The organism is Bradyrhizobium sp. JR3.5, from assembly GCF_054057015.1.
Genome location: NZ_JBSRYV010000001.1, coordinates 2,046,467 through 2,272,690, shown reverse-complemented (window position 1 = coordinate 2,272,690; position 226,224 = coordinate 2,046,467). Strand labels below are relative to the sequence as shown.

Here is a 226,224-nt window from a genome sequence, read left to right as displayed (position 1 = left end):
GGGAGACTCGCACGATCGCGGAGGGTATTAGCGCCTCGTCGGCAAATAAAAACATCAGCCACATCGGAGGGATGATCCGCGCCGTCGACAAGCGCCTGAAGCTTGGGCTCGACCATGTGTTTAGTGGAACAAGGCTCGATGGCGGCAGGGACGGCCAACGGTCGCCATTCCCGGTCGATCATATCCGCGATGTAATCTTGGCACCGGGCGCGCTCGATGAACTCAACGATGAGGCGAGGGACGTAGTTTATATCGTGATGGAAACGGGCTGCCGTCCTTCGGAGATCGTGAACCTCAGCAAGAGCCGGATCAAACTGGACGGTGACGTGCCCTATATCCGCATTGAGGCGGAGGGCAGGCTTTTGAAGACCGAGCACAGCGAGCGCGATATCCCGCTCGTAGGCCTTGCCCTGGAGGCAATGAAGCGCCACCGCAGCGGCTTCCCTCGCTATCACGACAAAGGCTCGACCCTATCCGCGACCCTCATGAAGCATTTCAAGAAGGCAAAGTTGCTGCCGAAGGTGAGCGAGGATACGCCGCTGAAGAAGAGACCGAAGTACGGAATCTATTCGTTCCGGCATAGCCTCAAGGACCGACTCAAGGCCGCGCAGTGCCCTGAAGAGATGACCGACGAACTAATGGGCCACGCCACCGGCAAGCCGAAGTACGGCGACGGCTACGGACTTCAGCTCAAGGCGAAATACCTCAAGGCGATCGCCATCACGCCATCAGTAGCCGAATCACCGGGTAGTTGAGCGCGGCGGCAACGGAAAACCCGGCAAAAAGAAAAAAATACGATGCGGGTGTTTGCCTTGAGATCTGGGGCTGCCCGTATATTATTTCCACACCTAGGCCACGCGCACTTGCGCCTTGTAGTGGCAGCTTCGACTGGCCTTAGCCGGGAAGCATCGGTTGATTGGCTGACAACAGCCTCAGACCACCCACATTCACAATGAATGATACAAGTGCGTCTGCCGTAACCGCAGAGCGCCTCAATGCCGCACTCGACCTGATTTCCGAGGTCATGGTGATACACGGCCGCCCGCAGTTCGCGCCCTACGTCGAAAGGCTAGAGCGAGAGCTGGCCCTCCTTCAGGCTAGTGATGACGTCATGGCGCGCGCGCGGCGACGACTGGAGCAGCGCTGCGCCAACGACAACAAGGCCAGCACCAAGGCCGCCTAAAGCACGACTGGCCCTTTAGCCAGGTGCACCGCTCCACCCCGACCATTATTTTCCGGCCGCCCTTTACCGCCGCCTCGCAACCTCCCTATCTTTAGTGATTTTTGTTTGCGCCTAGCCTTTAGCGTCCGCCAGCAAAAATCGCACTACTATTCAAGCGGGGGTGATGATGACGCTGCAGATGAAGAGGCAATTATGACGCTTGAGCAGTTCAGAGATTCACATTGCGAAACTGAACGCCAGGCTGCGCTCGCCAATGCGTTTGACGGCGCTGTGCTTCATTCCGTGAAGATGGGCACTTCTATTCGGCTCGCCTCAAAATTGGCAAACGCGACGCTACAATTTGGCGGATCCAGAGTCGGTCATAACAATCTCGCCAAGGCAATCGGTTGCAGCCCGCGCACGGTTGCAAAAGCAATTCGCGAATTGCTTGAAAACGATTTTATCTTTTGCGCAGGGTATACCGTAGACGGCGCGCCGATCTACATCGCAAAAATACAGGAACACGCTGAGGCGTATCGCACGTGGCACAAGGCCCGGTGCGAGGCGCAAGCCAAGGCGTTGCGGGCGAATACTGAGTTCGTTCCTCCCGCGTATCGGAAGCGGGAGCGGAAGCTTGAAAACAAGGCGGCGTAAACCCGCAGAACTAGCGCTGCGGCGCCTCGGTGACGACGCGGACGAGGACGGCCGTCTCACTGATGCCGCGCGCAAGCTCTACCGGAAAATCATTGCGAGCTATAATTGGGAGAACGGCTACGCCGAGTGCTCGGATAACTTCGTTACTGACAAGATGGACACTTCGCTCCGTTCAGTGAAGCGCGGGCGCAAGCTATTGTTGGAAACCGAGCGCGTCTCGATTATCCGCAAAGGTGGCAGGCGAGGCACTGAGACGTGGTCTACCCGCTATGACCTGCCTTTCGGCTATCGCGGCTCTGATGAATTTCGCTCGCTCAACGGCGGCGGGCATACCTTGAATTGGCTCGCAACGCCGGTGACATTACCATTTGATAGGCCGCTCCTGCGCAAGTCCCAAAGTGCCAAAACTGCACTTCCCAAAGTGCCAAATTTTCCAATTTCCCAAAGTGCCACGGTGGCACCCAAACCTATTTCTAAAGAAATAGATATCCCGCCCCCTACGGGGAGCGCGGGGCCTGAGGGCCCGCGCGTGGGCGGGAGGAGAGTTACTACAACTACAAGCGCCTCCGCAGGCCCGCCTCCAGGGTACGCGGTCTGGCGTATTGTGCATGCTGAGTACGTCGGCGCGAAGGGGCAATCCGAAGATGAATATGACACGTTGTTGGCACACCTGCGTAGTCAGCGCGGCGGAAAGTTCACGCTTCGTTGCCACGTCGATAGCGATGACTATGCCAGCCTCGAAGCCGCAATGGGTATCGACGGTGAACCGGAGCGACTAGTCGGTAGGGAAGTGGCCATGAGCACCAACCGCGAAGGGCCGAAAACGTTCTGTCGGCCTTACCCGGGGCCGTGGAGGGACCTTACGGTTGTATCCGGTGAATCGCTGGATGACGGTGGCGCAGCGCTGCAAGCCCTGTTCCACGATGAATGCCCAGAGCCGCAGCGCTGGTTACTGGGAGCTGGAGATGCAGCAGCGCTTGCCGAGGCATGCGGCGGGGAGGATGGCGCTGTCGGGGCCCGCTTGAGGTTTCGGTTGATGCCAGACGACTCGCTGGAGTTCAGGTTGCTGGTCGCCAAGCAGGCGGAGGCGGCGTAGCAGGGGGCCGACTCAAACTCTAGCAACCCGCCCGTCGCCCACCGGTTGGGCATTCGCACGCGTTATCCCGCAGATTTTCAGATTATTTTTAGGGCCGCGCAGACGGCCGACATCACGTCGGAGACACCATGCACCACGCCAACGACAACGAGCCACGCACGCCAGCGCAACATAGGGCGGCTGTAGCCCAACAGACCACCACCGGAGAACGCGCCTATCAGGGCGGCTCGTGGCCGCAGGGCAAGCGCCTGCATAAGGCCGGCAACGTCCGCTTACTAACCGGATTGGCGGCCTGGCAGCAATTTAATGCCATGCCGCGCCTGTCCGCCGCGAACGACAATGAAGCAGTCAGCTTTGAGAACGCCGAAACCAGCGTACGCGATGCGGTGAGCGCTGATGAGATCGTGGCGGCGGTCGAGAAGGAAAAGGAGGAACCAGGCAAACACTACCGCGAAGACAGCCAAGAAGTGTTTGTGCGGGGTGAGTGGCGGACTATTGCGAGTACGACTGGCTCAGATCGGCGACATTCGGCAGCGGCGCCCGCCTGGATGGTTGATGATACGAGCGAGGAGGACAAAGCCGCTGGGCTTATTGATCTCCAGCGCGTGCGCCAAAAGCTCGGGAGCGCCGTTTGTATCCTGCTGGACATGGCTGCAGGCGACTCAACGACTGGCGAGATAGCGGACGCAATCGGTGTGAGCCGTGCGAAGGCCGAAAAATATGTTGACGCGGTAATTGAAAAATATTTGCAGGTTGCGGGCTGAGAACCGAAAAAATCCTGCCCCTCGCCACAAGAGGGCAAGGGTAACAACAATAGCTTAGCGCTGGATTCGCTGGCGCACCACCTTTGGCTTCAAGACTTAACGGCTCGGATGTACAGCCGTCTGTCTTTTGTCCAACACACAATCATTTCCAAAAACATAGGTGAGATTATGATTCGCAGCGAAGCGGTCGAAATTCTTGCGCGCCGACTGAACATCAATGCTGGACGCGCCGCCGCTCTCGCACAGCGCGCAGCCGAGTCCGGTTTCTTGCCGCGCGCACGAGGCCGTTATGTCCCTAGGCTCGATGGTCGTGATCTCGCGCGGCTGTTCTTGGCTGTAGTTGCTGATCGGGGGTTGGGGAACGCGGCTGATTCTGTCGTGAAATTCGAGAATCTGGAGAATGAGCACGGCTTGATGCTGGGCGACGTGCTGCGGAATATCCTTGGTTTCAGGACGTTGCCCATTGCCTACGCTAGCGGAGGCTTGATTGTTCGGCTTGATCCTGCTGGCGCGACGCTCGTCGCGGCAGACACCAAGATGCACTTCGGTAGTGGAGTGCCAGAGGAAGCCTCGTCGAAGTCGATAAGCATTCCCGGCGCGACACTTGCAGCAATCGCTTACGAATTCAGCGGTGGATACACCGCAACTGAAGCGGACCACTATGTGGACCACATTGTGGCCCGCCTTATTGGCGTTCGTCACGCGGCATAGCCGGAAGTAAGCGCGCTGCGCTCGATCATACTGGAGATACACACTTGGATAATATCGAAACCATCCGCTCGGTCAGCCCGCGCTATGCCGATCTATTGGAAAAAAACCGCGAGCTTGCGGCGCAACTGGACGAGCTTCTACGACGCGGCCAGGAGTTGACGCAGGCCCGGCACAAACAAGGCGTCGCAACCTGGATAGGTGAGGCGCCGCGCCCCAAACCGCAGCCGGTGAAGCGGCATGAAGGCGCGGAAGCACTGCTTGGTGATCTGCTGCCGCCTCAGCCAGAGCATGAGATTAACCCTCCGCCGTTGCCCGAGGCCTGGGCCGGTGCCGCCGATTGGCGCGCGCTCGACGCGCAGATTGAGGCCATTGCCGAAGCGAAAAAGTTGTTACTACCCGAAATCGAAAGCGCCCGTCGCGAATATTCGCGGATGGCCGCTGAGCGGTATGCGAAGGACTACGCCAAGGTCGTCGCTGCTGTGGTGAAGAGCGCCAAGGCGCTAGGTGATGCTCTGTTAGAGCATCATCAATTCATTGACCAGTTGCGTCTGGCAGGAGTTGAGCGCCGATCTTTGAAGCCGATCAACTTGCAGGCATTTGGCGACTTGGAGGGCGGAACACCACTGTACGAAATTATTCAGCACGCAATTGAGCTTGGTCACGCCGACGAGAAACAGCGTCCGAATTGGAAATTGCCGGCGCCGCTGCCGGTGCTGAGCATTCTTTAAAGGATTTTGAAAATGACGAAGATGACCGACGCCGAGATGCGGAAAATCACCAAGCTCGTAGTTGCCGATTTAGAGCGACGCGTGAAAGACGACGCCGCCAGGCATAAAGCCCGTCCCGAAAACCGGAGTGCCCGCCTGCGGGAGGCAGAAGCGGAAGTGAGGGCGACCGAGCCACGTGACTCGCGCGCCGTCTATCTTGAGATGAGTGTCGACAAGAGGCCAGCAAAGCGCAAGCCCGTGGCGAAGAAGCAGCGTACGCCGAATCCGACCATGAATAGGGCTGCGCTGCTAGCCAAGTAATCAGTTGGAGTCGCAAGCGATGACGACAATGCAGGACGAGTTTGCGGCACAGCTTGCCGAGCTTCAACGCGCGGCGCCCGCCGCGTCAAAGCAATCCCGCGCTGCACGACTAGCAGCGGCGGAGCGTGATTTAGCACCGCGCGAACCAGCGCCACGCCTGACTCCGGACAAGCCAAAAGCCAGGCGAGACCAGCGCTTGGTATGGGCCGAAATGTCCGTACCCAATTAGGTTCACGCCGCGCCGCTCCCGCGCTTGTGAACCGGCGTGCACGATTGGGAACGTCGTGCACGCCAACCAACATTTAAACCAAAGATAGGATCATTTTTCATGCGAGATATTAGCCAGAATCTGGGCTTTGCCCAAACGATCACGCCGGCAGTACAGACGGCTAGTGCCAATGGTTCGAGCGTCGATACGCTGAACTTTGAATCAGCAGCACTTGTGGTTAGCGTCGGCGCCGTTACCGGTGCGTTTTCCGTAAAGCTTCAGGACTCGCCAGACGGCACCACTTTCTCTGACATCGCGCCCGGGCTTCTGGTTGGTGCGCTGCCAGGCACGCTCGTCGCCAACACCGTCATTAAACAGGGCTACTTAGGCAGCCAGAAGTATCTCCGCGCGGTGCTGACATCTGCCGGTGGTACGTCGATCGCCGTCGCAGCCACCATTGTGTTGGGCTCGCCGAAGGTCGCTCCCGTCGCTTAGCGACGATGATGGGCGCGCGCGAACGGGAACAACAGCGCGCGCCCATCAGCTAATGGCCGGGGTAGGGGTAAAAACCCTACAGCCTTCAGCCTTAAAGACCGCTGCCATCCCTCAACGCGCATATCCACAATTCAGACCCCCAGGGTGAAAATTGCCTAGACCACGGGCACCGCTTGCCAAAGCGAAACTTGAAGGCCGAGACGCGAAGAATCCCCAACGTTACCGGAGGCGCAACGATCCAACCGGCGATGCCATTGGCGCCCCACCGTCCTGGCTAACAGAGCCGCAAGCCGTGGCCTGGCGTGAATTCGCTGCGGAACTGCCTTAGGCTCAACGCCTCGCACCGCTGCATCGTGGGAATCGCGTCGGTGTTGCGATCCCGCCTGCAATCAGGCGAGGAGGTTGGCACCAAGGCGTTGAGCTTGTTGCGCCTGTGTTTGGCCTCAATGGGTGCGTCGCCGGAGATGCAAGCAAGGTTAGCTGGGCGCCGGTAGAGGATCCGGACGATTTACTCGATTAACCTCGGGTATCCAGCGAAACGCTCAGCAACGACGCTTTCACCATTGTAGCGGCTCGCGTCCGCTTCAGCGTCTTTGCGATTTTTGTGACGCCGGCTTTCTGCTTCGCGAGTGACTTCAGCGTCTTCACATCGTCCTTCGTCCAGCGACGGACAGTTTTCTTTTTCTTGGCCAACTCGGGCTCCTTCAACTGTTATGAGCCCTTTAGCAACATGCAGCGACGTGCGCAACCCGGGCGTCACGTAACTCTGATCCACGCGCGACCTCGGATGTACAGGCGCGCGGCATTCACGCGCATCGAAGCGCGAAGCGCGAGAGCGGACGGCTCGCGCTAGGAAGCCCGCATGGGCTCTACGTCCGGATCATGAAAATATACAGGTTAGCTTTTAATGCCGACTCCCGATCAAATTGCATCACCATTCCGCGCCGCTGGTTCTCTTGCGCTAGACCGGCGCTATGGTGGCAAGATCTCATCGTATGACTGCTTACCGATTCACGCGCTTGGCGACAATTACACGCTTGAGGGCAACGGAATCGTTACTTCATTGCCTGCGCTTCCTGTTGGTGAAACCGTCACACTGCGAATTATGGGTACGCCAACATTCGTCAATTCCGCGCAACTGATTTGCCCCGGCAATCTGAACTATACGGCGTCTTCTGGAGATGTGGTCATTGCTCGGTCGGAGGGTGACGGAGCCTGGAAAATAATCAAGCTGGGCGGCGATTTGCTGTCTAAGAATAATCTTTCTGATGTTGCGAATAAGGCAACCGCGCGGATTAATCTTGGCGTCAGAGGGGTGTTAACGCCGGAACAGTTCGGCGCTGTCGGCGATGGCGTGACGGATGACACGGCGGCATTTACTGCGCTTGCCGCTGCGATAAATGCCGCACCGTACGGTGTTGTGGTCGAGTTCGGTTTCGGAAAGAATTACCGAGTCTGGACAACCACACCAGCAACGCAAAGCGTTCTGATGTCGCTTTCCGGCGTGAACGGCCTCAAGATCAACTTCAACGGAAGTCAGATCACCAACCCGATCAATTTCGGGACCAGCAACATTATCCTGTACTGGTTCCTGCTATTGAATTGCCAGAACGTGGAGATCAACGGGCCATCCTTTGATCAGGTGAATTACCACACGCTGGATTCAAACTACGGGTGCCATGGGATTTATCTTCAGGATTACTGCCGGGGCATTCGCATTAATAATTTAGTTCAGAATGGCGGTATCACCGGAGTTGCCGTGACACGGTCTGCCTCGTTCAATCGGGGCCTCCGCGCGCGAGACATCTTCATGTCGGGCGACTTCACGAACGTCTATTACCCGGCAAACTTCCAGAAGAACGGTGACGAGGCTGAACTGCGTTATCGCAGCCGCAACGCCGGCCGGTCGTATTTCGCCTACAACGTCCGGCAGCATGAAGTTGTTCTAGATAGCCAGAGCGCTGGTGCGTTCGATGACTGCCTCCTAAAGGTCTATGCCGATCCTGCCGAAAGCAACGGCGAGAATACGCTGTCCGAGATCGACCTGCATTACACCAACTTGGGTAGGCAGGTTTCGAATCCGAACACCGGCAGCCTGGTCCGGCTCGGAATCGATCAGGCAACCACGACTACGGCCGCTGGGTTCCTGCGAAACATCAAACTAACGTTTGATGTCGACACGGGCTCTTTCAGCAACCCGCCTCTGGTGGCGACCACCAAAGCAACGTCAACTGGCGCTTCTGACACGACCGCTCGGGGCCACATCATCTCAAACATCGAATTGTCCGGTTACATTAATTGGGGATCGACCACCACTGCATCGTTGGAGCTGTTTACCAACAGCGGCACCGAAAGCCTGGGCGACTTCTCAGGCGATACGGTCGAGATGATCACGTTCCGGAATTTCAGCCTTTACGGCGCGTCTGCCCCATTCAACATTAACGCAGCTTGCATCGACCGTGGCTTGAGGTTCGAAAATTGCTTCATCACGGGAACGATGAGCTTTGGAACACTTCCGCAAAAGCTGCTCGATGCGTCCGCTAACGTTTCCGGGACAGTCAAGTCGTTCTCTGAATCCGGCACGCCGGGAAGCGCTGGTTATCAAGCATACCGTCGCCTCCCGGATGGTGGTGTGGAGGCTTGGGGCCTGACTTCGGCCACCTCTGGCGCCAATACGGCAGTTTCCTTCCTGCTCGTGTTTGCTGCTGTGCCGACCGTAACTTGTTGCAGCACTGCCGCTGGAACGGCTTCGCCTGTTAACGCCACTTCTGCGACAACCTCAGGGTTCTCTATCAACAACCCCGGCGCCTCAACAGTTGTCGTTGCGTGGCACGCGAAGGGGTACGTCTAAATATGTCAAATGACCTTGTGGTCCAGCTCGGCGCCAAGCTGGACCAATTCCAGAGCATTCGCGCGATCAAACCTCACCTGCAAGATAAGGCACACGGCTAATGAGTAGAAATCCCAGCGTCGATAGATTCAGAAACGATATGCATGACCTGGCCGTGCAGATGGCAAAGGACGTGCATGCGACGCTGTCGCTCCAGGCAGACGAGCTGATTGAGAATATGGGTGACGCTATTGAACACAGCGTTACCGGAAACCTCAAGAAGTCGCTGCGCAAAAAGGACGTTACGCAGAAGTTCGGCGATATCGAGCGGCCAACGATTCTTGTGATGGCGGGCGGTCCTCTTACGACGAAGTACGAAAAGTCAGGACCACACGACTACGCGATTGACGAGGAGTACGGGACTCGCAAGGAGGCCCCCCGTCCATTTTTTTGGAGCACGGCAAGGCGCTACAAGGCGGGCAAATTCATGAAAGATCTGTTTGAATCGGTTGAGGAAACGATAGAGCGTAACAATCATATGCGACAAGCACGCGCAGATAGCAATTACACGTCCGGAAATCTAACCGTAAGATACCGGTATATGTAATGGGTGGCGCAGACAGATCGATTGAGTGGACGTTAGCTGCGTACTCCATCCCAGGGCTACAATAAAGCCCAACGGTGGTGAGGAAACTGTGCCGCCACCGAGCACAAAGCGGCGATGGCTCAGCACAATGCCGAGTTGCCCATGCGCGTTGTTGCGGCTGTCAATGATGCGAAGTCGAGGAGGGTGCTGGCGTGAGGGGGCGTACAACTCGATGGCTCGCGAAGGGTGGGAAAGCCGTTGATGGCTTCTAAAATCTGCCAGAGCCTTAGTCTCTGGTCACTCCTATTACGACCCCGTTCCCGTCAAACGCGAACGTTCTACCGTATGCGGCCAGCGTGCGTGCCTTGCGCCACTCTTTCTTGAGCTTGTTGAATCCAAGCACAGCCGCAACGCCGGCGGCCGCGACCCACCCAAAGGGAGTGAGCAGTACTACGGCCGCACCGAACCCCACCAAGCCCGTCACTATTGGGAGAAGCTCGTTTTTGCTGCTCTCTCTGGAAGCTATCCATTTCCTTCGGTCTACATCGCTAGTAGTCCAGCCGCCCGAGGCACTATATCCATAGTACAGATCAATCGCCTTGCGATCGTCATCCGAAATAGACTCCCTTTCGACTTTGACAAATCGGACGGTGTGTTCTGTTGGCCCAGCTTCAAACAGGCACTCTAGGCTTGCCGCGATGCCGTTCAGGGTTGTGCGGGCGAAAGCATCAGAACGATCCGGGAAAATATCCGCAAAGACACGATCACTGAGATCAAATGTCTCATTTGGGGCGAGCGATTTTAGCTTGGCTTTCACGTCGCCTTCGGTCATGGCCGCCAACGCTTGCGCATATTGGGTAAAAGACGTCAGCCTACGATATCTGCATTAATGCATTAATTGTGCGTTAAGATCGGATGAGATGGGTCTCGACTCAGGAGCACTGCACAACCTTCGCGCGCCAGACGTTGGGCTGCGTAGCGCTGCTCGATCAATTCTCGCGCGGTAATTCCGCGATTGCCTTGCGGAGCATGATCTCGACGCAACGAGCGCAGATCAGTTCGCCGTCTCCAGCGGGTGGAGAACGGCGAGTTCTTGGCGCGAATTCTTCTTCACAGTGATCGCAGCGGACGGACATGTGTTTCGTCTATTCTTCCCCTCTGGCTTTTTTGGCTGCCTGTCTAGCCTTTTGGGCGTCAATGAGTGGGCCTGGATCTTGGTTCATTGGATTTATGACGCTAGAGAGGCGCTTTGACACGTGGAATAAATCGTCGCGCCAGTCCTCAAGTGTTTCGGCAAAGCCGCGGTGCAAGGTCTCTGCTAGGTCGTGCGATATCGCTTTGTCCATCTCCATGTTGCGGTTCTCGCCACCCCTGGCTCTGGTCATCACCAAGACGACATCTGCTGCGATATCCGGTGGCAGAAGGCCTAGGTTGTCGATGTTCGCTTTGTAGACAGGGGCGTCGAATGTTGCGAATGACATCGACTTTGCGATGGGAGGAATGCCTCTCTTACCCATCTCTTTTGCAATAACTGCAAACATCTTATTTGAACGCGACATCTCTTGTATTTGATAGTGGAGCGCATACACCTCAGCCCACAAGGCATTTGCAAGAGAGTTTAGCCGTTTTTCTGCTTCTTCTAGTTGCCTGATGCGGTCAAGTTCGACCTGGTGGAGACGAGCTTCACGGTCAAGCTCAGATTGATTGCGCTGAGATCGAATTAGATTAGTGAATCCCCGACGTGCTTGTTGTCCAATGATCGCAAGACCAATAATTGCGCCGCACAGTGTCGCTGTGCCGGGATCAATCTTCCAACTCGACTGCGTATAGGCCCAGACAATGTTGAGAGCGAAGATTCCAAGCGTCGCAGCTAGGGCGACCCGGAGCTCAATGGGCAGGCGTAGCAATCGGCGTGCTGACCACACGGAAGTTGTCCTCACCCGAGTTGGCTAAAGCCCGCGACGCCCGATCCATTCCTCGTATGGTTGATTTTCGAATCTCGTGACCACGCGCTTGAAAAGATCATCTGCAGCTTCCTCGTTGCCATCGAGAATGGTGATAAGCGCGAAGTGATCGGTGAACCTTTCTCCACCTTTAGCGATTGCGTGAGCCATGACCTCGATCTTTGCGTACCCATCTTCAAATATTCTCTTCATGTTGCGTTTTTCTTTGCTGGGCTATTTCGTCACCCGCACGTCGCCGTAATCCGCGTCCATCGGCCGCTCACCGTCAAAATCCGTGTGAGCGAGCAGGGCGCCGATGCCAAACAATACCATGCCCCCAATCCACACCAGGCAGGTTGCCGTCAAATAGGCGGACGTTCCAACGCCAATGTTGCCGGTGAGACCAAACAGCGTGCCGGCGTTGAACAACAGTCCGACGGCTCCCCACAGCCAGAACAGGACGGCCAGAAATCCCTTTGAAGCGCCGTGGTTGCTTCTCAGTCGAAATGTGCGCTCCCAATCTTCCTTGCGTTTAAATAGGCTCATCAAATCCCCCTAGACCCGTCGCAACTGTAGATCGATGCAAGCAAAGCGAGCAACTAGCCTTTGGAGTGGCGGACCAGCTGGCAGTTAAGTTGGAGCACTTTATCCGCAACTATTTGACATCTTTGGACATCCAATACTTGAAAGCGCAAGCGTGAACCCCCTATGGTTGATTGAGGATATTATTCAAGGGGGAAAGACAATGGCTGCGGCAGGTCACGGTCTTCTGATCAAGTACGGACTCGCAAGCGAGCCAGGTGAGGCGCAGACGCGTCGTTGGGCTGGACGCGTTCGAGAGCTGGTTGGTAAGGGCCTCTCACGCGACGCTGCGGGCGAAGCCGCAGCTAAGGAGATCTTCACCGATTACCGGACTCGGGTGTACGCCTCGGAAGGTGATACGATAGAGACACTGCTGCGTCTTGCTGAGCAAAAGTAGGCGTCGTTGGAGAAACTAATTGCATTTGTGACGGCAAACTTTGCGCCGCTGCAGCTGGCTGCTGGCGCTGTGCTCGGATTCCTTGCCACACGATTCACAATGACGAAGAAGGAAAGGCTAGATTTCAGGCGCCAGCTTTCCGAAAATGGCAAAAGCCTGATGCTTGCACAGCAGGAAAGGTATCGAGATTTCATGGATACCTTCGAAAAGTACTTAAATAAAAAAGGCGATCCAACGCTTGATGATTTTTTGGCGATCTCGAGAGTGGGCGATAATTATTTCCAGCAGCAGAAGATCATAAGCAACGCAATTTTGGCTGACCAGGTTGATAGACAATCTAGAGATTTGACGCTGGTCCCTCGCATTGTTGAGGCGGTTAATGCGAACCTTCCTAGCTTCTATCGCGTGCTGCAGAATATCGCGGCAAGAAACGGCTTCGCGTATTCCGGGGAATTACGACGCGAGAACTACGAAGCAATGTACGCAGTGGCAGAAAAATACGGCAAACTGAATTATCGCGATGCAACAGTGGATCAGCGAGACACTACTTTTTAATCGAATGCTCCTGCATGTAGCGCGCAGCACGAACACGCGCCCGCTCCAGCCTTGCCTCGCGATCCTTGGCTGCAGCTAATTCAGACTCTAGCCGCTCGTAGATAGGCAGGTATGCGTCACCATCCTTGCCAGCCTTGTGCATAGCCAGCGCAACGCGGTCCAGGCACCATTCCCAGTCTGCGGCGGTGGGCGGAGTGCTGTAGTCCACAGATCGTTTGGCCATTGTGATCCGCCTCCCGCGCTCATTGTGCGGAGCGGGGGGGGGCGTCAACGCTTCGCCAACCTCACGCCCGGTCCGCCGTCAATAGATTGGCCGTCATCGAGGAAGATCACGCCGGCAGATTCGAGGGCGGCGCGGATGGCGGCTATCGAGTGGCCGGGCGCCGTCGCATCAGTCTCGACTCTGGTCACGGTGTTTCGGTGCACACCCGATTTCTCAGCGAGGTCGCGGACGGTCCAGTTCAATAAACCGCGTGCAGCCCTAATTTGTGCGCTTGTCACCATGGTTAATTCCTGTATAGTGCATTTGTCACCATGAAGGTGACGAGTGCACACTATAGGAACCCGCCTAATGCTGCAAGCTGCCTCGCTTCCTTCCCAGGAACCCACCACGACTAGCCTTTCCCAGTTTCTCTACACCCACGAAAAACTCCGTAACCTAGCTCGAGGCCCGCTGCCCCGGCAGATCGTTGATGAGATGACCGACACAGCGTGCGGAATTGCCGAAAAGATGCTCGAAGCGCCGGCCGCAGACTGGCATCAACTTGTCAGGAAAGTCCAAGTGCTGCTTGAGGAACTGTCCGACGAGGCGCAATGGATCGAGAAGATCAAAGATACCCTCCGCGAAGATGAGGCGCGCCTTTCGCTGGCCGAGGCGGCAGAGCAGCAGCCCTTCTTTGGGGCGCGATGCTCGTCCTATCCGGCCTGCAGCGGAGGCTGCGGCCTCGGATGCAGTCACGAGATGGCCGAGGCGGCAGAATAAAACACTATCGGCGGCCAAGCATGGCCCTTGACCCCGATCAACCCCCTGTCGCCGTAGCGGCCTCACCCGCAGGCGATCAGGAAAAGCGGGCCTGTACATACATCGTACAGGCCCGCTGTCGACTCTAGGCGCGGCATCGCCGGCCAGTATCAAGGCTGGTTTCTAAGCTTCTGGTTCTACACCCATAATTATGGCGCTTCTAGCATCGCCTTAGCCCGCGCTATTTTGCTGATCTTTGTACAAGGTTCTAAACCCGTCCATGTCGAGACGCCCGTGCTCGGGCGTCTGCACGTACTCGATACGGACGTCGCTGCGTATAAGGTTTTCAGCCTCAGCAAGGGCCTCTTTGGCCGTCGCTTTCTCAACGGTGAACTGCTTCTTATCATAGTCCATCCAACGACAGTGGATGATGTAGGTCATGGCCGTGATTCCTGAGATCGGGACAGTGTTGGGGTCAACTGGTGGGCCCATAGCCGAAGCGTCCCCACGTGCTCGGGAAATGCCGGAATCCCCGGGGCAGGGCAATAGATCTACAAGGCGACGACCTCGGCGAGTTTGGCTGCGACGTCCGCCATCGTATTTTCTGCAGTAACAGTCAGGCCGCTTCGCGAGGCGAGCATGGGGCTGACATCGCGGAGAGCTTCGAACGTGGTGCCGTACGCCACGGGAACGAGTTGGTCACGTGCTAGGAGTACCGATAATTCTTTGTCGGCGATGCCCTCTCCTTCGAGGCGGCTCAGCAGCGCAGGGGTTACCAGTACGATCCCGATTCGCGATTTCGCCAATCCCTTGTCGATTTCGCGGAGCAACGACGTGCCGAGGGCGACGTCCTTCTCGCTGAACCAGACCTTGACACCGCGCGCCTCCAGCAGATCGTGCAGCTGCTTGGCAGACCCTTGACGGTCGTCCCACGCATGGCAGAGGAAAATGTCCCGAAGGTCAGGTGATGGCGCTCGCTTTTCGACGGTATCGCGGATCGGCGTGAGTGTCTGCACCTCGGTAGGCGTGTACATCACGGACGAACCGGGGCGCGACCACTTCGCCCGTACACGGCCGCCTGACCCGCCGCTGCTGCTTCGACCGCTGCCGCTGCTCGACGAGGAGTAGGACGGAGTGTATGTCGGTGTGTAGGACGGCTGGTACCCGTAGCTATTATAGCGGCGACCCCAGCTGCCACGACATGCCGGGCAGGCCGCTGCAGCGCTCGCTGAGCGATGGCCCTCTACTGGTGCGGTACATCTAGCCATTTTGCCGAATTCCTGAGAATCTGGGCTCGCGAATCAATGCAAGCAGGTTGCATTAATGTGTACCCTGCAACCGGCCGGTTCCATAGCCGTGGTGGCGCGTTATCCTCTCTTTCCGCCCGCGCGATTCGCGGTTGTGGAAATAGGGATTACGAGATGGGTGACGCAAACACAGTGGCAACAGCCCCCCGCAAGATGCTGGCTGGGCATGAGCCAGGTGCTGGCATTGGTGCCATTCAGCCGGCGCACGCTTTATAGGGAAATGGACGAAGGCCGTTTCCCCAAGGCGCGCGAGATCGCGCCACGGCGCATTGCCTGGTACGAGGACGATGTCACCGCGTGGCAGGAGGAGTTGGACAAGAAGGTCTTACGATAAACGTAGATACACTACGTAGATACACGCTCAGAGCGCAGAAAAATAAGCAATTGAAATATAACAAGAAAGCCACGTGTAATTTCTGGTTTCATTCCGCTAGGGAGCGCCATCGGCGCCAAACCGGAAATCCAGCAGACGCGAGCGAATTATCGCGCAGGCGGACGCCTTGCCATGCGGCTCGGCGGACTGTGAACAACGGCACAATCACCGCAATCCGCCACGATTTCGCAACCCTTTGTAAAGCCCGCGGCGATAGGCGTGAGGCTGGGGATGATGTGATGGCTTTAGGGTCCAAGAAGCGCGAAACGCGCAAATCGCTGCGTCAATCCGGCTGGATCACGCTTGACGGCGGATTCGCCGCGCGGCCGTGCGTGGTCGAGGACATGTCCTCGTCGGGCGCAAAAATCACCGTGCAGGACAACAACACGCTGCCGGCCAAGCTGCGGCTGGCGTTTTCGCGCGACGCTCGCACCGGGCGCGCCTGCGAAGTGGTCTGGCGCGAGGGCAAGACGTTCGGCGTCAGATTCGTGCGCTAGCCTGATCCGGCCACGCGCGATAAAAGGCCGGATGCGCAAGACTTGGTTCGCCGTCATCGCCGTCCTGCTTCCCGCCGCTGCATTCGCGCAAGCCGGCGACCGGCGCAATTTCCAGACGCCGCCCGATGCCGGCAAAACCCTGCCGTCGAAATCCGCGACGCGGAGCAATCCCTGCTCCTCGTACGGGCCGGGCTTCGTCAAGGTCGAGGGCTCCGACACCTGCGTGAGGTTAGGTGGCGCCATCAGTGTCGGTGCGGGGGTGTCCAGCGGCCGCTGAGCGGCTTGCTGCTCACGACATCGGCGGCGCGACGATGCGCACGAAGGCCGGCCGTTGCGCGATCTCGCCGAACCAGCGCTCGAGATGGGGCAGCTTCGGCTTCGTGACGCCCTCGACACCGAACCAGCGCCGCGCAAAGGCACCGAGCGCGATATCAGCGATCGTGAACTGATCGCCCTCAACGTAGCGGCGGGTTGCAAGCTGCGCCTCGACGACGCGCCACACCATGCCCGCGGCATCGGCGTCCTTCTGGAGCTGGACCATGTCGCGCTTGTCCGGCGCCGTGCGCACCAGTCCCCAGAACAGCGGGCGCTCGACCGATTGCAGCGTCGACAGCGTCCAGTCGAGCCAGCGGTCAACGGCGGCGCGCGCCTTCGGCGCCTGCGGATAGACCGGCGAACTCTGGCCATAGGCCAGGCAGAGATAGCGCATCACCGAATTGGATTCCCACAGCACATAGTCGCCGTCGACCAGCGTCGGAACGCGGCCATTCGGATTCATCGCGAGATAGTCCGCCTGATCGTTCTTGCCGAACTGCATGCCGGCATCGATGCGATGATAGGGCAGGTCAAGCTCGGCAAGACACCAGAGCACCTTCTGCACATTGACCGAATTTGGCCGGCCCCAGATCGTCAGTTGCGGCTTGCTGTCCATCACGCGTTTCTTTCCGCTGTTGTGCTTTGCGCGCGTTCTTAGCCGAGCCGTCGGGGAAATGCGCGGGGTGAATTGTACCGAGTTCAAAAAAGAGGCTCCGCCGCAATGCGGCAGAGCCTCGTCGATCTCAGTCAAAGCGCAGTCAGTGTCCGAACAGCAACCACAGCACGATGATCACCGGGATCGGCACACCCAACAGCCAAAGCAAAAGTCCTTTTCCCATCTCCTCGCCTCCTCGCATTCGTGTGAGAAGGCAACGTCAACCGCTGCGCCATGTTCCTCGCGATCGCTCCGCGTTTCACCGATGGAGATACGCGGATTAGGAACGTGCGCGCGTGCGCGGCGTTTACCAGTGCCCGGTGTTCGGCATCGAGGCCCATGGCTCGGCCGGCGCCTTCGGATCGCCCTTCTGCAGGATCTCGATCGAGTGCAGGTCGGGCGAGCGCACGAACGCCATGTTGCCGTCGCGCGGCGGACGATTGATGGTGACGCCCATCTTCATCAGCTTCTCACAGGTCGCGTAGATGTCGTCGACCTCGTAGGCGAGATGGCCGAAATGGCGGTCCTCGCCGTATTTCTCCTCGTCCCAATTGTAGGTCAGTTCGACCAGCGGCGCGCCGCGGCTTTGCGGCAGCGACTTGAGCAGATGGAGATCTTCCTCCGCGCAGAGAAACACCAGCGTGAAGCGGCCCTTGTCATTGTCGATGCGGCGCACTTCCTTCAGCCCGAGCGCGTCCTGATAGAATTTCATCGCGACGTCGAGATTGCGGACGCGCAGCATGGTGTGCAGATAGCGCATTTTCTTGTCCTCCTGGTAATTCAGAGATTTTGTTTTGGCTCGGGCGAGACGCGCCAAGAAATAGCAGCAAAACGCGGCGCGGGGCAGGGGCCTGCACGACTTTTGCTACCGCTCCGGGCGGCTGCGTTCTCAAGCTTTCGCGAGCCTTCGCGCATTGAGCGACTGCGACACGCTCATGCCGCGCGCGATACGGGAAAGCCCCGCCCAGGAAAATTCTGGAACGGGGCTTTCGTGGTCGAGCCTTGGAGGCACGGCCCTCTATCTCATCGAATGCCCATCACTGCCAATCAAGGACGCGCGAGGTTGGACCTCCTCTAAAAAGGCAAACCCCGCGAGTGGACTCGCGAGGTCTGATACCGGCCGACCTTGGGGAGATCGTGCCGGCAACCAGCCATCTCATGGTGCGCGCGCCGGCAAGTTCCAGCATGCCCGAAAATAGAAAGCCCCGCAGGCTGGATGCGGGGCTTTCCCAGTTGACGGACTGGGGATCTCTCAGGGCGTGAGCCGTCAACTGTTGGGGACCAAACTTAAAGTTGAATTTGTAAAATGCAACAGCGCCGCGTAGACGGAATATGCTCGTCCCACAGCGCTGCGCCAAACGCTGGGCCCTGAAATCCCCAGCGCAGTTTTGTCTTGCCGCTGCGTAAAAGGTTCAAAGGAAAAGCCCGGGGAGCGCGGATTTGCGGGGGCGTTCAGGGCCGGCCTGGCGGTGGGCCCCGGATCACGCGCGATGTGCGCCGGCGCGCGCCGCCGCGCGTGCAATGCAAACGCCGTTGGCCGGTTGCGATCTCACACCTTGATGTCGAGAAGGGTCTCGACGGCGTCGCGGTCGGCCTTGTTCTTGGCGGCGAAGACGTCGAGCACATCCTCGCTGATGATGCGCGGCTGCTCCTTCGCCGTTTGATCGACGACGAGCTGCACCCTGGCTTGCGTCACTTCGACAGGTACGGGGTAAACGAGCATCGCTCCCTCCCTCCGGCCATCGAACCCTGTCAGGGCTTTCTTAACGATTTGTAAGCGCGTGGACCCGCGCTTTCGGTTCGAATCGGCGGCCGGGCGGTATCGGGTATCGGGCCCCGCTCGCCTGCCGCCCGGCTTGGCGCCATACTGCGGGCCTTTGGGACCGGACGGCGCGATCGATGAGGAACGGGCTCTATTCGATCCATATCCATATGATGGACGGCGTGCGGGGCCGCGACAGCGGCGTCCTGATCCTGCGCGATGGTCTGCTGATCGGCGGTGGCCCGCATTTCTGGTCGATCGGGGCCTACACGGCCGGCGAGGGCACCTGGAAGGGGCATCTCAGAACCAACCAGCATTCCCCGTTTTCCGACCCGTTCGCCCGACCGCTGTTCGCCGGCCAGGAGGTGGCGAGCGGCTTCTCCGGCACTTTCAGCGGTGACGCGGCCGAAGTGTTCGGGACCGTGCTGGTCGGGACCCGCAGCCTGAGCTTCCGGGCCACCTTGAAAAGGCTGGCCGACGCCTGATTGGGCAGGGCTGTGGACGAGTGCGCAGCAAGCTTCGCATTCTGTTTGGCAAATCGACCTGTTGCGGTTGTGGATTTGCTGCGGACAAGCGCGGGATATCGTTGTGGATGGTTGTCGCGACAATGAGGCATCCGAACGCTGCCCGACCGGGCCACCGCTAACCCTACCGGGTTAGGTTAAGGGCAGTATCGCGTTGTCACCACCTGCGATTGCAGTAGGGATGGTTGCAGGTGACCGCCATGATGCCATCGTTCCATAGCGCTGACAGACCGACCCACCGGCGCGTGATGGTGGTGGGCTTGCTGTTCTGTTCCGCCTTTGTGGCGATCAGCTTCTGGCTTCGGCCGCAGCCGGAGAGTGGCAAGGCGCTTGTGAAGGCGGACCGGCTGGTCCGCACGGCGGGAGAGGCGCGGACGTCAAACTAGAGGAAATCAAACTGGGGGGAGATCAAACCGAAATCGGCAAGCCGAGCCGCGGCCCGGCGCTTAGTCCGGCAGCTTCCCATTCGGATGCTTGTGATACATCGCGATGCCGATAAAGCCGGCAAAGCCCATCACATTCAGCAGTAGTTCCATCCACGCCGGCATCGATGCCAACCTCGCTCACGGCAGATGTAATCCTTGAGGTTGTGTTTTTGTTCCCGCGCTAACCGATGGTAGCTTTGCGCTATCGCATGGCTGCGGAACCCGAACAGGCGTTTTGCTGCAACCATCCCATTGCGCCCGCGTTGGTGCACATAACCACGTGAGGAGGTTGCGCATGAAAAAGACATTGGCAGTTCTGGCAACGGTTGCGACGGTTGGTGCGACGATGGTCACGGCGCCGGCCCAGGCGCGCGGAATCGGTCCTGGCCTGGCCTTCGGTCTGGCCGCCGGCGCACTCGCTGCAGGCGCGGCCGGCGCGTATTACGGCCCACGCTATTACGAGCCCGGCTACGGTTATTATGGCCCGCGTTACGGCTACTACGATGACGGATACGCCTACTATCGCGGTCCGTACTATCGGCACCACTACTACCGCCACTACTGGTAGCGGCGACGAGCCCGGAGCATATCGCTCCGGGCTTTCTCAACTGCGCGTCATGGTGTGATCGCGCGGATGCGCGTTGGCATCGATCGTCCGGCGAGCGCACGCGGTCGGCGCGGCATCAAACGCTCTTGCGCTGCAATCCACTCCAGACATTGCCGAGCGTGTTGTCGTAATATTCCTGGCGATCGCGCTCGAACTTCTGCTGCGTCGCGCGGAAGCTGGCAACGCGTGCGACGATCTCTTCGCGCTCGCGCGCGGCACTGTCTTTCTGATCGGCCATTGCCCATCCTCTTCGTCATGGTCCTATCCCCGCCGCGCATTGGCATCAGTGAATTGGGCGTCAATGCGGAGCAGACTTTGCAGGATTGTGATGAAGCCAAGGCAGCCGAAAAGGCAGCGGAACAGCGACGAGGCTGACGCGCCGGCGCAGCAGGTCGCCAACGTAACCCGATCACTGCGGCCTCACCGCCGATCGCTCGCGTGATGGTTGAGCTCGCAATCGCGCCGACCATGCTATAGTCGCGGCCGGCCAACCGGATCATTCCCAGTGATTGCAAAAGGATCTACGTAGCGGCGTCGAGCGGCTCGGCAACATGATTGCCGAGGCATCGTCGATCGTGCCTTTCACCGGGGCGGGCATCTCCACCGAGTGCGGCATTCCCGACTTCCGCTCGCCTGGCGGGCTGTGGACGCGCAACCGGCCGATCCCGTTCGACGAGTTCGTGGCCAGTCAGGAGGCGCGCGACGAGTCATGGCGGCGGCGCTTGGCAATGGAACCGACATTTGCGGCCGCCAAGCCGGGGCGCGGGCATCGTGCGCTCGCGTCACTCTACCGGGCAGGCAAGGCTCCCGGCATCATCACCCAAAACATCGACAATCTGCATCAGGCGTCGGGCTTCAAGGCCGATGACGTCATCGAGCTGCACGGCAATACCACCTACGCCCGCTGCATCGGTTGCGACAAGGACTACGACCTCGCGTGGGTGAAGCTGCAGTTCGACAAGACCGGCGCCGCGCCCGACTGCGCGGAGTGCGGCGATCCGGTGAAGACTGCAACGATCTCGTTCGGGCAGTCGATGCCCGAGGATGCGATGCGTCGCGCGGCGGAACTCGCAAGGCACTGCGACCTGTTCCTGGCGATCGGCTCATCGCTGGTGGTCTGGCCCGCCGCAGGCTTTCCGATGATGGCGAAGGAGAGCGGCGCGCGGCTCGTGATCATCAACAACGAGCCGACCGATCAGGACGACATCGCCGACCTGGTGATCCGGCATGACATCGGCGACACGCTTGGTCCATTCGTAGGCAATTGACGCCTGATTGATTCGCGGCTGTGCAAGCTGTTCATAGTTCCCGCAAGAATCGTTTTTTAGCTATGCCCCGCAAGCGGGAGTGTTATCTTTTGGTTGAGAGATTCGCGCAGCGTCCAGATGATTTGTCCAAGTGAGTTGGTCATGGAGAGCAGCGTGTACAGGGTGCGCCGCAACGTCGGCGCTCTGCATTTGATGTGTGGGGTCCGGGGTCATGGGGTCGGACGGATTTGAGTCCAAGAAGCTCGGCGGGACCGCCGATAGGCGGAGTTGGGCAAAGCAGGATTGCGCAAGGCGAGTATGGCAGCGCGCCGCGCGATCCGGCGATGGATGCCTTCTCCGGTCTCGGTGACGCCGCGGCCAACCTCGTCGAAGTCTCCGGCGTCATCAAATGGTTCGACGCCTCGAAAGGCTACGGCTTCATCGTCCCCGACAATGGCTGGCCCGACATCCTGCTCCACGTGACGGTGCTGCGGCGCGACGGCCATCAGACCGCCTACGAGGGCGCGCGGCTCGTCGTCGAGTGCGTGCAGCGCGCGAAGGGCTACCAGGCCTTCCGCATCGTCTCGATGGACGAGTCGACCGCGATCCATCCGGCGCAGATGCTGCCTCCGCGAACCCATGTCACCGTGACCGCGACCAGCGGGCTCGAGCGTGCACAGGTCAAGTGGTTCAACCGGCTGCGCGGCTTCGGCTTCGTGACTTGCGGGGAGGGCACGCCCGACATCTTCGTGCACATGGAGACGCTGCGTCGCTTCGGCATGACCGAGCTGCGCCCCGGCCAGTACGTGCTGGTGCGGTTCGGGCCCGGCTCCAAGGGCATGATGGCCGCCGAGATCCACCCGGAGACCGGTCCATCGGCGCTGTCGTCGCACTGAGCCCCGAGCTGGACTCCCTGACGGAAACGTGAGCCGCCGGCGAGCCGCCAGGGCTCTGGCATTTGCCGCAATCATCGGGTTAGGGTCCGCCGGAAAATCTTCCCCGGTGTGAGTATTTGTCGATGGATTTCGATCGCATGGTTGGGCGGCTTCGCCCGTGGCTGGTGGCCTCCCTCATCATGATGTTCGGCGCGGTGCTGGCCCCGGCCGCGCAGGCTGCCAGCGTCCAGCCGCTCGAGATCGTCACCAAGTCAGGCGTGCACGTCTTCTCCGTCGAAATGGCGACCACCGAGCAGGAGAAGGAGACCGGCCTGATGTACCGGAAGGAGCTCGCGGACGGCAAAGGCATGCTGTTCGACTTCACCCCGGAGCAGGAAGTGTCGATGTGGATGAAGAACACCTACATCTCGCTCGACATGATCTTCATCCGCGCCGACGGCCGCATCCTGCGGATCGCCGAAAACACCGAGCCGATGTCGACCAAGATCATTCCGTCGCGGGGGCTCGCCAGGGGCGTTCTCGAGGTGATTGCCGGCACTGCGCAGAAATACGGCATCCAGCCCGGCGACCGGGTCGGCCACCCGCTGTTCGGCGGCCACTAGCCCGTCTTATTCATCAGCGGCTTGTTGAGAGGCTGGCGAGCGTGGCGTAAGCCGCTGAGATGGCGTAGGATTCGGTTGCTGACACCCACCCTCCGCGCATCCGGGCCGCCACACTCGCCATGACCGACGATACGAGTCTGCCGTTCTCATTTCCAGCCGTTTCCCACAAGAAGATCACAGCCTCGTTCGACGGCGGCAAGCTGACGTCGGATGGCGGCGTCATGCTTCTGGCCATGGCGGACCGGCGCCTCGGCTTGGCCGCGAAGTTGTCCTGCGTATTCCCCGAGCGGCGCGATCCGGGACGCATCGTGCACAGCCTTGCGGATATGATCCGCGCCCGCATCTTCGCCATCGCGTGTGGCTACGAGGATGGCAATGATCTCGATCGTTTACGCGGCGATCCGGCGTTCAAGCTGGCTTGCGGCCGACTGCCGGACACTGGCCGGGATCTGTGTTCGCAGCCGACCCTATCGCGCCTGGAGAATGCACCACACCTGCGCGAGGTGATCCGGCTGAGCTCTGTGCTGGTTGACCTATGGATGGACAGCTACGCGCGAGCGCCGAGCGCAATCACGCTCGACATCGACGACACGGTCGACGTGGTGCATGGCCGTCAGCAACTCTCGCTGTTCAACGCCCATTATGATGAACACTGCTTCCTGCCGATCCACGTCTACGACACCGAGCACAGCCGGCCTGTTGCGGTCATCCTGCGCCCCGGCAAGACGCCGAGCGGCCGCGAGGTGCGGGCACACCTGCGCCGCCTGGTTCGGCGCATTCGCCGGCGCTGGCCCGATACGCGTATCACCTTCCGCGGCGACAGCCATTACGCCGGCCCCGAGACGATGACTTTTTGCGAGCAAAACGGCGTCGATTACATCTTCGCGCTAGCCGGCACGAAGCCGCTCGCCAGAAAGGTCGACGAGGTCTGTGATGCATTTCGAACCGAACGTGCGATCGAGAACAAGATCGTGGTTCGCGGCTACACCGAGACCCGCCACGCGGCCGGCTCCTGGCATCGTGAGCGCCGCGTCGTCGCCCGCATCGAGGCAACCCAACAAGGGCTCGACGTCCGCTACGTCGTCACCAGCCTGGATATCGGCTCGGCTGAGTGGATCTATGACAGCCTCTATTGCGCTCGCGGACAGGCCGAGAACCTGATCAAGCTGCACAAGACCCAGCTCGCCTCCGATCGCACCAGTTGCCGCTCGGCGCTCGCCAACCAGGTCCGCCTCGTCTTCCACACCGCCGCCTATTGGCTCATCCTCGCCGTGCGCGATGCCATCCCAAAGCCGCGCGATCTGGCAACGGCCGAGTTCAACACGATCAGGCTCAGGCTTCTCAAGATCGCAGCCCGCGTCATCGAGACCGCCACCCGCGTCCGTCTCGCCTTCGCTGCGGCGTGCCCCGACGCCGACCTGTTCCGCGGCTTGGCAAACGCTCTGGTCCCGCAAGCACCCTGACGCGCGGGGCATGAGCCCCCGGTCACCCCGCTGCCGTCCTCCAACGCGTTCACGAAGTCGGGTCGAAAAGCGGCGAAAAAGCCGAAGCGTTCGCGCGCGCCTTCACCCCGACCGGAAATGTTCCAGCTGCCCCGCCCGGCAATCATGAATAAGACGGGCTAGAGCGGAATGGGATTAGGTTTGTCTGGAGCGGCAGCGGAAGTTCACCTCTCCCTTGGGAGAGGTCGGCGCGTAGCGCCGGGTGAGGGATCGCGGTCTCTCGTTAGAACTGCGGCCCCTCACCCGATTTGCTACGCAAATCGACCTCTCCCCGCCGGGGAGAGGTGAACCGCGTTCGTGGCCAAACCGATTCAATCTAACTTCATCCCGCTCTAGCCCGTCTTATTCATCAGCGGCTTGTTGAGAGGCTGGCGAGCGTGGCGTAAGCCGCTGAGATGGCGTAGGATTCGGTTGCTGACACCCACCCTCCGCGCATCCGGGCCGCCACACTCGCCATGACCGACGATACGAGTCTGCCGTTCTCATTTCCAGCCGTTTCCCACAAGAAGATCACAGCCTCGTTCGACGGCGGCAAGCTGACGTCGGATGGCGGCGTCATGCTTCTGGCCATGGCGGACCGGCGCCTCGGCTTGGCCGCGAAGTTGTCCTGCGTATTCCCCGAGCGGCGCGATCCGGGACGCATCGTGCACAGCCTTGCGGATATGATCCGCGCCCGCATCTTCGCCATCGCGTGTGGCTACGAGGATGGCAATGATCTCGATCGTTTACGCGGCGATCCGGCGTTCAAGCTGGCTTGCGGCCGACTGCCGGACACTGGCCGGGATCTGTGTTCGCAGCCGACCCTATCGCGCCTGGAGAATGCACCACACCTGCGCGAGGTGATCCGGCTGAGCTCTGTGCTGGTTGACCTATGGATGGACAGCTACGCGCGAGCGCCGAGCGCAATCACGCTCGACATCGACGACACGGTCGACGTGGTGCATGGCCGTCAGCAACTCTCGCTGTTCAACGCCCATTATGATGAACACTGCTTCCTGCCGATCCACGTCTACGACACCGAGCACAGCCGGCCTGTTGCGGTCATCCTGCGCCCCGGCAAGACGCCGAGCGGCCGCGAGGTGCGGGCACACCTGCGCCGCCTGGTTCGGCGCATTCGCCGGCGCTGGCCCGATACGCGTATCACCTTCCGCGGCGACAGCCATTACGCCGGCCCCGAGGCGATGACTTTTTGCGAGCAAAACGGCGTCGATTACATCTTCGCGCTAGCCGGCACGAAGCCGCTCGCCAGAAAGGTCGACGAGGTCTGTGATGCATTTCGAACCGAACGTGCGATCGAGAACAAGATCGTGGTTCGCGGCTACACCGAGACCCGCCACGCGGCCGGCTCCTGGCATCGTGAGCGCCGCGTCGTCGCCCGCATCGAGGCAACCCAACAAGGGCTCGACGTCCGCTACGTCGTCACCAGCCTGGATATCGGCTCGGCTGAGTGGATCTATGACAGCCTCTATTGCGCTCGCGGACAGGCCGAGAACCTGATCAAGCTGCACAAGACCCAGCTCGCCTCCGATCGCACCAGTTGCCGCTCGGCGCTCGCCAACCAGGTCCGCCTCGTCTTCCACACCGCCGCCTATTGGCTCATCCTCGCCGTGCGCGATGCCATCCCAAAGCCGCGCGATCTGGCAACGGCCGAGTTCAACACGATCAGGCTCAGGCTTCTCAAGATCGCAGCCCGCGTCATCGAGACCGCCACCCGCGTCCGTCTCGCCTTCGCTGCGGCGTGCCCCGACGCCGACCTGTTCCGCGGCTTGGGCAAACGCTCTGGTCCCGCAAGCACCCTGACGCGCGGGGCATGAGCCCCCGGTCACCCCGCTGCCGTCCTCCAACGCGTTCACGAAGTCGGGTCGAAAAGCGGCGAAAAAGCCGAAGCGTTCGCGCGCGCCTTCACCCCGACCGGAAATGTTCCAGCTGCCCCGCCCGGCAATCATGAATAAGACGGGCTAGCTCCCTGTTCCCAGGCGGTTTCTGGGCGGGTAACCGTTGCCGATGTCCAGCCGGAAGTCGCGCACCGGTGCCTTGCTGGCGCTGGCTGAAGCGTGTATCCACGGGGCCTCTCGGAAATGTCGGGGTATAGCGCAGCCTGGTAGCGCGGCAGTTTTGGGTACTGCAGGTCGTTGGTTCGAATCCAGCTGCCCCGACCATTTAAATCAAAGACTTGATAGGTTTTTCGAGACTTTTTACTTCCCGGATTTTGCGTCTGGGAAGGAAGAGGGCGGCATCTTGGACAAGTCCGTCGAACTTACCGATCCGGCCACCGAACTCGCCGAACTTGTTGAGCGGCTGCGACCGACGAAGCGAATGCCCGACTGGATTAGAAGCAATCGCTGGCGTCACGGTCGCTTCAAAACGATGCGATCTTTGTTGATCTGCTAGCGATTGTGAAATAGCGAATCGCCTTCGTCGCGAGAACCATTCCTGAATTTGCGGATCCTGATGGTCAACTAGCCGGTGAGGCTAGCGCGGCCCGCCCGACCATGGCGACAAGGTCTCGCTGATCAAGGCTTGCCAATGTGTGGGATCCGAACCAGCCCGTGGTTAGCGACAAGCACATCACGACGCTCTGCTGATCTACAAATCGCGGTCAGTTGGCATCCTGAAAGAGCAACCGCGGGACCGAAGCCCCGCGCTCCGCAACTTCAGCCGCCCGGGCGCTGACCAGATCAACGAGCCGGCGGGTTGTAGCGATCCAGGATCACGGTTCTTGAGCCACTCTCCGACGGTCGCGAGATGGCGTCGTCGAATTTGTGATAGCGGTCAAACTGCTGCTGCTCATCGCGCAGATGTGGCGCTTCGGCGGAAGGGTAAGCTCTATTTGCACCGTTCCAGTGATCAAATCCCGACACGACGTAACCCCGTCTTGTTTCAGATGCAGGTGGGTTAGCATCGTTGTGAGGGTATCTCTGTATCGCCGTGGCAACACCACCAGCAATCCGCGCGACATGAGGACACGGATTGTTTCTGTGGCTCTCTGTGCGTGAACAGGCACGGGTAACCACGCTTCGGCCGGGATGTCTTGCCTGACGCAACAACGCCGCCTGGACGGAATATGGATCGTCCAGACGGCGTCGCCGAATACTGGGCCCTGAAATCCCCAGTGCCCATGGGTCGTCCCCGCGTGAAATAGGTTCAACGTTGCGGCGCCTTGCCGCTGTTGCAACAGGGGCACGCCCTGATCTTGAGCGGATGTGGCTTGCCGACGGTGCGCGCGGACTGGCAGGTTTGCTCAGCCTGACAAGACCGATCCGCGAGGAGGCACCATGGCGCGCAGACTGATCGATATCTCCGTTCCCCTGCAGAACGACGTTCCGGCCGATCCGCCGGGCAATCACCCGACCATCCAGTATATCGACCACCAGCAAGGGCTGCCGCGCATGCTGCAGTTCTTCGATGGGCTGAAGGCTGCGGATCTGCCTGACGGGCAGGGCTGGGCCGTCGAGCAGGTCTCGCTCTCCACGCACAACGGCACGCATCTCGATGCGCCCTGGCATTTCCATCCGACCATGAACCGCGGCGAGCGCTCTTGGACCATCGACGAGGTGCCGCTGGAATGGTGCTTCCAGCCCGGCGTCAAGCTCGACTTCCGCCATCTGTTTGACGGCTACGTCGCGACCGCAGGCGATGTCGAAGCCGAGCTGAAGCGGATCGGCCATACGCTGTCGCCGCTCGAGATCGTCGTCGTCAACACCAGCGCCGGCGCGAAATATGGCCAGGCCGACTACGTCAATTCGGGCTGTGGCATGGGCTATGAGGCGACGATGTATCTGCTCGAGCGCGGTGTGCGGCTGACCGGCATCGACGGCTGGAGCTGGGACGCGCCGTTCGTCTTCACCGCGAAGAGATACGCCGAGACCAGGGACACCAGCCTGATCTGGGAAGGCCACAAGGCCGGACGCCACATCGGCTACTGCCACATCGAGAAGCTGCACAATCTCGAGCAGCTGCCGGCGACCGGGTTCATGGTGTCGTGCTTCCCGGTGAAGATCGAGCGCGCGTCGGCGGGGTGGACGAGGGCGGTCGCGATCCTCGACGATTAGGCGCCTTCGGGCTGTTCCGCCCAGTTCGGGAACCCGTGGACATGCTGTGCATTACGGCAGGTTGTTGCGGCATGGCTACAGCCAGAGGCAGCCGAATCTGCTCTTATGCACGTCGTAGATGCATTGGGTGATCGGGCCGGCGGCTCGTCCTCGCGTCCCGATTTCTGAAGCGTTCTCTCCCGTGACTAGAGCCCCGGCGTCTCCCGGGGCTCTTTCTTGGCGTGCCGCAGGTGAGCCGCGCCGCAGCAAGTGAATCAAGCCCCAAAAGAAAATCAGGTGCGCCGGAACCGACGCACCTGATTGATGTCTTCAATATCGCTTGTATCGGCCGTCGGTTGTTACCAGCGGCAAACGCGAACACCACGCGGGGTCCACCAGCAACGGGGACCGACGTAACCGCCGTAGTAGCCATAGCCGCGGCCATAACCATATCCGCGACCATAACCCCATCCGCGTCCGCGACCCCAGCCGCCGCCGCGTCCGCGCCATTGCGCCTGCGCAGACGACGTGGTGGCGCCGACCAGGATGGCAGAGGTGCTTGCGACATAGACGAACAACAAAGCGACTGCTGCGAGGCAACGAGTCAGGATATTGTAGCGTTTAGTCATTCCGAAGATCTCCAGTCACTTCCAAACATCTGAACTGATGCTGGCTGTCTCGCTTAGACGCGCGACACCGGCATCCGGTTCGAGCATGCTAAGACAATATTTTCACTAAGGTTCTTGCGAGCTTTAACGACTCTATTGAGACCAACAGGTAAGGTCAAGTTACGTTCCCGCCTGCAAAGGATGATGTGGTTGCTACACTCATCTTGTCGTTCATCCGCCGTTCATTCTGTTCATCTTGCATTGCGCCGATGTGATTTGTGCATCGCAGAAGCAGAGATTTGCGAGCCGCGGAAAATGCCGTCGAGAACTTGAAGTCGACACGATCATGTTCTCTGAGCGTTTCAGAATCCTCCCTGAAGAGTGCCCATGCCGAAACAACACACCTACGTCCTTGGTCTCAACGTCTACGACCATGACGTGAGCGCCTGCCTGCTCCGTGACGGCGCGATCGCCTATGCGATCTCCAAGGAGCGCATCACCCGCGAGAAGCACGCCTCCGGCTTCTACAAGGAAGTCATCGACTACTGCCTGTCCGCCGAGGGCATCACGCTCGACGACGTCGATCTGGTGGTGCGCAACAGCTACATCCTGCCGGTGCCCGAGATGGAGGAGCGGATGCTCCACCAGGACATGCCGGGCTTCCTGCCGATCGCCGAGCGGAACGAGGCGATCAAGCATCCGCTGTTTCGCGCGAAGTCCGACAAGGTGGTGTCGATCTCGCATCACCTCGCGCATGCCTATAGCGCGTTCGCGGTGTCGCCGTTCAGGGACGGCGTCGTGATGATCGTCGACGGCGTCGGCAACTATCAGGCCGACGCGATGGAAACCTATCCGCAGGATGGGGCATCGCCGCTCGCCCGCGAGTCCGAGAGTTACTACAGGTTCGACGATACAAAGCTCGAATGCCTGAAGAAGGTCTTTATGGAGCCGGCGCGCGGTCTCTTGTCGGACGAGTTCTACAACATGCCGGGTCTCGGCGCGCTGTACAGCCGGGTCTCGACCTATGTGTTCGGCGACTGGAACAAGTGCGGCGAGCTGATGGGGCTGGCGCCCTATGGCCGCCGCGAGCAGGTCGGCCATCTGCTTGAAATGAAGGACGGCACGCTGCACGTTGCCGTTCTGGGGCGAGGAGAACCGGCAGCCCTTCGTGCTCGACAGCGGCAGCTGGGACAAGAGCCCGACGATGCGGCACTGGGAGGACATCGCCTGGCGGGTGCAGGACGACACCGAGAACGTGCTGCTGGCGCGGGCGCGCTGGCTGCGCGAGAGTACCGGCGCCAAGAACCTCTGCATCGCCGGCGGCGTCGCGCTCAACTGCGTCGCGAACGGGCGCATCGCACGCGAGGCGGGCTTCGAAAATGTCTGGATCCAGCCCGCCGCCGGCGACGACGGCATCGCCATCGGCTGCGCCTATTACGGCTGGCTGGAGATCCTCAAGCAGCGCCGCGCCTTCGTAATGGACCATGCCTATGTCGGCCGGCGCTACAGCGACGCCGAGGTCGCGGCCGCGCTGCAGAGCTTCCTGGTCCGCATCCAGGTCGACGCGAAGCGCAGCGACAATATCTGTCGCGATACCGCGAAGCTGCTCGCCGACCAGCGCGTGATCGGCTGGTTTCAGGGCCCTTCTGAATTCGGTCCGCGCGCGCTCGGCAACCGCAGCCTGATCGCCGATCCGCGCAAGGCCGAGATGAAGGACATCCTCAACAGCCGCGTCAAGCACCGCCAGGCCTTCCGCCCGTTCGCGCCGATCGTGCTGGCCGAGCGGATGACGGAGATCTTCGAGGGCGAGGAGGACTCGCCCTACATGCTGATCGCCAAGCCGGTGCGTCCCGAATGGCGCGACAAGATCCCGGCGATCGTGCATGTCGACGGCTCGGCCCGGGTGCAGAGCGTGCGGGAGGAAACCAACCCGGTGCTCTATCGCCTGCTGAAGGAGTTCGAGGCGCTGACCGGTGTGCCGGTGCTGATCAACACCTCGTTCAACGTCAAGGGCGAGCCGATCATCGAGACGCCGCAGGATGCGGTGAGCTGCTTCCTTACCACCGGGATCGACAACCTCGTGCTGCACGACACGCTGGTGTCGAAGACCGCCATGCACAAGGTCGTCACGCCCGTGATGACGACGTTCGGCGACGTCGCCACCATCGTCTCCTCGACCACCCAGGACGGCAGCCGCGGCGGCTGATCACGGTCCTCCAGGCAAGCTTGTCGCGGCGGATCGAGGACTACCCGGCAGGGGGCGGTTCCATGCCGCGCCCCAGCCCGAACTGGCCGACCGGTCCCTCGACGTGAATGTCGAGCCCGGTCATCTTCGCGAACAGATCGATATTGGTGGTGCCGATCGCACAGCCGCCGAGGCCCAAATCCGTCGCCACCAGGTACAGCGTTTGGGTCAGGACGCCGACATCCTTCAGGATGAGCGCATAGGCGATGGCGCTGTACTTCCAAGAGATTCGGCCAAATCGCGCGGCGATCGTGATCAGGATCTGCGGTGGAGACGGCGCGTCCATGGCAAATCCCGCGCTTTGCAACATGGCCTCGAAGTGTTGTGGGCGAACGTCGATGGCCGCCAACGCATGCGCATCGGCGTCGTAGTGATAGAAACCTGGCGTCAGGCCGTCGCAATTCGCGACGGCCAGATAGAGCTCAAGCTCGTAGGCGCTGCCCGCTGCCGGATACGGCCTGCTGGTGTATTCGATATCAGGACCATCGTCGGCAAACTCCAGTTGCCCGCTCCATTTCGCCCGGACCCGCGCGACGCTGTTCAGGAACGTCGAAAGTTCAGCCAATGTGATAGGCTTGTGATCGTCGAAATCACGCGTCGAATGCCGGTCATGCAGCAATTGTTCCAGCGGCGTGGCGATGCGGTCGGATTTCGGCAGCTTGATGGTCTTACCGGGCCAGGCGGGTCGGATCGCGGGGAGCGGCGCAATCAGGCCGGTGTGCGGATAGAGGCCACCCAGCGGACTGGCCTGTCGGCCTTCCGTGCTGCGGGCATGGAACAGCAAATCGTGAAAATCCCAGAGCACGAGGCCGTCATCGCCTTCCGCCTTTCGCAGCGTATCGCGTTGTGCCGCGTCGACCTCGATCAGGATTTGGCAGTCCAGCAGCAGCGCAAGCAATGCAGGGCCCGGATAGCTATCCAGACGCCGGATGCGGCTGATCTTCTGAGGACTGGCAAGGATGGTCAGCAGAGCCGCAATCCGCGCATCATGGATCCCCAACAGTGCGCCGGCCCTCGGTGATTCCAGAATCATCTCGGTGCCGCGCCGCCGAAGATAGGCGAAGCGCGACAGCACGACTGTTGCCGCATCGTCGAGCTTTGCCGCTCGCGGCCAGTAATCAGGGGTCTGCGGCTCGATCGTGACGAGATCATTGGCGTCGCCCGGACGCGCCAGGCGATATTCCAGCAGTCCGCGGCGTGCCAATTGCCGCATCAGGCGCTCGACCTCTCGCTCGACCGCATCGCCTTCAGAGCGAGGGAGTGGCAGGCCTGCCTGCAGTTCGAGGGCGCGTTCCGCTGCGGCTGCGCTGAACGTTCCCAGAGGCTCCGAATAGCCTTCGACATGGGCCGCTATGCTCCCGTCAGGTTGCGCTTCGAGCGCTACGAGCGGGTTGAGCCGAACCAAGACGACCGGCGGCGTGGTGCGTGGCGATTTCTTTTTCTCGTACTTTTTGCTGGGCGCGCGCACGCCGGTATCACCTCAAGTGTGCGGGAGGAATGGCGTCAACTCGCTTTCCAGCGATGGCCGATCGCGCAATCCGAGCTTGACGGGCACATCATAGAGCCGCCCCGGCGCGAAGCGGCGATAGAAATGGCGCATTCCGGGAACGATGACCCGGACCACCGGTACCTCGACGTCGGGCCGCGTTTGGTCGAGGACGAGGAAGTCGAGACCCGCGCGCGCCGCGATGTCAACGCAGGCATCCACCTGTGCGCGGGTATTGTCGAGCGGCACGTCTGTCGCGGCGGCCGGCGGGATGACGGGATTGGCACTTGGAATCAGGAACGGATATTCGTCGAGCCGCAGCGGATTGACGCCATCGAGGCTCGGCTTCTCGCCGCTGCCACCACCCATCAGACCGATGGAGAGGAACTGATTCAACTCGGTCAACGACCGCAGCACCGCGATACGCGGATCGAAGTGAGCGCCCGAGCCAAACTCGATGTTTTCCTGACCGTTCTGCATCCAATGCACGATCGCGACATAGGTCGGGACGCCGAGATCGCTGGTGATATCCAGCACCCAGAGCCGCCGGCCCGTTTCCTCGAGTTGGGTCTTCAGATCGCGGACGTAGGAATCGTCGAACTGGTTCAGATCGACCGCAGCCCGTTGCGACCGGTTGTACCACCAGATCGCATAGGCGTCGCGCTCCATCAATTCGAGGAAGCCCTGCACGATGGCTTCCTCGCGGGTATTGCCGGCAGCGCAGCCGTTGGAATCAGCGGCGAAGGCCGCCGGACCCTGATAGAAGAAATACAGCAGGCTGGTCGGAATCTGCCTGAACCGCTTGTCGCGCAACGACCAGACGGGTGACCATTCGATTTTCGCGGACGGATCAAACGGCTCGGGGGCGGGCTGGGTGTGGTGTGAGTCGTGGGGATTCGGCACGGCGCTGCCGCGGTACTGCTCGTCGCTGAAGAGCAGGATGTCGTTGGGACGGATTGCGTCGCCAGGGGGGAAGTCGGCGAAGCGTTTTCGGGCCCGGATCTCATCACCCTGGAAAATCCCCGAATATCGCTCAATTGCTTCCATCAGAGCGCTGGCCTCGCCTTGCTCGGCCGTGCTGCCCTTGCCGAAACTGCCGCCGCTCAGCCCGGCGCGGAGCTGATCCACGTTCTGCGCCGGCGCGGAGAAGTTATGTTGGGCATAGAAATTGGTGTTCATCGGCAGATCGACTTCGATCCGCTCCAGCCGCGTCACCACACCGGTGAGGGGGCTGACATGCTTCTTGAACCGCGCCACTGTGGCGCGGGACGAGACGGTGCGATAGCCGCCACTGGTCATGATCAGCTTGGCGCCGGGTCCCAATTCGACCGGTTGTGGTGACCGCCGCGGGTTTTGCAGTTTCTTGTTGCCGCAGGTTGGGCATTGCGGGCGGGCTGCCACGTAGTGTTTTGCAATGGTCGAGCCCAGCAGGTCGAGACTGACGATGTGATTGCGCAGATCGGTGCGGAAGCCGCTCGCGATCGCCTTGGCGACTTCAACCGCCGCAAAGTGGATGGCGCTCTGTCCAACGGTGTGCTGTGCGAGCGCAGAAACCGCGACCCGCCGCGCCGCGCCGCGATCAAGGAAGCCCTTGACCTCGCGGTTGCGGATCATCCGGTCGTACAGGCAGGTCCAGCATGCGGTCTCGCTCGGGTTGAAGATGGGGCCGATCAGGGGAAATACCCCGGAGGGCTGCATCAGCAACCAGGCTGATCCGTCGGACACGTGCTGCAGGTTGCGTTCGGCGAGCCGCCGATCGAGATAGTCGTTCACCAACGTAACCGTAAGGCCGGGCGATGTCTTGACGACGCGGACCCCCAACTCCTGCAGGGCCTTGCTCAATTCGGCCGCGCCCCTGACGTCGATCGTCTCAAGTCGAACGCGGCAGTTGTGAAGGTTTTGCTCGGCTATCGCGTCGGGAAGGCCCAGGCTGGCCCAAAGCCCCGCCGCGGCGGTGCCGGGACCTGGCGATTTCGCGATCACATAGCGGCGGTCGAGCAGTCGCTTGATGGCTTCATTGACCTTGTCGGGCGGAAACTTTCGCCCAAGCTTGTCCCTGAGCTTGGCGACGCTGCATCCATTTGCACCGATTGCCGACGCCAGCGTGCAATAGAGCTCGCCATGGAGAAAGAACTTTCGATCTTCGGAATAGAGGCAGACAACATCCGGAGGCAGCACGTAGGCCGTGAAATTCGGTGCGAACTGCAGAACGTCGTTGTTGGCGCGCTGGGTGGATTTGCCTGGCAAAGAGTCTCGTTCCTGTGCAGCTTGTGGGTCGATCATTGAAGCGGGCGAGGCGCTGGCCTCGACACGTCCGCGTCGTTGCCCGAAGCGAGCCGCGCAACGATACAGACACAATACAAATTTGGCCGGGTCGACGTGTGTCGGACCCGGCCATGACGATCGAGGTGTGTCAACGCGATGCTGTTTCGACTAGCAGACGCGGCAGGCGCCCCACGACAGACAGCAGCCGCCACCGCAACCAGCGCAGCCACCGCAGCGGCAGGCACGGCAGCCACGGCAACCGCGACAGCCACGGCAACCTCGGCAGCCGCCGCATCCGCGCCACGCGACCTGGACGCCGGCTCCGATGTCTTCCTTGTCGAACAGGTGGAACGTCGCCAGGCTGACGTCGGCGATTTCTTCTTCGCCGAGTGTGATGGCTTGCGTCGGTCCGTACTTCTGAATCTGCGGCGCGTCGGCTGCCGGAACGGCGGATGCGGACGCTCCCCCCACCAGCGAGAAAGTCAATCCGGCTGCACCCAAAGCGGGCACAGCGGCCTTGGTCCCACGCTTGCTGGTCACACGCTTGCTCTTGGGGGCTTGCTTCACTCGCGGCATGCTCGCATCCTCCATTCTTGACGTGTTGTCGATTTCAACTCTCGTGTAGTTGTACAATTCGTCGCAGCTGCATGCAAGGCGCGCTGCGCGCACACTCTCGCGAGGCGCTAACGCGCATCAAGTAATGTCGTTCATCTTCGTTCTCGGGTTCATCTTGATGAACGCGATTATTGGGCCTGCCCTGTCGTTCAGGCGCGATCGTTGACGATGCGGGAATTTGCATGCTGCACTGCGGTTGTCCTGACGCCGAAGCGAGGGATCGGCATGGCTGATGATGGTGCGAGCTTCGCTTGGTATGAGCTGCTGACCACGGACGTGGGAGGAGCGAGTGCCTTTTACGGCAGCGTTCTCGGCTGGGTGACGAAGGATGCGTCCATACCCGGGATTTCTTACAAATTGTTCATGTCGGGCGAGCTTACCCGAAGCGGTCTGATGGAGTTGCCGGAGGAGGGTATACGCCAGGGCGCAACCCCGCGATGGATTGGTTATGTCGGTGTCGACGACATGGATCTTGCCGTTCACCGAATGCTAGAACGTGGTGGCTCCGTCTACGTGCCGCCGACCGGCACCAATATCGGCCGCATCTCGATCGTCGCCGACCCGCAGCGGGCGACGTTCGGATTGCTTAGCGGATCAAGGATCGCTCGGCCCGCGGTTGAAGGTCCCGATGCCCCTGGGCGGGTCGGCTGGCATGAACTGCTGGCTGCCGATTGGAGGAAGGCCTTTGGTTTCTACAGCGAGGTTTTTGGCTGGCGACAGGCCGACAGCGACTTCGCCGGCGCCGAGTCCTATCAAGTGTTCTCTGCTGGCGGGCAGACCATCGGTGGAATCTTCAACAAGCGTCCGCTCGAACCGATCGCGTTCTGGCTTTACTATTTCAACGTCGACGACGTCGACGCAGCCATCGTGCGAGTCAGGGCCGGTGGCGGACGGGTCTATGAGGGGCCGCTGGAACTGCCGAACGGCAGTTGGATCGTCCGCTGCCTTGATCCGCAGGGCGCCACGTTTGCCCTCGAGGGAGCGCGCAGCTCCGATAGCATCGCGAAGGCGCCGGCGGCCGAGTATCGCTGGACCACCACCTGGGATGGGTTCACTTCACAGGGCAGGTGGCGAAGCGGTCAGCCGGGTGGCAAAGGGCGGCGGCCGGGCAAATGACGCGCTCTGTTACCCAGCCTTTGCCGGTGCCGCAGGCTTCTGCGCCGGCGGCTTGATCGGCTTGTCCTGCCGCTTCGACCACGAGATGTAATAGGCCACGATCGTCATGATCGCGATGCCGGAGATGCTGACGAAGATCTGCGCGAACAGCGAGCCCGAGCTCATCGAGAGCTCGAAATGTCCGACAAAGGACAGGAACACGCCGACGCAGAACACCGCGAGCGACTGCTGGCCGCAGACGATCAGGGGATCGAACACCTTCCACTCCAGCGCCGACCAATCCTTCGGGACGAAGCGGATCACCAGCACCGTGATCACCACGAAGTGCAGGAAGCGATAGGGCGCTAGGTTGGTCTTGTCGTTCGGGTTGAACGTGGAATAGAGCCATTCCCCGGGAACATCGCGCCGAAGTCCGGGAAGCGGCCGGCCATCGTCATGATCAGGGCGAAGATCATATAGGCGATGCAGAACCACAGCGTGTAGCGCGAATTGATGATGTGCATGTTCGCGCGTGCGCCGCCCATCGCGCACCACGAGCCGAACACGAACAGCACCTGCCAGGCGAACGGATTGAAGTACCAGGTCCCGGCCGGGTAGGCGGGTAGGTTCCAGCCCATGTACCGCGACACCAGCCACAGCGCAAGCGAGGCCAGCATGGTCCAGTTCGGCTGCCGCAGCATGAACCACAGCACCGGCGGGAACAGGCCCATCAGCACGATGTAGAGCGGCAGCACGTCGAGATTGACCGGCTTGAACTTCAGGAATAGGCCCTGACGCAGCGTCTCGGTGGCGTTGTCGACGAGGCCCGCGACATTGAACTCGTTGATGATCTCGGAATCGCCGAAGCGCAGCGCCAGATAGCTGATCGAGGCGATGTAGATCACGAAAAGGATTGATGTGGGCGACATAGAGCTGCCAGACCCGCTTGGTCAGCCTTGTGGCGCCGACGATGAAGCCGCGCTCGAGCATCATGCGGGCATAGACGAAGGATGCGGTGTAGCCGGAGATGAAGACGAACAGGTCCGCGGCATCGCTGAAGCCGTAATTCCGGGTCGTGATCCAGTTCACGATATTGTCGGGGATGTGATCGAGATAGATCGCCCAGTTCGCGATCCCCCGGAACAGGTCGAGCCGGAGGTCACGTCCTTTGTCGGGCAGGTGAGCGTGGATTTCCATGGGGCGCCGCTTCCTCGAGATGATGCTGTCGAGAAGGCCGCGCCGCGGGCCCAGGGGGCTCCAAACCGAAGCCCCCGAGGCCAGATTGTCACAGCGCGGTAGAATGACTATACCGGTCCGGCGAAGGCTCCCTCCGAGATCGAGGAATCACCGATTAGATCGTTGAACGGTGTCTCTATACTATCCCGGCGGTTTCCTTCAAATCGCTTCCATATCGCACATCCCACGGGGCCGACCATCCATGACCGCACGCATTTTTAAGCCCGCCAAAAACGCGATGCAATCGGGACGTGCCAAGACCAAAGAGTGGCAACTCGACTACGAGCCGGAGCAGCCGCGCACCGTGGAGCCCTTGATGGGCTGGACCTCGTCCACCGATATGAAGCAGCAGCTCACGCTGCAATTCGAGACCAAGGAGGAGGCGGTCGCCTATTGCGAGCGCAAGGGCATCGCCTACCAGGTGATCGAGCCGAAGAATTCCGCTCACCGCCAGATCGCCTATGCCGACAATTTCGCGTTCCGCCGCTGGGAGCCGTGGACGCACTAGCTAGGCCATACCGCTTCAAAACGAGTTCAATTCCGTCATGGCCGGGCTTGTCCCGGCCATAAACGTCTTTGCTGCCTGAATGAAGAAACGACGTGGATGCCTTGCACGAGGCCGGGCATGACGAGTCTGGCGGAAGGGGCTCCGGGTCAGCCCGCGGGGCTTGGCGCGGCGAGGGCACCCGGGATTGGCAGCGGCGCATCCTTGGAGACGCCGAGCACCGGAAAACTTCGAATTTTGCGCACGTTGGGCAGACCCGCGAACTGCAGCAGCTGCTGACGCATGTCGTCGACGCTTGGCGCGACGCATCTCAGCATGAAATCGGCATCGCCCGAGATCCGCCAGCATTGCAGGAAGCGCGGCACGGCGGCGACCGCGGCCTCGAACGCCTCGATCGCAACCAGGTTCTGGCTGTCGAGCTGGATCAGGACGAAGGTCGTCACCTCATAGCCCAATAGCCGTTCGTCCAGCGTGGCGCGGATCGCCTGCACCACACCGCGGCTGCGCAAGGCGCGGACCCGGCGCAGGCAGGGCGGGGCGGTGATGCCGACGCGTTCGGCGAGCTCGTTGATCCTGATCCGGCCATCCCGCTGCAATTCGGACAGGATCCGCAAATCGATGTCATCGAGCTGCGGGCGCTCTGTCACAGTCACGAGCCCGCTACCGCAGTCCGCGGGCTCTTGCTGCCGCTGCCGACCCGACCGAGCGCGGCCTGCGGTGCGACGCCCGACAGCACCAGCTTCTCATGCGCCGCGATGATGGCGTCGCGGGTCAGCCGGCCGCCGGGGCGGTACCAGGTGCAAAGACCCGTCAGCAGCGCGATGATGGCGAAGGTCGCGATCTGGATATCGCCAACTTCGAACACGCCGTCCGAGACCCCCTCGGTGAGAATCTGCGCCAGCCGCTGCTCATAGGCACCGCGCAACGCTACCACGACGTCGTAGTTCTTGGCATCGAGGCTGCGCAGCTCGGAATTGGCGATGAAGACCTCGCGCTTGCGGGTCATGTGATAGCTGACGTGGAAGGCGACGAAGGCGCGCAGCTGCTCGACCGGATCGGCCTTGCCCTCCAGCGCAAGATCGAGCTCGCGGAGCAAATCGTTGATATGCTCCTGCACCAGATCGAACAGCAGGTCCTGCTTGGTTGAGATATGGTTGTAGAGTGAGCCGGCCTGGATGCCGACCTCGGCGGCGAGCTGACGCAGGCTCATCGCCTCGTAGCCACGCTCGAAGATCAGGCGCACGCCGGCCTTGCGGATCGCCTCCAGCGTCGTGGGGCCATGTGAGCCGATCGTGCGTGCCATCGGGGCCTCGGAGGGATATTGGCTTGTCAGGGAGTACCGGAAACAAGCAAACGACCGTATGTATATCGCATGAAATCCCAGTAAATTCAACGAACTGCGGATTTCACATGCAAACCATAGCACAGTCGCTTGCGAAGCCAAGAAAAAAACGTATGATCGTTTAATTGCAAGATGAATCTCATGGGAGGGATCATGGCCTCGAACCGGGCGGCAATCTTCAATTTCGACCTTGGCGAGACCGCGGATGCGATCCGCGAGACGGTGCATGATTTCTCGACCAACGAGATCGCGCCGCGCGCCGCCGAGATCGATCGCTCCAACACCTTTCCGCGCGACCTCTGGCCGAAAATCGGCGCGCTCGGCCTGCACGGCATCACGGTCGAGGAGGAGTACGGCGGATCGGGCCTCGGCTATCTCGAGCACTGCATCGCGGTCGAGGAGATCTCGCGCGCGTCGGCTTCGATCGGGCTGGCTTACGGGGCGCATTCCAACCTCTGCGTCAACCAGATCCGCCGCAACGGCAACGAGGCGCAGAAGCGCAAATATCTGCCCAAGCTGATCTCCGGCGAGCATGTCGGATCGCTGGCGATGTCGGAGCCCTCCGCCGGTTCCGACGTGGTCTCGATGAAGACCCGCGCCGAGAAGAAGGGCGACCGCTTCGTGCTCAACGGCAACAAGATGTGGATCACCAACGGTCCCCACGCCGAGACGCTGGTGGTCTATGCCAGGACCGATGCCAACGCCGGCCCGCGCGGCATCACCGCCTTCATCATCGAAAAGGGCATGAAGGGATTTTCCACCGCGCAGAAGCTCGACAAGCTCGGCATGCGCGGCTCCGACACCTGCGAGCTGGTGTTCGAGGATTGCGAGGTGCCGGAGGAGAACGTGCTCTCCGAGGTCGGCCGCGGCGTCAACGTCTTGATGTCCGGTCTCGACTATGAGCGCGCGGTGCTGGCGGCGGGACCGATCGGCATCATGCAGGCCTGCATGGACGTTGTGCTGCCCTACGTCCACGAGCGCAAGCAGTTCGGCGAGCCGATCGGCTCGTTCCAGCTGGTGCAGGGCAAGATCGCCGACATGTACACCACGATGAACGCCTCACGCGCCTATGTTTACGCGGTGGCGAAGGCCTGCGACCGCGGCGAGACCACGCGCGAGGACGCCGCCGGCGCCATCCTCTATGCCGCCGAGAAGGCCACCCAATGCGCGCTGGATGCGATCCAGCTCTTGGGCGGCAACGGCTACATCAACGACTATCCGACCGGCCGGCTGCTGCGCGATGCCAAGCTCTACGAGATCGGCGCCGGCACCAGCGAGATCCGCCGCATGCTGATCGGCCGCGAGCTGTTCGCCAAGACGGCCTGAGCTGCGCACCGGCCGTCGTGCCTGCGGCGCGGCGGCTCGCTTTCCAAAAAATCCTGTCGGCCACTCCAACGAAACGTGCAACAGCGATGCCGCTTCATTCGACGATCGATCCCTCATCCTCTGAATTCGCCCGCAACGCCGATGTGATGCGCAGCCTGGTCGCGGAACTCCGGGACAAGCTCAAGCAGGTCGCGGGCGGTGGGGGCGAGACCTCGCGCAAGCGGCACACCTCGCGCGGCAAGATGCTGGCGCGCGATCGCGTCGATCTGCTGGTCGATCCCGGCACCGCATTCCTCGAACTGTCGCCGCTCGCCGCCAACGGGCTGTACGGCGGCGACGTCCATTCGGCCAGCGTCATCACCGGCGTCGGACGCATCTCGGGACGTGAATGCATCATCGTCGCCAACGACGCTACCATCAAGGGCGGCACCTACTACCCGCTGACGGTGAAGAAGCATCTGCGCGCCCAGGACATCGCGCGGCAGAACAATCTGCCCTGCGTCTACATGGTGGATTCCGGCGGCGCCTTCCTGCCGCTGCAGGACGAGATCTTTCCCGACGAGCGGCATTTCGGCCGCATCTTCTACAACCAGGCCCAGATGTCGTCGCAGGGCATCCCGCAGATCGCGATCGTGATGGGCTCCTGCACCGCCGGCGGCGCCTATGTGCCGGCGATGTCGGACGAGAGCATCATCGTGCGCAATCAAGGCACGATCTTCCTCGGCGGCCCGCCGCTGGTGAAGGCCGCGACCGGCGAGGTCGTCACCGCCGAAGAGCTCGGCGGCGCCGACGTCCACTCCCGGCAGTCGGGCGTGACCGATCACTACGCGCAGAACGACGCCCATGCGATCGGGATCGCGCGGCGCATCGTCGGCACGCTGAAGCAGCCGGCGAAGGCGCCGCTCAACATGAAGGCGCCGCAGGAGCCGCTGTTTCCCGCCGAGGAGATCTACGGCGTGGTCTCCGCCGACGGCCGCAAGCCGTTCGACGTGCATGACATCATCGCGCGGATCGTCGACGGCTCCGAATTCGACGAATTCAAGAAGCTCTACGGCACCACGCTGATCTGCGGCTTCGCCCATATCTGGGGCTATCCGGTCGGAATCATCGCCAACAACGGCATCCTGTTCAGCGAGAGCTCGCTGAAGGGCGCGCATTTCATCGAGCTGTGCTGCCAGCGCGGCATTCCCCTGGTGTTCCTGCAGAACATCACCGGCTTCATGGTCGGCAAGAAGTACGAGGCGGGCGGCATCGCGCGCGACGGCGCCAAGTTGGTGACCGCGGTTGCGACCGCCGGCGTGCCGAAATTCACCGTCGTGATCGGCGGCTCCTACGGCGCCGGCAATTACGGCATGTGCGGCCGCGCCTACAGCCCGCGCTTCCTCTGGCTGTGGCCGAACGCCCGCATCTCGGTGATGGGCGGCGAGCAGGCCTCGATGGTGCTGAGCCAGGTGCGCCGCGACGGCATCGAGGCCAAGGGCGAGAGCTGGTCGGCGGAAGAGGAAGACAAATTTCGCGAGCCGATCCGCGCGCAATACGAGAAGCAGGGCAATCCCTACTACGCGACCGCGCGGCTCTGGGACGACGGCGTGATCGATCCCGCCGACACCCGCCTGGTGCTCGGGCTCGGCCTGTCGGCCGCCGCCAATGCGCCGATCGAGCCGACGAAGTTCGGCCTGTTCAGGATGTGACCCAGGATCTGATCATGGACCGCTCAAAACTCTATCGGCGTTTCCGCACGCTTCTGATCGCCAACCGCGGCGAGATCGCCTGCCGCGTCATCCGCTCGGCGCGCGCCATGGGGCTGCGCACCGTCGCGGTCTATTCCGAGGCCGACCGCGACGCGATGCATGTCGCACTCGCCGACGAAGCCGTGCTGCTCGGGCCCGCGCGGGCGCGCGACAGCTATCTCAATATCGAACGGGTCATCGCAGCCGCAAAACAGACCGGCGCCGAGGCTGTGCACCCCGGCTACGGCTTCCTGTCCGAAAATGCCGAGTTCGCGCAGGCCTGTCTCGATGCCGGTTTGGTGTTCGTCGGCCCGACCGCCGCGATGATGACCGCGATGGGCTCGAAATCCGGCTCGAAGGCGTTGATGGAGAAGGCCGGCGTGCCGCTGGTGCCCGGCTATCACGGCGAGGCGCAGGACGAGGCGATCCTGGCGGAGGCCGCCAACCGGATCGGCTTCCCGGTGCTGGTCAAGGCGTCGGCCGGCGGCGGCGGTCGCGGCATGCGCGTGGTCAATTCGGCGGGCGAGCTGTCGGCCGCGATCACCAGCGCCAAGCGCGAGGCCAAGGCGGCGTTCGGTGACGACCGCATGCTGATCGAGAAGTACGTGCAGAACCCGCGTCATATCGAGGTGCAGATCATCGGCGACAGCCACGGCAATCTGCTCTCGTTGTGGGAGCGCGAATGCACGCTGCAACGCCGGCACCAGAAGGTGATCGAGGAGGCGCCGTCGCCGACGCTCAACGCCGCGCAGCGCGAGACGGTCTGCGAGGCCGCCCGCAAGGCGGCCGGCGCGGTCAATTATGTCGGCGCCGGCACGATCGAGTTCGTCTCCGACGGCAAGGATGTGTTCTTCATCGAGATGAACACCCGCTTGCAGGTCGAGCATCCCGTCACTGAGCTGATCACCGGCGTCGATCTCGTCGACTGGCAGCTGCGCGTCGCGTTCGGCGAGGCGCTGCCGCTGAAGCAGGACGAGATCAGGCTGAACGGACACGCGATCGAGGCGCGCGTCTACGCGGAAAATCCGCAAAAGAACTTCATGCCCTCGGTCGGCCGCATCAAGACCTGGCGGACGCCGCCGGAAGGCGACGGCCTGCGCGTCGATGCCGGCTATCGCAGCGGCGACAACGTCTCGCCGTATTACGACGCGATGCTCGCCAAGGTGATCGCCTGGGCGCCGACGCGCGAAGGTGCGATCGAGAAGCTCGATCGCGGGCTGCAAGAGACCGATGTCCGCGGCATCGTCACCAACATCCCGTTCCTGTCGGCGCTGGTGACGCATCCGGAGACGCGCGCCAACGCGATCGATACCGGCTTCATCGAGCGCGAGCTGAAGAACCTGACATCAGGCACCGGTGCCGCCGGTGAGTTCGAGCTCTGCGCGGCGGTGGCCGCGATCGTCAACGACGAGCAGAAGGCGGCGCGGCGCGAGGCGAACTCGCCCTGGCAGGCCTTCGGCTGGATGCCGGTCGGCCGCCGTCAGCGGGTGTTCTCGTTCCGGCAGGGCCATGAGGCGCCGCACACCATCACGTTGCACTATGGCAATGGACCGTCGACGCTCTCCGTCGGCGGGCGCGAGCTTGCCTTTGCCATCTCGTCGCCCGGCGATGATGGCTTCGACCTCACGCTCGACGGCCTCAAGTCGCGCGTCGCTTCGGTCATCGAGGGCCACGAGCTTTACTTGCGCACCCGCAACGGCCGTTTCGACTTGCACTGGGTCGATCCATTCGGCGGCGAGAGCGAGGAGCAGGTTGGCGAGGACAAGATCGTGGCGCCCTTGCCGGGCACCGTGGTCGCGCTGCTGGCCGAGGAGGGCGCGACGCTGGAGAAGGGCGCGCCGATCCTCACGCTCGAAGTGATGAAGATGGAGCAGACCCTGCGCGCGCCCTATGCCGGCGTGCTGAAGAAGCTCAAATGCAAGGTCGGCGACATCGTCGGCGAGGGCGTCGAGCTTGCCGAAGTCGAGCCCGCGGCCGCGTCATGAGCGATCAGATCCGCATCGTCGAGATGGGGCCGCGCGACGGCCTGCAGAACGAGAAGACGCCGGTCAGCGTCGAGGTGCGCGTCGCCTTCGTCGAGGCGCTGGTGGCGGCGGGGCTTAAGACCGTCGAGGTCGGCGCCTTTGTGTCGCCGAAGGCGATCCCGCAGATGGCAAGCTCCGACCAGGTGCTGCGCGGCGTCAGCCAAATCAAGGACAAGGTCAAGGGCGCCGAATTCCACGTGCTGGTGCCGAACGAGAAGGGCTATGACGCCGCGCGCGCGGCAGGCGCCCAGGTCGTCTCGGTGTTTGCGGCGGCCTCCGAAGGCTTTTCGCGTGCCAACATCAATTGTTCGATCGCGGAGTCGATCGAGCGCTTCGAGCCGGTGCTGGCGCGCGCCAAGGCCGATGGCGTCAAGGTGCGCGGCTATATCTCCTGCGTGCTCGGCTGCCCGTTCGACGGCGAGATCAAGCCGAAGGCGGTCGCCGACCTCGCAATGACGCTATGGGATCTCGGCTGCTACGAGATCTCGCTCGGCGACACCATTGGCGTCGGCACGCCGCTCAAGGCGAAGGAGATGCTGCGTGCGGTTGGTGCCGAGCTTCCGGTCGGCAACCTCGCGATGCACTTCCACGACACCTATGGCCAGGCGCTCGCCAATCTCTATGCCGGCATGGAGGAGGGCGTGCGCGTCATCGATGCCGCCGCCGGCGGCCTCGGCGGCTGCCCCTATGCGCCGGGCGCCACTGGCAACGTCGCGACCGAGGATGTCGTCTACATGCTCGAGGGCATGGGCGTGAAAACCGGTATCGACATGGACAGACTGCTGGCCACGACCAACGAGGTTGCCCGCCTGCTCGGCCGTCCGCCGGTCAGCCGCGTCGCCTCCGCGCTGAACGCGAAACGGAAGCGGCAGAGCGGATCGTAGTCCTCCACCGCACGGGTTCCATGAACGCAAGCTGGAACCCGTTTTGCAGCGCACACAGCCTTCGTTCTCTGCTCTGCGCCAAAAACCTCGAAAGCGTTCATGGCTTGGTGACTCAAACATGCTGAGGTGAGGGGGCTCGCAATTGCTCCAGGTGCGTCTCGCCATGTCCGGACAGGTGTCAGCTTCCCGCGGCCGAACGTTTTTGGCCGGAAAGATCGTCTTCAATTTCGGTCGGTCGGCCTTCGATTGCACGGTCCGGCAGCTCACCGATACCGGAGCGACCGTGGAACTCGAAAGCGTCGTTGGCATTCCCGACCAGGTCCAACTGTTGATTGTCGGCACCAATCAGGTGAGGCCGTGCAAACGGCTGTGGCAATCGGACCGCCAGCTCGGTTTGGTGTTTGAGGCGCAGCAGGCGAACCCTGCGGCACCCGCGCCAGCAGCTGCCGTGCCTGCCGCTGCTGCGCCATCAGCCATTCCGGAGCGGCGCAGCGGCGATATTCTGCGTGGGCACATGCTGGCGCTGCGCGCAGCGCTCGATCAGATCCCGGTCGGCATCCTGCTTTTGGACGCGGAGCTGATAGCCCTGTTCATCAACCGCGCGTTCCGGAACATGTGGCAGCTGCCGGACGCGGTGGCCGACGGCAATCCCAGCTTCACCGATCTGATGCACCACGGCTGCAAGACCATGGCCTATGAGCTGCCGGCTGAGCAGCTTCAAGCCTATGTTGCCGAACGCGTCCGCCTCGTGAGTGTCGGCGACGCAAATCCGATCGATCTCAGGCGCAGCAATGGCGATGTGGTTCGGTGTCAGTGCACGCCGCTGCCCGATGGCGGCCGGATGATGAGCTACACGCCCGTGACCGACATCGTGCGCGCATCGGACAAGTTGAAGGTGCTGACCGGCGCCCTCGAGAACGTGGAGGACGGCGTCGTCCTGCTTGATCGCGATCTCAATGTGATTTTCCTCAACCGGCGCATGCGGGAATTCTGGGAGGTGAGCGAGGAGGAGGTTGCGCGGCATCCGGCGTACGTCACTCTTCTCACGCGCAGCCGCCGGGCAGTCCCGACCGGCTCGACCCCGGAGCAAATCAAAGCCTTTCCGGCGAAGCGGATCGCCGAGATCAAGGCGGGCGATCACAAGCGCGACGTACAGACGCCTGATGGCCGCAATATCAGGATCCATTGCTCGACCATGGCGAACGGCGGCCGGATGCTGACCTTTGTCGACGTGACCGATCTTGTCGGTAATGCGCGACAGCTCGAGGTGCTCGCGACCACCGATCCGCTCACCGGACTGTTCAACCGCAGGCACTTCCTGACGACGCTGGATGCAGAGTGGAGCCGGTTCCAGCGCTACTATCGCTCCGTCTCCGTCCTGATGGTCGATATCGACTACTTCAAGAGCATCAATGACCGGCTCGGTCATGCGGCCGGCGACGAGGCCATCAAAGCCGTCGCCGAGATTTGCACACGCGGCAAGCGCAAGTCCGACGTTGTCGGCCGTGTCGGAGGCGAGGAGTTCGCGGTTCTGCTGCCGGAAACGACGTTGTCGCGCGCCCGGACAGTCGCCGAGCGCATTCGCAAGAGGGCGGAAGGATTGAAGTTGGGGGCGGATGATCGTCCTGTGCCGCTGACGGTGAGCATCGGCGTTGCCGAGGCCCTCACCAGCATGCCCGGGATCGAGGCGCTGATGAAGGCCGCCGATGCCGCGCTCTACCTGGCCAAGGAGCACGGCCGGAATCGTGTCGAGTGCTGGGCGCCTCCGGCACCGCCGAAGCTGGCGGCTGAGTAGACCGTCGGATGGGCGGAGCGACTCGTGCGCCGTAGCGCGAACAGGCAGAAGCGATAGCCATCCTGTCGGCGGCGGTTTTGATGGGTAAGGCTGCGCTCCACCGATCCTATGACGCGCTATTTCAGGTGGCCACGTCCGTACTCCCCATCACAGTGAATCGCTGACCTTCTCGAAGCATGAATTCAGGCCCATGCAGGCCTGCATGGCCTTCTTGAGTTCTTCCGAGGGCAGACCGTCCAGAGCGACGTTCGGGAAACCGTTCTGGCGAAGAAACACCTGCGCCTTCAGCAATGTGCGGCGGCCGCCCGCATTCAATGCCTCGACAGCTTCCGCCGCTGCATCCCCGAAGCGCTTCAAGCGAACCGAGACGAGAGCCCGCTGCATGCGGTAGCGGGCGAGTTCGTTGCCGCCGATGGCATAATTAGGCCGGCTTCCGATCGGGCCAAGGATCGTGTTGTAGTCCTCCAGCGCCGCAGCGTCGTCGCCCAGAATTTCGTTGGCTATGGCGCGCGTGACGACCAGATCGAGCCGCGGCTCCTCCTTCATGGCTTCGGTCAGGTCGGTTACCGCCTGCTGCGGATGCCCAGCTGCGACGTTGGCCTTCCCACGGAGCGCCAGCAGGTTGGTATTTCGCTGACCGCCGTTAACGAGGAAATCCAGGTCAGCCACAGCCTCCTTGGGCAGTCCAAGTGCCAAGCGAAGCCTCGCGCGTGCTTCCCGGGAGAAACGATGGTCGGGATGCGCCGACAATATCCTGTCGAACAGGGGCAATGCCTGATCCGGTCGCGTGTCGATCAGGCGCGCAGCATCAGTCGCTTGCAGGTTTGCATCGTCGGGGCGCTGTTGCAAGGCGAGCTTGATCTCGCGTTCGGCGCGAGCGCTATCTCCAGTCGTCAGCGCAAGGCGCGCCACGAGGTGACGAATATCTACGTCGTTTGGAGTGAGCCTCAGTGCCTCGTCCGCTTCGACGAGCGCATTGGGCAGTTCTCCCGTATCAATGTAGGAACTTCGCGCGATCGATGCGTGCGGCCGCCTGCTGTTTCGAGTCCGTCACGTCGGCGAGTGCCGGCAACGGGCAGGGCTGCTTCTTGTACTTCGCGATCATGCAGGGGGTGGTGGCCACGTCGATGCCACCGGCCGCGGATTGCCCGGTGTCGAATGCGAGCGCCGGCGTGATTGCCGCGACGACCAGGACGGCCGCGCAATGCACGATGAAATTCTGAATTCTTGTCATCGGCAGTCCTCGTCAAGCATGCAGGCGTGAACCGCATCGATTACGGCCGGCCGCGGGTCGGTATCGGCCGCGATTGCGGCGAGGTATCCGCGCTTTTGAAGTTCGCCGAGCTCCCACTCCATGAACCCCGGATCCAGTTGGAATGCCGTGATGCCCTCGGAGGCTGCTTCCTCGTTCTTTCCGAGGGCTCGCAGCGTCTTCGCGTAGTACCATCGCATTGTCCCGTTGATCGGATATCCCTTCAGTGCCCGCGCAAATTCGGCTGCGGCCACCTGATATTCGCGGCGGCCGAAGTGGAGCATCGCCTGTTGGTTTAGGCTGAACCAGTAGTCGGGATCGAGGGCCAGTGCCTTGTCGAGATCGTCCTGCGCAGCGCTCAGCGATGGCGGAGGGGCGCCTGGAGCGTATGCGGCCTGTGTAAGCCTGAATTCCGCGCGCCAGGCGTATGTCAGCGGATCCGGATCGATTTCGACCGCATGGTCGTAGGCCTGCTGGGCTTCATCGATGCGTCCCACGATCCTGAGCAAAAGCGCGCGCTCGATCGCCATTGCGATCCGGTAGGTAGTTTTCCTCACATAGCAGGTGACGGCCGATGGTCGGGTGATAAGAGGCGTCGGCAATCGAAGGATCGCCTCGGCTTCCTCAATGGCTTCACTGTTGAAGTTGTTGGTCTTGAGCAGAAGGAACCGATTGTACCGTGCCAGCGGTTCATCCGGTTGCAACCGGATCGCCTCATCGTATGCCGCTCTCGCCTGCGCGAGTTTCTCCGGTCCACCCAGAGAAAGGGCTGCGCCAATCATGCCGTACACATCGCCATATCCGGGCCTGAGTTCCAGCGCGCGGTGGGCATGCGCGAACAATGCATCGAAATCCCGCTTGTCAAATGCCGTCCAGCCGCGGCGCAAGTGCAATTCCGGATCGTCAGGCGCGATCTTGAGGGCGGCTTCATAATCCCCGATGGCATCGTCCAGATGCTCGGTTCTGTAGAGAGCGCGACCGCGCACTTTCAACGCTTTGGCACGGTCCGCCGGCGCAAGCTGGTCTTGGCTTAGGGTGAAAGTGCAGTTCCTGATGGCTTGACGGGGATCGGTCTCGAGTACGCTCATCGAGCACTGCTCGTCGGCGAGTGATGTTCCAGAATTCCCCACGCAACATAGTAGAATGAATGATGCGATGATGCCGCTACGTTGAAGCACTGAATCCGCCCCGTGAATGAACGGAGCAGCTTTGCCGCTACTGGTAGTAAAACCGGGTCAATACAATCTCGCAAATTTTAGTTGGTTCGCATTTTGCCGGAGGTATCATTTTCATGGTTTCGTCGGCCGAATTGCGCGATCACTGAGTTGCCCGACGGCGCAAGCCTCCTTCGCAAATATAATTCGCTTTATCAGAAATACAACTCGGTGTATGGTTCACCCGTCTCACCCGATCGAGGGGCGCTTCGCGGTCGTCACGAACGCGGGGTCGAGATGCGGTGGACGCGGATTGCGCAGTCGACGAATGCGCGTGATGCGGACGGTGAAGTCGTGTGGTCCTGACGCCCTAGCGGCAGGTGTCTTTTCACAAGACGCTGACGCGTCTTGTGAAGGCAGTGACAAGCAAGCCCAGTCTCGCCGGGGAGAGCACGAAATAAGCCGTAACCCATCGCGCAGGGAAAGCCGGATTGCTCCGGTTACACCTGTGGTCCTACCCCCGAGCTTTCTACCTTTTGCACGGGGCCCATGGGTGCGATCGGCACCCGGCTTTCCCTGCGCCCTCTGTTCAAGAGAGGGCGGCAATACAATCCGCAACTCGGGCGAGTTACGTCGCGAGATAGCAACTACACATCTATTTAGTCAGGTACGTGTCAGGTTCCCATAAGGGTCGATAATACATGGTTGCCCGGGAGCCACGATTGTTGCGTCGTCGCAACAGTGAATCGACATTTAACCCTAAACACAGGCGGTCCGTAGTCGCGCCGCTTTTTGGCCACACCCTGACATGAAAGGATGTTCACCTAGCTGAATAGCCAGCGCTCGCGACGACGGGACTTTTGATCGGTTCCGGCGTTGTTGGAGGAAACAGCGCCGGGAACAGGGTCGCGATGGACGCCAAGGTGGACGGAAAGACGAACATCAAGGGCAGGCTGCCGAGCCGTCACGTGACGGAAGGGCCCCAGCGCGCACCGCATCGGTCCTATCTCTATGCGATGGGGCTGACGACAACCCAGATTCATCAACCATTTGTCGGCGTTGCTTCATGTTGGAATGAAGCGGCCCCCTGCAACATCTCGCTGATGCGCCAGGCGCAGGCGGTGAAGAAGGGCGTGGCGTCCGCTGGCGGCACGCCGCGCGAGTTCGTGCACCATCACCGTGACCGACGGCATCGCGATGGGCCATGACGGCATGCGCTCGTCGCTGCCGTCGCGGGAATGCATCGCCGATTCGGTCGAGCTGACCGTCCGCGGTCACTCCTATGATGCGCTGGTCGGGCTCGCCGGCTGCGACAAGTCGCTGCCAGGCATGATGATGGCGATGGTCCGGCTCAACGTGCCCTCGATCTTCATCTATGGCGGCTCGATTTTGCCCGGCAACTTCCGCGGACAGCCGGTGACCGTGCAGGACATGTTCGAGGCAGTCGGCAAGCACTCGGTCGGCGCCATGTCGGACGAGGACCTCGACGAGATCGAGCGGGTGGCGTGCCCGTCGGCCGGCGCCTGCGGCGCCCAGTTCACCGCCAACACCATGGCGACCGTGTCCGAGGCGATCGGCCTCGCGCTCCCGTATTCGGCCGGGGCCCCGGCGCCTTACGAGATCCGCGACGCCTTCTGCTCCGCCGCCGGCGAGAAGGTGATGGAGCTGATCGAGAAAAACATCCGGCCCCGCGACATCGTCACCCGGGAAGCCCTTGAAAATGCTGCGGCCGTGGTTGCAGCCTCAGGTGGTTCGACCAATGCTGCGCTGCACCTGCCGGCGATCGCCCATGAGTGCGGCATTAAATTCAATTTGTTCGACGTTGCCGAAATCTTCAAAAAGACTCCATACGTCGCGGATTTGAAGCCGGGCGGCCGTTATGTTGCCAAAGACATGTTTGAAGTTGGCGGCATTCCGCTGCTGATGAAAACGCTGCTCGACAATGGCCACCTGCACGGGAATTGCCTGACCGTCACTGGCCGAACGATCGCCGAAAACCTCAAAAGCGTGAAATGGAATCCGCACCAGGACGTGGTGCGGCCCGCCGACAATCCGATCACCGTGACAGGTGGCGTTGTCGGACTGAAGGGTAATCTCGCTCCGGAGGGTGCGATCGTGAAGGTCGCGGGAATGTCCAACCTGAAGTTTACCGGTCCGGCCCGGTGCTTCGACCGCGAGGAAGACGCCTTCGAGGCGGTGCAGAAGCGCACCTACAAGGAAGGCGAAGTGATTGTGATCCGCTACGAGGGACCGAAGGGCGGTCCCGGGATGCGGGAGATGCTGGCGACCACGGCGGCGCTGACCGGGCAGGGGATGGGCGGCAAGATTGCCCTGATCACCGATGGCCGGTTCTCCGGCGCCACCCGTGGCTTCTGCATCGGACATATTGGACCTGAAGCGGCCGTCGGCGGGCCGATCGGGTTGTTGCAAGACGGCGACATCATCGAGATCGATGCGGTCGCCGGCACCCTTAACGTAAATTTGAGCGACGCCGAACTCGCAAATCGTAAGACCAAATGGGCCCCTCGCGCGACGAACCATACATCTGGTGCGCTGTGGAAGTACGCCGAGCAAGTGGGGCCGGCGGTGGATGGCGCAGTCACCCATCCGGGTGGCGCGTACGAGAAACAGTGTTATGCGGACGTTTAAGCGTGCGATATTTGCGTTTGCGTTAGGGGCCATTCCAGTGGCGGGCCCCGGATTCGGATTCGACGGCGCCCCGGTCAGCCCCCAGGATACCGTTCTTCCGGTGGTCGCTCCGCAGCCCGGCACGGCCGGTGCGCTGAAGCGGGCCGCCACGCCGGTTGCCCCTGCGGCGACCGCGCCGACCTCCTCCTTCAGCACGCTGCAGTACCAGGCCGAGGGCGGTCACCCCGTGGCGCAGTGGAAGCTCGGCAAGATGTACGCCGAGGGCGACGGCGTCATCCAGGACGACATGCGCGCCTTTGAGTATTTCAGCCGGATCGCCAATGCGCATGCCGAGGATTCTCCGTCGGCGCCGCAGGCCTCGATCGTGGCCAACGCCTTCGTGGCGCTCGGCCGCTATTATCTGAGCGGCATTCCCAATTCCAAGGTCAAGGCGGACACCGAACGGGCGCGGGAGATGTTCTCCTATGCCGCGTCCTATTTCGGCAACGCCGATGCCCAGTACGACCTTGCCCGGCTGTATTTGAAGACGCCGGACGCCTCGCGGGACGATTTCCGCTATGGCGCACGCTGGCTCGGGCTCGCCGCCCAGAAGGGCCAGCACCAGGCGCAGGCGCTGCTCGGCCAGATGCTGTTCAACGGCGACCGGCTGCCGCCGCAGCGGGCCCGTGGCCTGATGTGGCTGACCCTGGCGCGCGACAGCGCGACGCCGGAAGAGGCCTGGATCAAGGAAAGCTACAACCGGGCGATCGCCAAGGCATCCGAAGACGACCGCGCGATGGCACTGCAGATGCTCGAGCATTGGGTGCAGGGTCGTCGCGATTAGAGGCCGCCGGGATTGATATCCCCCGCGGCCGGCGGGCTCAGGCGGTCTCGAAATCGAGATCGGCCCAGACCGGGACATGGTCGGACGGCTTCTCCCAGGCGCGGACATAGCTGTCGATTCCAACATCGATCAGCCGGTCGCTGGCCTGCGGCGACATCAGCAGATGGTCGATGCGCAGGCCCCAGTTCTTCTGCCAGGCGCCGGCCTGATAGTCCCAGAAGGTGTACTGGCCTGGCTCGTCATTGACCGCGCGCAGCGCATCGGTGAGGCCGAGGCCGAGCAGCGACTGGAAGGCCTCGCGGGTCGCAGGGCGGAACAGGGCATCGTCGGCCCAGGCGGCCGGATTGTAGACGTCGCGGGCCGCCGGAATGACGTTGAAGTCGCCGGCCAGGATCAGCGGCTCCTCGGCCTTAAGCCGTTCCCGCGTGTACTCAAGAAGCCGCGACATCCATTTGAGCTTGTACGGATATTTGTCGGTGTTGGCGGGGTTGCCGTTGGGCAGGTAAAGGCACGCGACCCGCACCACGCCCTGTTTCAGCGTGACGACGCCTTCGAGGAAGCGGGCATGCGCGTCCTCATCGTCGCCGGCGAGGCCCGACTTGGTCTCGTCGAATGGCAGCTTGGAGAGCAGCGCGACGCCGTTGAAGGTCTTCTGGCCGTGGGTGACGACATTATATCCGAGCGCCTCGACCTCGAGCCGCGGAAACGCGTCGTCGACGCATTTGATCTCCTGCAGGCAGACGATGTCGGGGGAACACTCCTTCAGCCAGGCGACCAGAAGTTCGATCCGTTGCCGGACCGAGTTGACGTTCCACGTAGCGATGCGCATGCAAGTGACCGGATTGAAGCCGTAGGATTTTACTTAGGTGGCATACCATGGGCGATCCGCCTGTGCTAACCCTCTCCGGAAACAAGGCGTAACAATTGCCGACGGGGAGTTGCGATGCGTCCCGGCCCTAAGGGAAGCGGGCGGCGCACGTGCAAGACGTATGAAAAAACGCAATTTGGTTCTGACTGTCGCTGTTCTCGGCATTGCGGCCGGGGCGGCTTACATGACCCGCACTTCATGGATGGGTGGCGGTGCCGCCACCGCGCAGGGGACGCCGCGGCCGCGCGTGGTTTCGGTGGATCTCGCCAAGGCCGAACGCAGGTCGGTGCCGGTGGATGTCGACGCGATCGGAACGGTCACGCCGATCTCAAGCGTGGCGTTGAAGTCGCGGCTGGAGACCACCATCATCTCGGTCCATTTCGAGGACGGCGCCAAGGTCAATGAGGGCGACCTGCTGTTCATGCTCGACGCGCGGCAGATCGACGCCCAGATCGAGCAGGCCGAGGGCGTCCTGGCCCGCGACCAGGCCCAGCTCGAGGGCGCGCAGCGCGACCTCCGCCGCTACACCGAGCTGGTCGGCAAGGGCGCGACCACGCAGGTCAACCTCGACAATGCCAAGACCCAGTCCGACGTCCTGATCGGCACCATCAAGGCCGACCAGTTCGCGCTGGAAAACCTCCGCGTCCAGAAGAGCTACACCGTGATCCGCGCGCCGTTTGCGGGCCGGATCAGTGCCGCCAACGTCAAGGTCGGGAATTTCGTCCGTCCTGCCGACACCCAGCCGTTGGCCGTCATCAACCAGATGGCGCCGGTCTATGTCACCTTCGCCATTCCCCAGCGTGCGCTGATCGATCTGCGCGACGCCATGGGGAAGGACGATCCCAAGGTGATCGCGACCATTCCCGGCCATCAGCGTTCCGAGAGCGGCAAGGTCGCGATGGTCGAAAACGCCGTCGATGCGACCACCGGCATGGTCACCGTGCGCGGCATCATGAACAATGCGAGCGAGACGCTGTGGCCCGGCACCATTGTACAGACCAAGCTGATCATCCGCAGCGAAGACGCGGTCGTGGTGCCGACGGTCGCAGTCCAGCGCAGCCAGAACGGCAATTTCGTTTTCGTCGTCCAGGACGGCGTCGCCAAGGTCCGGCCAGTCAAGGTCGATCGCACCTTCCAGGGCAGCTCGGTGATCTCTGACGGATTGGCGGGCGATGAAAGCATCGTCGTCGATGGCCAGCTGCTGCTGTCGGAGGGATCGCGGGTCGAGCTGCGGGCGCGCAAGGCCGGAGCCTGACCGATGACGCTCTCCGAGCTCTGCATCCGCCGCCCGGTCATGACGACGCTGATCACGGCGTCGATCATCGCATTCGGCGTGTTCGGCTTCCGCCTGCTGCCGGTCTCGGCGCTGCCCAAGGTGGACTTCCCGACCATCGCGGTCACCGCCACGTTGCCGGGCGCCAGCGCCGACACCATGGCGGCCTCGGTCGCCGGCATCATCGAGCGTCAGCTCTCGACCATTGCCGGCATCTCCTCGATGTCCTCGAACTCCTCGCAGGGCACGAGCGTCATCACCATCCAGTTCGACCTCAACCGCAACATCGATGCCGCCGCGCTCGACGTGCAGACGGCGTTGACGATCGCGCAGCGCCGGCTGCCGATCGAGATGACGATTCCGCCGAGCTTCCGGAAGGTCAACCCGGCCGACTTCCCGGTGCTGTTCGTCTCGCTGGGGTCGGCGACGCTGCCACTGTCGGCGGTCAACGAATATGGCGACATCACGATCGGGCAGGCGCTGTCGCAGCTGCCGGGCGTCGCCCAAGTGCTGATCTACGGCGCGCAGAAATTTGCGATCCGCGTCCAGGCCGATCCGGAGGCCGCTGCCGCCCGCGGCGTCTCGATGGAGGATATCCGCGCTGCGGTCTCGCGCGCCAATTCCTCGACGCCCGTCGGCACGCTGAACGGCCCCAAGCAAGACGTCGCGCTGCAGGCCTCCGGCCAGATGGATAAGGCGGCCGACTACCGCCAGATCTACGTCGCCTGGCGCAACGGCTCGCCGGTCCGGCTCGACGAGATCGCCAAGGTCTATGACAGCGTCGAGAACGACAAGATCGCGACCTGGATGAACGACGAGCGTGCGATCGTGCTCGCGATCCAGAAGCAGCCCGACGCCAACACTGTGGCCGTCGTCGACGCCGTGCTGGCGAAATTGCCCTCGCTGCGCGCCGCGATCCCGCCCTCGGTGACGATGCAGGTCATGATGGATCGCTCGGTCTCGATCCGGCAGGCGGTCAGCGACGTCGAGGAGACCCTGCTGATCGCGATCGCGCTGGTGATCCTCGTGATCTTCCTGTTCCTGCGCTCGGCGTCGGCGACCTTCATCCCGGCACTCGCGGTGCCGATCTCGCTGTTCGGAACTTGTGCGGCGATGTACGCGCTGGATTACTCTATCAACAACATGACGCTACTGGCGCTGACGCTCTCGGTCGGCTTCGTGGTCGACGACGCCATCGTCATGCTGGAGAACATCGTCCGCCATATCGAGCACGGCATGAAGCCGTTCGAGGCGGCGCTGAAGGGCGCCCGCGAGATCGGCTTCACGATCATCTCGATCACCTTCTCGCTGATCGCGGTGTTCATCCCGGTGCTGCTGATGGGCGGCATCGTCGGCCGCGTGTTCCGCGAATTCGCCGTCACGATCTCGGTCGCGATCATCGTCTCCGGCTTCGTGTCGCTGACCCTGACGCCGATGCTGTGCGCCCGTGTGCTGCGCGCCCATGACGCGACCAAGCGTCCGAACATCGTGTTGCGGGCGTTCGAGGCGATGTTCGAGGCCTGGCTGCGCGCCTATGAATGGGCGCTGGACTGGGTGCTGGCCAAGAAAGCCCTGATGCTGGTGGTGACGCTCGCGACGCTCGGCGGCACCATCTATCTCTACATGATGGTGCCGAAGGGCTTCTTCCCGCAGGAGGATACCGGCTTCCTGATCGGTGTGACGGAGGCAGCGACCGATACGTCGTTCGAGGCGATGAAGGTGCGCCAGCACGCGCTGGTCGAGGTGATGCGGACCGATCCGGCGATCGATTACATCAATTCCACCGTCGGCTCGGGCGGTCCCAATCCGACCACCAATTACGGCCGCTTGTTCATCGCGCTGAAGCCGCAGAAGACGCGCGACAACGCCACCGTGGTGATCGGGCGGCTGCGGCAGAAGGCGCGCGAGATCCCGGGCATGCAGGCGTTCTTCCAGAGCGTCCAGAACCTCAACATCGGCGGGCGCATCTCCAAGAGCCAGTATCAGTATGTGATGCAGAGCGGCGATACCGAGTCGTTGTACCGGCTGGCGCCCGAGATGCGCGACAAGATCGAGAAGATCGCAGGGCTCCTCGACGTCACCACCGATCTCTACATCAAGAACCCGCAGATGACGGTCGACATCGACCGCGAGAAGGCGGCGGTCTACGGCATCACCGTCGACCAGGTCCGCAACCAGCTCTACAACGCCTACGGTTCGCGGCAGGTCGGTACCATCTACATGCCGTCGAACGACTACCAGATCATTCTGGAGGTGCAGCCGCAGTTCCGCGTCGATCCGTCCGATCTCTCGAAACTCTACATGAAGACCGCGAGCGGCCAGACCATCCCGCTGGATGCGGTGGCGCGACTGGTGCCGACAGTCGGGCCGCTGCAGATCAACCACCAGGGCCAGCAGCCGGCGGTGACGATCTCGTTCAATCTCGCGCCCGGCAATTCGCTCGGCTATGCGGTCGACAAGATCACCGAGCTCGAGCAGAACGCGAATTTGCCGCCGACGATTGCGACCGGGTTCTCCGGCACTGCGCAAGTTTTCCAGGACTCGCTGCGCGGGCAGGGTGTCCTGATCCTCGCCGCCGTGTTCGCGGCCTTCGTGATTCTCGGCATCCTCTACGAGAGCTTCATCCACCCGATCACGATCATCTCGGGCCTGCCGTCGGCCGGAATCGGCGCGATCCTGACGCTGATGCTGTTCGGGATGGAGCTGTCGGTGATTGCGATGATCGGCATCGTGATGCTGGTCGGCATCGTGAAGAAGAACGCGATCATGATGGTGGACTTCGCGCTCGAGCGCCGCCGCGTCGGCCTCAGCGCCGAGCACGCGATCCGCGAGGCTGCGCTGCTGCGTTTCCGCCCGATCATGATGACGACATTCGCGGCGATCTTCGGCACGCTGCCGATCGCGCTCGGCGCGGGCGCCGGCGCAGAGTTGCGTCAGCCGCTCGGCGTCGCGGTGGTCGGCGGCCTCTGCGTGTCGCAGCTGCTGACGCTGTTCATCACGCCTGTCATCTACATCTATCTGGACCGCATCGACCGCAGGCTGCGCCGCAAGCTCGATCCGCAGGCGGAGGCGGATGGGGACGTGGAGCGGCCGCAGGTGGTCGCAGCGGAATAGTTGGCGTCTCCGGCGAACCGGTCACCGGTTGGCGTCGAGAAGCCACGTCAGGCGAGGAAGCGTCAGATCGAGAAGCTGGTGCCGCAGCCGCAGGACGCGGTGGCGTTCGGATTGACGACGCGGAACGAGGCGCCGATCAGGTCATCGACGAAGTCGACTTCCGAGCCCGCGAGGAACGGGACCGAGGCGGGGTCGATCAGCACCACCGCGCTGTCGCGCTCGATCACGAGGTCGTCATCGGCCTGGGTGCGCTCGACGTCGAATTTGTACTGGAAACCGGAGCAGCCGCCGCCCTCGACCGAAATGCGCAGCTTGGCGCCTTGGCCTTCCTTGCTGAGGATCTGCCCGATCCGGCGGGCGGCCCGTTCGCTGACGGTGATGGCAGCAGTCATATCGGTCTCCGAAACCCTATTTGAGCATGGTTTGATCGGATCATGCTCGGCGTCATGCCCAATTCATTTGGTCGGCCGCCTCAGTCATAGTTAAGTGCGTCGGACCATGGAATCAAATGGATAAGGACTAAAATACCGTGTCGGTCGGAATGGCTGCCCCCCGTGCGCCTTATGCCTGCGACCCCGACCACAGCCGCGGCCGCCTGGTCGCGGAGCCGCCGAGCCGGACCCGCAGCCCGTTCCGGCGCGACTGTGACCGGGTGATCCACTCCACCGCGTTCCGCCGCCTCAAGCACAAGACCCAGGTCTTCGTCTTCCATGAGGGCGATCACTACCGCACCCGGCTGACCCATTCGCTCGAGGTCGCGCAGATCGCCCGCGCGCTGGCGCGCCAGCTTGGGGTCGACGAGGATCTGACCGAGACGCTGGCGCTGGCGCACGACCTCGGCCATCCGCCGTTCGGGCATGCCGGGGAGCGGGCGCTCGACGACTGCCTCAAGGATGATGGCGGCTTTGACCACAATGCGCAGGCGCTGCGGGTCGTCACCTCGCTGGAGCATCGCTATCCAGAGTTCGGCGGACTGAACCTGACCTGGGAATCGCTCGAGGGTATAGTCAAGCACAACGGCCCGCTGACCGAACGCAACGGCGCGCCGGCCGGCCGCTATCTCGACAGCGGCATTCCGATCGGGATCGCCGACTACAATCAGACCTACGATCTCGAGCTCTGGAGCTATGCCTCGCTCGAGGCGCAGATCGCGGCCTTTGCCGACGACATCGCCTATGACGCTCACGATATCGACGACGGCCTGCGCGCCGGTTTGTTTGCGGTCGACGACCTCAAGGAGATGCCGCTGACATCAGAGATCATCGTCGAGATCGATCGCCATTACCCCGGGCTCGACGAGGTCCGGCGCGGCGCCGAACTGGTGCGAGAGCTAATCTCACATTTCATCAACGCGGTCTTCAGCGAGGCGGCCCGGCGTCTTGCGGTTGCGCAGCCGCAATCGGCCCAGGACGTGCGCCACCACAACGCGCCGCTGATCGCGTTTCCGCCTGAGGTGGCCGAGCAGGAGGCGGCGATCAAGGCGTTCCTGTTCCGGCGGATGTATCGCCACCCGCGGGTGATGCTGGTCATGCGTGAGGCGGAGCAGGTGGTCCGCAATCTCTATGAGCGCTACCGGCAGTCGCCGGGCGACTTGCCGGCGGAATGGATCGAGGGGAGCGTGCAGGAGACCGGGAGCGCGCGGAACAGGCGGATCGGCAATTTCATTGCCGGGATGACCGACCGTTTCGCCCTGATCGAGCACCAAAGGCTTTTTGACTCGACCCCGGATTTGCGTTAGCGCCCTGCCATGGCCGACACCCCTGCGACACCACACCTTTTTGCCGACATGCTGGCGCGCGTGCACGCGATCTGTGCCGCTGTCGCTGCCGAGGATAATTGGCCCGCGGGCATCGATCTGTCACGCGTCGTGGTCGAGCCGCCGCGCGATGCCAGCCACGGCGACATGGCGACCAATGCCGCAATGGTGCTCGCCAAGGAGGCCAAGGCCAAGCCGCGCGAGCTCGCCGACAATATCGCCGAGCGGCTGCGCGCCGACGCGCTGGTGGCGTCCGTCGATGTCGCCGGGCCCGGCTTCATCAACCTGACCTTGAAGCCGCAGGTCTGGGCGGACGCGCTGCGCGCCGTGCTGGCCGCCGGCTCGGCCTACGGGCGCAGCGACATCGGCAAGGCCGAGAAGGTCAATGTCGAATACGTCTCGGCCAACCCGACCGGGCCGATGCATGTCGGCCACTGCCGCGGCGCCGTGTTCGGCGATGCGCTGTGCAGCCTGCTGCAATTCGCGGGCTTCGACGTCTGCCGCGAATATTACATCAACGATGCCGGCGCCCAGGTCGACGTGCTCGCACGCTCAGCATTCCTGCGTTACCGCGAAGCGTTGGGTCAGGATATCGGCGCGATTCCAGAAGGGCTCTATCCCGGCGACTACCTCGTGCCGGTCGGCGAGGCGCTCGCCAAGGAATACGGCGAGAAGCTGCTCGACATGACGGAAGCCGCGTGGCTGCCGATCGTGCGCGACAAGGCGATCGCCATGATGATGGAGATGATCAGGGGCGATCTCGCCGCGCTCAACATCCATCACGACGTGTTCTTCTCCGAGCGCTCGCTGATCACAGCAGGCAACAACAAGGTCGCCGAGACGATCGATTTCCTGCGCGCGAAGGGCGACATTTACGAGGGCCGCCTGCCGCCGCCGAAGGGCAAGCCGGTCGAGGATTATGAAGACCGCGAGCAGTCGCTGTTCCGCGCCACCGCCTACGGCGATGACGTCGATCGTCCGCTGATCAAGTCGGACGGCTCGTACACCTATTTCGCGTCCGACATCGCCAACCACCGCAACAAGTTCGAGCGCGGCTTCACCAACCTGATCGACGTGTTCGGCGCCGACCACGGCGGCTACATCAAGCGGATGCAGGCGGCGGTGAAGGCGGTGACTGCCGGCAAAGCCACGCTCGACGTCAAGATCGTGCAGCTCGTCAAGCTGCTGCGCGACGGCGAGCCGGTGAAGATGTCGAAACGCTCCGGCGAATTCGTCACGCTGCGCGAGGTGGTCGACGAAGTCGGCTCGGACGCGGTCCGGTTCATGATGCTGTTCCGCAAGAACGACGCGGTGCTCGATTTCGACCTCGCCAAGGTGATCGAGCAGTCGAAAGACAACGCCGTCTTCTACGTCCAGTACGGTCACGCCCGCGGCCATTCGATCTTCCGCAATGCGCGGGAGGAGGCGGTTCCAGATCTGCCCGGGACCGACGAGGCGCGGCTGGCCTATCTCCGGAACGCTGCGGTCGAACGCCTGACCGACCCGGCCGAGCTCGACCTGCTCAAGCGGCTTGCGCTCTATCCCCGGATGATCGAAGCTGCCGCGGTGGCCCACGAGCCGCACCGAATCGCTTTTTATCTATATGATTTGGCCAGTGAATTTCATGCGCTGTGGACCAAGGGGCGCGATTTGCCCTATTTACGCTTCATTATCAATAATGATGCAGAGATCACGAGGGCGCGACTGGCAATGGTTCAGGGCGTCGTCTCGGTTCTGGCATCGGGCTTAGCTGTTCTAGGCGTCCACGCTCCGACCGAGATGCGGTAGGCAGGGGCATTAGGCCCTCACGAGTGGGGATTTGTGAGGGCATCTGGCAGGGGCCAACTCGTTCGGACCGGCTGTGCCGGCGATCTTGGCGCTGTCCCGAAGGGGATGCATCATCACGATGGCTGATCGATATCAGGACCGACATTTTTCCGCCGACACGACCTCCAAGGTCGAGAGCGATCCGCTTGCCGAACTGGCCCGACTGATCGGGCAGACGGATCCATTCGGCAGCGCGAACAAGCCGCCGCCGCGTCCGCTGCAGTCGCGCGCCAATGCGCGGCCGCAGCAATATGATCCGCAGGCCGAGGACGAGGATGCACCGCCCGCGGGCCCGCCGCCCTGGATGCAGCGCGCGCGGCAGGAGACCGTCGCTCCGCCGCCTGTGCAGCACACCGAGTACGAAGAGCCCGAACAGGACTACCAGCCGAAGCCGGTGCATCCGTTGCACCGCTATGCGGCCCAGCATGCGCAGCCGCCTGCGCCCGAACCGGTCGCAACCTATCGGCCGGTCGAGCCCCCGCGACAGCCAGAGGCCTTTGACGACGAGCCGTCCTATCAGAGTGGCGATCAGGGCCACGATCCGTCGCGCTATGACGACGCGCTTTACGGTCAGCTGGAAGCGGGCGAACAGGATCTGCAGCGCGATCCATCCTATCCGGACGATCCCTATGCGTATGAGGCCGACGAGGAAGAGCCTGAACCGCGCCGGCGGAGCAGTGGCCTGATGGCGGTCGCCGCGGTGCTGGCGCTTGGCGTGTTCGGCGTCGGTGGCGCGTACGCCTACCGGACCTATGTCGGCTCGCCCCGCAGCGGTGAGCCGCCGATCATCAAGGCCGACAACACGCCGACCAAGGTGATCCCGGCCCAGGCCGATGCGCCGGCCAAGACGCCGGATCGCATGGCAGCGGGTGACGGCACCGAGAAGATCGTGTCGCGCGAAGAGACCCCGGTCGACGTCAATTCGAAGACCGCCGGACCGCGCGTCGTGTTTCCGCCGCTGAATGCGAATGCGAATCCGCCGCCGGCCGCCAGCGTGCAGACGGCGCAGCCCGCGCCGGCGCCGATCAGCGCGAACGGGACCTTGCCGAACAACGAGCCGCGCAGGGTTCGCACGCTCGCGGTCAAGGGCGATTCGGCCGATGGCGCACAGGCCGCGGCCGCCGTGCCGGCCAAACCTGCGGCCGCTGCGAAGCCTCCGGTGTCGCGCGGTAACCCGGCTGCGGCCAATGCCAGCGTGAACGCGCCAATGGCGCTGGTTCCCGGGCAGGGTGAGGCGGCTCCGGCAACGCCCCCGACGCGGGTGGCGTCGACCACCACTGCCTCGGTTGGCGGCGGCGGATATCTGGTCCAGGTGTCGTCGCAGAAGAACGAGGCGGACGCACAGTCGTCCTATCGTACGCTGCAGGGCAAGTATCGCAACGTGCTCGGTTCGCAGCCTTTGGTGGTGAAACGCGTCGATCTCGGTGAGAAGGGCGTCTACTACCGCGCCTTTGCCGGCCCGTTCGCGTCATCGGAAGAGGCGAACCAAGTGTGCCGGAGCCTGATGTCGGCCGGTGGGCCGCAGTGCCTCATCCAAAGAAATTAAAGGCCGTTTCCTTGACCCGTGAGCTGCATACGGCCTAATCGGCCAAATGACGAACCGCGCATTCATCACGGGCGTATCCGGGCCGATCCTCAACGACGCTGAACGCGAATTCATTCGCGCCGAGCGGCCATGGGGCTTCATCCTGTTCAAGCGCAACATCGAGAGTCCTGCCCAAGTGGCCGCTCTTGTTGGGGAACTCAGGTCGGCAGCCGGCATGGCTGACGCGGCGGTCCTGATCGACCAGGAAGGCGGGCGGGTGCAGCGGCTCGGACCGCCGCATTGGCCGGTCTATCCGCCCGGCGCCAGCTTCAGCGCGCTCTACGACATCGACCCGACGCTCGGCCTGACGGCGGCCCGGCTCAGCTCACGGCTGATTGCGGCCGACCTGATCGATATTGGAATCACCGTCGATTGCTTGCCGTTGGCCGACGTTCCGGTGGCAGGCGCAGATGCGGTGATCGGCAATCGGGCCTACGGAACCGAGCCGGACAAGGTCGCGGCGATCGCCCGTGCGGTCACGGACGGGCTGGAACAGGGCGGCGTGCTGCCGGTTCTCAAGCATATTCCCGGCCATGGTCGCGCCACCGCGGACAGCCATTTTCGCCTTCCGACGCTCGATACCGCCAGAGATGAGCTGGCACGGACCGATTTTGCCGCGTTCCGGCCGCTGGCGGACCTGCCGATGGCGATGACTGCACATGTTGTGTTTAGCGCGCTGGACCCCGTCCATCCGGCGACGACTTCTGCGACAATCATCGAACAGGTGATTCGCGGCCTGATCGGGTTCCAAGGTTTGTTGATGAGTGATGACGTGTCGATGAATGCGCTGGCCGGATCAATTGCCGAGCGGACCCGCGCCATCGTCAGCGCCGGTTGCGACATGGTTCTGCACTGCAACGGCAATATTGACGAAATGCGCGAGGTCGCGCGGGAGACGCCGGAACTGGCTGGCAAGGCGCTTGAGCGGGCCAAGGCGACGCTCGCCGCGCGGAAGCAGCCTGAACCGCTCGACCGGCAGGCGACACGGGCTGAACTGGATGCGTTGTTGAATCGGGTAGGGACGGCATGACCGCTGAAATTCTATCGTTTGAGACCGGGCGGCCGGCCGACCTCGCCGAGGGCGAACCGGCGCTGGTCGTCGACGTCGAAGGTTATGAGGGCCCGCTCGACCTGCTGTTGACGCTGGCGCGGCAGCAGAAGGTCGACCTGTCGAAGATTTCGATCCTTGCGCTCGCCGACCAATATCTTTCGTTCATCGAGGCCGCGCGCAAAATCCGCCTCGAGCTTGCGGCCGACTATCTTGTGATGGCGGCCTGGCTTGCGTTCCTGAAATCGCGGCTCTTGTTGCCCGAGCCGCCGAGCGCGGAGGGGCCGAGCGCCGAGGAAATGGCGACCGCGCTCGCCAACCGGCTGCGCCGTCTGGAAGCGATCCGCGAGGCGGCGAACCGGCTGATGAACCGGCCGCAGTTCCAGCGCGATATCTTCCCGCGCGGCAATCCGGAATCGATCGCCGAGATCAAGCATCCGAAGTTCACCGCGACCCTGTACGACCTGCTGTCGGCCTATGCCACGCAGCGTGCGTCACGCGTGCTGACCTCGGTGCATCTGGCGAAGCGGACGGTGTGGTCGCTGGCGGAAGCGCGCGCCTCGCTGGAGCGGCTGGTCGGCCTCGCCGAGGACTGGAGCTGCCTCGACGAGTACCTGATGAACTACGTCGCCGATCCCAAGCAGAAGGCCACGGTGTTCGCATCGAGCTTCGCTGCTGCCCTCGAACTGGTTCGCGAGGGCGAGATGGAAATCAACCAGAAGCAGGCGTTCGCGCCGATCTATTTCCGAAAGCGTCAAGCGCAGGCCGCAATGGCTGCGCCGGACCTGTCGGTTGAGTAAGTGGAAGAAGGAGAGCAAGCCCATGGCAAGCTTGGCGGAAGTGCGCAGAGACGAGCCCGAGGAGGAGGTTTCTCCTATGGATCATCCGGTAGCGCGTCCTGAGGAATTGCGGCTTCTTGAAGCCCTGTTGTTCGCATCGGCCGAGCCGATTGATCAGGCAACGCTGGCAAAGCGGATGCCCGACGGCGTCGATATCAAGGCGGCGCTCGCACAGTTGCAGGCAGAATATGCGCCGCGCGGCGTCAACCTGGTTCGGGTCGCCAACAAGTGGACGTTCCGCACCGCCGGCGATCTGTCGTGGCTGATGACGCGCGAGAGCACCGAGACCCGGAAGCTGTCGCGTGCAGCGATCGAGGTGCTGGCGATCGTTGCCTATCACCAGCCGGTGACCCGCGCCGAGATCGAAGAGATTCGCGGCGTGGTCACGTCGAAGGGAACGATCGACGTGCTGCTGGAGACCGGCTGGATCCGTCCGCGCGGCCGCCGCAAGACGCCGGGGCGGCCGTTGACCTTCGGAACCACCGACGCCTTCCTGTCGCAGTTCAGCCTGGAAGCGCTCGGCGACCTGCCGGGACTCGAGGAGCTGAAGGGCACCGGTCTGCTCGACTCGCGCCTGCCGACCGGCTTTTCTGTTCCCTCGCCATCGGATGATGCGACGCTGCGGGAAGACGAGGAGCCGCTCGAGCCCGGCGATACGCTGGAACTGCTGCTCGCGCCGGCCGTCGAGCCGGAAGCCGAGGAACCGAAGACCGAGAGCGAAACGGTTGCCGAGGTTGGGACTGCCGAGGTCGAAACGACAGCCGAGGCCGAAACCGACCTCGAAGCGGAAGTTGCCGCCGACGTGGACGCGGCCGAACCTGACGCTGCCGAACCTGACGCTGGTGAGCCGGACGAGCCCATCGACCACGCGGGCGATGACGACGGCGACGAGGAGAAGGGCGAATAGCCCGGAATATTCCCGGTTAAGCCTAGCAATATTACGTAGCCGCGACAGCGATTTGCCGCGGCCGAGGTCCTTGTTTTTGACACCCCGCGGGCCTAACTTCCGGCAAAGTTCAGGCCGGTCAGCCGGCCATTTCTGGAGGGTTGCAGGATGGGTTCGCTTAGCATTTGGCACTGGATCGTCGTGATCGCAGTGGTCCTGCTGCTGTTCGGACGCGGCAAGATTTCGGACCTGATGGGTGACGTCGCCCAAGGCATCAAGGCCTTCAAGAAAGGCATGCAGGACGACGACAAGGTCGCGGACAAGCCGGAGTCCACCAAGGCGATCGACCACAATGCGGCGCCGTCGGCCGCGCGCCAGGATGTCGGCAGCAAGGCCGTCTAACGCGCTTGTACTGACGCATATTTCGACGTTTTTCTTTGCGCGAAACGGTGACGCCGTCGCTCGGAAGCGCTATGGACGCCGATTGAGAAAAGGCGCCGGCAGCCCCACATCCTGCTAGGACCAATGGGGCCGATGGCGGCGCGCTTAGGCGGAACAATTCATGTTCGATATCGGGTGGAGTGAACTGGTCGTCATCGCGGTCGTCGCGCTGATCGCCATCGGCCCGAAAGAGCTGCCGGGCGTGCTGCGCATGGTCGGGCAATGGATGGGCAAGGCCCGCAAGATGGCCTCCGAATTCCAGGGCCAGTTCCAGGAGGCCATGCGCGAGGCCGAGATGGCCGACCTCAAGAAGAGTTTTGACGAGGTCAGGGAAGCCGCAACCGGCATCACCAGCGGCAACATCATGACCTCGCTGCACAAGGACGTCAGCGACGCCCTGCAGATCGACAAGCCGGTCGATGCGCAGGTCGCCTCCGCGATCGACGCACCGGTGACGTCAAGCGACGCACCGGTCACTCCGACAACACCCGCACCGCCGACACGGGAAACCTTTGTCGAGGCCGAGGCGCACGCTGCCGCCGGCGAGCCGCTCGCGATCACCAGCGAGGTGAAGCCCGAGCCGGCGCCTGCGCAGGATGAGACGCCGCCACAGCCTGACGTGCTCAAGGACGCGAGGGCGTCATGAGCGCCGAAGACATCGAGGCCTCCAAGGCCCCCTTGATGGATCATTTGATCGAGCTGCGCTCGCGGCTGATCAAGGCGCTGCTCGGCTTCGGCGTCGCTTTCATCATCTGCTTCTTCTTCGCCAAGCAGATATTCAACGTCCTGGTCTGGCCCTTCATCTGGGTGGCAGGGCCGGAAAATTCCAAATTCATCTATACCGCGCTGCTCGAATATTTTCTGACGCAGCTCAAGCTCGCGTTGTTCGGCGCCGGCTTCATCTCGTTTCCGATCGTCGCGACGCAGATCTACAAGTTCGTGGCGCCCGGGCTCTACAAGCATGAGCGCAACGCGTTCCTGCCCTATCTGATCGCGACGCCGGTGTTCTTCGTGCTTGGCGCGATGATGGTCTATTTCGTGGTCTTCCCGATGCTGACCCGCTTTTCGCTCGGCATGCAGCAGTCGGCCGGCACGGAGACGGCGCAGATCCAGTTGCTGCCCAAGGTCGGCGAGTATCTCTCGCTGATGATGTCGCTGATCTTCGCCTTCGGCATCGCATTCCAGCTGCCGGTGATCCTGACGCTGCTTGGCCGCATCGGCATCGTCACCTCGAAGATGCTGAAGGAGAAGCGGCGCTACTTCATCGTGATCGCCTTCATCATCGCCGCCGTGCTGACGCCGCCCGATGTGCTGAGCCAGGCCTCGCTCGCGATCCCGCTGCTCTTGCTCTACGAGGGCGCCATCATCGCGGTCGGGATCGTGGAGAAGAAGGCCACTACCTCGAGCGCGCCGTCGGCGACCAATCCGGCCGAGTAGGGTGATTTCGTCACAGATCCGGGCGTCATACCCCGCGAAAGCGGGGTATCCAGTGCGCCGCGGCTTCTCGGCGACACATTGACGTCCCTGGAATACTGGATCGCCCGCCTTCGCGGGCGATGACACTTGTGCTAGTTGAGGCACGCCGCAAACGTTGACATGCAACGTTATCTTGAAGCGCGACGTTAGGACTCCCCGCCATGCACGACATCAAAGCGATCCGCGACGACCCGACAGCCTTCGACGCCGGCCTGAAACGCCGCGGACTTGGGGCCCTGTCGCCGTCGCTGCTGGCGATCGACGAGAAGCGGCGTGCGGCGATCCTGGCGTCGGAGCAGGCCCAGGCGCGACGCAATGCGGCCTCGAAGGAGATCGGCGACGCCAAGAAGGCAAAGGACGAGGCGCGCGCGGCCAAGCTGATGGCCGAGGTCGCCGAGCTCAAGACCACGATGCCGGAGCTCGAGGCCGCCGCGAAATCGTTTGACGACGAGCTGACGAAAGAGCTGTCGTCCATTCCGAACTTGCCGCTCGACGAGGTGCCCGACGGCACCGATGAGCACGGCAACGTCCAGCACCACGTGTTCGGCAAGAAGCGTGATTACGGCTTTGCGCCGAAGCCGCACGACGATCTCGGCACCGCGCTCGGCTATATGGATTTCGAGGCGGCGGCGAAATTGTCCGGCGCGCGCTTCGTGGTGCTGAAGAAGGGACTGGCGCGGCTCGAGCGCGCGATCGGGCAATTCATGCTCGATTTGCACACCGGCGAGCACGGCTATGCCGAGATCAATCCGCCGCTGCTGGTGCGCGACGCCGTGATGTTCGGCACCGGCCAGTTGCCGAAATTCGAGGACGATCAGTTCTGGGCGATCAAGGGCGAATTGCTCTCGGCGCCGAATGCCGACCTGCGCAGCGAGCGCCTCGGCCTGATTCCGACCGCGGAAGTCTCGCTGACCAACCTCGCGCGCGAATCCATCCTCGACGAAAAAGACCTGCCGATGCGGCTCGCCGCGCTGACGCCGTGCTTCCGCGCCGAAGCTGGAGCTGCGGGACGCGATACGCGCGGCATGATCCGGCAGCACCAGTTCACGAAAGTCGAATTGGTGTCGATCACGACGCCGGAAGCCAGCAAGGATGAGCTCGAGCGCATGCTGTCCTGCGCCGAGCAGGTGCTGCAGAAGCTCGATCTGCATTATCGGGTGATGACGCTGTGCGCCGGCGACATGGGCTTCTCCGCACAAAAGACCTACGATATCGAGGTGTGGATGCCGGGGCAGGGCGATGGCGGTGCCTATCGCGAGATTTCGAGCTGCTCGGTGTGCGGGGATTTCCAGGCGCGACGCATGGACGCGCGCTATCGCGGCCCCGACGGCAAGCCGCGCTTCGTGCATACGCTGAACGGCTCCGGCACGGCGGTCGGGCGCGCCTTGATCGCCGTCATGGAGACCTATCAGCAGCAGGATGGCTCGATCGCGGTGCCCGACGTGCTGCAGCCCTATATGGGCGGGCTCAAAGTCATCGAGCACGGCATGTGAGGCGAGGGCCAGTGTGATGCCGCTCCACCGTGACATCCACTGGCTTGGCCGACAATGGGCCGTCACCGGCCACGGTCTGCAGCTGATCAATCAGAAGCAGATGGGCTATTACGACATCGAGGCCGCGCGCTTGTGGGAAGCCCGCGTGACCGAGGTGCAATCGAAGGCCTGGATCGACAGGCCCGATTTCGACAAGGCGCTGGAGATCGCGCGCGGCAAGTTCGCTCAACTGGCGCCGGACGATCTGCCCGCGCCCGCAGCCGTCGCGCCGCCGCCGCCTCCGGTCCGGGCCATGCCGCCGGCCGCGCCGCGGGCTCCGCTTGACGTGGAATCGGTGCCCTCGATCGAGGAGCTGCTGGCGAGGCTGAAATCGAAATCGGTTGCGGCCGTGCCCGTCGTAAAGCCGGCCGAAGAGGCGCCCGCGCCACCGCCCAAGCCCGAACCGCGCAAACTCGAAACGCCCAAGCCTGATGCGCCGCCCGTCAGATCAGAGCTCCCCGAATCGGCGCTTCCGAAGGCTCCGAGGCCCGAGCTTCTCCAGCCGGCTCCGGTCACTCCGGAGCCGCGCAAACCTGAATCTCGGAGGGGTGAACCGCCCAAGGTTGAATCGCCCAGGGCCGAAGCTCCCAAACCTGAAGCTGCCAAGGTCGAACCTGCCAAAGCTGAACCTGCCAAAGCTGAACCTGCGAAGACGGAGCCGCTCAAATCCGAGCCCCTCACGTCCGAGATGCGACAGGCCGCGCCGGTTAAGAAACTCGAAGCGCCAGTGCTGGCGCCGGTCGTTACGGTTGTCCGGCGGCCAGCCTGGCCGGTGTTCGACCGCAAGATCGCCGGCAGCGGCCGATTCGTGCATCCGTGGCGCGTCACGTCGGCGCGATGGCACGGGCCGCGTTTGCCTCCGCGGCCCTAGCCGGTTAAGACGGCAATCAACTCAAGACACCGCAACTCAAGAAACCGCAATTCAAGAAACCCGCGTCATATCGGAACAAGAGGCACTTTGACGGATGCGAATTCTCTGCACCAATGATGACGGCATCCACGCCCCCGGCCTGCAGGTCGTCGAGCAGATCGCACGCTCATTGTCCGACGACGTCTGGATCGTCGCCCCCGAGCTCGACCAGTCCGGCGTCTCGCATTCGCTGTCGCTCAACGATCCGCTGCGTCTGCGCGAAGTCAGCCCGCGTCACTTCGCGGTGCGCGGCACGCCGACCGATTGCGTCATCATGGGTGCGCGCCACATCCTCGGAGACAAGCTGCCCGATCTCGTGCTGAGCGGCGTCAACAAGGGCCGCAACGTCGCCGAGGACGTGGTCTATTCCGGCACCATCGCCGGCGCGCTGGAAGGCACCATCCTGGGCTTTCCGTCATTTGCGTTGTCGCAGGAGTTCTCCATCGAGACGCGCAACGCGCCGCTGTGGGAGACCGCGCTGAAATTCGGACCCGACATCATCCGCAAGGTGATCGGCGCAGGCGTTCCCCGGAACACCGTCATCAATGTCAACTTCCCGTCCTGTATGCCCGAGGACGTCAAGGGCATCCGGATCACGCGGCAGGGCAAGCGCAATCAAGGTTTCCTGAAGATCGATCGTCGTCACGACGGACGCGGCAATCCGTATTTCTGGATCGGCTTCGAGCGCGCGGCGATGATGGATGCGCCGGCCGAAGGCACCGATCTCGCCGCGCTTGCCGCGCGCTACGTCTCGGTGACGCCGCTGCGGCTCGACCGCACCGATGAAGCATTTTCGGAAGCGCTGACCGCGACGTTGAAGTGATCAAGTGAGATCTGTAGCCCGGATTGCGCTTCGCTGCATCCGGGCTACGACTGCGGGGCAGGTTTTAAACCGGCGCGCTCCGCATCGCGCTGGAGATCGCCTGCGCAAGCGTTTCCAGCTGGAAGGGCTTTTGCAGCGCCGGACGATCGCGATACTCCGGGGGCAGGCCGGACGAGCCATAGCCGGTCGCGAAGATGAAGGGACGGTTTCGGGCGTTGATCAGCTCGGCGACCGGGGTGATCACCTTGCCGTTGACATTGACGTCCAGGATCGCGAGGTCGAATTCGGTCGATTGCGCGAGCTTGACCGCTTCGCCGATCTCGCCGGCCTCGGCCGCGACGCTGTGGCCGAGCTCTTCCAGCATATCGGCGACCATCATCCGGATCATGACCTCGTCCTCCACGAGGAAAACTGAACAGCCCGCCGGCCGTATCGCTGTCATGATGGAATCCTTGCCCGTCCCTGAAATAGGCTCGCAAATAACACTATAAGGCGCAATGCAAACGTTTAGGAATTAGTCGGTTTCCAGCGCGCGACGCTGCGTCGCCGGATCGTTCTGACCGACTTTGTTGCGCAGGATTCGTCCAGTCTCCGACCGGGTGCAAACCGTACAACCAGAGCCCCGGCGCGCCCGGGCGTTAGCCGCGCATCGCTGTCGATTATATGGGAAGCTGCCGTGTTGGCGCCAACACGAAATCGGACTAGTGGTTCCTGACCGGGAACAAATGGTGACGGGAAATTTTTCCTTAACGCGGTATTTCGGATTTCAATGGCATCAAGCCAGGGCAAGATTCCGCGCTGCCGCCTAGAGACGCTGATGAACATGGCCGTGAAGCCCGATCCGACCGAGAAGATGATGTTTCAGCTCACCCTGCGGCGGCGAGGGGTGAGCGATCAGGCGGTATTGCGCACCATGGAGGAGGTGCCGCGGGAGGTGTTCGTCGATCCGCACGATCGCAACGAGGCCTACCGCGACAGTGCGCTTGGGATCGCCTGCGGGCAGACCATCAGCCAGCCTTTCGTCGTGGCCTACATGACCGAGCAGCTGCAGCTGCAGAAGGACCACCGCGTGCTCGAGATCGGTACCGGCTCGGGCTATCAGGCGGCCGTGCTGTCCCGGCTGTGCAAGCAGGTTCTGACCATCGAGCGCTACCGGACGCTGGCCGATGGTGCCCGCAAGCGCCTCGAAAAGCTGGGCTATTACAACATCGAGGTGCTGCTCGGCGACGGCTTCGACGTTCCGGCCGGGGCCGGCGATTTCGACCGCATCATCGTCACCGCGGCGATGGAGCAGATCCCGGAGAAGCTGCTGGAGCGGCTCGATCCGGGCGGCATCCTGATCGCCCCGGTCGGGCCGCATCAGGGTACCCAGACGCTGGTCCGCGTGGTGCGGACGCAGAGCGGTTTCGACCGCAAGGAATTGGTCGACGTCCGCTTTGTGCCGGCGCTGCCGGGAATCGCCCGCGAATTGTAATTTCGCGATTTGCTGCTTGGCGCCAACGCCTTATTCGCAGGGTTAAGCGGTTATTTACTCGCGAGGTGTTTACTCAAAACAGTCTTTTGTTGCGTACGAGTGAGTAACCATGTCTGGGGTTGTCGAGTTGCTTCGCTCGCGTCGCGTACCGCAGGTTGCGGTGCTGACGCTGATGTCCATGGCTTTTGCCGGTTGCAGCGCCGACATGTCGTCGCGCTTCTCGCAAAACTCCTACTCGCAGAATCCGTTTGCGTTTGATCCGCAGCCGACCGGCACCGTGCAGGCACAGCCGCCGCGCGAGCTGCCGCAATACGCGCGGCCGCGAACGCAACCGCAATATTCACAGTACCAGTCACAGCCGCTGCCGCCGCCGGTTGCGGCGCCGCAGTCCTACCCGGTCGCCAACGCTGGCGTCTCCGGAGGAGGGCGCGGGCTTTCGTCCTACACGCCGCCGCCTGCGCGCCCACAGATCGAGGCCACCGGCACCGTTCCGCAATCGGTCGCTGCTGCGCACGCCGGACACAGCGGCACCACCATCATCGTCGGCACCAGCGATACGCTCGAAGTGCTGGCGCGCCGCTACAACGTCTCGACCGCCGAGATCCTGCGCGCCAATGGCTACAAGGGACCGCGCGCGCTGTCGCCCGGTCAGCAGCTGGTCATTCCGCGCCCGATGGCCGCCGCAGCAGCGCCGGCGATGGCTGCGCCGGCCACGCGGCCCGTTGCCGTGGCAGCGGCACCCGCCGGCGTCCACTACGTCAATCGCGGCGACACGCTGCACAGCATCGCGCGCCAGCACCACATTCCCGTGGCGGAGCTTGCCCGCGCCAACAATCTCGATCAGTCGGCACGGCTCAGCCTCGGCATGAAGCTGGTGGTGCCGGGCGCCAAGACCGCGATGGCGGCCCCGGCCCCGGTTGCGCAAGGCGTTGCTGCCGCACCGCTTGTGGTTGCCCCGGCACCGGCGATGGCGGCCCCGAAGGTCGTCGCCACCGCGCTGCCGCAGCAGAGCGCGCGGCTGGTTCAGCCGACCGCGACCGTCGAACAGCCGGCGGCCGCCGCAGAAGCGCCCGTTGTCACCAAGTCGAGCGAAGCCACCGGCGCGTTGCCGACGTTCCGCTGGCCGGTGCGCGGCAAGGTCATCACAGCCTACGGCTCGAAGACCAACGGCAAGGTCAATGACGGCATCAACGTCGCGGTGCCCGAAGGCACGCCGGTGAAAGCGGCCGAGGACGGCGTCGTCGCCTATTCGGGCAATGAGCTGAAGGGCTACGGCAATCTCGTGCTGGTTCGCCATTCCAACGGCTATGTCACCGCCTACGCCCATACGAGCGAAATCCTGGTGAAGCGCGGCGATACCATCAAGCGCGGCCAGGTGATCGCCAAGTCGGGCCAGTCGGGCGAGGCGGGCTCGCCGCAGCTCCACTTCGAAATTCGCAAGGGATCGTCTCCGGTCGATCCGCTCCAGTTCCTCAACGGCGCGTAAGTTGCGCGCCGGGACTTCCAAGTCTCACAACAAAGACAACGGGGGAGGCGCAAGCCTCCCCCGTTTTGTTTGATCTAGAAGTCGAAGGTCATGCCGGTGGTCACGGCGCTCGCCTTGTTGCCGGCGACCACGTTGTTGTTGGCGTCGCGGCCGCATATGCCATACCCATGACCGCTCACGCCGAGGCAGTAATGCGCGCCGGGGCCGTTGCGCAGGTAACTGCCGACAAGATACCAGGTCGCAAACGGGCTGAAGTGGTACTTGACGCCGGCCGCATATTGATCGGCGCTGCTGTCGAGCGTGTTGAGCGCAAAGTCGGCCGATCCCGGTGCCGGAGTGACGGTGTAGTTGTTGAGCACGCCGGTACCGGGCGAGCCGGGAGAGGCGTTGGCGTGGGCCCATGACGCGCTGACGTCCCAGGCGCCGACGCTCTGGGTGGCGCTGAGGAAGTAGCCGTCGCGCGACCGCTCGTTGAAGTCGGCCACGGTGTTCTCGCGCCGCATCACCTCGTAGATGCCGTAGAGCTGCAGCTTGCCGATGCCGTCGTCGAGGCGATACCCGGCGCCGATCTTCGCGGCCCATTCGTTGGCGATGCCGACGGCTCCCGGCGGAACGATCAGCACGCCGCCGTTGCTCAACGGCGTGACGGCTTCATCGCCGGTGCGGTTGGTGCCCTCATGCATCTCGTAGGCTGCGACCGCCGTGAACGGTCCCTGATTGTAGGTCAGCGAGGCGCTGTACAGGTTGCCATACGAGCCGTCGGTACAGCCTTCGGGCGCCGCTGTCAGCGGGAAGCCGCTGCCGCTGCCGCGCGCGGACGTGGCGGGGCAGTTGAAGTCGCCGAGCGCGAAATCGCTGTTGTCCTTTGCGGTGTTCTGCCCGGGCGAGATCATCAGTGTGGTCTGGAAGCCGTTCCAGACCGGCGATTCGTACCAGAGAGCATGGGCCGCACGCCAATCGAACTCCGCACGCAGGTCGCCGCCGGTATTGCCCATGATCGAGTTGTAGTCGCCGAGCGTCGCCGAGAACGGATCGAACTTCGATGTGGCTTTCTTGTAGGGTGTATCCGATTTGCCAGCCTTGATCGTGCCCCACGGCGTTGCCATGCCGATGAAGCTGTCGCGCGTTCCGAGCGCGGCACGCTCGGTCGGCACCGCGGCGACCTCGACGAGGGATTCAAACTGGGCGACGGCGGCCCACCCGGCGAAGCCATACGGTGCGAGATCGTGACGCGCGTGGACGCCGAAAAAGGTGAGGTTGCTTGCCACGCCGAACTTGGTGCCCTGATCGAACACGCCGGCGTTGAAGACGTCGCCGGATAGATCCACGTGGCCGTAGAGCGTGACGGTGGTGTTGTCGACGAAGGCGTTGCCGCCCGGCGCCTTGCTGTAGAGCGGCGCACCTCCGATGCTGACGACGGCATGCTCCGGAGCCGGTGTCGGGGAGGGCGCGACGCCGGCATGCTGCACCGGGTTGCCTTTTGGCGTTGTGGTTGCCGCAGGGGGCGCGGCGCTGCGGCTTGTGATGTTGTTCACGCGATCCCGGAGCTGTGCATTCTCCTTCGCGAGCTTCGCATTGTTTCGTTCGAGCGCATCCAGACGCGCCATTACGTCGTCGAGCGTTGCTGCCTGCACCGGCTGTTGCGTGAGCGCCAGGCCGATTGCCGCGAGTGCGGTTCCGGCGAGAAGTCCCTTCTTCATCTAATCCCCCCTTTGTCGGATCTCCTCAGCGGTGTGCTGAGGGTCACAAAGTGGAGGAACGTTAATGTATACCAAACACCAGATACATGGATGCGGGCCCGCTAAGGCAGATAAACACCCGATGTGGCTTAAATGGTACTATGGGTACTATTGCGCTGCATCAATTTGTCGCACTGTGGGTTTGGGAATAAGATTTGACTTACATGCATGCAGTTGAATGTCTGATCAGAAATTAAATCTCAAAAATAAGACAGCAATGCTGATATAAAATATTGCGGCGCAGAAATTTGAATTGGAATTGGAATAATGGATGCCAGTTTCTGCCGAGTTCGAAGCGAACTCGCGACTGACGCGAGGCCTAGACCGGTTGCCAGGGGTCTCGCTCGTCTGAGAGACGCTCGACCATGTCGCTCAAGAATTGCGGCGGTCCAAACGCGTGCCAATCCCCGTCCGATTGCAGCAGCAGGGGACGGCGCGCGTCGCGGCTGAAGGCTTCCAGCCACGCGCGCGCCTTGGCTTTCGGATGAGCGCCGATGGCAACCGCAACGTCGACTGGAATGGTGCGCCAGACAAAGCTTGCCGGAAGAAAGATGACATCGGATCTATCCGGACGCATCCAGTCGGGCAGCGGGCTTGTCGGCGTAAGCCAGCCGCAGACGAACTTCCGGCACGGATCGACCGGACGCTCGTCGTAGATCGTGCATTTGCCCGCGCTGCTGAACGGGCACGGCTGGCCCGGATGGACGTCGTGGCCACGTATCCGGATTTTCAGCCAGCCATCGCAGCAAGCGGTGCACTCGCCACATTGTCTCGCAGTCGTGCTGGGTTCGGCCGGCATGCGTCGAGTGTACCCATGCCGCACCGAATCCAGAAGGCCTGCGATTTGCCGGTCGTGCGGCTCGCGCTATGTTCCGCTCAGCCGCACGCCGAGCCGGCCGGCGAGTTCCTGCGTGTACTGCCAGGCGACGCGGCCGGAGCGCGAGCCGCGGGTGGTCGACCATTCGAGCGCCTCGCGCTCGAGTTCGTCCTCGGCGATCTCGATGCCGAAATGGTCGCAATAGCCCTTCACCATCGCGAGGTACTCGTCCTGGCTGCAGCGGTGGAAGCCGAGCCAGAGACCGAAGCGGTCCGACAGCGACACCTTCTCTTCGACCGCTTCGCCCGGATTGATCGCGGTCGAGCGCTCGTTCTCGATCATCTCGCGTGCCAAGAGATGCCGCCGGTTCGAGGTCGCATAGAGGATGACGTTCTCGGGGCGTCCCTCGATACCGCCTTCCAGCACCGCCTTGAGCGATTTGTACGAGGCGTCGTTGCCGTCGAAGGAGAGGTCGTCGCAGAACACGATGAAGCGGAACGAGGAGCTGCGCAGCAGCTCCATCAGGCCGGGCAGGCTCTCGATGTCCTCGCGGTGGATCTCGATCAGCTTCAGCCGGTCGGCCGGCTTGCGATCGACATTGAGGCTGGCATGCGTCGCCTTGACCAGCGACGACTTGCCCATGCCGCGGGCGCCCCACAGCAGCGCATTGTTGGCGGGCAGTCCGTTGGCGAAGCGCTCGGTATTCTCCATCAGGATATCGCGCATCCGGTCGACACCCTTGAGCAGGCCGATCTCGACGCGGCTGACGCGCGGCACCGGGGCGAGGCGTCCGTCCGGATGCCAGACAAAGGCGTCCGCGGCACCGAACGACTCGGCCGGATCGGGGGCCGGGGAGGCGGCCACAAGGCGGCTCGCAATGGTCTCCAGGGCATTCGCGATCCGCTCGGCAGTGGCGCCGTCGAGCGGCATGACCGGGCGTTTTGTCGCGGCGTTTGCGGCACGCTTGGCGGCAGCTTGAGGGGCGGTTTTGCGGGCTGTTTTACTGGGAGTTTTCTTGGCTTTTTTCGGCATTTGTCCAGTTCCTGATGGCGCAGCCTTATCGGGCTGGCGGCGGTCCCGCAAGCGCCCTAAATGAAGGTCCGTTAACGTTGCAATTGGGACCGCGGCCGCTATAGTCCGCGCGAATTTGTCCGGACCGCCATACCGCCCCGAACCCGAGGGCGCTGCCGGTTCTTTCCCGTCTTATCCGAGGATCGTCCGAATGCTGATTACTCCTGCGTTTGCTCAGGCTGGAGCTGGCACTGATACCAACAGCATGTTGATGTCGCTGCTGCCATTCGCGCTGATCTTCGTCATCATGTACTTCCTGATTCTGCGCCCGCAGCAGCGGAAGGTGCGCGATCATGCGGATCTCGTGAAGAACATCCGCCGCGGCGACACCGTGGTGACCTCGGGCGGCCTCGTCGGCAAGGTGACCAAGGTGGTCGACGACGACCAGATCGAGTTCGAGATTTCGGACGGCGTTCGCGTGCGGCAGATGCGCCAGATGATTTCGGGCGTGCGTACCAAGGGTGAGCCGGCGAAGGGCGATGCCAAGGACGAGGCACCCGCGAGCTGATTGCCGCGGAGCCTTTTGCCGAATCTGACAGGTCAATTCGATGTTGTATTTCACGCGGTGGCGAGCGCTGGGGATTATCCTGACAGCGCTGGTGGTCTGCCTGTGCGCCGTGCCCAATTTCTTCCCCGAAGCGCAGGTCAAGACCTGGCCGGCCTGGGCGCAACGGCGCCTCGTTCTCGGTCTCGATTTGCAGGGCGGCTCGTATCTGCTGCTCGAGGTCGACGCCAATTATGTGAAGAAGGAGAAGCTCGAACAGGTTCGCGACGACACAAGGAAGGCGCTGCGTGACGCCCGGATCGGCTTTACCGGAGGCATCACGATCCGGAACGACGCCGTCGAGGCCCGGATCGCCAAGGAAGCCGATGTTCCGGCGGCGCTGACGAAGCTTCGCGAGGTCGCGCAGCCGATCGGCGGCTTGCTCGGCTCCGGCGGCCAGCGCGATGTCGATGTGACGGACGCGGGGGGCGGCTTGATCCGCCTGACCGTGTCACAGCCCGCGATGATCGAGCGGATGCGCAAGACCATCGAACAGTCGATCCAGATCGTCGAACGCCGCGTCAACGAGCTCGGCACCGTCGAGCCCTTGATCCAGCGTCAGGGCACCGACCGCATCCTGGTGCAGGTGCCGGGCCTGCAGGACCCGACCCATCTGAAGGAGCTGCTCGGCAAGACCGCGAAGATGGAATTCCGCATGGTCGACACCACGGCGTCGCCCGATCAGGCTACCGTGCCGGCGGACTCGGAGCGGCTCGTGAGCGCATCGCCGCCACCGGTTCCGTACATTGTGAAGAAGCAGGTCCTGGTTTCGGGAAGTGAACTCTCCGATGCCCAACCCGGCTTCGACCAGCGTACCGGCGAGGCGATCGTCAGCTTCAAGTTCAATACCTCGGGCGCGCGCAAATTCGCTCAGGCGACCGCCGATAATGTCGGCCAGCCCTTTGCGATCGTGCTCGACAACAAGGTGATCTCGGCACCCGTGATTCGCGAGCCGATCACCGGCGGACAGGGCCAGATCTCGGGCAGCTTCACGGTGCAGTCGGCCAACGATCTGGCGATCCTGATGCGCGCCGGCGCGCTGCCGGCACCGCTGACGGTGGTCGAGGAGCGCACGGTCGGTCCCGGCCTCGGGCAGGACTCGATTGAAAAGGGTGAGCTTGCGGCCTATGTCGGCTCGATCCTGGTCATCGTGTTCATGCTGATCACCTACCGGCTGTTCGGGGTGTTCGCCAACATGGCGGTGGCCATCAACGTCGCCATGATCTTCGGGCTGCTGTCGCTGCTTAACGCCACGCTGACCTTGCCCGGCATCGCCGGCATCGTGCTGACGGTCGGCATCGCGGTCGACTCCAACGTGCTGATCTACGAGCGCATCCGCGAGGAATTGCGCGGCGGCCGCAACGCGATCTCGGCGATCGACGCCGGCTTCAAGCGGGCGCTGGCGACCATCCTCGATTCCAACATCACCACCTTCATCGCTGCCGCGGTGCTGTTCTACATCGGCACCGGACCGGTGCGCGGCTTTGCCGTGACGCTCGGCATCGGCATCATCACCACGGTGTTCACCGCCTTTACCTTGACGCGCCTGATCGTCGCGGCATGGGTGCGGTGGAAGCGGCCGCAAACCGTGCCGATCTGAGAGGCCTATTGTGACTCATACCGTTCTCATTGGCCTTGGCATCCTGATTGCCGTGCTGACCGTGGTCGCGGCGCTCGGGCTGATGCCGGCGCTGCGCATCGTGCCCGACGACACGCATTTCGACTTCACGCGCTTTCGGCGCATCAGCTTCCCGATCTCGGCGCTGCTCTCGATCCTTGCCATCACGCTGTTCTTCACTCACGGCCTGAATTTCGGCATCGACTTCAAGGGCGGTACACTGCTGGAGGTACGGGCCAAGTCCGGCACCGCCGACATTGCCGCGATGCGCACGACCTTGAACGGTCTTGGTCTCGGCGAGGTGCAGTTGCAGCAGTTCGGAGGTCCGGCCGAAGTGCTGATCCGCGTCGCCGAGCAACCCGGCGGTGATCAGGCGCAACAGGACGCGGTGACGAAGGTTCGTGGCGCGCTCGGCGATTCCGTCGACTACCGCCGCGTCGAAGTGGTGGGACCGCGCGTCTCCGGCGAATTGCTCGCCTACGGCATGCTCGGCCTGATGCTCGCGATCGTCGGCATCCTGATCTATCTCTGGTTCCGGTTCGAGTGGCAGTTCGCGCTCGGCGCCATGATCGCCAACGTCCACGACATCGTGCTGACGATCGGCTTCATGTCGATCACCCAGGTCGATTTCGATCTCACCAGCATCGCGGCGCTGCTGACGATTCTCGGCTATTCGCTCAACGACACCGTCGTCATCTACGACCGTATCCGCGAGATGCTGCGGCGCTACAAGAAGATGCCGATGCCGCAGCTGCTGAATGAATCGATCAACTCGACGCTGTCGCGCTCGATCATCACCCACGTCACCGTGACCCTGGCGCTGCTCGCGCTGTTGCTGTTCGGCGGCCAGGCTATTCACAGCTTCACCGCCGTCATGATGTTCGGCGTGGTGCTGGTCGGCACCTACACCTCGATCTTCATCGCGGCACCGATCCTGATCTATCTCGGCGTCGGCACCACGAGGCGCGACGCCGCCGCCGATGAATCGGAGAAGAAGCCGAACGCGGCAGCCAAGAAGTAGCCGGTCATGAGCAACTCCTCGGACGCTCCCCATCTTCCGAGGTCGGCGCCGATCGAGGCCTACGGCAAGGGCGGCTTCGCGTTTGCCGATATGTCGCACCGCGGCTCGCTGTTGTGCCTGCCCGACGCGATCTGGGCCTGGCCGGTGACCAGGCCGCAGGAGATCGACGAATACGCGCTGCAGAAGGTATTCGCGGCCGCCAATGCGATCGATACACTGATCGTCGGCACCGGCACCGAGGTCTGGGTGCCGCCAAGGGGCCTGCGCGAGGCCCTGCGCGCGGTGCGGGTGATGCTCGACCCGATGCAGACGGGCCCCGCGATCCGCACCTACAACATCATGCTGGGCGAGCGGCGTCGCGTCGCGGCGGCGCTGATCGCGGTGCCATGAGCACGACGGAGGCGCCGACCGACGGCGCGGCGTTCTGCGCCGATCTGACGCGGACCCATGACTTCGTGCGCTACGCGTCGACCTTGTTCATGCCGGGTCCGGAGCGCCGGGCGCTGCTCGCGATCTACGCCTTCAACATCGAAGTCTCGCGCGTGCACGAGCAGGTCAGCCAGCCGCTGCCCGGCGAGATGCGGCTGCAATGGTGGACCGACATGCTGGCCGGGGCCGGACACGGCGGCGTCGAGGGCAATCCGGTCGCGGCAGAGCTGCTGTATGCGATCCGCAATCACCGCCTGCCGGTCTCGCCGTTCTCGCTCCTGGTCGAGGAGCATCAGTTCGATCTCTACAACGACGCGATGCCGTCGCTGGCCGCGCTCGAGGGCTACCTCAACGCCACGGCATCGGCGCTGTTCGCGCAAGCCACGCGCGTGGTGGCGCGGCCATCGGAGGCGATCGATCATCTGGCCCGTCATGCCGGCCTCGCGCAAGGCATGGCGCAGGTCATCGCGGCGCTGGGCCGCGACGCCTCGCGGCAGCAGCTGTTTCTGCCGCTGCAACTGCTGCAACAGCACGGCAGCAGCAAAGAGGAGGTGTTTGCCGGCAAGCCGACGCCGAACATCCTTGCTGCGATCGATCAGCTTGCTGACGAGGCTCAGGGTCATCTCAAGACCGCATTCGGGCTGCTTGCGGATGTGCCGTCCGGCGTGAGGCCGATCTTCCTGCCGCTCGCTCACGTCAGGCGCGAGCTGAACCGGGTGAGGAGGGCCGACTACGATCCGTTCCTGCCGAAGCCGGCGTCGCGCCTGCGCACGCTCTGGACGTTGTGGCGGGCTGCGCGCACCGAAGAGTTCGGTCGCTAGCTCTGTTCCTTCGAGATGTGCTTGGTGAAGATCCGGATCGTCGCGCCTTTGACCACCGGGCCGCTGTCAAAGATGTCGGATGCGATCCGTTCGACGGCGTCGCGCAGCGCAACGAACTGGGCCTGGCGAGCGATGCTCGCCGTTCCGCGCGTGCCGGCCAAGTCGTCCATTGCAGCGTCGCTGATCTGGCATTCAATTTCCTGGTCGCCGTGCATCATGGTGAATCCGAACGCCATCCGCTCGGCATCATATCCCCCGATACGGCCACGGGTCAGTGGCATTAAGCTAGTCCCTTGAGCGCGATACCCCCTCGCAAGATTGGCGCGTCACGCTCCGTTTGTCGAGAGCTGCGCGCACGGAAGCGTGCGCGTCGATGCGGAGATCGCGCTCAAACGAGAGCCCAACGCGCGACTTTGATTCAATCCGGCATCATCGCGCTTGGCCCGCCGGCCGATCCATCTCGGCAACTTCGAAATTGAAGCGGTCGCGCAGATTCTTGCGTTGCTCGAGGATGTCCTTGAGGAACTCGCGATCGGCGTCGCTGCGCATCATCGGCTCGATCAGGTCGATCTGGTTCATGGCGACGAGTTGCAGGATTTCGGTGCGCGGCTTGCCGGTCGCATCGCGCGGCAATGCATGCACGATCTGGATGTGTTCGGGCGGCTTGACGCCCTTGGCCGCGGCAAGCTCGTTGCGCAGCGTCCTTTCCAGCGCGGACTGGTCGGCCTCGACGAAGGCGTAGAGTCCGACGCCGACGCGCCTGTCGGCAAAGGCGACGATCGCGGTGTCGCGCACATCTGGATTCCTGCGGATCAGATCGACCAGCACCGGCGCGTCGTTGACCAGCCGCCGGCCGCCGCCCTCGCGGTCGGTAAAATTGAAGATGCCGCGGGTGATCGCCTGATAGACCTTCTTGCCGGTCTTGAGCCAGACGCTGGCGACCGCGGACTTCTTCGCAAGCACCTTGCGCTCCTTCGGCGTCAACGCCTCCGGCGCGTAGCTGCGCTTGTGCTTCAACAGATGCCGCAGATCCTCATAGGCTGCGATGCGGAACAGCCGGCTTCGGCTCTTGAAGCAGGCAGCAAGCTGGAAGTCGGTGAGGTAGGCGCGGCCGTCGCGGCCGACCAGCCAGTTCTGCTCCTTGGCGAGGTCGTTGTGGCAGATGCCGGCGCGATGCAGCTTGCGCAAGGCGGCCTTGGCGGAGCGGAAATAGGCGACGTCGCCATGCGGCTTCGCCAGATGCAGCGCCGCGCCGTCGATGAAGCCGCGCACCAGCGCGCGCCTGCCTGCCCACAACAGCTTGGGGCCGACGTCGAGATCGCGCGCCAAGGTGAGCGCGCGGCGTTCGCGCGAGAACAGATGCAGCGCCACGGCGAACGACCAGAACGGCACCTGATCGAGCCGGCGCAGCACGCCCTCGACCTCGCCGCCATCGGTCCGGAAACGGCCGCGCTCGACCGTCGAGAACACGTCGCGCTTGAGCAACACGCCCTGGCTCCATCGCGCCGACAGGGTGGCGTCGTCGTCATTCGGCAAGCTCATGACTGTCAGGCCGCTGCCGCAACGCGCAGGTACTCTGCGATCCAATGGTCGAGGTCGGTGAGCGCCCGCGCGCTGATCGCCTGCTTCTTGGCGACCGTCTTCTCGTTGCCGCGCAGCCGCGAGCCGTCCGGCTTCTTGGTCGGAGGGCTGGCCAGCGGCGGGAACAGACCGAAATTGATGTTCATCGGCTGGAACGAGCGCGCACCGGCGTCGATCGTCTCGATATGACCGCCGGTGATGTGGCCGAGCAGCGCGCCGAGCGCGGTGGTGGCGGGCGGTGGCGTCAGCGCGGTGCCGCGCATGTCGGCGGCAGCGCAGAGCCCCGCAATCAGGCCGACGCTGGCCGATTCGACGTAGCCCTCGCAGCCCGTCATCTGGCCGGCGAAACGCAGCCGCGGCTGCGCGCGTAGGCGCAGCTGGCTATCGAGCAGCTTCGGTGAATTCAGGAAGGTGTTGCGATGCAGGCCGCCGAGGCGGGCGAACTCCGCATTCTCGAGGCCCGGGATGGTGCGGAACACGCACTGCTGCGCGCCATGCTTCAGCTTGGTCTGGAAACCGACGATGTTGTAGAGCGTGCCGAGCTTGTTGTCCTGCCGCAGCTGGACGATCGCATATGCCTTGACCGTCGGATTGTGCGGATTGGTCAATCCCACCGGCTTCATCGGCCCGTGGCGCAGCGTCTCCTGACCGCGCTCGGCCATCACCTCGACCGGCAGGCAGCCGTCGAAATAGGGCGTGTTGGTCTCCCAATCCTTGAAGTCGACCTTCTCGCCGTCGAGCAGCGCCGCGACGAAGGCGTCATATTGCTCCTTGGTCATCGGGCAGTTGATGTAGTCGGCGCCGGTGCCGCCGGGACCGACCTTGTCGTAGCGCGACTGAAACCAGGCCACCGACATGTCGATGGAATCCTTGTGCACGATCGGTGCGATCGCATCGAAGAACGCCAGCGCATTCTCGTCGGTGAGCTGCCTGATGGCGTCGGCGAGCGGCGCCGAGGTGAGGGGGCCGGTGGCGACGATCACGTTGCCCCAGTCGGCGGGCGGCAGGCCTGCGACTTCCTCGCGGCTGATCTCGATCAGCGGATGTTCGTTCAGCGCTTTGGTGACGGCAGCGGAAAAGCCGTCGCGGTCGACCGCCAGCGCGCCGCCGGCGGGCACCTGGTTGGCATCGGCCGCGCGCATGATGAGGGAGCCCAGCCGCCGCATCTCAGCATGCAGCAGCCCGACTGCGTTGTTGGCGGCATCGTCGGAGCGGAAGGAATTCGAGCAGACCAGTTCGGCGCAGCCCTCGGTCCGGTGCGCCTCGGTCATTCGGTGCGGGCGCATTTCATGCAGGACGGCACGGACGCCGGAATTGGCAACCTGCCAGGCGGCTTCCGAGCCGGCGAGCCCCGCGCCCACGATGTGCACGGGTTGGGAAGAGGATTGATGCGGTGTCATCGCGCAGCGTTAGCGCGTTTCGAGATCATATGCATCTGAAACCGCACCGGAAACGAGAACGCCCGCTGTGGAAGCGGGCGTTATCCGTTCGTCAGATGGCTTATGGCCGATTAGCCGTTGTAGGTACCGGCGGCAACGCGCGGAATGTCCGAGCGGTCGAGGCCGATATCGGCCAGTTCACGATCGCTGAGCTGGGACAGTTCGCTAACATTGCGCTGATAATCCCGGAAAGCTTGGATCATGCGGATGAGCGAGAGCAACATGGTAGTCTCCTAGTAATTCAGATTCAGCTTTTCCAAAGCCTCATCGTTGAACTGAATATAGATGATATGGTGCGGCGCGGTAGTTCCAATGGTGCGATGCAGCTAGACCCAAAACGCATGGCGCCGGTAAGTTTCAATTAACCGTTTGGCGCTTGGCGAGCGGGCCTGTAAACGAAAGTTCCGCCGACATACGGAGAATCGCTAAAATATTCATGTAATCAATTGGTTGGTAGAATTTTTGTAAGCTAGATCAGGTCAGGTATGTGGTAATTAAAGACCGCCAAATCAAGTTTTTTCGCGCCCTCGCTCGTCGGATCACGTCGACGTGTTCCATGCGTGATTCGCATGCGACAAGACGGCATTAGAATGATTATTAATTCATATTTTGGCGCGGGCGCCCCCTCCGGACGGAGCGTCAATCAGTCGCATTGACGTGAGAGGTAATTCGGTCCTCTGGGCTGTAGGGATCTCCGTCGTGCTGAGGATTATCGGAAGTGCATTTCGATTGAAGTGAACGTTGGCAGCAGAGCTAATGCGGCGCCGCTTCCTTTCCGACATGTAATCGAAACACTATGCAACGCATGCGCGATCCGCGTGCAGCGCCGATCACATTCGTATCGCGCGAAGTTCATTCTGAATGGTGTCGGGAACAGCGAATAATTGCGCTGCAGATTCCGCAATCACGCAGGGATCTGTCCAAGAACAAGAGATGGATCATCCCATGATTAAAACATTCATCGCCGCAGCCGGCATGGCTGCCGTTGCTTACGCTGTCGCTGCTCCCGCGCAGGCGGCTCATCGTCATCATATGGGCGTCGGCTGCAGCGGTGCCAATTTCGGCAAGACTGAAGCGGCCGTCGAAGCTATGGCCGACAATGAGGTCAAATTCACGGCGGAGAAGGAAGTCTCGCTCGCGCAGGACGCGATGCTGAACAACAAGTGGGGCGCATGCGGCGCGCATCTCAGCAAGGCTGCCGAAGAGAGCATGGCGAAGTAAGCTTTTGATCATGGCGATAAGGGCCGATCGCCTGGGGCGATCGGCCCTTTTTGATTCATCTGGAGCAGGAGCAGCGGTGATCGAAGCAGAGCCGACGTGCGGGCTTCTCGCCGCTACGCAACTCCACCGCGCTACGGAGCCTTCGCGAGCTGGGTGGCGAAGTAGCCGATCGTCTTGGCGTACACCTCGCTCTTGTTCCACTGCTGGATGACCGCGAAATTCTCGCTGCCGGGCTCCCAGCCTTTGCCTTTCTTCCAGCCGTAGCTCTTCAGGAAGTTCGCCGTCGAGGCCAGCACGTCAGGTACGTTGTGCAGGAGGTCGCGTTTACCGTTGCCGTCGAAATCGACCGCGAATTTGATGTAGGACGACGGCATGAACTGGGTCTGGCCGAGCTCGCCGGCCCAGGCGCCGCGCATCTCCTGCGGTGCGAGATCACCACGCTCGACGATGCGCAACGCATCCATCAACTCGGCCTTGAACATGTCGGAGCGGCGGCAATCAAAGGCCAGCGTCGCCAGCGAGCGTAGGGTCGGAAACTTGCCTGTGTTGACACCGAAATCGGTCTCCAGCCCCCAGATCGCGACCAGGATTTCACCGGGCACGCCGTAGGCCTCCTCGATTCGCGACAGCACCGAGCCGTAGCGCTTCATCATGTCGGAGCCGCGATTGAGCCGCGGCGGCACCATGCGACCCGAGAACTGCTCGAAGGTCTGGCTGAACACCTGCTGCGAATGGTCGCGCGCCAGGATGGCCTTGTCCTGCGTGACGCCATTCAACCCGGCCTGGATCGCGTTCTGCGAAATGCCCTTCGTCACAGCCTCTTTCTTGAAATCGTCGAGCCAGGACTCGAACGTGCCCGTGCCGCATTGGGCGGCGAGCGCAGACACGGTCGAGGTCAACATCCACGCCCCGACGGCGAGCGTGTGAAAGGAAAAGCGCGAGGTCATTGGCAATTTCACTCCGGAGTCTGCGATGTCATCGATTGGTCGCGAAACCCGGCGGGTATGTTCGCGGCAACAGCGGCCAAAACATGGCTCGTGATCGAGCCGTTTATCTCAGGCAGGTGCTGCAAATGCCACGCCAACTTCACACCCATTTGACGATCCGGAACGACAAACCGCCGGCCGAATGTAATCGGCCGGCGGTTGCTTTGGCGTTTACGCGTTCGGGGTGACTGGCGCTTAGCCGCGATCGCTGCGTCGCCACGGGAACAGGTTGGCCGGGAAGTCGGCGGCGGGCTTGCGCTCGCGCGGCTCGGGGATCACCGGCCGTGCGTTCGGATCCTTGACGATGACCTCGCGATAGAGATGCCAGGTGGCGTGACCGAGCAGGGGGATCACGACGGCGAGCCCGAGGAAGAACGGGATCGTGCCGAGCACCAGCAGCACCGCGACGATCAGGCCCCAGGCCGCCATCGGCACCGGGTTCTGTGCGACGGCGCGCATCGACGTCACCATGGCTTCGCCGGCGGTTGCCTGGCGGTCGAGCATCATGGGGAAGGCGACCACGCTGATGCACAGCGCGACGAGCGCGAACAGGAAGCCGACGCTGCAACCGACCACGATCAGCCACCAGCCTTGCGGGGTGGTCAGCACGCGCTCGGCAAAATCGGGAATGTTGGCCGCGACCTGATAGCCGAACACCGCAGTGTAGATCGCCTGCGCGGTGGCGATCCAGGTCACGAACAGTGCGAACAGCAACGTTCCGACCCCGAGCATCGCGCCGAATGACGGCGAGCGGAATACCTGCATGGCGTCCCATGCGGATGCCTCACCGCCGTCCTCGCGGCGGCGGCTCATCTCGTAGAGGCCGATCGCGGCGAACGGGCCGAGCAGGGCAAAGCCCGCGGCCAGCGGAAACAGCAGAGGCAGCACGGAATAGCCGTGCACGGTGCGAGCAAGCACGATGCCGAGCACGGGATAGATCAGGCACAGGATAATGGCGTGGCTTGGTACTGCCTTGAAGTCTTCCCAGCCGAGACGCAGCGCTTGATGCAAATCGGACAGGCCGATGGTGCGGATAACCGGCGCAGATGCGGGGCCTTGTCCGCTCTGCGTCATCGATGTGACATTGCCTTGGTATGGACTGGCCATGGTCGTTGTCTCCCTCTGGACGGGCGCATTCTGCGCCCGCCGCGCGGGCACAAACGTACCGCCTCTCGAAGCGATCACGAGCAAGCCAGACGCGAAAGACAGAGCAGAGAACTGGCCGTGTCGCGAACTGTTGAATGAGGGTACTCCCAAACCGCGCCAAAAGCACTCACGCTTAAGTGAATGTCGCATTGGCAAGGTATTGAGGGAGCGATACACTTGAACTGCGACCTCGGTCAGCCGGTGCATTGCCGCGTGGCCTTCACATCTCAACTCTCTTGGGAGCGAACGATGAGCATTTTCGGAAAAATCATGGGCGCGATCTTCGGCAGCAGCGCCAGCGCCGCGTCCGCCGGCGGAACGGCCACAAGCGCAGCTCCCGCCGGTGGATCCGGTAGCGCCTCGCCGTCTCCTGCCGCGGTACCCGCCGGTGCGGCGCCCGCGCAGTCCGTTGACGTCGCCCCCATCCTCGACAAGGCGGTTGCCGCGAAGGGCGAGAAGCTTGAGTGGCGGACCTCGATCGTCGATCTGATGAAGGCGCTCGACATCGACTCCAGCCTGTCGGCGCGCAAGGAGCTCGCCAAGGAGCTCGGTTACACCGGCGACACCAACGATTCTGCCAGCATGAACATCTGGCTGCACAAGCAGGTGATGACGAAGCTTGCGGCCAACGGCGGCAAGCTGCCCCCGGATATCAAGCACTGACGGGATCGTCATCCCGCACACGGCCAGGGCCCGCGCCAGCGCGGGCCCTTTTTTATGGACCGGCGAGCATCTATAGATCGGCTGACAAGAAGGAGAACGCCCATGAAAACTCCCACGAAAACTCCGACGACTGATCTCGATCGCCGGACGATGCTTGCGACCGGCGCCCTCGCACTGGCCGGCGCCGCCGCGCAATCTGTGCCTGCCCACGCCGAGGCCGCGCCGAAGGCGATGTTCGCGGTCCCGGCCGTGACGATCCCGATCGTCGGCGCCACCGAGGTGTTCCAGGTCCGCCGCATCTACTGCATCGGCCGCAACTACGCCGCGCATGCGATCGAGCGCGGCTCCGATCCGACGCGCGAGCCGCCGTTCTTCTTCCAGAAGCCGACGGATGCGATCCAGAATGTCGCGATCGGCACGGTCGCCGATCATCCCTATCCGTCGCTGACCAAGAACTATCACCACGAGGTCGAGCTGGTCGCCGCGCTGAAGTCCGGCGGCACCAACATCCCCGCCGACAAGGCGCTCGATCACGTCTATGGCTACGCGCTCGGCCTCGACATGACGCGGCGCGATTTGCAGAACGGCATGGCCGCGGAGAAGAAGCCGTGGGAGATCGGCAAGAGCTTTGACCATGCGGCGGTGCTCGGGCCGATCCACCCGGCTGATAAGACCGGCCATTTCACGCGGGGCGCGATCTCGCTCGCGGTCAACGGCACGGTGCGACAGAGCTCGGATCTGAAGAACATGATCTGGAGCGTCGCCGAGCAGATCGCAAAGCTCTCCGAGGCCTTCGAGCTGAAGGCCGGCGACATCATCTATTCCGGAACGCCGGAGAATGTCGGCCCGGTCGTCAAGGGCGACGTGCTGCTCTGCAAGCTCGAGGGCCTGCCCGACATGTCGATCAAGATCGTCTGACGAACGCGGTGCTAACCCGCAAGATCCGCGTATTCCGGATGCTTGTCGAGGTAGTCCACCACGAAGCTGCAGCCGCCGATGACCTTGTTGCCTTCGGCGCGGATCAGCTCCAGCGCGCCCTTGATCAGCTCCGACGCGATGCCGCGGCCGCGCAGGGCGCGCGGTGTCTCGGTATGGGTGATGATCACAGCCGAGGGCGTCTGCCGGTAATTGGCAAAGGCTGTGCCGCCCTCGGTATCGAGCTCGAAGCGCCTCTCGGCCTTGTTGTCGCTGACGGCAGCCATCGCAAAATCCCGGTTGATTCACTGGCCTTGATCTAAGCCCGTTGAACCCGCCGGTGCAAAGCCGCGACCAACCCGCAAATTGACATTTGTGGATTGACGAGATGCGCATTTTGGCCTGCCTGACCGCCGCATTGCTCGGCGCCACGTTGACGCTGCCAAATCCTCCGAAAGCGGCGGCAGCCGATGATCCTAGCTGGCAGACTTGCATCGGCGCCACGACGGACCCAGGCGATCGCGTCACCGCCTGCACGGCCGTGATCGACGGCAAGACCCAGACCGGGAGGCGGCTGGCCGGTGCCTATTGCAACCGCGGCCACGGACTGACCGAAAAACGCGAGCTCGACGCCGCGCTTGCCGACCTCAACGAGGCCATCAAGCTCGATCCCGCCTATGCCTGTGCCTACACCAACCGCGGCCGGGTTTACGCCTTGAAGCGCGATCTCGACGATGCGATCGCCGATTACGACGAGGCGATCCGCATCGATCCGGCCTTCGCGCTGGCCTACAACAATCGCGGCGATGCGTGGCTCAACAAGGGCGATCTCGACCGCGCGCTGGCCGATCTCAGCCTCGCCATCAAATACAATCCGCAGCTCGCCACCGCCTATGGCAATCGCGGCTTTGTCTATTACCGCAAGCGCGATGCGGCGCATGCGATCGCCGACTACACCACCGAGATCAAGCTCGAGCCCAACGCGCTCGCCTATATCAATCGCGGCAATGTCTATCGCGATGCCGAGCAGCTCGATCGTGCTGCCGCGGACTACGGCGAGGCGGCGAAGATTGCGCCGACCGATGCGCGCGGCTGGCGCAACCGCGGCATGATCCGGCTCTTCCAGGGCGACAACAAGGGCGGGCTCGCCGATTACGACAAGGCGCTGCAATACGATCCCGCCGACGTCTATTCCTGGAACAACCGCGGCCAGGCCAAGCTGCGGCTCGGCGACCGGAAAGGCGCGGCGGCCGATTTCCGCAAGGCGCTCGAGCTGCAGCCCGATCTGAAGTCCGCCAGGGAAGCGCTGGCCCGGCTCGGCGGAGCGCGCTGACACGCCGCCCGCAGCCGTCGATCCTGCCGCATCGCACATACGCCGATCGGGCCTTGCGGGCCGATGCAATTCGATTAGGCTTGTTCCCAGACATACGCCCCCGGATGCGGCCCAATGGTCGTCTGGTGCCGAGTGGTGAGGCCGGCCGCTGACGTATGCCCCTTGTCGCAAGGAGGTTCGTCATGTCGGACAATCGTTTCTTCGGCACACACCGCCCCTGGGAGGACTGGCTCGGCATGCTGCTCGGCGTGCTGATCATGGTCTCGCCCTGGTTTCCGATCCAGGTCAGCGACGTCGTCGATGTCGAGCGCAGCCACCTGGTGCTCAACAGCTTCGTGGTCGGCATGCTGGTGCTGGGCCTCGCTCAGCTCGAATATGTCGCGCTGCACCGCTGGGAGGAGGTGGCGAGCATCGTGCTCGGCCTCTGGTTGATCGCGTCGCCCAACATCTTCGGCTATTCGGATGATCAGGCGCTGCAGCTCTGGCACATCCTGCTCGGCGGGCTGGTCGCCCTGATCGGCGCACTGCAGCTCTGGCAGGACTGGAACCTGACCGAGCAGGACCTGGCCAAGCATCCGCAATAGCGGCCTCCGGCCAGGTACTGTCAGGCCAGGCATTGTCGGGTTGGCGACCGCCGGCGCGGTATCATCGCGCCGCGCCCGGCGGGCCTTGCCGAGGCGCGCTGCTTGGCGATAAACCGGGTGGCACCAATCCCTTGCGGCGCTTGAAGACGCCCGGTTCTGACCGAGGAAACAGCCGATGACCGTCCTGACCATGTCCTCTCTGTTGCGCGTATCGGCGGGGCGGCAATGAGCGGGACCGAGGCGGCTGCGCCGCGCGGCGGGATCGCGCGGGTGTCGCGCCGGGTGATGAACCTCGCCTACATCCTGACCCAGAACGCCCGCCGCCATGGCGATCGTCCCGGCTTCATCTGGAACGAGAAGGCCTGGTCCTGGCGCCGTATCGACCAGAACGTCTCGGCGCTGGCGGCGGCGCTTGCCGCGCGCGGCATCAGCAAGGGCGACCGCATCCTGGTGCATTCCAAGAACTGCGACGAGATGTTCTGGTCGATGTTCGCGGCGTTCCGGCTCGGCGCGGTCTGGGTGCCGACCAATTTCCGCCTGATGCCCGACGAGGTCGCCTATCTGGCGGCGGCCTCCGGCGCCAAGGCGTTTCTGTGCCAGGCCGACTTCCCCGAGCATGCCAAGGCGGCCGCCAATCCCGCGCTCGAATTCGTCTGGCGGATCGGCGAGGAGGGCACGTTCGGCGAGGCCACCGTTGGCGACGTCATCGCCAAGCATGCCGGCGCTGCGGTCGAGAATGTGCCGGTCGAGTACGACGATCCCTGCTGGTTCTTCTTCACCTCCGGCACCACCGGCCGCTCCAAGGCCGCGGTCTTGACCCACGGCCAGATGGCCTTCGTCATCACCAACCATCTCGCCGACCTGATGCCCGGCACCACCGAACAGGACGCCTCGCTGGTGGTGGCGCCGCTGTCGCATGGCGCCGGTGTGCATCAGCTGGTGCAGGCTGCGCGCGGCGTGCCGACGATCCTGCTGCCGTCGGAGAAATTCGACATCGCCGAGGCGTTCCGCCTGATCGCCAAATACCGCGTCAGCAACATGTTCACGGTGCCGACCATCCTGAAGATGATGGTCGAGCATCCCGCCGCCGATCAGCACGACCACTCCTCGCTGCGCTACATCATCTATGCCGGCGCGCCGATGTATCGCGAGGACCAGAAGGCGGCGCTGCACAAGCTCGGCGGTGTGCTGGTGCAATATTTCGGCCTCGGCGAGGTCACCGGCAACATCACCGTGCTGCCGCCCGGCCTGCACGATCCCGAGGACGGACCGCATGCCCGGATCGGAACCTGCGGCTTCGAACGCACCGGGATGCAGGTCTCGATCCAGGGCGACGACGGAAGCGAGCTGAAGGCGCACGAGACCGGCGAGATTTGCGTGATCGGCCCCGGCGTGTTCGCCGGCTACTACGACAATCCCGAGGCCAATGCGAAGGCGTTCCGCGACGGCTGGTTTCGCACCGGCGACCTCGGCCACATGGACGAGGAGGGCTTCGTCTACATCACCGGCCGCGCCTCCGACATGTACATCTCGGGCGGCTCCAACATCTATCCGCGCGAGATCGAGGAGAAGCTCTTGACCCATCCCGCGGTCGGCGAGGTCGCCGTGCTCGGTGTACCCGATCCGTTTTGGGGCGAGGTCGGTGTCGCCGTCTGCGTCGCGCGCGAGGGCACCGAGGCGGTCGCGGAGGCGGAGCTTGCGGCGTACCTCGCGCCGAAGGTGCCGCGCTACAAGATGCCAAAACGCTTCTTCTTCTGGGAGGCACTGCCAAAGTCCGGCTACGGCAAGGTGCCGAAGCGGCTGATCCGCGACGAGCTCGAGGCGCGCGGGCTGCTCGAGGTGATTGCCAAATCGACGGGAGCGTGAGGCGATGCGCAGCATCGCCCAGCCCGGCGCTGCGGTCGCCGAGCGCATCCAATGGGTCGCCGCACGCGGCCGCGCCTTTTCCTTCGTGCTGCAGGCCGGCATTCCCTTGCTCGAAGCCGTGCGCCGCGGCTTTGCGGCGGAGGGATTTTCCGGCGGCGTGCTGAGCGCGACCGGTGGCGCGCTCGGGCCGTTCGCCTATGTGATGCCGGCGCTGTCGAAGGACGGAGTCAACGCTGCGTTCTACAGCGACACGTTCCGTCCCGACGGCGTGACACGGCTCAAGCTCGCGGCGCTGACCTTCGGCGAACGCGGCGGCACACCGTTCTTCCATTGCCACGGGTTGTGGACCGAGGCCGACGGCCGCTTCAATGGCGGACACATGCTGCCGGATGAGACCATCGTCGCCGAGCCGTTCGAGGTCAGCGCGTTCGGCATCGACGGCGCGACGTTTGTGGCCGAGCCCGACAGCGAGACCAATTTCAAGCTGTTCGGTCCGGTCGCCAGCGCGCCGCGCGGGGCGAAGACCACGAGCCATGCCTTCGCGTTGCGGCTGCGCCCGAACCAGGATTTCGCCTGTGCGCTGGAAGGCTTCTGTCGCCAGCACGGCATCCTGCGCGCGCGGCTGCATGGCGGCGTCGGCTCGACCATCGGCGCGGTCTTCAGCGATGGCCACAGCGTGGTGCCGTTCGCGACCGAGCTCGCGGTGACCGCGGGCCAGATCGCACCCGACGCCAATCGTCGGGTGCGCGCCAGTCTCGACGTCGCGCTGGTCGACTATCTCGGCGGCATCGCCGAGGGACGCCTGGTGCGCGGCGACAATCCCGTGCTGATGACGATGGAGCTGGTGCTGGAAGTTCTGGAGGAGGCGGAGCGGCCGTAGGGGCGGGGCGTACTCCATCCCGCGCGTCGTCCCGGCCTTCGCCGGGACGACGGCGAGTGTGTGACGCCGCCTGTGAGACACACATCTGCATCCTCGCGACAGGTAAGGGCCGCTCACCGCCGCTTGCGGACATGGATGTTGACGTCGAGGTCGATCGCACTGACACAGGTCTGCTCGGTGCGGTGCGAGCCGCCTTCGTGCCAGCGACCCTTGCGCAAGCTGATCGCGCTGACCTGGGCAAGCCGCAGGCAGCGCCATTGCGGCAGCTTGCCCGAACTTTCGCCGGCGAACTGCCACGCCAGCACGACCTCTTCACCGCTCTTGCTGTGGCCGATGATATGCGGGCAGAGCTCGCGCGGCCGATCGTCATAGCTGCAGATCACCTGCTGCTCGGTGAGGATCGCTTTGCGGAAAAGCATGTAGCTGCGGCTTGGCATCCGCTCATTCATCGAAGACGCGGAAGACCGCTGCGGCCGTCACCAGCAGCCTGTCGCCGGCGAAGGCCTCAGCATCGACGAAGGCGAAGGTCCGCGTCACCTTTTTCACGGTCGTGCGGCCGATGATCCATGGACCAGGCGCGGCGCCGCCAACGAAGCGGGTGTCCAGCGAAACGGTCGCGCATTTGCGTTTCGTTGCCATGAACACGGCACTGCCAAGGGCGGTATCGAGAAAGCCGAGGATCGCCCCGCCATGAATGTAGCCGTAGGGATTGCCGTGCCGGTCGTCGCTCTGAAACCCCCATTCAGGCGCGGCGTCGCCGGTCTCGCGCCAGTAGTAGGGGCCATTATGGTCGATGAACCCTGGGCGGCTCGGCAGGAGCTTGAACCCTTCTGGAGGCGAGGTTGTCATTTCGGGAATCCCAACAAGGCTTGCTGATCCCGCGTCGTATGCGCGGGACGTTGAACCTAGCATTGTGCGCAGACGTGCGCGCCAGACCGATCCGAACGTTCCCGTTGTGTTCTTGACGGGTTCACCTCTATCTGGGATCGTGGTTGGCGCCGCCGCGGAGTGCCGGAAGCAGGACGAATGGCCAGAGGACGACACCGCCCGATCAACATGCCGGCGCCGTATCTGAGGCGGGTCTGGCTCAACCCCGAGCGCATTCCCGATCGCAACGCATATCCGTTCGTGCTGCCGCTGTTGCGCGACGAATTCGAACTCAGCTTCGATCGGGCGATCACCATCATCGTCGGCGAGAACGGCACCGGCAAGTCGACGCTGCTCGAGGGCATCGCCGTGATGGCCGGCTATGACGATGCCGGCGGCGGCAACGGCTATCGGCCGGTCGACCATGGTCGTGCGCTGGAGAAAATGGGCGGCTCGCTGGCGTCAGCGCTGCGCGCGAGCTGGCTGCCCAAGATCACCAACGGCTGGTTCTTCCGCGCCGAGAGCTTCTTCTCGGTGGCAAGGTATCTGGACGAGGCAGCGCAGGACGCAGGCAAGCTGCCGCCGGACTTCCTGTCGCATTCCCACGGAGAGGGTTTCCTGCGCTTCTTCGAGGAGCGCTGCCAGCGGCAGGGCATCTTTATCTTCGATGAGCCGGAATCCGCGCTGTCGCCGTCACGGCAGATCGAATTCCTCAAGCTGCTGCACCGGATGAACGGCACCGGCCACTGCCAGGTGATCATGGCCACGCATGCGCCGGTCCTGATGGCCTATCCCGACGCGACGCTGCTGCGGCTGAGCAAATACGGGCTCGAGCCGGTCAGCCTGCGCGAGACCGACCACTACCGGTTGATGCGCGAGTTCTGCGACGACCCGAAGGGGTTCGTCGAGGCGGCGATCGAGGACTGACGCTGATGCCCGGCAGGCTTGCCTCCCGGGGAAGCCGGCGGCTGCGACTTCGCTCTGGTGCAAGAAGCAGGTCGCCGACCTGGTCTAAAACCCCAATCATAAACTGCGGCATGCGCCGGGCGGCGCGTGGCCGACAGACATCGGGAGAGACCAAGGATGAGGCTGACGATCGCGAAGGCCGGCGTGGTGGTGGCGGTATTGGCTGTGTTGGGGGCCGCTTGGGCCCATGGGCCGACCCGCCAGAAGGTGCGGGAATCCATCGAGATCGATGCGCCGCAGGCCAAGGTGTGGGCCGTGATCGGCAATTTCCAGGACATGAGCTGGCTTGCCGGTGTCGCCAAGACCGAGGGCGAGAAGGGCAACGAGATCGGCGCCACGCGGCGGCTGACCCTGGCGCCCGGCATTACCATTGACGAGGAGCTCTACAAATACGAGCCCGAGATGATGAGCTATTCGTACCGGATCACGGCTGTCGACGTGAAGGTGCTGCCGGTCACCAATTACTCCTCGACGCTGTCGGTCTCGCCGGCGCCGGGCGGCAAAGCGAAGCTGGAATGGGCCGGCGCTTTCTATCGCGGCTTTCCGAACAACGATCCGCCGCCGGAGCTGAACGACGAGGCCGCGGTGAAGGCGGTGAGCGAGCTCTACAGAGGCGGGCTGGCGGCGCTGAAGAAGAAGATCGAGAGCGGAAGCTGAGCATGCGCGCAATCGCGCTGCTGGCGCTGCTCGCCGGCTTCAGCGGCGCGCGCGCCGAGGAGGCGTTCGTCACCAACCAGCTCAGCGACGATCTCACAATCGTCGATCTTTCGACCTCGAAGCCGGTTGCGACCATCCCGATCGGCGGCAAGCCCGCGGGCGTCGCCGTCAGCCATGACGGCCGCTTCGCCTATGTGACGAGCCCCGATGCCAAGGCGGTCACGGTGGTCGATGCGTCGGCGCGCAAGGTGGTCGGCCGGATCGAGGTCGGCGGCGGGCCGCTCGGCATCGCGGTGGCACCCGACGGCGCGACCGTCTATGTCGCCGACTGGTTCGCCGCCGCGGTGCGGGTGATCGATGCCGGGGAGCGGCGGGTCGTCGCCAGTCTTGCGGTCGGCGCTTCGCCGTCCGGGCTTGCCGTGACGCCGGACGGGCGGCTGCTGCTCTCGGCCGATCGCGACGACGACAGCGTGTCGATCACAGACATTTCCGCGCACGAGCGGAGAGGGATCGTGAAGGTCGGGACCCGTCCGTTCGGCGTCATCATCGATGCCCAAGGCAAGCGCGCCTACACTGCCAATGTCGGCTCCAACGACGTCTCCGTGATCGACATCGCGACCGCGCGCGAGATCGGCCGCGTCCATGTCGGCCTGCGCCCCTATGCCGTGGCGCTGGCGCAGGGCCGCGGTTTCGTCACCGACCAGTATGACGGCAAGGTCAGCGTGTTCGACCTCGCGACCTTGCAGCCGGTGAAGCGGATCACGGTCGGCGACTATCCCGAGGGCATCGAGGCGACGGCCGACGGCAAGCGCATCGTGGTTGCGAACTGGGAGAGCAACACGCTGAGTGTGATCAATGCCGCCGAGATGAAGGTGATCGGCGAGGTGAAGGTCGGCGACGGCCCAAGGGCGTTCGGGGCGTTTCTCAGGCGGACGGAGTAGCTGCGGCCGGTAGCCCGCCTGAGCGAAGCGACATGCGGGCTCCTTCATCGCACACGCGCTGCGAGTTTCAGCGCGCTGTCTTCAGATAGGCAATGACGTCGGCGCGATCATGGGCGTCGGGCAGCCCCTTGAAGAACATTTTCGCACCGTGAACGTCGCCGCGGGGATCGGCGAGGTAGGTATCCAGCGCCGCCACGTCCCAGGGCATCTTGTTGCCGCGCATGGCGTCCGAATAGTCGAAGCCCTGGACCGACGCCGGCTGGCGGCCAACGACGTGCCACAGGCTCGGGCCGACCTTGTTCACGCCGACATCGAGCGAATGGCAGTTCACACAAGTGCGCTGGAAGATGGCCTGGCCCGCGATCGGGTCACCGTCCATCGCCCGGACCGGCGCCGGAGATGTCGCGAGCAAGGCGGCGGCGAGCGCGACGCTGCCGACAGACCAGGCGGCGCCGAATTTCATTCCCATCATGAGAGTCTCCGGAAATGGATTGGATTGTAATCGGTGAGATGTGGGTCGATGCGCCGGCAGCCGGCGGCAAGGTGGCTAGTGCCGCTCGGCTTCCGCCTCCTTCTCCAGCTCCATGATATGGTCGCGCAGGACGTCGAACCGCGCTTCGGTCACATCGCTGAACAACGGGTCTTTGTGCGGGGACAGGGCGGACGCGATTTCGGCCCAGTCCTGAGCCGTCAATGCCTTGACCGCGGTCGGGAAGAAATCGCGGTCTTCCATCATGATGTGCCGCCGCTCGTGCGCCAGGAAATCGCGGATGATGGCGTCGACATTCTCGCGCGGAATTTCGGCCCCGGCGCGCACATTGGCGACGGCATGCGCGACGCGGCGCAGGCGATCGGAGCCCTTTTGATGCTCGCGCGCAAGATCGCCGATTTTCGCGGCAGCGACCGGATCGCGGACCTGGAGCTTGGCGAAAATCAGATCTTCCTGGCGGTGATGATAGAGTTCTGTGTAGACCTCGAAATAGGCGATGACGCTGCCGATCACCTCGTAGTCCGGCCGGCCGGCGTGATCGAAGATGTCCAGCTCGTGTTCAAGAACGGTAAGTAGCCGCTCGATATTGCGGTGCTCCCGGGACAGAATGTCGATGACCATGGCAGTGATCCACGCAGAAGGTTGGAGGAATCAGTAGACGAAAAGACCGTCCCGGACTTTGCGCTGGATCAAGGCGTCGCCGAATTTGCTTGACGGCTCAAGGTCGGGAATCGCCGCGAAGGCATCGGGCGGCCGCTAACGGCTTGGCTGCGGTGGGTGAAGTCGCGGCGGTGAGCAGGCGGGTTTGGCGCGCCGCGATGGATGCGATCTCTGCACATCCGGCGTGCTCTGGTGCTATAATGTCAGTTGAACCAGGGAAAATAGGGAGGATGCCATGCATCATACCTTGGTACCCAGCGACCGCGTCGAGCATGTCTGCGTGTTCGGGCGCGACGGCACGAAGCTCGGTTCGATCGAGCGGCTGATGCTCGACAAGGTGAGCGGAACGGTGGCCTACGCCGTGATCAAGACCGGTGGCGTGCTCAGCAGCCACCACCACTATCCGGTCAGGTGGACGGCCTTGAAATTCGATCCCGAGCGCCAGGCCTTCGAGGCCGAGGTGACGCTGGACGATCTGCGCACCGGCCCGTCCGAATTCGACGGCGACGAGTTCGACTGGGGCGACCGCTCACACGCATACACGCACCCGAATTATTGGGCGGTGTAAGGCGCAGGCGTGACCGGTCGCGCACAGATTGGAGCTCCGTAGTCCGCATGAGCGAAGCGATATGCGGGACGGTCGTCGACGACTACCGACGGTCCCGCATATCGCTTCGCTCATGCGGGCAACTTGCTTCCCGGTATCTTAGATCGACGATGCATCGTCGTTGTTTAGTCAAGGCAGACCCATGCCCCCATTCAAGCCCGTCGGCTGGCCTTCCGTCATACCGCGTATTGTCACGAGCGACCTCAGCGGCTTGACCGGATTCCTGAGAGACGTTTTCGGCGCGGATGGCGACGTCCGTTCCGGAGCGCCAACGGAAATGCGGATCGGAGACTCGATTATCCTGATCAGCGACGGTGGAGGCGTCCGCGAGGCCATGCCGGCCTTTCTCTATGTCTACGTTGAGAACGTGGACGAGACCTATCGGCGGGCGATTGCGGCAGGCGCTGAATCGATCGAGACGCCTGCGGATACGCCTTATGGCGACAGACGAGCGACGGTCCAGGATTCCTGGGCAAATGTCTGGCAGATCGCCACCTACCGTGGGAATTGAGATAGCGCGTAGGGCGGGTTAGCCTTAGGCGTAACCCGCCGCAATTTCGCAAAGGGATCGGTGGATTACGCTTCGCTAATCCACCCTACGAACTCATCCGGGCTACTTGCTAACAATTCTCGTTGGGGCGGAAGATAGGAGGTGAGCTGGGCTAGGATTTAGTTTCGACCGCGTACACGATCATCTCGTAATCGCCCACCTTAAAGCTGATCCGCCACACCCGCGATAATTCCGGCACCTGCTCCCATTCGCCCCAAGCTTTGGCCAGGTCTTTTCGTATGGCTGGGGTTAGCCCTGGAAGCGCACCATCCGGAATCTGCGCAAGCGCCTGTGGTGCAAAGCCCTTGTAGTTGCTGTAGCTGCCCTGCACGGCACACGTCGACCCTCTGTAGCTCGCGACATATGTGTACAGAGGCACTCCTGCTACTCCGCCGCCTCGCTCGCTGAGCTCTTTCTCGGCTTGCTGTTCGCCTTCTTCAGCACCGGCGCCAGAAACTTGCCGGTGTAGCTCCTCGGCGCTTTGACGATGTCCTCGGGCGGGCCCCAGGCGACGATCTCGCCGCCGCCGTCGCCGCCTTCGGGGCCGAGGTCGATCACCCAGTCGGCGGTCTTGATGACTTCGAGATTGTGCTCGATCACCACCACCGTGTTGCCCTGGGCGACCAACTCGCGCAGCACCTCGAGCAGTTTCGCGACGTCGTGGAAGTGCAGGCCGGTGGTCGGCTCGTCCAGGATGTAGAGCGTGCGGCCGGTGGCGCGCTTGGACAGTTCCTTCGCCAGCTTGACGCGCTGGGCTTCGCCGCCGGACAGCGTGGTGGCCTGCTGGCCGACATGGATGTAGTCGAGGCCGACACGATGCAGGGTCTGGAACGTCTCGCGCACCCGCGGCACCGCCTTGAAGAACTCGGCGGCTTCCTCGACCGTCATGTCGAGCACGTCGGCGATGCTCTTGCCCTTGAACAGCACCTCCAGCGTCTCGCGGTTGTAGCGCTTGCCCTTGCAGGTGTCGCAGGTGACGTAGACGTCAGGCAGGAAGTGCATCTCGATCTTGATGACCCCGTCGCCCTGGCAGGCCTCGCAGCGGCCGCCCTTGACGTTGAAGGAGAAGCGCCCGGGCTCGTAGCCGCGCGCTTTCGCCTCGGGCAGGCCGGCGAACCATTCGCGGATCGGCGTGAAGGCGCCGGTATAGGTCGCCGGATTGGAGCGCGGGGTGCGGCCGATCGGCGACTGGTCGATGTCGATGATCTTGTCGATGTGCTCGAGGCCCTCGATGCGGTCGTGCGGGGCGGCGCCTTCGCTGGCATTGTTCAGCTTGCGCGCGATCGATTTGTAGAGCGTGTCGATCAGCAGGGTCGACTTGCCGCCGCCGGAGACGCCGGTGACGCAGGTGAACAGGCCGAGCGGGATCTCGGCCGAGACGTTCTTCAGATTGTTGCCGCGGGCGTTGATGACCTTGATGGTGCGCCGGTGGTTCGGCGGCCGTCGGTCGGGCACGGGGACCGAAAGCTCGCCGGTGAGGTACTTGCCGGTCAGCGATTTCGGGTTGCGCATGATCTGGTCGGGCGTGCCTTCGGCGACGATGTGGCCGCCATGCATGCCGGCGCCGGGACCGATATCGAGCACATAGTCGGCAAGCCGGATGGCGTCCTCGTCATGCTCGACCACGACCACGGTATTGCCGAGGTCGCGGAGCCGCTTCAGCGTGTCGAGCAGGCGGGCGTTGTCGCGCTGGTGCAGGCCGATCGACGGCTCGTCCAGCACGTAGAGCACGCCGGTCAGTCCCGAGCCGATCTGCGAGGCCAGGCGGATGCGCTGGCTCTCGCCGCCGGACAGCGTGCCTGACGAACGCGACAGCGTCAGGTAGTTGAGGCCGACGTCGAGCAGGAAGGTCAGGCGCTCGCGGATCTCCTTGAGGATGCGCGTCGCGATCTCGTTCTGCTGCGCATTCAGCGCTTCCGGCACGGTCTCGAACCATTCGCCGGCGCGCCTGACCGAGAGCTCGGAGATCTCGCCGATGTGCTTGCCGCCGATCTTGACGCACAGCGCCTCGGGCTTCAGCCGATAGCCGTTGCAGCCGGCGCAGGGCACGTCGGAGAAATACTTGCCGAGCTCCTCGCGCGCCCATTCGCTCTCGGTCTCGCGGTAGCGGCGGTTGATGTTGGTGACGACGCCCTCGAACGGCTTCTTGGTGTCGTAGGAGCGGACGCCGTCCTCATAGGAGAACTTGATCTCGTCGTCGCCTGAGCCGTGCAGCAGCGCGGCCTGCACCTTCTTGGTCAGGTCCTTCCACTTGGTGTCGAGCGTGAACTTGTAGTGCTTGCCGAGCGCGGTCAGGGTCTGGATGTAATAGGGCGAGGACGACTTCGCCCACGGCGCGATCGCGCCCTTGCGCAAGGTCAGCTCCTTGTCGGGGATGACCAGGTCTTCGTCGATGTGCTGCTCGACGCCGAGGCCGCCGCAGGCCGGACACGCGCCATAGGGGTTGTTGAACGAGAACAGGCGCGGCTCGATCTCGGGGATGGTGAAGCCGGAGACCGGGCAGGCGAACTTTTCCGAGAACAGGATGCGCTCGGGCCCGCTCTTGTCGTGGATCTTCGCGGTCTTCTTTTTGTCCTCGGCCGGTGCCGCCGCAGGCGCGTCGGCGTATTCGATCACGGCGAGGCCCTCGGCGAGCTTCAGGGCGGTCTCAAAGCTTTCGGCGAGGCGCTGGGAGAGGTCGGGACGCACCACGATGCGGTCGACCACGACGTCGATGTCGTGCGGGAATTTCTTGTCGAGCGCCGGCGCCTCCGACAGCTCATGGAAGGTGCCGTCGATCTTGACGCGCTGAAAGCCCTTCTTGAGGTACTCGGCGAGCTCCTTCTTGTACTCGCCCTTGCGGCCGCGCACGACCGGCGCCAGCAGATAGAGGCGGGTGCCTTCCGGCAGCGCCAGCACGCGGTCGACCATCTGCGAGACGATCTGGCTCTCGATCGGTAGCCCCGTGGCCGGCGAATAGGGCACGCCGACGCGCGCCCACAACAGGCGCATGTAGTCGTAGATCTCGGTGACGGTGCCGACGGTGGAGCGCGGATTCTTCGACGTGGTCTTCTGCTCGATCGAGATCGCCGGCGACAGGCCGTCGATCTGGTCGACATCCGGCTTCTGCATCATCTCGAGGAACTGGCGCGCGTAGGCCGACAGCGACTCGACGTAGCGGCGCTGGCCCTCGGCATAGATGGTGTCGAATGCGAGCGACGACTTGCCTGAGCCCGACAGGCCGGTGAACACCACGAGCTTGTCGCGCGGAATCTCGACGTCGATGTTCTTCAGATTGTGTTCGCGCGCGCCGCGGATCGTGATGGCGCGCGATGAGGAGCCGGCGTTGTTTTGGCGCTTCGCCTTGAGCACTTCATCCATAGCGACATTTCCGGGCGCATGATCGGGCGCCTTTTGGGCGCGCATCGCCGGTGCTGCCGGGACCTTGCGCCGATGGGTGAGAAGACTGGAACGTAGGAAGAACGGCCGACAATTTCCAGTGCTGAGTCGCATCCATCAACGGATAGTTTGCCTGATGGCAGCAGCCGTCAGCAGGGCCCGGTTCCGGCAGGCCTTTCCCGTTCCGATGGAATCGGAACGGGGCTCTGGATTTCTGTTTTGACGCGTTTTCCTTACGCGAACGGGGATCCACTTCGGTCGAAAACGCTCTTACGCAAAAAGGCCGGCGCGAGGCCGGCCTTTCCGTGCGATCTGATCGCAGATCGATCTCAGGACTTGGCTTAGTACTTGGCGACGATCGGGCCGCCGAAGTGATAGTTCACGCCGAACTGGACGCTGTGCAGGTTGAGGTCGGGGGAGGGAACGCCGAAGTAGGTCTCGCTGCCGAGGCTGCGATACAGGTACTCGCCCTTGACCGACCACTGCGGCGCGATGAACGCCTCGATGCCGGCGCCGACCGTCCAGCCGGAGTGGAAGTTGCTCTGCGAAGCGGTCACGCCGGGCGCGCTGACGCTGATCTTGTTGTCGACCCAGGCGTAGCCGCCGGTGCCGTAGAACAGCACCTTGTCGACGGCGAAGCCGATGCGGCCGCGCGCGGTGCCGAGCGCGTCGACCTTGCTCTTCACGGTGACGCCGAGCGTGCTCACCGAAGCGTCGACGTCAGCCCAGGCGCCGTCGGCCTCGAGGCCGTACACGATGTTACCGGCCTGCCAGTTGTAGCCGATGGTGCCGCCGGCGAAGCCGCCTTCCATCTTCGGGTTGCCGGATTCCTCGCTGGCATAGCCACCGAATCCGCCGATGTAGAAGCCGGTCCAGTTGTAGATCGCGGCCGGCGGCGGCGCCTTCACGTAAGGCGCGCGGGCGGCCATATCGGCGGCCATTGCCGGTGCAATTGCGCTGAGGGCAAACATGCCGGCCGATGCCAGCAAAACATTCCTGATTTTCAAAGTCCCAGTCCCATTTTCTTGTTGTCCCTTCAAATATTGAAGGGAACGTCACAGCAGTGTCGTGTGACGATCAGGTGTTTCTACATAGAAATCTTGGAAGTTGTGTACCCGTGAAACCACAATGCACGGAAAATGGCTCGGCGAAGCGCGCGCTTGCCCGCAAAAAAAGCCGACACAAGGCCGGCTCTTGTCTCCGATGCGAAGCGACCGCCGGTTGCTCAGTACTTCGCTGATACGACCGGGCTCGGCGCGTTGAAGTGGTAGTTGATGCCGAGCTTGACGGTGTGGAACGTGTCCTTCCATTCCGAGCGATCGTTGATCGCGGGCGTGTACTGGATCGGCGCGACCTTGCCGAGATCGATGTAGTTGTACTCGAGCTTGGCCGACCAGTTGGCGGCGAACATGTATTCGACACCGTCGCCGGCGGTCCAACCCCAGCGCGGAGCGCGCCGACCATATAAGTGAGCCGACCACGCAAACAAAAAGGCCGGCGCGAGGCCGGCCTTTTGCCTGGATCAAATCGGATCGCGCGATCAGTAGCGCGGAACCACCGGGCCGCCCCACTTGTAGTTCACGCGGACGGTGACGAGGTCGACGTCCTGGCGATCGCGGATGCTGCTGAACAGCGCGCCGGTCGGGGTGGTGAGGTTGTAGGTCTTGTCCTGCATGAACAGGTGGTCGTATTCGACACCGGCGGTCCAGTTCGGCGCGAAGCCGACTTCGATGCCGGCGCCGATGGTGCCGCCCCAGCGGGTGTCGCTGGTGCTGCCGGCGAGGACGCCGGTCGGCGTGAAGTAGGTGCTGAAGCGGTTGTCGGTCAGCGCCGCACCGCCCTTGGCGTAGAGCAGCACGTTGTTGACGGCGTAGCCGATCTGGCCGGTGAACAGGCCGAACGCGTCGATCTTGCTCTGGTTGGTGAAGAGACCCGGGAAGATCGCGCTGTTGTTGCTGCCCTTCAGGTCAGCCCAGTCGCCCTGCGCTTCGAGGCCAAACACCCAAGCGCCTGCCTGCCAGCGATAGCCGATCTGGCCACCGGCAACGCCGCCGGTCGCATCATGGCAACCATCCGAGCCGAGCAGCACGCCGCCCGGGACCTGGTCCCAGCAATTGTGGCTCGAGCCCCAGCCGCCGTTGGCGCCGATGTAGAAGCCGCTCCAGTCATAGACGGCGGCAATCATCGGCGGGGGCGCCTTGGTGTAGGGGCGCGCAGCGAGATCGGCAGCCGCGGCCGGCGCAGCGAACGCAATCAGGGCAACCGTAGCGAGCAAAAACTTCTTCATTATCAAACCCCCAGCTTCCCGATCGGCTTCCAAAGGTCCCGAAGCGCGATCTCAGACGCGAGCGCCCGTCTGATAGCTGGTACCTATACTTTGATTCAACCGGAAACGCCGTCTCCCAAATGCAACACTCGCGATAGAAGTGTCGACAATGCAAGACACTGATTTAACTAGCATTTTTGTAGAGCTTCGGAGCCCGTTGATGGCAGCGGTCGAAATCCGCGGCCACGCCATCGCCATCGGCCGCTTCTACGGCTGGTTGTAGCGAACAAAACTGGAACATTCTCCGCGGCGGTGCTATATGTCAATATCCGTGGATAAGCCGCGCGACGGCAAAGGCAGCGAACCGGCGCCGTCGTATAGGGTCATCCACGACGCCTGCAAAGTAAGTGGCGAAGGTTGAGAGTGGCGACCGATGTCCGGCGCCCGGTTTGAGTGGAGATGATGCGATGGCAGGAAGCGTGAACAAGGTGATCCTGGTTGGAAACCTCGGTAAGGATCCGGAGATCCGGCGGACGCAGGACGGTCGTCCGATCGCCAATCTTTCCATCGCCACCTCGGAAACCTGGCGCGACAAGGGCACCGGCGAGCGCAAGGAAAAGACCGAGTGGCACCGCGTCGTGATCTTCAACGAGGGCCTCTGCAAGGTCGCCGAGCAGTACCTGAAGAAGGGCGCCAAGGTGTACATCGAGGGTCAGTTGCAGACCCGCAAATGGACCGACCAGAGCGGCGTCGAGAAGTACTCGACCGAGGTCGTGCTGCAGGGTTTCAACTCCAACCTCACCATGCTCGACGGGCGGGGCGGTGGAGGCGGCAGCTTCGCCGATGATAGCGGCGGCAGCGATTTCGGTTCGTCCGGTCCGGTCAGCTCGGCGCCGCGCCGGGCGGTCGCCGCCGGCGGCGGCAGCCGCAACAGCGACATGGACGACGACATCCCGTTCTGACCGGAGGTCAGGCTTTCCGAGATTCGGTCAGACGCCGTTCCGTGACGATCATTAACCCGGAGCGGCGTCGAGATTTGTCGTGGCAGTTTCCTCGTGTGGACTATGAGGATAACTCTCTAAACGCCTGCGCGACCTTGTCCAACCGAAGACGGCCAGCGCGGGTTCCTCAGACTTTGACACAGGCCAATGTGAATGATATTTACATTGGCCTGCGGCGAGCGACGTCTGGCCGTGGGCTTCACTCGAGGGCTGTCATCATGAGCCTCGCGCCATTGTTCGACGCTGCGCCTGCGATCCCGCTCCACGCCTTTGCCGCGATGGCGGCCTTCGTGCTCGGCTCCATCCAGCTCGCCGCACCGAAGGGCACGCTGCCGCACCGGACGCTGGGCTGGATCTGGGTGATCCTGATGCTGGTCGTCGCCGGGAGCTCGTTCTGGATCCATCAGATCCAGCTGGTGGGCCCGTGGAGCCCGATCCACCTGCTGTCGATCTTCTCGCTGGTCATGCTGGTGCTCGGCGTGACGGCCGCGCGGAGCCACAACGTCCGCCGCCACAAGTTCACGATGATCGGCATTTTCTTCGGCGCGCTGGTGATTGCCGGCCTGTTCACCTTCATGCCCGGGCGGATCATGCACGCAGTGGTGTTCGGGCACTGAGGGAAGCGAAATCGCGAAGGGGGAACCCGCGTTCCATTCGCAATTCGCCGCTCACAATTCGCTTCCCGGGCCGGGCTGCGACCGAAGCCGCAAACAAACCCGTAAGTGCATGAAAAAACGAAGGGAAAAACGGCTTGCCGGAGCCGCGCAAGGGTGGTTATCAGGCCTCCGATGGTCTATATGATTCCCCAGCAGAACTGACCGGATTTCCCCTTTGTCCGAACCCGAAGACGACAAGCCCGGCGAGCCGCCGGTGCCCTCAGATATTCGTCCCGTTTCCATTCTCGACGAGATGAAGAAGTCCTACCTCGATTACGCGATGAGCGTGATCGTGTCGCGTGCGTTGCCCGACGCGCGCGACGGGCTCAAGCCGGTGCACCGGCGCATCCTCTATTCGATGCATGAGCAGGGACACACGCCGGACAAGAAATACGTCAAGTCCGCCCGCGTCGTCGGCGACGTGATCGGTAAATATCATCCGCATGGCGACCAGTCGATTTACGACGCGATGGTCCGCATGGCGCAAGACTTCTCGCTGCGGGTGCCGCTGATCGACGGCCAGGGCAATTTCGGCTCGGTGGACGGCGATCCGCCGGCGGCCTATCGATATACCGAGGCACGGCTGACGAAGGCGGCGCTTGCCGTTCTGGCCGACATCGACATGGACACCGTCGATTTCCAGCCGAACTACGACAACTCGGAGAAGGAGCCGTCGGTTCTGCCGGCCCGGTTCCCGAACCTGCTGGTCAATGGCGCCGGCGGCATCGCCGTCGGCATGGCGACCAACATCCCGCCGCACAATCTCGGCGAGGTCGTCGACGCCTGCGTGGCGCTGATCGATAATCCGGCGCTCACGATCGACGAGTTGATCGACATCATTCCCGGACCGGACTTCCCGACCGGCGGCGTCATCCTGGGCCGCCAGGGCATTCGCAGCGCCTACCATCTCGGCCGCGGCTCGATCGTGATGCGCGGCAAGGTTGCGATCGACACGATCAGGAAAGATCGCGAAGCGATCATCATCACCGAGATTCCCTATCAGGTGAACAAGGCGACGATGGTCGAGCGCATCGCCGATCTCGTGAAAGAGAAGAAGATCGAGGGCATCGGCGACCTGCGCGACGAGTCCGACCGTGACGGCTATCGCGTCGTCATCGAGCTGAAGCGCGAAGCGGTGCCCGACGTGGTGCTGAACCAGCTCTACCGGTTCACGCCGCTGCAGACGAATTTCCCGGCCAACATCCTGGCGCTGGATTCCGGCCGTCCGCAGACGATGAATCTGAAGGACCTGCTCACCATCTTCGTCGCGTTCCGCGAGCAGGTGGTGACCCGGCGGACCAAGTTCCTGCTCGGCAAAGCCCGTGATCGCGCCCACATTTTGGTTGGTCTTGCGATCGCGGTCGCCAACATCGATGAGATGATCCGTGTCATCCGAACCTCGCCTGATCCGAACACCGCGCGCGAGGCTCTAATGTCGCGCGACTGGCCGGCGCGCGACGTCGAGGCGATGATCACGCTGATCGACGATCCCCGGCATCGCATCAACGATGACGGCACGCTCCGGCTGTCGATGGAGCAGGCCAGGGCCATCCTCGATCTCCGGCTGCAGCGCCTGACCGCACTGGGGCGGGACGAAATATCCGAGGAGCTCGACAAGCTCGCGGGCCGAGATCGCCGATTATCTCGACATCCTGCGCTCGCGTGCCCGCGTGCAGGGCATCGTCAAGACCGAGCTCGCCGAGGTGAAGCAGCAGTTCGCCACCCCGCGCAAGACCGTGATCATCGAGCAGGAAGGCGAGGTCGAGGACGAGGACCTGATCCAGCGCGAGGACATGGTCGTCACCGTATCGCATGCGGGCTACGTCAAGCGCGTGCCGCTGTCGACCTACCGGGCGCAGCGCCGCGGCGGCAAGGGCCGCGCCGGCATGCAGACCCGCGACGAGGATTTCGTCTCGCGCCTGTTCGTGGCCTCGACCCACACACCGGTGCTGTTCTTCTCGTCGCGCGGCCAGGTCTACAAGGAGAAGGTCTGGCGGCTGCCGATGGCAGCTCCAAACGCGCGCGGCAAGGCGCTGATCAACATCCTGCCGCTGGAGCAGGGCGAGCGCATCACCACGATCATGCCGCTGCCGGAGGATGAATCCTCCTGGGGCAATCTCGACGTGATGTTCGCGACCACCAGCGGCACCGTTCGCCGCAACAAGCTGTCCGATTTCGTCGACGTCCGCCGTTCCGGCATCATCGCCATGAAGCTCGGAGAAGGTGAGGCGATCGTCGACGTGCAAATATGCACCGAGCGCGACGACGTGCTGCTGACCGCCGCCGGCGGGCAATGCATCCGCTTCCCGGTCACCGACGTGCGCGTCTTCACCGGCCGTACCTCGATGGGTGTGCGCGGTATCGCGCTGGCCGAGGCCGACAAGCTGATCTCGCTCGCGATCCTGCGCCATGTCGAGACCACCTCGGACGAACGCTCAGCCTACCTGAAGATGCGCCGTGCGGTGGCGGGCGAGGCCGCAAGCGAAGAGCCGGCGGATGCCGAGGGCGAGGAGACGACGACGAACGCGATCCAGCTGTCGCAGGAGCGCTACGCCGAGCTGTCGGCGGCCGAGCAGGTGGTGCTTACGGTCTCCGTGAACGGCTTCGGCAAGCGGACCTCGTCCTACGAGTACCGCACCACCGGCCGCGGCGGCAAAGGCATCGTCGCGATGAGCGTCAACAACCGCAACGGCAACCTGGTGGCGTCGTTCCCGGTCGAGGACGCCGACCAGATCATGCTGGTCACCGACAAGGGGCAGCTGATCCGTTGCCCGGTGGCCGACATCCGCGTCGCCGGCCGCTCGACCCAGGGCGTGATCGTGTTCGATACCGCCGAGGACGAGCATGTCGTCTCGGTCGAGCACATTCCGGAGGAAGAGAACGGCGCGAACGGGAACGGCGAGTAGAGCCGTTCCCGAACGTGGTTCGTTGCATGCGGCTCGTGGTTGGGGCCACGCCAGGTTGACTGGTGCCGGATTGCTCGGGCACGCGCAGGGCTGCGCCCGAGGGTCGTTTCGGCGGGCTTCGAGACCTTGCGTCTATGTTAGAAGGGGACCCGTTCAGGGCGCCTGGGGGGCAGATAGCATCGTGAACAGAACGCTATCGCCGTCCCGTTGCGCTGTTTCGCGTGACGTCGCGTAGCCGTGCACGAGCTCCAAGCCGCCTTCGGAAACATGCCATTTCCAGCGAGTGGGCTTTTTCTGCGCACTCACTATAACCTCCAGGAGGCGAACGCGGGTTTGTTTGGCCATCTTGCCGATATGCGTCTTGGTTGGCCCGCTTGCGAGCGCGTCCAATCTGGTCGCGCAGGAGTTACTTCTTCTTCCTGGGCGGGGGAGGATTGATCTCGGCGATCTTGCGCAGGCAATCGGCTTCGGTGTCGTGCGGGCCGGTCACGAATGTTCCGCTGACTTTTGTGGAATACCAACCGGAAGTCACGCCGAGGCGCACGGACTCTTCGGTCTTGACGTGACGAGGCGAGAGATTTTGCATGAAGGTCTTTCGGTGAGTGCGTTCGAATCTGTCTCGAACGCACGGAGGAGGCTTTCAACCACCCGACTGGAACATTCGTCGGGTTCGCCTCGCGCTGGCAAGCCGCGCCAGCCGGCAAGCGTCGTCGTTCCTGCGCGCGATTGCAGCGAATAGCCAGCACTTTCTCGCGCGATGCGGGTATTTGTCCGATCAGGCAGATCGTACCTTGTATTCGACCGCATCGTCGCCATGTCGGTAGGACAATCAGGAACGTATTTCGAATGAAGCTTCGCGTCGGATTCGAAATGCACTACGAGTTCCCCCAGCCGACACCCATGATCATGGTGCTGGGCACGCATTTCACGCGCGCGTCCGATATCATCGTCCCGGACCACCTGACCACCAACCCCGCGGTGCCGATCACGCCGTATCGCGACGGGTTCGGCAATTGGTGCAGCCGTATCGTTGCGCCGGCCGGTCCGATGCGTCTGGCGGCCGATGGCGTCGTGCGCGACAGCGGTGAGCCTGATCCGGTGTTTGCTTCGGCCGGCCAGCACGCGGTCGAGGACTTGCCGGCGGACACGCTGGTCTATCTGCTTGGCAGCCGCTATTGCGAGACCGACCGGCTTTCGGAAATCGCGTGGAAGCTGTTCGAGGGCACGCCGCCGGGCTGGCCGCGGGTCCAGGCCATTTGCGACTTCGTCCATCGCCACATCGCTTTCGGCTACGAGCACGCCCGCGCCACCAAGACGGCGTGGGAGGTCTTCGACGAAGGCAAGGGCGTGTGCCGCGACTACGCACATCTGGCGATTGCCTTCTGCCGCTGCATGAACATTCCGGCGCGCTATTGCACCGGCTATCTCAGCGACATCGGCACCCCGCTGCCTTGGGCGGCTGGTGATTTCGCCGGCTGGTTCGAGGCCTATATCGGAGGCCGCTGGCAAATGTTCGATCCGCGCAACAACGTGCCGAGGATCGGCCGGGTTCTGATCGCACAGGGACGGGATGCCTCCGACGTTCCGATCACCCAGACGTTTGGGCCAAACACGCTGGTTTCGTTCAAGGTCTGGACCGACGAGGCCGCGTCATGACGGATGATCCCCAAGCCCTCAGTTCGGACGAGTTCGCCTCCCTGGTCGAGGTCGGCAAGGGCGAAGCGCAACGGGAGATTCCCCAGTTGCACGGCGAGCGGCTTGTCGGTTTCGGCTACGCAGTCAGACGGCTCGGTGAACTCGGTCTGACCGCATCCGGCGTTCGTCGTCTCGCGATCGGCAAATAGACCGTCCAGGCCTTGGATGCCGCGTCCGATTTCGGTCAATAGGCCATGCCCTGGCCGGTGGAATTCTCGAGTTCTCTACTGAGACCGGCAAGCGCATCCGGCCGTCCGATCTGCGCCATCCAGCACCACAGCTCCAGCGTGGCGGCGAGCCGGTAAAGCGCGATCGTGGCCTCCCAGTCGGGGCGGTGAAGCGCGCCATAGCCGGCGAGCAAGCCTTCACGCCGCGACGCATCCTTCGGGGTAAGATAGTACAGCGCCTTGGCGATATCCATAAAAGGATCGCCGGCGGTCGCGTTCTCGAAATCGACGATGCCGCAGAGTTGCGGCGTGCCATGCGGCGTCACCAGCACGTTGCCGGCATGGATGGTGCGGCGTCCAGACCCCGTTCGGGCCGATATAGCCGAAAATGTCGAGCGTGATGTCGTTGATCCTGCGCAGCGCGGCGCCCATCTCGGCGAAGATCGCAAACTGCTCCTCATCGCTCAGCGCCGGATCGCGCCGGCTGGGCTCGATGCCGTTGAGCTTGCTCATCAGCACGAAGCTGAGGCCGATCACTGCGCGCGTGTCGTCGGCGAGGAGAATGCGGGGGACGGGGATATCGACGTCGCGCAACAGTTCGTGGACATAGACCTCCTTCGCCATCTTCCAATGCAGCTCTGCGGATAGACCTTGAGGATGCAGCTTGGCCCGTCCGTCAGCGCGATCTCGAGGATCGTGCCGATCGCGCCGCCGCGCGGCGCGATGACGTCGCGCACGGTCGCGCCCGGCGCGGCGCGGTTGATGATCGCCAGCGCCTGGTCGATCGAGACCGACAGCCGTGGCTTCAGTTGGAGAGGCGCATCGCCTGACATTCCCTGACAGCACCCGTAGCCCGGATGGAGCGAGATGAAATCCGGGCTCTCGCAATTCGCCGCAACATTTGATATCTCACTGCCATTGCCTCTACGGTTTAGACGGCAGGTACAGTTGCATGGCACTCATAATATTATCTAACGCGGTACAGACTTATTCAATCCTGGGAAGCCCGACACTGATCGCCGCCGATGGCGGCCCTGCCTGGCAGACGACGATCTCGGCATCACCCACGCTGGTGCAGAGTTACACGATCTCGACAAACGCGATCGCCGGTGTGCTTCTCATCCCCGACCCGGAATATGTCGACCACCTCAACGAAGCCGGCGTCAACGGGGTTTACACGCTCCTCCAATACAAGCCATTCGGCTCTATCCAGGGCAGCGTCATCACGGTCGCACTCGAAGTCGGCGCATTCGCCTATTACAATAACTTGATCGCCGCGAACGTCCAATTCGTATCGACGTTGAACGCCTACATCGCGAACGGCTACAGCGTTCAGAGCACCTTCAATGCAATCGAGCCGTTGGTCAATGCGCTCCTGCAACCAAACGGACAGTCCCCGCTCGCGATCGGCTCACAACTTGCCAACGATGCAACCGAGCTGGTGAATGCAGGCTTCTCGGCGCTTGGCTCCGAGGTTCAGGCGCTGTCGCAGATCGCGACCGAATGGGACACGCCGGTGTATTTCCTGAACGGCCAGCCGGTTTCTCCGGGCGCGATCGACTTTGGCATCGTGCAGCTCGCCATCAACGGCGCGAGCTCGACCTGGGCCGTCAATGGCGCGTCCGGCGGCGTCACGGTCAGCGGCTTCACTGCCGTCAGCCGCTGGTCCGGGGATCCCTCGACAGGCGGGCACGGGTACTACAACATCCTGGACGCCGACACGGACGGATCTCTGAACGTTTCCTCCTTCGGTTTCCCGCATGCGGGGAGCATGCCGCTGGCGAGCCTGGTGTCTGGGGGAGCCGCATCCGGGAGCGCCACAATCACGCTCTACAATATCTGGGAGACCGGTAGCGGCGGAGCGAAGGTCACCGTCAACGGGGCACTCCAGCCGAACGGCGTAACGGTCGGCCTGACGGCTGCACAATTGGCGCAGGCCACTTATTTTGCGGGATCCGGTAGCGACACGTTCTGGGTCCAGTACGTCTACGGAAGCGTCACGGGCTCCTGGCAGGCCATTCAGATCACGGCCCCCGTGGATACGCCTAGTGTCGTGGGGGTCAGCAAGACCGCCACGCACAACCAAATCTTCAGCGCGGCGTCGTTGTTCAGCTACAGCGACACAGCGACTCGCTCGGCAGTGCCGCCACGGAATATGACGTTTGGAACACAGGATCCGGCGGCGGCTATTTTCAGCTGGGCGCGCTTGCGCCTTATGCAGGCGGTCAGGACATCATCATCAATGCCGGTCAGCTCTCCAGTCTGACGTACACGGCCGGCTCCGGCTCCGACACGCTGTGGGTCCGTGCGTTCGACGGCTACGTGTGGAGCTCCTGGTCGAATGCCTTCACGGTGGTCGGTCCGATCGATACCGGACCGGTGGAGGCCGTGGCGTCGATCCAGGCGGCGCACGGGCAGAGCTACGCGGCCAGCACGCTGTTCACCTACAGCGATCCGTTCGGGGTCGGCGCTACGCAGTATGATTTCTGGGACAGTGGCACCGGCGGCGGGCATTTCGTTCTGAACGGCGTGGCGCTCAACCCCAACACGGACAACATCATCACGGCCGCGCAGCTCTCGCAGCTCGTCTACCAGTCGGGCTCCGGCGCGGATACGCTTGTGGGTACGCGCCAACGACGGGACCGTGTGGGGTAGCTGGTCGGCAGCGTTTACGGTGACTGCCCCGCTTGACAGCGGTCCGGTCGAAACTGTCGCCAACCATGTGGCTGTTCATGCCCAGAACTATTCCGTGTCGTCGCTGTTCACCTACAGCGACCCGTTCGGAAGCGCCGCAGTCGCATACGATGTCTGGGACAGCGGCGTCACCGGCGGCCATTTCTCACTCAACGGCATCGGGCTTCCCGCTCGGCGCGACAACTATGTCACGGCCGCCCAACTCTCATCGCTCTCCTATCAATCCGGATCGGGCATCGACACGCTCTGGATACGGGCTAATGACGGGACCGTCTGGGGAGCCTGGTCGAACGCCTTTACCATCTCGGCTCCTGTCGATCCCGGCCCCGTCGAGATTGTGCAAAATCTGAACGCGACCCATGGGCAAAGCTACGCCGCGTCCTCGCTGTTTACCTACAGCGATCCGTTCGGAAGCGCCGCCACGCAGTATGACGTGTGGGACACCGGCGGCGGTGACGGGCATTTCGTCTTCAACGGGCAGGCACTCCAGCCCAACGGCGACAATATTTTCACTGCCGCACAGCTTCCTTACCTGACCTACCAATCGGGATCCGGAGCGGACACGCTTTGGGTGCGGGCCAATGACGGGACGGTTTGGGGCGCATGGTCCAGTGCATTCACGGTCACCGCGCCGATCGACACCGGCCCGGTCGTCGCGCCGGTCAACCCGACGGTGACATCCATTCAGGGCCAGATCTATCCCGGCTCCGTGCTCTTTACCTATTCCGACCCGTTCGGAAGTGCGGCAACACAGTATGACGTGTGGGACACCGGAGGTGGCGGCGGCGCGTTCTTCCTCAATGGGGCGGCGCTGGCACCGAACCAGGACAACTATGTATCGGCGTCTCAACTTTCGCAGCTGACCTACAAGGTCGGTTCAAGCAGCGACACGCTCTGGATTCGCGCGTTCGATGGCACGGTCTGGGGAAACTGGTCGAGCCCGTTCACGGTTGAGGATCCGCCGACCATCGCGGCCGGACAAACGCTCGATCTGCCTTCGGCGAGCGCTGCCGATCTTTCCTTTGCGTCAGACAGCGGCACGCTGAAGCTGGATGACTCCCGGAGCTTCACCGGAACGGTTGCGGGAATGACGGGCAACGACGCCATCGATTTCGCGGACATCGCGTTTTCGAAGGCGGTCGTCCCGGGCTATTCGGGCGACAGCACAGGCGGCACGCTTAGTTTGACCGATGGCACACATGCCGCGAACATCGCGCTGCTGGGCAACTACATCGCGTCAACCTTCGTCACCTCCAGCGACGGCCATGGAGGTACACTCGTGGTGAACCAGCCCGTCAGCCCCGCGATGGTGCTTGCGGCCCCGTCGCATGTTGCATGATCGTTGGCCCGCGACGGCCTAAATCGAACGAGGCTTGCTTTGCCGTCACGTAGCCCGGAATGTAACGCAGAGACATCCGGGCGACGTGAGCCGCTCGATCAAATCTCGATCTCGGTGCCGAACTCCACGACCTGACCGGTCGGCACGCCAAAGAACGCCGCCGACCGCTCGGCGTTGCGCTGCAGGAAGGCGAATAACGATTCACGCCATACCCACATGCCCGGAACGTCCTCGCGCGGGATGATGGTTTCACGGCCGATGTAGTAGGTCACGTCGGAGAGATCGATGCCGGGCAGCTTGCCCTGCCGGCAGGCGAGCTGCAGCCCTTCGTAGATCGTCGGGTACTGCATGAAGCCGTAGTGCAGGATGATCCGGGTGATGCCCGGGCTGATCTCGTTGACGTCGGCGCGTTCCTCTTCGGGAATCCGCGGCCGCTCCTCGATCTGCACGGTGACCAACAGCACGCGCTGATGCAGCACGTGATTGTGCTTGACGAACTGGGTCAGCGCGAGCGGCACCCCGTTGGGGGCCGAGGCCAGGAACACGGCGGTGCCGGGCAGGCGGGCGCTGCACTTGTTGACCGCGGTCTCGATCAGATCCTCCTCGGGCTGGCGCAGCTTGCCGCGCGCCCTTTCGACCAGCTTGACGCCGCCGCGCCAGGTCATCATCAGGAACGCCACCGCGGCCGCAAGCAGCAGCGGGAACCAGCCGCCCTCGAGCAGTTTCTCGGTGTTCGCCGCAAAGAAGATCGCGTCGATGATGAAGAAGAAGCCGTTCACGGCGATCACGATGATCGGCGAATAGCCCCAGTGGATCGCGACCAAGCGCAGCGAGCAGCGTGGTGATCGCCATCAACAGCGACACGGCGATGCCGTAGGCGCCGGCGAGTGCGTCCGAGGTGCCGAAGGCGAGCACGGCGCCGAGCGTTGCGGCCGCGAGCAGCCAGTTCACCAGCGGCACATAGATCTGTCCGATCGCATCGCTCGTGGTGTGGTGGATATGCATCCGCGGCAGGAAGCCGAGCTGGATCGACTGCTGGGTCAGCGAGAACACACCGGAGATGATGGCCTGTGAGGCGATCACGGTCGCTACCGTCGCGAGCAGGACGAGCGGGTAATGCGCCCAGCCGGGGGCGAGCTGGAAGAACGGGTTGTCGATCGAGCTTGGGTCGTTGATCAGCTCGCCGGCCTGGCCGAAATAGTTCAGCACCAGCGCGGGCAGGCAGATGGCGAACCACGCGAGCCTGATCGGAAAGCGGCCGAAATGCCCCATGTCGGCATACATCGCCTCACCGCCGGTGACGGCGAGGAACGCGGCACCGAGGATCGCGAAGCTGACGTGAAAATCCTGATGGATCAGGAAATCGAACGCATAGAACGGGCTCAGTGCGACCAGCACGCCGGGCGCCTTGACGATGCCGTGAATGCCCAGCGCCGCGAGCACGGCGAACCAGAACAGCATCACCGGGCCGAAGATCTTGCCGATGAAGCCGGTGCCCTGCTTCTGCATGAAGAACAGGCCGATCAGGATCACGACGGTGAGCGGCACCACCGCCGGCGCCAGCGAGGGCGCGTCGACCTTCAGGCCTTCGATCGCCGACAGCACGGAAATGGCCGGCGTGATCGCGCCGTCGCCATAGAGCAGGGCGGCGCCGACCAGGCCGACAACCAACAGATGCGCGCGCCAGGTGCCAGGCGCCGCGTTGCGTGCCGAGAGCAGCGCCAGTAGCGCGACGATGCCGCCTTCGCCGCGGTTGTCCGCGCGCAGGATCAGCATGGCGTATTTGACTGAAATGATGAGGATCAGCGCCCACAGGATCAGCGAGACCGTGCCCAGCACGGCAGTTTGGCTGAGTGGCCCGCCATGGGCGGCGGCCTTGGCGGCTTCCTTCAGGGCGTAGAGCGGGCTGGTGCCGATGTCGCCATAGACGACACCCAGGGCACCGAGCGTGACGGCAAACGGAATCGGGCTGGTTGGAGGATGGCCAGAAGAAACGATGGCGGGCGTACTGGTCACGGCAATCCCCCGATGGCTTGCGCCCGCCGGGTCATCCGGTCGGGCGCCTTAGACGATAGTCTGCGACGGGACGTCGCAAATTACCATTGGGTTTTGTGTGACGGCCCGAGCTTACACCGGGCTGACGAGGCATTTTCCGTTCGGATCGCGTCGGAGCGGCAAAGGTCTGGGGACGCGTAGTCCTCACATGGACGAGCGTCGAGGTGGCTTGAAAGCGCCTACGGCGTGCGGTCGGCGGTAACGAGGCGGGCTTCGCGAACCACCGTCTTGTTGCCGGCGCTGCGCAGGCACGAGGCCTCGAAATTCGGCCAGGCCTGCTGCGAGCAGTCCTTGCCGGCCGGGTGGATGTCGAGACGGTCGCTCTTGGCCAGCGGCTGCGGGGTGGAGGCCGCGACCTGCGGCGCAAAGCCCGGCAGAACAGTGAGCGCGGCGGCAATGAACGCGGCAACGGTGATAGCGGAAAGTGCCTTGATCATGACGGTCCCCATAGGATCGGGCCCCCCGGGCCCGTCGTTTCGTTGTCCAATGTCTACCGGCCGCACGTTTCCTGGTGTCTTCGCCAGGGTGGAAAATGGTTTCATCGCCGGCCGGTTTGTTTCGTCCGCCAACGGCCGACGAAACATTCACCCACGTAGACGCTGGCATCCCACAACTCGTTCACTGGACGAGTGGAGATTTATTTTGCGCGACGGGCGGAACCCGGGCGGCTTGCCGGGGAGAGCCGGGCGGGTTAGGAGGGACCATGTCCCGTATCGCGCTCTATCCCGGCTCCTTCGATCCCGTCACCAACGGCCATCTGGACGTGGTGAGACAGGCCGTCTTCCTCTGTGACCGCCTGATCGTCGCCATCGGCGTCCATCCCGGCAAGAAGCCGCTGTTCTCCACCGAGGAACGGCTGGCCATGGTCCATGAGGTGTTCGGCCCCATCGCCCAGAAGGCGGGCTGCGCCTTCGAAAGCGCGACCTATGACAACCTCACGGTCGCGGCGGCGCGCGCGGCCAAGGCCACGCTGATGATTCGTGGTCTGCGCGACGGCACCGATCTCGACTACGAGATGCAGCTGGCCGGCATGAACGAGGCGATGGCGCCCGAGGTGCATACCGTGTTCGTTCCGGCGTCGGTCGCGGTCCGCCCGATCACCGCCACACTGGTGCGCCAAATCGCCCAGATGGGCGGCGACTTTTCTGCATTCGTGCCGTCATCAGTCGCCGCTAGCCTGAAGGCCAAGTTCGCCGGCTGATACCGGCGGCCTGCCACACCCAGAACGTCAAAGGTCCGGAGTTTCCATGATCCGCATTCTTGCATTCGTTGCCGCGCTGCTCTGCGTCGTGCCTGCGGTCGCGCAGCCGCTGCCTGCCAATCTCGACAAGGCCAATGCGATCGTGATCGACACCACCAAGGGCCGCATCGTCATCAAGCTGCGCACCGACATCGCGCCCCAGCATGCCGAGCGCATCAAGCAGCTGGCGCGCGAGGGCTTCTACAACAACGTGCCATTCCATCGCGTGATGGATGGCTTCATGGCGCAGACCGGCGACGGCCAGAACTTCAACGGCACCGGCGGCTCGAAATATCCGAACCTGAAGCAGGAATTCTCGCAGGTCCCGTTCAAGCGCGGTATCGTCGGCATGGCCCGGCGCGGCGACAGCGTCGACAGCGCCAATTCGCAGTTCTTCATCATGTTCGCCGACGGATCGAGCCTCAACGGCCAGTACACCGTGGTCGGCGAGGTGGTGTCGGGCATGGACGTGGTCGACAAGCTGAAGAAGGCTCCCGCGGGCTCTCCCGGCGGCGCCGTCACCGATCCCGACAAGATGGTGAAGGTGCAGGTCGCATCCGACATCAAGTGATCGGCGATGGCGGCGCGCAGCAGACCACTTGCCTGGTTCGCCGCGCCGCTTGTGCTGTGGCTCGCGCTGGCCGGATCGGTGGCGGCCGAGCCGGAGCAACTCAATACGATCAGGGACGTTGTTCTTGCCATCCATCGCTGCTGGCGGCCGCCGCCGGCGGACAAGGCCGGCCCGATCGACATTACCGTCATTGTCAGCTTCAACCGAGAGGGCGCGATCCTCGGGCATCCCAGGATCAGCTATGAATCGCAGGAGGCGACCGACAACGACCGGATCGCATACCGGGTCGCCGTGATGGATGCGCTGCAACGCTGCACGCCGATGCCATTTACCGAGAGCCTGGGCGGCGCGGTTGCGGGCCGTCCATTCGCGATCCCGTTCAGGAACAAGAAATATCCACCCCGAAGCCAGGAGAAGCGAGCATGGCTGCTACCGAAAATACTCTGATCCTCGAAACCACCCAGGGCCCGGTCACGATCGAGATGCGCCCGGATCTCGCTCCCGGTCACGTCGCGCGGATCAAGGAGCTGGTGCGCGAAGGCTTCTACGACGGCATCGTGTTCCATCGCGTGATCGACGGCTTCATGGCGCAGACCGGCTGCCCGCAGGGCACCGGCATGGGCGGCTCCGGCAAAAAGCTGAAGGCCGAGTTCAACAAGGAGCCGCACGTCCGCGGCACCGCCTCGATGGCCCGCGCCGCCAATCCGGATTCCGGCGACAGCCAGTTCTTCATCTGCTTCGACGACGCCTCCTTCCTCAACGGCCAGTACACGGTCTGGGGCAAGGTCACCGAGGGCATGGAGAACGTCGACAAGATCAAGCGCGGCGAGCCGGTGAAGGATCCGGACAAGATCGTCAAGGCGCGCATGGCCGCCGACGCGGCTTGAGCTGAACACTTCGTCATTCCGGGGCGTGGCGAAAGCGACGTACCCGGAATGACAACGTTGAAGTTACAATCGCGCCATGCGCACCGATCTCTTTGATTTCGAACTGCCGCCCGAGAGCATCGCGCTTCGCCCCGCGAGCCCGCGCGATTCCGCGCGGATGCTGGTGGTGCATCCGGACGGCGTGCTGCGCGACGCCACGATCGCGGACCTGCCGCATTGGCTGGAGCCCGGCGATCAGATCGTCGTCAACGACACCAAGGTGATCGCAGCCCAGCTCAAGGGCCGCCGGATCGGGCGCGAGACCGAGCCGAAGATCGAGGCGACCTTGATCAAGCGGCTCGACGGCTCGCGCTGGCAGGCGCTGGTGAAGCCGGCGAAGAAGCTTGCGCCCGGCGACACCATCCGCTTCGGCAATGAGGGCAAGGTCTGCCTGCTCGGCAATCTCGATGCAGAGGTCGAGGCCAAGGGGCAGGAAGGCGAGGTGACGCTGTCATTCTCGTTCCATGGTCCGGTGCTCGACCAGGCCATCGCCGATGTCGGCGCCACGCCGCTGCCGCCCTACATCGCCTCCAAGCGCATGCCCGACGACCAGGACGTCAGCGACTACCAGACCATGTTCGCCGCCAATGAAGGCGCGGTCGCCGCGCCGACGGCGGGATTGCATTTCACGCCGGCGCTCGAGGCCACGCTGAAGAGCCGCGGCGTCGATCTGCATCGCCTGACGCTGCATGTCGGGGCAGGGACGTTCCTGCCGGTCAAAGTGGACGAAACCTCCGAGCATAGGATGCATGCCGAATGGGGATGCATCACCGCCGAGACCGCTTCTGCCCTGAATGCCGCGCGCGCAAAGGGCGGCCGGATCGTCGCGATCGGCACCACGTCCCTGCGGCTGCTGGAGAGCGCTGCCAATGCCGACGGCACCATCCAGCCGTTTGCGGCGGAAACCTCGATCTTCATCACGCCGGGCTATCGCTTCCGCGCGGTCGATATCCTGCTGACGAACTTCCACCTGCCGCGTTCAACGCTGTTCATGCTGGTCTCGGCCTTCTCCGGCCTCGAGACGATGCAGAACGCCTACGCGCACGCGATCAGCGACGGCTACCGGTTCTATTCATACGGCGATGCCTGTTTGCTGTTCCGCGCGGGCGGGTAGTTCAGCAAACTCAACTTTATCACCGTCACCCTGAGGTGGCCGCTCTTCAGCGGCCCTCGAAGGGCGACGGCCCGACTGGGGCCGTGCATCCTTCGAGACTCGCTCCGCTCGCACCTCCACGACAATGGTTACGCCATTGTGCGGGGATGACGGGTTTGGTATCGCCGCGACCTCACGCCATTGCGCGTTCGGGCAACAGCTCGGCGATCTGCACCGCGTTCAGCGCGGCGCCCTTGAGCAGCTGATCGGCCGCGACGAACATCGAGATCGAGTGCCCGCTGGGGTCGCTGAGATCCTTGCGGATGCGGCCGACCAGCACGTCATCCTGACCGGACGCATCGATCGGCATCGGGAAATAGTTCTTCGCGCGGTCGTCGACGATCTTGACGCCCGGCGCCTGCGCCATGATCGCGCGCACTTGGTCCTCGGTGATCGGCTTCTCGCATTCGAAGGTGATCGTCTCGCAATGCGCGCGCAGCACCGGCACCCGCACGCAGGTGACGCCGACGGCGATCTTCTCGTCCTCGAAGATCTTGTGGGTCTCCTTGATGACCTTGGTCTCTTCGTCGTTGTAGCCGGTCTCCGGATCGATGGCCGTGTTGTGGTTGAACAGGTTGAAGGCGTAGGGGTGTGGCATCACCTTCGGGGTGTAGACCTGTCCGTTGAGATTGGCGCGGGTGGATTCGACGAGCTCCTCCATTGCGGCTGCTCCCGCGCCGCTCGCGGCCTGGTAAGTCGAGATGATCACGCGCTTGATGCGGTTCTTCTGGTGGATCGGCCACAGCGGCACCAGCGCGGTGATGGCGGCGCAGTTCGGGTTGGCGATGATGCCCTTGTGGTCGCGGATGCGATTGGCGTTGATCTCGGGGATCACCAGCGGCACGTTCGGGTCCATCCGGAAGGCCGACGAATTGTCGACCACGACGGCGCCGCACTTCACGGCAACGGGCGCGAACTTCTTCGAGATGCCGCTGCCCGCCGAGAACAGCGCGATGTCGACGCCCTCGAAGGCGCGCTCGGTCAGCTCCTCGATCACGACCGGCTTGCCGCGGAAGCTGACGGTCTTGCCGGCCGAACGGGCGCTCGCCAGCGCCTTCAGCTTGCCGACGCGGAAGCCGCGCTTGTCCATGGTGGCGATGAATTCGGCGCCGACTGCGCCGGTGACGCCGACAATCGCGACGACGGGATCGTTACTCACTTTGTCCTCCATTCGAATTTGAGCATGACGCGGGCAACAAAAAAGCCCCGGACCTTCATCAGGCGGGGCTTCGGGTAGAGATGATGCTGTACGACCGACTACGCGCGCACGCCTCCCGAGGCCCCAGAGGGCTTGGTGGTTTTGGTCGTGCGTTTGGTCGCGGTGATCATGGTGCGGACTTATGCGGCAGAGATCGGCGTCCGTCAACGGCTTTTGGGCAAAAACTTGGCAAGGGAGAACCTGGCAGCGCTTGCGCCGCGCTCAGCGCCTGCGCGCGCCGGGCGGCTCGAGGATCACCTCTTTCAGGTCGCCGCCCGTCAGCACCACGATGATGAAATTGAGCTTGCCGCGTTCGCGCATCAAGCCGCCGCTGATCGCCTTGCCCGAGGTCGTGTGCTCGGCGACGCGCACCGCATCGGCGAGCCGATGCCGCAGCGCCCTGAGCACGACGAGATTGTCGCGGTCTTCGGCGCCGAGGGAGGCCAGCGGCGAAGGCGGCTCGCCGCCGACCACTTGGCCGGTCGAGGCGTCGATCGCATGCTGCCAGATGCGGTTCTGCTGCATGGTCTTGACCCGGTAGACTGCGGGATCCGACGCGCCGTCGAAGCTGATGTCGGCGGTGATCGAGCCTGAGTGCAGCGCCTCCGCAATCGCCATCGCCTTGCGCAGCGAGATCTGGGCGGACTGGAAGCTGTCGAGCTCGCGGCGAACCGCATGTACGTCGAGCGCGCTGTCACTGTCCTGCGGGGTGAGCGCGGCGGCAGCCGAGCTCGTGATCGCATGGGCCGGCGGCGCGAAGGGCAGCGCCAGCAGAGCGGTTGCAAGCAGCCGCGCTCCCAATGCCCAATGCCTCAGTGCGCGCAATCGTCCTGTCCTCATCGTCTAACCTGTATTGAACATGTGCACGCGCATGACCCGCGTTCGCAGAGGGGCGGGCCGAGAAAGGTGCGGCCGACCTCTGTTAGTCAGAGGTCGGCCGCCGAACGTTCAGGCGGAGCGATGGCGGCAGCTCCGTCGTGACGATCGAAGTTACAAGGTGACGCAGAACCCTTGGGGGGCGATCCGGGCTGAGCGTCTCTTTGCAACTAAACAATACGGTTTCGTTCTGTTTATTCAAGACTCATCACGGCAACGTGTAAGACGACGAAACGATCCTATAAAACGGTCAGCGCGCCGGCCGGCGACGGGCCTTGGCGGCGTCGCGCAGGCGGTCCCGCGGTCCCACGGCACCGGCGAGGAACAGCCGGATCGAGACTTCCATCCGCGTCACGGCGGCCTTCATGTCGATCAGAATCCCGAATGTCGCCATCCGGTGGGTGTGGCCGACCACCATGTTGAGGAAGGTCTCGGCCGCGATCGTCGTGTCCTCGAGGTCGAGGGCGCCATTGTCGACCAGATGGTCGAAGAAATCCGCCGTCGTCGACACCGCTTTCGACCAGCCTTCGTCGACGGCAAGCTTGGCGACCTCGGGGAAATTGATCGCCTGCGCGGTCAGGATCCGGCTGAAGGCGATGGAGTCGGCACTGCAGTTCAGCACCAGCAGCTGGCGCCCGAGCTCGATCAGCCTTTCCTCGACCGAACCATCGCAGCTATCGCCGGCCTGCGCTTCGGCCGCCGCGGCGGCGAGCGGGGCAAGCCAGCGGGCAATTTCGCGCCTGAGCACCGCGGTGAACAGGCCGCGCTTGTCTCCGTACTGTCCGTAGACGGTGGGCTTGCTGACGCGGGCCGCCTCGGCAACGGCGTCGATCGACGTCGCATCGAAGCCGCGCTCGAGGAACAGGCGCGTGGCGACCTCGATCAGCCGCTGGTCGCGCTCGATCGCAGCATCCCGGGTCGGCCGGCCGCCACGTGACTTGATCACGCCGCGCTTGGCCACCTTGGCCTTGGTTGCCGTCAATCCCATTGCCCATTCATCTCGTTTGCGTTCGGACGGGTCTGTCCGGTCTATAACCCGCGCGATGCGGATTCGTCCATTCGGTGGTACCCGGGGGCTGGCCCGCTCAGGGCGGCGTCGCGGTCCAGGCCTGCCCCGCGGCGGCCTTCTCGTAGCCGTGCTGGTAGAGCGCGCGCATATAGGCGGTGTCGAAGCCCTGGGTTTCCGGCGCCGGATAGTCGCGCTCGATGTAGGACAGATGGAAGCCCAGCCGGTTGCGCCGGGCGAAATCATAGGTCGAGAGAATGACCGAGCGCGTCTGCGCCTGGGTGATTGCGGAAATGCTGCGTGAGGCGACGTCGATCGTCGAGTTCGACACCAGCTCGAAGTTGCCCTCGAGCTTCTTGTTGACGAGGATGTAGATGTTCATGCGGCCATCGGCGGGCCAGGCGCGTTCGCGAAACAGCAGTGCGTCCGGCAGCGTCAGGACCGGCGCAGTCACGCCGCCGTCGACATGCATCTCCTGGAAGCGGCGGCCCTGACCCTCGGCGTCGATCATGATCGGCGGAAATACCAGCGGGATGCTGGCGGAGGCCGCCATCACGTCGCGAAACAGCTGTAGCGCCTCGGGCGTTCCGACGGCGGCGATCCGTCCCATGTCCCAGATCACCGTGCGCTGGGTGTCGAGATCGGTGGTGACGATCAGGAGCTTTCGGCCCTTGGCGTTTTCGCGCGCCACCTCGCTCAGGACGTCCTGGCCGACGTAACGCGCCACCAGCTCGCGGAGCCGCTTGTTGCCGAACAGGCCGGAGCCGAACAGCACCCGCATCAGGCTCGGGTCCTGCAGCAGGCTTTCGGCGATCCCTGACGTGTAGACCTCCCTCAGCGTATCGTCGTAGCGCGGGCCGAGGAATGCAAAGGGCGCGATCAGTCCGCCGGTGCTGACACCGGAGACGACCGAGAAGCTCGGGCGGTTGCCGGCCGCGGTCCAGCCATTGAGGACGCCGACGCCAAAGGCGCCGTCGGCGCCGCCGCCGGAGAGGGCGAGATAGGTCTTGATCGGGGCGCGGTCGCTCTTCTCGAGCCGGAATTTGGACGCCGGCTCGTCGGCGTAGCGGCGCAGCCCGTCGAGATCGAGCACCCGCGAATTGGCGGCGTCAGCAGCCGTGTAAGGCATCCGCGGCAGCGAGCTGCAGGCCGCCAGCGCGAAGGCGAGCCCGCACAGCAGCACCGCATGCCGGATCGCATGAGCGGTTGTCATCCGATCGCGGACGCCGTCAGGCCGGGCGCTGCAGGGTGGGAACATCTCGGCCAGTCAGGTTTCACGCGGATTGCAGTCGCGGCGGGGAACGATCCGCCGCCTCATTCTCGACATAAAACGATACGGTTTCGTTTTGTTTAACGGAACGACCGTTCCGGGGCAAGCATCCGCCCGGCCGCTGCCGTTCACGAAGTCGCGTGGAGGCCGTTACCCGACGGGTTGATCGGGCACCGGCGACACGCAATAAGCAGCCGCATGAATCTTCCCAATCATTTCGAACTGCTGGCCACTGATGGCGCCGCCCGCACCGGGCGCCTGACCACGCCGCATGGCGTCGTCCGGACGCCCGCATTCATGCCGGTCGGTACCGCCGGGGCGATGAAGGGCATGCATTGGCGCGAGGTGCGCGATGCCGGTGCCGATATCGTGCTCGGCAACACCTATCACCTGATGCTGCGGCCGGGCGCCGAGCGGATCGCGGGGCTTGGCGGCCTGCAGCGCTTTACCGGCTGGGGCGGGCCGATGCTGACGGATTCCGGCGGCTTCCAGGTGATGTCGCTCTCGGAGCTGCGCAAGGTGACCGAGAAGGCCGTGACCTTCCGCTCGCATATCGACGGCGCCAAGGTCGAGCTGTCGCCGGAGCGCTCGATCGAGGTGCAGCGGCTGCTCGGCTCCGATATCGCGATGCAGATGGACGAGTGCGTGCGGCTGCCGGCCGAGCGCGCCGACATCGAGCGCGCGATGCAGCTGTCGCTGCGCTGGGCCGAGCGCTCCAAGCGTGCCTTCGAGAGCGCACCGGACGGTTACATGCTGTTCGGCATCGTCCAGGGCGGCGACATCCCCGATCTCCGCCACGCCAGCGCGCGCGGCCTGACGGAAATCGGCTTTCACGGCTACGCGATCGGCGGGCTGGCGGTCGGCGAGCCGCAGGCGGTGATGCTGTCGATGATCGAGGAGACCGCGCCGGCGGTGCCGTCCGATCGGCCGCGCTATCTGATGGGCGTCGGCACGCCGGAGGACATTCTGGAGGCGGTGGCGCGTGGCGTCGACATGTTCGACTGTGTGATGCCGACCCGGAACGGGCGGCATGGCATGGCGTTCACCCGGTTCGGGCAGATCAACCTGCGCAACGCCCGGCACATCGACGATCCGCGTCCGCTCGATGAAGAGAGCACGTGGCCGGGAGCGCGCAACACTTCGCGCGCCTATCTGCACCATCTGGTGCGTGCCGGCGAAACCCTTGGGGCAATGCTGCTGTCCGAAATCAACGTCGCCTATTACCAGGAGCTGATGCAGGGCATCCGCGACGCGGTGGCAAGCGGCACCTTCGAGGATTTTAAAACGAAAACGCGCGCCGGTTGGGCGCGCGGTGACATCGCTCCGAGGTGAGCTGTGTGATCAGTTGCACACGATCGGTTTCACCGTGTGCTTGGTCACGAACCCGTAACCGCAATTGTCGCAGGTCCAGAGATAGCTGATCAAATTGTCGAACAGGTAGGCGGACGCTTCGGCCGCCACCATGGAGTCAGCACACACCGGACAGGTCGGCAAATCGCTGCCGCGCGGATCGGGCCTGGACGTTACGGTCGACAGAGCTTCAGCAAGTGCCGGCATGCGCGCCTCCCTTTGCGTTCTGAGCTGCACCTGACGAAAGTATATAGACGCACTTGTTTGACCTTGTCGCAACACAAATGCGTAGGTTTTACGTTATTTGCGTAGGTTCTTATTTTGCGATGCAACGAATTGGCGCCTCGGCGGTTTCTCACTTGCGCGTCATGATGCGCTGCTTCTAATGAGAGAAGACCGCATATTTCCAGCATATCCCGCAACAGGAGCCGCTTGATGGACGCGCCGTCGACAACGAGTGCAGTGCAACCCGGACGCGGCCGCGTCTTTGACTCCATCGTCGATGCGATCGGCTCGACGCCGATCGTGCGGCTGCGCAGACTGCCGCAGGCAAGCGGCGTCAACGCGACGATCCTCGCCAAGCTGGAATACTTCAATCCGGCGGCCAGCGTGAAGGACCGCATCGGTGCGGCGATGATCGTGGCGATGGAGAAGGCCGGCATCATCAACGCCGACACCGTGCTGATCGAGCCGACCTCGGGCAATACCGGGATTGCGCTGGCCTACGTCGCGGCGTCGCGCGGCTATCGGCTGAAGCTCGTGATGCCGGAGTCGATGTCGATCGAGCGGCGGCGAATGCTCGCCTTTCTCGGTGCAGAGATCGTGCTGACCCCGGCGGCGCAGGGCATGAAGGGCTCGATCGCGACCGCGGAAGAACTCGTGCGCACGACCCCCAACGCCGTCATGCCGCAGCAGTTCAAGAACCTCGCCAACCCCGAAATCCATCGCCGCACCACGGCGGAGGAGATCTGGAACGACACCGGCGGCAACATCGATTATTTCGTCGCCGGCGTCGGCACCGGCGGCACCATCACCGGCGTCGGGCAGGTGCTGAAGCCGCGCAAGCCGTCATTGCGGGTTGTCGCGGTGGAGCCGGAGGAGAGCCCGGTGCTGTCGGGCGGCCAGCATACGCCGCACAAGATCCAGGGCATCGGCGCAGGCTTCATCCCTGACATCCTCGACCGCTCGGTGATCGACGAGATCGTCAAGATCAACAGCGCCACCGCGATCGAGACCGCGCGCGCGCTGGCGCGCAACGAAGGCATCCCCGGCGGCATCTCGTCGGGGGCAGCGATCGCGGCCGCCTTGCAGATCGGCAAGCGGCCGGAGGCTGCGGGCAAGACCATCCTGGCGATTGTGCCGTCATTCTCGGAGCGCTATCTCTCGACGGTGCTGTTTGAAGGAATCTAGGACATGGCCGACCAGCCGAGACGACCGCGAACCCTGAACGATGCCCGTAGCGAAGCCGAGGCGGCGTTCAAGCGGGCCACCACCAAGGTCGCGGATGCGCTGCCAAAGACTGCGGCCGTCCCGGTCCCCGGCGTCCGGGAGCAGGTCACGCTGCGGATCGATCAGGACGTGCTGGCATATTTCCAGGAGGGCGGCCCTGGCTGGCAGGACCGCATCAACGCGGCGCTGCGCAAGGCCGCGGGGAAGTAGCACGCTTTCGAAGCAGGGAAGCCCGGCATGATCCCCGGGCTTCGCGGTCGAGCCGCAGCGGTATAGCGCTGCGCCGCCGTCATCTTGCGCGCGCCGACACCTTTGCAGCGGGCTTCAGGTTCAGGAGGTTGCCGGCCAGGATCATGGCGGCGCCAAGCACCGTATAGGCGTCGAGCTGCTCGGCATAAATCAGCCACCCGACGATCGCGGTCAGCGGGACCCGGACGAAATCCATCGGGATCACGACGGTCGCGTCAGCGTGGAGCAGGGCGCGCGCCATGCAGTAATGCGAAAAGGTGCCGCAGAATGCGATCACGGCAAGCCAGCCCCAGGTGGAGAGCGGCGGCCAGGTCCAGACATAGAGCGCAGGCCCGATGCTGGCGAGCGACTGCACCACCAGCATCCAGAAGATGATCGTCAGCGCCTGCTCGGTCCGCGTCAGCGATTTGACCACGGCGATCGAGATCCCGAATCCCATGGCCGCGGCGAGCGCGATCAGTTGGCCCGGATTGATCGCACCGGTCGCCGGCCGCACGATCACGATGACGCCGATGAGGCCAAGCACGATCGCGACGATCTTCCAGGATGTCATCCGTTCGCCCAGGAAGCCCGCCGCGAGGATCGCGGTCCAGATCGGCATGGTGAACTCGATCGCGACCACTTGGCCGATCGGGATCAGTGTCAGCGCATAGAACCAGCCAAGCTGCGCGCAGAAATGGATCAGGTTGCGCGCGATGTGCAGGTGCACGCGCGCGGTCTTCACGATCGCAAACCCGCCATGGATGTGGACCAGCGGATACAGCATCACGAAGCCGAGCACGCCGCGCACGGCCATCAGCTGGAAGACGTTGACCTCGCGCGTCGCCTCGCGGCCGGCCACCGCCACGATCAGCATCAGCGCGAGCCAACCGGACATCCAAAGTGCTGCGCGGGTCTTTGAGGGCGTGCGATCCATGATCGGAATGAGATGAGGTGGGATTCCCGGTATCGGCGAGCTGGTATGAATTTGCAACGCGCAATTCTGCCGATGCGTGGTGCGTCAACCACGTGATCTCTGCTAAGCAGAGCGCGAATAATCACATCAGGAGGATCTGCTCATGCGTGTCTTGCAACCGGCCGAATGGTCGAAACCCCGCGGATTCTCGCACGGTGTCGCGTTCGACGCGCCCGGCAAATGGATCGTGCTGGCGGGGCAGACCGGCGGCGATGAGAAGGGCGAGTACGCGCCCGAGATGGCTGCCCAGGTCGGCACGGCTCTGAAGCGCATCATCAAGCTGTTGAACGAAGCCGGCGCCGGTCCCGAGCACATCGTCCGCCTGACCTGGTATCTGACCAGCCGCAGCGAATACGAGGCCGCGGGCGCCGGTATCGGCGCGGCGTGGAAGGAGACGCTCGGACGCAATTTCCCGCCGTCCACGCTGCTCTATATCGACGGGCTGGTCGATCAACGCGCCAAGGTCGAGATCGAGGTCACCGCGTTCGTGCCTGCCGCATAGAACCGTCGAGACGCGCGCGCGGTGGTTGCCGCGCAGCCAGCAAAAAGCCCTCGGGGATGACCCGAGGGCTTTTCTCGTCGGCGTATCGATTGGTTACCTCGACAGCGTGATATTGGCGCCGCGGAACTGGCTGTCGGCCCTGATCGTGACGGACTGCTTGTTGCCGGCGGTGCGCATCGCGATGTCGGCATTGAAGCCGGGCGCGCTGGCAACGATCTGGAAGTTGCCGCCGCCGCCGCGACCTCGCAGATCACCATTGACGTTGCGGCTGGACTCGCTCCAGGAGCCCGTGACCGCATTACCCTCGGCCTGCACATCGGCCGCCAGGTTGAACTTGTAGGCGTCGCTGGCGCAGGTGAGGCCCATAGTCATCCGGGGCCCGCCGACGTGGTAGGTCGCACGGCAGCGGATGCGCTCGCTGGAACCGTCATCCAGGGTGACCGTGCCGGCGCCCGACCAGGTGCCAGCCATGCCGGCGAACGGGCTGGACTGGGCATGGCTCGCGGTGCTTGCCAATGCGGTCACGAAAAATGCGGCGGCTGCAAATGCTGGCCGCCGCGCGATGGCGAAGAAACTCGATCCGCTGGTGATCTTACTGACGGGATGCTTCCCATCGGCCGCTACACGGTACGCCAGCTGATGCCCCATTCCACTTCCCCGATCCGGAGTTGCCACTGAGTTGTCCGTTCGCATATGCACCATTGATCGAGACTCGCACAAGGCCCCCGCTGCCCACGGTTCCGGAGATCCCCGCACCCTGCGCTGAGATCTTTCCGTCGACGACATTCACCGTTGAACTGGACGACGGCTCGCAGCTGCCGGTCTTGGTGACCACAGTGACGCTCCAGAGGCCATCATAGGGCTGCTGGGCGGACACGGGAGCAGCGGTGAGGGCAACAGCCGAAGCGACCGAGGTGACCAAAATCAGGTCGCGAATGCGGATCGAACGCATGAATCAAATCCCTGTAATTTCGTGTGATGACGCGGCTTATCCTGTCACAATGTGTTCAAAATTTGCTGCGTCGCGGGAGCCCCCGAATGTTCCTGTGAACTCAAACACATCATAGTGAATCTGGTTCCGGGGCAGGAACGAAGGATCTGTTCCGTCGCTTGATTGCATCGGGTATTTAGATACCAAGGTTGCGGATTTGCGGATTAGTGTTTGCCGGGGCTGAGGTTAGGCGCCCTGGTCGCAAACTGCTCATCCTGGGGCTTGGCCGGCAGCGTCTTGAAGGCCTTCGCGTAGTCGATGACCTCCCCGAGCAGGCGCAGGCCAAGCGGTGCCAGCGCACGCTCCCACAATTCGCGTGCGGTCTCGCCCTTTTTGACGAACACCCAGTCCTGGGCGGCGATGGCGCCGGCGTCCATGCGGTCGGCGAGGTGATAGATGCTGCCGCCGGCGATCGGATCGCCTTCCTTGATGGTCCATTCCACCGCCGCGATGCCGCGGTGGCGGGGCAGCAGCGACGGGTGGTAGCCGACGCCACCAAACTTGGCCACGGCAAGGGCCTCCTTGCTGACCCGGGCGTGGCTGTGGGCCGTGACGATCAGGTCGGTGCCCGGCGCGATCTCGGCGGCCGTCACCAGCTTGGGATCGGCCTGGACCACGACCTCGATGCCGGCTGCGCGGGCGGCGGCTGCCAGCCGGTCCTCGCCGTCATGGACGACCGCCCGGGCAATCTCGACGGCGTGCTCGCGCAGCATGTTCAAGGTCGTCACGCCGAAATGGCGGGAACCGACGAGGGTAAGGCGCATGGGATCAATTCCGTGGGGGTTACGCGGGATTTGGTTGGGCGGCCGCCATGCCGATAGCACACCGCGGCCGCCTGTTTTGTTGTCCTGCCCGTTATCAACAGGTCGACCGGCTGGCAACCTCAGGCCGTCGGCTGCTTGCTCGCCAGCACCTTGTCGATACGCCGGCCGTCGAGATCGACGATCTCGAAGTCCCAACCCTGCGCATTGATTTTCGCACCGACATCGGGGATCGCGCCAAACGCATGCAGCAGGAAGCCGGCGGCGGTCTGCGGGTAGGGCCGCGGCGAGGGCAGTGCGATGCCGAGCAGTTCGCTGAATTCGAGCGCCGGCATCCAGCCCGAGATCAAATAGGAGCCGTCGTCGTCGCGCCTGACATAGGCGGGCTCGGCCGGGCCTTCCTCGGTATGGAAGGCGCCGACGATGGCCTCGAGGATGTCGGCGCTGGTCACGACGCCCTGGAAGGTGCCGTATTCGTCGTGCACGAGGCCGATATGCACCGCGGAGTCGCGCAGGATCGCGACCACGTCGCGGGCGTCGACGGTCTCCGGAATGATCGGCGCATCGCGCGTCAGCGCGCGGATCTCGGGCGTCCGGCCGGCGAGGTAGACGTCGAGCACGTCCTTGGCCTGCACGATGCCGAGCGCATGATCGCGGTTGCCGTCGAACACCACGCAGCGCGAATGACTGCTCTTTTGCAGCGCCGACAGGATCTCGGCCGTGGGGGCGGCGAGGTCGATCAGGCTGACCTCGTGGCGCGGCGTCATGACGGCGCCGACCGGCAGATCGCCAAGCCGCATCACGCCGGCGATCATCTCCTTTTCGCCGGGCTCCAGCACGCCGGCGTTTTCGGCTTCCACCACCAGCGTCTTGATCTCGTCTTCGCTGACGCGGTCCTGCGCATCTTCACGATGGCCGAGCAGCCACAGCAGCGACTTGCCGGAGCGGTCGAGCAGCCACACCACCGGCAGCGACAATTTTGCCATCACCGTCATCGCCGGCGCGGCCCGCACCGCGATCGCCTCGGGATCGCGCAGCGCGATCTGCTTCGGCACCAGCTCGCCGACGATCAGCGAGGCATAGGTGATCACGCCGACCACGATGCCGACACCGGCAGCGTCGGCGACGTTGGCCGGCACGCCAAGCTCGAACAGCCATTGCGAGAGGCGCTGGCCCAGCGTCGCGCCCGAGAAGGCGCCCGACAGCACGCCGATCAGCGTGATGCCGATCTGCACTGTGGAGAGGAATTTTCCGGGATCGGAGGCCAGCGCAAGCGCGCGGCGCGAGCCGCTGACGCCGCGTTCGACCAGCGCGGCGAGGCGCGCCGGACGGGAGGAGACGATCGCGAGCTCCGACATCGACAACAGACCGTTGACGACGATCAAGACCGCCACGATCGCAAGTTCCAGATATAACACGGGAGTCCCTGAGGTTTGGCGGCATGGGCCGCTCTGCGACGCCCAATATAGGCATACCGGGGCCGTTTTGCTGTGCCTTGTCGGGCACCCCTGCACAAGCAGAGGGTGCGTGTGGCGCGCATGCAGCAGGAGATCTCGGCATTTTGGCGCGCTGGCGCTCGTGACACCGGCACGTTTTCTTCACGCGGGCCGCAATCCGCTGCGCTGGAAAACGCTCCTAGGCGAGTATCCGCAGCTCAGGTCGGACGAACGTCTTGCCCGATGCAGAAGGCTGGCTCAGCATCCGTTTGGAAGCGGCTTGCAGCTGCACGCGCAAATCGGCGTTGCATTGCTTCATCTGGTTGCGCAGTTCGCGTCGGGAGAAGGCGGTGAGCGAGGGGTCCGCAAGCTGTTGCCAAGCGGTGCGGAGCCATTCCTGCAGCTCGCGAATGTTCTGATCCAAAATCTTCTGATCCAGGACGCTGGGCTGGGTCATGCAGCCAAATCCTACGAAGTGATCAGTTGCAAAGTAACGCTGATTCGCGTCGCTTCACCTAGCGCTATGTTGCGCAGGCGTGTGTTCGGCAGGGGAGATCGGATACGGCATGCGCGCCGGTGCCCGGCTCAGCGCGCCTTGCCGGGGCCGGTGCGCAGCAAATCCAGCGCGATCGGCAGCGCAAGGAACAGCGCGGCTATCATCGAAAGATGACGCGTTTGCGTGGCGGTCAGGCCGAGATCGTGTTGGGCGAGATAGGCGAGCATGATCGCTGTGTAGGCGGCGACGCAGATCGCGACGGCGATGCTCCCGAAATCGGTCTTGCTGTCGGTTTCATAGTTCAAGGCGGCACCACTTCGTTGCGGGAGTGGTGTAGCGCGGCTCACCTGCACCGACTATGAGCTGGATCACGGGCGCGAGACGGACGATCGGCTTCGCTCGTCGCGGCGATCGATCAGGCTGGCTCGCGGCACGAAGCCTAGCGAGGGGTCCTGCGTTCCGGCTGGCTTTCCTGCGGAAGCTTGACCGGGATGTGGGGCGATGTGCTCACCACACGCGGGCTGCCGTCGGAATGGGTCTGGCCGTTGAGCAATGTCTCGAGCACCAAAAAGAACTTTTCAGAAAGCATGGGCGTAGCCCTCGTCGTCTAATGTCCTTATGTCGCGGCGCCCGGCGGAAAATTCGATCAACTAATAGGGAGGCGCGCCGCAATGGCGATGCTGCAGCGCGGGGGCTTCCCTGTGCAATCCGGGAGATTACCGGCGCCGAAGCCTTCAGATTGCGCGCCGATGGTTGCCAAATTCCTAACGGCGGCCGGCGCAGCCCGTGATTGCGTCACACCGTTCCTTCAAGGATCGGCGTTAACAAGAGCGGCATGGATCGGGACCAAGACATCGACGAGGGATTTGGGTCGGCGCTGCGCCGCAGCTACGGCCGGTTCGCCTGGTGGATCGTACGGCTCAACCGCGTGCTCGAGCCGTCGCGCGCGGGCGAGCCGCCGCGCACCCAATTGCCACCGCGCCCCGCCGTCCCGCCACGGCGATCTATCCCGCCGCGCCCGGAATAGACCTCGCCAGAATACCGCCGTGTCCTGTATCGGCCGTTCGGCCGGACTGCTATGCATGCGCCATCCGCGGACCCTAAGGGGGTTCGCCGTTTTTGACGATGCGGCCGCGCGGCGGCGCAAGCGACGAGAAGGGACAGACACAATGATCGAGACGGTTGGCATCATCGGCGCCGGAACCATGGGCAACGGTATCGCGCAAATCTGCGCGGCGGCAGGGCTTGCCGTAACCATGGTGGATATCTCGGACGCGGCGGTACAACGCGGCCTGAAGACGGTCGGGTCCAGTCTCGACCGCCTGGTCTCCAAGGAGAAGATGACGGCGGCCGATCGCGATGCGACCCTCGCGCGGATCAACGCGACCACCGACAAGTCCAAGCTTGCCGCCTGCGATCTCGTGATCGAAGCGGCCACCGAGAACGAGGAGCTGAAGGTCAAGATCCTCAGGGATCTCTGCGCCGGGCTGAAGCCGAGCGCGCTGGTCGCGACCAACACCTCGTCGATCTCGATCACCCGCCTTGCGGCCTCGACCGATCGTCCCGACCGCTTCATCGGGATGCACTTCTTCAATCCGGTCCCGGTGATGGCGCTGCTCGAACTGATCCGCGGCCTGCAGACCTCGGACGACACGGTCGCCAAGGCCGAAGCATTTGCCAAGCGTGTCGGCAAGGTCGCGATCACCGCGAAGAACAGCCCGGGCTTTGCGGTGAACCGCATCCTGTGCCCGATGATCAACGAGGCGATCTTCGCGCTGCAGGAAGGCATTGCGACCGCGGAAGAGATCGATGCCGGCATGAAGCTCGGCTGCAACCATCCGATCGGCCCGCTCGCGCTTGCCGACCTGATCGGGCTCGACACCATGCTGTCGGTGATGGAGGTGTTCTACACCGGCTTCAACGATCCCAAATACCGGCCGGCGCCGCTGCTGAAGGAGATGGTCGATGCCGGCCATCTCGGCCGCAAGACCGGGCAGGGGTTCTACAGCTACAGCAAGTGAAATCTGCGCGCGCCTGACCCCCGTAGTCATCCGGGATGGATCGCGCGGGCAAGCTCGCGTAACCACAACGCCTGATCCGCCACTGAGGCGGGGGACATCAGACACGAGGCCCGGGCTCCTAGGCACACCGGGCCTCGTGTTTTTTGTGTGGTCCCGCGCCCATCCGGATCGCCCTGGCTTCCGATGCGCTCCCTCGCGCTCGGGTCACACCTTCTTGAGGCGGTGAGCGGAAACCTCGCAGATCTTCCCGGCGTACCTAAATCAACGGCTGGGTGCCGATCGAGAAGGAAGCAGGATCATGCGCAGGTCGAATTGGGCAATTCTGGCGTTCGCGGCGCTCGGAACGAGCTGGATTGTCGGCTCCGCACAGCCGGCGGCGGCCGATCCCTACGATTATCCCTGGTGCATCCAGGGCAGGGATGAGGGATACCCCGGTTATTGCGGCTATCAGACCTACGAGCAGTGCCAGGCGTCGGCGTCAGGCCGCGATGCCTATTGCGGCATCAATCCCCGTGTTGCGTTCAGCCAGCAGCGGATATCGCCGCGGCGGATACGATAAACGCCGCGAGCATGTCGGCCGGGCGGCCATCAGGCATGATGGTTGCATTGCCGATGGTCGGAGAATTCACCCTGCGTTGGAGAGCACATGGGCGAGATCATCAGGTTCATGTCGAAGTCTGAACGCGAGCGTGCGCGTCTGATTCGCGAGGCCCGGGCCAACTACGAGCGCATCTTTCCATCGGCCGATTCGGTTGATGTGCAAGGCGCCGCGGTCGAGGGCGACGGCAGCGAGGCGTCGTCGAAGCCGTAACCACAGGTATTGCGCTCGAGAGGATGCGGACGCTGCGATGTGGAAACGGAACTGGCGGCAGCTGTGGCAGCCGTTGTGGCGGACCTTTTGGCAGACTTGGACGATCGACAAGCCGGCCGCGCTTGGCGACTGGCTCTGGCAGGTCCTGGTCGTTGAGCTCGCGGCCTTGCTGGATCGGCTGACATTGCGGAAGCTGATCGCGCTGATCCCGGTCGTCATCGTGATCGGTGCCTATCTGCACCGGATTCCGCTTCCTCCCGAATTGATGCTGGTCGGCGATGTGCTGGCCTATATCGACGTCTTCTCCATGATCTTCCTGATCGGCTTGTTCACGCGCGTGGCGACTGTGATGACCGTGGTCAGACAGGCCATCGAGCTCGCTCAAAGCCTCGCGCGGCGTGTGCCGATGGCGCTACGCCGGTTTGACGCGCGTCATCGTCGCGCCAAGGACAGCCCGCGCCGCAGGCGTCTCACCGGTGCAAGGACCGACGATGATGATCCCGCTGTCGTCGCGGGGCTGGCGTGGGCTTAGATCGAGGCGATGCGGCGGTGAAGAACGCAATTGCGCCAGCTATCGCGGCTGTCGGGCCTGCTGGTCGCTGTCGTCGGCCGCGGGCCGGGCAGGGCTACTCGCGGAAGAGCCGTCCTGAGAGCCGTCCTGGCCACGCCGGTGCGAGCTGGAGAGATCGGTTGCGCCCTGCCGGGAGCGATGAAATGCGATCCCCATCTGGAAACTCCAGACACCGAACAACATCGCGCCGGCCACACAGGCGGCCACAAAGGCCCAATCGCGTTTCTTCATCGGGTTCAACAATGCCAACTCAAGGACACGCCGGCCACGGGCCTGCGCCAACCACGCCACCAAATGCCTCGCCACCGAAATCCGCGCGAAGATGCCCCAACACCGCGGTCAAGACGTTGCTGCGTCCCAAACAAGACTCACGCATACTGAAACGATCGGGCGGGCTTGTCGATCCGCGCAGCGCGCACCGCACTGGTCACGGAGCAGTGATTATCAAATCACGCTTCCAGCAACACTCCGACCAGATCATCCCGCGTCCGCAACAATCTTGCCAAACTTTCACTAGGCCGTTGGCGCACTGAGTTCGAAGATGCAGATGAAATCGGACGAATCGCAATGACCGAACTTGAGGAGCTTCGCTACTTCGAGCACCAGTGCCTGGAGATGGCCAAGCAGTCCACGCTGCCGGATGCTCGACGCGCGCTCCAGATCCTGGCACGCAACTACGCCACGGCGGCCGAAATCCTCGAACGGCGCGCACAATCCGCCAACACGGCGCTGGCCCAACTGTTTCGATGCTTGAGGCTGTGATCCGATTGAGAGGCTGACAAGGGCGTGGTGCGACCGCCTATGCGAAGCAGCCGGCTTGCTCGGCCACGGCGGCGGTGAGGTTGGTAAGGGCGCCGGCTTCGGGACGACCGTGGTCCCGCCATTGTCGCCAACATCTCGCGCTTGAACACGCAGGACGAGGCTGCCATCAGAAGCTCCGTCTAGGGCGCGGAGCCGTCGGCAGTCCAAGAGGTGTTGCGATGTTCGCGCTGACTTTTCTGGGAACGTCGGCAAGCGTGCCGTCGCCCGAACGAAACCACCCTGGCATTCTCGTCGAGGCAGTCGGCAGTCGTATCTTGGTCGATTGCGGCGAGGGAACGCAGCGTCAGCTGCTGCGGAGCGGCGCCGGCTTTCGAAGGCTTGATCACCTCCTGCTGACGCATGGGCATTTCGATCATGTGCTCGGCATTCCCGGGCTGTTTTCGACCCTGCGGTTGCGGCAAAGTTCGGATGCGATGACAATTCATGGCGGGCCCGGCACGCTCGATGTCGTCGTCCGCATGCTGGCAGGGCTTTGGGGCGAAGGCCGAGCGCCGATCCCACTTGACCTCGCGCCATTGGCCGAGGGACGAGTCCTCGACGCAGGCGAATTCACCATCGACTGTTTTCCGGTCCGGCACCGGGACACGGACAGTTTCGCCTTCTCGTTTCAAAGCGCGATCCGCCGGCATCTCCTCCCGGACCGGCTGCTAGCGCTGCGCGTTCCTGATGGGCCCGTTCGCAGGGAGCTCGCGGAGGGAAGGCAGGTGAGGTTGGACGACGGCCGGACCATCGATCCGGAGCAGGTGCTTGGTCCCGCCCAGGGACGAAGGAAGCTCGTCATTGTCGGCGATACCGAAACCACCGAGGGGCTGGACGACCACGTTAGAGACGCCGACGTGTTGGTGATCGAAGCGACGTTTCTCGCGCGCGACGCGGCCACCGCGCACGAGTACGGGCATTTGACGGCCACCGAAGCAGCCGCGCTTGCGGCGCGGAGCGCGGTCAAGCAGCTCGTCCTCACGCACATCTCGGGCCGCTACCCGGACGAGGACATTCTGGTGGAGGCGACGGGGACCTTCCCGAATAGCCGGCTAGCCAACGACTTCGACCGCATCACGATCTGAGCGCTGCCAGCCTCTACGATCTCGGTGATTGGAACGCGTCGAGGTTCCCTCGACTTCGCACCGCGGATCACATCGAACTCACCATGATGGTGAACACGCGTTCAGGAAAGTTCCGAACGTGTTCCTGCAACATGTGCGGACGCCGGCCGTTAGCCCTGGTACTGGAAAGGAGGATGTCATGACGAAGCTTACTTACGCTCTTGCCGCAGCGGCGGCCCTCTCGATAGCGGCACCGACCATTGCCAGCGCGCAGGGTGTCGGCGTCTATTTCGGTAGCAGCCCCGGCTATTACAGCTATCGGTATGACGGTCCGCGCGTATACCGGGAGCACGATCGCGGCTGGCACCACGGCTGGTACCATCACCGCGATTACTACCGCGACCGTGGCATCGTGATCCGTGGTCGTGACTGGGACGACGACTAAACGGGAGCGGGACGCACCGCGCGTAACCAAAGAGGACCTCGCTTCGGCGGGGCCCTCCTTTGCCGGCTTTGTCGGCGAGCTCCACGGAGGGATGCCGCCGCACGAACAACGTTTCATTAACGCGACTCATCCACGCTCATGTTGGGCCGTCTGGATGGGCCGCTACGCCGAAGGCCGCCACGACAAGCTCCGTGGTGGCCTTTTGCGTTCCGAGAGTGCTGAGGGAGACGACCGATGGACTACGGCGCCTTCACCGACGCCAGCTTGAGGATGATGTACGAAGCCGTCCGCGGCGCGCTCAAGGCCGACGATGATTTCGAGGCACACGGCGAAGAGCCAAAATTCCGGGTGCGCGCCACACCCGAGTGGAAACGCCACGCCGGCAGCCTCGAGGCCGAGATGCTGAAGCGAGGGCTGCAGCTCGACATCATCGACTGGACGAGCGGCCAGGGCGAGCTGCCGCTGACGGTGGGACCGTGAGCGGGTAGCGGTGACGGTATCTGTGATCGGCTTGGGAAGTGAGGGCACGGCTGCAACTTCGGCTCCGTCAGCTTGAACAGCGTGAAATTCGGTCGACACTGAGCTAGTCGCAGCTGCGGGAGCATCCAGACTGTTGCGGGTCGCGGGGGCACTGAGAAATCAATCCCCAGACTATCCCTTGGGAATGGGTTTCCCTCCCGCAGGGCCTATTGGCTTGGGACCGGCCAAGGGCGGAGGGCTTATGGATGGAAATGGGATCTGATCTGCTTCGTTGGTTGAATTTTCCGGTCGCTTCTTGGGTCGAATCTCATCGTCCAATGATGGGCAAATCTTCTCCCAGCCTGGACCATATGTCGTTTCTAGAAAATCAATCTGGTCTGTCTCGAAGGTCTGAACAATCCGCTGCCTACTGCAAGCGGGGACGACCGCGCTTTTTGCATCTTTGCCTAGGGGACCTTTCAGCGAATAGCGCACTGTTACCGGTGCGCCGCAGTGGTTGACGACAGTCCACGTCTGCAGCGAGCCATCCTTCGTTTTGATGGGGCCCATGAGGCAGCTCTGTGCGTTGGCAGTTGCAGCAAGTACGCAGGGCACGACCCAAACTGCGACTGCCCTGGCAAGTTTCATGTGCTAGCTCCTGGTGGTATCGCATTTTGCACATGGAAAGAGGGATGGCCAACGGCAGCGACCGAAGCGCTGCTTGAACGGATGCTCGACAAGATTGGCGGCCTCTGTGTTCAGCCCGACCAACTCAAGCTGCCTAAGCCTAACGGGAAAGTTCTCTGGGGAATTGGTGAGCGCGGAGGGACTCGAACCCTCGACCCCATGATTAAAAGTCACGTGCTCTACCGCCTGAGCTACGCGCTCACTCACCTGAACATCGGATCCGGACGCAGGCCTTGAGCCGCTCCGGATCATGCTCCAGCCCGCGCTGTGTAGGGGGCAGGGCCCATCGGGTCAATAGCCGAAGGGCGGTCAATTGTGCACCGTGACGGCGGATTTGCCGTTCCGGCGCCTCGGGTTAGGCCGGTTTCTTGAAGTTGGCTCAGCTGTCGTGGCGGATTTCCGAGCCGACCGGCTGCGACGGGGCGGCGACCGAGGGCAGGCTGACCGGGCGGAGCCCGATCAGTTCCGCCGTCCGGATCGCGCTGTTGCGCCAGAACGCGAACTCGTTGATCCGCGAATTCTCCAGGATCGCGATGGCGACGGCGGAGAGGAACGGCAGGCTTTCAAGCACCAGCACCGCGGCGAAGATGTAGATCTCGCGCACCTGCTTGTAGCCGTTGGTGACGACAAGCACGATGGCGCCGACCAGCAGCAGCACGCCGATCACGGCTTCCCAGAACGCCTGGAATTCGATCGACATCCGCGACAGGCCGCCTTTCGAGGTGCGGGCGAAGGCGAGATGCTCGGTGATCAGGCCCTGCGCCACCGCGCGCGACACTGTCCACTGCACGCTCATCGCCGCGATCATGGCGCCCAGCATCTGGCCGGCCTTGATATTCACCCGCAGCCGGTAGAGCGCGACGAAATGCACCAGCGAGACGATGAAGGAGGCGATGATCGGCAGGGTCAGGATCTTGTCGGGGATCGCGATGTCGGCAAAGGCGACGATCGGGACCCAGATCAGATTGAGGATCGCGACCACGACGCCGAGGCTTTCGGCCCCTAACCAATTGAGCCAGCCGAGCGAGAACTCGCGGCGCTGGTCCGGCGTCAGCCGGCTCGCGCCGGGCAGGAAGCGCCGCCAATGCTTCTTGACGATCTGGAAGCCGCCATAGGCCCAGCGATGGCGCTGCTTCTTGAAGGCCTCATAGGTGTCGGGCAGCAGGCCTTCGCCGTAACGCACATTGGTGTAGTGCGTGAGCCAACCCTGTTGCTGGATCGAGAGACCGAGATCGGTGTCCTCGCAGATCGTGTCGCTGGACCAGCCGCCGGCCTTGTCCATCGCGGCGCGGCGGATCAGGCACATCGTGCCGTGCACGATGATGGCGTTGAACTCGTTACGCTGGACCATGCCGATATCGAAGAACCCGGCATATTCGCCGTTCATAATGTAGTGCATCAGCGAGCGGTCGCCGTCGCGATGCTCCTGCGGCGCCTGCACCAGGCCGACGCGCGGATCGGCAAAGGCCGGCACCAGATCCTTGAGCCAGTCCGGATGCACGACATAGTCGGCATCGATGATGCCGATGATCTCGGCGTCCGCCGCGGTCCGCTCCATCGCGATGCGCAGCGCGCCGGCCTTGAAGCCCTGCACCTTCTCGGCATTGATGAACTTGAAGCGCTCACCGAGCATCCGGCAGTGATCCTGGATCGGCCGCCAGAAGTCGGGATCGGGCGTGTTGTTGATGATGCAGACGCACTCGAAATTCGGATAGTCGAGCCGCGACACCGCATCGAGCGTCTGCTTCAGCATCTCGACCGGTTCGAAATAGGCCGGGATGTGGATCGAGACTTTCGGGAACGTCACATTCTCGCCCATCGTGGCCGGTGCGAGGGTCGCGCTCCTGCCGATCAGCCGGCGCGGGCCGCGGCCGAATGCGACCGCTGCGATCTCCTCGATCCGCGCCATCGCGATCAGGACCAGCGGAACCAGCAGCACGAGGCCAAGGCTGAGCGCGAAGGCCGAACCCCAGACGAAGTAGTGCGTGGTCCAGTACGAGAACACGGTCGCAACCCAGGCGCCGACACCGTTGGCTGCGGCCGACAGCAGCAGTGCCTGCATCACGGTCGGCTGGTCCAGCCGCAGGATCGGCAGCGACATGAAGAGGCCGACCAGCACGGCGACCAGCGCGATCTTCCAGTAGTTCAGGTCGGTGACCGGGCCGGTCCAGGCGAACTTCGCCTCGCGGTCGGCATTGAGGATGCCCCAGTAGGGACCGACGCCGCCTTCGAAGAACTTCCACGGCTGATCGATGGCTTCGACGATGTTGTAGTCCATGCCGATGGCTTCGGCGCGCGCGACGAAGTTGCGCAGCACGGTGGCCTGCTGGAACGGACCGGGCTCGGCGCTGCGCAGATTGTAGCCCTGGCTCGGCCAGCCGAATTCGGCGATCAGGATGCGCTTGCCGGGGAACGAGTCGCGCAACAGGTTGTAGCGGTCGACCGCCTGATCCACCGCCTGCTTGTCGGTGAAGTTTTCCCAATAGGGCAGCACGTGCGCGGCGATGAAGTCGGACGAATTGGCGAGCTGCGGATGGTCGCGCCAGATGTTCCAGATTTCGCCGGTCGTGACGGGAACGTTGACCGACTTCTTGACGCGCTGGATCACCTTGATCAGCCGGTGCACGTTGCTTTCGGCGATCGCCCATTTGACGGCTTCGGCCCGCTTGTCCTCGGGCTGCGTTTCCGCGTCGTGCAGGCGCTGCGCCTCCTCGCGGAGGATCCGCTCGGACTCCTCCGGCGGCACTCCGGTCTCCGGAACCGAGCCGAGGTTTTCGAGCGGGACCTGCTCGCCGCGGAACACGGTTTCGTTGCCGACCACAATGCCGATGACGTTGCTGTTGCGCTTGGCAAGGTTGATCGCGGCTTCGATCTCGCGATTGTTGCGGTTGGCATCCTTGTCGATCCAGGCGCCGACCGTGACCTTCATGCCGAACTCGGCGGCGACCGGCGGCACCAGCTCGTTGCCTTCGGTCGACGAATAGAGGCGGACCGCTTTGGTGAGGGTCGAGAGCTTTCGCAGGTCGGTGCGCACCTTCTCGCTGTCGGCGGCAACGTCCGCGACGGAGTGGCCGGACTCGAACGGGGCGTAGGACAGGCTCGGCAACGTGCCACGGAAATCGGGCGCCGACTGTTTCTCCTGGAAGAGACCCCACATGGCGGCGTGGGCGGCGGTGACAAGCAACAGGACGGCGACGACGGCGCGCATCGCGGTTAAACCATACGGGGCCTGAGATTGAGGACTAAGCGAACCCGTCCCCTGGGTTCGACCAACATAGCGGCGGAGGGAAAGATATCTCCGCCATCCGATTTAACAACTGGTGTGCCGCGATGGCGTTTTAAGGGCGCAAGCCGTTCCAGCCGCGAAAAAAATCGCGGCCGGATCCGATCGCGCCATGCGGCTATTTCGATGCCGGCGCCGGTGTCGCCGACGGGGTCGGCGCAGGCGAGGGCGAAGCGGCTGGCGCAGGGGCGGCATTGCCGGCCGTCGACGGCGCCGGGGTGGGCGCGGCGGCTGCCGCGGCCTGCGGCTGGGCACCCGGGTTGATCCAGCAGGCGTGGATGCGGCCGTCGAGGCTGCCGCGCACCTTGTCGTCGATCTGGGCGCCGAACCGGGTCAGGCAGCGGAAGGCGGCTTGCACGTGACCGCCGGGGCAGCCGAACCGGTCGTAGAGGTCGAGATGGCGGAACGCGGTGTCGAGGTCGTCGTTCCACATCAGGCGAACCACGCGGCGGCCGAGCCAGACGCATTCGGGGTTGCCGGCCGGACCGTTGATGGCCTGCTGGGCCTCGACGAACTCCTCGACCTTGCGCTGGTTGGCCTCCCGCAGGGCGTTGGCATTGGCGTCGGGCTGTCCAGGCTGCTGTTTGGCCTGATCAGGCGGATTCGGCGTGCCGCTCTGGGCGAACGCGCCGCCGGCTCCGTTCAAGAGCGCGAGCGCTGTGACGAGGCCCGTTACGGCAAGATGGCGCAAAGCAGTGTTCTTCAACTCAAGCAGCCGTCGACGCATGCATTCCCCGATATGTTCCGGCCCCTGCGGGATCATCCTAACGGCTCGCGTGATGCCGTCCAAATAGGTCTCCAGTGCGGCGGAGACTCTGGCGAAATCTGATGACTGGAATTTGGTATTTTGTCCAGCAAACTCACAACTTTATCGACCCAGCGCAAAACTGTCGCAGGACAACCATGGTATTGACCGATTCCTGGACTTGGCAGACGGGCTGTGACCGGCTAATTCGACGGTCCCCCGGAGGATGGAACCGATTTCGCTTCGTACGCCGCTGGCGCTTCTCCTGATCTCGCTCGCCGTGATTGCATCCGTGTGGTGGTGGCTCGCTACACCGATTACGCTCGCGCGTGCGCCGATCGATCCTGCCGCAAAGCTGCAATGCGTGTCCTACACGCCGTTCCGTGGCGCCCAGACGCCGCTTGATCCCGCCACGCAAATTCCGGTCGAGCAGATCGAGCAGGACCTCGCCGATCTCGCCAAGGTCACCGACTGCGTGCGGACCTATTCGATCGAGAACGGCCTCGACCAGGTCCCCGGCGTGGCGGCCAAGGTCGGGCTGAAGGTGATGCAGGGCATCTGGCTCAGCAGCAACCGCTTCAAGAATTTGCAGCAGATCGCGATCGCGGTCCGGCTCGCCAAGGAATATCCCGGCGTCGTCACCTCGCTGATCGTCGGCAACGAGGTGCTGCTGCGCGGCGAGATGACCGCCGCCGATCTTGCCGGCAACATCCGCGCGGTGAAGGCGGCGGCGGGCAATCTCCCTGTCACCTATGCCGACGTCTGGGAATACTGGGTGAAGAACCGCGAGATCTATGACGCGGTCGATTTCGTCACCATTCACATCCTGCCATATTGGGAGGACATCCCGGTCAAGGCGAAGTACGCCGCGGCGCATGTCGACGATATTCGCAAGCGGATGGCGGTGACGTTCCCCGGCAAGGAGATACTGATCGGCGAGACCGGCTGGCCGAGCGCGGGACGGATGCGGGAGGGCGCATTGCCGTCGCGCACCAACCAGGCGCGGGTGGTGTCCGAGATCCTCGATCTCGCCAAGCGCGAGGGCTTTCGGGTCAACCTGATCGAGGCCTATGACCAGCCCTGGAAGCGCAAGCTCGAGGGCACAGTCGGCGGCAATTGGGGCTTGTTCGATGCCGCCAGGCGGCAGGTGAAGTACCCGCCCGGCGTTGCGATCAGCAATTACCCCGACTGGAAGCTGCAGATGGCGGGTGGCATGGCGCTGTCCATCGCCACTTTCCTCGCGGCCTGGCTGACGCTGCGCCGCCGGCCCTGGACGCCGCGGCCATCGGCCTGGATCGCGGTCGCGATTTCGGCGACGACGGCGGGGACGCTGCTCGGGATCGCCGGCGACAAGATGTATTACGAGAGCTACGGCGTCGGCGGCTGGCTGCATTGGGGCGTGCTGCTCGCGGCCGCGATCGCTTCGCCCCTGCTGACCGCGCATGCGCTGATCGCCGGGCGCTCGCTGCCGACCTTCCTGGAACTGGTCGGGCCGCGCGACTATCGCGGCAAGGGTGCGATCGGCGCATTGCTCGCGATCGTGCTGGTCATCACCACGGTGATCGCGGCCGAGACCGCGCTCGGCTTCGCCTTCGATCCGCGCTACCGCGATTTCCCCTACGCCTCGCTCACCATGGCGGTGGTGCCGTTCGCGCTGCTCACCATGCTCAATCGCCCGAAGGCAGGCATCCGGCCGCTCGCGGAATCCGTGTTCGCCGGTCTGTTGGCGATCGCCGCCCTCTTCACGATCTACAACGAGGGCACGATCAACTGGCAGTCGGACTGGACCTGCGTGATGTACCTCTTGCTCGCCGCTACGCTGTGGCGGGCGCGGGCCGCGCAAAACCCACGATAAATAAGCCGATCGCGAGCCCCGACAGCACGACGTTGTAGAGCACGATCCCGAGCCCGGCTGCGATCAAGCCGACGGTGAGCAGTACGATCGACGGCCGCGTCAGGTTCAATACCGCAATCACCAGCGCGGTGATCCCGAACACCGAGTTTTTGAACAGCACGGTCGACAGTGCGCGGGCCTTGCAGAGCATGGTCTGCGTGCCGGCGTCGCACGCCAGTGCAACCGGCGAGAATTCGATGGCGAGATAGCGCACATACAGCGCGTAGCCGACGGTGACGAAGCCCACGACCATCAGGAACTGGACCTGATAGGGGGAGAGGCGGAACGGAGGTTTTGTCATCGTGGCACTATGGTCGGGAACGGGGTTTCGGACAAGGCTCGGTCAGAGCAGCGGAATCGGTTGAGAATTTGGCCGCAATCCTTTGCCGGACATGATTATTGGCTGTTCCGCCGGAACATCGAGGAGATTGTCGTCGGCTCCGGCTTCTTTTCCTCCGCAACCGGCTGCGGCGGTGCGACCGTGCGCCTCGGCGCGGCCCGCCGGTGCGGCAACGCCGGCTTGGTTCCGGCAAGCGGCTCGTTCAGGGCCAACCGCTGGCCGTCATAGATCGCCGTCTCGCAGGTCCGCTGGACCAGGCTGAGGCCGGCGCAAATCCTGGCGGCGGTCCCGGCGTCGTTCAGTGGCCCGGCAACCAGGCGCAACTGCATGCCGAGCCCGTTGCCGTTCTCCTTGATGACGATGATCGGCCGCAGCGCAGCCAGCGGCGCGTTGGCCTTCGACTTCAAGAGGCTGCGCCAGAGCGCGCGCAGTCCGTTGACCGAATTTGCCGTGCCGAGATCGACGCCGAACTCGGTGCGCTGGATCTGCGCCTTCGGCGCCTCGTCTTCGACGTCGGAGTCCGGATCCCGGGTGATCATCAGCGGCGGGATCGGCGCGGCGTTGACATCGCTCGAGGTCGGCGGCTTGGCCGCTTCGGTTGCCTTGCTTGGCGCAGGATCGTGCGAAGCCATCAGCGGCTTGTCCGCAGCCGGCGTGGCCGCGGGCGCTGGCGCGGCCGCCTTTACTTCGTCGGTGCTGGCCGCGGCAGCCGCGGCGCTCATCGGACTGGCAACTGATGGGGCGGAGGCAGAAACCGGCGGCGAGCTCTCGGGGGCCGACGGCTTCTCCGCAGCAACCTGCGGCCTGCTCGCGGCGGCCGTCGGCTTCTTGTCGGCCGGCATGGATTTCTCGACCGGTGCCGGCGCCTTGCTTTCGATGGATGCAACCACCTTGTCGGTCGCGGCCGGCTTGTCCAACGGGGCAGGCGGCGTCGTTGCGACGGCGGCAACGGCTGGTGCCGCCACTGCTGGCGCCGAATTGGCTGATGCGGGCGGCGTAGCAGGCGACGCTGCCGGAGTTGGTGGTGCCGGTACGGCCGCCACCGGCTGTTTTGCGATCGTGCCGGTCACGGAGTCGAGACCCTGTTCCAGCGTGGTGACGCGCGAATACAGCCGGTCGCGGTCGCCGTTGAGCGTATCGATCGCCGATGCCAGCCGCCGCGTCTCGTTGTGGCTCTCCTTCGCCAGCGTCTGCAGCTGCTGGGCCTGGCGCGCGACATCAGATGCGGCGACCTGGTCGCGCCGCAGCGTCAGCGCCGACTGGTTGGCCATCACGGCGATGGTGACGGCACCGACCGCAGCCACGCCCCACGAGCCGAGCCGCCACAGCATGCGGCGATCGAAAGCATCCTCCTCGGCCAAAAAGCCGGTGGTGCTTTCGGTGTCGAAATCCGCCGCCAGATTGTCGGGATCTTTGGCCAAAGCCCGCTTGGCCCTCCTCAAGGCCCGCCGAATCACGAGGCAAAGATTAACAGGAAATGGACCGGGAACTTGAATCTGAGGGGCCACGGAGGCGAATCGGTTTCTTCTGCCGGGGAAAACAATTAAAGACGGCCTCGAAGAAAGCGATGCGCAGCTGACTGCGCGAACCGTCGAGGATGCTGAATGACTGCGCGTACGAGCCTGACAGTGGTGCTTGCGGCCGGCGAGGGCACGCGGATGCGCTCGTCGCTGCCGAAGGTGTTGCACCCGGTGGCCGGGCAGTCACTGCTGGCGCATGTGCTCGATGCCGCAGCCTCCGGCGAGGGATCTCATCTCGCGGTCGTGATCGGCCCGGACCACGAGGCGGTCGCCGCCGAGGCGCGCCGGGTGCGGCCCGATGCGCAGACCTTCGTGCAGCGCGAGCGGCTCGGCACGGCGCATGCGGTGCTGGCGGCACGCGAGGCGCTCGCCCGCGGCGCCGACGACCTGCTGGTCGCGTTCGGCGACACGCCGCTGATCTCGGCCGAGACTTTTGCGCGGATGCGCGCGCCGTTGCGCGACGGCGCTGCGCTTGCGGTGCTCGGCTTCCAGGCCGCTGACCCGACCGGCTACGGCCGCCTGGTGACCGAGAACGGCAAGCTGGTTGCGATCCGCGAGCAGGCCGACGCCAGTCCCGAAGAGCGCAGGATCACGCTGTGCAATGCCGGCGTGATGGCGTTCGACGGCAGGAGGGCGCTCGCGATCATCGAGAAGATCGGCAACGCCAACGCCAAGGACGAATATTATCTGACCGATGCCGTCGGCATCGTCAGGGAATTGGGACTGGAGGCCGTCGTGATCGAAACCAGCGAAGACGAAGTTCGCGGCATCAACACCAAGGCGCAGCTCGCCGAGGCGGAGGCCGTGATGCAGGCGCGGCTGCGCAAGCAGGCGCTCGAGGCCGGCGTGACCCTGATCGCGCCGGACACCGTCTATCTCGCCGCCGACACCAAATTCGGCAAGGACGTGGTGATCGAGCCGTTCGTCGTGATCGGACCCGGCGTTTCGATCGACGACGGCGCCGTGGTCCATTCGTTCTCGCATATCGTCGAGGCCCGCATCGGCAAGAAGGTGTCGGTCGGTCCCTATGCCCGGCTGCGGCCCGGCACCTCGCTCGGCGATGGCGCGCGGATCGGCAATTTCGTCGAGACCAAGGCCGCAACGCTCGAGGCCGGCGTCAAGGTCAACCATCTCTCCTATATCGGCGACGCCCATGTCGGCGCCAATTCCAACCTCGGCGCCGGCACCATCACCTGCAACTATGACGGTTTCCTCAAGCACAAGACGCTGATCGGCGAGGGCGCCTTCGTCGGTACCAACACGTCGCTGGTCGCGCCGGTGACGATCGGCAAGGGCGCCTATATCGGCTCGGGCTCGGTGATCACCAAGGACGTCCCCGACGACGCGATGGCGCTCGAGCGCAGTGAACAATCGATCCGCGAAGGCGGCGCCGCCCGCTATCGCGCGGCGAAGCTGAAGGCGAAGGCCGCGAAGGGGAAGTGATGCAGTCGTCGTGCTTCGAGTCGGCCGCTTCACGGCCTCCCCCAGCGACAAAGGCGAAGCCTTGCGCGGGCATGACGGTGATAGAGATGAGCCCGCGATCTCCTCAATCGTCGTCCTGGCTTTCGCCAGGACGACACTGAGTGTGTTGCACGATATGTGAGCAACACTTCCGCGTTCTCGCGACATCTTTTGCCCGAGCTTTGCATTTCATTCCGCCCTCATCTCGAACAGAGGGCGCAGAGAAAGCCGGGTTGCCGATCGCACCCATGGGTCCCGTGCAACAAAAAGCACGGGAGGCAGGACCACGAGTGTAACCGGGAACATCCCGGCTTTCCCTGCGCGATGGGTTACGGCTTATTTCGCGCTCTCCCCGGCGAGACTGGGCTTTTTTGTCACCGTCTCCGCAGAAGCGCTTGCGCGCTTTGCGGGGAGACACCTACCGCTAGGGCGTCGGGACCACACGACTTCACCGTCCGCTTCACTCGCATTCGTCGACTGCGCGATCAGCGTCCACTGCATCTCACCGCAGCACCCGTGACGATGCGCAGCGCCCCTCGATCGGGTGAGACGGGACAATTCATAGCACTGAGTGGCGCTTCTGATAAAGCGAAATATTCTTGCGTGCAGTGATTGACGGGTTTTGGCTGCGTTGCCCGTCGGGTCCGTTTGTCGCAGATGCGTCAGGCGGCACGCGCAGACCGGTTCGAGCCTTGAAGCAGATTGTTCAGCATCTGACGTTCTTCATTGATTCTTCGCTTGAATAGAGCTCCGACTTCGCAGTATCGAGCAGGAATTGATAATGGCCTATGATTTTTTCACTGCCACGTACGAGCAGACGCTGCAGTTCTGTCATGGCTGCGCCTCGCCAGATCGGCTGATAATTTCATCGTCCGGTGGTCGGTCAATGGCGAGAGGCGGTATGTCGGCCACCAATATCTGCATCGCCATCTTCTCTTCAGAAAGACGTCGTTCAATGAACTTGCGTTCCAAGTCGGAAAGCTCGGTATTGAGCAGCCGCCTATACCGGCCGATATTGTTCCGATGCGTGCGCAGCCGTTCGAGGCGCTCGTCAATCAATTCTGAAGTTCGCTGCTTCTCTTTGCTGAATCGTGACCACCAACGCTCTTCAATCCTCTCGATGACTTGCTTCGGCAGTCTGATGCCGGTCATGGATCAGCACTCCTATGCAGCAGCGACGTTGCGCAGCGTGGAGCGCAGCCGAGCCGGCCTTCCTCCGGGTGGTTCACGCGGATCATCAAGGGCGCGCAGCGCATCCAGGATATCGCTGACTGGAACGGGCGATCTGAGTTCTGCAGGAGCACGCAGCGCAGGATTGGACGCAACGGCGCAGGCATCCGAAGCCCAGGATGCCAGAATGGCTCTCTTCGTCGCCTTCGTGAGGTAGGGGTCGCGGACCAGATCGCGAGGATGCTCGTACTTTTGCCTGCCTCTCGTTGGCAGGCGAAATGCAAGGATGTTGTCAACAGGCGCGGTCGTCGGCCGCATGGGTGCCTCCATTCTCAGGACGAAATCGAAAATGAGGAGCCGCGCCCCGGCGGAGCGCGGCTATGCGGGTCGTCAGGCTGCAACGCCTTCCAACTGGCGCGTTGCCTTGTTTGGAAGCGCATTGATCGCAATTCGCCTCGGCTTCATGGCCTCGGGGACTTCACGGGCGAGCTCGACCTTGAGCAGGCCGTTGTCAAAGGCGGCGCTCTTAACCTCGACATGATCGGCCAGACTGAACTGTCGCTTGAAGCGACGGGTCGAGATGCCTTGATAGATATATTCACGTTCGGCCTTTTCGACCTTCGTGCCCTCGATGGTCAGAACGTTCTGCTCTGCCGTTACCGAGATCTCGTCAGGTGCAAAGCCGGCAACCGCGAGCGCGATCTGGTACCGATCTTCCGCAAGCCGCTCGATGTTATAGGGGGGATAGTTGTCCTCGCTGGCACGCTGGACGGTTTCAGCGAGGTCAAAGAGCCGGTCAAAGCCGATGGCTGACCGGAACAGGGGAGAGAAGTCGTATGTGCGCATAGCCAAATCCTCCATAGAGCAAGATGGATATGAACGGCACCGGAAACGACCGGTGCCCGTCTCGCCTGAACCCGATTGGCGTTCAGGAGCTAAGCCCGTGGGGGCCTAGCGAGAGAAAAATTAGAAAACGGGTTTTCAAAGTCAAGAAGTGCGGCGAAAAAAATCTTGGCCTTGGCCGGCTGCTTTCGGCCGCGCCTGTTGGGGGGCCCGGGCGGGTTGGCAGCCGCTCGGGGAACCAGCCAGGTACGCGGGCCGGGCCATAGCCGTCGCCGAACGAAGTTGAGGGAACCGGTGCCCGCAAGAACGCGATTGTGTCGTCGATCGGTCGACGCGGTTCAGGCCGCATTCCTCGTCTGGCCCTGCGCGTTGGTGCTCGGCTGAACCGGTCCGAGCAGGATGCGCCGCTGCATCTCGTCAAAGGCGAGATTGGCGTTCTTCTCCGTCGTGACCAGCGATAGCAAGATCGCGACCGCGAAGGACAACGGCATGCTGATAATCGCCGGATTGCGCAGCGACACGAACCACCATTGATGCTCGACCGCGGCCAGCGGCTTGCCGAGAATGTCGAGTTGGATGGTCGGCGACAGATAGATCAGCACCAGCGAGCTCAGCGTGCCGACGAGGATGCTCGCCACGGCTGCAGGCGTCGTGAAGCGGCGCCAGGTGATGGCGAGCACCAGCGAGGGAAAGTTGGCAGCGCAGGCGATCGAGAACGCAAGGGCCCGCCATGAAGGCGACGTTCTGGCCCTCGAACGCGATGCCAAGAAAGATGGCGAAGATCGAAATCATGACGGTCGCGACGCGCGCGACCTTGAGCTGCTCGGCCTCGGAAGCGCTGCCGTTGCGGATCACATTGGTCCAGACGTCGTGGCAGAGCGTGGCGACGCCCGACAGTGTCAGCCCGGCGACGACGGCGAGCATGGTCGCGAATGCGACCGCACAGATGAAGCCGAAGAAGGCATTGCCGCCGACCGTAAGCGCCAGCAGCGGCGCTGCCATGTTGCCGCCGCCTCCGGCTTTTGCCACCGCGTCGGCACCGACCAGCACCATGGCGCCGAAGCCGATGATGAAGACCATGAGATGAAAGACGCCGATCAGGCCGGTGGCATAGAGGATCGACAGCCGCGCGGCCTTGGCATCCTTCACCGTATAGGCCCGCATCAGCACATGCGGCATCGCGGCGGTGCCGAACATCAGGCCGAGCCCGAGCGAGATGGCGTCCCATTGGCCCGAGACCACCTTCGATCCCGGCTGCAGCACCTTGGTGCCGTATTTCTCGGATGCCGCGGCGAACAGCTTGAGCGGGTTCATCTCGAAATGGGTCAACACGAGGAAGGCGAGCAGGATGCCGCCGCCCATCAGCAGCGCAGCCTTCACCACCTGCACCCAGGTCGTTGCCAGCATGCCGCCGAACAGCACATAGATCAGCATGACGCTGCCGACCACGACGACCGACCAGGTGTAGGGCAGGCCGAACAGCAGCTTGATCAGCGATCCCGTCGCGACCATCTGGGCGATCAGGTAAAACAGGATGACGGCAAGTGTCCCGACGGCGCCGGCGAGGCGCACCGGGCGCTGGCGCAGCCGATAGGCCACGACGTCGGCGAAGGTGAAGCGGCCGACGTTGCGCAACGGTTCGACGATCAGGAACAGGATGATCGGCCAGCCGACCAGCCACCCGATCGAATAGATCATGCCGTCGAAGCCGTTTGAGGTGACGATGCCGGCAATGCCGAGCAGCGCGGCGGCGCTCAGGAAGTCACCCGCGAGTGCCCAGCCGTTCTGCCACGGCGTGACCTGGCCGCCGGCGGCGAAGAAGTGTTCGGTGGTGCGCGTGCGCCGTGCGGCCCAATAGGTGATCGCCAGCGTCAACGCCATGAAGGCGAAGAAGAACCCGATCGAAAGCGTGCTGCTGCCCATCTTGCTCTGGTCCCTTTAGCGAAGATTGCGGATGCCGGCATCGAACACCCGGTTCGCCCACAGCACGTAGACCAGGCAGAGCGCGAAGGAGGAGATGATGACGAGCGGGCCGAGCACAATGCAGAGCGACAGGCCGGGCACCAGGATGGTGCCGAGCAGCGCCTTGTCGAACGCGAACAGCCCCATGAAGCTGAAATAGATCACGATCATCGCTGCACTGAGCACGAGCGCGACGATTAGCCGCTTCTTGGCCAGTTTCTTGGCCAAGGCGCTGACGCTCGGCGCCGGATCGGTATTGCCGGGAATAACCACGTTCATGTTTGCCCCCTCAAAACTTCAGCGCGCGCTACCTTGCGCCAATCGGACGAGCTTCAGCCGGGCTCCGATGGAAGGGAACTATGGATTTTTGCAATCTGCCGTGCGCGGCTGCGGCAGGGCATCGGCCAGTGTGACCTGCATGTCGGGGTCCTGCTTCAGGGTATTTTTCAGAAACGCGCGGACGGCGCGGATGCGCGGGGCAAATTGCAGGTCGCTGTGGACGTTGAGCCAGACCTCGCGAAAGGTGCCGGCGAGGGCGGGCAGCACGGGGATCAGGTCGGGCCGGTCGTTGGTGGCAAAGCTCGGCAGCATGACGATGCCGAGGCCGCCCGCCGCGGCGTTCATCTGTGCGATCATGCTGTTGGAGTGGAAGGCGATCTTCGGCTCCTCGATGACGTCGGCGAGCCAGCGCACCGAATCGACCTGGATCAGGTCCTCGATATAGGAGACGAACCAATGATCGGCGAGGTCGCGAAGGCTTGCAGGCATGCCGTGATTGTCGAGATAGCTCTGGCTCGCGAATAGCCCGAGCCGAAACTTGCCGATGCGCTCGGAGATCAGGCCCGGACCGGGTGGCCGGAAGAACGACACGAACAGATCGGCTTCGCGCTTGTGCACATAGACCGTCTGCGCTGATGTGACGAGTTCGACGGAGAGTTGCGGCGCGGTGCGACGCAGTTTCGCGAAGCGTTGCGCCAGATAGAGCGAGGCGATCCCTTCCATGGTGGCGAGCCGCACGGTCCCGACGAGTTCCTGGGTGTCGCTGGCGCTGGCCTCCTCACGAATGGCGATCACCGCGCTCTCGACCCGCTCGGCATGACGCAGCAAGCGCTCGCCGACTTCGTTGAGCTTGAGCCCGGTGCGGTGGCGTTCGAACACCGCAATCCCGAGGGAAGCTTCCATCTGGGCGATCCGCCGACTCACGGTGGAATGATCCAGCCGCAGCCGCTTTGCCGTCTGACTCAAATTTCCGGCACGCGCGGCACAGAGAAAGACCCGCAAATCGTCCCAGTTGATCGTATCGAACATGACCTGCCTCCGGATTGCGGACCTTGCCAGCAAAGCAATTCCCGTTCCAGCGCGCGGTCGGCTCCGATCCTTCGCAACCGACCTTGCGACAATTCCCATGCATGCCGCGAAGGCAGGGATGATACCGCTTCGCCTCCCTAGTCCTAGCCGGGATTTTCGTCATGCTCCCTCGTTTCAAGGCTGCTGCCGTCCACGCCGCGCCCGTCTTCCTCGACGGCCGGGCGACCACCGAAAAGGCGATCGCCATCATGCGCGAGGCAGCCAGGGCCGGCGCCGAGCTGATCGCATTTCCCGAAACCTACATTCCCGCTTTTCCGGTCTGGGCCGCGCTGTGGCCGCCGATCGACAATCACGATCTGTTCGTGCGGATGGCGGAGCAGTCCGTGCTGGTGGACGGACCGGAAGTGGCGCGGCTGTGCGCCGAGGCGCGCGGCCTCGGCGTCACCGTCTCGATCGGCATCAGCGAGCGCTCGGCCGTCAGCGTTGGGGGGCTGTGGAACTCGAACCTGTTGATCGGCGAGACCGGCGAAATTCTGGTTCATCACCGCAAGCTGGTTCCGACCTTCTATGAGAAGCTGGTGTGGTCGTCGGGGGACGGTGCGGGCCTCAAGGTCGCCGAGACACGGCAGGGCCGGATCGGTGGGTTGATCTGTGGCGAGAACACCAATCCATTGGCCCGCTTCGCACTGATGGCGCAGGGCGAACAGGTGCACATCTCGAGCTGGCCGCCGATGTGGCCGACGCGGCGCCCGGCAGGCGGCGGCAATTTCGACAACGTCGCCGCCAACCGCATCCGGGCCAGCGCCCATTGCTTCGAAGCCAAGGTATTCGGGATCGTCACCGCCGGCTACATGGACCAGCCGATGCGGGCCTTCCTCATTGAACGCGACGGAACCATCGCCGACGTGATCGACCAGACGCCGCGTGCGGCGAGCTTCTTCGTCGATCCGACGGGTGGTGTCTTTGGCGATGAATTGCAGGACCAGGAAGGGATCGCCTACGCGGAGATCGATCTCAATCGCTGCGTCGAGCCGAAGCAGTTTCACGACGTCGTCGGCTACTACAACCGCTTCGACATCTTTGGCATCACGGTCGACCGCAGCCGGCTGACCCCGGCACGATTTAGCGACGAAGAACAGCCGATGGCAAAAGCGCAGGACGAGGCAATTCTGTCCGTCGATGCTGACGCCGTATCGAATGGGCAGAGGCGCGATGCCAGGAGTTGACCAAAAAGCCAGATCTCATTTGGGTCGCATGCGGACATCGCAGAGCCCGACGCTTTTGATCAGTGCGGAAACGAGCACCGTTGCCAATGCGGAAATGTATGGCTACGCTTTACCCCAGGTTAGCCCCCAAAGCGCTCGTTCGATCGGCCGCACGCTCATGCCCAAATTCCTTCGCATCGGAGTGCATCAGTCGAACGTGTCCGGATACACGTCAAAGGCATGGTGCATTCGACGGGCTGGCTCGACGGTCTTCCTGAAATGGGGCGCCGTTGAGGTTCAGGGCGCCGGAGCGGGGCGAAAGGTCTACTGGACGTTTCCACCGCAGGAAAAAACCATTCGCTGCCGCACGGTGCAGCGTGCCCAGGACTACACCAAGGCCGCAATCGCGCGGCGGCGCAGCCATCGCTATGAACCGCTGACGGGAAATATAGCGAACCGGCGTCGCACCGCCGATCGAGGCTCGGAGCTCAAACAGGCGCTCGCCACCATCCTCTTCGTCGATATCGTCCGATCCACCGAAAAAGCCGCGCGGCTCGGCGACTCGCGCTGGGCAACGGTGATGAATCACTACTACGCCGCCGTTCGCCGCGAGCTGAAGGCCTTGCGCGGCAAGGAGGTCGTGACGACGGGAGACGGTGTGCTGGCGACGTTCCGCGCGCCCGCTGCCGGGATCGGTTGCGCGACCGCGATCGTCAAGGCCGTGCGCACGCTGGGGCTCGAGATCAGGGTGGGATTACATGCCGGCGAATACAAGGTGAGCGGCGCCGAGGTCATCGGTCTCGCGTTTCACATCGGTGCGCGCGTCGCTGCCAAGGCACGGGCCGGCGAGGTGCTGGTCTCGAGCGCGGTCAAGGACCTGATGCGGGAGTCCGATATCCGTTTCAAGGATCGCGGCGCGCACCAGCTCAAGGGCGTGCCGGAGCGATGGCGGCTCTACCGGGTTGAACCTTAAGGCGTCCGGCAGGAACTGGACGCCGGTGTTGCGATCAACGCGGACGTGACACGCTTATGACTGCATGCGCTAACCTTTGCGGGTCGAGATGCTCTCTCGAATTCGTTCCAGCCAGCCGATGACGGCGCCGAGCGCCTGATCGCCCTTGCCGAGAAGTCCCGCCAGTTCGCGCTCCGCACTGCCGCGTCGCGTGGAGTCGGGTTCGGGCAATGGCGGAAGAATGTGGGCGTAGTACGTCTTGTCGAGCAGCCGGTGCAGCAGGCGTTCACCCGGGAATGGTTCGTTGTTGTTCAGGGCACGCGCCCCCTTCAGGATGGTGCGGATATCATATTGCGTGGGGCTGATGTCGGGCACCTGCTTGGGGAGTTCGAGCAGCGTGTACACCGCGACCCGCGCGGTGCGGACCGAGCTGTCCATTGTGAAGATGATGTCGTTCGAGGTTTCCACGAACTGGCCCATCAGCCCCAGATTGGTGCAGCCCGCGGGGACCGGATGCGGCCGGTCGCCCGCCGCGCGGGGCATGAACATCGCGGTGATGTAGGGCATCAAGGCGAGGCGGGCCTTGGTGTTCGCCACCACGGCGTCCAGCTTGTCCTCGATGCCGAGGTGATAGCAAAGCTCCGCCAGGATTTCGCGGCCGGTGCAGGCCGGCATCGGCTTCTTGACGTAGTTGCCCTCCTTGTCCATCAGCAACGCATAGACCCAGACGACCAGGACGTCCTTGGGCTGGGTCGGAAAGTGCGGCTGCCGGTTGCAGGTGAAGCTGAGCACCCAATTGGAGTCGGTGAAGGTGATGATCCCGCCGGTCACTGTCTTGCCGGAATAGGGATCGTTGACCGAAAGCTCCTTCAGCCGGTCGACGAAGGGCGACGGCTTGCAGGTGAGGGTGACCGACTCCCACATCGACTTGTCGACATTGCCGTAGAATTTTTCGGGCTTGCCAAAGATCGGCGATTTCTTCGCCAGGTTCGTCCACAGCGTCCAGTCGCTGGCTTCGCCCGGATCATGCTTGCCGCGCGCAAGAACCGGGGCGTGGTCCATGTCGCCATAGGCGGTGCCCTCGGTCATCGATCCCGTGAGTGCAAAGACCAGGTCTTTCGGACCGATCGGAATCCTGGTGTCGCCGCCACCCACCTTGGCGTGGATCGCGGTCACCGTGCGGGCATCGCCCTCGACCTTGATGTCGAGATCGTGGACGCGCGTATCGAACTGCACCTTGACGCCGCGTTCGCGCAGATGGGTCACCAGCGGACGGACGAAGCTGTCGAACTGGTTTGTACTTCGGAAAGATCAGCGCCGACATATCGGTCAGCCCGTCGATCGCATCGAGGAAGCGATGCATGTAGAGCTTCATTTCGAGCAGGCTCTGCCAGTTCTCGAAGGCAAACATCGAGCGCCAGAGGAACCAGAAATTGGTCTCGAGGAAGCCCGGGCTGAAATATTGCTCGATGGTGATGTCGTCGAGATCCTCCTTGCGCTTCAGAAGCAGGCGGATCAGTTCCCATTGCTGCGGCTTCGACAGGCCGAGCGTCGAGAAGTCGCGGATCTGGCCGCGCTTGTGCATCAGCCGCGCCTTGGAGAAGTTCGGATCGTTGTCGTTGACGAGCCGGTATTCGTCGAGAACGCTGTATCCTTCGGGCAATTCGAGCGCCTGCACGTCCTGGAACATGTCCCAGAGATTGTCGTAGTTCCAGTTCATCTCGCGGCCGCCGCGGATGATGTAACCGTTCTCGGGATCGCCGGCGCCGTCGAGCGAACCGCCCTCGATGTGCATCGTGTCGAGGATGGTGATGTCCTCGCCCTTCATGCCGCCGTCGCGGATCATGTAGAAGGCCGCGGCCAGTCCCGCGATGCCGCTGCCGATGATCCAGGCCTTGCGGGCTTCGACCGGCCCCTGTGGCACCGGACGGTTGCGCATGTAGGCGCCCATCATGTCCGGCGGCGGCAGCGTGTTGTGGCTGCCGTTGTGCCAGTAGCGCCTGGACGCGTCGGTTTCGACCTCGAAGGTGGGCCTGCCGGAAGCTGCGACATCAGTCATTGGCGACCTTTCTGGGTGATTGGCTTTCGCGATCTGCGTGGACCTGATGCTGGCAGGTCGCCGTGTCATTTTCTGGCCCAAGCCCGGTTGCGGCGAAGATGTCGCGCCACGACCGGCGATGCTCCGTTAAGGGAGCGTGCCGCGGAGCCGGCAAATTTTCTTTGATTTGGGGACGTCGGCCGCAATGCGGTGCAACGCTACCGCGCGCCGAGGATACGCTGCCACAGCGTGCCGCCGACCACCTTCCAGCCGAGATAGAAATACAGCACGATCAGCGCGAACAGCAGCAGCGCGGGACCGCCAGTCAGGTTGAAGCCGTCCTTCGTGGTCTGGCCAGTGGCGGCGCCGATGGCGTAGCCGCCGCCGAAGAACACGGTGATGAAATCGAGGACGCCGGCGAGGCCGCGGCGCCAGAACGGTTTTGCGAGGGGCGGCGGCTGTTCGCTCGACATGGAGGTTTCTCATTATCCGCGACAGGCTATCTCGCTTGGCCGGTCAGGTGAAGGCGACCTCGATCCGGTTGTCGGCCTTCGCGGTGATGCGGCAGGCCCGCGACAGCGCGTCGGCGGCAATCGCGAGCTTGAACTGATCGGGGATGCCCGAGGTGGACAGCACCTCAATCGTCGCGGTGTCGCGCGACAGGCCGCGCACCGTGCAGTCGATCGCGGAATGGCCGGCATTGAAGCTGATCGTGCCGGCCTTGAACACGCGCCGTGCGGTCGGCGCAATCGACGGCGCGCCCGGTCGACCCAGGCCAGCGCCTGGTTGCGGCCGGCCTGCTTGGCGCCGTACATCGCGAGGTCGGCGTTGCGCAGCATGTCGTCGAAGCAGTTGCCGGGCGAGAGCGCAGCGCCGCCAAGGCTGCAGGTGACACTGACCGTGCCGGCCGGCGTCTCGATCCGGGTTGCCGCGACGGCGGCGCGCACCTTCTCGAGCACGCCCATCGCCTGGTCGAGCTTGGTGTGCGGCAGCAGGATGCCGAATTCTTCGCCGCCGAGCCGGCCGATCACATCGGAGCCGCGCAGCGCACAGCGCGCGGAGTCCGCGACCGCCGCCAGCACCATGTCGCCGACGGCGTGCCCATAGGTGTCGTTGACCTGCTTGAAGTGATCGACATCGAGCACGGCGCAGGCAAGCGGACTGAGATGCCGCGCGGCCAGCGCGGTCAGCCGTTCGCCTTCGCCGCGGAAGGCGCGCCGCGACGAGCAGCCGGTGAGGCCGTCCTGCATCGACAGGTTCCGCAGCATCAGTTCGTCGACGGCGATGGCGGCAAGATCGACCAGCATGCTGGTCGCCTCGGCGTCGAAGTCAGACCGAGGGCGAGTGTCGATGGCGCACAGGCTGCCGATCACGACGCCGGACACCTTGAGCTGTGCGCCTGCATAGAAACGCACGAACGGCGCCCCGCGCACGAAGAGGTTGTCGGCAAAGCGGGCGTCGTGGAGCATGTCGGGGACGACCAGAGGCTCGTCCTGCGCGATGGTCAAATTGCACGGCGCCGGCCGCCGATCGGTTTCGCGCAAGTCCAGCCCGTCGGAGGCCTTGAACCATTGCCGATGGCCGTCGATGAAGGTCAGCGTCGACATCGGGACGCGGAACATCTTGCGGCACAGCGAGGTCAAGCGGTCAAAGGCGAGTTCACGCGGCGTGTCGAGGATGTCGAGTTCCGCGAGCGTATCGAGGCGACGTGCCTCGCGATCATGCGCAGTGTGCATCGGGCCACCTCCGGCGCCGGCAGCCTCGCCGAAAGGCGTTAACGGTGCGTTGATGTGTGGCACACGTGGTGGTTGCCGGACATGCCAGATTCACCCGCATGGACGCGTGCCGCATCGGTTCCCGCGCGGCCGGCAGGCGATCAGCCGGCGCGGCACGCCGGGCTTTCCAATCCGTCGGCGCGGCCGTCTTCGGCGGAGTTCGAAGGCTTGCGGGCCGGACGGATCTTGAAGCGCAGCGCCGGTTGCTCGATGACGCGCCAGGTCGCGGCCGCCGCGATGGTCGTCGCAACGATCAGGAGGGCTGCGGCCGGGAAGCCTTGCCATCCGAAGGCGTGCAGCAGCATCACGATCGGCACGTGATGCAGATAGATGCCGTATGACAGGTCGGTGCCCGCGAGCAGCTTTGAAAGATTGGTCCAGCTGAAGGCTGCCGACATCACGCAGCAGGCAAGAAGGATCGTCAGCACGGTCGATCGCAGTGTCGGGTGGTCATACACGATGCCGTGCTGGTCGCCGAAGAAGGCAATCGCCTCGGCATAGAGCAGGGCCCACAGGATGAACTTGTCGCGGAACAGCCGGTCGATTCGGCTCCAAAGCAGCGAAAAAAGCGAGCCGATGCCGAAGACCCAGAAATAGAACAGCGGATTTATGCCTCGAGTGACCTCGTCGGTCGCGGTCACGCTCGTCAGACGATGCGAATAGATGGTGAGGGCGAGAACCACGGCCACTGAGGCCCATCGGTAGCGCAGGACCGGCGGCAGGAAAATCACCGGAACGATCAGATAGAATCCCAATTCGAGCACAATGGTCCACAGCGCGACAACGGGCAGGAATGGCAGCGCGTCATTCCAGGCGAAGGGGTATGGCGGCAGCAGCCAGTTGGCGAGCGCGTCGGACCCGGTCGCAAGGATCACCGTCCAGTATCGAAGGAAGTCCGGGTTGAGCAGTGCGCCGAGCGGCAATGCGCCGAATGCGACCAGCAGCGCGAGAACGATCGCGAGATTGAGCCAGAGTGCCGGATAGATGCGCAGGCATCGATTGCGGAGAAAGGTGACGACGTCCCATCACTGCGAAGGAAGGTGCCGGTGATGAGGAATCCGCTGATGATGAAGAAGATTGGAACGCCGGACGTGTAAGCGACCAGCAGAGGTATCGGCCTGGGCCACGGAACCTGCAGAAAGGCCGCATGCTGCAGCAGGACGTTGCAGGCTGCGAACAGCCGCAACGTGTCGAAATTATTCCTGTGGCCCACATTGCCCCCAGCCAGAGCAAACGCACTCTTGGCATGCTGCGCGAACCGTGTTTGATCGTGTTGGATTGTTTGGCGCCGTGTAACACACCCTTAACGTGTGTATTCGAGCTCCGGGCATCGGGGCGCGCGAGGCGATTTTGTCGGGCCGTGGTTTGCCCCGATTAACCAGCCTTTCGCATCCACCTTGCCGTTTAAGACTGTCGCAATCGGCAATAATTATTGAGTATCTTGCGGCCGGCGATTCCCGTTAAGGGACCGTGTCGCCGCTTTGGCCAAATTTTCGGCGATTATTGGGGACATTGAACCGCATGTGCGGCATCGTCGGCATTCTTGGACGCGCTCCGGTCGCGGAGCAACTGGTGGATTCGCTCAAGCGGCTGGAGTACCGCGGCTATGATTCCGCGGGTGTCGCCACGCTGGAGAACGGCGGCCTGGCGCGGCGCCGCGCCGAGGGCAAGCTGAAGAATCTCGAGGCCCTGCTGGAGGCAAAGCCGCTCGGCGGCCACACCGGCATCGGCCACACCCGCTGGGCCACCCATGGCAGGCCGACCGAGAACAACGCGCATCCGCACGCCACCGAACGCGTCGCCGTGGTGCATAACGGCATCATCGAGAATTTCCGCGAGCTGCGCGAGGAACTCGAGCACAAGGGCGCGGTGTTCTCCACCGAGACCGACACCGAGGTCGTGGTGCATCTGGTCGATAACCTGCTCAAAGGTGGCGTCGCGCCGGTCGAGGCGGTGAGGGCTGTGCTGTCGCAGCTGCGCGGCGCCTTCGCGCTCGGATTCATCTTCGCCGGCGAGGACGACCTGATGATCGGCGCCCGCAACGGCCCGCCGCTCGCGGTCGGCCATGGCGAGGGCGAGATGTATCTCGGCTCCGACGCGATCGCGCTCGGGCCGTTGACCGATACGATCAGCTATCTCGAGGACGGCGACTGGGTGGTGCTGAACCGCAAGGGCGCGACGATCTTCGACAAGGACAACGCGATCGTCCACCGCGAAGCGATCAAGCACACCACCGCAACGGCTTTGGTCGACAAGGCGAACTATCGCCACTTCATGGCGAAGGAGATCCACGAACAGCCCGAAGTGGTAGGGCACACGCTCGCGCGTTATGTCGACATGGCGACCGAGCGCGTCGCCCTGCCGGTCAAGCTGCCGTTCGATTTCAAGGATATCCAGCGCATCTCGATCACGGCCTGCGGCACCGCGAGCTATGCCGGCTTTGTCGCAAAATACTGGCTCGAGCGGCTGGCGCGCGTTCCGGTCGAGCTCGATGTCGCGTCCGAATTCCGCTACCGCGAAGCGCCGCTCCGCAAGGGCGACCTTGCGATCTTCATCTCGCAGTCCGGCGAGACCGCCGACACGCTGGCGGCGCTCCGCTACGCCAAGGCGCAGGGCGCGCATACGTTGTCCGTCGTCAACGTGCCGACCTCGACGATCGCGCGCGAAAGCGAGACCGTGCTGCAGACACTGGCCGGTCCCGAGATCGGCGTCGCCTCGACCAAGGCGTTCACCTGCCAGCTGATGGTGCTGGCCGCGCTTGCGGTTGCCGCCGGCAAGGCGCGCGGCGAGCTGTCCGATGCCGACGAGGCCAAGCTGGTGCATGGCCTGGTCGAGATTCCGCGGCTGATGTCGGAGGCGCTCACGTCAGAGCCGCAGATCGAAAAGCTGGCGCGCGAGATCTCGAAGTCGCGCGACGTGCTCTATCTCGGCCGCGGCACCAGCTATCCGCTGGCGCTGGAAGGCGCGCTGAAGCTGAAGGAAATCTCTCCTACATCCATGCCGAGGGCTATGCCGCCGGCGAGCTCAAGCACGGTCCGATCGCGCTGATCGACGAGCACATGCCGGTCGTGGTGATCGCGCCCTATGACAAGGTGTTCGAGAAGACCGTCTCCAACATGCAGGAGGTCGCCGCCCGCGGCGGCAAGATCATCCTGATGACCGACGCCAGGGGCGCCGCGGAGGCGACCATCCAGTCGCTGGTGACGATCGTGATGCCGGACATGGGGTCGACCTTCGCGCCGATGGTCTATGCCGTTCCGGTGCAGCTGCTCGCCTATCATACTGCCGTGGTGATGGGCACCGACGTCGATCAACCCCGCAATCTGGCCAAATCGGTCACGGTCGAATAGCCGCAAGTGACGCTGTCACGCAGCCCTTCAAAAACCTGCTAGAATGGCTTAGCTCAGGGGGGCTGCGCGCCGAAGTTCGGGGCAGGATCATCATCTCGCGCTAGCCTTTTGTTTATACACGATCTTTTCGGAAATCCGCCGGCGCACTTTTCCGGATCATGCTGGTGAGGACGGCCGCTTCGACGATCTGGAACAGCAATGACGTCCAACAAAGTGCCTCCCCCCGCGCCAGGTGAACTGCCCCCGGACACTCCCCGCGGGCTGATGGCGCGGTTCCGCAACTATTTCCTGACCGGCCTGGTGGTGGCCGGGCCGATCGCGATCACCTTCTATCTGACCTGGTGGTTCGTGAACTGGGTCGACAATCTGGTCCGCCCGTTCGTGCCCACGGCCTATCGGCCGGAAACCTATCTGCCGTTCGGATTGCCGGGTTCCGGTCTGATCGTCGCCGTCATCGCGCTCACGCTGCTCGGCTTCCTCACCGCCAACCTGATCGGGCGAACCCTGGTCGATCTCGGCGAGCGGTTGCTCGGACGGATTCCTGCGGTGCGTGCGATCTATCGCGGCCTGAAGCAAGTGTTCGAGACGCTGTTCTCCGGCAACGGCTCGAGCTTCCGGCGCGTTGGCCTGGTCGAATTTCCCTCGCCCGGGATGTGGTCGATCGTGCTGATCTCGCAGGCGCCGAGCGCCGAACTCGCGGCCAGCCTGCCCGGCGAAGAGGAGCACATCTCGGTGTTCCTGCCGTGTGCGCCGAACCCGACCACCGGCTTCTTCTTCTACGTGCCGAGGAGCAAGATCATCGAGATCGAGATGAGCACCGAGGACGCAGCGACCCTGATCATGTCGGCCGGCGTGGTGCAGCCGGGCGCCAACGACCAGAAGCAGCGCGCCGCAGCGCTCGCCGGCATGGCCAACGCCGCGCGCGTCGCCAACCAGGCCTCGTTGCAGCCGGCCACTCAGCCTGCGCCGGCGAAGGTGGAGTAGCAAGCCTCCAATCCATCCTCGTCATTGCGAGGAGCGAAGCGACGAAGCAATCCATGGCTCCGCATACGTGGAGGGATGGATCGCTTCGCTTGGCTCGCAACGACGGTGGCGGCAGCTAACCCGCGCCGATCAGCGGCACGGCTTCGTCGCGCTCATAGAGATAGAGCAGGCAGCGCAGCGCTTCGCCGCGTTCGCCCTTCAGCTTCGGATCGTCCTTCATGATCCGCAGCGCCTCGTCGCGCGCCTGCGTGATGAGCTGGCCGTGCACCTCGGAGCGCGCGATGCGATAGCCGGGCAGGCCGCTCTGGCGGATGCCGAGCACGTCGCCTTCGCCGCGCAACTTCAGATCTTCTTCGGCGATCCGGAAGCCATCGGTGGTCTCGCGGATCACTTTCAGCCGCGCCTTCGACATCTCGCCGAGCGGCTCCTTGTACAGCAAAAGGCAGGTCGAGGCTTCCGAGCCGCGGCCGATGCGGCCTCGCAGCTGGTGCAGTTGCGCGAGGCCAAAGCGTTCGGCGTTCTCGATCACCATGATGGTCGCCGCCGGGACATCGACGCCGACCTCGACCACCGTGGTTGCGACCAGGAGCCCGATCTCGTGCGCGGCAAATTGCGCCATCACGCGATCCTTCTCGGTGCCCTTCATCTGGCCGTGCACCAGGCCGACGCGATCGCCGAACCGCTTCTGTAGCGACTCGAAACGCTCGGTCGCGTTGGTGAGGTGCTCGGTGCCCTCGGCTTCGGATTCATCGACCAGCGGGCAGATCCAGTAGACCAGCTTACCGGCGCCAAGCGCGCGGCCGACGCCGTCCATGACATCCTCGATCCGGCTCATCGGCACCGCGCGGGTGTCGATCGGCTGGCGGCCGGCGGGCTTTTCGCGTAGTTCCGAGACGTCCATGTCGCCGAAATAGGTCAGCACCAGCGTGCGCGGGATCGGCGTGGCGCTCAGCACCAGCACATCGACGGCCTCGCCCTTGGAGGTCAGTGCGAGACGTTCGCGTACGCCGAAGCGATGCTGCTCGTCGACCACGGCGAGCGCGAGCGCCTTGTAGATCACGTCGTCTTGGATCAGTGCGTGGGTGCCGACCAAAAGGTCGATCTCGCCGGCCTCGAGTCGCGCCAGGAGCTCGCGGCGCTCCTTGCCCTTCTCGCGGCCGGTGAGGATGGCGACGCGCATGCCGGCGCTCTCGGCGAGCGGCGCGATGGTCTTGATGTGCTGGCGCGCCAGAATTTCAGTCGGCGCCATCAACGCGGCCTGCTTGCCGGCTTCGGCGACGGCGGCGGCCGCCAGCAGCGCCACCACGGTCTTGCCGGAGCCGACATCGCCCTGCACGAGGCGCAGCATCCGCACCGGCTGTTGCAGGTCCGCGATGATCGCGGCAACCGCGTGCTGCTGCGATTTGGTCAGCGCATAGGGCAGGGCGTCGATGATCCGGTTGCGCAGATGGCCGTCACCGGCATTGCGGACGCCGGCGGGGCGGCGCAGCGTGGCGCGGATCAGCGCCAGCGCGAGCTGGCCGGCGAGCAGTTCGTCGAACGCGAGCCGCGACCAGAACGGACCATCGGGCAGGATATCGGTCAGCTCGACCGGAACATGGACGCGGGTCAGCGCCTCCCTGATCGGCGGGAAGTTGCAGCGGCGCAGCACCTCCGGGGACTGATCCACTCCGGCAGATCCGGCAGCTTGGTCAGCGCCTGCGCAATCGCACGGCGGAGCGAGCCGATCGCAAGCCCCTCGGTCAGCGGATAGACCGGATCGATGCCGGAGAGCTTGGCAAAGCCGGCCTCGTCGACGACGCGGTCGGGATGCACGATCTGCGGGATGCCGTCATACATCGCCAGCGTGCCTGAGACGTAGCGCTTCTCGCCGACCGGCAGCAGCTTCTCGACATAGCCGGGCTGGGCGCGGAAGAAGGTCAGCACCACGTCGCCGGTGTCGTCGCTGGCATAGACGAGGTAGGGCGCGCGCGAATTGCGCGGTGGCGGCGGACGATGGCGGTCGACGGTGACCTCGAGCGTCACCATGGTTCCGACCGCGGCGTCGCGGATCTTCGGCCGTGCGCGCCGATCGATCACGCTCGCCGGCAGGTGCAGCAGCAGATCGACCAGTCGCGGTGTCTCGCTGCGGTCGAGCAGATAGCGCAGCAGCTTGTCCCTGCTTCGGGCCGACACCCTGGAGGGTCGTGACCTGGGCAAACAGCGGATTGAGCAGGCTGGGGCGCATCGGTGTCCTCTACACGCGACTCACGTCATGCGCGGGCTTGACCCGCGCATCCATCTTCAAAAGAGGATGGATTGCCGGGTCAAGCCCGGCAATGACGGCCTGCGCCCAAGGCACGCGCCCAAGGCACAGCTGAACGGCAGGCCTGAAAGGTATCCCCAAAACGCAGCGAAAGAGGGCTGACATCGGCCGTCCCCATCGCTATATCAAGCCCCGCCCGGCACGTCCGGGCTTTTGGCGTTCGATGGATTTTGGGACATGACGGGATCGACACGATCGAGCCACGGGCTCGATGACCGCCGCAAGCGGCTTTTGTTTCGCTGCTGGCATCGCGGCACCCGGGAGATGGACCTGATCCTGGGCCGCTTTGCCGATGCGACCATCGCGGACCTTTCCGACCAGGAGATCGGCGAGCTCGAGCATCTGATCGAGGTGCCGGATCCCGACCTCTATGCCGCGCTGACCGGCGACAAGGTGCTGGCGGCCGAATATGCCACCGCGCTGTTTGCCCGCATCAAGGCGTTCCGGGTGGCGGATCCCAGCGCATGAAGCAGCCGATGAAATCACCGGCCGCGATGCTCGCGCCCGGCCGGGTGCTGACCATCGCCAACGTCGCCGAGGGCGCCGAAGGGCTCGTCATCTCCGATCTGGCGCGCGCCATTGCCGCGCAGCCGAAGCGGCCGGCGGTCAGCCTCGCCGTGGTGTGCCGCGACGGCGCGCGGATGCAGCAGCTCGCCCGCGCGCTGGAATTCTTTGCACCCGATATCGCTGTCATGCAGGTCCCGGCCTGGGACTGCCAGCCCTATGACCGCGTCTCGCCGCATTCCGGCATTCTGGCGCAGCGGCTGACGGCGCTCGCCAAGCTGTCGCGGCTGGTCGGCAGCGACAAGCCGCTGATCGTGCTCACAACCGTGAACGCCGCCGTGCAACGCGTACCGGCGCGCGATCAGGTCGCGGCGCAGGCGCTGTCGGTTGCGCCCGGCAACGTCGTGCCGATGGACTCCGTCGTCGCCTGGCTTGAGCACAATGGCTACACCCGCTCGTCCACGGTGCGCGAGCCCGGCGAATATGCCGTCCGTGGCGGCATCCTCGATCTGTTTCCGGCCGGCCTCGACCAGCCGGTGCGGTTCGACTTCTTCGGCGACTCCCTGGAATCGATCCGCACTTTCGATGCCGAGACCCAGCGCACGCTGCTCGACATGCGCGGGCTCGACCTCGTGCCGGTGTCCGAATTCCAGCTCACGACCGAAACCATCCGCCGCTTCCGCATGGGCTATGTCGCCGCGTTCGGCGCGCCGGGACGCGACGACCAGCTCTATGAGGCGGTCTCCGAGGGACGGCGCCATCCCGGCATGGAGCACTGGCTGCCGCTGTTCCAGGAGCGGATGGACACGCTGTTCGACTATCTCGACAGTGCGACGATCGCGATCGAGCCGCAGGGCGAGGACGCCGCGCGCGAGCGCTTCACGCAGATTGCCGACTACTATGACGCGCGGCGCGAGGCGCTGGAGCATCCGGGCAGCGGCGCGATCTACAAGCCGCTGCCGCCGGACAAGCTCTACCTGTCCGAGGCCGAATGGACCAGGCTGCTCGGCCAGGCACCGCTGGCGCGGCTGACGCCGTTCGCGGTGCCGGAAGGCTCGCCCGACGTGTTCGACGCCGGCGCGCGGCAAGGCCGCAATTTCGCGCCGGAGCGAGCCGACGGCAACGTCAACGTATTCGAGGCCGTGGTCGGCCATATCGGTGCGTTGCAGTCGCAGCGCAAGAAGGTGATCGTCGCGCTGTGGAGCGAGGGTTCGCGCGACCGCATGGGCGCGATGTTGCGCGACCACAAGCTGCTCAACACCACCAGCGTCAACACCTGGCGGATCGTGCAGGCGACCCCGCGCAACGAGACCATGCTGGCTGTGGTGGGCATGGAGTCCGGCTTCGAGACCGACGAATTCGCCGTCATCAGCGAGCAGGACATTCTCGGCGACCGCCTGGTGCGTCCGCGCAAGGCGAGCCGCAAGCTCGACAATTTCATCTCCGAGGTGACGAGCCTTGCGACCGGCGATCTCGTGGTCCATGTCGAGCACGGCATCGGCCGCTTCGTCGGGCTGCAGACGCTGGAAGTCTCCGGCGCGCCGCATGACTGTCTCGAGCTGCATTATGCCGCGGAGACCAAGCTATTCCTGCCGGTCGAGAACATCGAGCTGCTGTCGCGCTACGGCTCCGACAGCGCCAATGTCGAGCTCGACCGTCTGGGCGGCGGCGGCTGGCAGGCGCGCAAGGCGAAGCTCAAGAACCGCATCCGCGAGATCGCCGGCGAATTGATCAAGATCGCCGCCGAGCGGCAGCTACACGAGGCGCCGAAATTCCCGCTGCAGCCGCACATCTATGACGAGTTCTGCGCGCGCTTCCCCTATGAGGAGACCGAGGATCAGCTTGGCGCCATCACTTCGACCTTGAACGACCTCGAGATCGGCCGCCCGATGGACCGCCTGATCTGCGGCGACGTCGGCTTCGGCAAGACCGAGGTGGCATTGCGCGCGGCATTCGCCGTGGCGCTGGAGGGCCGGCAGGTCGCGGTCGTGGTGCCGACCACGCTGCTGGCTCGGCAGCACTCGCGGACCTTCACGGAGCGCTTCCGCGGCTTCCCGGTCAACGTGGCGCAGGCGTCGCGGCTGGTGTCGACCAAGGAGTTGAACCAGGTCAAGAAGGGGCTCACGGACGGCAATGTCGACATCGTGGTCGGCACCCATGCGCTGCTCGGCAAGGCCATCAAGTTCAAGGACCTCGGCCTCCTGATCGTCGACGAGGAGCAGCACTTCGGCGTTAGCCACAAGGAGCGGCTGAAGCAGCTGCGCGCCCAGGTCCATGTGCTGACGCTGTCGGCAACCCCGATCCCGCGCACGCTGCAACTCGCGCTGACCGGCGTCCGTGAGCTCTCGATCATTGCCTCGCCGCCGGTCGATCGCCTCGCGGTGCGCACCTTCGTGGCGCCACACGATCCCCTGATGATCCGCGAGGCGCTGCTGCGCGAGCGCTACCGCGGCGGGCAGGCGTTCTACGTCGTGCCGCGGATCGAGGATCTCGCCGGCGTCAAGGATTTCCTCGACAAGAACGTGCCGGAGATGAAGGTCGCGGTCGCCCACGGCCAGATGCCGCCGACCGTGATCGAGGACATCATGTCCGCGTTCTACGACGGCAAATACGACGTCCTGCTGTCGACCACGATCGTGGAGTCCGGCCTCGACATCCCGAACGCCAACACGCTGATCGTGCACCGCGCCGACATGTTTGGTCTCGCCCAGCTCTACCAGCTGCGCGGCCGTGTCGGGCGGTCGAAGCTGCGCGCCTATGCGCTATTCACGCTGCCGGCACAGCAGAAGATCACGGCGCAGGCGGAGCGGCGGCTGAAGGTGCTGCAGTCGCTGGAGACGCTGGGCGCGGGCTTCCAGCTCGCCTCGCACGACCTCGACATCCGCGGCGCCGGCAATCTGCTCGGCGAAGAGCAGTCCGGCCACATCAAGGAAGTCGGCTTCGAGCTGTACCAGTCGATGCTGGAGGAGGCGATCATCAACCTCAAGGCCGGCGTCGCCGAGCCCGCCGCCGACCGCTGGTCACCGCAGATCACGATCGGCATGCCGGTCCTGATTCCAGAGGACTACGTCAACGATCTCAGCGTGCGGCTGTCGCTCTATCGCCGCCTCGCCGATCTCGAGACCGACGACGAGATCGACGCCTTCGCCGCCGAGATGCGCGATCGCTTCGGCGTGCTGCCGGACGAGGTGCGGTACCTGTTCAAGGTCGCCGCGATCAAGGCCTACTGCCGCAGGGCCAATGTCGGGAAGGTCGATGCCGGCCCGAAGGGTGCCGTGATCGCGTTCCGCGACAACAGCTTCGCGCATCCGGAGCGGCTCGTGATGTTCATCCGCCAGCACGGCCAGGCCGCCAAGGTGCGGCCGGACATGAAGGTGGTGTTCTTCCAGGACTGGGATACGCCCGAAGAGCGGCTCGCCGGCACCACCGAGATCCTGCGCCAGCTCGCCAATCTCGCCGAGAGCAAGAAGGCGGCGTGAGACTTCCCTTCACCGTGGAAAGCGAACTCGTCGGGCACTCGAGAGATCACAAGAATAATGCCGAAAATCGAACTGGGCGATCCAAACCCGACTCGAACCTCCAGCCAGCGGCGTGGGCGCAGCCAGATATTTTCTCGCCTGCAGGTGTTGGCTGCCGCGTTGCTGAGCCGAGTCTAAGCGGTTAGAGCCCTGTAAAGAAGCCTCCCCCGGTTGGAGAGCACTGGGTTCCACGAATCGCGATTTACATTGCTAATGCATCCAAGCGATTGGAGATTTTCGAACGAGACCAAAATCTCCTCGATCGACGACTTGCTTTGCAACTGAGCTAGGACAAAGTCGCGGGCGTTTGGTTTCAAATCTCCGATAGGCGCCGCCATTGCTTCAAACACGAGCGCGTCCATGGGATCAAATTTCTTTAAGATTTCAACGAAGGAGTCCCTTAGGGAATTCGTGCGGGCGGGATCGAAGGCGTTAGCGAGCAACCGCTCCCACAGCTCCTTGAGTTCCGATCGTGTTTCATCAACTGCGGCCTCGAGGATCGGGATCGCCAGGGTAGGACTTGGCTCAATACCTTTCACGCCGCGCTCTGCCAACCGTCTTTCCAAGTCTGCACTGAGCTCGATGAACCTCCGTCTTCGCCAGTACTCAACTTGATCACCGATGAGCCCGACAAGATTATGAGGCAATGTCCCTAAGGTCTGGCTCAAGTAGCCGCCTGCGGCGCTACCTGCGTCCACTAGCTTTCCTCCGAAGCGCGCACTCTCCTCAATGGCCTTCGCGGTGTTTTCATCGATTGGTCGGATTATTTCGTTGCCCATTGAAACCACCTAGCTTAGGTGCACACAAACTCGCTCCATTGCAGTCTGCGGTCGAGTACATCGTCGACGGTCTGCAATCGAAGTTTGATTTGGTCATTGGCGAGGCCGCCATTTGGCAACCTCAGCGGGGCACAAATCTGAGCTACTTCCCTTTAGGCTTTGTCGGTTGGATCGGCTTCGCTCCCTGCGTGGGCTTTACTTGAGGCATGGGGATTTTCGGCGCTGAGGGTGGTAGGACCGAGCCCTTATGATCGAGGGAGATCGACGGTGAAGGTGGATTGCTCTTTTTTTCTGTCATGGCGTACCTATCCTTCTAACTGATAAGATGAAAAATATTGTTCGGCCTCGGCGTCCGCTTTTTCAACGAGTTTGGCCTTCTTCGGTAAACCGGCTACAGGAAAAGTCTTCTGCAGTGCGGCAAGCTTCTTGCGTTTGAGCTGCATCCGCAAATCGTGGATATCGTCGTCGAATTCGGTCCCGTTACTCACCCTGTACCATTGATCTTCGGCAACGAGACAGAGGGCGTTCAAATCTACGGAAAGCCCCGCCAACGCTTTAAGCCGATTCTTGTAGGGCAAATACTCCTTAACGGCCTGAAGCACCTGCGATGCCGCAACGATCGCAGCCCACAAGAACGCGTATTGCTGGAAAATGAGCCATCCGCCAATCGAAGAGCTAGCCGCTATTGCCAGAAAGGCCTTGATTCCTCGATCGATCAACTCGGTCTGGGCAAGCCAAAGGTCGACGTAAAGCGCATCGCGCTTGAGCGTCGCCATCTCTGACCAGAACCGCGCTTGTACCCCCACACCCCACGCCTCAAAGTTGCATTTGTCTCAGAATACTCCAACAGGGAGCTTCTTGGAACTGCGGATTTGCGTCGTAGCAGTTTGCGGTGCGTTTTGTTTGCGCGAAGCTTTACGACGCCGCGCGCTGCGCCGCCCCGAACAGCCGTCCCAGCAGCGAGAGGGCGGAATCGCCCGGCAGCAGCGTTGCGATGCTGACGGCCGGCTCGGCCCTGGTGTCGCGGCGGCCGTTCTGGGTGTGGCGCATCACGCTTGCCAATCGCCGCGTGATCGCCTGGGCGTTGCGCAGGTCGGTCCCGGCGAATGCCACGACGAGCGACCGGTCGTCGTGCACGGCGCCGAAATCGGCCTGGCGCATCAGCCGGCTGATGATCCGCGCGCCGTCGAATTGCGCGCGCGGCTGGGTGTTGTCGAAGGTGAACCGCGCCACCGAGAGCGCGCCGCCGCGCTCGGCGGTCTGGTAGACGGCGGTCGCGAAGTCGCGCTCGAACGCGGCCTTGGTGAGCAGACCGGTGCGGGGATCGATCAGGCCCTTGGCGTCGATCGCCTTGAGCATGCGGCCGAGCCGCGCCTCGAAGGCATGCTGCCGGATCATCGGCAGCACCATGTCGCCGACGCGCGTCGGCCCGGCCGTGACGATCTCGAGATTGGGCAGCTCGTAACGCGGCGTCAGCTCACCGGAGGCGACGATGACGGGCAACGGACGGAAGCGAACATCCTCGGTCAGCACCGTCAGGAAGGCATCCATACACGCGCGGGGTGAAGCCCTCGGCCAGCACGATGCCGTCGATGTCGCGGTTGGAGAGGTGCTTTGCGGCCGCCTCGATGCTGAGCGCGCCGACCACGCCGGCGCGTTCGCCGAGCGCCACCGACAGGGCCGGGTAGGCGCCGCCGCGACCGATCAGGAGCGCGGTGGCCTCTCCGACCGGATCGATATCGGATAATGCGATCGGCGCCGGCGGCACCAGGCGGCGCATCACGGTCGCATGCAAGGCGCGAACGCGTAAGGACGCGTTGAGCCGGGCGACCAGGCGATCCGGCATGCCTTTGTGCTGGAAGAACGCGATGACGGTGTCGGGCAGGGTGGTCGCGGGATCGACCGCGATCAGCGGCAGATAGGGTGCGCGGGCGGCAGCGCGCTTGGCCAGGCCCGACAGGGTGACGAAGTCGACGCCCTCGGCGGCCGCGATGATCGCAGCCGGCTTGACCTGCTCGATGGCGCGTCCGACCTCGTGCCAGTCGGTGACCAACGACCGGAAACAGTTTCGTCTCATCGAGGACCGCGGCAAACGGCGGCTTTGCCGACGCCGATACGATGAGGACCGGACCTTGTTGAGACATTCGAACGCTCGAAACCAATGCACAGATCAGCAAACGGCTTCGATGCTAGTTGGCATGGCTTAATGCGGCGTCAACACAATGCTAAGACTAACGCAATGATAAGATTTTAAGGCATTCCGGTGCCGCCGCGGTCGCGAAATGCTTCGACCATCAACGGGTTAAGCCCAAGTTCTGTCAGGGCGTCGCGGGCCCGCGCATTGTCCTGAGCCCGTCCGGCCAGCCGGTGCCCGCTCAGGCGGTCGGGCAGTGCCGTCAACAATGCGCCCTGGCCGAGTCGGCGCGACCACTCCTGCAGCTCCCCGGCAAGAAAGCGGTAGCCGCCGACCGTCATGACCCCTGACGGCGGGGCGGTGATGTTGACGGCGCCGGTCGCGCGGTCGACCCGCGCGGCATATTCGGTGTCGACGTAATCACGCGGCGGCGGCGCAATCAGACTGTCGCCCGGGGGCGGCGGCGGCGCATAAGCGGCGACCGGCACCATGGGCCCGCGCAGGCCGAGCGTGCCCTTCGGGGTCAGCAGGATCTCGCCGGCGATCGATGCGCCGGGAGCCTCACGCGGCGCGCTGTGCGGGCCGGGCTTGATCGGGGCCGGCGAACCGTCCTCGGCGTTGCGGCGGGCGCCGAACAGCCCGGCCTCGCCGAACAGATAGACGTCGGTCAGGGTCACCCGCCGCGACGTCCAGTGCGCACTGGAGGCTACCTGCTCCGGCGTCCGCCAGAGGCCGATCGCGTTGCGCAGCGTGGGCAGGCGTTCCGACAGGCCGCACTCGTCGAGCCGCAGCGCGAACTGCGCCGGCGCGATCAGCGTGTCGCAGCCGTGATCGTTGAACTGGGTTTCGAACGCTTCCTCGTCGAACGGGTGATGCATGACGAGCGTTCCGCCCGACAGCAGCCAGGTCACCAGCGACGAACAGATGCCCGCAAACGACATCGGCGCAAATGCCGACATGATGGTCGCGCCCTGGGCCAGGTCGCTCTCCAGCGACATCGCGAGCCCGCCGGCGATCAGGCCGAAATGCGCGCGCGGCACCGGACGAAAGCCCTCGCTGGTGACGTCGAAGGAGATCAGCGCCGGCTTGCGGCCGTCCTGAATCATCGGGCGCGCAGTCCGGGATTCCTGCAGGATCGCGTCATCGAGCGACGCCATGCCTTCGGGCAGATCGGTGCCGAAGCCGCAGACATGGCGGATCGAAAAGGCTTCCGCCGCGGCGTTCATGGCGATGTCGGCGTAGGAGACGCCGTCGATCCTGCCGCAGGTGACGATCGCCCGCGCCGCGGTGCGGTTGAGCACGGACGTCAGCTCGGCCTGCCGCCACAGCAGCGGCAACGGCGCCACCACGAGGCCGACACGATAGGCGGCGAGCACGGTCAGGGCGAATTCGATCGTCGAAGGAAGCTGAACCGCGATCACCGTATTGGCCGGCAATCCGCTCTCGACGAAGTGGGCGGCGATCGCCGAGATCGCGCGGTCGGCCTGAGCATAGGTCAGGCGCTTGCGAGTCTGTCCGGTGACGCGCTGCTTGTTGATCGGGTCGACCAGCGCCAGCGCCTCGGGTTGCCGCGCCAAACTGCGCTTGAACAGCGTATCGAGCGTGGGCGAGGTGATCGACTGGTTCACAGGTTCAACGTCGGTTGCATCGCTTCGATCAGGTCGGACCATGCCGCGTCGGGTCGCAGCTCACTTGGCAGCTCACTTGGCAGCTCACTTGGCAGCTCACTTGGCAGCTCACTTGGCAGCTCACTTGGATTGCGCGCCGGGCTTCTGCCACCAGGTCTCCGGCAGGTAGCCCGTCAACGCGGTGGCCGAAGGCCGTTCTATCCGATTCCAGCGCGCGATCCATTGCTCTCCCAAGTTAAATAGGGGGATAGCGTAGAAGCCGGACATCAGGGCCCGGTCCAGCGCCCGCACCGCCGAGACGAAGGCCGGCCGCTCCCGCGCCGCGAGCAGCGCGGCGATCGTGGCGTCGATGGCCGGATCCCTGGCGCCCATGTAGTTGCGGGTGCCCGGCACGTCGGCGGCCTGGCTGCCCCAGTAGAACCACTGCTCGTTGCCCGGCGACAGCGACTGGTCCCAGCGAATGGGGATCATGTCGAAGTCATAGGCGACCCGGCGTTGCTCGAACTGCACCGCGTCGACCACCCGGACCGCGGCGTCGATGCCGGCTCGCTTCAGGTCGCGCTGATAGGCGAGGGCGATCCGTTCATGCTCGCGTGTCGTCACCAGGATTTCGATCCGGAGCGGCGTCCCGGTCGAGCGCTGCTTCAACACCGTGCCGTCGAGCGCGTAGCCCGCCTCCGACAGCAGCGCGAGCACGTTGCGCAGAACGGTGCGGTCGCGGCCTGAGCCGTCGGTGTCGGGGAGGCGATAGCGGCCCTCGAGAATGTCGGGCGCAATATGCGATAGATACGGCTTGAGCAGATCGCGCTCGCGGTCATCGGCCGGGCGGCCATAGGCGGACAAATCCGAGCCGGCGAAATAGCCGCCGGCGCGCGAATAGAGTCCAAAATAGTAATTGCGGTTGATCCATTCGAAATCGAACAGCATCAGCAGCGCCTGGCGCACCCTGACGTCGGCGAACTTCGGCCGCCTGGTGTTGAACACCAGGAATTCGGACGGATCGGGCGTGCCGATCTTGATGGTGTCGCGGATCACCTCGCCGCTTTTCGCGGCGGGGAAGTCGTAGCCGTCATGCCAGCGCAGCGGTTCGGGCTCGGTCCTGAAGTCATAGAGGCCGCGCTTGAACGCCTCGAACTGGCCGTTGGCGTCGCGGTAGTAATCGAGCCTGATCTCGTCGAAATTCCAGAGGCCGCGGTTCACCGGCAGGTCGCGCCCCCAGTAATCCGGATTGCGGGTGAAGGTCACGCTGCTGCCGGGCTTGACCGCCGTCACGCGGTACGGGCCGGAGCCGATCGGCGGCGCCAATGTGGTCTCCTCGAATTTGGAGACGTCGGTGGCGTGGCGCGGCAGGATCGGCATCAGGCCGAGGATCAGCGGCAATTCGCGGTCCGCAACGCCGCCAAAATCGAACCGCACCGTGCGCGGATCGAGCACCTCGGCCTTGGCGACTTTCGAATAATACTGGTGATGCAGCGGACGGCCGTGATCGCGCAGCAGTTCGAGCGAGAACACGACGTCGTCCGCCGTGACCTCGTGTCCGTCGGAGAAGCGCGCGCGAGGATCGATGTGGAATGTCACATAGCTTCTGGCATCGTCGGTCTCGACGCTGCGGGCGAGCAGGCCGTACAACGTGAAGGGCTCGTCATTGTTCCGCACCATCAGGCTTTCGTAGACATAGCCGCGCTCGTAGGCGTAGCCCCGGAGCTGCTGCACCGCGAGCCCCCTGACAATCAGGGGATTGAGGCTGTCGAAGGTGCCGTCCCGGGGGCTCAGGACCAGACGGCCGCCCTTCTGGGGGCGTCAGGATTGGCGTAGGGCAGGTGAGTAAAGTCGGCCGGGAGCGCCGGGGCACCGTGCATCGCGATCGCGTAACTCTCGGTGGCGACCGCAGGGGCGAGCGCGCTCGTCAGGAATCCCAGGACAAGCCAGACGACGGCCAATGCGGCGCGCCAAACGTGCCCGGGAACACGTGCGTGAGGCGCCGGATTTGATTCGCGAAACGTCACGCCTGAAGGTTTATCACAGGGCGCTGAAACTCGCCGTCACATGGGCGCAAATGCGCTTGTCGGCATTGATCTTTCCGCGCGCCGCTGTATTGAAGGCGTGCAATTGGAGGGGCGGGAACGCCTGTCACGTATCCGCCTCAATTGACTAGGAGACAGCCGCCCAAACGGCTATGTGTCGGCGCCTGCAGCGGTTTCGGGCGCTGCCGTTCAGAAAGGGTTTTCCGCAATGAATTTCCGTATCTTGGCCGCCCCGGTCCGGCCGCATGGGCGAGTTGTTGCCCTGATGGGCGGCGACGGCATTCTCTGCAGCGCTCCTGGTTCCTGCCGCTTGGGCCCAGCAGCCGGCAGCGCCGGCGCCTGCGGCACCGAAGGCAGCGCCCAAGGCGGCACCCAAGGCAGCTCCGAAGGCGCCGGCCCCGGCAGCCCAGGCACCAGCTGCCCAAGCACCGGCCGCAGGTCAGGCGCCCGCTGCCGCCGCCCAGCAGCCGCCCCAGGATCAGCAGATCCAGCTGATCTACGCCCCCTGGACCAAGTTCTGCCTGAAGGGCCAGGAAGCCAACGCCAAACAGGTTTGCTTCACCGGCAAGGACGGCCGCATCGAGTCGGGCCAGCCGGTGATTGCCGCCGTGATCATCGAGCCGGAAGGCGAGCCGAAGAAGATCCTGCGCGTCACGCTGCCGCTCGGCATGCAGCTCGTGCACGGCACCCGCATCATCGTCGACGGCAACCCGCCGCAGCAGGCGCCCTATGTGATCTGCTTCCAGAACGGCTGCATGTCCGACTATGAAGCAACCCCCGAGCTGATCGCCAACATGAAGAAGGGCCAGAACCTCGTGGTCCAGGCGATCAATTCGAATGGCGCGCCGCTGACGCTGCCGCTGCCGCTCAACACCGAATTCGCCAAGGCCTATGACGGCCCGCCGACCGATCCGAAGGTGTTCGAGGAAAACTCGAAGAAGCTGCAGGAAGAGTTGCAGAAGCGCGCCGAAGAACAGCGCAAGAAGCTGGAGGGCGCGGGCGGTGCCGCTGCGCCGGCTCCGGCCAATCCGGCAGCCAAGTAACAACGTCGATCACGCGTTCAAGAAAGCGCGAGACCGTCGCAAGCAAAAGGCGCCCGCAAGGGCGCCTTTTTTGTCATGCGAAACGGACTGGCTGATGGCAGCCTGCCGCGCTGGTGACCGTGCCCATCGTGTGCGATGGTCGCCCTAAGGCAAATCGATCGCGGCCGAGCCGCATCGTGGTTGCGTTATCCGGACAAGTCCGGCGTCGAAGCCCAATCATAAATCCGTCACGGGAGGCCAGACGAAAGCGCGGCACGCGCGCCTTCGATGCGCAAATCTGCGCGTGGTTCTGTGCGAACCCTGGCCGCCGTGCGGACGCCTGATGGCGCGATGCGACTGGACCTTGCCTGGGTCGCAAGCCCGTCCGCCGTTCGCAATCATGGAAGTCTCCCCAATGTCCCAGCGAGTCAACACGCAGCGGCGGGAACCGCTCTCCCGGCCTTCGGAGCCGTCGACCGGGCGTGCTCCGGCCGATGTCGGCGGGCGCCTCAACCAGGACAACGCCCCCGGGAGCTTCCATCCGGGCATCGTTCATCTCGCGCTGGCGATGGGCGGGTTCGCGATCGGCATCGCCGAATTCGCAACCATGAGCCTGCTGCCGTTCTTCGCCCATGATCTGCACATCAGTGAGCCCCAGGCCGGTCACGCGATCAGCGCCTACGCGCTCGGCGTCGTGGTCGGCGCGCCTGTGATCGCTGTGCTGTCGGCGCGCATGGCGCGGCGGACGCTGCTGATCGCGCTGATGGGCTTCTTTGCGCTGATGAACGGCCTCTCCGGGCTCGCGCCCGACTACCACACCATGCTGGTGCTGCGCTTCCTCGCCGGGCTGCCGCACGGCGCCTATTTCGGCATCGCCATGCTGGTCGCGGCTTCACTGGTCCCGATCGACAAGCGCACCGCGGCGGTCGGCCGCGTGCTGCTCGGCCTCACCATCGCGACGACGATCGGCGTGCCGCTCGCAAATGGCGTGGGGCAGGCGATCGGCTGGCGCTGGGCGTTCGCGATCGTTGCCGGCCTCGCGCTCCTGACCGCCATCCTGGTCCTGATCTTCGCCCCGCGTGACGTCGCCGACAGCAAGGCGAGCCCGCTCCGCGAATTGTCGGCGCTCGGGCGCAAGCACGTCTGGCTCACGCTTGGGATCGGCGCCATCGGTTTCGGCGGACTGTTCTCGGTCTACACTTATCTGGCGTCGACCATGCTGGCGGTGACGCACACGTCGCCCGCGCTGGTGCCCGTCACGCTATGCGTGTTTGGGGCTGGCCTCACCGCCGGCAACATCATCGTGCCGCGCTTTGCCGACCGCGCGCTGATGACGACCGCGGGCGGGCTGCTGCTGTGGTCGGCGGCGACGTTGGCGTTGTATCCGCTGGCGGCCGCGAATTTCTGGACGCTGTGCGCCGACGTGTTCCTGATCGGGCTGGGCGGAGCGCTTGCCACCGTGTTGCAGACCCGGCTGATGGATGTCGCGGGCGAAGCCCAAAGCCTCGCCGCGGCGCTCAACCATTCCGCCTTCAACGTCGCCAATGCGCTGGGGCCGTGGCTCGGCGGAATGGCCGTCGCCGCCGGTTACGGCTGGACGTCGACCGGTCTTGTCGGCGCGGGACTGGCGCTGGCGGGGTTTGCGGTCTGGGCGATCGCGGCGGCGCTGGCCGCGCGTGAGGGGGTATGAGCAGTTCGGAAGCCACGCCGTCGCGTCTGTCGCCGGACGGGAGCCGCGCGTCAGTTCAGCGACGGATTGCGCGGACGGTAGCCGCCCGATTTGTCCTTCACGAAGATCTCCGCCACCTGCGAGTGCCGGATCGGTTCGCCGGAATCGTCGGGCAGCAAGTTCTGCTCGGACACATAGGCGACGTACTCGGTCTCCGAGTTTTCAGCGAGCAGATGATAGAACGGCTGGTCCTTGTGCGGCCGCATGTCCTCGGGGATCGACAGCCACCATTCCTCGGTGTTGTTGAACTCCGGGTCGATATCAAAAATCACGCCCCGGAAGGAGAACACCCGGTGACGGACGATCTGCCCGATCTGGAATTTGGCGGTGCGCGCTTTGATCATGGTTCGTCGATAGACCAACATTGTGGCCGATGCTAGGGGCTAAGCCTCGAATTAACCCCGGTTTACCGATTCTAGCCGGGCCGAAACGACTCGAAATCCGGCCGAGAAACTACTTTCAGAATGATCGATATCCTCAATCTGGCGTTGCCGTATTTCGGCTTGATCTTCATCGGCTACGCGTGCGGAAAAGCCAAGGGTTTGCCCGAGAGCGGGCTCGCCTGGATGAATTTCTTCCTGCTTTACGTTTCGTTGCCGGCGCTGCTGTTCGGGATCATGTCGAAGACACCGTTCGCCGAGCTGAACAACCCGCCATTCCTGATCGCCACCACGCTTGGAACCGTGATCGCGTTCTTCCTGGCGATGATCGCGGGCAAGCTGATCGGCGGGCTGTCGCTGCGCGAGGCGACGCTGGCCGGCCTGTCGGGCGCCTACGGCAATATCGGCTACATGGGCCCTGGGCTCGCGCTCGCCGTGCTCGGCACCAAGGCAGCGGCGCCGACCGCACTGATCTTCTGCTGCGACAGCATCTTCCTGTTCTCGATCGTGCCGCTCCTGATCGAGCTCACCGACCGCGACCATCCCTCGCTGCTGCACGCGTTCGGCGTGGTGCTGCGGCAGATCGTGCAGAACCCGCTGATCATGTCGGCGGTGTTCGGCGCGCTGGTCGCCGCGTTTCACATCCCGATTCCGGTCGCGCTCGACCGCACCATCCAGTTCCTGCAGAACGCCGCCGCGCCGACGGCGCTGTTCGTGCTCGGCATCACCGTGGCGCTGCGGCCGTTCGAGCGGGTGCCGTGGGAGGTGCCGGGCGTGGTCGCGATCAAGCTTCTGATCCATCCGCTGCTGGCCTTCGGACTGATGCTGCTGTTCGGTCCGTTCGCGCAGCCGTGGGCTGCGACCGCGGTGCTGATGGCTTCGCTGCCGCCGGCGCTCAACGTGTTCGTGATTGCACGGCAGAACGACACCTGGATCGAGCCGGCGTCGGTTGCGGTGCTGATCGGCACCTTCGCCTCGGTGGTCACGCTGACCAGCGTGATGTGGTTCATCCAGAGCGGACGGCTGGTGTTTCCCTAGAGGAACGCTACCGCCGCCATGACGGCGCGAGGCCCTCGCGCATCGCGAGCCGCCGCAGCGGGCCGAAGGCGCCGATCAGATGCAGGCCGGCGGCACGCGCCGTCTGCACGCCCAGGAAATCGCTGAGCAGCGACCGGTTGGCGATGTCGATCGCCCAGGTCCGGCTGGCGACGTCGGGTCGCCGCGCCGCCTGGTAGCGCGACAGCACATTTGGCGCGCCGGGATCCTCGCCGCGGCCGATTGCCCGGCCTGTGATCTCGGCGATGTCGGCGGCATCGCGCAGCCCCATGTTGAGGCCCTGCGCGCCGATCGGCGGCAGCACATGAGCGGATTCGCCGACCAGCGCGATCCGGTCCTTGACGAATTGCCGGGGCCGCTCGATGGCGAGGGGAAACACGTGGCGGCCGCCCTGGACCTCGACGCGCCCGAGAATCGAATGCGACTGCCGCTCGGCCGCTTCGGATAATTCGTCATCGCCAAGCGCCTTCAGCCGTTCGGCCTCCTTGGGCGCCGAGACCCAGACCACGCTGCTGCGGTTGCCGCTGAGCGGCACGAACACGCAGGGGCCGTGCTCGGTGTGAAACTCGGTCGAGATGTTCCGGTGCGGCCGGCTGTGGCTGATGTTGAAGGTGAGGGCGGATTGGCCAAGCTCGCGGCTGACCACCTCGATGCCGGCGGCCTCGCGGGACAATGAATTGCGCCCGTCGGCGCCGACCACGAGCCGGGCCGATAACGTCTGGCCCTGCCGCGTCACCACGGTGACCGCAGCATCATCCGGTTGCACAGAGGCGGCCTCGTCGTCGAACCGCGTCAGCGCGGCCATCTCGCCGGCACGCTCCTCGAGCGCTGCGACCAGCGAGCGATTGTCGATGTTGAAGCCGAATTGCTCGCGGCCGATCTCGTCGGAGGAGAACCGCACTTCTGGCGCGCGGATCAGGCGGCCGGTGTCGTCGACGAGGCGCATGGTCTTGAGCGCGGCGGCCTTGTCGCTGCAGCGCCGCCAGACGTCGAGCCGCTCCAGGATCTCGGTCGAGGCGCCGAGCAGCGCGGTGGTCCGATTGTCGGCATAGGGAGCGCGGCGCGCCAACAGCGCGGTCCGCGCGCCGGCGTCGGCGAGGGCAATCGCAGCCGTCAATCCGGCCGGGCCGCCGCCTATTACGATAACGTCATAATCCAGGGAGCTGTCGGTCATATCAGGACATTTGACATGCTTGGCCCGATTTTCAAGCCATCGGTAACCACCAAGAGTTTCGAACGATCTGCGCGGCGGAACGCCGCAAGACTGCATATGCAAAGCTGGCCGATTCCTGATAGCACTTCGGCCGATGGAGCACTCGAGCCAGCCGGATGCGTTGCCAGAACGGATGCGGACCGCCGCATTCTCCGTTCATATCTTCACGGCGCTCGGCGCCGGGGTTGCGCTGCTGGCGATGCTGGAGGCGGTGCGCGAGCACTGGGCCAACATGTTCGCCTGGCTCGGGGTCGCACTGATCATCGACGGGATCGACGGCCCGCTGGCGCGCCGGCTCGACGTGGTGCGGCTGCAGCCGAACTGGTCGGGCGAGGTGCTCGACCTGGTGGTTGATTTCGTCACCTATGTGTTCGTGCCGGCCTATGCGATCACCGCGAGCGGCATGCTGCTGCCGCTGGCCGCGCCTATCCTCGGCATCGGCATCGTGGTTTCCAGTGCGCTGTATTTCGCCGACCGCCGCATGAAGGCCGACGACAATCATTTCCGCGGCTTCCCGGCGCTGTGGAATGCGGCGGCGTTCTATCTGTTCCTGCTGCATTTGCCGCCGGTGCTCTCGACGATCGTGGTCGCGCTCCTGATCGTGCTGACCTTTGCGCCGTTCCATGTTCTGCACCCGTTCCGCGTGGTGCGGCTGCGCTGGCTCACGCTGTGGCTGCTTGGCGTCTGGGCGCTGCTCGGCATGTACACGCTCGCCAACGATTTCATGGTCGGAGCCCCGATCACCTTCGGTCTCTGCGCCATCGCCGTCTACATCGTCGGCAGCGATACCCTGATCCGCCGGATGAAAGCCTTCAGAGCATGACGCAATTGATCACCAGCCCGGAAGCCTGGGCAGCGCTGCTGACCCTGACTGCGCTCGAGATCGTGCTCGGCATCGACAACGTCATCTTCCTGTCGGTGCTCGTCTCGCGGATTCCGCAGCCGCAGGCCAACCGGGCGCGGCAGATCGGCCTGCTGCTCGCGCTGGTATTCCGCATCATCCTGCTCAGCGTCCTGGTCTGGCTGATCGGGCTGACGCAGCCTGTGATCACCATCGAGAGCGTCGCGCTGTCGTGGCGCGACATCATCCTGATCGGCGGCGGCCTGTTCCTGATCGCGAAAGCGACCCACGAGATCCACGGCGAGGTCGAGGCGCGTGACGCCGAGGAGAATAGCACGCCGAGCCCCAACGCGTTCTTCTGGGTGATCGTGCAGATCATCATCATCGACCTGGTGTTCTCGCTGGATTCGATCATCACCGCGATCGGCATGGCGCAAGACATCGAGATCATGATCGCGGCGGTCGTGATCGCCTGCGCGATCATGTACATCTCGTCGGGACCGGTGGCGCGGTTTGTCGCGGAGCATCCGACCACCAAGATGCTGGCGCTGGCGTTCCTGGTGCTGATCGGCGTGGCGCTGGTGGCCGACGGATTCAAATTCCACATTCCGCGCGGCTACATCTATTTCGCGATCGCATTCTCGGCGGCAGTCGAGATGTTCAACGTGCTCGCCAGGCGCAACCGCAAGAAGCCGGCGCGCTAGCCCCGGTTCCAGGCCGCTTGGTTGACAAGCCGGCGCCGATGGCATTCGCTCGTTTGACGCTGAGATCTGAGGGAGCGACGACATGACCAAGGCTGTGCGGGTGCACAAGGTGGGGGGCCCTGAGGTCCTGACCTATGAGGATGTCGAGGTGGGGGCGCCGGGGACCGGCGAGGTCCGCATCCGCCAGCATGCGGTCGGGCTGAATTTCATCGACGTCTATTTCCGCACCGGCCTCTACAAGGCGCCCGGCCTGCCGTTCATCGCCGGCAACGAGGCCGCGGGTGAGGTCGTGGCCGTCGGTCCGGGGGTGACCAATTTCCACCCCGGCGATCGCGTCGCCTACTACTACAACCTCGGCGGTTACGCCTCCGAGCGTGTCATCCCGGCCGACAAGCTGGTCAAACTGCCCGACCATATCACCTATGAACAGGGCGCCGTGCTGATGCTCAAGGGGCTCACGGTCTGGTACCTCCTGCACAAGACCTTCAAGGTCGAGCAGGGCCATCGGGTGCTGATCCACGCCGCAGCCGGCGGCATTGGGCTGCTGGCCTGCCAGTGGGCGCATGCGCTCGGCGCGCATGTCATCGGCACCGTCGGCTCGAAGGCGAAGGCCGATATCGCGCTCGCCAATGGCTGCGACCACGTCATCCTCTACAATGAGGAGAACTTCGTCGAACGCGTCAAGCAGATCAGCCGCGGCGAGCTCTGCGACGTCGTCTATGACGGCGTCGGCAAGACCACGTTTCCGGGATCGCTGTCGTGCCTGCGGCCACGCGGCCTGTTCGTCTCGTTCGGCAACGCTTCCGGCCCGGTGCCGCCGTTCCCGCTCGCCGAGCTCAACAACCACGGTTCGCTGTTCGCGACGCGGCCGAAGCTCAACGACTATGTCGGCACCCGCAAGGAATTGCTTGAAGGCGCCGATACGCTGTTCGCCGCCGTGATCAACGGCAAGCTGCACGTCCCGATCAACCACGCCTATGCGCTCAAGGACGTCGCCAAGGCGCATATCGATCTGGAGAGCCGGGCGACCACGGGCGCGGCGATTTTGCGGCCGTAGTTTTCTCCGTCATTGCGAGGAGCTCGCGACAACATTGCTAAGCAATTTTGCGCTGAAGCGACGAAGCAATCCATTCTATCCCCGAGTGGAAAGGTGGATTGCTTCGCGGAGCCTGTCATCCGGCGGCGCTTCGCGCCGACCGGGTGGCTCGCAATGACGTTTGCAGTCGCCGTCACGCCACCCGCCGCGCCGCGCCGACTTTCGTCAGCACGGTATCGAGGCAATCGATGACCGCGGAAATCTCCTCCCGCGTGACATCGAGCGCCGGCATGAAGCGCAGCGTGTCCGGCTGCGGCGAGTTGACCAGCACACCGGCCGCGAACGCCTCGGCGACGACGGCCGCGCCGATCGGCATCTTGAGATCGAGCGCGAGCAGCAGGCCGCGGCCTCTGATCTCGCCGAGCCCGTGCCGTGCCGACAGCCGCTGCAATTCGCGCTCGAGCAGCAGCCCGGTGTCGGTGACCAATTTCAGGAAATCGGGCCGGCCGATCTGATCGAGCACGACAAGCCCGGCGGCGCACATCAGGGGATTGCCGTTGAAGGTGCCGCCCTGATCGCCGTGATCGAAGCAGGAGGCATGCTCGGTCGCAAGCAGCGCTGCGAGCGGCACGCCGCCGCCGATGCCCTTGCCGAGCGTCATGATGTCGGGCTCGATGCCCGCGTGTTCGTAACCGAACAGCTTTCCGGTCCGGCCCATGCCGGTCTGGATCTCGTCGACGATCAGCAGCAGCCCACGCTGCTGGGTCAGCGCCCGCAACTCTCTGAGGAACGCGTCGGTCGCCGGCCACACGCCGGCTTCGCCCTGGATCGGCTCCAGCATGACCGCGACCGTCGACGCGGTGATCAGCTGGCGTACCGACTCGATGTCGTTCAGCCGCGCTTTCCGGAAGCCCGAGACTTTCGGCTCGAACAGCGGCTCGAACGCCTTCTTGCCCGACGCCGACATGGTCGCGAGCGTCCGGCCGTGGAAGCCGCCTTCGAAGGTGACGATCTCGTGCGCGCCGTTCTTGTACTTGGCGCCGAATTTGCGCGCGAGCTTGATCGCGCCTTCATTGGCTTCCGCGCCGGAATTGGCGAAGAACACCTGATCGAAGCAACTCTTATCGACCAGCATCTTCGCCAGCTTCAGGCTCTGCTCGTTGTAGAATGCCGGGCTCGGCGTCAAGAGCCGCCTGGCCTGCGCGGCCAGCGCATCGGCAACGATGACCGGCGAGTGGCCGAGCGGATTCACGGCCCAGCCCTGCACGAAATCGAGATAGCGGTTGCGGTTGGAGTCCCACAAATACGAGCCTGCGCCGCGCACGAAGACGACCTCGGGGCGAGCGGTGATGTCCATCAGCGCATCGAACGGATGGGGTGCGTTGGTCATGTCGATCTCCTCTGAGGTCGGTGTGGGAAAGGGCAGGCCGAAAAAGCGAGAAGGCCGCGCTTTGCGGGCGCGGCCTTCTCGAAAACCTTGGCTGATTTAGCTAATCAGCGGTGGCGTCGGACACGGCGCAGCCCAGCATCGTCGCGGGTGCGACGACGGTTGATGGCGCGGCGGTGGGTCCGGTTCAGCTTCATGGCGCAGGGCCATACAGCCGAAGGGCCGGTGGTGTCAAGCGTGTCAGAATCCCGCGACGCTGCCGTGCAGGTCGTATTGGTCGGCGCGCTCGATCTTCGCGGTGACGATCTCGCCGACCTTGAGCGGGCGGCGGCTGGTGAGATAGACGGCGCCGTCGATCTCGGGCGCGTCGGCCTTTGACCGGCCCTTGGCGACCGTCGGGCCGACCTCATCGATGATCACCTGCTGGCGGGTGCCGACCTTGCGCCTGAGGCGCCTCGCCGAAATCTTCTGCTGCCGCGCCATCAGCGCATTCCAGCGCTCCTGCTTGACCTCGTCGGGCACGGCATTGCCGATCGCGTTCGACGTGGCGCCCGCGACCGGCTCGTATTTGAAGCAACCGAGGCGGTCGATCCCGGCTTCATCGAGCCAGTCGAGCAGATAGGCGAAATCGGAATCGGTCTCGCCGGGGAAGCCGACGATGAAGGTCGAGCGCAGCGTCAGCTCCGGGCATTGCTCGCGCCACTTCTGGATCCGCGCCAGCGTCTTCTCCTGTGCGGCCGGACGCTTCATCGCGCGCAGCACGTCGGGGCTCGCATGCTGGAACGGGATGTCGAGATAGGGCAGCACCTTGCCCTCGGTCATCAGGCCGATCACCTCGTCGACATGCGGATAGGGGTAGACATATTGCAGCCGCACCCAGGCGCCGAGCTCGCCGAGCTCCTTGGCGAGGTCGAAGAATTTCGCGCGCACGCTGCGATCCTGCCACGGGCTCTCGGCGTATTTCAGGTCGACGCCATAGGCCGAGGTGTCCTGCGAGATCACGAGCAATTCCTTGACGCCGGCCTTCACCAGTCTCTCGGCCTCGCGCAGCACGTCGTTGGCCGGCCGCGACACCAGATCGCCGCGCAGCTTCGGGATGATGCAGAAGCTGCAGCGATTGTTGCAGCCTTCGGATATCTTCAGATAGGCGTAGTGGCGCGGTGTCAGCTTGACGCCCTGCGGCGGCACCAGGTCGAGGTGCGGATTATGCGCCGGCGGCAGCGCGCGGTGCACGGCGTCCAGCACGCTCTCATATTGCTGCGGTCCCGTGATCGACAGCACGCCGGGATAGGCGCTCTCGATCTGCTCCGGCTCGGCGCCCATGCAGCCGGTGACGATGACCTTGCCGTTCTCGGCCATGGCCTCGCCGATCGCCGCGAGCGATTCCTGCTTGGCGCTGTCGAGGAAGCCGCAGGTGTTGACGATGACGATGTCGGCGCCGTCATGCTTGCGCGCCAGTTCATAGCCTTCCGCGCGCAGCCGGGTGATGATGCGCTCGGAATCGACCAGCGCCTTGGGGCACCCCAAGGACACAAAGCTCACTTTCGGCGTAGCGGCCTCTTGCATATCTCTGAATCTGCCTGATTGATGGGCAGGAGCTAGTCCCAATTGCCGAGAATTACAACCCTTTCCGCACCGTCCCGGCGTGATATGGATGGTTCTTGCCGGGCTTTAAGAGTGGTCGATGAGCGCTGAATCGTCTCCCAAGATCGTCATCGTCGACGAGAGCCCGATCCGTGCGGCCATCCTCGAGGAGGGACTGCGGGAGGCCGGCTATACGGACGTGGTCCATATCAGCGAGATGCAGAGCCTGCTGTCGCGGATCTATGCGCTCGATCCCGAGATCATCGTCATCGACCTCGAGAATCCCAGCCGCGACGTGCTGGAACAAATGTTCCAGGTCAGCCGTGCGGTCCGCCGCCCGATCGCGATGTTCGTCGACCAGAGCGACGCCGCCTCGATCCAGGCCTCGGTGGAGGCGGGCGTCTCCGCCTACATCGTCGACGGCCTCAAGAAGGAGCGGATGAAGCCGATCCTCGATCTCTGCGTGTCCCGCTTCAATGCCTTTGCCAAGCTGCAGGATGAACTCGACCGCACCAAGCATGCGCTGGAGGAGCGTAAGGTGATCGACCGCGCCAAGGGCATTCTGATGAAGGTGAAGGGGCTGACCGAGGAAGAGGCCTATGTGCTGATGCGCTCGACCGCGATGCGCGAGAAGAAGAAGATCGGGGAGATCGCGCAATCGATCCTGACGGCGTCGGAGCTTCTGAAATGACCACACCCCTGCACATCGGATTCATTCCGCTGGTGGACGCTGCCGCCCTGATCGTCGCGGTCGACAAGGGATTCGCGGCGACTGAAGGCCTCGATGTTACGCTGGTACGGGAAGTGTCGTGGTCGAACGTCCGCGACAAGCTCAATATCGGCCTGTTCGACGCCGCTCATCTGCTGGCGCCGGTGGCAATCGCCTCGAGCCTCGGGCTCGGGCACGTCAAGGTGCCGATCGCAGCGCCTTTCAATCTCGGGCTCAACGGCAACGCCATCACCGTATCGCCGGCGCTGCACGCCGCGCTGATGGAAGAGATCGACGGCGACCGCTTCGATCCGATGGCGACCTCGCGCGCGCTTGCCCGCGTCGTGGCCAAGCGGCGCAAGAGCGGGGCCGAGCCGTTGACGTTCGGCATGACCTTTCCGTTCTCGACCCACAATTATCAATTGCGGTTCTGGATGGCCGCCGGCGGCGTCGATCCCGACGAGGACGTCCAGCTCGTGGTGCTGCCGCCGCCCTACATGGTCGACAGTCTCGCCAACGGCCATGTCGACGCGTTCTGCGTCGGCGCGCCCTGGAATTCGATCGCGGTCGATCTCGGCGTCGGCCACATCCTGCATTTCGTCTCGGACATCCTGCTCAGCGCGGTGGAGAAGGTGCTGGCGGTGCGCCAGAGCTGGTCGGAGAAGAACGCCGACGTCGTGGCCGCGCTGGTGCGCGCGCATCTGCGCGCCGCGGAGTTCATCGAGCAGCCGGAAAACCGGCCCGAGGTCGCTCGCATCCTCAGCTCACCCGAGCGGCTCGGCGTCGACGCCGGCGTCATCCAGCGCACGCTCGACGGCCGGCTGAAGATCTCGCCCGACGGCACCATGCGCGAAAGCAGTCGCTATTTGCTGGTCGGGCGCGAGGCGGCAGCGCGGCCGGATCCGGGGCAGGCGGCCTGGCTCTACGCGCAGATGGTTCGCTGGGGCCAGACGCCGTACCGGCCGGAGGCACTGGAGGCTGCCATGGCGGTGTTCAGGCCGGACCTCTACGACGCCGCAGCCGGGCGCCCGGCTGGCACCTCCAACGCCATCGGCGCGTTCGCCGGTCCGCCGTTCGATCCGAGCGACGTTCCGGGCCATCTGGCGGCCTTCAAGATCGGGCGCTGGAAGCCCTGAGCGCCGCCGCGGCCGCCGCCTCCGGCTCCTTTGCATGGGGTTGTTTTCGAGATTTTCGGTTATTGCGGGCTGGCGTGGGTTCCCGACGCCTCGAATTGCGACGAATAAGATTCTCGGGCGAACTCGCGAGGCAGAATAATCCTCTCGGAACCGTGTTCCCGAAGGCGGCGGCATCGCTATTTTTGCCACCCGCTTGCATCCGGGCGCGAACGCTATTCCATATGCCCGACAATGGGGCGTTGGAGATCGACCATGCGCGAGCTATCGGCGGAAGCCCGCCTGCATCATTGCGCGCGACAAGTTTCGAGGAAGTCGGAGACCGGAATTCACACTGCGGCGCTCTACAGCGCGTTCGCCGTGATCGCGGCCATCGTGTTCGGCACGCTGTCCGTCCACCCGTTCTGAGCCCTTCTGAAAATTCAAAAGCCGCCGTCTGATGTCCCCAGGCGGCGGCTTTGTGTTGTCTGGATGCTGGCGGCTCAGTAGCCGTAGCCGCGTGCATATCCGTAGCCGTAGCCATATCCACCGCCGCAAGTGTTGCAGGTCGGCTGGACCGGCGCGTAGTAGGAATAGCCCGGCGAGACCATCTGGGTGCGTTCCTGGGTGGCGTATTGCGGCGCGATGCGCTCATAGGCGACGCCTTCGGGCGCGACCATCACGGTCTTTGGCACCATCACGGTACGATACTGCGCCGGCGTGCGATGCGCGATGACGCGGCCCGGCGACACCATCACGGTCTCCTGCACGGTGCGATACTGCGGCGGCACGGTCTGCACCTGATAGCAGGTCGTGCAGGGCTGGGGCGGCGGCGTATAGCAGCTGTAGCAGCCGGCGGAGGCTGCGCTGGTGAAGGCGGCCGTGGCAACCGCCGCAATTGCGAGGGAGAGGCTGGTGCGGAACATGCTTTCGTACCCAATTCCTGAGAGGACAATCAAAGGCTCGGAAGCTGCACCTAGCAATCAAACCGGCAAGTTTGGGTTTAAGAAGACTCTTAACGGAATCTAAAAGGGTCGGCGCGGCGGCCGGCCCTTGGCAGTCGACGTGTGCGCGGCTCAGTGCGCGGTCTTGAACGGCGCGACCGTGATGCCGGCCTTGCTCAGCGCCTCGCGCAGGCCGCGCGCAATCTCGACGGCGCCATGCGTGTCGCCATGGATGCAGACGGTATCGGTCTGCATCTTGATCACCTTGCCGGTGACCGAGACGACCGCGCCGTCCTGCACCATCCGCACCACGCGCTCGGCGATCGCCTTGGGATCGTGCAGCACCGCGCCGGGCTTCTTGCGCGACACCAGATTGCCGTCGTCCTCATACGCGCGGTCGGCAAATACTTCATGCGCCATCCGCAGATTGGCGGCTTCGCCCGCGCGCACCAGCTTTGAGTTGGCGAGCACCACGAAGATGAGATTGCGGTCGACCGCCTTGATCGCATTGGCGATCGCCCGTGCGGTCATGTCGTCCTCGCAGGCGACGTTGGAGATCGCGCCATGTGCCTTCACATGGGTAACCTTGTGGCCAGCGGCGGTTGCGATCGCCTGCAGCGCGCCGATCTGATAGGCGATCAGGTTCTCGATCTCGGACGATGTCAGCCCCGGCATCGGGCGGCGGCCAAAGCCATGCAGGTCGCGGTAGCCGGGATGGGCGCCGACGCTGACGCCACGCGCCTTCGCGAGCTCGACGGTCTTGCGCATGATGTCAGCGTCGCCGGCATGGAAGCCGCAGGCTACGTTGACCGAAGTTGCAAGCTCGATCATCGCGGCATCATTGCCCATTTCCCAGGGGCCGAAACTTTCGCCGAGATCGCAATTGAGGTCGATGGTTGCAGTCATGACGATCGATCCGTTCGTTGTTCGTATTTGATTCAGGGCAGCGCAACTTGCCAGGTCGACACATCGACGGCGCTGACGGCCTGACCCGCGACATTCGCATCCCGCAGCGCCTCGATGTTGAGACCGAAATCGTCGATGCCGCGGAGGCGATCGGGCAGGGAATGCAGCAGCGCGTGGAACTTGATCGCCTCGGCCTGCGCTTCCGCCATGGTTACGGCCTTGAAGCGGAACGGCCGGCCGGCGGAGGTCTGCGCGAAGCGGCCAAGATCGGCCGTGATCACGGTCGCGATCTTTGGATAACCACCGCTTGTGCCGCGGTCCGGCATAAGCACGATCGGCTGGCCGTTGCCAGGCACCTGGATGCTGCCGTTGACGGTGCCGTCGGAGACGATGTTGTGGCCGTCGCGGTGCTTGATGACGGCCCCTTCGAGCCGGTAGCCCATGCGGTCGCTGGTGGCCGAGATTTTCCACTCGCTGTCGAGGAACAGCTGCTTGTTTTCCGCGGTGAACTCGTCGCCCTGCGGGCCGAACACGATGCGGATCGGCGCATCGGTGGCGGCCAGCAATTCGATGCGGCGCTCGGCGGCGCCGCTCGCAGCTTTCGTCTTCAACTCGTCGCCGCTTTGCAGCGGCCGCGGGTAGGGGCTGCCGAGCCCGGCCCGGGCGTTGACGGCGAGGCTGCCGAACATTGGCTCGCCCTCGATGCCGTGCTCGATCGCGAGATAGCTGAACGAGCCGCCGCGCGCAAAACCGAGATTGAGCGTCTCACCGTCGGCGAGCGTTGCCGAACTGTCGAAGGCGACCGGCCGGCCACCGATCTCCGCATTGCGCGATGCGCCAGCGAGCCCGACGCGCACGGCGCCGCCGCGTGCGGTGAAGGAGGCGCCGAATGGACCGATCTCGACCGCAGCAGCGAACGGTTCATTGCCGACCAGCGTATTGGCGGCCGCCAGCGAAAGCCTATCCATCGCGCCGCTCGGCGTCAGGCCGTAGCGCTGCGAGCCCGGGCGTCCGCCGTCCTGTACCGAGCTGGCCGGGCCGATCGAGGTGACGACGAGCTTGCTCATGGTGCCACCAGTTCTGCGATGAACTCACCGGCCTCGGCGGCGCGGTCCTGTTCGGCAAAGGTCTTGGCATCCACTGCCGTAAAGCTGACGGCATCGCCCGGCTCCAGCAGGAAGGTCGGATCGCGATGCAATTGGTAGGTTCGCACCGGAGTGCGGCCGAGCAGGTGCCAGCCGCTCGGGCCGGCGAGGCACTGTACGCCGGTCTGGATGCCGCCGATCGAGATGGTGCCGGCCGGGGTCACGAGCCGCGGCTCCTTGCGCCTGGGTATATGCAGGAACTTGTCCAGCCCGCTGAGATAGGACCAGCCGGGCGTGAAACCAATCATGGCGACGCGGTAGTCGCCGGCGGCGTGGCGCGCGACGATCTCATCGGGCGTGGTCTGGAGTGCCTTCGCCACATCCTCAAGATCGATGCCGTGCTCGCCGCCATAGGTGATGGGGATCCGCCAGCGCCGCGCTCCGCCTTCGGTCGGCGGTGCCTTGGCGGCGCGCGCAAGCAACTGCTCGCCGAGCGCATCGAAGGTGATCTGCACGGGATCGTAATGCACCAGCAGCGACCGGTAGGTCGGCACGGTCTCGGTGATCCCGGCGATCGGCTCGGCTGCGATCACGCGGTCGAGCGCGAGCACCCGCCGGTTGGCGGTGTCATCGATGGTGCGGCTGAATTCCACCGTGATGGCGCTGTCGCCACTCGGCAAAAGGCGGGGAGGACTTAAGGGTTCGGCCATCGGCTCAAGCAGATTGGATCGGCCATCAAGCTAGCGTGTTTCGATTCAAAACGGAATTCGCTTCGTGCAAAATGATGCAGCAACTTCAATAAATTAATCGGCATGCCGGCGATAAATTTAGGTGATCGCAGCTTTTTCGCGCAGCCCTTGACGCAGGGCCTTCGCCCGGCAACATGCGCCGGTCTTTTCCTCCCATCGGAGCAAGCTTTCCAGATGTCACTGTCCGCCGAAGCGATCGCGACGCTGTCGCACGTGTCCACCGCCACCATCACCACGGTCCTGCTCAAGAAGGGCCTGCGCAACATCTGGATGCGCGGCACCAAGCCCTTGAAGCCTGGGCAGAAGCGGTTGGTCGGACCGGCCTTCACGCTGCGCTTCGTGCCGGCCCGCGAGGATCTGGCGACGCCGGAATCCTGGTCGTCGCCGATCTCGACCCGTACCGCGATCGAGGCGATGCCGGCGGGCTGCATTGCCGTGGTCGATGCCATGGGCATCGCCGATGCCGGCATTTTCGGCGACATCCTCTGCGCGCGCATGGTCAAGCGCGGGGTGACGGCGCTGATCACCGATGGCGTGGTGCGTGACGTTGAGGGCGTGCTCGGCACCGGCCTGCCGGTCTGGTGCGACGGCTACGCGGCGCCGCCGTCGGTTGCAGGTCTGACCTTCGTCGGCTGGGGCGAACCGATCGGCTGCGGCGGCGTTGCCGTGTTTCCGAACGACGTGGTGGTGGCCGACCAGGACGGCGCGGTGCTGATCCCGCAGGCGTTCCTTGACCAGGTGCTGGCCGAGGGACCCGAGCAGGAGCGGATGGAGGCCTGGATCGTCAACGAGGTGAACAATGGCGCCCAGCTGCCCGGCCTGTATCCGATGAATGCCGAGACCAAGGCGCGCTACGCCGCAACCAAGAAATAACGTCAAGAAAGGGAGGTAACCCCATGGATATCCACGTTTCCGGCTCGCGGCCGACTCGCCGCGCGCCGAAGGAGAACTTCACCGGCAGCGTGCTGCAGGACCCGATCAACATGGCGCCGGCGCCGGCGCGGCTGAATGCTTCGCGCGTGTCATTCGAGCCCGGTGCGCGCACCGCCTGGCATACCCATCCGCTCGGACAGACGCTGTACGTGATCTCGGGCATCGGCCGCGTGCAGGCCAAGGGCGGGCCGATCCAGGAGATCCGCCCGGGCGACGTCGTCTGGATCCCGCCGAACGAGAAGCATTGGCATGGCGCTTCGCCCGACAACAGCATGACCCACATCGCCATGCAGGAGGCGCTCGACGGCGTCTATTCGACCTGGATGGAGCACGTCACCGACGAGGAATACAACGGCAAGGTAGGCTGAGCCGGCGTAGCAAGCCAAAGGAAAGCCCCGCGCACTGCGGGGCTTTTTTGTTGCTCGTATGCGTAGCTCGGACGGAGCGAAGCGTAATCCGGGCTACGACGACTTGCAGGTAATCAGTTCACCCGCGTCCAGGTCTGGCCGCCACAGAACATGCCGCCGAACGCGCAGCCCTGGACACGCAGCGTGTCGGGGCTCTTCAGTGCGATGGTGGAATCGTAGGTGCTGCCGCTATTGGGATCGAAGATGCGGCCGCTCCATTTGTCCTTGCCCGGCTTCATGTTGATCAGCACCTCCTCGCCGTTGGCGTTCGATGTCTTGTCGACCGAATAACCGCAGAGATTGGCGCCGCATTGCTCGATGCGGACCTTGCCTTCCTTCTCTTCGGTCAGCCAGACGCCGAGCGGCGAGTTGGCTGCTTGTGCGGGGTTTGCTGCCGGCTTGGGCGCGGGCGATGCGGCGCCGACCGTTGGCGCTGGGGCCGGCTTTGCCGACGCCGGCGCGGCGCTTTGTTGCACAACTGGCGGCGCGGGTGGTGGTGGCGGTGTGGTTGCTACCGTAGCCGGAGGTGGCGCAACGCTCGTGTTTGCAGGCTCTGTCGTTGTCGCTGGCGCCGCGGCCTGATCAACGGCAGTCGAAGAGGGTGAGGCAGCGGCCGCGGGTGGCGTGACAGGCATGGACGGAGAATCCGTTTTGGCGTCCTTCGGAGCCGTCTCGTGCTTCTGCTCGGCGTCCCTGTGCTTGGCGCGCTTGGTGCTGCGGCCGGTATTGTCATAGACGCCGGGGATCGAAACCGTTCCGCGATCGGGATCGATGCGAATGGTGCGGCCGCCGTAATCGAACGTATATTGCGCCTGCGCTGTCGCCGTGCTGGCCAGCACGAGCGTGGCGATCGCCAGAAGCTTTCTCATCTCGACCTCCAGTGCAGGGAATCCCGTTCGCGAGGCTATTTAGTAGGCGCCTCGCTGAACGTGCCCCAAATCACGGTCAGAACATGAGTCGTGCCCTCGCAACCCCAGGTTCAAATCACTGGATTGCGATCGGATTCAGGCCGTGCGCATCAATTTGCGGCCCGCGAGCAGTGAACCTGACGCAGCCTATTCAAACCACACGGCATAGATCTTCGCGTAGCTGCCGTCTTCGTGCGCGATATGGAGCCACTGGTCGACAAACGCCTTCAACGCGACGTCGCGCTGCATCCAGTAGGCCTTTTCCGCGAAGTCGAACGGCTTGTCGGGATGCACGGCGCAGAGCACGCCGGGATGCAGCTTCTGCTGATAGCGCGTCTCGGACGCGTCGGTCATCATCAGGTCAGCGTCACCCTTGGCGATCTCGTCGAAGATTTTAGTGTTGTCGTTGAAGACACGGATGTCCGCGGCCTTCACGTTGGCGCGCGCAAAACGCTCGTTGGTGCCGCCGGGATTGACGATGACACGGGTGCCGGGCTTGTCGATCTCGGCGATCGTCTCAAACTTGCCCTTGTCGGCGCAGCGCGCGATCGGCGTCTTGCCCTCGCGCATGATCGGCGTCGAGAACAGGCCCTTCTTCTGCCGGTCGAAGGTAATGGAGACGCCGCCCATCGCGATGTCGAAATTGTCGGCCTCGAAATCCTTCATCATCTGCGGCCACGATGTCGGCACGAACTCGACCTTGACGCCGAGCGCCTTGCCGAGCGATTGCGCCATGTCGACGTCGAAGCCGCGAAACGCGTTCGTCTCCTTGTCGAGCGCCGTGAAGGGCAGGTAGTCGCCGGTCATGCCGACGCGCAGCGTGCCGCGCTTGACGATCTCATCGAGCCGGGACGGCGCCGGCTGCGCTTGCGCGGCAGAAATGAGCAAAGCGAGAGCAAGGCCAGCCAGCGCGCGAAACATCAAGTTTTCTCCATCCGCCTTTTTGCGATGCCCGTGAGCACGTATCGCGTGTCAGGCCTCGTGGCGGTCCTTGCTCGCCTGAAGGGCGGCCGCCGTACGGCTGACGATCTCGTGCTTGAAATGCTCGAAGCGGCGCCGCGCTTCGGCCTCGCGATCGTCGACGAATTTGATCGCGGCGTCCCTGTCCATCGGGCCGTTGACCAGCGGGGTCGATCCTTCGCCGACGGTCTCGTCGACATAGTATTGGGCGCCGTTCTCGCGCACTGTCCAGCGGAAGCGCAGCGCGGCCATCGGGCCTGGGCCGGACTTGGAATAGCCATTGGCCTCGATCGGTTGGGGCGGCTGGATCGGCTCTGGCTCTGGCACGCTCGGCTCGGGTTCACTCAGCTCGGTCTCACTCGGCTCAGACTGTTCGACCAGTAGCTCGGGTTCCTCGATCGGCGGCTGCTCGACTGTCGTCGGCTCGGCAGGCGCGCTCTCGACGGACACAGTCTTGATGGACACCGCCTCGACGGTGACGACCTCGACGGACGATGGCAGGGGCGGTGGCATCGCTATCGAGACCGGCGGCTCCTCGGCAGGCTCGGATGCCTTGTCCGCGGCCTTGTCGGACGACTTGGTGTCGGACGACTTGGACTTGTCGGGAGGCGTCGTCGTCTGATCGAGAATGCTCGCGATTGCGGCGAGCGCATTGTCGGTCGGGTCACTCACGGTTCGGTCTCCCAGGCATGACGCCGGCGGAATCGTGCCGGCGCCCTTCCTATCTACCTGATTGGACTACCCTTTGTCGCGCCCGATTGAGCTAGGCGCAGACCGGCGGATGCCGGTCCTTCCAGGGACGAGCCTGTTCGAGCTGGCCGGCCAGGCGGAACAGCAGTCCTTCCTCGCCAAGCTTGGCCGCGAACATCATGCCGAGCGGCAGGCCGGCCTTGTTCCAGGCCAGCGGCACCGACATTGCCGGCTGCCCGGACATGTTGAACATCGAGGTGCCAGGCATGTAGCGGCGCAGCACCGGCGCGATGTGCGTCAGGTCCTCGGACATCGTGTTCAACTCGCCAATGCGGAGCGGCGGCGCGCACAAGGTTGGGCTGAGGAAGATGTCGCAGCCCTCGAAGAAGGTCGCAAGCCCGCGCGAGATCTGGAACGCCGCAAGCTGCGCGGCGACGTAGTCGGCGGGGGTCATCTTGACCGAGTTCTGACCGCTGGCGAGCGTCAGCCGCTCGACATCGTCCGACGTCAGCGTGCGCCCGACGCGCTGTTCGAGCAGGCGGATGGTCAGCGCCGTGTTGCCGCCCACGATCGTCGTCATGACGGCGGCGGGATCGGCGGCAAGTGACGGCGCACGCTCCTCGACATGATGGCCGAGGCCCGCCAGCAGCTTGGCAATGTCGCGGACTGCTGCGGCGATCTCGGGATCGATCGCATCGCCATAGGGCGACTTGTCGGTAAAGCTGATGCGCAGATGGCCGGGATCGCGGCCGACCTCCTGGGAAAACGGCCGCTCCGGCGGCGGCGCGACGTAGAGGCTCGACGGCTCAGGACCATGGATCGCATCCATCATGACCGCGCTGTCGCGGACGCTGATGCTCAGCACATGGCCGACGGAGAAGCCGCCCCAGCCCTCACCGCGATCGGGACCGCACGGGTTGCGGGCGCGCGTCGGCTTCATGCCGAATACGCCGGAGGCGGAGGCGGGGATCCGGATCGAGCCGCCGCCGTCGCTGGCATGCGCAACGGGCAGGATGCGCGCGGCGACAGCAGCCCCCGCGCCGCCGGACGAGCCACCGGAGGAATGATCGAGATTCCAGGGATTGCGGGTCGGGCCGAACAGGCGCGATTCCGTCGTCGGCATCAGCCCGAATTCCGGGCTCGCGCTCTTGCCGAAGATCGCAAGACCCGCATCGAGGAAACGCTGGGCCAGCGTACCGTTGTGATCGGCGACGAAGTCCTTCAGCAGACTGGCGCCCGACGTGGTGCGGGTGCCCTCGAGCAGATCGAGATCCTTCAGCAGGAACGGCACGCCGGTGAAGGGGCCGTCAGGCAACCCCTTGGCGATCTGGCGCTCGGCGTAGTCGTAATGCTTGACGACGACTGCGTTGATCTTCGGATCGACGGCGGTCGTGCGCGCAATCGCCTCGTCGAGCAGCTCCCTTGCCGTGACGTCCTTGTTGCGGACGAGCTCGGCGAGACCGACCGCGTCGTAGTTGCCGAATTCCTTGAAAGCCATGTGCGTGCTCCGCATCGCCGGGCCGACCTCGGGGATCGGCCGCGGCGCAAACGAGAAGGGCTGAAAGCTCAGCCGAGGACGTCCTGATTGATCACGTTCTGGCGCAGCGGATTGCCGTCCAGCACGCTCAGGATATTGCGCGCGGTCTGCTCGCTCATGCGATCGACAGCCTCTACCGTCACGCCCGCGACGTGCGGTGCCATGATCACATTCGGCAGGGCGTGCAGGGGCTGGCCGACCGACGGAGGCTCGACCTCGAACACGTCGAGGCCGGCGCCGGCGAGCTTGCCCGACGCCAGCGCGTCGTGCAGCGCCTTCTCGTCCACGATGCCGCCGCGGGCGGTGTTGATGAGATAGGCGGTTGGCTTCATCAGCCTGATCCGTGCGGCGTTGAACAGGCCGACCGTCTCGGGCGACTTCGGGCAATGGATCGTGACGAAATCCGCCCGCGGCAGCGCTGCTTCGAGGCTCGGCACCGCCTCACAGCCGGCCGCGGTGATCTCGCCGGCCGCCTTGTAGGGATCGTAGACCAGCACGTTCATTTCCATCGCAAGGCAGCGCTTGGCGGTACGGGTGCCGATGCGGCCGAAGCCGACAATCAGGACCGTCTTGCCGTAGAGGTCGAACGGCAGCACGCCGAGCCGGCTCGCCCAGGTGCCTTCCTTGACCATCGCGTGCATTTCCTGCGCGCGCTTGGCCAGCGTCAGCATCATGAACAGGGCGTGCTCTGCGACCGACGGCGAGTTCGCGGTGCCTGCGACCATCAGCGGCACCTTGCGGCGGGACAGCGCCGGCACGTCGACTGCGTCATAACCGACGCCGATCCGGGTCACCACCAACATGCCCTTGGACGCCTCCAGCTCCGCCTCGCCGAAGCGGGTCGCGCCGAGCGCCACGCCATGGACCGGCGCATGCTGCTCCAGCATCGCCTGGAAGTCCTTGGCCGAGATCAGGTTGGGAAATTCGACGAGTTCTACATCATCGCGTTCATTGAGGAGGGCCCGTGCCCCCGGAGACAGAGTCTGGGTGATGAAAATCTTCTTCTTGTTGGTAGCCATTTCCTGCCCTTGAGGTTCTTGTGCGCCGTCAAAGCACGGCGCCGGTCACCTCGTTTAGCAAATGCATATTGTTGAGGTCCACAGCCAATCGGAGCGGGCTGCCATCCCGCGCGCCGGCATTGGGATTGACCCGGCCGCAGAGCTGGGAGCCCTCGAGCGTGAAGTAGACCAGCGTCTCCATGCCCATCGGCTCCGTGACGTCGAGCATCGCATCGAACGGCTCGATGCCGGGCTCGGCGTGCGGCCGCGCCTCCATGATATGCTCGGGCCGCAGACCCAGCAGCAGCTTGTCGGTACGGGAAAGGCCCTGGTAGCGGGCGGCGCGCGCCGGCGGCAGCGGAAAGGAGAGCCGATCGGTCAGCCGCACGTTGAGCTTGCCGCCGACGTCTTCGAGCCGGCACGGCACGAAGTTCATCGCCGGCGAGCCGATGAAGCTTGCGACGAACCGGGTCGCCGGCTTGTGATACAGCTCGTTGGGCGTGCCGATCTGCTCGATCCTGCCGTGGTTCATCACCACCACGCGATCGGCCAGCGTCATCGCCTCGACCTGGTCATGGGTGACGTAGACGGTCGTGGTGCGGACCTTCTGATGCACCTTCTTGATCTCGATCCGCATCTGCACGCGCAGCTTGGCGTCGAGGTTGGACAACGGCTCGTCGAACAGGAACACCTTCGGGTTGCGCACGATCGCGCGTCCCATCGCGACGCGCTGGCGCTGGCCGCCGGAGAGCTGCTTCGGCTTGCGGTCGATCAGGTCGGTGATGTCGAGCATGCGGGCGGCTTCCGTCACCCGGCTCTTGATCTCGGCCTTGGGGTAGTGCTTGAGCCGCAGCCCGAACGACATGTTCTCGGCGACGGTCATGTGCGGATACAGCGCATAGTTCTGGAACACCATTGCGATGTCACGGTCCTTCGGCGGCACGTCGTTGACGACATCGCCGCCGATCATGATATCGCCGTCGGAAATGTCCTCGAGGCCGGCGATCATCCGCAGCGTCGTCGACTTGCCGCAGCCGCTCGGCCCGACCAGCACCACGAACTCATGGTCGGCGATATCGAGGTCGATGCCGCGCACCGCCTCGACCTCGTCGTAACGTTTCACCACCTTGCGCAAACTGACGTCGGCCATGAATCCTACCTTTGTCGCGTTCAACCTTTTGTCGCACCGGCGGTCAGGCCGGCAATGTAGTAGTCCATCAGGAAGGCGTAGATGATCAGCGGCGGCGCGGCGCCGAGCAGGGCGCCGGTCATGATCTGCCCCCAGTTGAAGACGTCGCCCTTGATCAGGGTCGTGATGATGCCGACCGGCAGCACAAGCTGATCGGTCGAGGTGGTGAAAACCAGGGGATAGAGGAACTGGGCCCAGGAGACGGTGAAGGCAAAGATCGTCGCCGCGATCAGGCCGGGCAGGGCGACCGGGATGAAGATCCGCGTCAGCGTCTGGAACCAGCTCGCGCCGTCGATGATCGCGGCCTCATCGAGCTCCTTTGGGATCGAGGCGAAATAGCCGATCATGATCCAGGTGCAGAACGGCACCGTCAGCGTCGGGTAAATGAACAGCAGCACATACCAGCGGTTGATGAGCTGAATTCCGGTCCAGTCGCCGATTACCGCGAACATCTTGAACAGCGGGATGAACAGCAGGCTGTCCGGAATGAGATAGGTGAGGAACACCCCGGTCGCGAGCGTCGCCGAGCCCCAGAACTTCATCCGCGCCAGCGCAAAGGCAGCCGGCACGCTGATCAGCATCGTGATGGTGACCACGATGATCGAGACCCAGGCCGAATTCCAGAAGAAGCGCAGGAACTGGTTCGACGTCAGGAGCTGAACGTAGTTCTCGAGTGTCGGGTGGTAGACCCACCACGGATTGGTCGCCGCCGAGATCTCCGCGCTGCCTTTCAGGGAGGTGATCAGCATGTAGAGCGGCGGCACCAGCGAGAAGATCGCAAACAGCGTCAGGAAGAAATAGGACCAGCGTAGCGCCCAGGTCCGGTCGCGACTCATGCTGCCGTATTTGACCTTGCGGGTCGGTCCCGACTTGTCGATCGTCACCGTGCTCATCAGGATTCATTCCCGCGTTTGGTGATGTCGCGCAGGATGAAGATCGCCGCGACCGCGAGGATCGGCACCATGAACAGCGAGACGCTGGCGCCGAGCGGAATGTCGCTGCCCTCGATGCCGACGCGGAACGCCCAGGTGGCGAAGATGTGGGTGTGGTCGAGCGGCCCGCCCGCGGTCAGGATGCGCACGATGTCGAAATTGGCGAAGGTTACGATCAGCGAGAACAGCGTCGTGATCGCGATGATGTTGCGCATCATCGGCAAGGTCACGTACCAGATCCGCTGCCACCAATTGGCGCCGTCGATCGCGGCCGCCTCATAGAGCTGCTCGGGCACCGATTTCAGCGCCGCCAGATACATGATCATGAAGAACGGCGCGCCGTACCAGACATTGACCAGGATCACCGAGAAGCGCGCCCACATCGCGTCGCCGGTCCACGGGATCGGCCCGAGGCCGAAGAACGCAAGCGTGTAGTTGAAGGCGCTGTAGGACGGGTCGAACAGCCACAGCCAGGCCAGCGTGCTCATCGCCGGCGGGATCACCCATGGCACCAGCAGCATGCCGCGCCATTTGCGCTGCTTGTTGGCGGGAACATTGTGCACGAAATGCGCGACGATGAAACCGATCAGCGCTTTGAAGACCACCGCCGATATCGCAAAGATGCAGGATTGCTTGACCACCAGCCAGAAGGTTTCGCGCTTGAACAGGAACTCGAAATTGCCGAAGCCGACGAACTTCGTCATCGCCTTGTTCAGCGTCGCCAGATGCAGGGAATAGAGGGCCGGATAGATCACGAGCACGGCGATCAGGAGGATCAGCGGCAGCGTCATCAGGAATGCTGACATCGACTTGCGCCGCAGCGCGTTGCGCAGGCCGGCGCGCCTTCGCCCTGTCGGGGCCGCGGCTGTGCGGTTGGATTGGAATGCGACATCAACCATTACGCAGGTTCCTCGCGCGGGTTGGTTGCACGGCTCGCCGGTCCGGCGGTTGGTCTATAAAGACGAGACCCCGCGCGGCCAGCACGATCGGCGGCCGCGCGCGAGCTCGTCCGTTCGTCAGCTTCGCATGAAGCCTTCGCACTCGCCTTCGGCCCAGGCGAGCGTCTTTTCCAGGCCTTCACCTTGGTAGTAGCGCAGGCACATCTTGGTCAGGGTGGCCTGGAAGTAGATCTGCTGCGCGACCTTGGGCGGCGCGGGCGATGCCGCGATCGACAGCGTCTGATGATGGTAGGGATTCGGATAGTGGTAGAGCGTGCCCTTTGGCGGCGCTTCCTCAGCCCAAACCTTCAACGTTGTGAGCTTTTCGTAGGCCGGCAGGTCATATCCGCCGCTCGCGACCACCATCTTTTCGATCGATGCGGGTTGCGACAGGAAGGACAGCAGGCTCTTCGCCGCTTCCTTGTTCTTCGAGAACGACCAGATCGACCAGAAGAACGGCAAATAGGGCGCGAAGCGTCCCTTCGGCCCGGCCGGGAACCCATGTGTCCAGCATTGCTCTGCGACCTGCGGAGCATCGCGCTTGGCGACCGCCCAGGCGCTCGGCGGGTTCATGATCATCGCACCCCTGCCCGAGACCAGCCACTTGTTGTTGGAGGCATCGTCCCATGCGGAAACATCGGGCGGCAGGAAAGCAAGAAGTTTCTTGTAGAATTCGAGCGACTGGCGCACCGCGTCGGTCTTTACGGTGAGGTTGCCCTTGGCGTCGACCAGTTGCGCACCGAACGACTGAAAGATCGCGCCGGCAGTATCGACGCTGTCGCTGGTCTCGCCGAGACCGATGCCGAACGGGAAGCCGGCCTTGTGGCAGGCTTCAGCCGCCTTGAGGAACGTATCGAGGGTCCAGTTGTCCGCTTTCGGAGGGCTTCCGGCCGGATACATTTCCTGCACGTCGATATTGGCATACTTCTTCATCAGGTCGATGCGCGAGCAGGGACCCTTGATCTGGCTGCCGACGCTGGCGGGAACGCCGAGCCATTTGCCGTCGGCCTGGCCGAGATACTTCACTGTACCGTTGACGTCGCCGTTCAGCTTGATGAGCGGGTCCATGATGTCGTTGACCGGCTCGAGCAGTTCGGCATTGGACTGCGGCCACCACGTCGGCATCTGGAAGATATCGTGACCGGATTTCGCCTGCGCCTCGGCGGCGATGGTGACGATGTTCTTGTTGCCCTGGCTGGTGATGTAGTCGATCTCGACCTCGACTTTTTCCTTGGCGCCCCATTCCTTGACGAGTTCGGTGGACGCGCTGTTTGCGCCCGGCACCCAATGATCCCAGAAGCCCATCGTGAGCTTTCCGCTGCTGCGTAGGCGCCACGTACGTAGGGGGCTGTAATGAGCGCCGCCGATGACAGCGCTGTCGCTGCAACGAATTCTCGGCGCGAAAGCTTCTTCCGTGACATGGCATTCCCTCCCTGGTAGCCGACGGACAAAAGACTTTTTGAATCCCGTTATTGTTTTTGTGCGTCGCGTTCGCGCGACGTCGCGGGATTTCGTTCACGCTGATCAGAACAGAATTGCCGGCTGCTGTCGAGAAACGAGATGCCCGTGCCACGTAGTACTAACGTTGTGGTCAAATCGCAGGCAGAGTCATCGGCATCACTGCAGTTGCCCATGGTTTGCCGCGCGTCCGGTGATCATGCTGCGACGCACGCGGAGGTCGGCGCGGCGATGCTTGTAGACGGTGCGCGGTTGAGCCGCAGGTTTCCGGCCGAGCCCTGACCGAGCCGTGTTCCGCCATGTTGATGCCCGGCGCGACCGATAGACTTGCTGAAGCCGGAAACGATAAACTCCGGATTCGTCGACCCTGCCCGCCGCGTCAGTCCAATTCACACCATCGATCACGGAGACTCGATCATGCTCATCCCGGTAGCGAAGCTGCGAGCGCAATGGAGATTGTGCGCCGCGGTTGGGGCCGCCGCCGTCACGCTGCTTGCAGTGCCTCACATGGTCGATGCGCAGATCGTGCAGGGCGTCGAAAACGGCGCGCGCGAAGGTAACAAGGCCGCCGGACCGGTTGGCGGCGTTCTGGGCGGAGCAATCGGCGGCGTCGTCGGGGTGGTGACCGGCGTGACCGGGGTCTTGACCGGTAACAACAACGCCAACCCCAATGCCGGCAACGGCAAGAATGCACAGGCTCCGGCGTCCGGCGACAAGCAGGGCGCCAAGGCCGCCAAATCGGCCAAGGCCGCCGCCAAGGACAAGGGTGCGAAGCAAGCGCCGACCGTGCTGACCCAAGCCGGCGCACCGCAGCTCACGGCCGAACAGATCGTCGCGAACAGCGACGCCAACATCGAGCGGATCAAGAAGGAACTCAACCTGACGCCGGAGCAGGAGAAGAATTGGGCCGGCTTCAACAGTGCGATGCACTATCTCGGGCACAATGGCGCCGACCGCCTCAACCTCCGCATTGCACGGGCGCAGCGCGATCCGCCTGATGACATCATCGAGCAGATGCGCAACGAGGCCCAGTTCCTCAATGACCGCGCAATCGATCAGCGCGGCGTCGCCGACGCCGCCGAGCCGCTCTATGCGAGCCTCGACGACAAGCAGAAACAAATCTTCATCAACGAAATGGTCCGCCTCAGCCACGAACGCGGGCTGGACTAGGGTCATTTCCGACAGCGAAGTGGGGACGAATAGCCGGGCCACCAAGCCCTGGGGTAGGTTAAAGGCGCAGCACCCCGGCTATTCTGCCGCAGCGGCGCGGCCTGGCTAATTCGTCATTCAATGTTGAAGAAAAACGGACCGGATCACGCCCGAGTGATGGCCGAGTCAGGGCCTTGTCGGGAACCGTCTTGCTGACATGAAGATTTGGCCGGCACATGCGCCGGCCAATTGTTGAGCAGCGGAATAATCCGGCGAAGGCTGTTCAGCCCTTCGGGAAGTTCAGCTCCACGCCGACGCCGTCGGGATCGTAGAGGAATATCTGAGTGTCGCCGGTGCGCGGCACGATCTGCTCGCGGAAGCTGACGTTCTTCGCCTGCAGGCGTTTGCGCACGGCGTCGACGTCGGTGGCGGCGAAGGCAATATGATCGAGCCGCCCGGTGTCCTCATATTTCTTCTCGGTGCCGCGCACCACGATGCCGTCGCGCGGTTTGCGAGTGCCCATTAAATGGACAGTGGCCTGGCCGCCGGAATAGAGCCAGTAGCCGGGGAAATCGAGCGGCGGACGATCGCCATTCTCGAGCCCGAGCACATCGCAATAGAACGCCTTGGTCTTCTCCAGGTCCTGCGGTTCGATCGTGAAATGCTGTAGTCCACCCAGTGGCATGGTTCTTCTCCCTGAGAAATCGGGTTAAACGAAGCTGAGGTCGGCATCGACGCCCAGCATCCAGGCGCCGACGGTCTCGAAATGGCTGAAGCGCCCCTGCAGTTGCTGGGTCACGGTGTGGATGTCGCGGAAGCGCCGCTCCAACGGATGGCCGTCGAAGATCGCGGTGGCGCCGGCCGTGTTGTAGGCAAAGTCGACGGCTTCCCGCGCCTTGTGGATGGCGTGCGTTGCCGCCATCCGGATCGTCATGCGCTGCGCGACCGTAATGCTGTGCCCGGCAACCAGGTCCTGCCAGATATCCGCCATCGACTGCAGCAGGAAGGCGCGGGCGGCGCGCAGATTGACTTCGGCCTGGGCGAGGCCGGATTGCACCACGGCATTGTCGCGCAGCGTCTTCTTCATGCCGCGCGGCACCTTATTGCGGGCGATATCGACGAAATTGTCCAGTGCGCTGCGCGCAATGCCGCAGGCGACCCCGGCGAATCCGACCTGATAGCAGGTGTGGTTGCTCATCCGGTACAGCGGACCATTCTCGCGGCATTCGCGATCGAACTCGCGGGTGATCGAATGGTCCGCGCGGACGAAGACGTCGTTGAGCGCGAACTGGTCGCTGGCAGTGCCGCGCAGCCCGACCGTGTTCCAGATGTCGGTCCATTCGACGTCTTCGGTCCGCACCAGCATGGTGCGCTCGACCTGCTCGCCATTGACGTCGCGGCGCGGCGAGCCGTCCGCGGCATAGACCGGGCAGTGGGCGCCTAGCCAGGTGGCGTGCCGCCCGCCGGAGGCAAACGACCAGACCCCGGTGACGCGGTAGCCGTCCGCGCACTCGATCGCCTTGACCTTCGGGCCGGGTCCCCAAGCCAGCACGGCGCGCGGATCGGCAAACATCTCCTGCGCGACCGGCAGGTCGAGATAGGCCGCCGACATCGCACAGCCGCCGGCCTGGCTCAGGCACCACGCCGTCGAGGCATCGGCCTTGGCGATGGTCTCGATGACATGGAAGAAGGTGACGGGATCGGTTTCGATCCCCTCGGTCGAGCGCGGCAACAGCAGGCGGAACAGCCGCGCCTCATGCAGCCGGTCGAGCAGATCGGGCGGCAGGCGGCGGGACGTCTCGATCTCGTCGGAGGCGGCTGCAACCGCGTCCCTGATTGCCTCGGCGCGGGCGATCACGTCGCGATCGCCGGCAAGATCGGCAGCAGTCACGCTCATATTCACCTCCCTCAGGCGCGCCGGATCGTTGCGGCGGCCGCGACGTCGGCGGTCGCATTGAGCTCCTTGTCGATCTGCTCGATCGACTTGCCCCGGGTCTCGAGCCCGAAGAACAGATAGACGGCGCCCGCCATCAGGAACCAGCAGCCGAGATAGACGAAGGCGGTCGGGATCTGGGTGAGCGGTACATCCGGCTTGAGGTAGTTGTTCGAGCCGACGATCAGGGCAAGCCCGACCGGCCCGATGATTTTGCCGATGCCGCCGAAGCCGTAGGCCGATCCCATCCCCGTGGTGCGCAGATGCGACGGCCAGACCTCCGCGGCATAGGGCCCGACGATCGCAAAGCCACCGTCGGCGAAGAAGAACGCGGCGCCGAGCAGCAGCCAGAATGCCGACATGCCGAACAGTGTCGCGTCGTAGTGATAGCCGGCAATGATGGTCAGCGCGCCGGCGCCGAAGCCGAGCAGGCCGCCGGCGATGCGCCGTCCCAGCAGTTCCGAGAAGTAGGAGAACGAGATGCGTCCGAGGAAGCCGGTGAGGCTGAGCAGGATCATCATCTTGGCGGCCTCCTGCGGCGTGACCTTCAGGAGCAGCACGAACAGCGCGGGCGCCCACAGCGTGATGCCGTAGACGCCGGTCTGCGCGCCGGCGTTGCCGAGCCAGGAGACGATCAGGCTGCGCGGATATTTGAACAGGTCGAACCAGCTTGTCTTGACGATTGGGCCGGCGTCGGCCGCGCTCGGCAAGGGCAGCTCCGATGGCGGCACCTGCAGCGCCCAGGCCAGCGACTTGCGGGCTTCGTCATAGCGTCCCTGCCGGCACAGCCAGCGCGGCGACTCCGGAACCCAGAGCCGGATCAGCAGCACCAGGACAGCGGGCAGCACGCCGATCGCAAACAGCAGCCGCCACTGATCGGTGCCCATGACCGCGCCGAGCACCGCGCCGAGCCCGACGCCGAGCGGGATCACGCAGGTGACGAGCCCGCCGACCCAGCCGCGCTTGTGCGAGGGCATGAACTCCTGCACCAGCGGCAGGTCGACGCAATAAAGTCCGCCGACGCCGGTGCCGACGAAGAAGCGCAGGATCGCCAGATAGACCCAGCCATTGTCGGGCGTGAAATAGAGCAGGCCGGTCGCGATCGAGAAATTCAGCACGGTGCCGATGAAGACGATGCGGCGCCCGACCCGGTCGGCGAGCCAGCCCCATAGATAGGGGCCGAGGATGGCACCGATGCCGGAGCTCATCAGCACGGTGGCCGACTGGCCAAAGGTGAGTTTCCACGGCCCGATCAGGAATGCGAGCACAAAGCCGATCAGAAGAAGTAGTCGAAGAACTCCAGCGCATCGCCGATGATGGCCGCCGCAAGGATCTTGATCTGGTTGCCGGTCAGAGTCGTCCGGCGATCGAGAATCTCGAACATGGCGCGTCTCCCTATGGCGCCTGTTCGTTGTTGTTGGGAGCGTGCGTCGCGCCAGCGCATCGCCCATAGGGTGAGGCTATCCTCGCGCTGTCGCGAACGGCAAGCCCGCACCGACGCGGGGCTCATCTGCACGGGTGCGATAAGCAATTCGGCTTACTGCTGCGCACAAATCGTGGTGCGAAAGCCTGATGCGGGCTGCGGGAGCCGTTGACTCCTGCAATGCCGATCGCCCACGTTTGCGTGAAGAAAGTTTAGGGGGCAGTCCGGGTGGACGAAAAGCGCAAGCATCCGCGAACCGAGGTCAATCAACCCGGCTATGTCTCGTCGGGCGGTTCGGTCATGCATTGCACGATCGTGAACATATCGCCGGAAGGGGCCGCCATCGAGGTCGAGAATCCGGCCTTCGTCCCGCACCGATTCCGCCTGGTGATGGCCCGGGACGCCTCGGTTGTCTATGACTGCCAGGTGATCTGGAGCAAGAAGACGCGGATTGGAGTGAGTTTCGTGACGACCGCCTGAGCGCGGCAATCTCGTGGGGACGCCATGACCGACCGAGCCAGGCTGGGGTGGTTTCGTTGCTGGAACAGCAGGTGAGGCGCCGATGACTCCGGAACCCGCAACGATCTGCCTCGGCTGCTGGCAAAACCTGCACATGCCGATCCCGCTGCGCGGTCCCTTGTCGGCGCCGTTCCGCCTGTTCGGTATCCGGCCGAGTCGCATGAACCCGAACACCTGCACGATCTGCGAGATGGCCTTCTCGAAGATCATGAAGGCACGCGCCGTGACCATCGACGCCACCATCCTGTTCGCCGATCTGCGCGGCTACACGACGCTGACGCAGACCATCGCGCAGGACGGGCTGACGTCGCTGCTCGATGCGTTCTACGACGACTGCGCCGCCGCGATCTGGCGCTATGACGGCATTCTCAACAAGACGATCGGCGATGCCGTGTTCGCGATCTTCAATTTTCCGGTGCGCCGGGACGATCATGCCGTGCAGGCCTTGCTGGCAGCGCGCGACATCCAGCGCCGTTTCCAGGAAAGGCACGACGCCCTGGCGCGGACGATCGGCGCCGGCGACATCGAGCTCGGCATCGGGATCGGGATGGACAGTGGCGACACCAATTTCGGAGAGTTCGGCCAGACCCATCGCGACCTGACGGCTGTCGGCACGGTGGTCAATCGCGCGGCACGTGCCCAGGCGATGGCAAAATCCGGCGAGATCCTGGTCACGACGGCCGTGCGCGATCGAACCCGCGACATGATCACCGCGGCCGGTTCCGATTATACGCTGAAGGGCTTCGACCAGCCGGTTATGCTGTTTTCTGCCTGAATTGACGCAGCGCAAAAAAAGACGGCTCCAGCGTGCCATTGCGCGCCGAAGCCGTCGGGATGGTCGTTTGCCGATTACGAACGTCGCCTCAACGCCGAACCGGCGGCTTCGTTCCCGCCCACGTGAAATCCTTTTGAACCGGGTCAGCGCCACATGCCGCGCATCCGGGCGCCGATATCGATCGGCGGCGCCCGGTTGGCGGAGGAGGTCTGCGCGGCCGCAGCGCGCGGCCAGCCGGTCCGCTCGAACATCGGCAGCAGCCTTTCCGGGATGAAGCGGGTACGCGAGGCGTACATGTGGCGGTCGCCCTTGGCGGCCTGGCCGTGGACGAAGAAACGCTGCGGCACCAGTAGATGCAGATCGTCCTTGGCGCGGGTCATGGCGACATAGAGCAGGCGGCGCTCCTCCTCGAGTTCAGCCGACGTGCCGGCGCCGAGATCGGAGGGCATGCAGCCGTCGACGACGTTGAGCACGTAGACGGATTTCCATTCCTGCCCCTTGGCGGAGTGGATGGTCGACAGGATCAGATAATCCTCGTCGAGCAGCGGCACGCCGGCCTGGTCACTGGTCGCATCGGGCGGATCGAGCGTGAGCTCGGTGAGGAAGCGTTCGCGTGACGGATAGCTGGCGGCGATCTGCTGGAGCTGAATGAGGTCGGCGCGGCGGACTTCGCTGTCTTCGTGGATTCGATCGAGATGCGGCTCGTACCAGAGGCGCGCGCGTTCGATGTCGACGGGCCATTCCGAGTAGCGAAGGTTCTCGATCGCCTCGACGAACAGCTGCCAGTCGGCGCCGGCGCGGGGCGGGGCCGGCAACGCTGCGAGCTCCGCGATCGGATCGGCGGTTTCTGCCATGCGGTCGAGCACGCGCTGCGCCGAGGCCGGCCCGACGCCAGGCAACAGATGCAGGATGCGAAAGCCGGCGACCCGGTCGCGCGGATTCGCGGTGAAGCGCAGCAGCGCCAGCATGTCCTTGACGTGCGCGGCATCGAGGAATTTGAGGCCGCCGAACTTCACGAAGGGAATGTTGCGGCGGGTCAGCTCGACCTCCAGCGGACCGCTGTGCGAGGAGGTGCGGAACAGCACCGCCTGATGCTTCAACAGCGCGCCTTCCTCACGGTTGGCCAGCACCTGCTCGACGATGTAACGGGCTTGATCGGCTTCGTCGCGGATCGTGACGAGCAGCGGCTTGCGGGTCGAGGTCCGGTCGGTCCACAGGTTCTTGGTGAAGCGTTCCTTGGCGAGCGAGATCACGCCGTTGGCGGCCGCCAGGATCGGCTGCGTCGAGCGATAGTTGCGGTCGAGCGTGACGATCTCGGCGGCCGGGCTGAACTGCGCCGGGAAGTCGAGGATGTTGCGCACGGTGGCGGCGCGGAACGAGTAGATCGACTGTGCGTCGTCGCCGACGACGGTGAGCCCGCGTCCCGCCGGCTTGAGCGCGAGCAGGATGGAGGACTGCAGGCGGTTGGTGTCCTGATATTCGTCGACCATCACATGGTCGAAGCGGCCGCCGATCTCCTCGGCCAGCGCAGTGTCCGTCACCATCTGCGCCCAGTAGAGCAGAAGGTCGTCGTAATCGAGCACGTTCTGCCGCTGCTTGGCTTCGACATAGGCCGCAAACAATTGCTTCAACTCGCTGGCCCAGCCGGAGCACCACGGGAAGAACTGGCCCAGCACGGCCTCGATCGGCATCTCCGCGTTCACGCAGCGCGAATAGATCGCAAGGCATGTGCCTTTGGTGGGAAACCGGCTTTCGGTGCGGGAGAACCCGAGATCGTGGCGGACCAGGTTCATCAGGTCGGCGGAATCCTCACGGTCATGGATCGTGAAAGCCGGGTCGAGGGCGATGCGTTCGGCGAATTCCCGGAGCAGCCGCGCGCCGATGCCGTGGAACGTGCCCGCCCAATTCAGCGCATCGGTCATGATCGAGGCGCGATCGCCGAGCACGCGCCGCGCGATGCGTTCGACGCGGCCGGCCATCTCGGCGGCTGCGCGTCGCGAAAAGGTCATCAACAGGATGCGGCGCGGATCGACGCCCGCGACGATCAGATGCGCGACGCGATGGGCGAGCGTATTGGTCTTACCGGAGCCCGCGCCCGCGATCACCAGCAGCGGGGCGCCGACGATGCCATCCTTGCCGACCCCGTGCTCGACGGCGCGGCGCTGCTCGGAATTGAGCGCATCGAGATAGGCTGTGTTGGCAAGATCAGGCACGAATCACCCCCACGAAACGCTAACAGACATTGCGATTCCGTGGAGCCGGCACACCTCGATGGGAGCAGAGAAATTAGATTGACATTAACGCGCCGCAGAGCACAACCGCGCCATGGGTGATGTTTCCAAATCCGACACGCCGCTGAAGGCGACATTCAGAGTGCGGCTGAACGGCGAGACGGTAACGCTCGCGACCGTCGGTCAGGCCTACCGCTTCATCAGCAATCTCAGCGCCGTCGAATGGATGGAGTTCCGCTCGCTGCATGACGACGCGCTGGTCGCGCTGGAGCGCGCAGCGGGTAACGCCATGCTGACGGTGCAAGCAACTTCCGCGCTGCGGATGCTGTTCGTCCGCGCCAAATTGCTTTGAAAAGAAATGGGCCGCCTTGGCCCTCCGCGGCGGCCCGAGAGTGCGGCCGAAGCGCATTGCGCACCCGGCCGTCGCGTGTACCGCCGTTACCTTGTTTGCGGCCATAACGAACGGGCCTTACGAAAGGCGCGCCGATTCGGCTGTAGCTGCAACACCACAATCAGTGGCCGACGTCGTCGACGAGGCGGTCGTACACAAGCGCAGAACGCAGGTTCATCGTTGCGATCCTCAGATAGCTGGGTTCGCGCATGGCGTTGTTGAACATCATGATCGCCGTCTTCCAGTACCCGCGCTCGCGCTGATCAATGTTCAGCGCTGACAGGTAGTCCGCCGCGTCGCCGACGGTTGCGAGTGTTCGCCCGTCTTTCAGCGTGATCGGGAACGCAAGCGGCGACCCCTTCTCCAGCTCCAGCACGAAAGGCTCCCCCAAAAGGCAAACAGCAATAACAGAACAGACCTAGCTGTGCCGCTATATCAAAGCCTTAAGGGAGTGTCCGGGTTGGGCGGTTCAGAAGGAATCCGCCAGTGCGATCTCCGCCCGAAGGGCATCGATGCGCCGTTCGGCTTCCTCCGACGTCAGGTCGCGCGCGTACTGGTTCGGCTGATAGGCCTCCTCGGCCAAGGTCCGCAACCGCAGCGCCTGGGCACGCGACATCAGCCCGCCAAGCCGCTCCGCAACCCCGCCAAATCTTACCGCTGCCATGCTCATCGCTCACCTCGCTTGCCTGATCGTGACTTGACAATATGTTCTATTTTTGTTCTAACAACCCATGGACAACAAGATCAACGAAATTCGTCGTAAGATCAGCACTTTGCGGGCTGAGATGAGCCTGGTCGAGGCTTCGATCCGGGATCAAGTCAACCGCGATCTGGATTGCAGCGAAGCGTCCTACCGGCTGATGGCGATGCGCGCCGAAGTGACCGAGCTCATCGGCCGGTGGAAGGCCGCCGGCGGCGGCGAGCGCCTCCCCACGGTGCGAGAGCGGCTGAGCAGAAGCTTTGCGGATCGTGCCGTTGCGGCCGGCAAGCCGGCTCCCGACAAATCGGACAAAGGCAGGCTCAGGCCGGGCCAGAGCAACGCGAGGGTTTGATCGGTCGGCCCGAGCGGGAGGGCGCGTCACACACCGGCTCGAGTCCGAATCTGGTTTCGGGGCGGGAACCCTAGCCGCGGGTGGGCATTTTCTTGTGGTGAGAGCCAACACCATAGCATCGCCCAGCGCCATGATCGCCGATCCGACCGCGCCACCGCGGGCATCGATGAATGACGATCGCAGCCCGTTGCTGACGCTGATCTCCTGCATCAGCTGCATCAGGACGATGCGGCTTGAGAGCAGCTCTCCGGGCAGCGAGGGCAGGGACATCCTTCAATATCGCTGCGAACAATGCAGCCGCATCGAACGGGTGCAATTGGTGCGGCGAACCTGGCCAGCGGACCGTTAGCCCTCCGTTTGAAAATTATGACCGCGCTCTCGCTTTTCTGGGCAGATCTTCATTTGCCGGGAGATCGTCCGGCACGCTTTCGGAGCGGTGCCCCGTCAGCTTCGAGAGTTCGCGGCTGAGGTCGTGAATGCGGTACGGCTTGCGCAGGACCGGAAAGTCGGACCGCACGTCGCGCGCACTCTTGCTGTAACCCGTCGTCAGCAGGATCGGCAGCTCGGGCCTCCTGTCCCGGATCGCGCGCGCCAGCTTGAGCCCATCCATCTTGCCGGGCATCACGATGTCGCTGAAGACCACGTCGACCCCGTTGGTCTCGATTTCCGATAAGGCAGCCTCTGCGTTCGAAGCCCAGCGCACGGTGTAACCGAGCTGTTCGAGCAAGCCCGTGCTCGCATCGGCAACCGCCGGATTGTCCTCGATCAGCAGGACGGTTGCGGAGCCGCGCACGCTGTGGCCCGCAGTCGTCCCCGTTGCGGCCGCGGTCCCGCGCGGGAGGTAGATGCTGACCGTGGTGCCCTTGCCGAGCGTGCTTGCAATCTCGATCCGGCCGTCGGCCTGGTGGGCGAAGCCGTGGACCTGGGACAGTCCGAGGCCGGTCCCTTTGCCGACCGGCTTGGTGGTGAAGAACGGGTCGAAGACCTTGCTCAGCACATCCTGGGGGATGCCTTCGCCGGTATCGGCTACGCCGATGGCCACCTCGGTGGTTGCGGGTACGTTTCGGGCCGAGACCGTCAGTGTACCGCCACCAGCCATCGCGTCCCGCCCATTGACGACAAGGTTGATCAACGCGGTCTCAAACTCGTTCGGGTCGACGGAGACCGGCCAGAGATCCGGCTGGATCTCCATGTTCAGCTTGATCGCGCCGCCGAGCGCGCTGCTCAGCACCTCGCGCACCGCGGTGATCCTGTCGGCGACATCGATGGTCTGCGGGTTGACGCTCTGGCGGCGTGCGAAGGTGAGCAGCTGGCTGGTCAGGGATGCGGCGCGCTCGGATGCGGTTTCGATCGCACTCAGGGCAAGCTGGCCGCGCTCGCTTGTCACCTCGCGCTTGATCCGGTGCAGATTGCCCGAAATGATCATCAGGAGGTTGTTGAAGTCGTGCGCGACGCCGCCGGTCAATTGGCCCAGCGCATCCATCTTCTGCGATTCCGCGAGCTGTCGCTGCACCAGTTCGAGCTTCTGCTGCGCCTCACGCCGCTCGGAAATGTCCCGCGTGATCTTGGCAAAGCCGACCAGGCTGCCGTCGCTGTCGCGGATCGGATCGATCACGACGCTGGCCCAGAAGAACGAGCCGTCCTTGCGGACCCGCCAGCCATCCTCCTCGTAGTGCCCGGTCTCTTCCGCGATCTTGAGCGCACGGGCCGGCTTGCCCGCGGCCTGGTCGGCCGGTGTGTAGAAGCGTGCGAAGCTCTGGCCGATGATTTCACCGGGCGAATAGCCCTTGATGCGCTCGCCGCCGGCGTTCCAGTTGGCGACGATGCCGGCCGGCGTCAGCATGTACAGCGCGTAGTCGGTGACGTTGCTCACCAGCAGGCGGAACTGGCTTTCGCTGGCGTCGAGATCCGCGCGCGCTTGTCGGCGCTCGGTCACGTCGCGGGTGACCATCGCGTAGCCGATCAGCTTGCGCTTCTCGTAGATCGGATCGATGACCACAGAGGCGTAGAATTGCGAGCCATCCTTACGGATGCACCAGCCCTCGGCCACGGCGTGCTTTTCCTTCCGCGCCATCTGCAACGCTTTGGCGGGAAGGCCCGATGCACGATCCTCCGCAGGATAGAAGACCGAGAAGTGCTTGCCGAGGATCGCCTTGGCCGGATAGCCGGTGATGCGCTCGGCGCCGTTGTTCCAGTTGATCACCCGTCCATCGGGGGCGAGCGTGCAAATCCCATAGTCAATCGCCCCTCCAACCAACGGCCGGAAGCTGCGCTCGCTTTGGAAGATGCCCCGCTTGAGCTGGCCTGAATTCTTAACCATCACCAATCCTGCCAACGCCGGGAACGTTCCAGCGAGGCCAATGTTCCAATGCGATCAAATGCGCCGATCGGACCAAGCAATACGAACGGCTTACGCTACTGCGCAAAAAGTTCCAATGCGCATTGGAACTTTTGGTTCCACCGACGATTAAGCCCCTCGGTTTGCGTCACAAATCGCGGTTTTGGCGTTTTCCCGCTTGAATAGATCAAGGGCAGTCATTCTTATAGTTGCACTGGTAGTTGCACTGGCTTCTCCGAGTCCCTGGATTCGTGGCCAGCGCGTAGGGGAAATTACATGACCGATCTCGGTTCGCCGCCTCGTCCCCGTGCTGATACACACCGTGCCCAATTATCGAACGGAAGCCTCGATTCCTCGCACGATCTGCTGCAATCGCTGCAGGCGATGCGCGGTGGCGACTTCTCGGTTCGCATGCGTGGCGACTATCTCGGTATCGACGGCAAGATCGCGGACGCCTTCAACGAAATCGCCGCCGCCAATGAGCGCATGGCGCTGCAATTGGCGCGCGTCGGACAGGTCGTCGGCCGTGAGGGGCAGACCCGCCAGCGCGTCAATTTCGGCCTCGCCAGCGGCGCCTGGGCCGATATGGAAAGCTCGGTCAACACCCTGATCGACGATTTGCTGTGGCCGACTCGCGAGGTCACCCGCGCGGTCGCCGCGGTGGCGCAGGGCGACCTGCTGCAGACCGTGCAGCTCGACGTCGAGGGCAGGCCGCTGCGCGGCGAATTCCTGCAGTCGGCGAACATCGTCAACACGATGATCAAGCAGCTCTCGGTGTTTACTTCCGAGGTCACGCGCGTGGCCCGCGAAGTCGGTACCGAGGGCAAGCTCGGCGGCCAGGCCCAGGTCCCGGAAGTGACCGGCGTCTGGAAGGACCTGACCGAGAGCGTCAACTCGATGGCCAACAACCTGACCGGCCAGGTCCGCAACATCGCCGAGGTGACGATCGCGGTCGCCAACGGCGACTTGTCCAAGAAGATCACGGTCGACGTCCGCGGCGAGATCCTGCAGCTAAAGGAGGCCATCAACACGATGGTCGATCAGCTGCGGTCATTCGCCTCGGAAGTGACGCGCGTGGCGCGCGAGGTCGGTACCGACGGCAAGCTCGGCGGCCAGGCGATCGTGCCCGGCGTTGCCGGCACCTGGAAGGACCTCACCGACTCGGTGAACGCGATGTGCGGCAACCTGACCGCCCAGGTCCGCAACATCGCCAACGTGACCACGGCCGTGGCGCGCGGCGACCTGTCGCGCAAGATCACGGTCGACGTCAGCGGCGAGATCCTCGAGTTGAAGGACACCATCAACACGATGGTGGACCAGCTCAACTCGTTTGCGTCGGAAGTGACGCGCGTGGCGCGCGAAGTCGGCACCGAAGGCAAACTCGGCGGCCAGGCCCAGGTGCCCGGCGTCGCCGGCACCTGGAAGGACCTCACCGACAACGTCAACTTCATGGCCTCGAACCTGACCGCACAGGTCCGCAACATCGCCGACGTCGCGACCGCGATCGCCGGCGGCGACCTGTCGAAGAAGATCACGGTGAACGTATCGGCGCGAGATCCTTCAGCTGAAGGAAACGCTGAACACGATGGTCGACCAGCTCAATGCGTTTGCGTCGGAAGTGACGCGCGTGGCGCGCGAGGTCGGCACCGAAGGCAAGCTCGGCGGCCAGGCCAACGTGCTCGGCGTCGCCGGAACCTGGAAGGACCTGACCGACAACGTCAACTTCATGGCGTCAAACCTGACCGCGCAGGTCCGCAATATCGCCGGCGTCACCACCGCGGTCGCCAACGGCGACCTCTCGAAGAAGATCACGGTGGACGTGCGCGGTGAAATCCTCGAGCTGAAGGACACCATCAACACGATGGTGGACCAGCTCAACGCCTTCGCCGGCGAGGTGACGCGCGTGGCGCGCGAGGTCGGCACCGAGGGCAAGCTCGGCGGCCAGGCCGAGGTGCGCGGCGTCGCGGGCACCTGGAAGGATTTGACCGACAGCGTCAACTCGATGGCCTCGAACCTGACGGCACAGGTCCGCAACATCGCCGAGGTCGCGACCGCGGTGGCGAAGGGCGACCTGTCGAAGAAGATCACCGTGAACGTGTCGGGCGAAATCCTTCAGCTGAAGGAAACGCTCAACACGATGGTCGACCAGCTCAACGCCTTCGCCGGCGAAGTGACGCGCGTGGCGCGCGAGGTCGGCACCGACGGCAAGCTCGGCGGCCAGGCCGAGGTGCCCGGCGTCGCCGGCACCTGGAAGGATTTGACCGATAGCGTCAACTCGATGGCCGGCAACCTGACGGCGCAGGTCCGCAACATCGCGGAAGTCGCGACCGCGATCGCCGGCGGCGACCTGTCGCGCAAGATCACGGTCGACGTCCGCGGCGAAATCCTTCAGCTGAAGGAAACGCTCAACACGATGGTCGACCAGCTCAACCGCTTCGCGGGCGAGGTGACGCGCGTGGCGCGCGAGGTCGGCACCGACGGCAGCCTCGGCGGCCAGGCCAACGTGCCCGGTGTCGCCGGCACCTGGAAGGACCTGACCGACAGCGTCAAACTCGATGGCCGGCAACCTCACGGCGCAGGTCCGCAACATCGCCGAAGTGACGACCGCCGTGGCGCGCGGCGACCTGTCGCGCAAGATCACGGTCGACGTGAAGGGCGAAATCCTCGAGCTGAAGAACACCATCAACACGATGGTCGACCAGCTCAACGGCTTCGCCGGCGAGGTGACGCGCGTGGCGCGCGAGGTCGGCACCGAAGGCAAGCTCGGCGGCCAGGCCGAGGTGCCCGGCGTCGCCGGCACGTGGAAGGACCTCACCGACAACGTCAACTTCATGGCGTCGAATCTCACGGCGCAGGTCCGCAACATCGCCGAGGTCGCGACCGCGATCGCCGGCGGCGATCTGTCGAAGAAGATCACGGTGGACGTGCGCGGCGAAATCCTGCTGCTCAAGGACACCTTGAACACGATGGTCGAGCAGCTGCGCTCGTTCGCCGCCGAAGTGACGCGCGTGGCGCGCGAGGTCGGCACCGAGGGACGGCTGGGCGGCCAGGCCGTGGTGCCCGGCGTCGGCGGTACCTGGAAGGACCTCACCGACAACGTCAACCTCTTGGCGGCGAACCTGACCACGCAGGTCCGCAACATCGCCGAAGTGACGACCGCCGTGGCGCGCGGCGACCTGTCGCGCAAGATCACGGTCGACGTGAAGGGCGAAATCCTCGAGCTGAAGAACACCATCAACACGATGGTGGACCAGCTCAACGCCTTCGCCGGCGAGGTGACGCGCGTCGCGCGCGAGGTCGGCACCGAGGGCAAGCTGGGCGGTCAGGCCGAGGTGCGCGGCGTTGCCGGCACCTGGAAGGACCTCACCGACACCGTCAACGTCATGGCGGCGAACCTGACCGAGCAAGTGCGCGGCATCGTCAAGGTGGTGACCGCCGTCGCCAATGGCGACCTGAAGCAGAACCTGACAGTGAAGTCGAAGGGCGAGGTGGCAGCGCTCGCTGACACGATCAACAACATGACGGAGACGCTTGCGACCTTCGCCGAACAGGTGACCAGCGTGGCGCGCGAGGTCGGCGTCGAGGGACGGCTCGGCGGTCAGGCCAACGTGCCCGGCACCGAAGGCACCTGGAAGGACTTGACCGGCAACGTCAACCTGCTGGCGGCCAACCTGACCTCCCAGGTGCGCGCGATCGCGGAAGTGGCGACCGCCGTGACCAAGGGCGACCTGACACGCTCGATCCAGGTCGACGTGCGCGGCGAGGTCGCGGAGCTCAAGGACAACATCAACACGATGATCGGCAACCTCCGTCTCACCACGGAGCGCAACACCGTGCAGGACTGGCTGAAGACCAATCTGGCGCGCTTCACCAACATGCTGCAGGGCCAGCGCGATCTTGCGACCGTCGGCCGCCTGCTGCTGACCGAGTTGGCGCCGCTGATCAACGCGCATATGGGCGTGATCTACCAGGTCGACAATCCCGAGAATGCGCAGCTGCGCTTGCTGTCGGCCTATGCCAGCGACAGCAGCAATCCGCATCCGCAGATCGTGCAGTTCGGCGAGGGACTGATCGGCCAGTGCGCACTCGACAAGCGCCAGCGCCTCGTCTCCGATATTCCCGGCGATGCGGTGCCGATCAATTCGGCGCTGATGCGGATCATGCCGAAGAACCTCGTCGTATTCCCGGTACTGTTCGAGAACCAGGTCAAGGCGGTGATCGAGCTGTCCTCGATCTCGTCGTTCACGACATCGCAGATCACCTTCCTCGAACAGCTGACCGACAGCATCGGCATCGTGCTCAACAGTATCGAGGCGACGATGCAGACCGAGGCGCTGCTCAAGCAGTCGCAGCAGCTCGCCGGCGAATTGCAGACCCAGCAGAAGGAGTTGCAGCAGACCAACGACCAGCTCGAGCAGAAGGCCCAGCAGCTTGCCGAACGCAATGTCGACGTCGAGCGCAAGAATCAGGAAATCGAGCAGGCCCGCCGCGCGCTGGAAGAGAAGGCGACCGAGCTGTCGCTGACCTCGAAGTACAAGTCCGAATTCCTCGCCAACATGTCGCACGAGCTGCGCACGCCGCTGAACTCGATCCTGATCCTGGGCCAGCAGCTCACCGAGAATCCGGACGGCAATCTGACCGGCAAGCAGGTCGAGTTCGCCCGCACCATTCATGGCGCCGGCACCGACCTGTTGAACCTGATCAGCGACATCCTCGATCTGTCCAAGATCGAGTCCGGCACGGTGACGGTCGATGCCGAGGAAATCCTCACCTCGAGCCTGCTCGAGACGGTCGGGCGGCCGTTCCGGCACGAGGCGGAGAACCGGCATCTCTCCTTCAGCATCGATGTCGACGCCAATCTTGCGCGCAGCATGGTGACGGACTCCAAGCGGTTGCAGCAGGTGCTGAAGAATCTGCTGTCCAACGCATTCAAGTTCACCGCGGAGGGCGGCGTCAGCCTGACCGTGTCGGCTGCACTCGGAGGCTGGAGCGCCGAGCATCCGATCCTGAACGCCGCACCAGCCGTGGTCGCATTCGAGGTGTCGGATACCGGCATCGGCATTCCTCAGGACAAGCAGAAGCTGATCTTCGAGGCATTCCAGCAGGCCGACGCCGGCACCAGCCGCAAATATGGCGGCACGGGCCTCGGCCTTGCCATCAGCCGCGAACTGGCCGGCCTGCTCGGCGGCGAGATCCATCTGCGAAGCGCACCGAGCAAGGGTTCGACCTTCACGCTCTATCTGCCGCTGAAATATGCCGGACCGTCTGCCGCTCTGCGCCCGCCGGCGCAGCCGCTGGCGATGCCGCACACGGCGGCGCCGTCGCTGCAATCGTCCGGCACACAGGAGCGGGTGATCGAGCAGCTGCCGGACGACCGGCTCGATCTCGAGCCCGGCGACACGATCCTCTTGATCGTCGAGGACGACCCGCATTACGCGCGGGTGCTGATCGATCTGGCGCGCGACAAGGGCTTCAAGGTTCTGGTCGCAAGCCGGGGCGCCGAGGCGCTGGATCTCGCCAAGCAGTTCCAGCCGAGCGCGGTTTCGCTCGACGTCTTCCTGCCCGACATGCTGGGCTGGACGGTGCTGAGCCAGCTCAAGCACAATCCGCTCACCCGTCACATTCCAGTCCAGGTCATTACGCTCGACGAGGACCGGCAACATGCGCTGGCGCGCGGCGCCTTCTCCTTCGTCAACAAGCCGACCACGACCGAGGGCGTCAGCGCGGCGCTGTCGCAGATCAAGGAATACGCCAGACCGCGTCGCAAGCGCCTGCTGATCGTGGAGGACAATGCGGCGGAGCAGCTCAGCATCACCGAGTTGCTCGGCCACGAGGATATCGAGATCGTGACCAGCGGAACCGGGGCGGGGGCGCTCTCAACGTTGCGCGAGCATCCATGCGACTGTGTCGTGCTCGATCTGCGCCTGCCCGATATGAGCGGCTTCGAGGTGCTGGATCAAATCCGCAAGGACGAGACGCTCTCCAGTATACCCGTTGTCGTGTTTACCGGCCGGGAACTTTCGGCCGAAGAGGACGCGGAACTGCACACGAATGGCGCGCAGCATCGTCGTCAAAGGTGTGGAGTCGCCGGAACGTCTGCTCGACGAAACGTCACTGTTCCTGCACCGTGTGATCACGGAATTGCCTGTCGAAAAACAGAGGATGCTGGAGAAGCTCAATAGTTCCGATGAGGATCTTATTGGCAAGACCGCGCTCCTGGTCGACGACGACGCCCGCAACATCTTCGCGCTGTCGAGCGTGCTGGAGCGGCGAGGTATGAAGGTGTTGACTGCGACAACCGGTCACGAGGCGATCTCGCTGGTGGAGTCCAATCCGAAGA

The 226,224-nt window shown here is 63.8% G+C and carries 210 protein-coding genes, 2 tRNA genes and 20 pseudogenes (2 of these 232 only partly in view); 122 read left to right on the top strand and 110 right to left on the bottom strand.

Annotation, left to right across the window (positions count from 1 at the left end; translation table 11 throughout):
- The 9 genes from ACVWW1_RS11450 to ACVWW1_RS11410 all read left to right on the top strand — a co-directional run.
- A protein-coding gene (locus ACVWW1_RS11450) for a hypothetical protein (RefSeq protein WP_456655840.1) crosses the window boundary here: on the top strand, positions 1-755 show its 3' portion. It extends 502 nt beyond the left edge of the window; the window shows 755 of its 1,257 coding nt (coding positions 503-1,257); its start codon lies off the left edge, out of view; it ends in the stop codon at positions 753-755.
- Positions 756-952: 197 nt separating this feature from the next.
- Positions 953-1,183 (top strand): hypothetical protein, encoded by a 231-nt coding sequence (locus ACVWW1_RS11445; RefSeq protein WP_456655839.1) that lies wholly within the window; start codon positions 953-955, stop codon positions 1,181-1,183.
- A gap of 192 nt (positions 1,184-1,375) precedes the next feature.
- Complete coding sequence (locus ACVWW1_RS11440) at positions 1,376-1,816, top strand: hypothetical protein (protein ID WP_456655838.1); 441 nt, start codon at positions 1,376-1,378, stop codon at positions 1,814-1,816.
- Positions 1,797-2,912 (top strand): hypothetical protein, encoded by a 1,116-nt coding sequence (locus ACVWW1_RS11435; protein WP_456655837.1) that lies wholly within the window; start codon positions 1,797-1,799, stop codon positions 2,910-2,912. The genes ACVWW1_RS11440 and ACVWW1_RS11435 overlap by 20 nt, the downstream gene beginning before the upstream one ends.
- 128 nt (positions 2,913-3,040) lie before the next feature.
- Positions 3,041-3,676 (top strand): hypothetical protein, encoded by a 636-nt coding sequence (locus ACVWW1_RS11430; RefSeq protein ID WP_456655836.1) that lies wholly within the window; start codon positions 3,041-3,043, stop codon positions 3,674-3,676.
- A gap of 168 nt (positions 3,677-3,844) precedes the next feature.
- Positions 3,845-4,387 carry a hypothetical protein gene (locus ACVWW1_RS11425; protein ID WP_456655835.1) on the top strand — a complete coding sequence of 181 codons (543 nt, stop codon included), beginning with the start codon at positions 3,845-3,847 and terminating at the stop codon, positions 4,385-4,387.
- 44 nt (positions 4,388-4,431) lie between these two features.
- Positions 4,432-5,115 (top strand): hypothetical protein, encoded by a 684-nt coding sequence (locus ACVWW1_RS11420; RefSeq protein WP_456655834.1) that lies wholly within the window; start codon positions 4,432-4,434, stop codon positions 5,113-5,115.
- Positions 5,116-5,127: 12 nt separating this feature from the next.
- On the top strand, positions 5,128-5,415 hold the full coding sequence (locus tag ACVWW1_RS11415) for a hypothetical protein (RefSeq protein ID WP_456655833.1): 288 nt from the start codon (positions 5,128-5,130) through the stop codon (positions 5,413-5,415).
- A 328-nt stretch (positions 5,416-5,743) separates the two neighbouring features.
- Entirely contained in the window at positions 5,744-6,118 is a 375-nt protein-coding gene (locus ACVWW1_RS11410) for a hypothetical protein (protein WP_456655832.1), read from the top strand.
- A gap of 516 nt (positions 6,119-6,634) precedes the next feature.
- On the opposite strand, the gene ACVWW1_RS11405 is transcribed toward ACVWW1_RS11410, so the two are convergent.
- Positions 6,635-6,811: a hypothetical protein gene (locus ACVWW1_RS11405; protein WP_456655831.1), complete on the bottom strand. Its 177-nt coding sequence runs from the start codon at positions 6,809-6,811 to the stop codon at positions 6,635-6,637.
- Between the two features lie 214 nt (positions 6,812-7,025).
- Between ACVWW1_RS11405 and ACVWW1_RS11400 the strand changes: the two genes are divergently transcribed.
- Both ACVWW1_RS11400 and ACVWW1_RS11395 read left to right on the top strand, forming a co-directional pair.
- On the top strand, positions 7,026-8,969 hold the full coding sequence (locus ACVWW1_RS11400) for a hypothetical protein (protein ID WP_456655830.1): 1,944 nt from the start codon (positions 7,026-7,028) through the stop codon (positions 8,967-8,969).
- A gap of 139 nt (positions 8,970-9,108) precedes the next feature.
- Entirely contained in the window at positions 9,109-9,555 is a 447-nt protein-coding gene (locus ACVWW1_RS11395; RefSeq protein WP_456655829.1) for an HK97-gp10 family putative phage morphogenesis protein, read from the top strand.
- A gap of 265 nt (positions 9,556-9,820) precedes the next feature.
- Here the strand turns inward: ACVWW1_RS11395 and ACVWW1_RS11390 are convergent, their stop codons facing one another.
- The 4 genes from ACVWW1_RS11390 to ACVWW1_RS11375 all read right to left on the bottom strand — a co-directional run bounded on the left by ACVWW1_RS11390 (position 9,821) and on the right by ACVWW1_RS11375 (position 12,023).
- Positions 9,821-10,366: a hypothetical protein gene (locus tag ACVWW1_RS11390; protein ID WP_456655828.1), complete on the bottom strand. Its 546-nt coding sequence runs from the start codon at positions 10,364-10,366 to the stop codon at positions 9,821-9,823.
- Positions 10,367-10,679: 313 nt separating this feature from the next.
- Positions 10,680-11,459, bottom strand: coding sequence for a hypothetical protein (locus ACVWW1_RS11385; RefSeq protein WP_456655827.1), 780 nt, complete (start codon positions 11,457-11,459; stop codon positions 10,680-10,682).
- A gap of 24 nt (positions 11,460-11,483) precedes the next feature.
- Complete coding sequence (locus ACVWW1_RS11380; RefSeq protein WP_456655826.1) at positions 11,484-11,690, bottom strand: hypothetical protein; 207 nt, start codon at positions 11,688-11,690, stop codon at positions 11,484-11,486.
- A gap of 21 nt (positions 11,691-11,711) precedes the next feature.
- Entirely contained in the window at positions 11,712-12,023 is a 312-nt protein-coding gene (locus ACVWW1_RS11375) for a hypothetical protein (RefSeq protein ID WP_456655825.1), read from the bottom strand.
- Between the two features lie 199 nt (positions 12,024-12,222).
- On the opposite strand from ACVWW1_RS11375, the gene ACVWW1_RS11370 reads away from it, so the two are divergent.
- Both ACVWW1_RS11370 and ACVWW1_RS11365 read left to right on the top strand, forming a co-directional pair.
- The gene (locus tag ACVWW1_RS11370; RefSeq protein ID WP_456655824.1) at positions 12,223-12,456 is read left to right on the top strand and encodes a hypothetical protein; all 234 of its coding nucleotides are present in this window, start codon (positions 12,223-12,225) and stop codon (positions 12,454-12,456) included.
- Positions 12,457-12,462: 6 nt separating this feature from the next.
- On the top strand, positions 12,463-13,011 hold the full coding sequence (locus ACVWW1_RS11365; protein WP_456655823.1) for a hypothetical protein: 549 nt from the start codon (positions 12,463-12,465) through the stop codon (positions 13,009-13,011).
- Here ACVWW1_RS11365 and ACVWW1_RS11360 read toward each other — a convergent pair.
- Together ACVWW1_RS11360 and ACVWW1_RS11355 are read right to left on the bottom strand one after the other, a co-directional pair.
- Positions 13,001-13,234: a hypothetical protein gene (locus tag ACVWW1_RS11360; protein WP_456655822.1), complete on the bottom strand. Its 234-nt coding sequence runs from the start codon at positions 13,232-13,234 to the stop codon at positions 13,001-13,003. The two genes, ACVWW1_RS11365 and ACVWW1_RS11360, sit on opposite strands and share 11 nt — an antisense overlap.
- Positions 13,235-13,278: 44 nt before the next feature.
- Entirely contained in the window at positions 13,279-13,515 is a 237-nt protein-coding gene (locus tag ACVWW1_RS11355) for a helix-turn-helix domain-containing protein (protein WP_456655821.1), read from the bottom strand.
- Between the two features lie 67 nt (positions 13,516-13,582).
- Here ACVWW1_RS11355 and ACVWW1_RS11350 point away from each other — a divergent pair, with 67 nt between their 5' ends.
- The gene (locus ACVWW1_RS11350; protein WP_456655820.1) at positions 13,583-13,993 is read left to right on the top strand and encodes a hypothetical protein; all 411 of its coding nucleotides are present in this window, start codon (positions 13,583-13,585) and stop codon (positions 13,991-13,993) included.
- Between the two features lie 210 nt (positions 13,994-14,203).
- Here the strand turns inward: ACVWW1_RS11350 and ACVWW1_RS11345 are convergent, their stop codons facing one another.
- On the bottom strand, positions 14,204-14,413 hold the full coding sequence (locus ACVWW1_RS11345; protein ID WP_456655819.1) for a hypothetical protein: 210 nt from the start codon (positions 14,411-14,413) through the stop codon (positions 14,204-14,206).
- A gap of 110 nt (positions 14,414-14,523) precedes the next feature.
- Positions 14,524-15,006: a toll/interleukin-1 receptor domain-containing protein gene (locus ACVWW1_RS11340; protein ID WP_456655818.1), complete on the bottom strand. Its 483-nt coding sequence runs from the start codon at positions 15,004-15,006 to the stop codon at positions 14,524-14,526.
- A 439-nt stretch (positions 15,007-15,445) separates the two neighbouring features.
- Here ACVWW1_RS11340 and ACVWW1_RS11335 point away from each other — a divergent pair, with 439 nt between their 5' ends.
- The 3 genes from ACVWW1_RS11335 (at position 15,446) to ACVWW1_RS11325 (ending at position 16,426) form a co-directional block, all read left to right on the top strand.
- A complete protein-coding gene (locus ACVWW1_RS11335) occupies positions 15,446-15,613 on the top strand; it encodes a helix-turn-helix transcriptional regulator (protein ID WP_456655817.1) in 168 nt (55 codons plus the stop codon).
- 278 nt (positions 15,614-15,891) lie between these two features.
- Entirely contained in the window at positions 15,892-16,149 is a 258-nt protein-coding gene (locus ACVWW1_RS11330) for a PilZ domain-containing protein (protein WP_176531167.1), read from the top strand.
- Between the two features lie 31 nt (positions 16,150-16,180).
- Complete coding sequence (locus ACVWW1_RS11325; protein ID WP_456655816.1) at positions 16,181-16,426, top strand: hypothetical protein; 246 nt, start codon at positions 16,181-16,183, stop codon at positions 16,424-16,426.
- A 12-nt stretch (positions 16,427-16,438) separates the two neighbouring features.
- Here ACVWW1_RS11325 and ACVWW1_RS11320 read toward each other — a convergent pair whose 3' ends face one another.
- From ACVWW1_RS11320 to ACVWW1_RS11310, 3 genes are all read right to left on the bottom strand, one after another.
- Complete coding sequence (locus tag ACVWW1_RS11320; RefSeq protein ID WP_456656657.1) at positions 16,439-17,080, bottom strand: glutathione S-transferase family protein; 642 nt, start codon at positions 17,078-17,080, stop codon at positions 16,439-16,441.
- A 346-nt stretch (positions 17,081-17,426) separates the two neighbouring features.
- On the bottom strand, positions 17,427-17,879 hold the full coding sequence (locus ACVWW1_RS11315) for a VOC family protein (protein ID WP_097672220.1): 453 nt from the start codon (positions 17,877-17,879) through the stop codon (positions 17,427-17,429).
- 789 nt (positions 17,880-18,668) lie between these two features.
- The gene (locus ACVWW1_RS11310) at positions 18,669-18,842 is read right to left on the bottom strand and encodes a hypothetical protein (protein ID WP_375783207.1); all 174 of its coding nucleotides are present in this window, start codon (positions 18,840-18,842) and stop codon (positions 18,669-18,671) included.
- 176 nt (positions 18,843-19,018) lie between these two features.
- Between ACVWW1_RS11310 and ACVWW1_RS11305 the strand changes: the two genes are divergently transcribed.
- The 3 genes from ACVWW1_RS11305 to ACVWW1_RS11295 all read left to right on the top strand — a co-directional run bounded on the left by ACVWW1_RS11305 (position 19,019) and on the right by ACVWW1_RS11295 (position 20,398).
- Positions 19,019-19,366 carry a GrlR family regulatory protein gene (locus ACVWW1_RS11305; RefSeq protein WP_456655815.1) on the top strand — a complete coding sequence of 116 codons (348 nt, stop codon included), beginning with the start codon at positions 19,019-19,021 and terminating at the stop codon, positions 19,364-19,366.
- Between the two features lie 239 nt (positions 19,367-19,605).
- A complete protein-coding gene (locus ACVWW1_RS11300; protein ID WP_456656656.1) occupies positions 19,606-19,791 on the top strand; it encodes a hypothetical protein in 186 nt (61 codons plus the stop codon).
- A 334-nt stretch (positions 19,792-20,125) separates the two neighbouring features.
- Complete coding sequence (locus ACVWW1_RS11295; RefSeq protein ID WP_456655814.1) at positions 20,126-20,398, top strand: hypothetical protein; 273 nt, start codon at positions 20,126-20,128, stop codon at positions 20,396-20,398.
- A gap of 115 nt (positions 20,399-20,513) precedes the next feature.
- On the opposite strand, the gene ACVWW1_RS11290 is transcribed toward ACVWW1_RS11295, so the two are convergent.
- Positions 20,514-20,675 carry a hypothetical protein gene (locus tag ACVWW1_RS11290; RefSeq protein WP_456655813.1) on the bottom strand — a complete coding sequence of 54 codons (162 nt, stop codon included), beginning with the start codon at positions 20,673-20,675 and terminating at the stop codon, positions 20,514-20,516.
- Positions 20,676-20,988: 313 nt separating this feature from the next.
- Between ACVWW1_RS11290 and ACVWW1_RS11285 the strand changes: the two genes are divergently transcribed.
- The 6 genes and pseudogenes from ACVWW1_RS11285 to ACVWW1_RS11260 all read left to right on the top strand — a co-directional run bounded on the left by ACVWW1_RS11285 (position 20,989) and on the right by ACVWW1_RS11260 (position 26,843).
- Complete coding sequence (locus ACVWW1_RS11285) at positions 20,989-21,705, top strand: SIR2 family NAD-dependent protein deacylase (protein WP_456656655.1); 717 nt, start codon at positions 20,989-20,991, stop codon at positions 21,703-21,705.
- Between the two features lie 211 nt (positions 21,706-21,916).
- Positions 21,917-22,580: pseudogene (locus ACVWW1_RS11280) on the top strand (cold-shock protein).
- Positions 22,581-22,702: 122 nt separating this feature from the next.
- Complete coding sequence (locus ACVWW1_RS11275) at positions 22,703-23,182, top strand: DUF192 domain-containing protein (protein ID WP_456655812.1); 480 nt, start codon at positions 22,703-22,705, stop codon at positions 23,180-23,182.
- Positions 23,183-23,301: 119 nt separating this feature from the next.
- Positions 23,302-24,645 carry an IS1380 family transposase gene (locus tag ACVWW1_RS11270; protein ID WP_456655811.1) on the top strand — a complete coding sequence of 448 codons (1,344 nt, stop codon included), beginning with the start codon at positions 23,302-23,304 and terminating at the stop codon, positions 24,643-24,645.
- Between the two features lie 494 nt (positions 24,646-25,139).
- Entirely contained in the window at positions 25,140-26,498 is a 1,359-nt protein-coding gene (locus ACVWW1_RS11265) for an IS1380 family transposase (protein ID WP_456655810.1), read from the top strand.
- A 268-nt stretch (positions 26,499-26,766) separates the two neighbouring features.
- Positions 26,767-26,843, top strand: a tRNA-Pro gene (locus ACVWW1_RS11260).
- 519 nt (positions 26,844-27,362) lie between these two features.
- Here ACVWW1_RS11260 and ACVWW1_RS11255 read toward each other — a convergent pair.
- On the bottom strand, positions 27,363-27,545 hold the full coding sequence (locus ACVWW1_RS11255) for a hypothetical protein (protein WP_456655809.1): 183 nt from the start codon (positions 27,543-27,545) through the stop codon (positions 27,363-27,365).
- 414 nt (positions 27,546-27,959) lie between these two features.
- On the opposite strand from ACVWW1_RS11255, the gene ACVWW1_RS11250 reads away from it, so the two are divergent.
- Positions 27,960-28,736 carry a cyclase family protein gene (locus ACVWW1_RS11250; protein ID WP_456655808.1) on the top strand — a complete coding sequence of 259 codons (777 nt, stop codon included), beginning with the start codon at positions 27,960-27,962 and terminating at the stop codon, positions 28,734-28,736.
- A 338-nt stretch (positions 28,737-29,074) separates the two neighbouring features.
- Here ACVWW1_RS11250 and ACVWW1_RS11245 read toward each other — a convergent pair whose 3' ends face one another.
- Positions 29,075-29,344 carry a hypothetical protein gene (locus ACVWW1_RS11245; protein ID WP_176531178.1) on the bottom strand — a complete coding sequence of 90 codons (270 nt, stop codon included), beginning with the start codon at positions 29,342-29,344 and terminating at the stop codon, positions 29,075-29,077.
- 366 nt (positions 29,345-29,710) lie between these two features.
- Here ACVWW1_RS11245 and ACVWW1_RS11240 point away from each other — a divergent pair.
- Positions 29,711-31,529: pseudogene (locus ACVWW1_RS11240) on the top strand (carbamoyltransferase family protein).
- Between the two features lie 40 nt (positions 31,530-31,569).
- On the opposite strand, the gene ACVWW1_RS11235 reads toward ACVWW1_RS11240, so the two are convergent.
- From ACVWW1_RS11235 to ACVWW1_RS11225, 3 genes are all read right to left on the bottom strand, one after another.
- Positions 31,570-33,036 (bottom strand): SagB family peptide dehydrogenase, encoded by a 1,467-nt coding sequence (locus ACVWW1_RS11235; protein WP_456655807.1) that lies wholly within the window; start codon positions 33,034-33,036, stop codon positions 31,570-31,572.
- 12 nt (positions 33,037-33,048) lie between these two features.
- Positions 33,049-35,301 carry a TOMM precursor leader peptide-binding protein gene (locus ACVWW1_RS11230; protein ID WP_456655806.1) on the bottom strand — a complete coding sequence of 751 codons (2,253 nt, stop codon included), beginning with the start codon at positions 35,299-35,301 and terminating at the stop codon, positions 33,049-33,051.
- A gap of 186 nt (positions 35,302-35,487) precedes the next feature.
- The gene (locus tag ACVWW1_RS11225; RefSeq protein WP_456655805.1) at positions 35,488-35,952 is read right to left on the bottom strand and encodes a hypothetical protein; all 465 of its coding nucleotides are present in this window, start codon (positions 35,950-35,952) and stop codon (positions 35,488-35,490) included.
- Between the two features lie 207 nt (positions 35,953-36,159).
- Here ACVWW1_RS11225 and ACVWW1_RS11220 point away from each other — a divergent pair, with 207 nt between their 5' ends.
- Positions 36,160-37,050 carry a VOC family protein gene (locus tag ACVWW1_RS11220; protein WP_207839624.1) on the top strand — a complete coding sequence of 297 codons (891 nt, stop codon included), beginning with the start codon at positions 36,160-36,162 and terminating at the stop codon, positions 37,048-37,050.
- A gap of 9 nt (positions 37,051-37,059) precedes the next feature.
- Here the strand turns inward: ACVWW1_RS11220 and ACVWW1_RS11215 are convergent.
- Positions 37,060-38,226 (bottom strand): annotated as a pseudogene (locus ACVWW1_RS11215) (OpgC domain-containing protein).
- A 241-nt stretch (positions 38,227-38,467) separates the two neighbouring features.
- Between ACVWW1_RS11215 and ACVWW1_RS11210 the strand changes: the two are divergent.
- A complete protein-coding gene (locus ACVWW1_RS11210; RefSeq protein WP_456655804.1) occupies positions 38,468-38,773 on the top strand; it encodes an ETC complex I subunit in 306 nt (101 codons plus the stop codon).
- Positions 38,774-38,919: 146 nt separating this feature from the next.
- On the opposite strand, the gene ACVWW1_RS11205 is transcribed toward ACVWW1_RS11210, so the two are convergent.
- Complete coding sequence (locus tag ACVWW1_RS11205) at positions 38,920-39,417, bottom strand: Lrp/AsnC family transcriptional regulator (RefSeq protein ID WP_176531184.1); 498 nt, start codon at positions 39,415-39,417, stop codon at positions 38,920-38,922.
- Positions 39,418-39,419: 2 nt separating this feature from the next.
- A complete protein-coding gene (locus ACVWW1_RS11200; RefSeq protein ID WP_456655803.1) occupies positions 39,420-40,073 on the bottom strand; it encodes a TetR/AcrR family transcriptional regulator in 654 nt (217 codons plus the stop codon).
- Positions 40,074-40,265: 192 nt separating this feature from the next.
- Between ACVWW1_RS11200 and ACVWW1_RS11195 the strand changes: the two genes are divergently transcribed.
- From ACVWW1_RS11195 to ACVWW1_RS11175, 5 genes are all read left to right on the top strand, one after another.
- Positions 40,266-41,438 carry an isovaleryl-CoA dehydrogenase gene (locus ACVWW1_RS11195; protein ID WP_207839630.1) on the top strand — a complete coding sequence of 391 codons (1,173 nt, stop codon included), beginning with the start codon at positions 40,266-40,268 and terminating at the stop codon, positions 41,436-41,438.
- A gap of 86 nt (positions 41,439-41,524) precedes the next feature.
- Positions 41,525-43,129 (top strand): carboxyl transferase domain-containing protein, encoded by a 1,605-nt coding sequence (locus tag ACVWW1_RS11190; RefSeq protein ID WP_456655802.1) that lies wholly within the window; start codon positions 41,525-41,527, stop codon positions 43,127-43,129.
- A gap of 14 nt (positions 43,130-43,143) precedes the next feature.
- Positions 43,144-45,153, top strand: coding sequence for an acetyl/propionyl/methylcrotonyl-CoA carboxylase subunit alpha (locus ACVWW1_RS11185; RefSeq protein WP_456655801.1), 2,010 nt, complete (start codon positions 43,144-43,146; stop codon positions 45,151-45,153).
- Positions 45,150-46,076: a hydroxymethylglutaryl-CoA lyase gene (locus tag ACVWW1_RS11180; RefSeq protein ID WP_456655800.1), complete on the top strand. Its 927-nt coding sequence runs from the start codon at positions 45,150-45,152 to the stop codon at positions 46,074-46,076. Before ACVWW1_RS11185 ends, ACVWW1_RS11180 begins: the two co-directional genes overlap by 4 nt.
- A 283-nt stretch (positions 46,077-46,359) precedes the next feature.
- Positions 46,360-47,871: a diguanylate cyclase gene (locus ACVWW1_RS11175; protein WP_456655799.1), complete on the top strand. Its 1,512-nt coding sequence runs from the start codon at positions 46,360-46,362 to the stop codon at positions 47,869-47,871.
- Between the two features lie 147 nt (positions 47,872-48,018).
- On the opposite strand, the gene ACVWW1_RS11170 is transcribed toward ACVWW1_RS11175, so the two are convergent.
- From ACVWW1_RS11170 to ACVWW1_RS11160, 3 genes are all read right to left on the bottom strand, one after another.
- Positions 48,019-48,783: a tetratricopeptide repeat protein gene (locus ACVWW1_RS11170; protein WP_456655798.1), complete on the bottom strand. Its 765-nt coding sequence runs from the start codon at positions 48,781-48,783 to the stop codon at positions 48,019-48,021.
- An 82-nt stretch (positions 48,784-48,865) separates the two neighbouring features.
- Positions 48,866-49,105, bottom strand: coding sequence for a hypothetical protein (locus tag ACVWW1_RS11165; RefSeq protein WP_456655797.1), 240 nt, complete (start codon positions 49,103-49,105; stop codon positions 48,866-48,868).
- A complete protein-coding gene (locus ACVWW1_RS11160; RefSeq protein WP_456655796.1) occupies positions 49,102-50,211 on the bottom strand; it encodes a tetratricopeptide repeat protein in 1,110 nt (369 codons plus the stop codon). The genes ACVWW1_RS11165 and ACVWW1_RS11160 overlap by 4 nt, the downstream gene beginning before the upstream one ends.
- A gap of 989 nt (positions 50,212-51,200) precedes the next feature.
- On the opposite strand from ACVWW1_RS11160, the pseudogene ilvD reads away from it, so the two are divergent.
- Together ilvD and ACVWW1_RS11150 are read left to right on the top strand one after the other, a co-directional pair.
- Positions 51,201-52,926, top strand: a pseudogene (gene ilvD, locus ACVWW1_RS11155) (dihydroxy-acid dehydratase).
- Entirely contained in the window at positions 52,913-53,749 is an 837-nt protein-coding gene (locus ACVWW1_RS11150; protein WP_207839643.1) for a tetratricopeptide repeat protein, read from the top strand. Before ilvD ends, ACVWW1_RS11150 begins: the two are co-directional and overlap by 14 nt.
- 37 nt (positions 53,750-53,786) lie before the next feature.
- On the opposite strand, the gene xth is transcribed toward ACVWW1_RS11150, so the two are convergent.
- A complete protein-coding gene (xth, locus tag ACVWW1_RS11145) occupies positions 53,787-54,578 on the bottom strand; it encodes an exodeoxyribonuclease III (protein WP_176531192.1) in 792 nt (263 codons plus the stop codon).
- Between the two features lie 160 nt (positions 54,579-54,738).
- Between xth and ACVWW1_RS11140 the strand changes: the two genes are divergently transcribed.
- A complete protein-coding gene (locus tag ACVWW1_RS11140) occupies positions 54,739-55,872 on the top strand; it encodes an efflux RND transporter periplasmic adaptor subunit (protein ID WP_456655795.1) in 1,134 nt (377 codons plus the stop codon).
- 3 nt (positions 55,873-55,875) lie between these two features.
- Positions 55,876-59,004, top strand: coding sequence for an efflux RND transporter permease subunit (locus tag ACVWW1_RS11135; RefSeq protein WP_456655794.1), 3,129 nt, complete (start codon positions 55,876-55,878; stop codon positions 59,002-59,004).
- A 62-nt stretch (positions 59,005-59,066) separates the two neighbouring features.
- Here ACVWW1_RS11135 and erpA read toward each other — a convergent pair whose 3' ends face one another.
- Positions 59,067-59,396, bottom strand: coding sequence for an iron-sulfur cluster insertion protein ErpA (gene erpA, locus ACVWW1_RS11130; protein WP_176531195.1), 330 nt, complete (start codon positions 59,394-59,396; stop codon positions 59,067-59,069).
- Between the two features lie 137 nt (positions 59,397-59,533).
- Here erpA and ACVWW1_RS11125 point away from each other — a divergent pair, with 137 nt between their 5' ends.
- The 12 genes and pseudogenes from ACVWW1_RS11125 to surE all read left to right on the top strand — a co-directional run bounded on the left by ACVWW1_RS11125 (position 59,534) and on the right by surE (position 72,127).
- Positions 59,534-60,742 (top strand): deoxyguanosinetriphosphate triphosphohydrolase, encoded by a 1,209-nt coding sequence (locus tag ACVWW1_RS11125; protein ID WP_456655793.1) that lies wholly within the window; start codon positions 59,534-59,536, stop codon positions 60,740-60,742.
- A gap of 9 nt (positions 60,743-60,751) precedes the next feature.
- Positions 60,752-62,548 (top strand): arginine--tRNA ligase, encoded by a 1,797-nt coding sequence (argS, locus tag ACVWW1_RS11120; protein ID WP_456655792.1) that lies wholly within the window; start codon positions 60,752-60,754, stop codon positions 62,546-62,548.
- Between the two features lie 118 nt (positions 62,549-62,666).
- Positions 62,667-64,133 carry an SPOR domain-containing protein gene (locus ACVWW1_RS11115; RefSeq protein WP_456655791.1) on the top strand — a complete coding sequence of 489 codons (1,467 nt, stop codon included), beginning with the start codon at positions 62,667-62,669 and terminating at the stop codon, positions 64,131-64,133.
- A 46-nt stretch (positions 64,134-64,179) separates the two neighbouring features.
- Positions 64,180-65,202, top strand: coding sequence for a beta-N-acetylhexosaminidase (gene nagZ / locus ACVWW1_RS11110; protein WP_456655790.1), 1,023 nt, complete (start codon positions 64,180-64,182; stop codon positions 65,200-65,202).
- On the top strand, positions 65,199-66,020 hold the full coding sequence (locus ACVWW1_RS11105; protein ID WP_092113984.1) for a segregation and condensation protein A: 822 nt from the start codon (positions 65,199-65,201) through the stop codon (positions 66,018-66,020). Before nagZ ends, ACVWW1_RS11105 begins: the two co-directional genes overlap by 4 nt.
- Before the next feature lie 22 nt (positions 66,021-66,042).
- Positions 66,043-66,960 (top strand): annotated as a pseudogene (gene scpB / locus ACVWW1_RS11100) (SMC-Scp complex subunit ScpB); the annotation flags it as partial.
- A 153-nt stretch (positions 66,961-67,113) separates the two neighbouring features.
- Entirely contained in the window at positions 67,114-67,347 is a 234-nt protein-coding gene (locus ACVWW1_RS11095) for a twin-arginine translocase TatA/TatE family subunit (protein ID WP_050400528.1), read from the top strand.
- Positions 67,348-67,507: 160 nt separating this feature from the next.
- Positions 67,508-68,032 carry a Sec-independent protein translocase protein TatB gene (gene tatB / locus ACVWW1_RS11090; protein WP_456655789.1) on the top strand — a complete coding sequence of 175 codons (525 nt, stop codon included), beginning with the start codon at positions 67,508-67,510 and terminating at the stop codon, positions 68,030-68,032.
- Positions 68,029-68,823, top strand: coding sequence for a twin-arginine translocase subunit TatC (tatC, locus tag ACVWW1_RS11085; RefSeq protein ID WP_092113989.1), 795 nt, complete (start codon positions 68,029-68,031; stop codon positions 68,821-68,823). Before tatB ends, tatC begins: the two co-directional genes overlap by 4 nt.
- A 200-nt stretch (positions 68,824-69,023) precedes the next feature.
- The gene (serS, locus tag ACVWW1_RS11080) at positions 69,024-70,355 is read left to right on the top strand and encodes a serine--tRNA ligase (protein WP_456655788.1); all 1,332 of its coding nucleotides are present in this window, start codon (positions 69,024-69,026) and stop codon (positions 70,353-70,355) included.
- Positions 70,356-70,455: 100 nt separating this feature from the next.
- The gene (locus tag ACVWW1_RS11075; RefSeq protein ID WP_456655787.1) at positions 70,456-71,265 is read left to right on the top strand and encodes a hypothetical protein; all 810 of its coding nucleotides are present in this window, start codon (positions 70,456-70,458) and stop codon (positions 71,263-71,265) included.
- A gap of 94 nt (positions 71,266-71,359) precedes the next feature.
- Complete coding sequence (gene surE / locus ACVWW1_RS11070; protein WP_207839667.1) at positions 71,360-72,127, top strand: 5'/3'-nucleotidase SurE; 768 nt, start codon at positions 71,360-71,362, stop codon at positions 72,125-72,127.
- 64 nt (positions 72,128-72,191) lie between these two features.
- Here the strand turns inward: surE and ACVWW1_RS11065 are convergent, their stop codons facing one another.
- Positions 72,192-72,569 (bottom strand): response regulator, encoded by a 378-nt coding sequence (locus ACVWW1_RS11065; protein WP_021081219.1) that lies wholly within the window; start codon positions 72,567-72,569, stop codon positions 72,192-72,194.
- A gap of 375 nt (positions 72,570-72,944) precedes the next feature.
- Between ACVWW1_RS11065 and ACVWW1_RS11060 the strand changes: the two genes are divergently transcribed.
- Together ACVWW1_RS11060 and ACVWW1_RS11055 are read left to right on the top strand one after the other, a co-directional pair.
- On the top strand, positions 72,945-73,601 hold the full coding sequence (locus ACVWW1_RS11060) for a protein-L-isoaspartate(D-aspartate) O-methyltransferase (protein WP_456656654.1): 657 nt from the start codon (positions 72,945-72,947) through the stop codon (positions 73,599-73,601).
- Between the two features lie 109 nt (positions 73,602-73,710).
- Positions 73,711-75,087 carry a peptidoglycan DD-metalloendopeptidase family protein gene (locus tag ACVWW1_RS11055; protein WP_456655786.1) on the top strand — a complete coding sequence of 459 codons (1,377 nt, stop codon included), beginning with the start codon at positions 73,711-73,713 and terminating at the stop codon, positions 75,085-75,087.
- A 74-nt stretch (positions 75,088-75,161) separates the two neighbouring features.
- Here ACVWW1_RS11055 and ACVWW1_RS11050 read toward each other — a convergent pair whose 3' ends face one another.
- From ACVWW1_RS11050 to ACVWW1_RS11040, 3 genes are all read right to left on the bottom strand, one after another.
- On the bottom strand, positions 75,162-76,787 hold the full coding sequence (locus tag ACVWW1_RS11050; protein WP_176531208.1) for a porin: 1,626 nt from the start codon (positions 76,785-76,787) through the stop codon (positions 75,162-75,164).
- A 358-nt stretch (positions 76,788-77,145) separates the two neighbouring features.
- Positions 77,146-77,625 (bottom strand): hypothetical protein, encoded by a 480-nt coding sequence (locus ACVWW1_RS11045; RefSeq protein WP_207839675.1) that lies wholly within the window; start codon positions 77,623-77,625, stop codon positions 77,146-77,148.
- Positions 77,626-77,691: 66 nt separating this feature from the next.
- On the bottom strand, positions 77,692-78,675 hold the full coding sequence (locus tag ACVWW1_RS11040; protein WP_207839677.1) for an ATP-binding protein: 984 nt from the start codon (positions 78,673-78,675) through the stop codon (positions 77,692-77,694).
- A 190-nt stretch (positions 78,676-78,865) separates the two neighbouring features.
- Here ACVWW1_RS11040 and yajC point away from each other — a divergent pair, with 190 nt between their 5' ends.
- Genes yajC through ACVWW1_RS11015 form a run of 5 tightly spaced genes read left to right on the top strand, consistent with a single transcriptional unit; the run spans position 78,866 to position 83,147 of the window.
- Positions 78,866-79,222 (top strand): preprotein translocase subunit YajC, encoded by a 357-nt coding sequence (gene yajC / locus ACVWW1_RS11035; RefSeq protein WP_456655785.1) that lies wholly within the window; start codon positions 78,866-78,868, stop codon positions 79,220-79,222.
- 40 nt (positions 79,223-79,262) lie between these two features.
- Positions 79,263-80,858 carry a protein translocase subunit SecD gene (secD, locus tag ACVWW1_RS11030; protein ID WP_207839679.1) on the top strand — a complete coding sequence of 532 codons (1,596 nt, stop codon included), beginning with the start codon at positions 79,263-79,265 and terminating at the stop codon, positions 80,856-80,858.
- A gap of 10 nt (positions 80,859-80,868) precedes the next feature.
- On the top strand, positions 80,869-81,897 hold the full coding sequence (gene secF, locus ACVWW1_RS11025) for a protein translocase subunit SecF (protein WP_176531212.1): 1,029 nt from the start codon (positions 80,869-80,871) through the stop codon (positions 81,895-81,897).
- A 6-nt stretch (positions 81,898-81,903) separates the two neighbouring features.
- Entirely contained in the window at positions 81,904-82,287 is a 384-nt protein-coding gene (locus ACVWW1_RS11020) for an Mth938-like domain-containing protein (RefSeq protein WP_456655784.1), read from the top strand.
- Positions 82,284-83,147: a phytoene/squalene synthase family protein gene (locus ACVWW1_RS11015; protein WP_456655783.1), complete on the top strand. Its 864-nt coding sequence runs from the start codon at positions 82,284-82,286 to the stop codon at positions 83,145-83,147. The genes ACVWW1_RS11020 and ACVWW1_RS11015 overlap by 4 nt, the downstream gene beginning before the upstream one ends.
- On the opposite strand, the gene ACVWW1_RS11010 is transcribed toward ACVWW1_RS11015, so the two are convergent.
- The 4 genes from ACVWW1_RS11010 to ACVWW1_RS10995 all read right to left on the bottom strand — a co-directional run bounded on the left by ACVWW1_RS11010 (position 83,144) and on the right by ACVWW1_RS10995 (position 86,391).
- Positions 83,144-83,428: a DUF1488 family protein gene (locus ACVWW1_RS11010; protein WP_176531215.1), complete on the bottom strand. Its 285-nt coding sequence runs from the start codon at positions 83,426-83,428 to the stop codon at positions 83,144-83,146. The genes ACVWW1_RS11015 and ACVWW1_RS11010 overlap by 4 nt on opposite strands.
- Positions 83,429-83,576: 148 nt before the next feature.
- On the bottom strand, positions 83,577-84,689 hold the full coding sequence (locus ACVWW1_RS11005; RefSeq protein ID WP_456655782.1) for a serine/threonine protein kinase: 1,113 nt from the start codon (positions 84,687-84,689) through the stop codon (positions 83,577-83,579).
- A gap of 5 nt (positions 84,690-84,694) precedes the next feature.
- Complete coding sequence (gene trmFO, locus ACVWW1_RS11000) at positions 84,695-86,128, bottom strand: methylenetetrahydrofolate--tRNA-(uracil(54)-C(5))-methyltransferase (FADH(2)-oxidizing) TrmFO (RefSeq protein ID WP_456655781.1); 1,434 nt, start codon at positions 86,126-86,128, stop codon at positions 84,695-84,697.
- 110 nt (positions 86,129-86,238) lie between these two features.
- Positions 86,239-86,391, bottom strand: coding sequence for a DUF1127 domain-containing protein (locus ACVWW1_RS10995; protein WP_016846063.1), 153 nt, complete (start codon positions 86,389-86,391; stop codon positions 86,239-86,241).
- Between the two features lie 637 nt (positions 86,392-87,028).
- Here ACVWW1_RS10995 and ACVWW1_RS10990 point away from each other — a divergent pair.
- Positions 87,029-87,388, top strand: a complete 360-nt coding sequence (locus ACVWW1_RS10990) for a hypothetical protein (RefSeq protein WP_456655780.1) — start codon at positions 87,029-87,031, stop codon at positions 87,386-87,388.
- A 131-nt stretch (positions 87,389-87,519) separates the two neighbouring features.
- Here ACVWW1_RS10990 and ACVWW1_RS10985 read toward each other — a convergent pair whose 3' ends face one another.
- Both ACVWW1_RS10985 and ACVWW1_RS10980 read right to left on the bottom strand, forming a co-directional pair.
- On the bottom strand, positions 87,520-88,290 hold the full coding sequence (locus ACVWW1_RS10985) for a lytic murein transglycosylase (protein ID WP_456656653.1): 771 nt from the start codon (positions 88,288-88,290) through the stop codon (positions 87,520-87,522).
- A gap of 279 nt (positions 88,291-88,569) precedes the next feature.
- Positions 88,570-89,481, bottom strand: coding sequence for a DUF2189 domain-containing protein (locus ACVWW1_RS10980; RefSeq protein WP_207839694.1), 912 nt, complete (start codon positions 89,479-89,481; stop codon positions 88,570-88,572).
- Between the two features lie 288 nt (positions 89,482-89,769).
- Between ACVWW1_RS10980 and ACVWW1_RS10975 the strand changes: the two genes are divergently transcribed.
- Both ACVWW1_RS10975 and ACVWW1_RS10970 read left to right on the top strand, forming a co-directional pair.
- Complete coding sequence (locus tag ACVWW1_RS10975) at positions 89,770-90,183, top strand: DUF3597 domain-containing protein (RefSeq protein WP_456655779.1); 414 nt, start codon at positions 89,770-89,772, stop codon at positions 90,181-90,183.
- Positions 90,184-90,285: 102 nt separating this feature from the next.
- Positions 90,286-91,101: a fumarylacetoacetate hydrolase family protein gene (locus tag ACVWW1_RS10970; RefSeq protein WP_456655778.1), complete on the top strand. Its 816-nt coding sequence runs from the start codon at positions 90,286-90,288 to the stop codon at positions 91,099-91,101.
- Positions 91,102-91,112: 11 nt separating this feature from the next.
- Here the strand turns inward: ACVWW1_RS10970 and ACVWW1_RS10965 are convergent, their stop codons facing one another.
- The gene (locus ACVWW1_RS10965) at positions 91,113-91,385 is read right to left on the bottom strand and encodes a GNAT family N-acetyltransferase (protein ID WP_456655777.1); all 273 of its coding nucleotides are present in this window, start codon (positions 91,383-91,385) and stop codon (positions 91,113-91,115) included.
- Between the two features lie 101 nt (positions 91,386-91,486).
- Between ACVWW1_RS10965 and ACVWW1_RS10960 the strand changes: the two genes are divergently transcribed.
- The 4 genes from ACVWW1_RS10960 to ACVWW1_RS10945 all read left to right on the top strand — a co-directional run bounded on the left by ACVWW1_RS10960 (position 91,487) and on the right by ACVWW1_RS10945 (position 95,761).
- The gene (locus tag ACVWW1_RS10960; protein WP_456655776.1) at positions 91,487-92,431 is read left to right on the top strand and encodes a tetratricopeptide repeat protein; all 945 of its coding nucleotides are present in this window, start codon (positions 91,487-91,489) and stop codon (positions 92,429-92,431) included.
- Between the two features lie 182 nt (positions 92,432-92,613).
- Positions 92,614-93,015 (top strand): SPW repeat protein, encoded by a 402-nt coding sequence (locus ACVWW1_RS10955; protein ID WP_456655775.1) that lies wholly within the window; start codon positions 92,614-92,616, stop codon positions 93,013-93,015.
- Positions 93,016-93,240: 225 nt separating this feature from the next.
- Positions 93,241-94,881, top strand: coding sequence for an acyl-CoA synthetase (locus tag ACVWW1_RS10950; protein WP_456655774.1), 1,641 nt, complete (start codon positions 93,241-93,243; stop codon positions 94,879-94,881).
- A gap of 4 nt (positions 94,882-94,885) precedes the next feature.
- Positions 94,886-95,761 carry a PCC domain-containing protein gene (locus tag ACVWW1_RS10945; protein ID WP_456655773.1) on the top strand — a complete coding sequence of 292 codons (876 nt, stop codon included), beginning with the start codon at positions 94,886-94,888 and terminating at the stop codon, positions 95,759-95,761.
- A gap of 113 nt (positions 95,762-95,874) precedes the next feature.
- On the opposite strand, the gene ACVWW1_RS10940 is transcribed toward ACVWW1_RS10945, so the two are convergent.
- Together ACVWW1_RS10940 and ACVWW1_RS10935 are read right to left on the bottom strand one after the other, a co-directional pair.
- Positions 95,875-96,180: a hypothetical protein gene (locus ACVWW1_RS10940; protein WP_456655772.1), complete on the bottom strand. Its 306-nt coding sequence runs from the start codon at positions 96,178-96,180 to the stop codon at positions 95,875-95,877.
- Positions 96,181-96,202: 22 nt separating this feature from the next.
- On the bottom strand, positions 96,203-96,610 hold the full coding sequence (locus ACVWW1_RS10935; RefSeq protein WP_207839703.1) for a PaaI family thioesterase: 408 nt from the start codon (positions 96,608-96,610) through the stop codon (positions 96,203-96,205).
- Positions 96,611-96,787: 177 nt separating this feature from the next.
- On the opposite strand from ACVWW1_RS10935, the gene ACVWW1_RS10930 reads away from it, so the two are divergent.
- The 3 genes from ACVWW1_RS10930 to ACVWW1_RS10920 all read left to right on the top strand — a co-directional run bounded on the left by ACVWW1_RS10930 (position 96,788) and on the right by ACVWW1_RS10920 (position 99,192).
- Positions 96,788-97,555 carry an AAA family ATPase gene (locus ACVWW1_RS10930; RefSeq protein ID WP_456655771.1) on the top strand — a complete coding sequence of 256 codons (768 nt, stop codon included), beginning with the start codon at positions 96,788-96,790 and terminating at the stop codon, positions 97,553-97,555.
- 156 nt (positions 97,556-97,711) lie between these two features.
- Positions 97,712-98,251, top strand: coding sequence for an SRPBCC family protein (locus tag ACVWW1_RS10925; protein WP_456655770.1), 540 nt, complete (start codon positions 97,712-97,714; stop codon positions 98,249-98,251).
- A gap of 2 nt (positions 98,252-98,253) precedes the next feature.
- The gene (locus tag ACVWW1_RS10920; protein WP_456655769.1) at positions 98,254-99,192 is read left to right on the top strand and encodes a YVTN family beta-propeller repeat protein; all 939 of its coding nucleotides are present in this window, start codon (positions 98,254-98,256) and stop codon (positions 99,190-99,192) included.
- 67 nt (positions 99,193-99,259) lie between these two features.
- On the opposite strand, the gene ACVWW1_RS10915 is transcribed toward ACVWW1_RS10920, so the two are convergent.
- Positions 99,260-99,664, bottom strand: coding sequence for a c-type cytochrome (locus ACVWW1_RS10915; protein ID WP_456655768.1), 405 nt, complete (start codon positions 99,662-99,664; stop codon positions 99,260-99,262).
- A gap of 75 nt (positions 99,665-99,739) precedes the next feature.
- Positions 99,740-100,303: a hemerythrin domain-containing protein gene (locus ACVWW1_RS10910; protein WP_456655767.1), complete on the bottom strand. Its 564-nt coding sequence runs from the start codon at positions 100,301-100,303 to the stop codon at positions 99,740-99,742.
- A gap of 274 nt (positions 100,304-100,577) precedes the next feature.
- On the opposite strand from ACVWW1_RS10910, the gene ACVWW1_RS10905 reads away from it, so the two are divergent.
- Both ACVWW1_RS10905 and ACVWW1_RS10900 read left to right on the top strand, forming a co-directional pair.
- Complete coding sequence (locus ACVWW1_RS10905; RefSeq protein WP_456655766.1) at positions 100,578-100,910, top strand: PRC-barrel domain-containing protein; 333 nt, start codon at positions 100,578-100,580, stop codon at positions 100,908-100,910.
- A gap of 181 nt (positions 100,911-101,091) precedes the next feature.
- Entirely contained in the window at positions 101,092-101,460 is a 369-nt protein-coding gene (locus tag ACVWW1_RS10900) for a VOC family protein (protein ID WP_456656652.1), read from the top strand.
- 151 nt (positions 101,461-101,611) lie between these two features.
- On the opposite strand, the gene ACVWW1_RS10895 is transcribed toward ACVWW1_RS10900, so the two are convergent.
- The 5 genes and pseudogenes from ACVWW1_RS10895 to ACVWW1_RS10875 form a co-directional block, all read right to left on the bottom strand.
- Positions 101,612-101,830: a hypothetical protein gene (locus ACVWW1_RS10895; protein ID WP_456655765.1), complete on the bottom strand. Its 219-nt coding sequence runs from the start codon at positions 101,828-101,830 to the stop codon at positions 101,612-101,614.
- Between the two features lie 53 nt (positions 101,831-101,883).
- Entirely contained in the window at positions 101,884-104,859 is a 2,976-nt protein-coding gene (uvrA, locus tag ACVWW1_RS10890; RefSeq protein ID WP_456655764.1) for an excinuclease ABC subunit UvrA, read from the bottom strand.
- Positions 104,860-105,218: 359 nt separating this feature from the next.
- Entirely contained in the window at positions 105,219-105,878 is a 660-nt protein-coding gene (locus ACVWW1_RS10885; RefSeq protein WP_456656651.1) for an outer membrane protein, read from the bottom strand.
- Between the two features lie 224 nt (positions 105,879-106,102).
- A pseudogene (locus ACVWW1_RS10880) lies at positions 106,103-106,324 on the bottom strand (outer membrane protein); the annotation flags it as partial.
- Between the two features lie 93 nt (positions 106,325-106,417).
- Positions 106,418-107,164, bottom strand: coding sequence for an outer membrane protein (locus tag ACVWW1_RS10875; protein ID WP_456655763.1), 747 nt, complete (start codon positions 107,162-107,164; stop codon positions 106,418-106,420).
- 446 nt (positions 107,165-107,610) lie between these two features.
- Here ACVWW1_RS10875 and ACVWW1_RS10870 point away from each other — a divergent pair, with 446 nt between their 5' ends.
- From ACVWW1_RS10870 to gyrA, 3 genes and pseudogenes are all read left to right on the top strand, one after another.
- Positions 107,611-108,105 (top strand): single-stranded DNA-binding protein, encoded by a 495-nt coding sequence (locus ACVWW1_RS10870; protein WP_456655762.1) that lies wholly within the window; start codon positions 107,611-107,613, stop codon positions 108,103-108,105.
- A gap of 257 nt (positions 108,106-108,362) precedes the next feature.
- Positions 108,363-108,761, top strand: a complete 399-nt coding sequence (locus tag ACVWW1_RS10865) for a DUF2306 domain-containing protein (RefSeq protein WP_456655761.1) — start codon at positions 108,363-108,365, stop codon at positions 108,759-108,761.
- Between the two features lie 214 nt (positions 108,762-108,975).
- Positions 108,976-111,706 (top strand): annotated as a pseudogene (gene gyrA, locus ACVWW1_RS10860) (DNA gyrase subunit A).
- Positions 111,707-112,112: 406 nt separating this feature from the next.
- On the opposite strand, the gene ACVWW1_RS10855 reads toward gyrA, so the two are convergent.
- A complete protein-coding gene (locus ACVWW1_RS10855) occupies positions 112,113-112,292 on the bottom strand; it encodes a hypothetical protein (protein ID WP_092114072.1) in 180 nt (59 codons plus the stop codon).
- 260 nt (positions 112,293-112,552) lie between these two features.
- Between ACVWW1_RS10855 and ACVWW1_RS10850 the strand changes: the two genes are divergently transcribed.
- Together ACVWW1_RS10850 and ACVWW1_RS10845 are read left to right on the top strand one after the other, a co-directional pair.
- Positions 112,553-113,362: a transglutaminase-like domain-containing protein gene (locus ACVWW1_RS10850; RefSeq protein WP_456655760.1), complete on the top strand. Its 810-nt coding sequence runs from the start codon at positions 112,553-112,555 to the stop codon at positions 113,360-113,362.
- Positions 113,359-113,550 (top strand): hypothetical protein, encoded by a 192-nt coding sequence (locus tag ACVWW1_RS10845; protein WP_456655759.1) that lies wholly within the window; start codon positions 113,359-113,361, stop codon positions 113,548-113,550. Before ACVWW1_RS10850 ends, ACVWW1_RS10845 begins: the two co-directional genes overlap by 4 nt.
- Before the next feature lie 35 nt (positions 113,551-113,585).
- On the opposite strand, the gene ACVWW1_RS10840 is transcribed toward ACVWW1_RS10845, so the two are convergent.
- A complete protein-coding gene (locus ACVWW1_RS10840) occupies positions 113,586-113,900 on the bottom strand; it encodes a phosphotransferase (protein WP_456655758.1) in 315 nt (104 codons plus the stop codon).
- Between the two features lie 72 nt (positions 113,901-113,972).
- Positions 113,973-114,192: pseudogene (locus tag ACVWW1_RS10835) on the bottom strand (phosphotransferase family protein); the annotation flags it as partial.
- Positions 114,193-114,219: 27 nt separating this feature from the next.
- Between ACVWW1_RS10835 and ACVWW1_RS10830 the strand changes: the two are divergent.
- The 4 genes from ACVWW1_RS10830 (at position 114,220) to ACVWW1_RS10815 (ending at position 117,601) form a co-directional block, all read left to right on the top strand.
- Entirely contained in the window at positions 114,220-114,408 is a 189-nt protein-coding gene (locus ACVWW1_RS10830) for a hypothetical protein (RefSeq protein ID WP_456655757.1), read from the top strand.
- A gap of 112 nt (positions 114,409-114,520) precedes the next feature.
- A complete protein-coding gene (locus ACVWW1_RS10825; protein WP_456655756.1) occupies positions 114,521-115,834 on the top strand; it encodes a hypothetical protein in 1,314 nt (437 codons plus the stop codon).
- 56 nt (positions 115,835-115,890) lie between these two features.
- A complete protein-coding gene (locus ACVWW1_RS10820; protein WP_456655755.1) occupies positions 115,891-116,223 on the top strand; it encodes a hypothetical protein in 333 nt (110 codons plus the stop codon).
- A 94-nt stretch (positions 116,224-116,317) separates the two neighbouring features.
- Positions 116,318-117,601 carry a hypothetical protein gene (locus ACVWW1_RS10815; RefSeq protein WP_456655754.1) on the top strand — a complete coding sequence of 428 codons (1,284 nt, stop codon included), beginning with the start codon at positions 116,318-116,320 and terminating at the stop codon, positions 117,599-117,601.
- Between the two features lie 98 nt (positions 117,602-117,699).
- Here the strand turns inward: ACVWW1_RS10815 and ACVWW1_RS10810 are convergent.
- Positions 117,700-119,599 (bottom strand): annotated as a pseudogene (locus ACVWW1_RS10810) (potassium transporter Kup).
- Positions 119,600-119,835: 236 nt separating this feature from the next.
- Positions 119,836-120,093: a hypothetical protein gene (locus ACVWW1_RS10805; protein ID WP_176531243.1), complete on the bottom strand. Its 258-nt coding sequence runs from the start codon at positions 120,091-120,093 to the stop codon at positions 119,836-119,838.
- 266 nt (positions 120,094-120,359) lie between these two features.
- Here ACVWW1_RS10805 and coaD point away from each other — a divergent pair, with 266 nt between their 5' ends.
- From coaD to queA, 5 genes are all read left to right on the top strand, one after another.
- Positions 120,360-120,857, top strand: a complete 498-nt coding sequence (gene coaD, locus ACVWW1_RS10800) for a pantetheine-phosphate adenylyltransferase (protein WP_207839726.1) — start codon at positions 120,360-120,362, stop codon at positions 120,855-120,857.
- A gap of 46 nt (positions 120,858-120,903) precedes the next feature.
- Positions 120,904-121,467 carry a peptidylprolyl isomerase gene (locus tag ACVWW1_RS10795; protein ID WP_173643492.1) on the top strand — a complete coding sequence of 188 codons (564 nt, stop codon included), beginning with the start codon at positions 120,904-120,906 and terminating at the stop codon, positions 121,465-121,467.
- A 6-nt stretch (positions 121,468-121,473) separates the two neighbouring features.
- Positions 121,474-121,914, top strand: a complete 441-nt coding sequence (locus tag ACVWW1_RS10790) for a hypothetical protein (protein ID WP_456655753.1) — start codon at positions 121,474-121,476, stop codon at positions 121,912-121,914.
- Positions 121,890-122,354: a peptidylprolyl isomerase gene (locus tag ACVWW1_RS10785; RefSeq protein WP_016846097.1), complete on the top strand. Its 465-nt coding sequence runs from the start codon at positions 121,890-121,892 to the stop codon at positions 122,352-122,354. The genes ACVWW1_RS10790 and ACVWW1_RS10785 overlap by 25 nt, the downstream gene beginning before the upstream one ends.
- Positions 122,355-122,430: 76 nt before the next feature.
- Positions 122,431-123,507, top strand: a complete 1,077-nt coding sequence (gene queA / locus ACVWW1_RS10780) for a tRNA preQ1(34) S-adenosylmethionine ribosyltransferase-isomerase QueA (RefSeq protein ID WP_456655752.1) — start codon at positions 122,431-122,433, stop codon at positions 123,505-123,507.
- Between the two features lie 172 nt (positions 123,508-123,679).
- On the opposite strand, the gene ACVWW1_RS10775 is transcribed toward queA, so the two are convergent.
- The 4 genes from ACVWW1_RS10775 to ACVWW1_RS10760 form a co-directional block, all read right to left on the bottom strand.
- Positions 123,680-124,717: an aspartate-semialdehyde dehydrogenase gene (locus tag ACVWW1_RS10775; RefSeq protein WP_456655751.1), complete on the bottom strand. Its 1,038-nt coding sequence runs from the start codon at positions 124,715-124,717 to the stop codon at positions 123,680-123,682.
- 249 nt (positions 124,718-124,966) lie between these two features.
- Complete coding sequence (locus ACVWW1_RS10770) at positions 124,967-125,569, bottom strand: PepSY domain-containing protein (RefSeq protein WP_456655750.1); 603 nt, start codon at positions 125,567-125,569, stop codon at positions 124,967-124,969.
- 301 nt (positions 125,570-125,870) lie between these two features.
- Complete coding sequence (locus tag ACVWW1_RS10765) at positions 125,871-126,608, bottom strand: TetR/AcrR family transcriptional regulator (protein WP_456655749.1); 738 nt, start codon at positions 126,606-126,608, stop codon at positions 125,871-125,873.
- Positions 126,609-126,705: 97 nt separating this feature from the next.
- Complete coding sequence (locus tag ACVWW1_RS10760; RefSeq protein WP_456655748.1) at positions 126,706-127,839, bottom strand: patatin-like phospholipase family protein; 1,134 nt, start codon at positions 127,837-127,839, stop codon at positions 126,706-126,708.
- A gap of 255 nt (positions 127,840-128,094) precedes the next feature.
- On the opposite strand from ACVWW1_RS10760, the gene tgt reads away from it, so the two are divergent.
- Positions 128,095-129,228: a tRNA guanosine(34) transglycosylase Tgt gene (gene tgt, locus ACVWW1_RS10755; protein ID WP_456655747.1), complete on the top strand. Its 1,134-nt coding sequence runs from the start codon at positions 128,095-128,097 to the stop codon at positions 129,226-129,228.
- Between the two features lie 9 nt (positions 129,229-129,237).
- On the opposite strand, the gene ACVWW1_RS10750 is transcribed toward tgt, so the two are convergent.
- Positions 129,238-129,453 carry a hypothetical protein gene (locus tag ACVWW1_RS10750; RefSeq protein WP_176531254.1) on the bottom strand — a complete coding sequence of 72 codons (216 nt, stop codon included), beginning with the start codon at positions 129,451-129,453 and terminating at the stop codon, positions 129,238-129,240.
- Positions 129,454-129,681: 228 nt separating this feature from the next.
- Between ACVWW1_RS10750 and cysK the strand changes: the two genes are divergently transcribed.
- Together cysK and ACVWW1_RS10740 are read left to right on the top strand one after the other, a co-directional pair.
- The gene (cysK, locus tag ACVWW1_RS10745; protein WP_092114098.1) at positions 129,682-130,656 is read left to right on the top strand and encodes a cysteine synthase A; all 975 of its coding nucleotides are present in this window, start codon (positions 129,682-129,684) and stop codon (positions 130,654-130,656) included.
- A gap of 3 nt (positions 130,657-130,659) precedes the next feature.
- Positions 130,660-130,905 (top strand): BrnA antitoxin family protein, encoded by a 246-nt coding sequence (locus ACVWW1_RS10740; RefSeq protein ID WP_092114100.1) that lies wholly within the window; start codon positions 130,660-130,662, stop codon positions 130,903-130,905.
- Positions 130,906-130,984: 79 nt separating this feature from the next.
- Here ACVWW1_RS10740 and ACVWW1_RS10735 read toward each other — a convergent pair whose 3' ends face one another.
- Positions 130,985-131,860, bottom strand: coding sequence for a DMT family transporter (locus ACVWW1_RS10735; protein ID WP_456655746.1), 876 nt, complete (start codon positions 131,858-131,860; stop codon positions 130,985-130,987).
- Between the two features lie 142 nt (positions 131,861-132,002).
- Here ACVWW1_RS10735 and ACVWW1_RS10730 point away from each other — a divergent pair, with 142 nt between their 5' ends.
- Positions 132,003-132,401: a RidA family protein gene (locus ACVWW1_RS10730; protein WP_194454419.1), complete on the top strand. Its 399-nt coding sequence runs from the start codon at positions 132,003-132,005 to the stop codon at positions 132,399-132,401.
- Between the two features lie 93 nt (positions 132,402-132,494).
- On the opposite strand, the gene ACVWW1_RS10725 is transcribed toward ACVWW1_RS10730, so the two are convergent.
- From ACVWW1_RS10725 to ACVWW1_RS10695, 7 genes are all read right to left on the bottom strand, one after another.
- Entirely contained in the window at positions 132,495-133,049 is a 555-nt protein-coding gene (locus tag ACVWW1_RS10725) for a hypothetical protein (protein WP_456655745.1), read from the bottom strand.
- Positions 132,994-133,353 (bottom strand): hypothetical protein, encoded by a 360-nt coding sequence (locus tag ACVWW1_RS10720; RefSeq protein WP_224924418.1) that lies wholly within the window; start codon positions 133,351-133,353, stop codon positions 132,994-132,996. Before ACVWW1_RS10720 ends, ACVWW1_RS10725 begins: the two co-directional genes overlap by 56 nt.
- A gap of 203 nt (positions 133,354-133,556) precedes the next feature.
- Positions 133,557-134,156: a formyltransferase family protein gene (locus ACVWW1_RS10715; protein WP_456655744.1), complete on the bottom strand. Its 600-nt coding sequence runs from the start codon at positions 134,154-134,156 to the stop codon at positions 133,557-133,559.
- 119 nt (positions 134,157-134,275) lie between these two features.
- On the bottom strand, positions 134,276-135,571 hold the full coding sequence (locus tag ACVWW1_RS10710; protein WP_456655743.1) for a hemolysin family protein: 1,296 nt from the start codon (positions 135,569-135,571) through the stop codon (positions 134,276-134,278).
- Positions 135,572-135,788: 217 nt separating this feature from the next.
- Entirely contained in the window at positions 135,789-136,046 is a 258-nt protein-coding gene (locus tag ACVWW1_RS10705; RefSeq protein ID WP_207839753.1) for a hypothetical protein, read from the bottom strand.
- A 128-nt stretch (positions 136,047-136,174) separates the two neighbouring features.
- Positions 136,175-136,390: a hypothetical protein gene (locus ACVWW1_RS10700; RefSeq protein ID WP_456655742.1), complete on the bottom strand. Its 216-nt coding sequence runs from the start codon at positions 136,388-136,390 to the stop codon at positions 136,175-136,177.
- A gap of 134 nt (positions 136,391-136,524) precedes the next feature.
- A complete protein-coding gene (locus tag ACVWW1_RS10695) occupies positions 136,525-136,674 on the bottom strand; it encodes a hypothetical protein (RefSeq protein WP_456655741.1) in 150 nt (49 codons plus the stop codon).
- 246 nt (positions 136,675-136,920) lie between these two features.
- Between ACVWW1_RS10695 and ACVWW1_RS10690 the strand changes: the two genes are divergently transcribed.
- From ACVWW1_RS10690 to ACVWW1_RS10650, 9 genes are all read left to right on the top strand, one after another.
- A complete protein-coding gene (locus tag ACVWW1_RS10690; RefSeq protein WP_176531263.1) occupies positions 136,921-137,112 on the top strand; it encodes a hypothetical protein in 192 nt (63 codons plus the stop codon).
- A 55-nt stretch (positions 137,113-137,167) separates the two neighbouring features.
- A complete protein-coding gene (locus ACVWW1_RS10685; protein ID WP_456655740.1) occupies positions 137,168-138,106 on the top strand; it encodes a 3-hydroxybutyryl-CoA dehydrogenase in 939 nt (312 codons plus the stop codon).
- A gap of 298 nt (positions 138,107-138,404) precedes the next feature.
- Entirely contained in the window at positions 138,405-138,665 is a 261-nt protein-coding gene (locus ACVWW1_RS10680; protein WP_176531265.1) for a DUF3551 domain-containing protein, read from the top strand.
- Positions 138,666-138,752: 87 nt separating this feature from the next.
- Positions 138,753-138,917 (top strand): hypothetical protein, encoded by a 165-nt coding sequence (locus ACVWW1_RS10675; RefSeq protein ID WP_456655739.1) that lies wholly within the window; start codon positions 138,753-138,755, stop codon positions 138,915-138,917.
- A 37-nt stretch (positions 138,918-138,954) separates the two neighbouring features.
- Positions 138,955-139,449 (top strand): hypothetical protein, encoded by a 495-nt coding sequence (locus ACVWW1_RS10670; protein ID WP_224924419.1) that lies wholly within the window; start codon positions 138,955-138,957, stop codon positions 139,447-139,449.
- A 606-nt stretch (positions 139,450-140,055) separates the two neighbouring features.
- On the top strand, positions 140,056-140,250 hold the full coding sequence (locus tag ACVWW1_RS10665; protein WP_092114120.1) for a hypothetical protein: 195 nt from the start codon (positions 140,056-140,058) through the stop codon (positions 140,248-140,250).
- A 218-nt stretch (positions 140,251-140,468) separates the two neighbouring features.
- The gene (locus tag ACVWW1_RS10660) at positions 140,469-141,374 is read left to right on the top strand and encodes a ribonuclease Z (protein WP_456655738.1); all 906 of its coding nucleotides are present in this window, start codon (positions 140,469-140,471) and stop codon (positions 141,372-141,374) included.
- A gap of 178 nt (positions 141,375-141,552) precedes the next feature.
- Positions 141,553-141,798, top strand: coding sequence for a hypothetical protein (locus ACVWW1_RS10655; protein WP_456655737.1), 246 nt, complete (start codon positions 141,553-141,555; stop codon positions 141,796-141,798).
- Positions 141,799-142,032: 234 nt separating this feature from the next.
- The gene (locus ACVWW1_RS10650; protein WP_456655736.1) at positions 142,033-142,278 is read left to right on the top strand and encodes a hypothetical protein; all 246 of its coding nucleotides are present in this window, start codon (positions 142,033-142,035) and stop codon (positions 142,276-142,278) included.
- 791 nt (positions 142,279-143,069) lie between these two features.
- Here ACVWW1_RS10650 and ACVWW1_RS10645 read toward each other — a convergent pair.
- The 3 genes from ACVWW1_RS10645 to ACVWW1_RS10635 all read right to left on the bottom strand — a co-directional run bounded on the left by ACVWW1_RS10645 (position 143,070) and on the right by ACVWW1_RS10635 (position 146,954).
- A tRNA-Lys gene (locus tag ACVWW1_RS10645) sits at positions 143,070-143,145 on the bottom strand.
- 178 nt (positions 143,146-143,323) lie between these two features.
- Positions 143,324-146,152, bottom strand: coding sequence for a glycosyltransferase (locus ACVWW1_RS10640; protein WP_456655735.1), 2,829 nt, complete (start codon positions 146,150-146,152; stop codon positions 143,324-143,326).
- Between the two features lie 193 nt (positions 146,153-146,345).
- Complete coding sequence (locus ACVWW1_RS10635) at positions 146,346-146,954, bottom strand: beta-1-3, beta-1-6-glucan biosynthesis protein (protein WP_207840960.1); 609 nt, start codon at positions 146,952-146,954, stop codon at positions 146,346-146,348.
- Between the two features lie 244 nt (positions 146,955-147,198).
- On the opposite strand from ACVWW1_RS10635, the gene ACVWW1_RS10630 reads away from it, so the two are divergent.
- Positions 147,199-148,827, top strand: a complete 1,629-nt coding sequence (locus ACVWW1_RS10630; RefSeq protein WP_456655734.1) for a glycoside hydrolase family 17 protein — start codon at positions 147,199-147,201, stop codon at positions 148,825-148,827.
- On the opposite strand, the gene ACVWW1_RS10625 is transcribed toward ACVWW1_RS10630, so the two are convergent.
- Together ACVWW1_RS10625 and ACVWW1_RS10620 are read right to left on the bottom strand one after the other, a co-directional pair.
- The gene (locus ACVWW1_RS10625; RefSeq protein ID WP_456655733.1) at positions 148,787-149,167 is read right to left on the bottom strand and encodes a hypothetical protein; all 381 of its coding nucleotides are present in this window, start codon (positions 149,165-149,167) and stop codon (positions 148,787-148,789) included. The two genes, ACVWW1_RS10630 and ACVWW1_RS10625, sit on opposite strands and share 41 nt — an antisense overlap.
- 95 nt (positions 149,168-149,262) lie before the next feature.
- Positions 149,263-150,627 carry a hypothetical protein gene (locus ACVWW1_RS10620; protein ID WP_456655732.1) on the bottom strand — a complete coding sequence of 455 codons (1,365 nt, stop codon included), beginning with the start codon at positions 150,625-150,627 and terminating at the stop codon, positions 149,263-149,265.
- Positions 150,628-150,810: 183 nt separating this feature from the next.
- Between ACVWW1_RS10620 and glmU the strand changes: the two genes are divergently transcribed.
- Positions 150,811-152,169, top strand: a complete 1,359-nt coding sequence (gene glmU / locus ACVWW1_RS10615; RefSeq protein WP_456655731.1) for a bifunctional UDP-N-acetylglucosamine diphosphorylase/glucosamine-1-phosphate N-acetyltransferase GlmU — start codon at positions 150,811-150,813, stop codon at positions 152,167-152,169.
- A gap of 849 nt (positions 152,170-153,018) precedes the next feature.
- Here glmU and ACVWW1_RS10610 read toward each other — a convergent pair.
- The 6 genes and pseudogenes from ACVWW1_RS10610 to ACVWW1_RS10585 form a co-directional block, all read right to left on the bottom strand.
- On the bottom strand, positions 153,019-153,339 hold the full coding sequence (locus ACVWW1_RS10610) for a hypothetical protein (RefSeq protein WP_456655730.1): 321 nt from the start codon (positions 153,337-153,339) through the stop codon (positions 153,019-153,021).
- 12 nt (positions 153,340-153,351) lie between these two features.
- The gene (locus ACVWW1_RS10605) at positions 153,352-153,675 is read right to left on the bottom strand and encodes a hypothetical protein (protein WP_456655729.1); all 324 of its coding nucleotides are present in this window, start codon (positions 153,673-153,675) and stop codon (positions 153,352-153,354) included.
- A 72-nt stretch (positions 153,676-153,747) separates the two neighbouring features.
- Positions 153,748-154,203, bottom strand: a complete 456-nt coding sequence (locus tag ACVWW1_RS10600; RefSeq protein WP_456655728.1) for an Hsp20 family protein — start codon at positions 154,201-154,203, stop codon at positions 153,748-153,750.
- 335 nt (positions 154,204-154,538) lie between these two features.
- Positions 154,539-156,123 (bottom strand): annotated as a pseudogene (locus ACVWW1_RS10595) (solute symporter family protein).
- Positions 156,124-156,138: 15 nt separating this feature from the next.
- The gene (locus ACVWW1_RS10590; protein ID WP_456655727.1) at positions 156,139-156,441 is read right to left on the bottom strand and encodes a DUF485 domain-containing protein; all 303 of its coding nucleotides are present in this window, start codon (positions 156,439-156,441) and stop codon (positions 156,139-156,141) included.
- Positions 156,442-156,519: 78 nt separating this feature from the next.
- Positions 156,520-157,470: a LysR family transcriptional regulator gene (locus ACVWW1_RS10585; RefSeq protein WP_456655726.1), complete on the bottom strand. Its 951-nt coding sequence runs from the start codon at positions 157,468-157,470 to the stop codon at positions 156,520-156,522.
- Positions 157,471-157,631: 161 nt separating this feature from the next.
- Here ACVWW1_RS10585 and ACVWW1_RS10580 point away from each other — a divergent pair, with 161 nt between their 5' ends.
- The gene (locus tag ACVWW1_RS10580) at positions 157,632-158,696 is read left to right on the top strand and encodes a carbon-nitrogen hydrolase family protein (RefSeq protein ID WP_456655725.1); all 1,065 of its coding nucleotides are present in this window, start codon (positions 157,632-157,634) and stop codon (positions 158,694-158,696) included.
- Between the two features lie 157 nt (positions 158,697-158,853).
- Positions 158,854-159,648, top strand: a complete 795-nt coding sequence (locus tag ACVWW1_RS10575) for an adenylate/guanylate cyclase domain-containing protein (protein WP_207840963.1) — start codon at positions 158,854-158,856, stop codon at positions 159,646-159,648.
- Positions 159,649-159,717: 69 nt separating this feature from the next.
- Here the strand turns inward: ACVWW1_RS10575 and ACVWW1_RS10570 are convergent.
- The 5 genes and pseudogenes from ACVWW1_RS10570 to ACVWW1_RS10550 form a co-directional block, all read right to left on the bottom strand.
- Positions 159,718-161,686, bottom strand: a pseudogene (locus ACVWW1_RS10570) (oleate hydratase).
- A 197-nt stretch (positions 161,687-161,883) separates the two neighbouring features.
- Positions 161,884-162,138: a hypothetical protein gene (locus ACVWW1_RS10565; protein ID WP_176531281.1), complete on the bottom strand. Its 255-nt coding sequence runs from the start codon at positions 162,136-162,138 to the stop codon at positions 161,884-161,886.
- Between the two features lie 12 nt (positions 162,139-162,150).
- Entirely contained in the window at positions 162,151-163,401 is a 1,251-nt protein-coding gene (locus ACVWW1_RS10560; protein ID WP_456655724.1) for a GGDEF domain-containing protein, read from the bottom strand.
- Between the two features lie 140 nt (positions 163,402-163,541).
- Positions 163,542-164,450: pseudogene (locus tag ACVWW1_RS10555) on the bottom strand (acyltransferase family protein); the annotation flags it as partial.
- Between the two features lie 29 nt (positions 164,451-164,479).
- Positions 164,480-164,653 (bottom strand): annotated as a pseudogene (locus ACVWW1_RS10550) (acyltransferase family protein); the annotation flags it as partial.
- A gap of 308 nt (positions 164,654-164,961) precedes the next feature.
- Here ACVWW1_RS10550 and glmS point away from each other — a divergent pair.
- Positions 164,962-166,790: pseudogene (gene glmS / locus ACVWW1_RS10545) on the top strand (glutamine--fructose-6-phosphate transaminase (isomerizing)).
- A gap of 198 nt (positions 166,791-166,988) precedes the next feature.
- Positions 166,989-167,774 carry a DUF502 domain-containing protein gene (locus tag ACVWW1_RS10540; protein WP_176531285.1) on the top strand — a complete coding sequence of 262 codons (786 nt, stop codon included), beginning with the start codon at positions 166,989-166,991 and terminating at the stop codon, positions 167,772-167,774.
- A gap of 115 nt (positions 167,775-167,889) precedes the next feature.
- Here ACVWW1_RS10540 and recG read toward each other — a convergent pair.
- A pseudogene (gene recG / locus ACVWW1_RS10535) lies at positions 167,890-170,001 on the bottom strand (ATP-dependent DNA helicase RecG).
- A 255-nt stretch (positions 170,002-170,256) separates the two neighbouring features.
- Between recG and ACVWW1_RS10530 the strand changes: the two are divergent.
- A complete protein-coding gene (locus ACVWW1_RS10530) occupies positions 170,257-170,547 on the top strand; it encodes an FAD assembly factor SdhE (RefSeq protein WP_456655723.1) in 291 nt (96 codons plus the stop codon).
- Positions 170,544-174,062, top strand: coding sequence for a transcription-repair coupling factor (mfd, locus tag ACVWW1_RS10525; RefSeq protein ID WP_456655722.1), 3,519 nt, complete (start codon positions 170,544-170,546; stop codon positions 174,060-174,062). The genes ACVWW1_RS10530 and mfd overlap by 4 nt, the downstream gene beginning before the upstream one ends.
- A gap of 173 nt (positions 174,063-174,235) precedes the next feature.
- Here the strand turns inward: mfd and ACVWW1_RS10520 are convergent, their stop codons facing one another.
- The 5 genes and pseudogenes from ACVWW1_RS10520 to ACVWW1_RS10500 form a co-directional block, all read right to left on the bottom strand.
- Positions 174,236-174,880 (bottom strand): Abi-alpha family protein, encoded by a 645-nt coding sequence (locus ACVWW1_RS10520; protein WP_456655721.1) that lies wholly within the window; start codon positions 174,878-174,880, stop codon positions 174,236-174,238.
- Positions 174,881-175,185: 305 nt separating this feature from the next.
- Positions 175,186-175,656, bottom strand: coding sequence for a hypothetical protein (locus tag ACVWW1_RS10515; protein ID WP_456655720.1), 471 nt, complete (start codon positions 175,654-175,656; stop codon positions 175,186-175,188).
- A 139-nt stretch (positions 175,657-175,795) separates the two neighbouring features.
- Positions 175,796-177,024 (bottom strand): annotated as a pseudogene (locus ACVWW1_RS10510) (GGDEF domain-containing protein).
- A gap of 106 nt (positions 177,025-177,130) precedes the next feature.
- Positions 177,131-178,642 (bottom strand): AMP-binding protein, encoded by a 1,512-nt coding sequence (locus ACVWW1_RS10505; RefSeq protein ID WP_456655719.1) that lies wholly within the window; start codon positions 178,640-178,642, stop codon positions 177,131-177,133.
- Positions 178,643-178,762: 120 nt separating this feature from the next.
- Positions 178,763-180,501, bottom strand: a pseudogene (locus ACVWW1_RS10500) (extracellular solute-binding protein).
- A gap of 373 nt (positions 180,502-180,874) precedes the next feature.
- Between ACVWW1_RS10500 and ACVWW1_RS10495 the strand changes: the two are divergent.
- Together ACVWW1_RS10495 and ACVWW1_RS10490 are read left to right on the top strand one after the other, a co-directional pair.
- Positions 180,875-181,709 (top strand): annotated as a pseudogene (locus ACVWW1_RS10495) (invasion associated locus B family protein).
- Positions 181,710-182,103: 394 nt separating this feature from the next.
- The gene (locus tag ACVWW1_RS10490) at positions 182,104-183,378 is read left to right on the top strand and encodes an MFS transporter (protein WP_456655718.1); all 1,275 of its coding nucleotides are present in this window, start codon (positions 182,104-182,106) and stop codon (positions 183,376-183,378) included.
- Positions 183,379-183,428: 50 nt separating this feature from the next.
- Here ACVWW1_RS10490 and hspQ read toward each other — a convergent pair whose 3' ends face one another.
- Positions 183,429-183,761: a heat shock protein HspQ gene (gene hspQ / locus ACVWW1_RS10485; protein WP_024584048.1), complete on the bottom strand. Its 333-nt coding sequence runs from the start codon at positions 183,759-183,761 to the stop codon at positions 183,429-183,431.
- Between the two features lie 120 nt (positions 183,762-183,881).
- Between hspQ and ACVWW1_RS10480 the strand changes: the two genes are divergently transcribed.
- Complete coding sequence (locus ACVWW1_RS10480; protein WP_176531294.1) at positions 183,882-184,835, top strand: AEC family transporter; 954 nt, start codon at positions 183,882-183,884, stop codon at positions 184,833-184,835.
- Positions 184,836-184,842: 7 nt separating this feature from the next.
- On the opposite strand, the gene ACVWW1_RS10475 is transcribed toward ACVWW1_RS10480, so the two are convergent.
- On the bottom strand, positions 184,843-186,027 hold the full coding sequence (locus ACVWW1_RS10475) for a UbiH/UbiF family hydroxylase (protein ID WP_456655717.1): 1,185 nt from the start codon (positions 186,025-186,027) through the stop codon (positions 184,843-184,845).
- A 133-nt stretch (positions 186,028-186,160) separates the two neighbouring features.
- Between ACVWW1_RS10475 and pcsA the strand changes: the two genes are divergently transcribed.
- The 3 genes from pcsA to ACVWW1_RS10460 all read left to right on the top strand — a co-directional run bounded on the left by pcsA (position 186,161) and on the right by ACVWW1_RS10460 (position 188,668).
- Positions 186,161-186,889 (top strand): phosphatidylcholine synthase, encoded by a 729-nt coding sequence (gene pcsA, locus ACVWW1_RS10470; RefSeq protein ID WP_456655716.1) that lies wholly within the window; start codon positions 186,161-186,163, stop codon positions 186,887-186,889.
- Positions 186,886-187,611: a TerC family protein gene (locus ACVWW1_RS10465; RefSeq protein ID WP_456655715.1), complete on the top strand. Its 726-nt coding sequence runs from the start codon at positions 186,886-186,888 to the stop codon at positions 187,609-187,611. The genes pcsA and ACVWW1_RS10465 overlap by 4 nt, the downstream gene beginning before the upstream one ends.
- Before the next feature lie 82 nt (positions 187,612-187,693).
- Positions 187,694-188,668 carry a quinone oxidoreductase family protein gene (locus ACVWW1_RS10460; RefSeq protein WP_092114426.1) on the top strand — a complete coding sequence of 325 codons (975 nt, stop codon included), beginning with the start codon at positions 187,694-187,696 and terminating at the stop codon, positions 188,666-188,668.
- 172 nt (positions 188,669-188,840) lie between these two features.
- On the opposite strand, the gene ACVWW1_RS10455 is transcribed toward ACVWW1_RS10460, so the two are convergent.
- The gene (locus tag ACVWW1_RS10455) at positions 188,841-190,037 is read right to left on the bottom strand and encodes an acetylornithine transaminase (RefSeq protein ID WP_456655714.1); all 1,197 of its coding nucleotides are present in this window, start codon (positions 190,035-190,037) and stop codon (positions 188,841-188,843) included.
- A gap of 237 nt (positions 190,038-190,274) precedes the next feature.
- The gene (gene rimO / locus ACVWW1_RS10450) at positions 190,275-191,600 is read right to left on the bottom strand and encodes a 30S ribosomal protein S12 methylthiotransferase RimO (protein WP_456655713.1); all 1,326 of its coding nucleotides are present in this window, start codon (positions 191,598-191,600) and stop codon (positions 190,275-190,277) included.
- Positions 191,601-191,718: 118 nt separating this feature from the next.
- Between rimO and ACVWW1_RS10445 the strand changes: the two genes are divergently transcribed.
- The 3 genes from ACVWW1_RS10445 (at position 191,719) to ACVWW1_RS10435 (ending at position 193,868) form a co-directional block, all read left to right on the top strand.
- Positions 191,719-192,309, top strand: coding sequence for an ANTAR domain-containing response regulator (locus tag ACVWW1_RS10445; protein WP_028332037.1), 591 nt, complete (start codon positions 191,719-191,721; stop codon positions 192,307-192,309).
- The gene (locus ACVWW1_RS10440) at positions 192,306-193,463 is read left to right on the top strand and encodes a CmpA/NrtA family ABC transporter substrate-binding protein (RefSeq protein ID WP_456655712.1); all 1,158 of its coding nucleotides are present in this window, start codon (positions 192,306-192,308) and stop codon (positions 193,461-193,463) included. The genes ACVWW1_RS10445 and ACVWW1_RS10440 overlap by 4 nt, the downstream gene beginning before the upstream one ends.
- A 252-nt stretch (positions 193,464-193,715) precedes the next feature.
- Positions 193,716-193,868 carry a hypothetical protein gene (locus ACVWW1_RS10435; RefSeq protein ID WP_456655711.1) on the top strand — a complete coding sequence of 51 codons (153 nt, stop codon included), beginning with the start codon at positions 193,716-193,718 and terminating at the stop codon, positions 193,866-193,868.
- A gap of 74 nt (positions 193,869-193,942) precedes the next feature.
- Here ACVWW1_RS10435 and ACVWW1_RS10430 read toward each other — a convergent pair whose 3' ends face one another.
- The 4 genes from ACVWW1_RS10430 to pxpB form a co-directional block, all read right to left on the bottom strand.
- Positions 193,943-194,365: a hypothetical protein gene (locus tag ACVWW1_RS10430; protein ID WP_456655710.1), complete on the bottom strand. Its 423-nt coding sequence runs from the start codon at positions 194,363-194,365 to the stop codon at positions 193,943-193,945.
- 150 nt (positions 194,366-194,515) lie between these two features.
- A complete protein-coding gene (locus ACVWW1_RS10425; protein WP_092114433.1) occupies positions 194,516-195,289 on the bottom strand; it encodes a LamB/YcsF family protein in 774 nt (257 codons plus the stop codon).
- Positions 195,290-195,321: 32 nt separating this feature from the next.
- A complete protein-coding gene (locus ACVWW1_RS10420; RefSeq protein WP_456655709.1) occupies positions 195,322-196,356 on the bottom strand; it encodes a 5-oxoprolinase subunit C family protein in 1,035 nt (344 codons plus the stop codon).
- Positions 196,353-197,084: a 5-oxoprolinase subunit PxpB gene (gene pxpB / locus ACVWW1_RS10415; RefSeq protein ID WP_456655708.1), complete on the bottom strand. Its 732-nt coding sequence runs from the start codon at positions 197,082-197,084 to the stop codon at positions 196,353-196,355. The genes ACVWW1_RS10420 and pxpB overlap by 4 nt, the downstream gene beginning before the upstream one ends.
- Positions 197,085-197,297: 213 nt before the next feature.
- Here pxpB and ACVWW1_RS10410 point away from each other — a divergent pair, with 213 nt between their 5' ends.
- A complete protein-coding gene (locus ACVWW1_RS10410; protein ID WP_176531306.1) occupies positions 197,298-197,996 on the top strand; it encodes a ribonuclease activity regulator RraA in 699 nt (232 codons plus the stop codon).
- Between the two features lie 23 nt (positions 197,997-198,019).
- The gene (locus ACVWW1_RS10405; protein ID WP_456655707.1) at positions 198,020-198,424 is read left to right on the top strand and encodes a (R)-mandelonitrile lyase; all 405 of its coding nucleotides are present in this window, start codon (positions 198,020-198,022) and stop codon (positions 198,422-198,424) included.
- Between the two features lie 113 nt (positions 198,425-198,537).
- Here the strand turns inward: ACVWW1_RS10405 and ACVWW1_RS10400 are convergent, their stop codons facing one another.
- The 9 genes and pseudogenes from ACVWW1_RS10400 to ACVWW1_RS10360 form a co-directional block, all read right to left on the bottom strand.
- Entirely contained in the window at positions 198,538-199,332 is a 795-nt protein-coding gene (locus ACVWW1_RS10400) for a DUF2147 domain-containing protein (RefSeq protein ID WP_456655706.1), read from the bottom strand.
- Between the two features lie 186 nt (positions 199,333-199,518).
- On the bottom strand, positions 199,519-200,292 hold the full coding sequence (locus ACVWW1_RS10395; RefSeq protein ID WP_420840863.1) for a transporter substrate-binding domain-containing protein: 774 nt from the start codon (positions 200,290-200,292) through the stop codon (positions 199,519-199,521).
- Between the two features lie 51 nt (positions 200,293-200,343).
- On the bottom strand, positions 200,344-201,003 hold the full coding sequence (locus ACVWW1_RS10390) for a hypothetical protein (protein WP_456655705.1): 660 nt from the start codon (positions 201,001-201,003) through the stop codon (positions 200,344-200,346).
- Between the two features lie 91 nt (positions 201,004-201,094).
- Positions 201,095-202,519, bottom strand: a complete 1,425-nt coding sequence (locus ACVWW1_RS10385; protein WP_456655704.1) for an amidase — start codon at positions 202,517-202,519, stop codon at positions 201,095-201,097.
- Between the two features lie 68 nt (positions 202,520-202,587).
- Positions 202,588-203,577, bottom strand: a complete 990-nt coding sequence (locus ACVWW1_RS10380; protein WP_176531311.1) for a hydroxyacid dehydrogenase — start codon at positions 203,575-203,577, stop codon at positions 202,588-202,590.
- 28 nt (positions 203,578-203,605) lie between these two features.
- Positions 203,606-204,706 (bottom strand): ABC transporter ATP-binding protein, encoded by a 1,101-nt coding sequence (locus ACVWW1_RS10375; protein ID WP_456655703.1) that lies wholly within the window; start codon positions 204,704-204,706, stop codon positions 203,606-203,608.
- A gap of 20 nt (positions 204,707-204,726) precedes the next feature.
- The gene (locus ACVWW1_RS10370; protein ID WP_176531313.1) at positions 204,727-205,638 is read right to left on the bottom strand and encodes a carbohydrate ABC transporter permease; all 912 of its coding nucleotides are present in this window, start codon (positions 205,636-205,638) and stop codon (positions 204,727-204,729) included.
- Positions 205,638-206,576 (bottom strand): carbohydrate ABC transporter permease, encoded by a 939-nt coding sequence (locus ACVWW1_RS10365; protein WP_176531314.1) that lies wholly within the window; start codon positions 206,574-206,576, stop codon positions 205,638-205,640. Before ACVWW1_RS10365 ends, ACVWW1_RS10370 begins: the two co-directional genes overlap by 1 nt.
- A gap of 117 nt (positions 206,577-206,693) precedes the next feature.
- Positions 206,694-208,036: pseudogene (locus tag ACVWW1_RS10360) on the bottom strand (ABC transporter substrate-binding protein).
- Between the two features lie 454 nt (positions 208,037-208,490).
- Here ACVWW1_RS10360 and ACVWW1_RS10355 point away from each other — a divergent pair.
- A complete protein-coding gene (locus ACVWW1_RS10355; RefSeq protein WP_456655702.1) occupies positions 208,491-209,243 on the top strand; it encodes a Spy/CpxP family protein refolding chaperone in 753 nt (250 codons plus the stop codon).
- Positions 209,244-209,505: 262 nt separating this feature from the next.
- Here the strand turns inward: ACVWW1_RS10355 and ACVWW1_RS10350 are convergent, their stop codons facing one another.
- Genes ACVWW1_RS10350 through ACVWW1_RS10340 form a run of 3 tightly spaced genes read right to left on the bottom strand, consistent with a single transcriptional unit; the run spans position 209,506 to position 212,423 of the window.
- Positions 209,506-209,907 (bottom strand): VOC family protein, encoded by a 402-nt coding sequence (locus tag ACVWW1_RS10350; protein WP_176531316.1) that lies wholly within the window; start codon positions 209,905-209,907, stop codon positions 209,506-209,508.
- A 24-nt stretch (positions 209,908-209,931) separates the two neighbouring features.
- A complete protein-coding gene (locus tag ACVWW1_RS10345; RefSeq protein WP_456655701.1) occupies positions 209,932-211,119 on the bottom strand; it encodes an acyl-CoA dehydrogenase family protein in 1,188 nt (395 codons plus the stop codon).
- 11 nt (positions 211,120-211,130) lie between these two features.
- Entirely contained in the window at positions 211,131-212,423 is a 1,293-nt protein-coding gene (locus ACVWW1_RS10340; RefSeq protein WP_456655700.1) for an MFS transporter, read from the bottom strand.
- Between the two features lie 383 nt (positions 212,424-212,806).
- On the opposite strand from ACVWW1_RS10340, the gene ACVWW1_RS10335 reads away from it, so the two are divergent.
- Both ACVWW1_RS10335 and ACVWW1_RS10330 read left to right on the top strand, forming a co-directional pair.
- Positions 212,807-213,058, top strand: coding sequence for a PilZ domain-containing protein (locus ACVWW1_RS10335; protein ID WP_207839834.1), 252 nt, complete (start codon positions 212,807-212,809; stop codon positions 213,056-213,058).
- Positions 213,059-213,140: 82 nt separating this feature from the next.
- The gene (locus ACVWW1_RS10330; protein ID WP_456655699.1) at positions 213,141-213,872 is read left to right on the top strand and encodes an adenylate/guanylate cyclase domain-containing protein; all 732 of its coding nucleotides are present in this window, start codon (positions 213,141-213,143) and stop codon (positions 213,870-213,872) included.
- A gap of 143 nt (positions 213,873-214,015) precedes the next feature.
- On the opposite strand, the gene ACVWW1_RS10325 is transcribed toward ACVWW1_RS10330, so the two are convergent.
- Complete coding sequence (locus ACVWW1_RS10325; protein WP_456655698.1) at positions 214,016-216,085, bottom strand: ATP-dependent helicase; 2,070 nt, start codon at positions 216,083-216,085, stop codon at positions 214,016-214,018.
- A gap of 112 nt (positions 216,086-216,197) precedes the next feature.
- On the opposite strand from ACVWW1_RS10325, the gene ACVWW1_RS10320 reads away from it, so the two are divergent.
- On the top strand, positions 216,198-216,455 hold the full coding sequence (locus ACVWW1_RS10320) for a hypothetical protein (RefSeq protein ID WP_092114453.1): 258 nt from the start codon (positions 216,198-216,200) through the stop codon (positions 216,453-216,455).
- Between the two features lie 160 nt (positions 216,456-216,615).
- Here ACVWW1_RS10320 and ACVWW1_RS10315 read toward each other — a convergent pair whose 3' ends face one another.
- Entirely contained in the window at positions 216,616-216,870 is a 255-nt protein-coding gene (locus ACVWW1_RS10315; protein WP_456655697.1) for a hypothetical protein, read from the bottom strand.
- A gap of 93 nt (positions 216,871-216,963) precedes the next feature.
- Positions 216,964-217,164: a DUF3072 domain-containing protein gene (locus ACVWW1_RS10310; RefSeq protein WP_229166414.1), complete on the bottom strand. Its 201-nt coding sequence runs from the start codon at positions 217,162-217,164 to the stop codon at positions 216,964-216,966.
- A 61-nt stretch (positions 217,165-217,225) separates the two neighbouring features.
- Here ACVWW1_RS10310 and ACVWW1_RS10305 point away from each other — a divergent pair, with 61 nt between their 5' ends.
- The gene (locus ACVWW1_RS10305; RefSeq protein WP_456655696.1) at positions 217,226-217,546 is read left to right on the top strand and encodes a hypothetical protein; all 321 of its coding nucleotides are present in this window, start codon (positions 217,226-217,228) and stop codon (positions 217,544-217,546) included.
- Positions 217,547-217,910: 364 nt separating this feature from the next.
- Here the strand turns inward: ACVWW1_RS10305 and ACVWW1_RS10300 are convergent, their stop codons facing one another.
- Complete coding sequence (locus tag ACVWW1_RS10300; protein ID WP_456655695.1) at positions 217,911-219,866, bottom strand: PAS domain S-box protein; 1,956 nt, start codon at positions 219,864-219,866, stop codon at positions 217,911-217,913.
- A gap of 402 nt (positions 219,867-220,268) precedes the next feature.
- On the opposite strand from ACVWW1_RS10300, the pseudogene ACVWW1_RS10295 reads away from it, so the two are divergent.
- Positions 220,269-226,224 (top strand): annotated as a pseudogene (locus tag ACVWW1_RS10295) (HAMP domain-containing protein); it runs 230 nt beyond the window's last position.

Coding starts and splice junctions, on each gene's coding strand:
- ACVWW1_RS10995 (WP_016846063.1), bottom strand. CDS start 86,391: ATGTTGCTCTCGCTCATCCGCATGATCCAAGCTTTCCGGGATTATCAG.
- hspQ (WP_024584048.1), bottom strand. CDS start 183,761: ATGATCAAAGCGCGCACCGCCAAATTCCAGATCGGGCAGATCGTCCGT.
- ACVWW1_RS10950 (WP_456655774.1), top strand. CDS start 93,241: ATGAGCGGGACCGAGGCGGCTGCGCCGCGCGGCGGGATCGCGCGGGTG.
- ACVWW1_RS10730 (WP_194454419.1), top strand. CDS start 132,003: ATGCGTGTCTTGCAACCGGCCGAATGGTCGAAACCCCGCGGATTCTCG.
- ACVWW1_RS10845 (WP_456655759.1), top strand. CDS start 113,359: ATGACGGATGATCCCCAAGCCCTCAGTTCGGACGAGTTCGCCTCCCTG.
- ACVWW1_RS11335 (WP_456655817.1), top strand. CDS start 15,446: ATGAGCCAGGTGCTGGCATTGGTGCCATTCAGCCGGCGCACGCTTTAT.
- ACVWW1_RS11050 (WP_176531208.1), bottom strand. CDS start 76,787: ATGAAGAAGGGACTTCTCGCCGGAACCGCACTCGCGGCAATCGGCCTG.
- ACVWW1_RS10635 (WP_207840960.1), bottom strand. CDS start 146,954: ATGCGTCGACGGCTGCTTGAGTTGAAGAACACTGCTTTGCGCCATCTT.
- ACVWW1_RS10825 (WP_456655756.1), top strand. CDS start 114,521: ATGGCACTCATAATATTATCTAACGCGGTACAGACTTATTCAATCCTG.
- ACVWW1_RS10585 (WP_456655726.1), bottom strand. CDS start 157,470: ATGTTCGATACGATCAACTGGGACGATTTGCGGGTCTTTCTCTGTGCC.
- ACVWW1_RS11015 (WP_456655783.1), top strand. CDS start 82,284: ATGAGCACGACGGAGGCGCCGACCGACGGCGCGGCGTTCTGCGCCGAT.
- ACVWW1_RS10455 (WP_456655714.1), bottom strand. CDS start 190,037: ATGACCAACGCACCCCATCCGTTCGATGCGCTGATGGACATCACCGCT.
- ACVWW1_RS10660 (WP_456655738.1), top strand. CDS start 140,469: ATGTTCGCGCTGACTTTTCTGGGAACGTCGGCAAGCGTGCCGTCGCCC.
- pxpB (WP_456655708.1), bottom strand. CDS start 197,084: ATGGCCGAACCCTTAAGTCCTCCCCGCCTTTTGCCGAGTGGCGACAGC.
- ACVWW1_RS10385 (WP_456655704.1), bottom strand. CDS start 202,519: ATGGCTTTCAAGGAATTCGGCAACTACGACGCGGTCGGTCTCGCCGAG.
- ACVWW1_RS11195 (WP_207839630.1), top strand. CDS start 40,266: ATGGCCTCGAACCGGGCGGCAATCTTCAATTTCGACCTTGGCGAGACC.
- ACVWW1_RS11140 (WP_456655795.1), top strand. CDS start 54,739: ATGAAAAAACGCAATTTGGTTCTGACTGTCGCTGTTCTCGGCATTGCG.
- ACVWW1_RS11375 (WP_456655825.1), bottom strand. CDS start 12,023: ATGAGCCTATTTAAACGCAAGGAAGATTGGGAGCGCACATTTCGACTG.
- ACVWW1_RS10775 (WP_456655751.1), bottom strand. CDS start 124,717: ATGGAGGACAAAGTGAGTAACGATCCCGTCGTCGCGATTGTCGGCGTC.
- ACVWW1_RS10765 (WP_456655749.1), bottom strand. CDS start 126,608: ATGGGATTGACGGCAACCAAGGCCAAGGTGGCCAAGCGCGGCGTGATC.
- ACVWW1_RS10865 (WP_456655761.1), top strand. CDS start 108,363: ATGAGCCTCGCGCCATTGTTCGACGCTGCGCCTGCGATCCCGCTCCAC.
- ACVWW1_RS10530 (WP_456655723.1), top strand. CDS start 170,257: ATGACGGGATCGACACGATCGAGCCACGGGCTCGATGACCGCCGCAAG.
- ACVWW1_RS10965 (WP_456655777.1), bottom strand. CDS start 91,385: ATGGCTGCCGTCAGCGACAACAAGGCCGAGAGGCGCTTCGAGCTCGAT.
- ACVWW1_RS10365 (WP_176531314.1), bottom strand. CDS start 206,576: ATGGTTGATGTCGCATTCCAATCCAACCGCACAGCCGCGGCCCCGACA.
- ACVWW1_RS11300 (WP_456656656.1), top strand. CDS start 19,606: ATGATGCCATCGTTCCATAGCGCTGACAGACCGACCCACCGGCGCGTG.
- ACVWW1_RS11180 (WP_456655800.1), top strand. CDS start 45,150: ATGAGCGATCAGATCCGCATCGTCGAGATGGGGCCGCGCGACGGCCTG.
- ACVWW1_RS10740 (WP_092114100.1), top strand. CDS start 130,660: ATGGCCGACCAGCCGAGACGACCGCGAACCCTGAACGATGCCCGTAGC.
- ACVWW1_RS10375 (WP_456655703.1), bottom strand. CDS start 204,706: ATGGCCGACGTCAGTTTGCGCAAGGTGGTGAAACGTTACGACGAGGTC.
- ACVWW1_RS11320 (WP_456656657.1), bottom strand. CDS start 17,080: ATGGACAGCAAGCCGCAACTGACGATCTGGGGCCGGCCAAATTCGGTC.
- ACVWW1_RS10490 (WP_456655718.1), top strand. CDS start 182,104: ATGTCCCAGCGAGTCAACACGCAGCGGCGGGAACCGCTCTCCCGGCCT.
- ACVWW1_RS11345 (WP_456655819.1), bottom strand. CDS start 14,413: ATGACCTACATCATCCACTGTCGTTGGATGGACTATGATAAGAAGCAG.
- ACVWW1_RS11165 (WP_456655797.1), bottom strand. CDS start 49,105: ATGACAAGAATTCAGAATTTCATCGTGCATTGCGCGGCCGTCCTGGTC.
- ACVWW1_RS10625 (WP_456655733.1), bottom strand. CDS start 149,167: ATGACAAAACCTCCGTTCCGCCTCTCCCCCTATCAGGTCCAGTTCCTG.
- ACVWW1_RS10695 (WP_456655741.1), bottom strand. CDS start 136,674: ATGCTTTCTGAAAAGTTCTTTTTGGTGCTCGAGACATTGCTCAACGGC.
- ACVWW1_RS10670 (WP_224924419.1), top strand. CDS start 138,955: ATGTGGAAACGGAACTGGCGGCAGCTGTGGCAGCCGTTGTGGCGGACC.
- ACVWW1_RS10580 (WP_456655725.1), top strand. CDS start 157,632: ATGCTCCCTCGTTTCAAGGCTGCTGCCGTCCACGCCGCGCCCGTCTTC.
- ACVWW1_RS10515 (WP_456655720.1), bottom strand. CDS start 175,656: ATGGCGACGCTCAAGCGCGATGCGCTTTACGTCGACCTTTGGCTTGCC.
- ACVWW1_RS10420 (WP_456655709.1), bottom strand. CDS start 196,356: ATGAGCAAGCTCGTCGTCACCTCGATCGGCCCGGCCAGCTCGGTACAG.
- argS (WP_456655792.1), top strand. CDS start 60,752: ATGGCCGACACCCCTGCGACACCACACCTTTTTGCCGACATGCTGGCG.
- ACVWW1_RS10805 (WP_176531243.1), bottom strand. CDS start 120,093: ATGATCAAGGCACTTTCCGCTATCACCGTTGCCGCGTTCATTGCCGCC.
- glmU (WP_456655731.1), top strand. CDS start 150,811: ATGACTGCGCGTACGAGCCTGACAGTGGTGCTTGCGGCCGGCGAGGGC.
- ACVWW1_RS11380 (WP_456655826.1), bottom strand. CDS start 11,690: ATGAAGAGAATATTTGAAGATGGGTACGCAAAGATCGAGGTCATGGCT.
- ACVWW1_RS11445 (WP_456655839.1), top strand. CDS start 953: ATGAATGATACAAGTGCGTCTGCCGTAACCGCAGAGCGCCTCAATGCC.
- ACVWW1_RS11150 (WP_207839643.1), top strand. CDS start 52,913: ATGCGGACGTTTAAGCGTGCGATATTTGCGTTTGCGTTAGGGGCCATT.
- ACVWW1_RS10975 (WP_456655779.1), top strand. CDS start 89,770: ATGAGCATTTTCGGAAAAATCATGGGCGCGATCTTCGGCAGCAGCGCC.
- ACVWW1_RS10960 (WP_456655776.1), top strand. CDS start 91,487: ATGCGCATTTTGGCCTGCCTGACCGCCGCATTGCTCGGCGCCACGTTG.
- ACVWW1_RS10900 (WP_456656652.1), top strand. CDS start 101,092: ATGCCCCCATTCAAGCCCGTCGGCTGGCCTTCCGTCATACCGCGTATT.
- ACVWW1_RS10605 (WP_456655729.1), bottom strand. CDS start 153,675: ATGCGGCCGACGACCGCGCCTGTTGACAACATCCTTGCATTTCGCCTG.
- ACVWW1_RS10760 (WP_456655748.1), bottom strand. CDS start 127,839: ATGACAACCGCTCATGCGATCCGGCATGCGGTGCTGCTGTGCGGGCTC.
- ACVWW1_RS10790 (WP_456655753.1), top strand. CDS start 121,474: ATGGCGGCGCGCAGCAGACCACTTGCCTGGTTCGCCGCGCCGCTTGTG.
- ACVWW1_RS11330 (WP_176531167.1), top strand. CDS start 15,892: ATGGCTTTAGGGTCCAAGAAGCGCGAAACGCGCAAATCGCTGCGTCAA.
- ACVWW1_RS11265 (WP_456655810.1), top strand. CDS start 25,140: ATGACCGACGATACGAGTCTGCCGTTCTCATTTCCAGCCGTTTCCCAC.
- ACVWW1_RS11095 (WP_050400528.1), top strand. CDS start 67,114: ATGGGTTCGCTTAGCATTTGGCACTGGATCGTCGTGATCGCAGTGGTC.
- secD (WP_207839679.1), top strand. CDS start 79,263: ATGTTGTATTTCACGCGGTGGCGAGCGCTGGGGATTATCCTGACAGCG.
- ACVWW1_RS11245 (WP_176531178.1), bottom strand. CDS start 29,344: ATGACTAAACGCTACAATATCCTGACTCGTTGCCTCGCAGCAGTCGCT.
- ACVWW1_RS10720 (WP_224924418.1), bottom strand. CDS start 133,353: ATGCGTTCGATCCGCATTCGCGACCTGATTTTGGTCACCTCGGTCGCT.
- ACVWW1_RS11210 (WP_456655804.1), top strand. CDS start 38,468: ATGACCGCACGCATTTTTAAGCCCGCCAAAAACGCGATGCAATCGGGA.
- ACVWW1_RS10935 (WP_207839703.1), bottom strand. CDS start 96,610: ATGACAACCTCGCCTCCAGAAGGGTTCAAGCTCCTGCCGAGCCGCCCA.
- ACVWW1_RS11395 (WP_456655829.1), top strand. CDS start 9,109: ATGCATGACCTGGCCGTGCAGATGGCAAAGGACGTGCATGCGACGCTG.
- ACVWW1_RS10440 (WP_456655712.1), top strand. CDS start 192,306: ATGACCACACCCCTGCACATCGGATTCATTCCGCTGGTGGACGCTGCC.
- ACVWW1_RS11390 (WP_456655828.1), bottom strand. CDS start 10,366: ATGACCGAAGGCGACGTGAAAGCCAAGCTAAAATCGCTCGCCCCAAAT.
- ACVWW1_RS10380 (WP_176531311.1), bottom strand. CDS start 203,577: ATGGCTACCAACAAGAAGAAGATTTTCATCACCCAGACTCTGTCTCCG.
- ACVWW1_RS10370 (WP_176531313.1), bottom strand. CDS start 205,638: ATGAGCACGGTGACGATCGACAAGTCGGGACCGACCCGCAAGGTCAAA.
- ACVWW1_RS11370 (WP_456655824.1), top strand. CDS start 12,223: ATGGCTGCGGCAGGTCACGGTCTTCTGATCAAGTACGGACTCGCAAGC.
- ACVWW1_RS11440 (WP_456655838.1), top strand. CDS start 1,376: ATGACGCTTGAGCAGTTCAGAGATTCACATTGCGAAACTGAACGCCAG.
- ACVWW1_RS10600 (WP_456655728.1), bottom strand. CDS start 154,203: ATGCGCACATACGACTTCTCTCCCCTGTTCCGGTCAGCCATCGGCTTT.
- ACVWW1_RS11010 (WP_176531215.1), bottom strand. CDS start 83,428: ATGCCACTGACCCGTGGCCGTATCGGGGGATATGATGCCGAGCGGATG.
- tatC (WP_092113989.1), top strand. CDS start 68,029: ATGAGCGCCGAAGACATCGAGGCCTCCAAGGCCCCCTTGATGGATCAT.
- ACVWW1_RS10985 (WP_456656653.1), bottom strand. CDS start 88,290: ATGTTGACCTCGACCGTGTCTGCGCTCGCCGCCCAATGCGGCACGGGC.
- ACVWW1_RS10850 (WP_456655760.1), top strand. CDS start 112,553: ATGAAGCTTCGCGTCGGATTCGAAATGCACTACGAGTTCCCCCAGCCG.
- ACVWW1_RS10560 (WP_456655724.1), bottom strand. CDS start 163,401: ATGCACACTGCGCATGATCGCGAGGCACGTCGCCTCGATACGCTCGCG.
- ACVWW1_RS10575 (WP_207840963.1), top strand. CDS start 158,854: ATGCCCAAATTCCTTCGCATCGGAGTGCATCAGTCGAACGTGTCCGGA.
- ACVWW1_RS10445 (WP_028332037.1), top strand. CDS start 191,719: ATGAGCGCTGAATCGTCTCCCAAGATCGTCATCGTCGACGAGAGCCCG.
- ACVWW1_RS11160 (WP_456655796.1), bottom strand. CDS start 50,211: ATGAGCGTACTCGAGACCGATCCCCGTCAAGCCATCAGGAACTGCACT.
- ACVWW1_RS10395 (WP_420840863.1), bottom strand. CDS start 200,292: ATGTTTCGCGCGCTGGCTGGCCTTGCTCTCGCTTTGCTCATTTCTGCC.
- ACVWW1_RS11410 (WP_456655832.1), top strand. CDS start 5,744: ATGCGAGATATTAGCCAGAATCTGGGCTTTGCCCAAACGATCACGCCG.
- ACVWW1_RS10940 (WP_456655772.1), bottom strand. CDS start 96,180: ATGCTTTTCCGCAAAGCGATCCTCACCGAGCAGCAGGTGATCTGCAGC.
- ACVWW1_RS10330 (WP_456655699.1), top strand. CDS start 213,141: ATGACTCCGGAACCCGCAACGATCTGCCTCGGCTGCTGGCAAAACCTG.
- tgt (WP_456655747.1), top strand. CDS start 128,095: ATGAATCTTCCCAATCATTTCGAACTGCTGGCCACTGATGGCGCCGCC.
- ACVWW1_RS10795 (WP_173643492.1), top strand. CDS start 120,904: ATGATCCGCATTCTTGCATTCGTTGCCGCGCTGCTCTGCGTCGTGCCT.
- ACVWW1_RS10640 (WP_456655735.1), bottom strand. CDS start 146,152: ATGCGCGCCGTCGTCGCCGTCCTGTTGCTTGTCACCGCCGCCCACGCC.
- ACVWW1_RS10675 (WP_456655739.1), top strand. CDS start 138,753: ATGGGCGAGATCATCAGGTTCATGTCGAAGTCTGAACGCGAGCGTGCG.
- ACVWW1_RS10855 (WP_092114072.1), bottom strand. CDS start 112,292: ATGCAAAATCTCTCGCCTCGTCACGTCAAGACCGAAGAGTCCGTGCGC.
- ACVWW1_RS11250 (WP_456655808.1), top strand. CDS start 27,960: ATGGCGCGCAGACTGATCGATATCTCCGTTCCCCTGCAGAACGACGTT.
- ACVWW1_RS11310 (WP_375783207.1), bottom strand. CDS start 18,842: ATGCTCGTTTACCCCGTACCTGTCGAAGTGACGCAAGCCAGGGTGCAG.
- ACVWW1_RS11040 (WP_207839677.1), bottom strand. CDS start 78,675: ATGCCGAAAAAAGCCAAGAAAACTCCCAGTAAAACAGCCCGCAAAACC.
- ACVWW1_RS11315 (WP_097672220.1), bottom strand. CDS start 17,879: ATGCGCTATCTGCACACCATGCTGCGCGTCCGCAATCTCGACGTCGCG.
- ACVWW1_RS11190 (WP_456655802.1), top strand. CDS start 41,525: ATGCCGCTTCATTCGACGATCGATCCCTCATCCTCTGAATTCGCCCGC.
- ACVWW1_RS11305 (WP_456655815.1), top strand. CDS start 19,019: ATGAGGAACGGGCTCTATTCGATCCATATCCATATGATGGACGGCGTG.
- ACVWW1_RS10435 (WP_456655711.1), top strand. CDS start 193,716: ATGCGCGAGCTATCGGCGGAAGCCCGCCTGCATCATTGCGCGCGACAA.
- coaD (WP_207839726.1), top strand. CDS start 120,360: ATGTCCCGTATCGCGCTCTATCCCGGCTCCTTCGATCCCGTCACCAAC.
- ACVWW1_RS10680 (WP_176531265.1), top strand. CDS start 138,405: ATGCGCAGGTCGAATTGGGCAATTCTGGCGTTCGCGGCGCTCGGAACG.
- ACVWW1_RS10425 (WP_092114433.1), bottom strand. CDS start 195,289: ATGACTGCAACCATCGACCTCAATTGCGATCTCGGCGAAAGTTTCGGC.
- queA (WP_456655752.1), top strand. CDS start 122,431: ATGCGCACCGATCTCTTTGATTTCGAACTGCCGCCCGAGAGCATCGCG.
- ACVWW1_RS11400 (WP_456655830.1), top strand. CDS start 7,026: ATGCCGACTCCCGATCAAATTGCATCACCATTCCGCGCCGCTGGTTCT.
- ACVWW1_RS11290 (WP_456655813.1), bottom strand. CDS start 20,675: ATGGCCGATCAGAAAGACAGTGCCGCGCGCGAGCGCGAAGAGATCGTC.
- ACVWW1_RS11135 (WP_456655794.1), top strand. CDS start 55,876: ATGACGCTCTCCGAGCTCTGCATCCGCCGCCCGGTCATGACGACGCTG.
- ACVWW1_RS10980 (WP_207839694.1), bottom strand. CDS start 89,481: ATGGCCAGTCCATACCAAGGCAATGTCACATCGATGACGCAGAGCGGA.
- serS (WP_456655788.1), top strand. CDS start 69,024: ATGCACGACATCAAAGCGATCCGCGACGACCCGACAGCCTTCGACGCC.
- tatB (WP_456655789.1), top strand. CDS start 67,508: ATGTTCGATATCGGGTGGAGTGAACTGGTCGTCATCGCGGTCGTCGCG.
- ACVWW1_RS10650 (WP_456655736.1), top strand. CDS start 142,033: ATGGACTACGGCGCCTTCACCGACGCCAGCTTGAGGATGATGTACGAA.
- ACVWW1_RS11065 (WP_021081219.1), bottom strand. CDS start 72,569: ATGACAGCGATACGGCCGGCGGGCTGTTCAGTTTTCCTCGTGGAGGAC.
- ACVWW1_RS10350 (WP_176531316.1), bottom strand. CDS start 209,907: ATGCCACTGGGTGGACTACAGCATTTCACGATCGAACCGCAGGACCTG.
- ACVWW1_RS10725 (WP_456655745.1), bottom strand. CDS start 133,049: ATGGGGCATCAGCTGGCGTACCGTGTAGCGGCCGATGGGAAGCATCCC.
- trmFO (WP_456655781.1), bottom strand. CDS start 86,128: ATGACACCGCATCAATCCTCTTCCCAACCCGTGCACATCGTGGGCGCG.
- ACVWW1_RS10990 (WP_456655780.1), top strand. CDS start 87,029: ATGGTGTCGGGAACAGCGAATAATTGCGCTGCAGATTCCGCAATCACG.
- ACVWW1_RS11360 (WP_456655822.1), bottom strand. CDS start 13,234: ATGGCCAAACGATCTGTGGACTACAGCACTCCGCCCACCGCCGCAGAC.
- ACVWW1_RS10655 (WP_456655737.1), top strand. CDS start 141,553: ATGACGAAGCTTACTTACGCTCTTGCCGCAGCGGCGGCCCTCTCGATA.
- ACVWW1_RS10715 (WP_456655744.1), bottom strand. CDS start 134,156: ATGCGCCTTACCCTCGTCGGTTCCCGCCATTTCGGCGTGACGACCTTG.
- uvrA (WP_456655764.1), bottom strand. CDS start 104,859: ATGGATGAAGTGCTCAAGGCGAAGCGCCAAAACAACGCCGGCTCCTCA.
- ACVWW1_RS10955 (WP_456655775.1), top strand. CDS start 92,614: ATGTCGGACAATCGTTTCTTCGGCACACACCGCCCCTGGGAGGACTGG.
- ACVWW1_RS11220 (WP_207839624.1), top strand. CDS start 36,160: ATGGCTGATGATGGTGCGAGCTTCGCTTGGTATGAGCTGCTGACCACG.
- ACVWW1_RS10925 (WP_456655770.1), top strand. CDS start 97,712: ATGAGGCTGACGATCGCGAAGGCCGGCGTGGTGGTGGCGGTATTGGCT.
- ACVWW1_RS10465 (WP_456655715.1), top strand. CDS start 186,886: ATGACGCAATTGATCACCAGCCCGGAAGCCTGGGCAGCGCTGCTGACC.
- ACVWW1_RS10970 (WP_456655778.1), top strand. CDS start 90,286: ATGAAAACTCCCACGAAAACTCCGACGACTGATCTCGATCGCCGGACG.
- ACVWW1_RS10430 (WP_456655710.1), bottom strand. CDS start 194,365: ATGTTCCGCACCAGCCTCTCCCTCGCAATTGCGGCGGTTGCCACGGCC.
- ACVWW1_RS10475 (WP_456655717.1), bottom strand. CDS start 186,027: ATGACCGACAGCTCCCTGGATTATGACGTTATCGTAATAGGCGGCGGC.
- surE (WP_207839667.1), top strand. CDS start 71,360: ATGCGAATTCTCTGCACCAATGATGACGGCATCCACGCCCCCGGCCTG.
- ACVWW1_RS11430 (WP_456655836.1), top strand. CDS start 3,041: ATGCACCACGCCAACGACAACGAGCCACGCACGCCAGCGCAACATAGG.
- ACVWW1_RS10610 (WP_456655730.1), bottom strand. CDS start 153,339: ATGACCGGCATCAGACTGCCGAAGCAAGTCATCGAGAGGATTGAAGAG.
- ACVWW1_RS11055 (WP_456655786.1), top strand. CDS start 73,711: ATGTCTGGGGTTGTCGAGTTGCTTCGCTCGCGTCGCGTACCGCAGGTT.
- erpA (WP_176531195.1), bottom strand. CDS start 59,396: ATGACTGCTGCCATCACCGTCAGCGAACGGGCCGCCCGCCGGATCGGG.
- ACVWW1_RS10540 (WP_176531285.1), top strand. CDS start 166,989: ATGACGTCCAACAAAGTGCCTCCCCCCGCGCCAGGTGAACTGCCCCCG.
- ACVWW1_RS10870 (WP_456655762.1), top strand. CDS start 107,611: ATGGCAGGAAGCGTGAACAAGGTGATCCTGGTTGGAAACCTCGGTAAG.
- ACVWW1_RS10590 (WP_456655727.1), bottom strand. CDS start 156,441: ATGAACGTGGTTATTCCCGGCAATACCGATCCGGCGCCGAGCGTCAGC.
- ACVWW1_RS11295 (WP_456655814.1), top strand. CDS start 20,126: ATGAAAAAGACATTGGCAGTTCTGGCAACGGTTGCGACGGTTGGTGCG.
- ACVWW1_RS10945 (WP_456655773.1), top strand. CDS start 94,886: ATGCGCAGCATCGCCCAGCCCGGCGCTGCGGTCGCCGAGCGCATCCAA.
- ACVWW1_RS10750 (WP_176531254.1), bottom strand. CDS start 129,453: ATGCCGGCACTTGCTGAAGCTCTGTCGACCGTAACGTCCAGGCCCGAT.
- ACVWW1_RS10875 (WP_456655763.1), bottom strand. CDS start 107,164: ATGAAGAAGTTTTTGCTCGCTACGGTTGCCCTGATTGCGTTCGCTGCG.
- ACVWW1_RS10915 (WP_456655768.1), bottom strand. CDS start 99,664: ATGATGGGAATGAAATTCGGCGCCGCCTGGTCTGTCGGCAGCGTCGCG.
- ACVWW1_RS11075 (WP_456655787.1), top strand. CDS start 70,456: ATGGGCTATTACGACATCGAGGCCGCGCGCTTGTGGGAAGCCCGCGTG.
- ACVWW1_RS10920 (WP_456655769.1), top strand. CDS start 98,254: ATGCGCGCAATCGCGCTGCTGGCGCTGCTCGCCGGCTTCAGCGGCGCG.
- ACVWW1_RS11275 (WP_456655812.1), top strand. CDS start 22,703: ATGGATTTCGATCGCATGGTTGGGCGGCTTCGCCCGTGGCTGGTGGCC.
- ACVWW1_RS11185 (WP_456655801.1), top strand. CDS start 43,144: ATGGACCGCTCAAAACTCTATCGGCGTTTCCGCACGCTTCTGATCGCC.
- ACVWW1_RS10300 (WP_456655695.1), bottom strand. CDS start 219,866: ATGGTTAAGAATTCAGGCCAGCTCAAGCGGGGCATCTTCCAAAGCGAG.
- nagZ (WP_456655790.1), top strand. CDS start 64,180: ATGACGAACCGCGCATTCATCACGGGCGTATCCGGGCCGATCCTCAAC.
- rimO (WP_456655713.1), bottom strand. CDS start 191,600: ATGCAAGAGGCCGCTACGCCGAAAGTGAGCTTTGTGTCCTTGGGGTGC.
- mfd (WP_456655722.1), top strand. CDS start 170,544: ATGAAGCAGCCGATGAAATCACCGGCCGCGATGCTCGCGCCCGGCCGG.
- ACVWW1_RS11285 (WP_456656655.1), top strand. CDS start 20,989: ATGATTGCCGAGGCATCGTCGATCGTGCCTTTCACCGGGGCGGGCATC.
- ACVWW1_RS10520 (WP_456655721.1), bottom strand. CDS start 174,880: ATGGGCAACGAAATAATCCGACCAATCGATGAAAACACCGCGAAGGCC.
- ACVWW1_RS10345 (WP_456655701.1), bottom strand. CDS start 211,119: ATGAGCGTGACTGCTGCCGATCTTGCCGGCGATCGCGACGTGATCGCC.
- ACVWW1_RS11060 (WP_456656654.1), top strand. CDS start 72,945: ATGAACATGGCCGTGAAGCCCGATCCGACCGAGAAGATGATGTTTCAG.
- ACVWW1_RS10355 (WP_456655702.1), top strand. CDS start 208,491: ATGCTCATCCCGGTAGCGAAGCTGCGAGCGCAATGGAGATTGTGCGCC.
- ACVWW1_RS10785 (WP_016846097.1), top strand. CDS start 121,890: ATGGCTGCTACCGAAAATACTCTGATCCTCGAAACCACCCAGGGCCCG.
- ACVWW1_RS10630 (WP_456655734.1), top strand. CDS start 147,199: ATGGAACCGATTTCGCTTCGTACGCCGCTGGCGCTTCTCCTGATCTCG.
- ACVWW1_RS10565 (WP_176531281.1), bottom strand. CDS start 162,138: ATGTCGAGCGAACAGCCGCCGCCCCTCGCAAAACCGTTCTGGCGCCGC.
- ACVWW1_RS10910 (WP_456655767.1), bottom strand. CDS start 100,303: ATGGTCATCGACATTCTGTCCCGGGAGCACCGCAATATCGAGCGGCTA.
- ACVWW1_RS10665 (WP_092114120.1), top strand. CDS start 140,056: ATGACCGAACTTGAGGAGCTTCGCTACTTCGAGCACCAGTGCCTGGAG.
- ACVWW1_RS10930 (WP_456655771.1), top strand. CDS start 96,788: ATGGCCAGAGGACGACACCGCCCGATCAACATGCCGGCGCCGTATCTG.
- xth (WP_176531192.1), bottom strand. CDS start 54,578: ATGCGCATCGCTACGTGGAACGTCAACTCGGTCCGGCAACGGATCGAA.
- ACVWW1_RS11115 (WP_456655791.1), top strand. CDS start 62,667: ATGGCTGATCGATATCAGGACCGACATTTTTCCGCCGACACGACCTCC.
- ACVWW1_RS11415 (WP_456655833.1), top strand. CDS start 5,128: ATGACGAAGATGACCGACGCCGAGATGCGGAAAATCACCAAGCTCGTA.
- ACVWW1_RS10905 (WP_456655766.1), top strand. CDS start 100,578: ATGCATCATACCTTGGTACCCAGCGACCGCGTCGAGCATGTCTGCGTG.
- yajC (WP_456655785.1), top strand. CDS start 78,866: ATGCTGATTACTCCTGCGTTTGCTCAGGCTGGAGCTGGCACTGATACC.
- ACVWW1_RS10690 (WP_176531263.1), top strand. CDS start 136,921: ATGGATCGGGACCAAGACATCGACGAGGGATTTGGGTCGGCGCTGCGC.
- ACVWW1_RS11020 (WP_456655784.1), top strand. CDS start 81,904: ATGAGCAACTCCTCGGACGCTCCCCATCTTCCGAGGTCGGCGCCGATC.
- ACVWW1_RS10480 (WP_176531294.1), top strand. CDS start 183,882: ATGATCGATATCCTCAATCTGGCGTTGCCGTATTTCGGCTTGATCTTC.
- ACVWW1_RS10735 (WP_456655746.1), bottom strand. CDS start 131,860: ATGGATCGCACGCCCTCAAAGACCCGCGCAGCACTTTGGATGTCCGGT.
- ACVWW1_RS11270 (WP_456655811.1), top strand. CDS start 23,302: ATGACCGACGATACGAGTCTGCCGTTCTCATTTCCAGCCGTTTCCCAC.
- ACVWW1_RS10705 (WP_207839753.1), bottom strand. CDS start 136,046: ATGACCCAGCCCAGCGTCCTGGATCAGAAGATTTTGGATCAGAACATT.
- ACVWW1_RS11425 (WP_456655835.1), top strand. CDS start 3,845: ATGATTCGCAGCGAAGCGGTCGAAATTCTTGCGCGCCGACTGAACATC.
- ACVWW1_RS10310 (WP_229166414.1), bottom strand. CDS start 217,164: ATGAGCATGGCAGCGGTAAGATTTGGCGGGGTTGCGGAGCGGCTTGGC.
- ACVWW1_RS11340 (WP_456655818.1), bottom strand. CDS start 15,006: ATGTACACGCCTACCGAGGTGCAGACACTCACGCCGATCCGCGATACC.
- ACVWW1_RS10400 (WP_456655706.1), bottom strand. CDS start 199,332: ATGAGAAAGCTTCTGGCGATCGCCACGCTCGTGCTGGCCAGCACGGCG.
- ACVWW1_RS11350 (WP_456655820.1), top strand. CDS start 13,583: ATGCTGCAAGCTGCCTCGCTTCCTTCCCAGGAACCCACCACGACTAGC.
- cysK (WP_092114098.1), top strand. CDS start 129,682: ATGGACGCGCCGTCGACAACGAGTGCAGTGCAACCCGGACGCGGCCGC.
- ACVWW1_RS10460 (WP_092114426.1), top strand. CDS start 187,694: ATGACCAAGGCTGTGCGGGTGCACAAGGTGGGGGGCCCTGAGGTCCTG.
- ACVWW1_RS11325 (WP_456655816.1), top strand. CDS start 16,181: ATGCGCAAGACTTGGTTCGCCGTCATCGCCGTCCTGCTTCCCGCCGCT.
- ACVWW1_RS10320 (WP_092114453.1), top strand. CDS start 216,198: ATGGGTGATGTTTCCAAATCCGACACGCCGCTGAAGGCGACATTCAGA.
- ACVWW1_RS10685 (WP_456655740.1), top strand. CDS start 137,168: ATGCGCCATCCGCGGACCCTAAGGGGGTTCGCCGTTTTTGACGATGCG.
- ACVWW1_RS11105 (WP_092113984.1), top strand. CDS start 65,199: ATGACCGCTGAAATTCTATCGTTTGAGACCGGGCGGCCGGCCGACCTC.
- ACVWW1_RS11355 (WP_456655821.1), bottom strand. CDS start 13,515: ATGGTGACAAGCGCACAAATTAGGGCTGCACGCGGTTTATTGAACTGG.
- ACVWW1_RS10305 (WP_456655696.1), top strand. CDS start 217,226: ATGGACAACAAGATCAACGAAATTCGTCGTAAGATCAGCACTTTGCGG.
- ACVWW1_RS10405 (WP_456655707.1), top strand. CDS start 198,020: ATGGATATCCACGTTTCCGGCTCGCGGCCGACTCGCCGCGCGCCGAAG.
- pcsA (WP_456655716.1), top strand. CDS start 186,161: ATGGAGCACTCGAGCCAGCCGGATGCGTTGCCAGAACGGATGCGGACC.
- ACVWW1_RS11200 (WP_456655803.1), bottom strand. CDS start 40,073: ATGGCACGCACGATCGGCTCACATGGCCCCACGACGCTGGAGGCGATC.
- ACVWW1_RS11045 (WP_207839675.1), bottom strand. CDS start 77,625: ATGCCGGCCGAACCCAGCACGACTGCGAGACAATGTGGCGAGTGCACC.
- ACVWW1_RS11005 (WP_456655782.1), bottom strand. CDS start 84,689: ATGAGCTTGCCGAATGACGACGACGCCACCCTGTCGGCGCGATGGAGC.
- ACVWW1_RS10410 (WP_176531306.1), top strand. CDS start 197,298: ATGTCACTGTCCGCCGAAGCGATCGCGACGCTGTCGCACGTGTCCACC.